This window comes from Curtobacterium sp. PhB146, assembly GCF_004342995.1.
GTDB lineage: Bacteria > Actinomycetota > Actinomycetes > Actinomycetales > Microbacteriaceae > Curtobacterium.
In genome coordinates, this window is sequence record NZ_SMBN01000001.1 from 451,853 (window position 1) to 675,773 (window position 223,921).

Genomic DNA, 223,921 nt, shown 5'->3' on the forward strand with positions numbered 1-223,921 from the left:
TGCCGATCGAGACGCGGAACACCCGGACGCCGGCGGCCCGGAGTGCTGCGAGCCCGAGCCGCATCCGCATGCTGCGGAACGGCCGCTCGAACCCCGACGGCGCCGATGCGGCGTCGATCTGGTGGAGCACCTCGGACGTCAGGGTGCGCTCGACCTTGGGCGCGAGCCGTGTCAGTCCCGAGACCGTCACCACGATCCGGACGGCGTGCGGCACGAGCAGCGGATCGATGAGCTCAGCGGCCGCCTGGGCACGGTGGAACGCGGGGTCGTCACCGGGGCGCCGGATCGCGATGACCGCGAGTTCGGCGTCCCAGGTCTCCTCGGGGTCCGGCAGGTCGTCGACCCCGATGACCCGCATGCGTGCGGCGTCGATGCCCGCGCGCACCGCGGCGGCGCGGAGCACGGGCAGGAGTTCCTGAGTGCCGGCGAGCACGACGTCGGCGGTGCCGAGGTCGACCTGCGCGGGCCGCTTTCGCGGCGATCGGGCCATGGTGCGGGTCCTTCCGTCGCTTTCCCACGACGCTACCGATGTCGGACGGTCGGGGGACGTCGGGGCCCGCGGTGATCAGGTGCCTCCCAGCCTCGCGGTAACGAAAAGATCACGGTGGGGCCTGTACAAAGCGACAGAGTCGTGCAGAATGGTGGGCGGCCATGACGACTGCACCCGAACTCGACCAGCACCCGGAGACCCCGGTGGTGCACCTGTCCCGTCGCGCTGCCCTCGAGGCCGAGCGCGCTGCAGCCCGGAAGCCCCAGCGCCGAGCGGACAAGCCGGAGAAGTCCGCCAAGGTCGCGAAGCCCGCCAAGGCAGTGAAGGTCGCGAAGCCCGCCCAGCCGGCAAAGTCTGCCAAGGCAGCAACGGTCACGAAGCCCGTCGGCCGCCGCGCCACCGCAGCCCGCGCGACGACCGAACACGTCGACACCCGCATCACGCGCGTGGTCCGCCGCCCCGCTGCCACCGTGACGAGCGTCACGAAGGCCCCACGGGCCTCCCGGTCCGGTCGTGCCGGACGGATCACCCTGACCAGCGCGGCTGCGGCGATCGCAATGTTCGCCGCCTCGGCGATGCCCGCCCACGCCAGCGCCGGCACCTCGATGGCGACCTCGACCATCGCGCCGATCGTGCGCACCCAGGACTACGCGGTCACCCAGGCGGTCACCGCGACCGGGCTCGACCGCGACGGGTTCACCGTCGGCGGCGGCACGACGCGCCGGATCACCACCACCGGCGGCACGGCCGACACGAGTGGCATCGCAGGCGAAGCCGTCTCGTACGGCGGCGCGGTCCGCTCTCCGTTCCCCGGCCCGGTGCAGATGAGCTCGGGCTTCGGCTACCGCTCGGCACCGTGCGGCGCGTGCTCCTCGCTGCACCAGGGCCTCGACTTCACGCCCGGCATGGGCACGGCCATCGGTGCCGTCGCCGCGGGCACCGTCCGGATCTCGGGCACGTACTTCTCGTACGGCAACGCCGTGATCATCGACCACGAGATCGACGGCCGCCAGGTGTCGACGCTCTACGGGCACATGATCCCCGGGTCGTCGCCGCTCAAGGTCGGCGACCATGTCGAGGCCGGCGAGTTCATCGGACTCGTCGGGTCCTCCGGCGTCTCGACCGGTGCGCACCTGCACCTCGAGGTCCTGATGGACGGCGTGACCCCGATCGACCCCGAGGCGTGGCTCGAAGCCCGCATCGGCCGCTCGCTGACGACGTAGCCCTCGACACCACCCAGCCCGGACGCACAGCAGACGTCGAGCGCTGGTGGGGTGACGTCCCAGCTGCCCTGTGCAGACTCACAGGCATGGACGATCACCACAGACCGCCCGCCCGTCGTCGATCCGAGGAAGCTGCCCGCTGATGGGCGCCGACACCTGGATCGCCTTCGGGCTCGTCATCCTCTTCGTGCTCGTCGGCGGAGTGTTCGCCGCCGCCGAGATCGCACTCGTCTCGCTCCGTGAGTCGCAGCTGCAGCAACTCGAACGCCGGGGCTCCCGTGGCCTGCGGGTCGCCGAACTCGGGCGTGACCCGAACCGGTTCCTCGCGGCCGTGCAGATCGGCGTGACCGTCGCCGGGTTCTTCTCCGCCGCGTACGGCGCCTCGTCGATCGCGCCCGACGTCGCACCCGTGTTCACCGGGCTCGGACTCGGCCAGGGAGCCGCCGAGACGGTCGCCCTCGTGCTGATGACCCTCGTCATCGCCTACCTGTCGCTCGTGTTCGGTGAACTGGTGCCGAAGCGACTCGCCCTGCAGCGGGCCGAGGGCTTCTCGATGCTCGTCGCACCGACCCTCGACCGCTTCGCGACCCTGATGCGCCCGGTGATCTGGGTGCTGTCGGCCTCGACGAACCTGGTCGTCCGCGCACTCGGTGGCGACCCGAACGCCCGCAGCGAGTCGATGAGCACCGAGGAGCTCCGCGGCCTCGTCGACGAGCACACCGGCGTCGACGAGCAGGGCCGCCGGATCGCCCGGAGCGCGCTGGACGCCGGTGACCGGATCCTGCGCGAGTCGATGCGCCCCTGGTACGACGTGTCCACGATCGACGCCGCGCTGACCATCGCCGAGGCCACCGACCACGCGATCGAGGTCGGGCACACCCGGTACCTCGTGACCTCCGGCGGACGCGACGAGGTCGACGGCTTCGTGCACCTCCGCGACCTGCTCCGGCCGAGCGACCCGTCCGCACCGGTGTCGACCCTGGTACGCCCGGTGCTCGCACTGCCGGAGACGAAGTCGCTGTCGAGCGCGATCGCGGACATGCGGACCGACGGGCACCAGATCGCCCTGGTGGTGGACGAGTACGGCGGCAGTGCGGGCATGGTCACGCTCGAGGCGCTGCTCGAGGACCTCGTCGGCAGAATTCGCGACGAGTACGACGAGCCCACGGCCGAGCACGACGGCGTGGACGGGTCCACGGTGCTCGAGGACCTCGTCGCCGACGGCGGTCCGGCGCTGCCCGACGGTGACTACGAGACCGTCGGCGGCCTCGTCCAGGTCCACCTGGACCGCGTGCCGGAGGTCGGCGACGTCGTCGCCGCCGGCGGACACCGCCTCGAGGTGACCGCCATGGACGGTCACCGCGTGGCGCGCGTCCGGATCACGGCCGACGTCACGCTCTGAACTCCGCGCAGCTGACCTGGAGGCCCGTGGCGGCGCCGCCACGGGCCTCCCGTCCGCCCGGCGGGTACCGCCAGTGCCTGCCGGACGGACAGCGCCGCCACGTACGCTCTCCCCATGGGTATCGACGTGCGCAACGAGATCCGCGACTTCCTGTCCTCACGGCGAGCGCGGCTCACCCCCGAGCAGGTCGGCATGCCGTCGTTCGGCGGCGGGGTCCGACGCGTCCCCGGGCTGCGGCGGCACGAGGTCGCGATGCTCGCCGGCGTGAGCGTCGACTACTACACGCGGCTCGAGCGCGGATCGCTCAAGGGGGTCTCGGACAGCGTGCTCGAGGGCCTCGCGAGCGCCCTGCAGCTCGACGAGGACGAGCGCGTCCACCTGTGGGACCTCACCCGACTGGCGAACTCCGGCGTCAAGACGATGCACCGCACCGTCCCCACGCGGGTCCGCCCCGGCGTCCAGCGCCTGCTCGACGCCATCACCGGCGCGCCTGCCTGGGTGCGGAACGAACGCGGTGACGTCGTCGCGACGAACGAGCTCGGTCGCGCGCTGTACTCGCCCATGTTCGCCGGCCCGGGGCGTCCCGTGAACACCGCACGCTTCACGTTCCTCGACCCCGCTGCCCGAGACTTCTTCCCGGACTGGGCGCAGACCGCGAAGGACGCCGTCGCCGTGCTCCGGGCGGCTGCGGTGTCGAACCCGTGCGAGCCCGGACTCATCACCCTGGTCGGGGAGCTCTCCACCCGCAGCGAGGAGTTCCGCGGCTGGTGGGCCGCGCACGACGTCCGGCTGCAGCGCGCCGGCGGGAAGCGCATCGACCACCCGATCGTCGGCGAGCTCCGGTTGTCGTACGAGGCGCTCGACCTGGTCGCCGACCCCGGCCTGACGTTGTTCACGTACTCGGCCGAGCCGGGCAGCGAGTCCGAGCGGTCGCTGGCCCTGCTCGGCACCTGGGCCGCGACGGAACGGGCCGAGCAGTACGCGGCCCTGCGCGCGGCGGAGTCGGAGTCCGAGTCGGTCGACTGAACCGCTGGTCGGCCCGGCGCACGGTTCGTAGGCTGGGGCCGTGACGAGGACGACGGACGGATCAGCGGGGGACGCCGACTACGCCCGCATCGGCCAGGACTACCGGCAGTACCGGCGCCCCGAACCGACGTTCGCCCGGGCGATCGCGAAGGCCCTCGGCGACGCCCGCACCGTCCTCAACGTGGGTGCCGGTGCCGGATCCTACGAGCCGACCGATCGCGACGTCACGGCTGTCGAACCCTCGGCGTCGATGCGTGCCCAACGACCGGACACCCTGTCGATGGCGATCGACGCCACCGCCGAGGACCTGCCCTTCGACGACGACACGTTCGACGCCGCGATGACGACGTTCTCGGTGCACCAGTGGGGCGACCTCGAGCGCGGGCTGGCCGAGCTGCGCCGGGTGACCCGGGGTCCGGTCGTGATCCTGACGTGCGACCCGGCCCGCGTCGAGGACTTCTGGCTCGCCGAGTACGCACCAGAGGTGATGGCGACCGAGGCCCGGCGCTACCCGGCGCTCGACCGCATCGCCGCCGCGCTGGGCGACGACACCGTCACGAACACCCCGCTGCCGATCCCGTTCACGTGCGTCGACGGCTTCTCCGAGGCGTACTACGCCCGCCCGGAGCGCCTGCTCGACCCCGGCGCCCGGAAGGCGAACTCGGCGTGGAGCTTCGTCGACGAGCTCACCGCCCGGCGATCGGTGGCCGCCCTCCGTACCGCGCTCGACTCCGGCGAGTGGGACCGGCGGCACGGGGCGCTGCGGATCCAGCCGACCTACGAGGGCGCCCTCGTCCTGGTGACGGCCGTCCCCGCGCTTGACACGTCGACGTAGGCTGGTCGCGTGAGCTTCCAGGAGGTGGTCGGCGCCCGTAACGCCGGCATCAGGGCGTGAGGCCCCCGGACGTGCCCGCAGGCACGGCCGCCCTCGTCGAACCCTGACCTCCTTCCGCCCGGTGCGGTGTGCGTCCGCACGCCCCGGGCCCGCTCGAAAGCGATGCACCATGCTCCCCATCACGGAGAAGACCCTCCGCACGTCCTTCGTCAACGCCTCCCGCAAGGAGACGACCGACATCACGCTGCCCGCCGACTTCGAGACGATCGGCTGGGACGCCCTCGACTTCCTGGGCTGGCGCGACCCGAAGATCGGTCGGCGTGCGTACGCCGTCGTGCCGACACTCGAGGGAACGCTCGTCGGCATCGTGTTCCGGCAGGCCGAGGCCTCGTCGCGCTCGCGCGCCCAGTGCTCGTGGTGCCAGGACGTCAAGCTGCCGAACGACGTCGTGTTCTACAGCGCGAAGCGGTCCGGCAAGGCGGGGCGGAACGGCGACACCGTCGGCACGCTCGTCTGCCAGGACTTCCAGTGCTCGCGGAACGTCCGGAAGCTGCCGCCGCCCGCCTACGAGGGCTACGACGTCGAGGCCGCGCGCCTGCGGCGCATCGAGGACCTGCAGCTGCGCGCAGCGTCCTTCGCCACGGAGGTCTGAGCCGCCGAGGTCTGAGCCGCCGGCGTCTCGCGTCCGCAACGCGACGGACGGCGGACGGGAGGCGCGGGGCGGGGCCGCCACGGGCCTCCCGTCCGGCAGACGCGACCGTTTCAGGGCCGCGGGTCGCGTTGCGGGGGAAACCGCCCGGTAACGCGGGTGAAACGGTCGTTCCGTAGCCTCGCCACATGGACCTCGGCGACCTCGACGACGCGACCGCCCCCGACGCTGCCGCGGTGATCCGGGGATGGGCCGACGTGCCCGCGTGGGTCGACGCCCTGGTGGCCGCGCGCCCCTTCGGCTCGGTACCGGCGCTGCTCGACCGGGCACGTGCCGAGTCGGCGTCGTGGGGTGCGCCGGAGCTCGACCACGCCCTCGCGCAGCACCCGCGGATCGGTGAGCGGACGGCCGATGCCTCGTCCGCCCGCGAACAGTCGTCGATGCGCACCGCCGGCGACGAGGTGGCCGGCCGGATCGCGGACGGCAACGTCGCGTACGAGCAGCGGTTCGGGCGGGTGTTCCTGGTGCGGGCCGCCGGTCGGACGCCCGAGGAGCTGCTGGCCGAGCTCGACCGGCGCCTCGCGGGCGACCCGGCGGTCGAGACGCGCGAGGCCGCCGCTGCCCTGGCCGACATCGCCCTGCACCGCATCCGTGCGACCTTCGCCGTGCCGCACCTGACCACGCACGTGCTCGACGCCACCACCGGCACCCCGGCGGTCGGCGTCGGCCTGACGCTCAGCACCGTGGACGGTGACGTCGTCGCGACCGGCTCGACCGATACCGACGGCCGTGCGGCACTCGGCCCCGACGTGCTCGCGCGCACCGACCACGTGCTGCGCTTCGACACCGGCCCGTACTTCGCCGCCGCCGGGGTGCCGACCTTCCACCCGTTCGTGACCGTGGCGTTCCGCGTCACGGGAACCGAGCACCTGCACGTCCCGCTGCTGCTGAGCCCCTTCGCCTACAGCACCTACCGAGGGAGTTGACCGCCATGTCGGAGACCACCGTCCACCTGGGACCGAACAAGTACGGCAAGGCCGAGAACCGCCTGGTGCGGGTGACCCGGCACGGGGACCGGCACGAGATCGCCGACCTGACCGTGACGTCGCAGCTCATCGGCGAGGCGTTCGCCGGGTCGTTCACCAGCGGCGACAACTCCCGGATCGTCGCGACGGACACCCAGAAGAACACCGTGTTCGCCCTGGCGAAGGAGCACGGCGTCGGAGCTCCGGAGGACTTCCTCGCCCTGCTCGCCGACCAGTTCACGAGCGAGTTCGACTGGGTCGAGGGCGGGCTCTGGCAGGCGGAGGTGCACCCGTGGGAACGCATCACGGTCGACGGGCAGCCGCACGACCACTCGTTCCGCCGCACCGGCACCGGGACCCGTCTGGCGACGGTGCACGTCGAGGGCGGCGAGCGCCACGTCACCGGCGGCGTCAAGGACCTGGTCGTCCTGAAGTCGACCGGCTCCGAGTTCCACGGGTTCCCGCGGTCGCGGTTCACGACCCTGCCGGAGACGACGGACCGCATCATGGCGACCGAGGTCACGGCGCGGTGGCGGTACCTGCCGTCCGCCGTCGAGGCCGGGATCGACTACGACGCCCTGTACGAGGAGGTCGTCGCCGTGATGCTCGAGCAGTTCGCCACGGTGCACTCCCTCGCCCTGCAGCAGACCCTGTGGGAGATGGGCCGCGCGGCGATCGAGCTGCGACCGGAGCTCGCCGAGGTACGGTTCGCGATGCCGAACAAGCACCACTTCGTCGTGGACCTGTCGCCGTTCGACCTGACGAACGAGAACGAGGTGTTCATCGCGGCCGACCGTCCCTACGGGCTGATCGAGGGGACGGTCGTCCGCGACGGCGTGGCCGAGGCGCCCCGCGCGTGGGAGCACCTGCCCGCCTTCGTCTAGGCCGAGGGCTCGCTGCTCGGCTCGCGCGGTCCGCGCGAGCCGAGCAGCGCGATCGGCGCCGTCGACCGCACCCCGTCGTACGAACCGACCGCCGGGTCCTCGCCGTACCGCTCGGCCACGGAACGCGACCCGAGCAGCAGGTTGAGCAGGATCGCCGCGACGGCGCCGGCCGAGATCCCCGAGTCGAACACCAGCGTGAACCAGGTCGGGAACTGCCCGTAGATCTCCGGGGCGACGGTCGGCAGCAGCGCGATGCCGAGCGGCAGCGCCACCACGAGGACGTTCCGGTTGTCGAACCGCACCTTCGACAGCGTCCTGATGCCCGAAGCCGCCACCATGCCGAACAGGGCGACACCGGCACCCCCGAGCACCGCGTGCGGGATCGCCTCGACCACCGCGGCCACCTTCGGCACCAGGCCCAGCACCACGAGGATGCCGCCTGCCGCCGTCGCCACGTACCGGGAGCGCACGCCGGTCAGTGCGACGAGCCCGACGTTCTGCGCGAACGCCGTGTACGGGAACGTGTTGAACACCCCGCCGACGACGGTGCCGAGTCCGTCCGCGCGCAGACCGTCGGCGAGCGTGCGCTTCGACACCGGGCGGCCGGTGACCTCGCCGACCGCGATCATGTCGCCGGTGGTCTCGGTCATGATCACGAGCCCGACGACGAGCATCGACACGATCGAGGCGAGGTCGAACGTCGGCAGCCCGAAGTGGAACGGCGTGACGAAGGCGAACCAGCCCGCGTCGCCGATGCCCGACCCGTCGACCATGCCGGGGACGAACAGCGCCACGACCGTGCCGAGCAGCAGTCCGAACAGCACCGAGACCCGGGCGAGACCGCGCGGGGCGAACCGTTCGACCAGGACGATCGCGAGCAGGACCCCGGCGGCGAACGCGACGTCGAGCGGGTCGGCAGCACCGTCCTTGCCGCCGTCGGTGACCCAGCCGGCGGCGACGCTCATGAGCGACAGACCGATGATGAGGATGACCGTGCCGGTGACGATCGGTGGGAACAAGCGGACGAGCTGCGCGAACCACGGTGCGACGACCACCATGAAGACGCCGCACGCGATCGTCGCCCCGTAGACGGCGGTGATGCCGTGCTCGGTGCCGATCGCGATCATCGGGCCGACCGCGGCGAACGTGACGCCCTGCACGAGCGGCAGCCGGACTCCGAACCGCCAGAAGCCGACGGACTGCACGATCGTGGCGAGGCCCGCGACGAACAGGTCGGCGCTGATGAGGAAGGCGAGGTCGGCGCTGTCGAAGCCGAGGGCCCCACCGACGATGAGCGGCACGGCGATCGCGCCCGCGTACATCGCGAGCACGTGCTGCAGGCCGAGCGGCAGGAGCCTGGCGAGCGGTGGGACGGAGTCGACGCCGTCCTCGGTCGGTGTCGCGCGCGGTGTCTTCGTGGTCGTCATGGCGTCCCCTTCGAGCGGTGGTTTCCCTGTGCTCCGGACGCTATGCACCCCGTGTTTCCCCGGGATGACGGGCGTGGGTCGCGTCGGTCACCGGACCAGTGCCCGAAACGCACGCCGAGACGGACGGGAGGCCCGTGGCGGATCCGCCACGGGCCTCCAGGCCGACAACCGGTCGCGTCTACCGACCGATGGTCGACATGTCGGGGTAGCGGTCGCCGGTCGGGACCGGGAGCGCCGACAGGCGCGTGACCTGGTCCGCGGTGAGGGTCAGGTCGGCGGCACCGACGTTCTCCTCGAGGCGCGACACGCGCTTCGTGCCCGGGATCGGCACGACGTCGTCGCCCTGGGCGAGCAGCCAGGCGAGGGAGACCTGGGCCGGGGTCGCGTCGGCCTCGGCGGCGATCGCCTTGACGGCGTCGACGATGCGCATGTTCTGCGCGAACGCCTCTTCCTGGAAGCGCGGGTTCGCCAGGCGGAAGTCGTCGGAGTCCAGGTCGGACGGCTTCGTGATCGCACCGGTCAGGAACCCGCGGCCGAGCGGCGAGTACGGCACCAGTCCGATGCCGAGCTCGCGCAGAGTGTCGAGCACCGCACCCTCGGGGTCGCGCGTCCACAGCGAGTACTCGCTCTGCAGGGCGGTGATCGGGTGGACCGCGTGGGCCTTCCGGATGGTCTCGGGTCCGGCCTCGGACAGGCCGATGTGCCGGATCTTGCCCTCCTGCACGAAGCCGGCGAGCTGCCCGATGACGTCCTCGATCGGGACGGCCGGGTCGACGCGGTGCTGGTAGTACAGGTCGATGTGGTCGGTGCCGAGGCGCCGCAGGGACCCCTCGAGGGCCTCGCGCACGGACTCCGGTGCGGAGCTGATGCCGCGGCCGGTGGCGGGCGTCTCCTCACCGGCGGTGTGGGTGATGAGGCCGAACTTCGTCGCGATCACGACGTCGTCGCGGCGGTCGGCGAGGGCCCGGCGGAGCAGGTCCTCGTTCGTGTAGGGGCCGTACGCCTCGGCCGTGTCGAACAGGGTGACGCCGAGGTCGATCGCGCGGTGGATGGTGCGGATCGACTCCGCGTCGTCGGTGCCGGCGCCCGTGTAGAAGGCGCTCATGCCCATGGTGCCGAGGCCGACGGGTCCGACCTCGAGGTCTGCGAGCTTGCGTGTCTGCATGGTGCAGGTCTACTCCGGGAGCACCGCTCGGAGGAAGGCACTGCCTGTGCCGGTCAGACACGGGCACCGTTCGTGTGGATCCTCCAAGGTCCACGCGGGGCAGCGCGGCCTTCTGGTGTGATCGGGGCGTGAACCTGTACTTCCGGCTGTTCCTGTTGCGCCTGCGTGTCCGGCTCCGCCCGACGACGGGTGGACGGCGGCCGTCGCTCTGGGACGAGGCACGCACACCGTTCCGCGTGACCCTGACCGACCTGGACCCGCTGCGGCACGTCAACAACGGGAAGTACCTGTCGATGCTCGACCTCGGGCGGCTCGACCTGATGCTGCGGTCGGGGTTCTGGGGCGCGATCGCGGAGCGCGGCTGGTACCCGGTCGTCTCGGCGCAGACCATCACGTACAAGCGGTCCCTGACGCTCGGGCAGCGGTTCGAGCTCGTGACCCGGGTGCTCGGCGTCGACGACCGGGCCGTGTACCTGGAGCAGACCTTCGTCCGTCGCGGAGCCGTCGTCGCCCGTGCCGTCGTGCAGGCGCGGTTCCTGCGCCGCGCCGGCGGGACGGTCCCGATGGCGGACCTGCTCGACGCCGTCGGCGGAGCACCGGCCGACCGTGAACTGCCCGCGTGGGTGCACGGGTGGGCTGGTGCCGTCCGGATCAGCAGCACCGCCTGACGGTCACGGAACGGCGACAGATCCCGGCTCCGTTGGATGGCATCGCACCGCCGGCGCTACGCTGCGAGCACGGGGTGGATGCCCCGGACGGAAGGGGAACGTCATGGTCGTCATGTGGATCGTCATCGGAGTGGTCGTGGCCATCGCCGCGCTGCTCACCGTGCTCGAGGTGCAGAACCGCCGTCGTGCGAAGCGCCTCGCCCACCTCGAACCCGTCGACCCGACCCTCGGAGCCCGATCCCTCGCCGACGCCGAAGCGGCGCACTCGATGACCGAGGGCCTCGCGAAGTCTGCACACCCCGGCATCACCGGTGCCAGCGGGGGACTCGCCGGCTCGTGAGCCGCACGTCGACCCGGCGCGCCCTGCTCGCCGGGGGCGTCGGACTCGGGCTCGCCGGGGTCCTGGCGGCGTGCAGCCGGCCGGGTCCCGCTCCGTCGGGTTCGCCGCGACCGACTTCCAGCGGCTCCGCCGAGCCGACGAGCACACCGACACCCGGTGGCCCCGACTCGTGGGACGCCCTCGCCGCCGCGGTCTCCGGCACGGTGCTCCGGTCCGGGTCGAACGGGTGGGACAGCGCCCGCGTGCTCGAGAACCCGCGGTACGACGACGCCGACCCGCAGGGCATCCTGCGCGTCGCCGGGGCTCCGGACGTGCAGGCCGGTCTCGCGTTCGCGCGGAACACCCGCACCCCCGTCGCACTGCGCGCGGGCGGGCACTCGTACACGGGCTGGTCGGCCGGCGGCGCACCCGGGACCGACGTCCCGCGGTCGCTCGTGATCAGCACGCAGGACCTCGACGGCATCGAACTGCACGACGACGACACCGTCACGATCGGCCCGGGTGCGCAGCTCGGGGACGTCTACGCCGCGCTCGCGAAGGCCGGACGGGCGATCGGCGCCGGCTCCTGTCCGACCGTCGGCATCGGCGGGCTCACCCTCGGCGGTGGGGTCGGCGTGCTCGTCCGCTCGTTCGGGCTGACCTGCGACCAGCTCACCGGCGTGACGCTCGTCACTCCGGACGGCGCCGTGCACGAGGTCTCGACGTCCAGCGAACCGGACCTGTTCTGGGCCTGCCGCGGTGGGGGCGGTGGAACCGTCGGCGTCGTGACCGCACTGACGTACCGGACGCAGGCCGCGCCTCCCGTCCTGCTCTTCACCATCACGTTCGCGTGGTCGGCCGCCGCTGCCGTGGTGCGCGCCTGGCAGGACTGGGCGCCCACCGCCGACCCGAAGCTGTGGTCGACGCTCAAGCTGCTGAACGGCAGTCGGCACACCGCCCCGACGGTCACCGTGACCGGCGTGTGGACCGGATCGAAGACCGGCGCCGACACCTCCGTCGACGGTTTCATCGCCGCCACCGGTGCGAAGCCCCTCGCCCACACCGGGCAGGTGCTCACCTACGGCGCCGCGATGTCCGCGCTGGCGGGGAAGCCGCAGCGGGTGTCCGAGGCAGCGACGTCGTCGATCGGATCGGCGAAGCTCACCGACGCGCAGATCGACGTGCTCGTCGCCCGGGCGGCCGCGGCGGGCGACGTCGACGGCAACCTCGAGGGCGGGGTCGCGCTCGACGCCCTCGGCGGCGTCGTGGCGGACATCGGCCGGACCGACTCGGCGTTCCCGTGGCGATCCGCGCTCATGACCGTGCAGTACACGGCGGTCTTCGCCGACGGCGCGGACCCCGCACCGTTCGACGCGTACGTGCGGGGGTTCCGACGGGCCATGCGGCCGGCGTGGGGCGACGCGGCGTACGCGAACTACTGCGACGCGGCGATCACGGACCCGTCGGCGTACTTCGGGGACAACACCTCGCGCCTGCACCGCATCGCCGAGCAGGCCGATCCGACGGGCGTGCTCGACCAGCCGAACTGGGTCTGACGCCGCACGAGTCTCGGCCCGACGCACGCGAGTCTCGGTGTGAGCGACAGTTCTCGTGGCGCGCACCGCGAGGACTGTCGCCCACGCCGAGTCTCGGGCAGGAGCCGGGGCCGGCAGGCCGACCGCGTCCTACGATGACCGCATGGACATCGTCGACCTGGTGCTGCCGGACGTCGCTGCCTGGCGTGCCTGGCTCGACCTGCACGAGGGTGACGCCGACGGGGTGTGGCTCGTGCTCGCGAAGAAGGGCGTCACCGAGCCGACGACCCTGACCTACGACACCGCCCTCGACGAGGCACTGTGCTCGGGCTGGATCGACGGGCAGCGGCGTGGGCGGGACGACACGACCTACCGCCAGCGGTTCACCCCGCGGCGGAAGGCCTCACTCTGGTCGCAGCGCAACCTCGGACTCGTCGCGACGCTCATCGCCGACGGCCGGATGCGCGAGCGCGGGCAGGCCGAGATCGACCGGGCGAAGGGCGACGGCCGGTGGGACCGCGCGTACGCCGGGCCGGCGACCGCCACCGTCCCCGAGGACCTGCAGGCAGCGCTCGACGCCTCGCCCGCGGCGGCCGCTCTGTTCGCCGAGCTCGACGGCACGAACCGGTACGCCGTGCTGCACCGGATCACGACCGCGCCGAGTGCGACCTCGCGGACCAACCGGCTGACGAAGCTCGTCGCCGGACTGGCACGCGGCGAGACGCCGCACCCGCGTCCGGACCGGTCGGAGCGCCGGGGGACACCGACTCAGGGACCGGCAACGCCTCCGGCGTAGACCGGGGACATGACCACTGGCACCGACACCACGAACCGTCCGGCCGCCGCCTCCGGCACCTTCCGCATCGGGGGCGACCTCGAGGTCCACCGCCTCGGCTACGGCACCATGCAGCTCACCGGCCCCGGCGTCTGGGGACCCCCGAAGGACCACGACGAGGCCGTCCGCGTGCTGCAGCGCGCCGTCGAGCTCGGCGTGGACTTCTTCGACACCGCCGACTCGTACGGCCCCTACGTCGCCGAGGAGCTCCTGCACGAGGCGCTCCACCCCTACGGCGACGACGTCGTCATCGCGACGAAGGCCGGACTCACCCGGACCGGCCCGAACGAGTGGCCGCCGGTCGGCCGCCCGGAGTACCTGCGTCAGGAGGCCGAGATGAGCCTCCGCCGCCTGGGCCTCGAGCGCATCGACCTGTTCCAGCTGCACCGCATCGACCCGAAGGTCCCGCTCGAGGACCAGGTCGGCGAGCTCAAGAAGCTGCAGGACGAGGGCAAGATCCGACACATCGGCCTGTCCGAGGTGTCGGTCGACGACGTCAAGGCGGCCCAGGAGATCGCGACGATCGTCTCCGTGCAGAACCTGTACAACCTGCAGAAGCGCGACGCCGAGGAGCTCCTCGACTGGTCGACCGAGCAGGGCATCGCGTTCATCCCGTGGTTCCCGCTCGCGACCGGCGGGCTGACCGGCGAGGACTCCCCGCTCACCGAGATCGCGTCGCGGAAGGGTGCGTCCCCGGCGCAGCTCGCCCTCGCCTGGCTGCTCAAGCGCTCGCCCGTCGTGCTCCCGATCCCGGGTACCTCGAGCGTCTCGCACCTGGAGGACAACCTGCAGGGCGCGACCATCGAGCTGACCGACGACGAGTTCGAGGAACTGTCGAAGCTGGGTTCCTGACCCTTCGGTCGCGGACGCGACCGAACGGCGGACGGGAGGCACGGTGCCAGCTGGCACCGTGCCTCCCGTCCGTCTCCCGCGCGTTCCACCACCGCGCTTGCGTGTGCATACGCGGTATGGGCATACTCGGTATGTCCATGGTGGACGAGAAACGGGGGAAGTGTCATGAGCGTACGGATGGGCGTACTCGCGCTGCTGGTGGGGGGACCCGGGTACGGGTACCAGCTCCGGGGGGAGTTCGAGCACCGCACCGGCGGGAGCTGGCCGCTGAACATCGGCCAGGTCTACACGACGCTCGACCGCCTGGAACGCGACGGCCTCGTGGCCCGCGGCGACACCGACGACGACGGCCACGTCGTCTACACGGTGACCGACGCGGGTCGCGGGGAAGTGGCGCGCTGGTTCAGCGAGCCGGTGCCCGCCAAGCGCGGGCGTGACGAGCTCGCGATCAAGTTCGCTCTGGCCGTGACGGTGCCCGGCGTCGACGTCGCGCGCCTGGTGCAGGTGCAGCGCGGTGCCGCGATCCGGAACCTGCAGGACCTGACCCGGCTCAAGCGCACGACCGATCCCGCGACGGACCTGGCGTGGTCGCTCGTGCTCGAGTCGATGGTGTTCCAGGCCGAGGCCGAGGTGCGGTGGCTCGACCACGTGGAGTCGACCGTGGCGCGGTACCGGCCGGAGGAGCATCCGGCGGCGGACGCTGGCTCCTCGTCCGCGACCGCTGCCGACACCGCGCGGAGTGCACGGTGAGCGCCGCACCGCTCCTGCAGCTCGACGCCGTCAGCGTGCACTACGGCTCCGGCGCGAAGGCCGTCACGGCGCTGGCCGGCATCGACCTGGCCGTCCAGCGCGGCGAGATGGTCGCCGTCATGGGGACCTCGGGTTCCGGCAAGTCGACGCTGCTCGCCTGCGCCGGCACCCTGCTGCCGCCGACGAGCGGCGAAGTGCTGATCGACGGCGAGTTCGTGTCCGACCGGCCGGCCAAGGAACTCGCGGCCCTCCGCCGTCGCCTCATCGGGTTCGTGTTCCAGGACTTCAACCTGATCCCGTCGCTCACCGCGGTCGAGAACGTGGCGCTGCCGCTCGAGCTCGACGGCTGGAAGGCCTCGCAGGCCCGCCGCGCCGCGGAACTGGCACTCGACAACGTCGAACTCGCACACCGCGGCGACGCCTACCCGGACGACCTGTCCGGCGGGCAGCAGCAGCGCGTCGCGATCGCCCGGGGCGTGGTCGGCGAACGTCGGCTCGTGCTGGCGGACGAACCGACCGGCGCCCTCGACTCGCAGACCGGCGAGGTCGTGCTCCGCATGCTCCGACGGCACGTCGATGCCGGAGCCGGCGCGCTGCTCGTCACCCACGACGCCCGGCACGCTGCCTGGGCGGACCGGATCGTCTTCCTGCGCGACGGTCGCGTGATCGACGAGACCGTGTACTCGGGCGTGGAGCTCGCCCTGTCGGACCGGACCGCGTCGTGAGCCGGCGTCGGCGTCCAGGTACCGGCCGGACGCCGTTCGCCCTCCGACCGGCGTTCCGTCTGGGGCGTCGACTGGCGTTCGCGAAGGTCGGTCGGGCGGCGCTGATCATCGCGCTCATCGGCATCCCCACCGCCGGGTTCGCCGCGGTGGCGGTCGTCGTGCAGTCGACGCAGCCCACGACCGCGGAGTCGCTGGACTACGACCTCGGCAAGGCAGCCGCGCAGATGCGGGTCTCCGGCCCGGACCTGCCCGGCATGCGGCAGGACCCGGTGCAGTGGCAGTTCACCGATGCGAAGCGGAACAGCCCGGTCACGGAGGCCGACGAGGACCCGCCGTTCGCGAACGTGCTCGCCCACGTGCCGGACGGTGCGCTGTCCATCCCGGTCGGCGGCACGCCCGTCGTGGTGCAGGGACCCAAGGGACCTGTCGGCCTGGCCGCGGTGGAGGGCAGCGTCTGGGACCCGTCGCTCGAGGGCCACTGGCGTGTCCTCGACGGTTCGGCGCCGACCGCGCGCAACCAACTCATGGTCACGCCGGCGACGCTCGACCGGCTCGACGCCCACATCGGTGACACCGTCGACATCACCGATCCCGTCACGAAGCGGTTCACGATCACCGGGACGATGCGCGACCTCGGCTCGGCGCCCAGCGAGCAGGGCGTGTTCCTGCCGTGGGGGACGACCCTGTCGACGACCGAGACCACTGACGACGCGGGTCTGACCGACGTCACCGTCTACCTGCCGTCGGACGCGCCGACCTGGTCGGAGATCCGGCAGCTCAACGCGCACGGCATCGTCGTGCAGTCCCGCCCGGTCGTGCTCGATCCGCCGGATGCCCGCCTGCCCGGCGGCCAGATGAGCTCGTCACTCGGCTGGTACCTCGGCGCGATGGCACTGCTCGGGGTCTTCGCGATGTTCGAGGTCGCGCTGCTCGCCGGGGCCGCGTTCCTGGTCGGCACCCGGGCGGACACCCGTTCGTACGCGATCGTCACGAGCGTCGGCGGGGACAAGCGGTTCGTCCGGACGATCGTCGCCGGGTCCGGCCTCGTGCTCGGGTCCATCGGCGCCGTCCTCGGCGTCGCGGTGGGCACCGGGATCGGCGTCGCGGTGTTCCGCCTGATCGACAACGGCGACGTCGTGTCGTTCCCCGGCTTGCACGTGCCACCGCTCCTGCTGCTCGTGGTCGCGGCCGCCGGCGTCCTGGCCGGGCTGGTCTCCGCACTCGTCGCCGCTCGGGCCGCCACCCGCATCAACGTGCTCGCGGCGCTGCGGGGTTCACTCCGACCCGCGCCCGTCGACCGTCCTGCTCGTCGTCGGCGACGCATCTGGGGGCCGGTGCTCATCATCGCGGGTGCCGTGATGACGCTGGCCTGCGGCGCCGGGGTGCTCATGCTCAACGACCGCCGGGTACAGGACGACCACTGGGCGTGGGTGGCCGGTGCCGGGGTCGCGCTCGGGCCGTGCCTGATGCAGCTCGGCATCGCGATCTGCTCGCCGTGGCTCCTGGCCCTGGTGTCCCGGATGTCCGCACGCCTGGGCCTGTCGGCTCGGTTGGCCGCCCGCGATGCCCGGCGCAACCCGGTCCGGACGGTGCCGGTGCTCGCCAGTGTGATGAGCGTCGTGTTCGTCGCGTCGGTCGTGATCACGTGGAGCGCGTCGAGCCACGCGCAGTACGTCCGCGGGTACGAGTACACGACGGCGGTCGGGGTCGCGACGTCCGAGGTGCAGCTGTCCAGCGAGGACGGTGCCGCCAGCGGGCACGACGCGGCGTTGACGGCGCACGCGGCGAAGGTCGTGGCGCGGGTGCTCGACCACGACCGGATCCGGGTGCTCGGCGTGGCCGAGGGCTGGGCGGGCGACACCCCGTCGTCCGTGACGATGCCGCACCGGTGGACGGACTTCGACTGCGACGGCTACGACTCCACGTCGTGCTCGTACTACCTCGACACCGCTGACGCGACCGTCCCGCACATCTGGACGGGCACCGTCGACGACTACGCGGTGCTCACCGGACACCGACCGTCTGCTGCCGTGCGGGATGCACTCGAGGGCGGCAAGGCGGTGTCACTGTGGCCGGAGTACGCCCACGACGGTGCCGTCCGCATCGACACGTTCCACGACCGCACGTGGGAGAGCCCGACGATCACGACGACGACGAAACCGGACGCCAGCGTGTCGATCCCGGCCGTGCTCGACGTGCAGTCGCCGCGGATCCAGGTCGGCGTCTTCATGACGAAGGCGACCGCTGCGCACTACGGGGTGCGCGCCGTCGACGGCATGCTCGTGACGACGCTGCCCGGGGACATCGCGCCCGAGCAGTGGGACGAGCTGAGTTCCGCCTGGCAGAGCTTCGGTGGCGCGGACCGCGCTCGGTGGGACGGCCCGCAGTTCGCCTACGAGGCCGGGCCGGTCGACAACGGCGCGCTCATCCGGGCGATCGTGCTCGCGCTGGCCGCGGCGGTGACGATCGGTGCGACGGCGGTGGCCATCGGGCTCGCGCGGTCCGACGGGCGCCGAGACGACGAGGTGCTCGACGCGATCGGTGCCGCACCACGACTGCGACGGCGGGTGTCGACCTGGCAGGCAGCGATCCTGGCCTCGGTGGGCGCGGTGATCGGCACCCTGCTGGGGCTGCTGCCGATGCGGGCACTCACCCTGCGGTTCACGGAGCCAGCGGTCGGGTCGAACCACATGCCGTTCGTGCCGGACTGGTCGATGCTGGCCCTGCTCGCGATCGGTCTGCCGCTCCTGGTGACGGCCGGGGCATGGCTCACCGCGCACGGCCGACGCCGCGTGGCGGTGCGGCGGGCGCACTGAGGTGTGGGGCGGCGCTGCACGTGGCGCCGTCCCGGTGCAGCCTGGTCAGGCGCCGGGCTGCACCACCATGAGCACGGCGACGACGACCCACACCAGGTTGAACAGGCCGACCAGGGCAGCGAGCTTCCGCGGCGAGCGCTCGGTCCCGTTCCCGCGCAGGACCTCGTGCTGCTCCGGCAGGACCCCGAGCGCGAGGATCCCCGCAGCCACCGCGGTCAGACCGATCGAGACGAGCAGCCACGCCTCGTCGAGTGCCCCGACCTCGAACGCCAGGGCCATGCCGAACGTCGGGACGGCGAGCGAGATGATCGAGTACACGTGGCAGATCCGGTGCAGGACCCTGGCGACCGCTCGGGCCCCCTGGTCGCCCGGATCGGCGACGAGCGCGCGAGCCGGCTTCGGGAACATGCTCCCGGCGACCGCGACGGGTCCGAGGGTGAGCAGCGCCGCCACGACGTGCACGGTGAGGAGGACGCTGGACATCGCTTCCAGCCTAGGGCGCGGTACTTCGTGAGCAGAAATGGTCGGGTGGCCGTCGGCGGACTCGACCATTTCTGCTCACGAAGTGGTCACACGTTCGGGATGGACACCTCGGCCAGCACGACCTCGTCGTCCATCGGGATCGGACCGCGCACCCGGGGGACCCCGTCGACCCATTCGACCGGCACTCCCGCAGCCGCGAGCCCCTCGACGCTCAGGTCGATCCGGAGCAACGGCAGCGCGAGGTCGCCGTACCGCTCGGCGACGACCTCGGACACCCGGTCCGGTGTGGTGGCACGGACGTACCCGCCCGGCTCGAGCGGCACCCCGCGAGTGGACACCTCATACTCGCCGAACCCGCGGCTCATCTCCCAGTCGTCGGCGATCGCCACGTGACAGACCACATCGGTCATGGACCCTCCTCGGTAATGAAACGGGAGCGTATCATTACCGCTAGGATGGGTCTGTGAACAAGCGTGGACGTCCGACCGCCGACGAGCGGATCGCCCGTGACGAGCGGATCCTCGACGTCGCGACCGACCTGTTCCTGGAGCACGGGTTCGCGGGCGTCGCACTCGACCGCGTCGCCGCCGAGGCCGGGGTCACGAAGCGCACGCTCTACACGGCGTTCGGCGACAAGCCCGCGATCCTCCGAGCGGTCGTCCGGCGGCAGCACCCGTACGCCGACCAGCCCACGGCGGACCTCGTGTCCACGGCTACAGCGATCGGCAGCGCGTTGTTCTCGGACCGTGCGGTCGCCCTGCACCGGCTCGTCATCGCCGAGTCGACGCGGTCACCCGAGCTCGCGCGCGAGTTCCACGAGGCCGGGCCGCTCGCCGCGCAGCAGGCCCTGGTCCGCGCCGGAACCACTCCGGAGACCGCCGCCGAGCTCTTCACCCTGCTGCTCGGGGAGCTCCACCGCGAGCGCCTGCTCGGCTTGGCTCCGGCACCGACGGCCGCGGTGGTCGCCGCACGCGCCGTGCGTGCGGTCGCGGTGCTCTCGACCTGACCCCAGGACGGACGGGAGGCCCGGTGCCAGCTGGCACCGGGCCTCCCGTCCGCCACATGGTGAGCAGAAATGGTCGGGTGGCCGTCGCGGACCCGACCATTCCTGCTCACGAAGCGGCGAGCGGCGCGGCGCGCATCGCGCTCAGGCGGGGTCGGGCAGCGCCTCCGCGTACGTGCGGAACTCGCCGCGCTCCGAGTGGATCGCCCACAGACGATCCGCGATGGACTCGCCGGAGTGCTCCGGCTGCCCGTCGTCGATGCCGAACGGGATGATGAGCTGACCGACGTGGACCTGCTCGTCGCGCACGGCGTCGTGCAGGAGCTGGGCGTAGGCGCTCTCGGCAGCGAAGGCGACCGAGGTGCCGGTGACCCGGGCGCCGGGACGCACCGCACTGCCGCCGTTCACGAACAGGATCGTGCCGTGGCCGATCGCGCGCATGCCGGGCAGCACCTGGCGGACCGCGTTGACCGAGCCGTAGACCGAGAACTCGATCGGGCCGACCAGGTCCTCCGCGGTGGTCTCGAGCACCGGACGCATGTACTCCTTGGCGGGGAGCGGGCTGTACTGCAGCACCTCGATGGGACCGAGCTGCTCGGTCGCACGCTCGAGGGCGCTGCGGAGCGAATCGCCGTCACGGACGTTCGCGGCGAACCCGGCGGCCGTGATGCCCTGCTCGCGCAGCGACGCGGCGAGGCCGTCCAGGCGGTCCTGGTTGCGGGAGACGAGGGCGATCGAGAAGCCCTCGCGGCCGAAGCGTTCGGCGACGGCGAGACCGAGGCCCTTGCCGGCCCCGATGATGGCGATGGTGGTCATGCGGAGTACTCCTCGTCGGTGACGTGCTCGAGCCAGGTGGTGGTGGTCGCCGGGTCGTCGGCGAGGTCGAGCATCGCGAGGTGCTCCATGTAGTCCGTCGGGGTCGCACCGTGCCAGTGCTCTTCACCCGCAGGCGTGTAGACGGTCTGGCCCGGCTGGACCTCGATCACGCCGCCGTCACGGGTGCCCATGCGCGCGACGCCCTCGGTGACGTGCAGGGTCTGGCCGTTGGCGTGCGAGTGCCAGGCGGTGCGGGCGCCGGGCAGGAACCGGACCTTCGCGACGGTCATCGACTGGCCGGCTTCCTTCGGGCTGGCGATGGCGTCGAGGTACACGTCACCGGTGAACTGCGCGGCCGGGTTCTTGACGGTCGGCTGCTTCGGTTGGATCTCCATGGCCCCGACGGTAGGCCGATGTGCGCACCGGAGGGAGGTGCCGGTCGTACCCCTCAGCCGTTTCCCGAACACGACGTGTGTGATCGACGCACGATCCGGGAGGACCACCGTGGACAGCAGCGAACACCCGAACCCGCACCCGAGCCCGAACCCCACCCGAGCCCGACGCGCCTGGTCCGCGGCGGGCATCGCCGCGGTGGCCGCACTCGCCCTGGGCGGCTGTGCCGATGCCGCACCGGACGACGACCGCGGCTCGTCGGCGAGCGCCCGCGCCACCGCCCCCGCCGACCTGCCCACCGGGCAGGTCGCGCTCGACGGCGACACCAGCGACGTGGTCACCGGGCTCGAGGCACCGTGGTCGGTCGTCCGCACCGGCGACGACGGCGACGCCCTGGTCAGCGAACGCGACTCCGCGAAGGTCCTCGAGCTGCAGGACGACGGCACGACGCGCGAGGTCGGCACCGTCGACGGCGTCAGCCACGGCGGCGAGGGCGGCCTGCTCGGGCTGGCCCTGCACGACGACGACCTGTTCGTGTACTCGACGGCCGACGACGGCAACCGGATCCAGCGGTTCGACCTGACGGGCAGCGCCGGGTCGTGGGCGCTCGGCGACGCCACGACGATCATCGACGGGCTGCCGTCGAACACGTTCCACGACGGCGGCCGCATCGCGTTCGGCCCCGACGACATGCTCTACGCCAGCGTCGGGGACGCCGGCACGAGCAGTGACGCGCAGGACGAGGACTCGCTCGCGGGCAAGATCCTGCGGCTCACCCCGGACGGCGACGTGCCGGACGACAACCCGTTCGACGGGTCACCCGTCTGGAGCCTCGGGCACCGCAACGTGCAGGGGTTGGGATGGTCATCGGACGGCACGATGTTCGCGTCGGAGTTCGGCGAGAACACCCTCGACGAGCTGAACGTGATCGAGGCGGGCGAGAACTACGGCTGGCCCGAGGTCGAGGGCGAGGGCGGCGAGGACCAGGGCTTCGTCGACCCGGTGCAGCAGTGGTCGACGGACGAGGCGTCCCCGAGCGGCCTGACGGTCGTCGACGACACCGTGTTCGTGGCCAACCTGCGCGGCGAGGTGCTCCGGGCGATCCCGGCGGACGACCCGGGGACCTCGACCGAGTACTTCCCGGGCGACTTCGGCCGGATCCGGACCGTGCTCGAGGGGCCGGCGGACACCCTCTGGTTCGTCACGAACAACACCGACGGCCGTGGTGACCCGGCCGCGGGGGACGATCGCATCGTCTCGGTCCCGCTCACGCGGTCGACGGGCTGAGCCAGCGACCTCGCCCCACAGGGGTTCCGGCAGCCCCTCGCTCGCACGCTGTCCAGCCGGTTACCGTGACGGCATGAACCACCGCGACGAAGCCCGCGACTTCCTGTCCAGCCGTCGCGCCCGCATCACCCCCGAGCAAGCCGGGGTCGAGACGTTCGGCACCCGCCGTCGGGTCACCGGGCTCCGGCGCGAAGAGGTCGCACGGCTGGCGGGCGTCAGCATCGACTACTACACGCGGCTGGAGCGGGGGAACCTGCAGGGCGTCTCGGACAGCGTGCTCGAGGCCGTCGCCGGCGCACTGCAGCTCGACGCCGCCGAGCTCGAGCACCTGCGCGACCTGTCCCGGCACCAGAACGCGACACCGCGGCGCGCGGGCAAGGTCGTGCCGGTGGCGGCCGTCCGCCCGGAGCTGCAGTACCTGCTCGACGTCATCACCGATGCGCCGGCGATGATCATCAACAACCGGCAGGACATCGTCGCCGCCAACGCGCTCGGCTACGCGATGCACTCCGACCTGGTGGCGGCACTGGCCCGGCCGATGAACTTCTCGCGCTTCATCTTCCTCGACCCGCAGGCCCGGAACTTCTACCAGGACTGGCAGCGGGCGGCGCACACGAACGTCGCGATCCTGCGGCGCGAGGCCGGCCGCACACCGAACGACCGCGACCTCGCAGCCCTCATCGGCGAGCTGTCGATGCGGAGCGACGACTTCCGCGCCCTGTGGGCCGCGCACGACGTCCGCCGCCACTACGCCGGCGTGAAGTCCTTCCGGCACGCTGTCGCCGGTCCGCTCGAACTGCACTTCCAGACGCTCGAACTCGCCGAGGACCCCGGGCTCGCGCTCACGATCTACCCGGCGACCCCGGGCAGCCCGACCGCCGACGCGCTCCGCCTGCTCGCCTCGTGGGCGGCGACGGAGCAGATCGCGGAACGTGCGCGCAGCGCGGTCAGCCCCGGATGAGCGGTGCCCCGCGGAGCGTCAGCCCCGGATGATGTCGTCCGCGATCCGTGCGGCGTCGTCGATGGGCACCGCGAAGCCGATGCCGATGTTGCCGGAGGAGTAGCCGAGCGTCGCGATCGACGTGTTCACCCCCACGACGCGGCCGTCGAGCCCGACGAGCGGCCCGCCGGAGTTGCCGGGGTTGATCGACGCGTCGGTCTGCACGAGCGGCTGCGCCGATCGCTGCGAAGTCCGTTCGAGGGCGCTGATGATGCCCGAGGTGACGGTGCCGTTCAGGCCGAGCGGGGACCCGACCGCGATGACGGACTCGCCGATCCGCAGGTCGGCGCTGCGTCCGAGGTCGGCTGCGGGCACGGTCAGGCCGGTCGCCTCGATGACCGCGATGTCGCTGTCTTCGTCGCTGCCGACGACCCGGCCGTCGGTGCTGGTGCCGTCGGGCAGTACGAGCCGGACGGCCGACGATCCGTCGACGACGTGGTGGTTCGTCATGACGTGTCCGGCGTCGTCGATGACGAAGCCGGAGCCGCTCCCGCCGGTCGTGCGGACCTGCACGACGCTCTGCAGCATCCGCTGGGCGGCGTCCTCGGCGTCGGTCGCAGTACCGCCGGACGAGCCGGACGTCCCCGACGAGCCGGACGTGCCGGACTGCTGCCGCCCGGCCACCGGGGCGCTGACCGGGGAGTCCGGGGTGACGAGCAGGGCGCCGGTGACCCCCGCGGTGCCGCCGAGGACGAGCGCGGCGACGAGGACGGTCACGGTCCGGCCACCGCCCCGCCGCTCGCGGCGCGGTGCCGGCTCGTCGAACTCGGACCGGCGGGTGGCCGGGTCCGGTGGGGGGCCCTGGACGGGCGTGGGGACGGACGGGAGGCCCGTTGCGAGCTGGTCCCGGGCCTCCCGTCCGCCGTCTGGTCGCGCAGATCGCTCGGGCGGTGCGCCGGTGGACCAGTGCTGTGGACCTGCGGGCCGGCCGATGCCGGGAGGGGTGTCACTCATGGTCGTGTCCTCGTGTTCAGACGATGCGGGCGAACCAGCGGAGGGAGAGCGCGCCGGCGGTGAGGGCGAGGAGCATGCTGAGCAGGGCGAGCCACGGCGTGATCTCGACGGGTTCCTCGTGCCAACCGATCGACGAGCCGATGTCCTGGTAGACCTCGCGGAGTTCGTCGGTGCTGGACGCCCGGTAGAACCGTCCGTCGGTCTCGTCCGCGAGCTGGCGAAGCGAGGTCTCGTCGACGGGGACGGCCTGCTGCGTCCCCCACAGGTTCGCGACCCCGGAGTCGGTGCCGTAGGCGATGGTGGAGACGGGCATGCCGGCTTCGCGAGCTGCTTCGGCGGCCGCGGCGGGTTCGCGCCCGGTGGTGTTCGCGCCGTCGGAGAGCAGCACGAGTCGCGCCGGGATGCGCTCCGGTTCCCCGGACCCGCCGGGGGTCGGGGACGGCGACGCCGAGCCGGTGGCACCGTCGTCACTGAGGCGGTCGACCTCGCCGACCGCCTCGAAGACGGCCTCGCCGATCGCCGTCCCACCGCCGCCGTCGTCCATCCCGGCGATGGCCTCCCGGACCGCTTCGTGGTCGCGGGTGGCCGGAGCCAGGACGTCCGCGCCGCCGGCGAAGGCGATCGCCCCGACGTTGAACGTCTCCGGCATCTCGGCGACGAAGGACTCGGCGGCGGACTTGGCGGCCTCGAGCCGGTTCGGGTCGACGTCGTCGGCCTGCATCGAGCCGGACGTGTCGATCGCGACGATCACCGTGGCACGCTCGTAGGGCACCCGGACGTCGATCTCGGGGCGCGCACCGGCGAAGCCGAGGGCGGTCAGGCCGACCAGGACGAGCGCCGCGGGCAGGTGCCGACGCCACCGGGGCCGCTTCGGGACGAGCTTGTCGAGCATCGGCAGGGTCGCGAAGCGCACGGCGTACCGCCGGCGTCGGCGCTGGACGAGCAGGTACGCCGCGGCGAGTGCGGCCACCGGCACGAGGGCGAGCAGGAACCAGGGTGTGAGGAAGGTCATCGGGTCCTCCGTGCCGATCGGGCGGGCGTGCGGTGCCGGCGGTGGATGAAGCGGGTGAGTTCGCGGCCGAGGTCATCGTCGGTGCGCAGGACCAGGTGGTCGGCCCCGGCGGCGCGGACGGCGGTGGCGGTGGCCGCGCGGTGGGCGGCTGCTCCGGCGGCGTACGCGGTGCGGAGTGCCCGGTCCGAGGTGCCGACGACGCGTTGGGCGCCGGACTCCGGGTCGACGAAGACGACGTCGCCGACGTCGGGCAGGTCGAGCTCGCGGGGGTCGAGCACCTCGACGACGATGACCTCGTGGCGTGCCGACAGCCGACGCAGGGCGGGTTCCCACGGCAGCCGCGCGCTGTCGGTCGCCGGCTGGTCGAGCAGGTCACTGATGACGACCCGCAGACCGCAACGGGGCGCCTGGGCGGCGAACACGCGGAGCGCTGCGGCCAGGTCGGTCGTCGGGACGCCGTCGCGGGGGCCCGGATCGGCACGGAGCACGCGGCGGGCGGTGGTGCGACCGGCGCCCGGAGGGGTCCAGCGGATCCCCTCGGTGCCGACGACGCCGAGTCCCACCCGGTCACCCGCGCCGGTGGTGAGCAGGCCGATCGCCGCCGCCGTCCAGGTGGCGACGTCGGCCTTCTCACGGTCGGTGGTGCCGAAGGCCATGCTCGGCGAACGGTCGACCAGCACCCACGTCTCGAGCGCGTGCTCAGCGCGGGTGAGCCAGACGTACGGTTCGCCGGCGCGAGCCGTGGCGTTCCAGTCGATCCGGCGGACGTCGTGCCCGGGCTGGTAGCGCACGAGTTCCTCGGGGTCGCTGCCCGTGCCGAGGGACAGGCCCTGGTGGTCGCCGTGCACCGTGCCGTCGACACGGCGCCGGACGGTGAGCTCGAGGCGGCGGAGCCGTGCGTCGTCGCTCACGGCGTCGCCTCGTACGGGGTGGAAGCGGCCGCGGCGGGGGTCGGTGCGGCTGGGGGGTACCGCACGTCACCGCCCGCCGCGACCGCGCTCGGGTCCTCGGACGCCGCGATCCGAGGCTGCGGGACGGCCGCGAGCACGGCCTCCACAGCGGTCCTGGGGTCGACGCCGTCGGCGACGGCGTCGAAGGTGAGCACGAGGCGGTGCGCGAGCACGTCGGAGGCGACGTCCGCGATGTCACCGGGCAGCACGTAGTCGCGGCCCCGGAGGAGCGCGAGCGCACGGGCCGCGGCGACCAGGCCGAGCGACCCGCGGGCACTGACGCCGTACTCGAGCACTCCGTCGAGGGTGTGCACGCCGTAGCGGTGTGGGTTGCGGGTCGCCATCACGAGTTGCACGGCGTACATCGCGACGGCGTGATGCACGAAGACCTGCTCGGCTTCGGCCTGCAGCCGGACGATGTCCGGCACCGTCAGGATCTGCTGCGCGCGTGGCCGGTCGGCGCTCATCCGCTGCACGATGGTCAGTTCCCCGAGCTCGTCGGCGTGATCCACGTCGACCTTGAGCAGGAAGCGGTCGCGCTGCGCTTCGGGGAGCGCGTACACGCCGTCGTTCTCGATCGGGTTCTGGGTGGCGAGCACGATGAAGGGGTCGGGGAGCCGGTGGGTCTGCCCACCGATCGAGACCTGCTGCTCGGCCATCGCCTCGAGCAGCGCCGACTGCACCTTGGCGGGAGCGCGGTTGATCTCGTCCGCGAGCACGAGGTTGGCGAACACCGGTCCGGGTTCGACGTCGAAGGTCTCGGTGGACGGCCGCCAGACCCGCGTGCCGACGATGTCGGACGGCATCAGGTCGGGGGTGAACTGCAGGCGGACGAAGTCCCCGCCGACGACGGTGGCCAGGGTGCGCACCGCGAGGGTCTTCGCGACGCCGGGGACGCCCTCGAGCAGCACGTGGCCCCGGGCGAGCAGCCCGATCATCATCCGTTCGACCATGGCGTCCTGGCCGACGACCACGTGCTTGACCTCGAACAGTGCGCGTTCGAGGACGGCTGACGCGGACGGCGTCGTGTACGGGTCGGCGTGGGCGGCTTCGGTCATGGTGTCCTCCTGTCGTTCGGGTGCGTCCCACTCCAGTCGCCAGGGGCGAAAACGACGGGAAGCCGGATCGAAACCGGACCGAAAAGGGGGAACGGACAGTACCTGTCAGTCGCCCAGCCGCCCTGGTTACCGTGAGGCATGCGCGTGCTGATGGTGGAGGACGAAGCCGGTCTGGTGACCGCGTTGCGCGTCGCCCTGCAGCGTGAGGGGTACGCGGTCGACGCCGCCGGCACGCTCGGGGACGCCCGCGCGAAGCTCACCGTCACGGACTACGACATCGTCCTGCTCGACGTGAACCTGCCGGACGGGGACGGCTTCGAGCTCGCCGGCGAGCTCCGGTCGACCGGCGAACCCGGTGGGTCCGGTGGCCCCGGCCCACGGATCCTCATGCTCACCGCCCGCGGCCAGCTGCGCGACCGGGTCCGCGGGCTCGACCTCGGTGCCGACGACTACCTGGTGAAACCGTTCGCGCTCGTCGAGCTCACCGCCCGGATGCGCGCACTCACCCGGCGCTCGGGCGAGGCCGCGTCCTCCGTGCTCGTCGACGGCCCGATCGTCGTCGACACCGCGCGGCAGCTCGCGCGCCGTGGCGACCGCGAACTCGCGCTGACCCTGAAGGAGTTCGGGGTGCTGCGGTACCTGCTCGGCCGTGTCGGCTACGTGGTGTCGGCAGAGGAACTGCTCGAGCACGTGTGGGACGAGAACGCCGACCCGTTCACGCAGACCGTCCGGGTCACGGTGGGCACGCTCCGCCGGAAGCTCAGCGTCGCGGACGAAGAGCCGGCGATCGAGACCGTCGTCGGCCGCGGGTACCGGCTCCGGGAACTCACCGAGGACGGCACCGGGGACTCGTCGACGCTCGGAGCGCCAGCCGCGCCGGTACGGGCGGTCGGCACGGCCGGCGCGGCCGGCGCGGCGTCGTGAGCGCGCTCGACCGCGCCAGGCGCGAGGTCGGCCACCGCCGGTTCCTCCGCCTGCCAGCCTGGGCACGCACGATCCGGATGCGCCTGACCCTGACGTACAGCGCCGTCCTGTTCGGGATCACCGCACTCGCCCTCGCCGCCGTCTACGTCGCCCTGTCGAGCACGGTCAGCGCCGAGCCCCTCAACCCCGTCACGGTGAAGAAGTTCTACAAGGCCGCCGACGGCACGATCGTCTACAAGCCCGGCGAGCAGTTCCAGGTCGCCGACCTCGAGACGGTGCAGCGCGCCGTCAACTACACGTCCCTGCAGTCGCTGCAGCAGTACTCGATCATCGCCCTGGTCGTGATGTTCGTCCTGAGCCTGGCGATCGGCTGGTGGGTCGCCGGCCGCGCGCTCCGCCCCGTCGGTGCGATCACCCGGGCGACGCAGGAGATCACCGCGACCGACCTGTCACGCCGCATCGACGCGTCAGGGCCTCCCGACGAGCTGCACACCCTCGCCGACACCATCGACGGGATGCTCGACCGGCTCGACCGCGCGTTCCGGGCCGAACGGATGCTCGTCGAGGACGTCTCCCACGAACTGCGGAACCCCGTCGCCGTCGTGCAGTCGAACGTCGAGGCCGTCCTCGCGGACGACGCCGCCACCCCGGCCGAACGGCAGGCGTCAGCCGACGTCGTGCTGCAGTCCACCCGGCGGATGAGCCGCCTGCTCGAGGACCTGCTCGCGACCGCCCGCACCCGGTCCGAGGCCTTCACCGACCGCGACGTCGACGTCGCGCGGCTGGCCGCGTCCGCTGCTGCGGAGTACGGGGTCCTGGCGAGCCGCCGCGACCTCACGATCCGCGAGCGGATCCACGGCGGCCCGGTGGTGTTCGCCGATCCCGACGCCCTGTCGCGCGCACTCGGCAACCTGCTCTCGAACGCCGTCCGGCTCGCACCCGTCGGCTCCACCGTGACGATCGGCGTCGGGAGCGTCCGTGGGTGGGCGTGGCTCGCGGTGCGTGACGAGGGCCCCGGCATCGCCGACGATGCCCGGCCACGGGTGTTCGACCGCTTCTACCGGGAGTCCTCGGACGCCTCCACCGGCAGCGGCCTCGGGCTGTCGATCGCGCGCCAGATCGTGGAGAGCCACGAGGGCCGCCTCCGCCTCGAGAGTCGCGGCTCCGACGGGTCGACCTTCGTCATCTGGTTGCCGGAGCGCGCCGTGCCGGGCGCCCCGACGAGGACGGACGAGCCGCCGGACGGCGACCCGCTCGCCTGAGTGCCGACCCCGTGACGGCCAGGAGGCCCGTGGCGGCGCCGCCACGGGCCTCCTGGCCGTCTCCTGGTCGCGTCAGGCCTCCGGGATCACCCGCTCGAAGCGGCTCGTGTCCGCACCGTCGGGGTCCGGGCCGTTCCGGCGGCCCGTGTCGAGCGCGTCCAGGGCCCTGAGGTCGTCGTCGGACAGCACGAAGTCGAAGACGTCGAAGTTCTCCGCGATCCGTCCGGGGTTCGTCGACTTCGGGATCGCGTTCCGCCCTTGCTGCACGTGCCAGCGGAGCATCACCTGCGCCGGCGTCTTGCCGTGCCTCTGGGCGATGGTCCGGATCATCGGGTCGTCCATCACGCTGACCCGCTCGTCACCCCAACCCGGGTAGAAGGTGATCCCGCCGATGGGGGACCACGCCTGGTCGAGGACCCCGTGCTCCGCGTCGGCGCGCTGCACGTCCGGCTGCGTGAAGTACGGGTGCAGCTCGACCTGGTTGAGCGCCGGGATGACGTCGGTCGCGTCGAGCAGCGACTGCAGGTGGTGCGGCATGAAGTTGCTCACGCCGATCGCTCCGATCCGACCGTCGGCGTACAGCGTCTCGAGCGCCTTGTACGCCTGCACCGTCCGTTCGAAGCGGTCCGGCGCGGGCTGGTGCAGGATCAGCACGTCGACGCGGTCGAACCCGAGCTTGCCGGTGGCCTTCTCGAACGCGTGCAGGGTCTCGTCGTAGCCGTAGTCGGAGACCCAGATCTTCGTCTCGACCACGATCTCGTCGCGGTCGACGCCGGAGGCGCGGATGCCCTCGCCGACCTCGCGTTCGTTGCCGTACGCGGCGGCGGTGTCGATGTGGCGGTACCCGGTCTCCAGTGCCGTGCGGACCGCGTCCACGGTCTCGTCGGGTGCGCTCTGGAACACGCCGAAGCCGATCGCGGGGATCTCGAGTCCGTTGTTGAGGGTGAGTGTGTCCATGCCCACGACGCTAGGCCGGTGCCCCTGACCCTGACGGGTACCAGCAACCCCTTCTTCCCCGCCCGGCACCGTCCTACCGTGGACGCATGGACACCAAGAGCGAAGTGCGCGACTTCCTCCGCACCCGCCGCGAGCGGGTCACGCCGCAGCAGGTCGGGCTGCCCGACTTCGGTGGCGCCCGACGGGTCAAGGGTCTCCGCCGCGAGGAGCTCGCGCTCATCGCCGGCATGAGTGTCGACTACTACATCCGCCTCGAGCGCGGGAACCTCACCGGCGTCTCGGAGAGCGTGCTCGAGTCGCTGTCGCGCGCGTTGCGCCTCGACGACGCCGAGCACGCGCACCTGTTCGACCTGGCCCGCGTGCAGAACGCCTCGGCGACCACGCGGCGGAAGACCCCGACGTCGAAGGTCCGACCGAACGTGCAGCGCATGCTGGACGGCATGACGATGCCCGCGTGGGTGCGCAACGGCCGCTCGGACTTCCTGGCCGGCAACGCCCTGGCACGTGCGCTGTACTCCCCGCTCTTCCTCGACCCCGCCGGCACCCCGAACACCGCCCGCTTCGCGTTCCTCGACCCGCGCGGTCAGGAGTTCTGGCGCGACTGGGACGTCGTCGCGAGCGACATGGTGGCCGTGCTCCGTGCCGAGGCCGCCCGGTCGCCGTACGACAAGGGGCTGACCGACCTGATCGGCGAGCTCTCCACCCGCAGCGAGGAGTTCCGGCAGCGCTGGGCCGCGCACGGCGTCATGCGGCACCTGAACGGCTCGAAGCGGGTGCACCACCCCGAGGTCGGCGACCTCGACCTGACGTACGAGACGATGGAGCTCGCGACCGACACCGGTCTGACGCTCATCGCCTACGGCACCGAGCCGGGCTCACCGTCCGAGGAGCGCCTGCAGCTGCTCGCGAACCTCGTCGCCACGACGGCCGCAGCCGTCCCGGAACCGGAGGACGCATGAGCGAGACCGAGTCCGTCCCGACGACCGCAGCCGCCGCGCCGCTCGGGTTCCTGGGCCGGTTGCGGTTCCGCTGGCGCGCGGAGCAGGAGATCCACGACCTGACCCGCGACCGTGCGCTCGAGGAGCGCGTGCGTGCCGAGGCCGCTGTGCGGCTCGCGCCCGGCCCGTGGCACCTCGGCGAGCTGTTCCGACGTCGCTGACGTTGCGCGCGTGCCCAGATGGCGGACGGGAGGCCCGTGGCCAGCTGGCCGCGGGCCTCCCGTCCGTCAGTCGGTCGCGTTCACCGGCGACGTGCGGCGGGCACCAGGGTGTGCTGCCCGTAGCTGTTGTCGTCGGGGTTGATCGTGACGCCCGGTGCGACGAGCTCGTCGATGCGGTCCAGGACCTCGTCGCTGAGCACGCGGTCGGCGGCAGGGAGCTGCGACTCGAGCTGCTCCATGGTGCGCGGGCCGATGATCGCGCTCGTGACGCCGGGGTGCCGGATCGCCCACGCCAGCGACATCTCGATGAGGGACATGTCCTGCGACTCGGCCAGGAGTGCGAGTTCCTCGACGATGTCGAGCTTCCGCTGGTTCGCGGGCGTCGACATGTCGAACCGGGCCGCGGGGCGGTGCTTCGCCGTCGGGGTGCCGGGAGCGTCCTTGCGCCAGCGGCCACTGAGCCAGCCGCCGCCGAGCGGGCTGTAGACGAGGGTGCCCATGCCGTAGCGCTGCGTGGTCGGCAGGACGTCCTCCTCGATGCCACGCACCAGGATCGAGTACGGCGGCTGCTCGGTGCGGAAGCGCTCGAGCCCGCGGCGCTCGGAGGTCCACTGGGCCTCGACGATCTCGGCGCCCGAGTACGACGACGATCCGATGTTCCGGACCTTGCCCTGGCGGACGAGGTCGGTCAGGGCGCCCAGGGTCTCCTCGACGTCCGTCGTCGGGGACGGACGGTGCACCTGGTACAGGTCGATGTGGTCCGTGCCGAGGCGGCGCAGGGAGTTCTCGACCTCCTGCATGATCCAGCGGCGCGAGCCCCCGGAGCGGTTCGGGCCCTCACCCATCGGCATGAAGAACTTGGTGGCGAGCACGACGTCGTCACGGCGGTCCTTGATGGCCTTGCCGACGATCTCCTCGGAGACGCCGTCCGAGTAGGCGTCGGCGGTGTCGACGAAGTTGATGCCCGCGTCGAGGGCGCGGTGGATGATCCGGATCGAGTCGTCGACGTCGGCGTTCGCCCACGGGCCGAACATCATGGTGCCCAGAGCGAGCGGGCTCACCTCGACGCCGGTGCGTCCGAGCTGGCGGTACTCCATGGTTTCCTCTCCGTGCCCGCGGGTCTCGCCGGGCACGGCTGCCACGCTAGGCCGGTCACCCACGGCGAAAGGGGGGAGGCCCTTACCTCCCTCGGCCGGCGGAGCGGTCGTAGCGTCGGGGACATGACGTTCGCCGAGACCGACCCCGAGTTCGGCCAGTACCACGCCGACTTCGTGGACGAGACGCTGCAGCACGCGTCGCTCAGCAGCCACGACCGCGCGGTCGTGCAGCTCGGCGCGATGATCGCCGCCGGCGCGCAGACGGCCTTCCGACAGCTGCTCGGCACCGCGCTCGACGGCTCGCTGACCCCGGTCGAGGCAAAGGAGATCGGGTACCAGGCCGTCGCCTACGTCGGGTCCGCACGCGCCTCGGACTTCCTCACGATCACCAACGACGTGCTGATCGCGCGCGGTGTCGAGCTGCCGCTCCCGGGCCAGTCGACGACCACCCCCGACGACCGACTCGAACGGGGCCGTGCGGTCCAGAGCGCCGTCGTCGGCGCCGGACGTGTCGACGCGATGTACGAGAACGCGGCCGACGACACCGTGCACTTCCAGCGGTTCCTGTCCGGCAACTGCTTCGGTGACACCGTCGGACGGGACGGGCTCGACCTGCCGACGCGTGAGCTGCTGACGTTCGCGGTCCTCGTCGCGCTCGGCGGTGCGGACGCGCAGGTCACGGGACACGTCGCGGGCAACCTGCACGTCGGGAACACCCGGCAGCAACTGCTCGACGTGCTCACCGTCCTGGTGCCGGTGATCGGCTACCCGCGGACGCTCAACGGGCTCGCCGCCGTGAACGAGGGCGCGCCCGCCGCCTGAGGTCGCGGCCGGTCCGTCAGACGACGAGGGGGCCGGCGACCTCGAGCTGGTCGTGGTCGACCTGCCAGCGGACGGCGTCGAGCACCGTCTGTTCGGCGGTGAACCCGGGCGCGTAACCGAGCAGACGGCGGGCCTTCTCGACGCTGAACACCTGACTGCGTGACAGGTGCTCCCAGCTGGCGCCAGCGTGCTCTGGAGTCGTGGTCTCGCGGAACCGGTCCCAGCTGACGGGCTCGAGCCGGGCCTCCTGGCCGAACCACGACGCTGCCAGGTGGGCGTACCCACGCGCGGTGAGCGCCGTCGGGGCCGTGATGAAGAAGTCCTCGCCGACCGCCGCCTCGCGGTGTTCGACGGCGAGCTGGAAGGCCTGCGCGATGTCGTCCGCGTGCACGTGGGCCATGGTCTCGGCGCCGAGACCGGCGACCTCGATCGCCTCGCCGGCGGACAGCCTCGTCAGCACCGACGGGTCGAGGTTGCCGAGCGGACCGATCGGCATCCAGCCCGGACCGCTGATGTGACCCGGGTGCAGCGTCGTCGTCGCCAAACCCCCTGACGCGGTTTCTTCCTTGAGCATCCGGGCGATCGCGTCCTTCTGCACGCCGTAGTCGCCGAAGGGCGGCGTGAAGTCGTCCTCGGTGATCGGCAGCACACGGGATGCACCCGCGCGCCAGATCGAGCCGCAGTGCACGAGGTGCGTGCCCGTGCCGCGGAGCGCTTCGACGAGGGCGGCGGCGGACGGCTCGGTGAAGCAGACCAGGTCGACGACGGCATCGGCGCCGAGCGCAGCGATCCGCGTTCCGAACGTGCCGTCGCGGTCCTCCTGCTCACGGTCCGCGGTGACGCGCTCGACCTGCTGCCACTCGGGGGAGTCGGCGTAGGGGGTGCTGGTGCCGCGACTGATGGCGACGACCTCGTGACCGGCGCGGACGAGGCGGGGGACGAGGAACGTGCCGATGTGACCGGTGGCTCCGATGACGACGATGCGCATCAGTCGGCGGTGATGACCTTCACGGAGCCGGCGATGGTCGCGGCGTCCTCGGCGAGCGCCACGACCGGGTCGGGCAGGCGGGTGGTGGCACCGACGAGCTTGCGGGCACCCCACCCGACGAACGACCCGACGATCGCACCGACGCCGCCGAGGATCGCGCCCTCGATGCGCAGGTCGCGCTTGCCGGTCGTGCCGAGTGCCGCGCCGACGAGCGCGCCGGACCCGATGCGGCCGATCAGGCCGGCGGGGGAGATGCGGTTCGGGGTCATCGGCAGCTTGTCGCCGATGAGTTCACCGACGGCCGAGGCGACGAGGAGTCCGCGGCCGAGCGGTGTGCTGAAGACCTTCCAGTCCTGCCACGACCCCTTCAGCGAGGACCGGTCGTGGTTCAGCGCCAGCACCGCGAGTGGGGTGGCGCTGCGGCCGCCGCTCAGGATGCCGAGCACCAAGGTGCGGACCAGGGTGTGCTGCTCGTGCTGCGTGCTCATCGTGTCTCCAGTCGTGATCAGGTCCGACCGTACGCACGCGGGCCGCGAGCGCTCCGAGGGTCCTCACGGACTGCGGGTACTGAGCCGGCCCGAGTAGCGTCCGCCGCATGAGCAACGTCATCGTCTTCGGCGGCCACGGCAAGGTCGCACTCCTCACCACCCGCATCCTCAGCGACCGCGGCCACTCGGTCACCTCGGTCATCCGCGACGCGGACCAGTCCGACGAGATCCGTGCCCACGGCGGCGAACCCCGTGTCGCGGACATCCAGCAGCAGTCCCTGACCGACTTCGCGGAGCTCGTCCACGGGCACGACGCCGTCGTGTGGTCGGCCGGTGCCGGCGGCGGGTCCGTCGACCGCACCTGGGCGATCGACCGCGACGCCGCGATCCTGTCGGTGCAGGGCGCGAAGCAGGCCGGCGTCGACCGCTACGTCATGGTGTCGTGGTCCGGGTCGCAGCTCGACCACGGGGTACCGCAGGACAACGACTTCTTCGCCTACGCGCAGTCGAAGGCGATCGCCGACGCCGTGGTGCGCGACTCCGGTCTGCAGTGGACCATCGTCGCGCCGAGCACCCTGACGGACGACGACGCCACCGGCTCGGTCGACTGGGCGGGCTCGTCGAGCGACGTGCCGCGCGGCGACGTCGCACACGTGATCGCCGACGTGCTCGAGACCCCCGGCACGGCGGGCAACACCATCCGGTTCAACTCGGGATCGACCCCGATCGCGGACTTCCTCCGCGCCGACGCTGTCTGAGGACCCCGACGGGGTCTGACGACGGCCCGCGGCCCGCAGCCGCGCTTCAGTAGATCGCTGCGATGCCGGTCATGTCGCCGAGCCCGAGCGTGCGTGAGCCGGTGTCGCAGTACCCGCCGGACGGCTCCATGACCTGACCGGTTCCGGTCTTGACGTGGCCGAGTCCGTACAGGTGCCCCCACTCGTGGGTGGCGACGGCCTGGGTGTCGAACCGTGCGCCCGAGCAGGCGGTCGTCGAGCTCCACTTGTAGCTGGTGGCGTACCGCTGGTCGGACTCCTTCGCAATGCCGTTGCCGTCGTACCAGACGCACGTCACGCCGAGGGTGCCGGAGGGCAGCTTGCCCCATCCGACGACGCTGTAGCCGTTGCTCTTCGAGCAGCCGCCCTTGTCGGTGAGCCCGGGCACCTGGGTCGCCAGGCGCACGTAGGAGTTCCGGGCCGACGAGGTCACGGTGCGGTCGCACGACGCGATCGTGCCGGTCCACGCGTTCGCCGCCTTGCGCAGGGCGTCCTTGGCGTACGACGACTTCTGGCCGGACTCGTTGTAGTACCACTGCACCGTGCTCGGCCAGCGGTACGGGTTCCGTGCGTTGGCCGTACTGGTGCACTTGGTGGTGGCCGCGGCCGTGGCGGCCGGTGCTGCGGGTGCGCCGGCGGCGGCGCTGGCTGCCGCGCTCCTCGCTTGCTCGCGGCGCACGGCGGGCGCCGAACCGCTCCACCCCTCGTCGATGCGGACCGCGACACCGCCGGTGCCGGTGTTCGCGATGACGACCTCCGCCAGCTCCGGAGCACCCGGCGCCGCGGAGCTGCTCGCCATCACGCTCTCACCGGGCGCCGGCACGGCGAAGGTGCGGCCGTCGGGCAGCGCGACCGTGCCCGACGAGACCGTGCACCCCGACCGGAGCGTCTGCACCGAGAGCGTCCCCGTGGCGCAGCGGGTTCCGGCGGCCGGCGTCGATGCCCCCGGCGTCGCCGCCTGCGCGGGTGCCGCCGTCGCGGTGAGGCCGACGACGAGTGCGATGACCGCCCCGGTGGTGAGCGTGTTCCTGACGGGACGCATGGTTGCCCTTCCCGCGGTGGGCCCCTGTGCCCGCCGTCCCTGATCGGGTCCATGCTCGCCGATGAGCCCCGTCAGGTCCAGGGCTGCGCCGACAGGACAGGAAGCGCCCAGCCGTCGCGGTCGGTCAGCGCAGCCGCTCGACCATCGGACACGCGAACGGATCGCGAGCCGCCAGACCGACCTCGTTGAGGTAACGGACCACGATGACGTAGGAGTGCACCAGCGTCGTCTCGGTGTACGGCACGTCCTGGTCCGCGCAGTACTTCCGGACCATGTCCCGGGCGGCCCGCAGGTTCGGCCGGGCCATGCTCGGGAACAGGTGGTGCTCGACCTGGTGGTTCAGGCCGCCCATGAAGTACTCGACCCAGGCGCCACCACCGATGTCGCGCGAGGTCAGGACCTGGCGCGAGAAGAAGTCCACGCGGCGGCCGGGTTCGATGACGGGCATGCCCTTGTGGTTCGGCGCGAACGCGATCCCCATGAGGAACCCGAACACGGCGAGCTGCACACCGAGGAACGCGAAGGCCAAGCCGACCGGCAGGAACCAGAAGACGACACCCAGGTAGAGCACGAACCGGCCGACGAAGACCGATCCCTCGGCCCACCGCCGCTTCACCGGGCCACGGCTCGTGTACGTGCGGATCGACTGCCAGTGCAGGTTCACACCCTCGATCAGGAGCATCGGGAAGAACGCGTACCCCTGCACGCGGACGAGCACACGCAGGAACCCGGTCCGGCTGGCAGCGTCCTCAGGCCGGAACGAGATCGCGTCGAACGAGATGTCCGGGTCCTTGCCGACGGTGTTCGGGTTGGCGTGGTGCCGGGTGTGCTTGTTCATCCACCACGCGTAGCTGATGCCGGTCAGGAACGTGCCGGCGTACCGGGCCGCTCGGTCGTTCCAGTGGTGCGACGCGAACACCTGTCGGTGGGCAGCCTCGTGCGACAGGAACGCGAACTGCGTGAACAGTGCGCCCAGCACCCCCGCGACGATCAACTGGTACCAGGAGCCGCCGAGCACGGCGAACGCCCCGCCGGTGATGCCGAGCAGCGCGGCGAGCACTGCGATGAGGCCCCAGTACCAGCCCGTGCGGCGACCGAGGAGCCCAGCGGTGCGGACCTGCGCGAGCAGCGCGGTGTACGTCGAGGTGGTGTCGGTCCGAGGCGACCGTCGTTCGGTCTTCCGGTAGCCCGTCGGTACGACCAGTTCGTCGCCCATGCTTTCCTCCTGGATCCAGTGCTGCGCCTGCAACCGGGGTCCGGGGCTACGACTTGCTCGTGATCGTACGCCGGCCCGGACCGGGGACACACGGGATCAGGCGGGGAGGACCAGGCGGCGTTCGACGATGGCCCGGGCGACGTCGGCGAGGCGCTCCTGGTTCGACCGCGCGTACTGCCGCAGCAGTTCGAACGCCGCCTCGGTGTCGACCGAGTGCGTGTACGCGACGAAGCCCTTCGCCTGCTCGATCACGACCCGGCTGTCGAGGGCTCGCTGCAACTGCGCCTGCGTCAGCGCCGCGTGCTGCAAGGTCCGCTGCTGCAGGATGCTGATGGTCGCGACGTCGGTCAGGGCCTGAGCAGCCAAGGCATCGTCGCGGTTCAGCGCACCCTCGGTCTCGCGGAACAGGTTCAGCGACCCGAGCGTGGTGTCCCGCAACCGCATCGGGATCGCGTGCACCGACGCGTACCCCGACTCGGCGGACGCGGCCGCGAACGTCGGCCACCGGCGTTGCATCTCCGCCTGGTCACTGACGGACACCGGACGCCCGGTCGCGAAGCACTCCACGCACGGCCCTTCGCCAGCGTCGAGCTGCAGGAGTCCGACGAAGCTGGACCGTTCACTGGTCGACGCCACGACCTCGAGTTCCTGGTGCTGGTTGGCCAGCAGGATGCCGGCCGCCGAGGCGTCGAAGATGTCGACGACGCTGTCGACCAGGTTCTGCAGCAGGTCGACGACGTCGTACTCGTCGACGAGGGTGTCGGTCAGCGTGACGAAGGTGTCGATGAGCCGGCGCTCGCGGGTCGGTGCCATGGTGCGTGCTCCTCAGTTCTCGGAACCGTACGGCCGGGCGAGGTCGATGCGGCGAGCGATGACGTCGGTGGCGACGTCGCGGACGGTGCGTTCGGTGGCGAAGGCGTGCGCCTGCAGCACGAGGAGGGCGTCGGTGACGTCCACCCCGAGCTGTGCTGCGACCATGCCGGTCGCCTGGTGCACCTCTCGTCGGGAGTAGCGGCTGGTGCCCATGTCGGCACGACCGTCGGCGGCCGCAGCGAGCAGGGCACCACGGAGCACCCGACGGGCTGCGACCTCGGTGAGCTCCACGGCGCCGCGGATCTGCCCCACGGTCAGGGTGCGCTCGCTGTCCACGGACAGGTCGACGGCGCCGACGGGGATCGTCCCGATGCGCATCGGGAACGAGAACACCGCCCCGACCCCGGCGCGCAGGAGTTCCTCGAGCGCGAGGGGCCAGTCGGTGTTCGTCGTGCCGGACAGGTCGGACTCCAGGACCGGGCGGCGGGTCGTCAACGCCTGCCAGCACGGGCCCTCGCCGAGGTCGAACTGGATCTCGTCGATCCGCGCGGCGCGCGCGTCGCTCGCGCACACCGTCGCCGATCCGAGTGGGTTGCCGAGGGTGGAGATGCCGACCCCGGTCACGGGCAGCGTCGCCAGGAACGGCGGGCACATGTCGGTGCCGTCGGGTGCGGCCTGCAGTGCGGAGACTGCCGTCGTGAAGTCGTTCATCGCGAGGAAACCGTCCGGGTCCGTGAACGCGGGGCTGATCCGGCCCCCGCGTTGTGCAACGCTAGCGCAGTGCCCGGCGGGCGTCGCCCGCCGGGCACGTCGACCCGCGCGGACACGGTCAGCCCGCGCTGACGCGCGACGGCTCCGGCACGAAGTGGATCCGCTCCGCCGCCCGCGTGACCTCGCGGGCCCGGGCCGTGCGGTCGTCGAACTCGATGCGCGCTGCGTCACGGACCTGCTCCTTGTCGAACAACGACGCCCGGCTCACGACGTCGACGATCGTCGCGACCACCGTGGCGAGACCGCGTTCGAGCTGTCCGAGGTTCGTGTTGCCGATGACGAGACGCCGGTCCTGCACGTCGAGCGTGACGTCGGGGTAGCCGGCCGTCACGAGCTGCGCGTGTCCGTCGGCACCGCGCAGGCCGGCCATCTCGGCTGCGTCGGGTCGGCGGTTGAACACCGCCGGGACGTCGTAGTACTTCGCCGCCGTGGGCTTGCCGAGCTCGGTGGGCAGGCCGGAGGCCACCACACTCGTGAGCGCGAGCGGCGTCGAGGCCGCCTCGGACTGGTCCGTCATGATGACTCCCTTGGCGGATCCCCGCGGGAGCTCGAGAGGATCTCGGACTCGGTACGGCGACACCGTGGCGTCAGTGTGGGACCCGCGGATGTGAGCACTCCCAGCCGCGGCCCGACGCCGGGGCTCCACCACACCCCGGCGTCACCCTGCTCAGGCGAACTGCGCGTAGAACGTCGACGGGTCCTGCGACAGCGACGCCTTCACCGCGCTGCTCCACTCGTCGACGACGACCTCGGCCGCACCCCGCTCGACGCCGTCCAGCGCGGCCCGCGCCACGTCGGCCGGGTCGACCTTCGGCCCCTCGTAGCCGTCCATCATGTCCGTGTCCGCCGCCCCGAGGTGCAGCCCCTGCACGCTGATCCCCTTGCCGGCGAGCTCCAACCGGACCGCGTTCGTCAGGTTCCACTCGGCGGCCTTCGCCGCCGCGTACGCGCCGGATCCCGGGTAGACGAACCAGGACAGAGCGGACAGGACGTTCACGATGCCGCCGCCGCCGTTCCGCTCGATCACCGGTGCGAACGCCCGGATCATCGCGAGGTTCCCCCAGTAGTGCGTGTCCATCTCGCGGCGCGCATCGGTGAGGTCGTCGGTGAGCAGCGAGCCCGTCGTCGAGATGCCCGCGTTGTTCACGAGCAGGGTGACGTCGCCGGCGGCTGCGGCCGCCGCCTCGACCGACGCCGGGTCGGTGATGTCGAGCGGCAGCGCCACGACGCCCTCGATGTCCACGAGCTCGGGTCGGCGTGCGGTCGCGTAGACCTTGGTGGCGCCGCGCTCCAGCAGCTGCAGGGCGAAGCGGCGTCCGATGCCCCGGTTCGAGCCCGTGACGAGTGCGACCGATCCAGCGATGTCCATGGTGTCTCCTCCTGCCGCGCGGGTCTCTCCCGCAGCGGCTCGGTTACGCTAAGACCTCACATCCATGTCAGGGGCAAGCCCCGGATCGGAGACCGCATGCGGATCGGCGACCTCGCCGCAGAGACGGGCGCCAGCGTGCGCTCGCTGCGGTACTACGAAGAGCAGGGACTGCTCACCGCGTCGCGGACCACCAGCGGGCAGCGCGTCTACGACACCCCGGCGGTCGAGCGCGTCCAGCTCGTGCAGCAGCTGTTCGCCGCCGGCCTGCCGAGCCGCACCATCGTGCAGCTGTTGCCGTGCGTGGACAGCGGGCACGCGACGCCGGAGTCGTTCGCGCTGCTCGTGGCCGAGCGCGACCGGATCACGGCGCAGATGGCGGAGCTCGAGGCCGCGCGTGGCCGGCTCGACGAGGTCATCGCCATCAGCGAGCACCCGACTGCCGAGCACTGCCCGGCCCTGCGTGAGCCGACAGACGGAGCGGTCGCGGCCTGAGACGGAACGCCAGAACGGACGGGAGGCGCGGTGCGCGCCCGCCACATCCTCCCTCGCAGGCTCGGTCGGCGCACCCGCGCGACGCTTCGCGTCGCCGCCGAGCGGGTGCGCCCGTCCGCCACCTGGTCACGACCAGGGCAGCAGGGGCGGCGTCAGGGCTGGAACACCTGGATCTGGTCCAGCTCCGCGAAGCCCGTGCCCTTCGTGAAGGTCAGCGTGTTCGCGCCGGCCTTGAGGGTGACGGTCTTCTGCGCCCACCCGAAGCGCCCCCAGTTGACGGTCGGCGCGTAGCTGACCGTCCCGGCCGACGTTCCGTTGACGGCGAGCGCGTGCGTGCTCGTCGCCCCGGTGCCGTTGTCGTACCGGACGTTGACGGTGTACGTCCCCGCGGTCGCCGCCTGCACCGTGAACTGCACGGAGCTGGTCGCGTTGTTGATGTTGCCGACCTTCGCACCGCCGACGGCGTCGGCCTGGGTGACCGTGCTCGTGTCGCTCCGCACCGCCGACTCGGCCTCGTACCGCAGCGCGTTGATCGGGATCGACCCGACCCGCACGTCGTTGTAGGTCGTCGTCAGGTTCTCGACGTTCGTCGCCTGGTAGAGCGTCTTGCCGTCCGCGCTCGAGTCGAAGCCCTGGGCGAAGCCGCTGAACGTGCCACCTTCGGCGTCGCGGGCGTCGTACGTGACCGCGTAGGGCAGCTGCTCCCACGAGCCGGAGCCCTGGTTGCGGTTGACGACGAAGTTCTGCCCGCCGTCGATGTTGCCGGCGCTGTCGAGCGACCACTTCGACGACACCACGATCATGCCGTTCGCGTTGCCCGTCGTCGGGACCCAGCGGACTTCGGGCGAGGAACCGACCCCGCGGCCGTCGGGCAGTGCGATCTTCGTGCCGATGCTCGTCTCCGGGCTCCAGGTCAACCCGTCGGGCGAGGTCTTGAAGTACACCGGCGCCGTGTTGTTCGTCTGGCTCGGTCGGTTGACGACCTCGAACGTCGCCACGTAGTTGCCGTTCGGGATCCGGGTGACCGTGATCATGCCGGGCCGGTCACTCTTGTTCGTCGGCGCCGAGACGTTCACCAGGCCACCCCAGGTGAGACCGCCGTCCGTCGACCGTCGGTAGCTGACGGCCTGCAGGACGTTGTTCGCCTTCTGCCGCTCGTCGGAGAAGTACGTCACGAGGCCGCCGTTGGCGTCGACCGCGACGGACGGCTCCCAGACCGTCGAGGTGGTGGACGTCGGACTCGGGTCGTAGGTGGCGGGACCGCCGGTGTCGACGGTGCTCACGAACGACCAGGTGAGACCGTGGTCGAGGCTCTTGTACATGACCAGACGGCTGCTCGACCGGTCGGTCGGCATGATCATGCCGCTCAGCAGCAGGGTGCCGGCGGGCATGGTGCCGAGCTGGATCGGGGTCTCGTACAGCGAGGGCTGGGCGGTGCGGGTGAGCGTCGGGAACTGCGTGCTCGGCTTCACGGTGGCGACGCGGCTCCACGAGGTGCCGTTGTCGGTGCTGCGGTAGATCGGGTAGACCTGCACGCCGTTCTCGAGCACGAGCTGGTCGAAGGTGACGAACTGCTGGCCGTTCGCCGAGCCGCTGTTCTTCAGGACGATGTTCTTGGCGTAGGTCGTGCCGGCAGCACGTCCGCCCTCGGGGTTGAAGGCGGTGCCCGCTGCCGGCGAGTACACGAGGGCTCCGTTGCCAGTCGTGACCGCCTGGGCGGGAGCGGGGCCGGTGACACCGGCGACGAGGGCCGCCGCAGCAGCGGCAGCGGTGACGACGAGCGCGAGCGTTCGGCGTCGACGAGGCGCCGGAGCGGCGCCGAGGCGGAGGGACATGGTGCTCCGTTCGGTTGGTGGTGCAGTGGTGGTGCGCGGAGACGGACGGGAGGCGCGGGACCGACCCGACCCGCGCCTCCCGTCCTCAGGTGGTCGCCGACAGGGCCGCTGCCACGGCTCGTTCCTGCCGCGCATGCGCGGCGAAGGCGTCGGCGACCGGGTTGCGACGGCGGTCGAGCCCGCCGTCGCCGTCTTCGACGAGGTCGAAGAGGCCCATCGTGAGCAGGTGCTCCTGGCGGGGTGCGTCCGTGTGCCGCCAGGTCCACTCGTACATGTCGAACAGCGGCCACCAGGTGTACCCGACCACCGGGACGCCCTCGGCACGGAGCTCGTGCACGGCGGCCACGGAATCGTCGAGCCAGCCGATGCGTTCGTCGACGGACCCGGTGACGCACGTCTCGGTCAGCATGACCGGGGCGCCGTACCGCTCGGCGTACGTCGTCAGCACGTCGCGGAGCCCCTCGGCCCCCGTGTCCCGGCACGGACGCGGGTCGGCGAAGCCGCCGCCGTGGTGGACGCCGGCCTCGAAGACCTCGGTGGAGTGCAGGGGGTAGTAGTTGACGCCCATCACGTCCGGCCGGACCGCGTGCTGGCGGAACCAGTCCAGGTCAGCGTCGGTGACCCCGCCGGAGCGCAGCCGTCCGACGAGCGGGTGGTGGTCGTCGACCCCGCCGGTCACGAGGTCCTCGACCAGGAACGTCTGGGCGCGGAGCCGCGCCACGGTGGCGCGGTGCTCGGGGGCATCGACGTCGCCGACGTACCGGATGCCGGCGTCGACGTGCACGAAGGTGGCGGCGTCTCCGAGTTCACGGGCGATCGCGTGCTGGGTGGAGACGAACCCCTTCGCCAGCGCCGAGGCGATCCGGGCAGAACCCTCGGCACCGGTCAGGTACGGGGGCCAGTACCCGTACTCACCCGAGAACAGGGCGTGGATGACGGGCTCGTTGACGGGCGTGTAGTCGGTCGCGGCGTCGCCGTACCGGGCGGCGAACCGGGCGGCGTACTCCGTGACGTGCGCCGGGTAGTCGGGGTTCGCGAACTGACCGTCGAGCCAGAGCGGTGTGCCGTAGTGCAGCAGGTCGATGACGGGCCGCAGGCTGGTCTCACGGAAGCGCTGCATGACACCGTCGACCCACGACCAGTCCCACACACCGGGCTCCGGGGCGACCCGGTACCAGGGCACGCCCCAGCGGAGCAGCTCGGCGCCGACGTCGACCGCCAGGCCGAGATCGGCGGCGTACTGCCGGTAGTGGTCGGTGAGTTCGTACTCGTCGATGGGGCGCTCGCCCGGACGGGCCTGCGGGACGAAGGTGTCCTCGATGCCCAGGGCGAAGTGCAGCCGTCCGTCGTCGGACCAGTGCATGGTGTCTCGTTTCGTGGTGGGCGCGTCCCCGAGGGGACCGCGCGGGGTCGTCGTCACTTGAGCCCGGTGCTGGCGACGCTCTCGATGAAGCGGCGTTGCACGAGCAGGAACATGACGGCTAGGGGCAGCACGGCGATCAGGGCGCCGGCCATCATCACGCCCTGCGGGATGATGCCGCCGGGTCCGGTCAGCAGGGTCAGCCCCGAGGTGATGGTCCCCATGTCCTGGTCCGTGGTGAACACCAGCGGCCAGAGCAGGTCGTTCCAGTTGTTGACGAAGGTGAAGATGCCGAGGGTGAGCAGTGCCGGTACGGCGTTCGGCAGGATGATGCTCCGGAAGATCCGCCACTCGGACGCACCGTCGATGCGCGCCGCGTTGTCGAGGTCGCGGGGGAGCGACACGAAGAACTGCCGGAGGAAGAAGATGCCGAAGGCGTCCGCCGCCCGCGGTGCGATGAGACCGGCGAAGGTGTTCACCCACCCGAGGTCGGACACGAGCTGGTAGATCGGGATCAGCGTGGCCTGGAACGGGATCATCAGGCTGGCGATGATCACGATGAGCAGGACCTTGCTGCCCCGGAAGTCGAGCCGGGCCAGCGCGTAGGCGGCGAGCGCGTCGAACGCCAGCGCGAACACGGTCACCCCGCCGGCGAAGGCGAAGCTGTTCAGGATGAGCCGGCCGAACGGCAACTGCGTGAAGATCGCCCGGAAGTTGTCGAGCGTCCACGAGTGCGGGAACAGCGTCGGCGGGTAGGCGTTCACCTCGCTCGCCGGCTTGAACGCCGTGAACACGATGACGAGCACGGGGAGCAGCACCGCGAGGGTGACGATGAGCACCGCGGCGAAGCCGAGCCAGCGCATCGAGGGTGGGCGACGGGCCACGGTCCTGCGCCGGACCGCGGTGGCCGGACGGGGGAGTGCGGTCATGATGCGGTGTCCTCTCCGCGCTTGCCGAAGAACAGGAACTGCACGAGGCTCAGCAGCAGGGTCGCGATGAGCAGCACGTAGGCCAGTGCGGACGCGAAGCCGAGGTCGAGGTCCTTGAACCCGGACTGGTAGATCTGCATGACGATCGTCTCGGTGGACCGGTACGGCCCGCCGCCGGTCAGGACGTAGATCTGGTCGAACGCCTGCAGTGCGGCGATGAGCGCGACGATGACGACGAACGCCATGGTGTTGCTGAGCATCGGGAACGTCACGTTCGCGAACCGCTGGCGGCCGTTCGCGCCGTCCAGCTGCGCCGCCTCGTACAGGCTGGTCGGGATCTCCTGCAGCCCCGCGAGGAAGATGACCATGTAGAAACCGAAGTTCTTCCAGACCGCGACGAGCACCACGGTCGGCATCGCCAGGGCCGGGTCCTGCAGGACGTTGCCGAGCCGGATGCCGCCCACCTGGAGCCAGTGGTTCAGCAGGCCGATCTGCGGGTCGAGCAGGTACGACCACGCGAACGCGGCGACCGCCAGGGACACGATGAACGGCAGGAACAGCGCCGAGCGGAAGAAGCCGCGGAACGGCAACGCCGGGTGGTTGAGCGCCAGGGCCAGCACCAGCGCCACGGCGATCGCGACCGGGGTGAACAGCACCGAGTACAGCGCCGTGTTGCCGATCGAGCGGACCACGTCCGGGTCGGTGAAGACCCGGACGTAGTTCGCGAAGCCGACCCAGCTCGGGTCACCGAAGCCGCTGGCGTCCGTGAAGGACAGCCGCAGTGCCGAGAGCATCGGCCAGAGGACGAACGCCCCGAGGATGACGATCGCGGGTGCGAGGAAGCCGACGACGGTCGCACGGCGGCGGAAGGTCCCGTTCAGGGGCGTCCGGCCGCCGAGCTGTCCCGGGGGACGGTACCGACGGCGTCGGCCGAGTTGCTGCGTGGTCATCGTGGTCCTCTACTTCAGGGCTGACTGCACGTCGGTGTCGGCGGTGCCGAGGAGCGACTCCGGGTCGCCGCCCGCGATCGACTTCTGCGTTGCGGTGTCGAGCGCGGTGAGCACGTCACCGCTGTTCACGACGCCCGGGAGGAGCGGGATCGTCGTGCCGGGCAGACCGGTCAGTGCCGCGACGGTGGGGTTCGCGTCGACGTCGGCGGCGGTCACGTCGGTGCGCAGGGACGGCCAACCCGACCCGAGCGCCCACTTGGTCGCGACGTTCTTCTCGTTGAAGTACCGCAGGAAGTCCTCGGCAGCGGCCTGCTTCGGGTCGTCGGTCTGTGCGGTCACGCCGAGCGAGATGCCGATGGCGGAGGCCACCTGCGCCTTCGGCCCGGCCGGGATCGCGGCGATGCCGTAGTCGATGTCGGACGCCTTCGCGACGCCGGCCATCCACGGGCCGCCGATCTCCATGGCGGTCTTGCCGGCGGTGAAGAGCTTGTCGGCCGCGATGCCGTCGACACCGGTCGGCGAGATCTTGTCCTGCCGGATCGCCTTCGCCCAGTACTCGAGCGTCTCGACGTTCGCAGCGGAGTCGATGGTCGACTTCGTGCCGGCGTCGTTCGTGATCGAGCCGCCGTTGCCGGCGAACAGGCTGGGCCAGATGCCGTTGCCGACCGTCTGGTGGTCCGGCAGCACGAGCCCGTACTGCTCCGGGGTGCCGTCGCCGTTCTCGTCCTTCGTCAGCTTCTTCGCGTCGGCGACCCACTCGTCCCACGTCGTCGGGAACGCGTCGATGCCGGCCTCGGCGAAGAGCTTCTTGTTGTAGATCACGGACAGGGGCACGAAGCCACTCGGGACGCCGTACTCCTTGCCGTCGACCTGCTCCATCGCGACGGCCTGCTCCTTGAGCTCGCCGGTGTTGCTGGTGTCGTCGTCGTAGAAGTCGCTCAGGTCGACGAGGGCCTTCTTCTCGGCGTAGACGGGCAGTCGGTCCGAGGTCATCGCGACGATGTCCGGGCCCTTCTTCGCCGTCAGCGCGGGGAGCATCGTGTCGTCGATGACCGCCCACGTCTTCGTCTGGGTCGTGATCGTGACCTTGTCCTGCGACTCGTTGAAGTCCTTGACGATGCCGTCGAGGACCTTGCCGTCGGCCTCGGTGTACCCGTGCCAGAACGTCAGGTCGACGTGGGCGTTCGCGGACGATCCGGGGGAGCCGGCGCATCCGGCCAGGGAGATCGCCGCCGCTGTTGCGAGCGCGACGACCGCGATGTGCTTCTTCATCGAAAACCTGCCATCCGTCCCGCACTTCGGTGTGCGGGACCTCGTCCATGCCGGATTTACACCGGTGTAAATCTGGACAGTAGTCCGTGCTCGACGGGCAGGTCAAGACCTCAGGCGGAGACCGTGCGTTCCGCGGCGACGGGCGCCGACGACGCCCGCACGACCAGGGCATGCGGCGAGCGCAGTACGCCCGGACCGACGGCCGCGTCCTCCTCGAGCTGCTCGACGAGGACCCCGACCGCCGTCGCCGCAACCCGGTCCAGGTCGGCCGACACCGTGGTCAGCGCGGGCGTCGCGTACGCCGACTCCTCGATGTCGTCGAAGCCGACGACCGCGACGTCGTCCGGCACGGTCCGACCGGCGAGCTGCAACGCGCTCATCGCCCCGAGCGCCAGGGCGTCGTTGCAGCAGACGATCCCGTCGACCTCGACGCCGGAGTCGAGCAGCGCCCGCGCCGCCGCTGCCCCCTCGGCCCGGTGCCAGAGCGCCGTGGGCACGACGAGTTCGGGTCGGAACGCCACGCCCTGCTCGGCGAGCGCCTCGCGGTACCCGCGGAGCCGCTCCTGCGCCGTCCGTACCGGCCCCGACGGTTCGGAACCGATGAAGGCGATCGAACGACGGCCCGCGTCGAGCAGGTGCGCCGTCGCGTCGTGCAGCGCGTCCGCGTTCGACATCGTGATGAACGTGACCGGGCTGTCCGGGATCGGCTCGCCGAGCACCACGAGGGGGAACTTCACCTCGAGCGCAGGAGCATCGCTCGACCGCACCGTCAGCGGGCTGTAGATGATGCCGTCGATCGAGTGTTCGCGCATCCGGGTGATCGCGTCCGCCTCGCGCACGCCGCTCGCGGTCTGCTCGATGAGCACCGTGTAGCCCACGGCACCGGCGGCGCGGATGACGGCGTCGGCGAGCTCGGCGAAGTACGCCTGCCGTAGCTCCGGCACCGCCAGGCCGATGACCTTCGACCGGCCGGCGCGGAAGTTCCGGGCCGAGACGTTGAGCTCGTAGCCGAGTTCGTCCACCGCGGCCATCACCCGGTCGTGGGTGCGGGCGGAGACGTGCTCGTAGCCGGAGAGGACGTTCGAGACGGTCTTCTTCGAGACGCCGGCGACGGCTGCGACGTCACTCATCGTGGGGGGCGAGCGGTGTCCCTGGGCCATCCGCGCTCCCCTCTCGCGTCCGGAATGCGTTGGGCAGGAACCTACCGCACCAGCGTGGTGCGGCCCGGACGTGTCGGTCCGGTCACGGCTGGCGGGCCCTGGGCGGCGTCCACGCCGGAGCTGCGTCCACTGCGTCGCCGATGCTCCGCGCGATGACCCCGAGCTGCCGCGTCTGGGTTTCGGTGAGCGTGTCGAACACCAGGCGCTCGACCAGGGCATGGTGCGCGGGCGTCGACTCGAGGACCTTGCCGTGCCCGTCATCCGTCAAGACCGCGAGGGTGAAGCGGCCGTCCGTCGGGTCGACCACACGGCGCACCCACCCCTTCGCCTCGAGCCGAGTCACCGCGCGGGACAGTCGTGAGAGCGTCGAGCTCGCGTACCCGGCGAGCGTGCTCATCCGCAGGGTCCTGTCCGGCGCGGCGTCGAGGGCGGTGAGGACCCCGAGTTCGAAGTGCGTGAGGCCACTGTCTCGTTGGAGTTGGGCGTCCAGGGCGACCGGGAGCCGTTCGAGCATCGTCGCCACGGCTGCCCAGATCTCGAGTCGTTCGCCGCGCAGGCCGTGTGGTTCATCGGGCGGTGCCATCACGGCATCGTACGTCCGGTGACTTGCCTGAGCAAGTAAACGGACGTACGGTGACTTGCTCAGGCAAGTCACCGGGTCGAGTGACGCGAGACGACGAAGGAGGATCCATGGACCTGCAACTCCGAGGCAGAACGGCGTTCATCAGCGGATCGACGCAGGGCATCGGGTACGCGATCGCCTCCGCACTCGCGGCCGAGGGCATGCGCGTGATCGTCAACGGCCGGGAGGACGCCCGGGTCGAAGCAACCGTCGATCGCCTGCGGCGTGACCAGCCGGGAACCACGGTGTCCGGCATCGCGGCCGACTTCGGAGACCCGGGCGACGTCACCCGACTGCTCGGGTCCCTCGACGACGTCGACGTCCTCGTCAACAACGTCGGACTCTTCGGCCTCGCCACCTTCGAGTCGATCGCCGACGAGGACTGGTCCCGGTACTTCGAGGTCAACGTGATGAGCGGGGTCCGCCTGTCGCGGCACCTGCTCGGCGGGATGCTCGAACGCGGGTGGGGTCGCATCGTGTTCATCGGGAGCGAGTCCGGCGTGAACGTCCCCGCGGACATGGTGCACTACGGCGTGACCAAGGCCGCGGTGATCGCGCTCGCGAACGGACTCGCGAAGCAGACACGTGGGACCTCGGTCACGATCAACACCGTCCTCGGCGGTCCCACGTACTCCGACGGTGTCGCGACGACGGTCGAGGCGATCGCCGAGGCGCAGGCTCTTCCGGTCGAGGCGATGCAGGCCGCGATCATCGGTCAGAACCGGACCAGCCTGCTCGAGCGCTTCATCGACCCTGCCGAGATCGCGGCGCTCGTCACCTACCTCGCGAGCCCGCTGTCCTCCGCGACGAACGGCGCCGCGATCCGGGCTGACGGCGGCGTCCTGACCGGGCTCCTGTAGGTGGCACGTCAGCCGAGGTGTGCGTAGTCCGGCAGGTCGATCGCGTCGGCCGGTGGCGTGAAGAACCGGTCGCCGAGCCGACCGATGAACGGGGTGGAGGCGACCCGAACCGCAGCACCGAACGCGGCGATCCCGAGCCGGCTCTTCGGGTTCGCGACCCGCGGCACCCCCGGCGGCAGCTGCTGCGCCTGGGTGACGTACGGCCGCATGATGCGCTCGTAGCCCCGGAATGCATCGCGGTGGTCGACGTGGGCGGCGAGTTCACCGGCCAACACGTACGCCCCGGTGAGCGACAGGCTCGTGCCCATGCCACTGACCGGTGAGGCGCAGTAGGCGGCGTCGCCGACGAGCGCGACCCGACCCTCGGACCACCGCGGCGCACGGACCTGCCCGATCGACTCGGAGTACAGGTCGTCAGCGGCGTCGATGCCCGCGAGCACACGACGTGCTTCCCAGCCGGCATCGGCGAAGACCTCGTGCAGTCGTCGGCGCTGCTCCTCGATCGACCGTCGCTCGGAGCCGGCGCGCTCCCGTGTCCGATCGGTCACGAACGACAGCGTCGCCCGGATCGTGCCGTGCGGGTCCGGACGGAGGGTGACCGACCGACCACCCGGTGCGTTGTACCAGCGCCACCAGTCGTCGTCGGCATCGGTGCGGGCGATCGTCGCGTAGGAGGTCTCGAGGCCGAGCGACCGGATCTCGGGCTCGTCGCCGAAGACCAGTCGCCGGGTGCTCGACCCGATGCCGTCCGCCGCCACCACCAGGTCGAACCGCTCGTCGGCGGCGTGCTCGAACTGCACGGTCACGCCGTCGCCGGCGCCGTCGTTGTCCGCGATGCCGGTGATGCGGTCGCCGAACCGGTACTCGGTGGTGTCGGTGGTCCGGCCGACCAGCAGCTGCGCGAGGTCACCGCGCAGGATCTCGAGCTCCGCGGTGGCGCCGCCCGAGTCCGTGGTTCCGGCCGGGAACTCCGCGATGACCGAACCGGAGCGGCCGATGAACCGCGTACCGACCTCACCGGTCGTGGCGGCACGGATGTCGTCCTCGATCCCCATCCGCCGCGAGACCTCGCGCCCGGCGCCCCGCACGTCGACGTTCTGGCCGCCGGTCCGGAGCTCCGGCGCGCGCTCGACGATCGTCGTGTCGTAGCCGTACCGGTGCAGCCAGTAGGCCAGGGCGGGTCCGGCGATGCTCGCACCGGAGATGAGGACGCGCTTGCGGTCGGTCGACATGTTGCCTCGAATCTTGATTACCAATGAGATTGGCAATCTACACGACTACCATCGACCTCGTGCCGCACGACGAACCGACAGCGCCCACCGACGGACGACGAGACCGCGACGCCCGGAGCGACCGCGACGATCGACGCGACCGCGAAGCCGCCCGTCGCGACGGACGACCGCTGCCCGACGACGACATCCGCGCCCGGGTCCAACAGGTCGGGGTCCGCCAGCAGCGCTTCGAGCGACACCTGGCCCGGGCACTCGACGTCGACGCGGCCGGGCTCGAGGCGATGGACCACCTCATCACCCACGGACGGTCCACCCCGACCGAGCTCGCGCGGCGACTGGAGATCTCCACCGCCGCCATGACCCTCGTGCTCAACCGACTCGAGTCCGCCGGCCACGTCACGCGCGAGCGGCACCCCAGCGACGGCCGGAAGCTCGTGGTCACCGCAGCCGAGCGGTCGTCCGATCGTGCGTACGACCTGGTGCTGCCGCTGATCGAGGGGATCGAGGACGTCGTCGCCGACATGGACGACAGCGAGCGCGCCACGGTGCAGGCGTTCCTCGACCGCCTGATCGGGATCTACGACGACGCGATGGACTGATCAGTCGACTCCGTCGGGTGACCACGGTCGCTCACCGAGGCTCCACCGCGCCATCGCCTCGACCTGTGCCTTCGCGCTCTCCAGGCTCGTGTGGTCGCCGAAGACCTCGCCCGACCACCCACGGACCTCGTACCGGTTCGTGAAGACGACTGTTCCGATGTGGGACCGGCCGGAGCGGGCTTCCCACCGGCCGACCTCGAGCGCGGTCCAGCTCGTCGGGTCGTGCTGGTGTGGGAGATCGGTCTGCGAGGAGGACATGGCGTTTCCGGTCGGCATCGGACGAAGAGATCGTGCCGGCAGCCGGGGGCCTGGGTCACCTGCGGTCGACGGTAGTCCCCGGCCGACACAACGGCTCAGGTTCGTCCGCCGGTCTGTGCGATCAGTGCGCCACGCGCGTGAACGTGCGGTGCACGACCCCCGACGTCGACGCGACCGTCTCGACGTCGAAGCGCTCCTCGATCCCCTCGAGTCCGTCCCAGAGCCGCTCGCCGCGGCCGAGCACGATCGGCACCTCGACCAGGTGCAGGTGGTCGACGAGGTCGGCCTGCAGGAACTCGCGGACGGTCTCGACCCCGCCGCCGATCCGGACGTCCCGGCCCGGTGCGGCCTGGCGGGCGAGCTCGAGCGCTTCCGCCGGGGTCGCGTCGACGAAGTGGAAGGTCGTCCCGCCCGCCATCTCGAGGGGCTCGCGCGGGTGGTGGGTGAGCACGAACACGGGCGTGTGGAACGGCGGTTCGTCGCCCCACCACCCGGTCCAGCCGTCGTCGGGCCACGGTCCGCGCTGGGGTCCGAACTTGTTCCGCCCCATGATCTCGACACCGATCTCCGGTCCCCAGGCGCGAGCGAACTCGTCGTCGACATCGGTGGTCCCGCCGGACGCTCCTTGCATCGCGCGGAAGGTGGCCGTGGCGGCGAACCACCCCATGAGTCGGCCGTCGGCGTGCCCGAACGGCCGGTCGATCGACTGGTCGGCTCCGGCACCGTACCCGTCGAGCGAGATTGCGAAGTTGTGGACCCTGACCGTCGACATGGTGCTCCTGTCCTGCTTCAGAGGGTGATGCCCGTCGCCGTCGCCAGGGCGCCGACGAGTTGGCGGCGGAACTGCGGGTCAGCGACCGCCTGGTGCGGCTCCTGCCGCTGTCCGTGGAACCAGTAACCGCCGCTGAGGGTTGCGTCGGGGTCGGTCACGAGGGCCTCTTGGGTGCGGTGCCCGAGCTCGAGGTCGTCCGACGCCCCCGCGCCGCCCATCTTGGTCGGGACCCAACCCGGGTCGACGGCGTTGCTCAGGACGCCGGGCCGGCGCTCGGCGACCTCGGCGGCGAGCGCGGTCACGAAGAGCTTGGTGTCCGAGTAGGTGTTCGTCTCCGCGGTGCCGTCCCAGTCGACGCCATCCAGGCGGGGCCGGCCGCCGCGGTGCATCCCACTGCTCAGGTACACGTGCCGGGTCGGCGCGTGGAGCAGCGCGGTGAACAGGTACGGCGCGACGACGTTGACCGGGATCAGCGCACGGCCGGAGATCACGCCGGCGTTGTGCACGACCGCGTCGATCGGGTCGCCAGCGTCGAGGTCGCGCGCGGCGGCGATCACGGCCTCGCGGTCGGACAGGTCGGCGACGACGAGCGTGGCACCACGGTCGAGCAGGTCGGCGACTGCCTCCGCCCGTGCCGTGCTGCGGGCGTGCACGACGACGTCGTGCCCGTCACGCAACAGGGTGTCGGCGGTCGCCCGCCCGAGGCCGTCGGTCGATCCGGTGACGAGGATGCGGGACATGCGTTCATCATGCGCCGGGTGGCGGGGGCGTGTGCGGCAGGTGGACCAACAGCGGGGCGGACGGGAGGCGCGGGGCGGGCCCGCACCGCGCCTCCCGTCCGTCTCGGCCCGGCCACACGGCTGCAGTACGGTCGCAGCATGAGCAGCTTCCTCGACCCCGCGGACGCCGTCGCCGTCGGCGACGCGACGATCGTGCCGGACGCGACGCGTCCGGTCGCAGCGGTCGTCACGGGTGACGACGTGCGGTGGGTGACGTGGCCAGACGCCCCGTTGCCCGACGGTGCGGTCGACGACGTCCGCGTCCTGACGACCACGGATGGCGCGTGGATCGTCTACGGGTCGAACGGTGACGGTGACGACGCGGTGTCCCGGTCCGCCGTCCACGTCACGCCGACCGGTGTGACGTGCGCGGTCGAGCTCGGGGATCGTCGGCCGCACGGTGCCGATGTTGACGGGTTGTGGATCGGTGACCCGCGACCAGCGTCGATGTGGGACGGCGAGGACGACGACGTGGACGTCGATGCGGATGCCGGTGGCTCCGACGACTCCGACGACGCCGACGCCGACGCCGACGCCGACGCCGACGATCCGCTCGACGGCGTCGACCCCGAGACCCTGCCGTGGGCGCCGGCCGAGCCGTTCTGGCCGACACCAGAGGAGTGGGCGGCGACGCTCGAGACCGAGGCCGCCGCCGAGCACGATCACGACGACCCGGAACTGCTCGACGACGAGGACGACGGTGGCCCGTACACCTGGAGCATCGGCTTCGGCGACGAGTCCGACGGCTTCGTCCCGTCGATGGAGCCACTCGCCGACCCGGGTCCGCCATTGCCCACCCCGGCAACCGACCTGGTGCTCGTGCGGCCGGACGGCAGTCGCGCGACGATCGCCGTCGACCACCTGGTCGAGGGCGTCGGTCGCGAGGGCTCGGTGCTGACCGTCCGGTACGCGCCAACCGGACCCCGGCGGACTCCGGACTCCGCGGGCGGGCTGGACTACACGTACCAGTACCGCGAGGTCGACGTCGACCTCTCCGATGGCCTGCCGACCACCATCACCACCGATGCCCTGCCGGCGCGGACGGTGGACGAGGACGAGGACGAATCGTCGTGGGAGGCCGAGGAAGCACGGCTCGAAGCGGCTCGCGCCCCGTGGATCGAGCGGCTCGACCTCACCGGGGTCGAGGGCGCCCGGTGGCCGCTCCACGACACGGATGACTCGACGAAGGCGCAGGCGGTCGCCGCACTCGTCGGGGTGTTCGAGTCGCTGGCCGAGCCGGGCATCCTGTGGACCCGCGAGCACCCGGAGCCCCGCCGTGCGGCGAGCGCCTACCGGGCCGTCGAGGTCGTCGTCGAGGGGGAGTGGCCGGCGACCGAGGTGGTCGTGTCGTTCGAGCACAGCGACGTGCCGTACCTGCGGCTCCGTCGGCGCTACCGGGTGTTCGACGACGCCGGCCACGTCGAGGACTGGACGTACGTGACGGTGTACCTCGAGGAGGACATCGCGACCCGGGACATCCCTGCGCGTGACGCCGCCGTGGACGGCGTCCTCGACATCTGACGGATCGCGCCCGTTCCGCAGCCTCAGCCGATGATGCCCGTGTGCTCGAGCACGATGTTCACGCCGATCAGGATGAGCACGACACCGCCGGCGATCTCGGCCGGCTTGCCGAACCGGGCTCCGACGCGGCGCCCGACGACCACGCCGGCGAAGGACAGCACTGCCGTCGTCACACCGATGAGCAGCACCGCGCCGCCGATCGACACCGGCAGGAACGCCAACGTGACACCGACGGCCAGGGCGTCGATGCTCGTCGCGATTGCCAGGACCAGGAGTTCGCGGATCGGCAGACGGTCGGTGTCCTGCTCGGTGTCCTCGTGCTTCGAGAACGCCTCCCACAGCATCTTGCCGCCGATCAGCGCAAGCAGCCCGAACGCGATCCAGTGGTCGAAGGCGGCGATGTACTGCGCGAACGCCGAACCGAGCAGCCATCCGAGCAGGGGCATGAGCGCCTGGAACGCACCGAACGTCAGCGCGATGACGAGCGCGTGCCGCACGTCGAAGCGCTTCATGTGCAGGCCCTTGCCGAGGGCGACGGCGAAGGCGTCTGCGGAGACGCCGAGCGCGATGAGGAAGAGGGCCCAGAACGACATGGGGGCGGCGCCTTTCGAGACGGTCGGACGGAGACGCCGACGTCTCAGGACCTGACGATCCTGGCATGGTTCCGAGGACGAAAAGGCCTGATCAGCGGTATTCGTCGTGCCGAATCCGGGGGTTGGTGCGCCCGCCCCGGACCCCCGTGGTCGCCGCCGGTCGCGCCTCCGGTCCTCAGCGAGCGACGGACAGGGCGAAGGGCGCGAAACCGATTGCGCCGAGCAGGCTCGGCACCATCAGCGCCATCGACTCCGGGCCGGACGCGGTGGCGATCGGGCCGAGGTCCACGACCCACCCGTCCTTCCAGCCCAGGCTGCGGAGCAGTCCGCCCACCGTGGCCTTCGCCGCGGCGTCGTCCCCGGACACGAAGGCGGTCGGCGGGGTGGCGAGTGCCGCCGGCGCGGTCATGACCGAGAACAGCATCGTGTTGAGGCTCTTCACCACCCGGGTCTCCGGCAGGGCGGCCTGCAGCCGCTCGCCGAGGCTGCCATCGAGGTAGGCGAGTCCACCCGGCAACCCGTCGGCGGTCCGCGTGGTCGCGTTCGAGACGTCGAGCAGGATCCGTCCGGCGAGTCCGGCCCGCAGTGCGGTCATCCGCTCCAGGGTCGTGTCGCCCGGTGTGGCGTTGACCACGACCGCGGCGGTCCGGATGGCAGTCGCGACGTCGGCGACCTCGACCCCGGTGTCGGCCCAGTCCGGCCGGACGGAATCGGGATCGCGGACGCCGATGGTGACGGGGTGGCCGGCGGCGGCGAGGCCGCGCGCGAGCGTGCTCCCGACACGTCCGGATCCGAGGACGGAGATGGTGGTGGTGGTGCTGGTGGTCATGGGGTGTCCTTCGTGGTCAGGTGCGACGGGAGGGTCAAGGGGTTGGGGTCAGCCGCTCAGCGGGCGAGCACTGCTGCGATCGGGCGGGCGAGGTCCGGGGCCGCCGCGATGCAGTCCTCGCTCGCCAGCGTCCAGGGAGCACCGGTCGTGTCGATGACGGCACCGCCCGCTTCGTGCACCAGGAGCGCCCCGGCATCCAGGCCGGACCGCACCTGCCCGAACTGCCAGAAGCCGTCGACGTGCCCGGTGGCGACCTGCACGAGCTGCACCGTCGCGGGGACCGAGGCCGACACGAGCAGTGCTGCGTCGAGCATCCGGTCGATCGAGTCGCTCATCCGGCGACGGATCTCGGATGCCTCGCCCGGCTTCGCCTGACCGGTACCGACCAGGGCGGCTCCGAGCTCGGTCTTCCGCGAGGCGCTGATCGGGGTGCCGTTCAGCCGCGCACCGGCCCCGCGGACGGCCGTGAACACCTGGTCGAGTGCCGGCAGGACGACGGCGGTCAGGACGGGGACGTCGTCGCGCACGAGCGTCGCGGTCACGCCCCAGTTCGCGGATCCGTGGACCAGGTTGACGTTGCCCTCGGCGGCGTCGGTCACCCACCACTCGCCCGGGCCGAGCGTGCCGGTGCCCTCTTCGTCGTCGTCCCACTTCGCATCGGGCCGGAGGCGCTCGAGCGCCGGTCGGAGCACCGCCGTCGAGGCCGCGTCGTTCGCGTCGATCGCGGCGAGCAGCGACCGCCCGTCGTCGACCCGGTTCGCGGTCGAGAAGCGCTCGAGGAGCACCTGCGCGGCCGCGGTCACCGCCTCCGTCACGCCGGTGAGCAGCTGGTGGTCGTCCATGGTCGTCTCCTGTCCCGGCCGACGCGGTCCGTCGATCCGGGAGCAACGCTACGAACGCCGACCATTGCACACCAGTACATTCCGCGCACCGGTAGATTGCGTCTCGTGCAACTGGACCTGAACCTGCTCACCGCGCTCGACGCCCTGCTCGAAGAGGAGAGCGTGACCGGAGCCGCCGATCGGCTGCACCTGTCCGCACCCGCCATGAGCCGCGCGCTCGGACGCATCCGGATCGCCGTCGGAGACGAGGTCCTGGTGCGCAGCGGCCGGGTCATGCGGCCCACGCCACGCGCCCTCGCGATGCGCGAGGAGGTCCGGTCGCTCGTGCTGCGCAGCCGGCAGGTCCTGACACCCGAGACGACCTTCGACGCCGGCGCCCTGCACCGGACCTTCACGATCCGTGCGCACGACGCCCTGGTCTCCGTGCTCGCCCCGTGGCTCGTCGAGCACACGCACCGGGCCGCCCCCGGCGTCGGCCTGCGGTTCCTCGGCGAACCGGACGACGACACCACGGACCTGCGGCGGGGCGTCGTGGACCTGGAGATCGGTTCCGCCGAGCCCGCGACCGCCGAGATCGACCACCGGCACATCGCGACCGACCCCCTGGTCGGGCTGGCACGCCGCGGGCACCCGCTCCTGGCCTCGGGCACCGCCGACGTCGACCTGGCTGCGTGGGCAGGTGTGCCGCACGTCGTCGTCTCCCGCCGTGGCCGGTTCGGCGACCGGATCGACGAGCTGCTCGCTGCGACCGGGCGGTCACGGTCGGTGGTCGCGTCGGTCGCGTCCACGAGCGCTGCCGTGGAGATCGTGCGCGCGACGGACGCGGTCGTCGTCATCCCGGCGTCGGTGGCGTCACGTGCCGTCCGAGCGGACGACACCTCGGTCTTCACGCCGCCCGTCGAGCTGCCGGCGGTGTCGGTCGTCCTGACCTGGCACCAGCGCTCCACGTCCGACCAGGGGCACCGGTGGCTGCGCAGCCTCGTCGAGCAGGCGCTCGTCGGCACGCTGGAACCCTGACCGGCTTCGGCGACCCGGCTCACGTCTTCGACGTCAGCCGGATCGGACGGGAGGCCCGTGGCGGGCCCGCCACGGGCCTCCCGTCCGGTCTGCGGCGCGTCAGCGACCGGCTGCTGCGTGGGCGGCGACCTGGGCGGCGGACAGTTCCGTCCCGTAGACGGCCGCGTACCGCATGGACCCGGTGAAGTAGGCGTTGGCGGGCGAACCCGGCCATCCGCCGATGGTGTCGTAGCCGATCCGGAACCAGCCGGTGTAGTTCTCCGGCGTCTTGTACGCCGCGTTCGACGCGACCAGCGTGCCGTCGACGTACAGGCGCATGCCGTTGGCCGGTGACATCGTCGTCACGGCGTGGTGCCATGCGCCGTCGGTGTAGGCCTTCGGCGACGAGACGACCTGGGTCGTGCCGCTGTACGTCCCGAACGCGAGCTGCCCGCTCGTGTTGAGGTAGAGCTTGCGGTCGTGCTGCCCGGATCCGCCGGTCTGGCTGCTGCCGAAGCCGATGAGCTGTCCACCGGCGACCGTCGTCTTGAACCAGACCTCCTCGCTGAAGGTGGTCGGGTTGGCGTACGAGCGCGAGGTGGAGACGTAGCTCGTGGAGCCGTTCAGCACGTAGGCACTGCCGGTGTCGCGCGGGCAGGCGTTCGGGTCGGGCGTGACCGCCGTCATCGATCCCTGGTAGGTGCCGTTCACGCCGCGGCCCGACCAGTCCGTGGCGGTCTTCGCGTTCGTCGACTCGGTGAGCCGGTACGCGAACAGGGCGTTCGCGGTGTCGGCTCCGACGGCGCCCGTGCAGGTGAAGTACGGGGCGGTCGCGGCGGTGTTCGTGTCGTTCCGGACGGTGGCGCTGTAGGCGGAGCGCGTCGGCGCGAACTGGTTCAGCAGGACGACGACGGCCAGGGCGACCACGAGCAGGAGGGCGACGACGCGGCCGTCACGCAGGCGACGGAGGATCACGAGGGACGCACCGCCTCGACGCGGCCGACGGCCAGGCAGGCCACGAGCGGCACCAGGCACATGGCGATGAGCGCCACCCACCCGAGCGGGTCGAGGTCGATGTTCGAGGTCAGCTGGTAGTGCCCGTTCTTCGTGAGTTCGTGGATGACCACGCGGCCGACCTCACCGTCGACCAGGTGCACGGTGTTGCCGCCGTGGGCGTCGACGCGCACCGGGAAGATGCCGGACGAGATGACGGTGGCCTCGACGCCCGTGGGGCTCGAGGTGTTCGTGATGGTCGTCACGTTGACGAACGGCTTGAGCACGAACGCGGCGTACGAGACCGTCAGGGCGGAGCCGGCGATCCGGAGGCAGGTGCGGGTCACCCGGTCCGTGAAGGCACTGGTCAGGGTCAGGATCAGGAGCGTGCCGATGAGCAGGATCGGGGCGGCGCGGAACAGCCAGCCGAGGTGCGGGACCAGGAGCGCCGGGGTGCCGATCACGTCGGCCTGCGACAGCGTCCACGGGTCGACCGCGCCGTTCACGTCGCCGCGGGTGTGCAGGCCGCCGTCGGCGTCGATCGCGATGATGCGGTGCGTGTAGACGACGTCGGGGTTGGCGGAGGTCTCGAACGAGACGACGTCGCCGACGCGCAGGGTCGTGACGTCGACCGGCAGGTCGAGCACGAGGGTCCCCACCGGGGCTGCTTCACCCATCGAGGGCGTCTCGACGACGAACCAGCGGCCACCGGCGGACAGGAACAGCACCGCGGCGGTGAGCAGCAGTGCGGCGACCAGGGCGAGCAACCAGGCGAGGACGGTCTCGGACCGGGTGACCGCGCGACCGCGGAGGACCGGACGGTCGAGCGTGCCGCTGAGCGGGATCGCTGCGGTCTGGCTCATGTCGTGCTCCTGCGGCTCGGTGGGGTGCGGCTACTGCGCGTGGTGGAACGGGGGTGGCGACGCTCGGCCGGAGGGGGGTCGGTCGAGCGTCGCCGGTCTGGGGTCACGGGACGTCCCGGGACGGCTGGGGGAGCCGGCCCGGAGCGGGATCAGGCCGTGAACGTCCAGGTCATGGGGACCGAGGCTGCGAGGCCCTGGTAGGTGTTGCCCGCCGAGGAGTCGAGGGTCACCGCGAAGTTGAACGGCGTCGAGGCGCCGGCGGCCGGAGCTGCGGGCATCGTGAAGGCCGACGCTGCGGCGCCCTTGAAGCTGGCGAGCGTGCCGCTGAAGACCGTGGTCGAGCCCGAGGTGATGACGAGGTTCATCTTGGCGCAGAGGTCGGTCGCGGTCCCGTTCGAGGAGCCGTTGTTCGACTGGGTGCACGTGCTGCCCGGCGTCAGGGTGAAGGTGCTCGCGGCAGCGGTGCCGGTGTTCTTGATCGAGATCGCCGTGTTGACCGTGTTGCCCGGCGTCATCGTCGTGCTGCCGCCGAACTTGTTGATCGTCGAGCAGGTCGCGGAGTTCGTCGAGACCGAGCCGCCGTCGGTGCTGAGGCAGGTGACGGTCGCGCCGGCGTTCTGCTCCTGCATGATCAGCGTGCCACTGGCGGCGGTGTTGCTGCTGTTCGTGATGCTCGCCGCGAACCCGGACAGGGTGCCGGTGAGCGAGAGGGAGAGGAGCACGGCGGCGAAGATGCCGGCGAGGAGCGCCACGGGGGCGAAACGGATCCGCTTCAGCGCGGAGGTGCGGAGCTTGGTGGACACGGTGTACCTCATCGGTTCGGTGGTTCGCAGTGGTTGGGGGAAGCAAGTCACTCGGGCGGATTTGCTTCAATCATTAAGATAGTCACCGCTTGACCAAGTTAGCCACTCGCACACCTACCCCAGTGCGGGGGACGCTCCCGTCCCCCGGGTTCCCGACATGGAAGGATTCCCCCCGTGACCCCCGCCGCACCCGATGACGACGCCGCCGACCTGATGGCCGCGTTCACCGCTGTCGTGCGCGCGAACGCGAGCCTGGTGAACCAGCTCAGTGCCCGAGCCGGGGTGCACGAGAACGCCCTGCGAGCACTCGTGCTCATCAGCGACACCGGGTACTCCACGCCGACGGAGGTCGCCGGCTACCTCGGCCTGACCTCGGGCGCGGTGACGAACATGATCGACCGGATGAGCACCGCCGGACTCCTCGAGCGCGCGCCGAACCCGAACGACCGTCGTGGGTCGTTGCTGCGGCTGCTGCCGAGTGGCGACGACGTCGTCGCGGACTACCGGCAGCGCTACGCCGCCATGCTCCGGGCGGTCGACGGCGCGCACGGCGGCGAGCTGCACGAGGTGCTCAACGACCTGGCGACGAGTCTGTACCAGCAGGCCGCGGCGGCGGGGGAGTAGGCGCTCGTCAGACCGGCTGGAGCGCCTGCTGCTCGCCGGCGGGGAGCTCGACCCGGATGCGGTCACCCGTCCGGACGACACCGCCGGTCACGACGACGCTCATCACGCCGCCCTTCCGCACCACCGCACCGTCCTCGTCCCGCCCGAGCACCTCACGCAACAGACCCGGTTCGAACCCGTTGATCTGCTGGCACGGGTTCCGCAGGCCCGTCACCCGGACGCACGCCTCGTCGCCGAGGTGCAGCACCGTGCCGGTGGGCAGGCTGAGCAGGTCGACACCGCGGGTCGTGACGTTCTCGCCCATCTGGCCCGGCTCGAGGTGGTACCCGGCGTCGGCGACCTCGTCGAACACCTCGGCGTGCAGCAGGTGCACCTGCCGCAGGTTCGGCTGGGACGGGTCACGCGCGACTCGAGACCGGTGCTGGACGGTCGTCCCGGCGTGGGCGTCGCCCTCGATGCCCCAGCCCTCGACCAAGGTGACCTCGTCGACCACGGGCTTGCTGAACCGATGGACGTCGTCCCGGCTCACGGCGATCACACGCGGCTGGTCGTCACGGTTGTCGGTCATGGTGCGATTCTGGCGCAGGTCGGGGTCCGGCGCAGCACAGATCTGGTCACGCGCTCACGCGCTCACGCGCTCACGCGCTCAGCTTCGCGAACGCGGATCGGTGCCAGACCAGCGGGCTGTGCGAGAAGTCCGACATCAGACCGTTCACCCGGAGGACCACGATGTCGTGGTCACCCGCCGGGTAGGTGTGCTCGACCGCGCACTCCAGCCAGATCGGGGCTCCTTCGAGGAACACCGCGCCGGTGTCGGAGACCATCGTCTCGATGCCGACGAACCGGACGGACTTGTCGCGCGACGCGAGCTGCCTCGTGACGGGTTCGTGGCGCTCCCCGAGGACCGAGACCCCGATCGTCCGTGCGCCCGCGAGCGCGGGCCAGGTGGTCGAGGTGTGCTGCACGGCGAACATCACCAGCGGCGGGTCCTGGGAGACACCCACCGTGAACGAGGACGCGACGAGGACGGTCGGCTCGTCGTCGACGACGGCGGACAGCGCGGCGACGCCGCACGGGAAGCCGGAGAACGCCTGGCGGAGCAGGGCCGGATCGGCGGTGGACGGTGCGGTGAACATCGGGACTCCTTCGAGGGTTGGCGGGCAGAGGGTCAGGCGGCGTCCGCGTGTGCGGTGAGTCCGGACCGGTCGAGGGCGGTGGTCACGGCGCGGACGAACTCGTCCGTCGCGAGGGCCGGGAACTGACCGGTCGAGGGCATCGCCACGACGTCGGTGCCCGGGACCACACCGAACGTGATCGGGTCGTCCGGGGTGAACTGCGCGGTCGGCGGCTCGAGGACGGTGAGGTGCACGCCGCCCGCCACGAGCGCGTGCATGTCCTCCCACGTCTGCCGGTGCCCGCGGAACACCGCGGGGTAGACCGAGGCGTACCGATCGGCGTTCGCGATCGTGTCCGCGACGGCTTCGTAGAGCACCCGTGGGTCGTCGCTGCCGTACAGGCCGACGTTCTTCGCGTAGAGCTTCATCAGCGTCGACCCGTCCGCCGGGAACGCGATCGGTGGCGCCCAGTCGTTGGCCCAGTGCTCGAACGCTGCGTCGTCCGGCTCCTCCTGCGCGTAGAGCACGGCGCCGGGGACCCGGTCCGCTCCGGCCGCGACCGCCATCGCGGTGACGAGTGCCGACCCGGTCTTCATCCCGACCGGCAGGAACCGGCCGACCCCGAGCCCGTCGAGGGCCTGCAGCAGCACGGTCGCGTAGTGACCCAGGGGTCGGTCCGCTGGTGCGTCGTCGGACTGTCCGAACCCCGGGGTGTCGAAGGCGAGCACGGCGACGCCGTCCGGGAACGCCTCGAGGACGGGGTCGTAGACCGCCGAGGTGCGAGGTGACTCGTGGTACATCGCGATGACGCGCTCGGCGTCCCCCGGGGTCGGTCCGCCGGCGCGGAAGTGCACCTGGCCCCAGTCGGTGTCGACGTAACCGCGCATGATGGTTCCTCTCGTCGGGCCGATGCCCGGTCAGAACGCCCGCAGGTTGTCCCGCAGGTGCTCGTGGTCGTACTCGGTGCGGGTCAGCCCGCGAGCCTGGAGCTCCGGGACGAGCCCGTCGCACACCTCGGCGATGAACCGCCGGGTGACACCGTTCGTCCCGATCAGGAAGCCGTCCCCACCGGACACGTCCGCGAACGCCTCGAGCTGGTCCGCGACCTGCTCGACGGACCCGACGAGCGCCGGACCGGCGCCACCGGCCTCCTTCGCGACCGCCTGCCGCAGCGTCAGCGTGGCGTTGCGGTCCCGGTAGAGCGCGAAGTTCTGGGTACCGTTCGTCGCCAGGTCGAGTTCGCCGAGCGGGGTGTCGAGCGGCACGGTCGAGAAGTCGATGTCGGTGGACTTCGACATCGTTGCGAGCGGGATGTCGATGTTGTCCATCGCGAGCTGGACGCGGTCGTCGGCACGTTGCCGCGCCTCCTCCTCGCTGGACCCGACGATCGGCCAGACCCCGAACAGCACCTTGACGTCGTCCGGGTCGCGCCCGACCGCCGCGGCGGCGTCACGGACGCGGTTCCGGTAGTCGCGCGCCTTCTCGGGTGACGAGTGGATGGCGACGATGGTGTCCGCGTACTGCGCTGCGAACGCGATGCCGCGCGGCGAACCACCGGCCTGCGAGATCACCGGGCGGCCCTGTGGCGAGGGCCCGGAGTTCAGCGGCCCCCGGGTCGAGAAGTGGCTTCCCCGGTGGTCGGCGTACCGGACCTTCGTGTGGTCGGCGAAGGTCGCCGTGCGACGATCCGCCACCACCGCCCCGGGCTCCCACGTGTCGAACAGCGCGGTCATCGAGCGGACGAAGTCCTCGGCCACGTCGTACCGGGAGTCGTGCTCGTCCATCCCGTCGTGGCCGTAGTTCTGCAGCGCACGGTCGCTCGTGCCGGTCACCACGTTGACGCCGAACCGGCCCTTCGACAACTGGTCGAGCGTGCCCGCCATCCGCGCGAGCAAGTAGGGGTGGTACGCGAAGGTCCCGGCCGTCGCGATGATCCCGAGCCGTTCGGTCGCCTGCGCGAGCAGTGTCGCGACGATCATCGGGTCCTGCCGCGGCGCCTGCATGGCGTACTTCAGGTAGACCTCCATGGAGTCGCCGTAGCGGTCGCCGACGAAGGTGTTGTCCTCGATGAGCACGTAGTCGAACTTCGCGCGCTCCATGGCCCGGGCCAGGTCGACGAAGATCTGCGCGTCCTGCCAGTCGTCGCCGATCGAACCGGAGAACGGCTGTGCCCAGGCGGGTACCGAGGTCCCGTTGCAGAACCACCCGAGGTGGAATGGTGAGGCGGTCATCAGTGCTCCAGTCCCGACGCTCAGAACGCGGCGAGGTTCGCTTTGAACGTGGACTCGGGGTAGTCGCTGCGGATGAGTCCGCGCTTGCGGAGCTCCGGCGCCAGACCCGATGCGATCTCGTCGATGTACCGGCGCGAGTGCGTCCGCACCGGTTCGCCGCGGATCAGGAACCCGTCACCGCCGACGGCCTCCATGACCTCGTCCATCTGCTCCGCGACCGACGCCGGTGTGCCGACGAGCTCGACGGCCTCGGTCTGCTGCCCCATCAGCGCCTCGCGGATGGTCTTGCCCTGCGTGCGCTTCCGGAACTGCTCGAGCCCGGACTGGTGCCCGTTCGTCGAGACGTCGTCGGGTAGCGGGGCGTCCAGGTCGAACTGCTTGAAGTCGACCTCGGTGGTGATCGACATGATGCCGAGGATGGTCTCGATCTGGTCCTGGGTCAGCTCGTTCCGGCGGCGCGCGATCTCCTCGGCGTCGGCCTGCGTCTCGCCGAGGACGGGCTGGATGATGTACATGACCTTGACGTCGTCGGCGTCCCGCCCGTGACCGACGGCACGCGAACGGATGTCGTCGCGGTACTCGCGCATCTGGTCGACGCCCTTGGGCGCCGAGAGCAGCACGTTGGCGTGCCGCGAGGCGAAGTCACGCCCCTTCGGCGAACCACCGGCCTGGCAGATGACGGGGTGGCCCTGCGGCCCGGCCGGCAGGTTGAGCGGTCCGCGGACCTTGAAGTACTTGCCGTCGTGGTGGATGGGGTGCACCTTCGTGTGGTCGGCGAGGTACCCGGACTCGCGGTCGGCGACGATCGCGCCCGGTTCCCATGAGTCCCAGAGGTCCTTCACCACGGTGATGAACTCGTCCGCCATCACGTAGCGCTCGTCGTGTGGCGGCAGGTGGTCGAGGCCGTAGTTCTTGCCGGCGAGGTCCTCGGAACTCGTCACGACGTTCCAGCCGATGCGCCCCTTGGTCAGGTGGTCCATCGTCGCCATCACCCGTGCGACGAGGAACGGCGGGTAGAACGAGGTCGACATCGTGGCGATGAAGCCCATGTGCTGGGTGACCTGCGCCAGCATCGGCAGCAGCGGCACCGGGTCGCCCTTGGGGGAGTGCAGTCCGTGCTTCAGGTCGTTCTCGGTGCTGCCGCCGTAGGTGTCACTGACGAGCGTGGAGTCCTCGAACATCATGAAGTCGAAGCCGGCGCGCTCGAGCGAGCGGGCCATGTCCATGTAGTACTCACCGTTGAGCCAGGTGAGCGGAGTGTCGGCCGCCCAGGGGGACTTCCACGCGGGCGTCTTGAACGGGGTGAACCACGCGAGGTGGAAGGGGTCGGCTGCCATTCGTGCTCCAGAGGGGACTGAGGTGGTGGTGCGACCAGTCGAGCAGTGCGCGATTTCGCCGCCGCTGCGGCACCGTGAGGATTCGATTACGCGTGCACCCGATCGCTCGGACCACCCGCTGATCGGGGGTTTCAGGCGGACGTGGAGATTTCCGCCTGCGGTTCGGGCGTGCCGGTGGTCCGGTCCGCCACCGCGCCCGCCAATACGCCGGAGCGGTGGCCGGCGAGCACGGCGTCGGCGGACGGCACCGGGATCCGGTAGGCCGACGTGATGGTCGTGTAGAGCGCGCCGCCGAGGCGGCCGACGGGGCGGTAGCGCTCGATGTCGATGCGCCCACGGTCGTCGATGACCCCGTCGTCGGTGTGCACACCGACCACCTCGGCGAAGACGAGCGTCGCGCCGGGCATCTCCTTCTCCTCGGTCGCACGACACTCCAGGGCGACCTTGGCACCCGCCAGGCGTGGCGGCGTGACGACGGTGCTCGGGGTGGTGTCGAGTCCGAGCAGGGCCGCTTCGTCGACGTCGGCGTCGAACAGCGCGGCCGTGTCCGTCTGGTCGGCCTCGAAGCCCTCCGTGACCAGGTTGACCACGAAGTCGCCGGTGTGCCGGATGTTGTCGAGCGTGTCCTTGCTGCCGGTGAAGGACACCATGAGCATCGGTGGGTCCATCGTGACGAGCTGGAAGTAGCTGTACGGGGCCAGGTTGTACCCGCCGGCGGGCGAGACCGAACCGATCCAGGCGATCGGCCGCGGCACGACCGCGTTCTTGATCATCCAGATGAAGTCGACGTGTTCGGACGAGGTGTCGAGGTACATGCGGTGGCCTCCTGGCGCGCGTTCGTGGGTCGAGATCTGACGGGAGGCTCGGTGCAGGTCCGGTGGGTCGGCGCGCCTCCCGGGGCAGCCGGTCGCAGGGCCCGGCTCAGGCCGCGCGGTCGTCGTCCAGCACGCGGGCTCCGGGGATCGCCCGGAGCAGCGTCCGGGTGTACTCGTGCTGCGGGGCACCGAAGATCTGGTCGGGGGTGCCGGACTCGACGATCTGCCCGTGGTCCATGACGTGCACGCGGTGCGACACCATCCGGACGACGGCGAGGTCGTGGCTGATGAACAGGTACGCCAGACCGAGTTCCTGCTGCAGCTCGACGAGGAGCTCGAGGATCTGCTCCTGCACCACGACGTCGAGCGCGGAGACGGCCTCGTCGAGGACGACCAGGTCGGTCTGGAGTGCGAGGGCGCGGGCGATGGCGACGCGCTGGAGCTGCCCGCCGGACATCTCGTTCGGCAGCTTGTCCGCGGTCGCCGCCGGCAGAGCGACCCGGTCGAGCAGGTCGAGGGCGCGGGCCTTCCGCGTTGCGGCGTCGCCGATGCCGTGCAGCACCATCGGTTCCTCGATGCTCCGACGGACGGTCCAGCGGGCGTCGAGCGAGCCGTACGGGTTCTGGAACACCGGCTGCACGCGACTGCGGAACCGCATCAGGTCGCCGCCGCGCAGCCCGGAGAGCTGGGCGCCGTCGAAGGTGATCGAGCCGCTCGTCTGGTGCTCGAGCGCGAGGACCATCTTCGCCGTCGTGGACTTGCCGGACCCCGAGCCGCCCACGACCGCGACCGTCTCACCGCGTGCGATGTCGAAGGTCGAGCCGGTCACTGCGACGAAGGGGTCCTGCCGCCGCCAGCCGCTCGAGCGGATCGGGTACTCCTTGCGGACGTCGGTGAGCCGGACGAGCGGTTCGGCCGCCGCCACCGCGAGGTCGGGGCCGGTCGGACGGTGAACCGTCGTCGCAGGGCCGTCCCCGACGAGGCGGACGGATCCGAAGTCCGGGGCGGCCGCGAGGAGCCGCTGCGTGTACTCGTGCTGCGGACGCGCCAGGATCCCGGCGGCGCGGCCCTGCTCGACGACGTCCCCGCGGTACATGACGAGGATCGTGTCGGCACGTTCGGCGGCGAGCGGCAGGTCGTGGGTGATCAGGAGCACGGCGGTGCCGAGTTCACTGGTCAGCCGGTCGAGCTCGTCGAGGATGGTCCGCTGCACGGTGACGTCGAGGGCACTCGTCGGCTCGTCGGCGATGAGGAGCTTGGGACGACAGGCGAGCCCCATCGCGATGAGCACCCGCTGCCGCATGCCGCCGGAGAGCTCGTGGGGGTACTGGCGTGCACGGCGCTCCGGCTCGGGGATCCCGACCATCTCGAGCAGCTCGACGACACGGATCCGTGCCGCCGCGCCCTTGGCGATGCCGTGCACCTCGAGTGCCTCGCGGATCTGCGTGCCGACACGGTGGATCGGGTCGAGGTTCGACATCGGGTCCTGTGGCACCAGGCCGACGCCCTTGCCCCGGATGCCGACCATCGTGCGCTCGGGGGCATCGTGGATCGACACCCCGTCGAAGGTGATGCTGCCGTCCGAGATCCGGCCGTTCTCGGCGAGCAGGCGGTTCACGCTGGCCGCCGTCGTCGACTTGCCGGAGCCGGACTCGCCGACGATCGCCAGGGTCTCCCCGGCGGCGAGGTCGAACGACACCCGGCGGATCGCCTCGAACTCACCGGACGGGGTCGTGAACGTCACGGCCAGGTCGCGGACGGACAGGAGCGGCTGCTGCGTCATGGGGGCTGCCTTCGGGACAGGAGCGGAGCGTGCGAGGAGAGGGGCGCGGGCCGGCCGTTGCGGCCGGCCCGCGCTGGGGTGGTGACTAGACCGCGACGGTGGGGAGCGGGGTCTCCACACGCGGCTGGGGCGTGCCTGCGAAGGACGGTGTGCCGCCCCACGAGGTCTCGACGTCGGCGAGCTCGACGACCTCGCCGAACGACCAGCCCATGCCGAACAGGGCGAAGTGGTTGCGCTCCGGCGTGAACTCGGCGACCGCGTCCCGCACGACGTACGTGGCGTAGTCACGCTGTCCCGCGTCGCGGACGGTGGTCTCGACGCAGATGTTCGTCGTCACACCGCAGACCACGAGGTTGCGGACACCCATGCCGGTCAGGACGGGTTCGAGCCGGGTGCCGTAGAACGCACTCGGGCGGGACTTGTCGATCACGACCTCGTCGGGTCGGGCTCCGAGCTCGGGGATGAGCTCGATCTCGTCGGTGCCGTACCCGAGCGAGTTCGCGGCGATCCGGTCGGTTGCCTTCGCACCCTTCGTGACACCGAAGTCGACCATGCCAGGGCTGTAGACGTAGCGGGTGAAGATCACCGGCACGCCGGCAGCACGTGCGGCGTCGACGAGGGCGACGGTGCCGGGGATCGCGTGCCGCAGCGGGGTGACGTCGATGCCGGCGCGGCCGAGCGAGTCGTCGTTGTCGAAGAACGCGCGCTGCATGTCGACGACGATGACGGCGGTGTTCTCGGTGGGGATGGTGGTGGTCATCGTGCGACTCCTAGTTGAAGAGGATCATGCCGTTGGGACGGGGCGTCCAGTCGAGCCCCTTGGTGACGCCGTACGTGTAGGTGTCGGCGATGAGCGGTGCGTAGTACGTGTTCTCGTCGACGATCGCCGAGACCTGCCCGAGGTCGGCGTTCCGGGCGTCCTCGTCGGGTTCTGCGAGCTCCTTCTCGAGCAGCGCGTCGATCTCTGCGTTCTTCGCGTAGCCCTGGCCGCCGGACTTGGTGAGCATGGTCAGGGGAAGGTCGGCGTCGAGCACCGACGGGGCGAACGCGTAGATGTACAGACCGGAGAACTTGTTCGAGAACCAGTTCGACGAGAACGTCGAGAACTCCTGGCCGTCGAGCTCCACCGTGATACCGACCGCTTCGAGGTACTGCTGGATCGACTGTGCGAGCTGCTGGATCTGCGGCAGGGTCGTCGTCGGGTAGCTCAGCGTGATGGCGGACCCGTCGTACCCGGAGGCCTCGACGAGCTGCTTCGCCTTCGCGACGTCCTGCTCCGTCGGCTCGATGGAGTCGTCGTAGCCCTGGGTCACCGAGGCGACGAGCTGGCTGGCCGGCTCGGTGGTCCCGGCCATCAGCTTCTCGGAGATCGCGTCGCGGTCGACAGCCAGGCTGACGGCCTTGCGGAAGTCGGCGTCGTCGAGCCACTTCGCGGTCGCGTTGAAGCCGGTGTAGATGACCCGGTTCGACTTCGTGTCGACGACGTCGATCGCGTCGGACGACTCCGCGGTGTCGACGCTGGCCGGTCCGAGCAGCGCGATGTCCAGGTCGCCGGACTGCACCGAGTTCGCGCGGGTGGTCTCGTCCGGCACGAACTGGAAGACGACGTTCTCGTAGGTGCCCTGCTTGCCCCAGTAGTCCGGGTTCCGCTTCAGGGTGATGGAGTCGCCGCGGGTCCACTTCACCACCTCGTAGGGACCGGAGCCGACCGGCTTCTGCCCGAACGCCTTCGCACCCTCGGCGTAGATCGCCTCCGGCAGGATCGACACGAGTGTGACCTGGCGGTCGAACGGCGCGTACGCGGTGTTGAGGTGGAACACGACGGTGGTGTCGTCGGTCGCTTCGAGGGAGTCGATCGCGGTCATGTAGCCGCCGAGGTTCGACTCGGGGTCCTTCATCGCCGTCTCGTACGTGTACACGACGTCGTCGGCGGTGACAGGGGAGCCGTCGGAGAACTCGGCGTCGTCACGGAGCGTGAACGTCCACGTCGTCAGGGCGTCGTCGTGGGTCCACTCGGTCGCCAGGCCCGGTTCGACGCTGCCGTCCGCCCCGATGGTCGTCAGCTGGTCGAAGACGTTCTCGAAGACGTTGAGGGACTGCAGGTTCGTGTCGAACACCGGGTCGAGGGTCGACGGTTCGGCGGTCAGGGCGGCGGTGACGGTGTCCTTGGTGGTCGAGCCGCTGCCGGTGTCGGCGGACGAGAAGCCCGAGCAGCCGGTGAGCACGAGTGCTGCGGTGCCGGTGAGGCCGACTGCAGCGAGGAGTCGGTGGATCCGGGGTGATGCCATGAGGGGGTGGTCCCTTCCGGGTCAGGGGTGCGGGGGTGGGACGAGCGGTCAGCGACGCGAACGGCGCGCGGACAGGCCCTGCGAGACGAACTGGACCCCACCGATGACCATCAGGATCATCAGGGCGGGCAGGACGACGAGCGCTGGGTTGGTCTGCAGGTAGTTCTGGCCGTCGGCGATGAGTCCTCCGAGGCTGGGGGTCGGCGGCTGGATGCCGAGGCCGAGGAAGGACAGGGACGACTCGATCGTGATCACGGTGCCGACCTCGAACGCCGCGAGGATCGCGATCTGCGGGAGCACGTTCGGCAGCAGGTGGCGGCTGATGACCCACCATCCGGACCCGCCGGCCGCGGTCACGGCGGTGACGAACTCGCGTTCCCGCAGCGACACCGCGATGGAGCGCGAGACGCGGCCGTAGCCGACCCAGTTCGTCAGGCCGAGCATCACCACCAGCAGGGTGGTGCTCGAACCGAGCGCGGCGACCAGCACGATGAGGAGCAGGACGACCGGGATCGACAGCTGCACGTCGGCAACGCCCATCAGGAACGCGTCGAGACGACCGCGGCGCCACCCGGCGACGAGCCCGATCGCCAGCCCGAGGACCATCGAGATGAGCACGGCGCCGAAGGCCACGACGAGCGACGTCCGGGTCGCCACGGACAGCCGGCTGAGCAGATCACGGCCGAGTGCGTCCGTCCCCATCAGGTGGGCACCGCTCGTGAACGGCGTCTGCTGCGCACTCGCGAGGTCCTGCGTGTACGGGTTGAACCCGGGCAGGAACGGCACCACCACGACGACGAGTCCGACGATCACGAGCATGACGGTCGCGACGACGAGCGAGGGCGCCGCGCCGACGAGTCCCGCGGTGAGGGACCGTGCCTGGGTGCGGGAACGGAGCCGGTTCGTTGCCTGGGTCATGAGAGCCTCACTCGCGGGTCGAGCACCGCGTAGAGCATGTCGACGATGAAGTTGATGCCGACGAAGAGCACGGCGATCAGCACGACGCCGGCCTGCACGATCGGGTAGTCGCGCTCCGTCACGCCCTGCACGATCAGCCGGCCGAGGCCCGGCCAGTTGAAGACCATCTCGAGCACGACCGTGCCGCCCATGAGCACCCCGAGGTTGATGCCGGCGATCGTGATGACGGGCAGCAGGGCGTTCGGGAGCATGTGCCGCACGACGATCCGGCCTCGGGGGACGCCCTTCGCGCGGGCAGTCCGGACGTAGTCGAGGGTCCGTGACTCGTCGAACGAGGACGAGATCAGCCGCAGGTACAGTGCGACCTCGAACGTCGCCATCGTCGCGACGGGGAGCACGAAGCTCGCGTAGCTCGTGCGGCCGATCGCGGGGAGCAGCCCCAGGGAGACCGAGAACACGAGCACCAGCAGGATGCCGAACAGGTACGGCGGGATCGCCTGCCGGACCGTCGCGAGCCACATCAGCGTCGACCGGAGCCGCTTGCTGCCGGTCGTCTCGGCGACGACCGCCAGGGCAACTGCGAGCGCGAACCCGATGACGAACGAGGTCAGGGCGAGCTCGACGGTGTTCGGCAGCCGCTCGAGCACGAGGCCGAGTGCGGACTGACCCTGCCGGATCGAGTCGCCCAGGTCACCCCGGAACGCACCCGCCATGAAGTCGACGTACTGCACGAGCAGCGGCCGGTCGAGCCCGAGGCTGTGCCGGGCGGCGTCCACGTCGGCCTGCGTCGCCTGGTCCGGCAGCATGAGCCGGACCGGGTCCCCGGTCAGCCGGGCGAGCACGAACGCGAACGTGAGCACCGCGAGGACCGTGACGACGATCCGCGCGACGCGGGAGCCGATGAACCGCACCATGTGACGGTCCTTCCTTGAGCGGGTACGAGGTGGTCACCTCGGTGTGCAGGTGACGCTACGGACCGATTGATTCCGCACCGTGACCTGTCGGTAACGGTTGATTGCGCGCCGTCGATCCGCATGGGCAAGCCGATCGAGGGCGTTTCCGCCGCTGTCGGCGGTCTCGGTTCGTACCGCGTTGCTCAGCGGGGAGGCGTCGGTGTCTTGAGCATCGCGGGAACGTCGTCGTGCTTCGCCCACAGCGCCACACGGTCGCCGCGGTAGTGGCCGTAGGCGAGCATGCCGACGCGACCGTCCGCACCGCGCACGAGCGTCTCGCGCACCAGGATCGCGGCACCGACCGCGACCTTCAGGACCTTGGCGGTGCGCTCGTCGCAGTTCACCGCCTCCACGGTCGCCTCGACGTGCGACAACGCGACCTGCCGCATCGCGTTGAGCCGGGCGTCCCGGTCGTCGTCGTCGACGAGCAGGTCCGGCGCGTCCATCGGGTAGTACCCGACGAGCACGCCGAGCGGTTCGCCACCGCGGGTGACGAGGTCCTCGCGCATGAGCACGTACTCATCGTCGATCTCCAGCCGGCTCCGGATGTGTTCGTCGGCCAGCACGGGCGCGCGCTCCAGCTCGGTCAGTTCGAGGGAAACGGAGGGCCGGTCCGGGTCCTCCTCGGCGCGGGTCCATCCGCCGATCGGCAGGAGCTCCAGCAGCGGCAGCTCGGAGATCGAGGCCACGACGCTCGTCCCGATGCGCTGTCGTCGTTCGATGAGCCCCTCGGCACCGAGCATCGACAGCGCCGACCGGATGCTGCTCCGGCTCATCATCATCGACATGGTGAGGCTCTGCTCCTCGACCGGACGCCCGGCCGCGAGCACGCCCCGCCGGATGCTCGCCCGCAGGAGCACGTGGGCCCGTCGCGGGGAGGACTGCAGGAGTTCGCGGATCCTCTGGCCACTGCCGCTCCGGGCTCGGGCGATGGCCTCGGTGAGTTCGGTCTGCGTGTACACGTCGATCCTCCGGTCCGGAGCCGACAGTGCCAGCGGCCCCTCGGTGCAGGTGAGCTTATGGACGACGCGTGTCGCGCAACTACCCCGGAGCGTTACGTGTTGATTACGCCGTGCAGCCGGCCGAACGCAGGGGTCAGTGTCCGAGCTCGACCAGGAACACCCCGGCGATGATCAGCGCGATGCCGCCCAGCATGAGCAACGTCAACGGTTCGCGGAACAGCACCCGCCCCAGGATCGCCGTCAGCGCGACACCGGTCGCGGCCCAGATCCCGTAGGCGACACCGATCGGCAAGCCGAGCGTCAACGCGACGGCGAGCAGGCTGAACGCGATGAGGTACCCCATGACGACGGGCACGAAGAACACCTTCCTGCCGTCGGTGGCGAGCTTGAGGCTGATCGTGGCACCGACCTCGGAGACGATCGCGACGGCGAGCAGGACCCACGCCATCAGAACGCCCCCCGCTGCGTCATACCACCCTGTGGCGCCTCGCGCTTCCGTGCGGCGAGGGCTCGCTGCGAGCCGATCTCGACCAGCAGCACCCCGGCAGCGATGAGCGCGATGCCGACGACCATGGTGAGCGTGAGTGCCTGCCCGAACAGCACGGCCGCGAGCACCGCGGTCAGGGCGACACCAGAGGCTCCCCAGATGCCGTAGGCGACGCCCACCGCCATGCCGGCGCGCAGCACCAGGATCAGCATCGCGAACGCGGCGACGTAGCCCACGACGACGAGCGCGTACCACCCGGGCTTGTCGACTGCGGCCTGCATCGAGAGCGCTCCGGTGACCTCGGCGACGATCGCGGTCCCGAGGAACAGCCACTTCATGCGCCGGTCCTGTCCGCCAGGGCCGCGATCGCCCGTGCCGCGACCCGGACGGTGGCATCCGCCGCAGCATCGTCCCGGTCGGCGAGCCACGTCGAGCCGATGCCGTCGGCGGTCGCGATGAGCAGCCGGACGACGTGCTCGACCGGCACTGCCCAGCGGATGCCGTCCTCGGCGGTCCACTCGTCGACCTGCTCGCGGACGGCGTCGAGGTACGCGTGCTGCTCCCACGCGGCGAGGTTCTGCAGGTCGGGGTCGCGCCGTGAGTGGGTGACCAGCTCGACGACGGCGAGTGCGGTCGCTGGGTCGTCGCGCGTCTGCGCGAGGTGGGCCGACAGGCCGGAGGCGATCCGGGCCTCCAGGTCGAGCCGCGTGACCGGCGGTGCGAACGCGACCGCCATGGCCGTGCGGAGCTGGCGTTCGAGCACGGCACGGAAGAGCGGCGCCTTCGATGCGAAGCAGTAGTGGAAAGCGCCGTGCGGCAGGCCAGCGCGGGCGGTGACCGCGCGGGTGGTCACCGCGCTGATGCCGCCGTCGCGCAGGACGGCGATCGCGGCGTCGACGAGCTGCTCGCGCCGTTCCTCGACGCTGCGGTGCTCTTGCTGGAGGGTCATGGTCCGACCGTAACGCCGTACTTGGCCATGTGGCCAAGTCGGGCGGTGAACTCTCAGCGTGAGACGGGTTCGCCCCAGCACCCCGGTCCACAGCAGAACGACCCTCGGCCAACCGGCTGAGGGTCGTTCTGTGGTGCGACGTGCCTACTTGCGGAGCAAGAGGCTGGCCACGCCGAGGACGGCGAGGGTGATCTTGTAGCTGCGAGGAGACATCAGACCGTCCTTACTTGCACTGGCTGGCACTCGTTGCACTGGCTGGCACTCTTGTCAGCTGGCGGGCGGCACCCGCCTTACTGCGGCATGTCCACGAACCGCGAGAACATCCCGTGGAACGCCACGGTGATCGTGTCCGTCGGCCCGTTACGGTGCTTCGCCACGATCAGGTCGGCCTCACCCTGCCGCGGGTTGTCCTTCTCGTACGCCGACTCGCGGTGCAGCAGGATGACCATGTCGGCGTCCTGCTCGATCGAGCCGGACTCACGCAGGTCGGAGATCGCCGGCTTCTTGTCGGCACGCTGCTCGGGACCACGGTTCAGCTGGGACAGCGCGATGACGGGGACCTGGAGCTCCTTCGCCATCAGCTTCAGCGCACGCGAGAACTCTGAGACCTCTTGCTGGCGGCTCTCGACCTTCTTGCCCGAGGTCATCAGCTGCAGGTAGTCGATGACGACGAGCTTGAGGTTGTGCTGCTGCTTGAGTCGACGGCACTTGGCGCGGATCTCGACCAGCGTCATGTTGGGGGAGTCGTCGATGAAGAACGGGGCGTCGTTGATGCGGCCACGGGTCTGGGCGATGGTGGTCCAGTCGCGGGAGTCCACGGTGCCCTTGCGCATGTTCTGCAGCGGCACGCTGGTCTCGGCGGACAGCAGACGCATGGCGATCTCGGCGCGACCCATCTCGAGCGAGAAGAAGGCGGCGGTCTGGTCGTGCTTGATCGCGGCAGCGCGGCACAGGTCGAGCGCGAGCGTCGACTTACCGAGGGCGGGTCGAGCGGCGACGATGATGAGCTGTCCGGGGTGGAAGCCGTTCGTCAGGCCGTCGAGCTGCGCGAAACCGGTCGGTACGCCGGTCATCTGGCCGTCACGGCCCTTGGCGGCCTCGATCTCGTCGAGGGCGGCGGAGATGGCGTCGGTCAGGGGGACGTAGTCCTCGGTCTGCACGCCACCGGCGACGTTGTAGACCTCGGCCTGCGCGCTGTTGACGAGGTCGGTGACCTCGCCTTCGGACGCGTAGCCCATCTGCACGATGCGGGTGCCGGCGTCGACGAGGCGACGGAGGACGGCCTTCTCGGCGACGATCCCGGCGTAGTACCCCGCGTTGGCCGCGGTCGGCACCATGCTCGTCACGCTGTGCAGGTACTCGGCGCCACCACCACGGGACAGCAGACCGGTCTTGGTCAGCTCGTCGGTGACGGCGATGACGTCGGTGGGCTCGCCGTGCGAGTAGAGCGAGAGGATCGCGTCGAAGATGACCTCGTGCTTGGGGACGTAGAAGTCCACGCCACGAGCGGTCTCGATGACGTCGGCGACGGCGTCCTTCGACAGGAGCATGCCGCCGATGGTCGACTGTTCGGCCAACAGGTCGTGCGGCGGGGTGCGTTCCATGCCGCGCTCCGCGTACTCCTGCGGTGCGGGCTCAAGATGCGCGATCGACACACTCTCTCCTCTGTTGAACGACGCAGGGCTGGACACAGTGATCCGACACCTGCAACGACTTTCTACCCCCAGCGACCGACATCCCCGAGTCGCTGGGCCAAGCTACGGCCGCAGAGTTATCCCCAACAAACGGCCCTGTGGATAACTCTGTGGAGGGATTGCGGAACACGCCGGAATGCTGTGTGGAGAACTGTGGACGAGCCTGTGGAATCATGGCCATGGGAACACACTTTCGACCACCTGACCAGGGGTTTTCATTCTCACACGGTGTGTGGAAAAGTGGGGTTCAAGTACGCCTTGAAGGTTCCGATTTGACACGTTTCTGCTGTGTAAAACGACTTGACAAGCACCCCTCCCGTGGGAAGTGTTCTCGGGCCGTTCCCAGCAAGCCGGGCCGTGCCTGAGAGGTAACCAGCCAGCCAAGCCGAACCCGCCCGTGCAAGCCGAGCCGGGCCTCCCGGCCGTTCTGGACGACCGTGCGTTGATGGTGAGCAGAAGATGTCGAGTGGGGGATCGGGACCCGACCTTTTCTGCTCACCAAGTGAAAGCACGCACGCCCCGCGCCACGCACCACGCGGAGAACCCACCAACGCAACGACGGGCGGGCCTCCCGAAGGAGACCCGCCCGTCGTGGAGCGGAACGTCAGTGCTACTTGGCAGCGACGACCTTGAGCGAGATCACGGCAGTGATGTCCTCGCGCAGACGCACGGTGGCCTCGTGGTCACCGACGGTCTTGATGGTCGCGGGGACCTCGACCTTGCGCTTGTCGAGCGAGCCGACGCCCTGCGCCTGGACGGCGTCAGCGACGTCGCCCGGACGGACGGAGCCGAACAGACGACCGTCCTTGCCGGCCTTGACCGCCAGGGAGATGGTCGCGTTCTCGAGCTTCATCTTGAGGTCCTGTGCCTCTTCGATGGTGGCGAGCTCGCGCGCGGTGCGCGCGGCACGGATCGACTCGACCTGCTTCTCGCCGCCCTTGGACCACGCGACAGCGAAGCCCTGGGGGATGAGGTAGTTGCGGGCGTAGCCGTTCTTGACGTCGACGACGTCACCAGCGGAACCGAGGCCGGAGACCTCGTGGGTGAGGATGAGCTTCGACATGTGTCGACCTCCGATCAGCGGCCGGAGCCGGCGTAGGGGAGGAGCGCCATCTCACGGGCGTTCTTCACGGCACGGGCGATGAGGCGCTGCTCCTGGACGGAGACGCCGGTGATGCGACGGGCGCGGATCTTTCCACGCTCCGAGATGAACTTGCGAAGGGTCGCAACGTCCTTGTAGTCGATGACGCCGACCTTGATCGACTTCGCGGGAGCGGCGTTCTTGCCGCCCTTGCCGCGAGGCTTCCGGCGGTCGCCGGTGCTCTTTCCAGCCATAGTGATTTGTCCTTAGAAGAAAAGTTGTGTGTCCGTCGGAACCAGGAGGATCAGAACGGGGTCTCGTCGTCGAAGTTGCCGCCGGGGGTGCTCCACACGTCGTTCGACTGTGCGTTGCCGCCGCCCTGCTGGCCACCCTGCGGGGACCACGGCTCGTCCGACTGGCCACCAGCGGGGGCGTTGCCGCCACCGTTGTTGTTCCAGCCGCCGTTGCCGCCGCCCTGCTGACCGCCGCCGTTGCCGCCGCCGACCTGGCCACGACCGCCGCCGCCACCCGCTGCGCGGGTGATCTGTGCGGTCGCGTACCGGAGCGACGGGCCGATCTCGTCGACCTCGAGCTCGATGCTCGTGCGCTGCTGACCCTCACGGTCCTGGTAGGAACGCTGACGCAGACGACCCTGCGCGATGACGCGCGAGCCCTTCGTCAGCGACCCCGCCACGTGCTCGGCGAACTCCCGCCACACACTCGCGCGGAGGAACAGCGCGTCGCCGTCCTTCCACTCGTTCGCCTGACGGTCGAACGTGCGAGGCGTGGAGGCGATGGTGAAGTTCGCCACTGCGAGCCCGTTCTGCGTGTAGCGCAGCTCGGGGTCCGCGGTGAGGTTGCCCACCACCGTGATGACGGTTTCGCCGGCCACGGGTTACTCGGCGCTCGCGGTCGCGGTTGCGGAGGCGTTGGCAGCCTTGCGGGCTGCGCGTGCCTCGTCGCGCTGCTTCTGGGCGGCGACCTGCGCGATGCCCTCTTCGGCGCGGAGGACCTTCGTGCGGAGCACGGCCTCGGAGAGACCGAGCTGACGGTCGAGCTCCTTGGCGGCCTCGGGCGAGGACGTGAAGTCGACGACGGCGTAGATGCCCTCGGACTTCTTGGCGATCTCGTAAGCGAGCCGGCGACGGCCCCAGACGTCCACGTTGTCGACGGTGCCACCGTCGTTGCGGATGACAGCGAGGAACTTGTCCAGGCTGGGAGCGACGGTGCGCTCATCGATCTCGGGGTCGAGGATCGCCATCAGTTCGTACTGGTGCATGCGGAACCCACCTCCTCTGGTCTCAGCGGCCCCGGGCAGTTCCCGGGGCAGGAGGGTTGATGCATGTGCCACGGCACGCAGACACGCGCCGGGCAACCTGCACAGACTACCCGACGGCCTGGAGGCGCGCCACCGGTCTGTGGAGAACCGTCGCGTCCGTCAGGCGGTCGCGTCCCGAGCGGCCCACCAGTCGCGCAGGCGCGCCTCGGCAGCGTCGGCGCCGAGCGGCCCGTCGTCCATCCGCGCCTCGAGGAGGAAGCGGTAGGCCTCGCCCACGGCACGCCCCGGCGGGATGTCGAGGATCCGCATGATGTCGTCGCCGGTCAGGTCGGGCCGGATCGAGTCCAGCTCCTCTTGGTCGGCCAGGACGCGGATCCGCTCCTCGAGGTCGTCGTACGCGAACGCCAGGCGATCGGCCTTGCGACGGTTCCGCGTGGTGACGTCCGAGCGGGTGAGCTCGTGCAGCCGTTCGAGCTGCGGGCCGGCGTCGCGGACGTAGCGCCGGACGGCCGAGTCGGTCCAGGCACCGTCGGTGTACCCGAAGAACCGCAGGTGCAGTTCGATCAACCGTGCGACCGCGGCGATGGTGTCGTTGTCGAAGCGCAGGGCCCGGAGCCGCTTCTTCGCGAGCTTCGAGCCGACCAGGTCGTGGTGGTGGAAGCTGACGGCGCCGCCCGGCTCGAGCTTGCGGGTGGCGGGCTTGCCGATGTCGTGCAGCAGCGCCGCGAGCCGCAGCACGGTGTCCGGGGGGTCGCCCGCGTGCCGCTCGGCCTCGTAGCCGATCGCCTGTTCGAGCACGGTCAGGGAGTGCTCGTAGACGTCCTTGTGGTGGTGGTGCTCGTCGATCTCGAGCTGCATCTCGGGCAGCTCTGGCAGGAACCGCTGCGCCAGCCCGGTGTCCACGAGCAGGCGGATGCCCGGCACGGGGTCGCCCGTGCCGAGCAGCTTGACGAGTTCGTCGCGTACCCGCTCGGCGGACACGATGTCGATGGAGTCGACGAGGTCCTGCATGGCGGCACGGACGTCGTCGTCGACGGTGAACCCGAGCTGCGAGGTGAACCGCGCTGCCCGCATCATCCGGAGCGGGTCGTCGCGGAACGACACCACGGCGGCCTGCGGGGTGCGGAGTCGTGCGGCCAGCAGGTCTTCGACGCCGCCGTGCACGTCGACGAGCTCGCGCGCCGGCAGCCGGAGCGCCATCGCGTTGACGGTGAAGTCGCGGCGGAGCAGGTCGTCCTCGATGGTGTCGCCGAACGCCACCTCGGGCTTGCGGGTCTCGCCGTCGTACACGTCGCTGCGGTAGGTGGTGATCTCGACCTGTTCGCCGCGGACCAGAGCGGCGATCGTGCCGAACTGCCGCCCGACGTCCCACGTGGTGCTCGCGATCGGCTCCACGATCGCCAGGATCTCGTCCGGACGCGCGCTCGTCGTGAAGTCGAGGTCGGTGACGGGACGACCGAGGAAGGCGTCCCGCACGGGTCCGCCGACCAGGGCGAGCTCGTGTCCGGCGTCGGCGAAGGCCCGAGCGAGGAGGTCGACGGGCTCGGTGGTGGCGAGTGCGTCGAGTCGTTCGACGGCCTGGGCAACGGACTGCATGACGGTGCTCATCCTCCCAGATCGAGGCCCCGAGTTCTCCACAACCCCGCGCGCACGGGACCTGTTCATGGTCACGCCTCATACACTCGTGCTCGGCCCGAACCGACCCCGTGGCCCGCTTCCGTATGCACATCCTCCGCACCACGCTCGCCGCAGCCGCGTCGACCCTCGTCGCGCTCGGCCTGGTCGTCGCGCCCGTCAGCGCCCCGCACGCCGATGCTGCGACGGTCTCGTCGGCCAAGACCCACCTCGCCGATCCGGCTGCTGCCGATGCGGGCAAGGCCACGATCTCGGTCGCCCCCGCGCACCGTGGGATCGTCCAGCGCGACCAGGACCTCACCCTCTCGGTGACCGTCACGAACGACACCGACACCGCACTGCCCGCCGGCACCGCGGAGTTCGACATCTTCCGCTCCGTGAGCACGCGGGACGTCCTCGCTGACTGGCTTGCCGACACCACCACGACCGGTTACCTCGGCGCCCCGATGGACTCCGTGGACATCCCGGAGGTCCCTGCGCACCGATCGGTCACCATCGACTCGGTCGAGATCGTCTCGGGCAACGTGGCACTCGGCGGGTACTCCTCGTTCGGTGCGCGACGCATCGCGGCGGAGTACACGGCCGGTGAGACCTTCGCCGTCGCCCGCTCCGCGATCACCTGGTACCCGGACTTCGAGCAGGTGCCGGTCAGCGTCTCCGTGGCGATGCCGGTGACGGTCCCGAAGTCCCCCGACGGCATCCTCAGCGCGGCCGTCCTGGCCGCCGCGACCTCGGTGGACGGCACCCTCACGCAGCAGCTCGACGCCGCCGAGGACCACAACGTCGCCGTTGCGGTCGACCCCCGCATCATCGCCTCGATCCGGATCCTCGGCGAGAACGCGCCGTCCGCGGCGACCGCGTGGCTCCAGCGCCTCGAGTCCCTGCGGAACGAGACCTTCGCGCTGTCGTACGCCGACGCCGACGTCACCGGGCTGCGCCAGGCCGGGTCCGACGGCATCCTCGCTCCGATCTCGCTCGACCAGTCCGTGAAGACCGAGAACTTCCCCGGCGCCGAGACCCCCGCGCCGACCCCGACCGCGACCCCCGGCCAGACGACGACCCCGAGCAGCACCGCGTCCCCGAGCGACGACGCCACCACCGACGCCGGCTCGGGCGAGACCACGGAGACGCTGCCGACCACCGAGCAGCTGCTGGACTTCCCGTACTCGATGGACTCCATCGCGTGGCCGGCGGACGGCACCGTGACCGCGGCCGACCTCACGGCACTGCAGCGGGCCGACAAGGACACCACCATCGTCTCGAGCGGGAACACCTCCGCCGGCGCGAACGCCACGGTCTCGGCATCGGAGAAGATCGGCGACGACCACGTCCTCGTGTCGGACCAGTCGATGTCGTCCCTGCTGCGGGACGCCGCGACCGCACCGGATCGCCAGAGCTGGTCGTCGGCGATGTCCGAGCTCACCGCGACGCTCGCCACCTCGGCGCGCGACGGCACCGCCACGGGGCCGATCCTGCTCACTCTCGGTCGCGACTGGCCTTCGGACTCCACACGCCTCAGCCAGACCCTCGACGCCCTCGAGAGCACCGCCTGGGTGGCACCGGCGGACCTCTCCACGGCGTCGGACGCCACGGCGGGGTCGCTCACGCTCAACAGTGCGTCCACCGGGGCCGACCGCATCGCACAACTCAAGCGCCTCGTGCAGGGCGAACAGGGGCTCTCCGCGTTCGCCACCATCCTCGACACCCCCGCTGAACTGACGGCACCCGCACGCCTCCGGCTGCTCGCCATCGCCTCGAACGCGTGGCGCGGGGACGACGACGGGCTCCAGGCCGCGGTCGACGTCCGCACCGCGGCCTGGGCGAAGCAGACCACCGAGGTCGGGATCGTCGACTCGAGCAGCCTGACCCTGCTCGGCGACCGGTCCTCGCTGCCGGTGTCCATCCGCAACAGCTCGGACTACCCGGTGACGGTGCACCTGGCCGTCCAGCCGTCGAACTCCGCCCTCCGGATCGTCCGCAACGACATCGTCGTCGAGATCCAACCGGACTCCTCGACCCGAGCGACCGTCCCCGTGCAGTCCGTCGCGAACGGCAAGGTCGAGCTGACCATGTCCCTGTCGAGCCCGACCGGCGTCGCCATCGCGCAACCGGCCACCGTCGAACTCAACGTCCAGGCGCAGTGGGAGACGGTCATCACCGCCGCCGCAGCGGTCGCCCTGATCGCGATCTTCGGCTTCGGCATCTTCCGCAGCATCCGGAAGCGCATCCGTCGTCGCAACGGCGAACTCGACGACGAGGACGACGACGACCCCAACCGCCCGCTCGCTGTGCAGCCCGGTGCGCCGGGCGCGGCTGCTCCGTCCACGGGATCGGTCGCCGGACCGGGAGGCCCGGATCACCGCGCCGAGGCACCCACCGCGTTCGCCGTGGCTGGCTCCGGCACGGCCGCCGTCGCGGCTCCTGGTGGCGACCGCCTGCAGGACGCGATCGCCCGTGCCGGGGCCGAGCCGGGCCTCCCGTCCGACGCCCGTACCAGCCGCGTCGCGGACGCCCGCGACCCCGAGGAGCCGACCATCAGCGCCACCCAGCCCCAGCCCGACGTCGACGCGGAACCCGTCGCGGAGCGCAGCCTGGGGCGGGCGAGTGCGATGCTCGCGGCGGGGACGATGGTGAGCCGGATCCTGGGCTTCGCGAAGACCTTCGTGCTCGCCTACGCCATCGGGCAGAACGCGAGCCCCTCAGCGAACGCGTTCGCCGTCGCGAACCAGCTGCCGAACAACATCTACGCGCTCATCGCGGGTGGCCTGCTGTCGGCCGTGCTCATCCCGCAGATCGTCCGCGCCATGAAGAACGGCACGGACGGCGGACAGGCGTACGTCAACAAGATCGTGACGCTCGGCGGTTCGGTCTTCATCGTGATCACGATCGTCGCGACGGCACTGGCACCGCTCTTGGTCCGCCTGTACACGACGTCCTCGGACACCCGGAGTCCCGCTGCGACCGACCTCGCCATCGCCTTCGCGTTCTGGTGCCTGCCGCAGATCCTGTTCTACGCGATGTACTCGCTGCTCGGTGAGGTCCTCAACGCCAAGCAGGTCTTCGGACCGTTCACCTGGGCGCCACTGCTCAACAACGTCATCGCGATCGCCGGGCTCGTGGTGTTCATCGCCCTGTACGGCACGAGCGGCAGCGCCCTCGACGATTGGACGCCGGCGAAGATCGCACTGCTCGCCGGCAGCGCCTCGTTCGGTGTGTTCGCCCAGGCGGCGTTCCTACCGCTGTTCTGGCGGCGAGCAGGCCTGTCGTTCCGGCCGGACTTCCGGTGGCGCGGCGTCGGCCTGAAGTCGACGGGAACCGCTGCCGGCTGGCTCTTCGCGATGATCCTGGTGACCCAGGTCGCCGGCATCGTGCAGTCCGCGGTCGCGTGGAAGGGTCAGGGCGACGGTCCCGGCAACGCGGTACTCGGCAACGCGTGGCTCATCTTCATGCTGCCGCACTCGATCATCACGGTCTCCATCGCGACGGCGTACTTCACCCGGATGAGCCACGATGCTGCACGCGGCGACCTGGCATCAGTCCGACGGAACCTGTCGCTGTCCCTGCGCATCGTCGGACTCTTCACGGTCTTCGCGTCCGTGGCGCTGGTCGTCGTCGCGGTGCCGTTCGGGCGGCTCTACGAGGGCACGTTCGAGAGCGCCCTGCAGGTGGGTGCCGTCCTGGTCGCCTACATGCCGGGCCTGGTCCTGTTCAGCATGTTGTTCATCATCCAGCGCGTGTTCTGGGCCATGCACGACCACCGGACGCCCTTCCTGATGCAGTGCATCCAGTCCGTCCTGTTCGTCATCGGTGCCCTCGCGGTGTCGACGTTCCCGACGTCCGTGATCGGCATCGGTGTGGCCGCGTGCACGACGCTCGCCGGCACCGCGCAGACGATCGTCGCGCTCGTCCTGGTGCGTCGCAAGCTCGGCAGCATCGAAGGACCGGTCGTGACCCGCTCGCACGTGCAGTTCGTCATCGCCGCGCTGATCGCCGGCGTGGTCGGTCTGGTGGTCGCGAACTTCTTCGGCGCGTTCTCCGCAGCCGGGTTCGCGATGTCGGACCGCACCGGGGCACTCATCACCATCGTCCTGACCGGCGCCGTCATGGTCCTCGTGTACTTCGGGGCGCTCGTCGTCGCCAAGAACGGCGAGATCAAGAACGCCGTCGGCATGGTGAAGAGCAAGCTCGGTCGCTGACCGCACGCTTCCCGGACGTCGCGGAATGCCGCGCCGGTACCATGTGTTGACCCGGTCAGCACGCAACGGAAGGGCAGTCAGGCATGCGCCAGCTCATCATCATCGGTTCCGGTCCGGCCGGGTTCACCGCCGGCATCTACGCCGCGCGCGCAGAGCTCAAGCCGCTCATCGTCGCGTCCAGCGTCGAGACGGGCGGGGAACTCACCAAGACGACCGAGGTCGAGAACTTCCCGGGCTTCCCCGAGGGGATCCAGGGCCCCGACCTCATGATCAAGATGCAGGAACAGGCCGAGAAGTTCGGCGCTGAGGTCCTGTACGACGACGCCGTCTCCGTCGACCTCACCGGCGACGTGAAGAAGGTCACCGTCGGCTCCGGCGAGACGTACGAAGCCCTCGCGGTCATCTACGCGACCGGTTCGGCGTACCGCCACCTCGGCATCGCCGACGAAGAGCGCCTCTCGGGCCACGGTGTCTCGTGGTGCGCGACCTGCGACGGCTTCTTCTTCCGCCAGAAGAACATCGCCGTGGTCGGCGGTGGCGACTCCGCGATGGAAGAAGCGACGTTCCTCACCCGCTTCGCCGACAAGGTGACCGTGATCCACCGCAAGGACACCCTCCGCGCGTCGAAGATCATGCAGGACCGTGCTCACAACGACCCGAAGATCGAATTCGCGTGGAACAAGGAGGTCATTGGCATCCAGGGTGACTCCGCAGTGACCGGCGTGACCCTCAAGGACACCGTGGACGGCACCGAGAGCGAACTCGCCCTCGACGGTCTGTTCATCGCGATCGGCAACGACCCCCGCGTGCACCTCGTGCACGGTCAGCTCGAGCTCGCTCCCGAGGGCACCATCGCCGTCGAGGGCCGCACGTCCAAGGCCGTCGGCGTCCCCGGGGTCTTCGTCGCGGGCGACGTGCTCGACCACACCTACCGCCAGGCCATCACGGCTGCTGGGTCCGGTGCCGTCGCTGCGCTCGACGCCGAGAAGTACCTCGCCGACCTCGAGGACTCGCTGACCGACGCTGCTGCGGGCGAGACCCCGGTCGAGCCGGTCACCATCTCCGCCTGACCCGTACGGCCCCCGGAATGCCGGGGGAGCGTCCGCGGTTCCACATCCAGTACCGACTTCTCACGAAAGGACACCCATGTCCAACGCAAAGGCTGTCACCGACGCCACCTTCTCGGACGAGGTCCTCAAGTCCGACAAGACGATCCTCGTCGACTTCTGGGCCGAGTGGTGCGGCCCGTGTCGCGCCGTCTCGCCGATCCTCGACCAGATCGCCGAAGAGCACGCCGGCAAGATCGAGATCGTGAAGCTCAACGTGGACGACAACCCCCAGTCGGCCATGAACTACCAGATCACGTCGATCCCGGCGATGAAGGTCTTCAAGGGCGGCGAGGTCGTCAAGACCGTCATCGGCGCCAAGCCGAAGCCCGCGCTCGAGGCCGACCTCGCCGAGTTCCTCGCGTAGGTCGCACCAGCTCCACCGAACGCCCCGTCCTCGTCCTGCTCAGCAGGCGCCGGCGGGGCGTTCGCATGTCACCCGTTGCGGATCGGCCCCCGCCGCGGAGCCCGGGTTTCCGGGGTCGATGTCGTAGTGTGGCGGGAATGTCTCACTGATCGGAGCACGGTATGACGAACGGCAACAGCCTCGACCCCTGGTACGACTCCTACGCCCAGCGCACCGCCGGGCTGAGCGCCTCCGAGGTCCGAGCCCTGTTCGCCGTCGCCTCGCGCCCCGAGGTGGTCTCGCTGGCCGGCGGCATGCCGTTCGTCTCCGCGCTGCCGAGGGAGCTCGTCACGGGCTCCCTGGACCGCGTGATGAACGAGCACGCAGCCATGGCACTGCAGTACGGCGGCGGACAGGGTCTGCGGTCCCTCCGCGAGCACATCGTGGACGTCATGAGCCTCGAGGGCATCCGTGCCAGTGCCGAGGACGTCGTCGTGACGACGGGCTCGCAGCACGCGCTCGACCTCGTCACGCGGCTGTTCATCGATCCGGGCGACGTCGTCCTCGCCGAGTCCCCGTCCTACGTCGGTGCGATCGGTGTGTTCCGGTCGTACCAGGCCGAGACCGTCCACGTGACGACCGACGAGCTCGGGCTGGTGCCCGAGGCACTGCGCGAGGCGATCGCGAACCTCCGGACGCAGGGCAAGCGGATCAAGTTCCTCTACACGATCCCGAACTTCCACAACCCGGCCGGCGTCACCATGAGCCGGGAGCGCCGCATCGAGGTGCTCGACATCTGCCGGTCGAACAACATCCTGGTGCTCGAGGACAACCCCTACGGACTCCTCTGGTTCGACGAGCCGGCACCGCAGGCGATCCGTTCCATCGACGAAGAGGGCGTCGTGTACCTGGGGTCCTTCTCCAAGACCCTCGCACCCGGTTTCCGCGTCGGCTGGGCGCTCGCACCGCACGCCATCCGCGAGAAGCTCGTGCTCGCCAACGAGTCCGCCGTCCTCGCCCCGAACTCCTTCGGTCAGTACGTCGTGAACGCCTACCTGGACGCCGCGGACTGGAAGGGTCAGGTCGACACCTTCCGGGGCATCTACGCAGCGCGCCGTGACGCCATGCTGTCCGCACTGGGGGAGTTCCTGCCGGACCTGTCCTGGACGAAGCCGAACGGTGGCTTCTTCGTCTGGCTGACGCTCCCCGAGTCCCTCGACTCGAAGGGCATGCTGCCGCGCGCCGTGAAGGAGCTCGTCGCCTACACGCCGGGGACGGCCTTCTACGCGGACGGTCGTGGCGGCGGGCACATCCGTCTGTCGTTCTGCTACCCGACCCCCGAGCAGATCCGCGTCGGCGTGAAGCGGCTCGCCAACGTGGTCAACGACGAACTCGAGCTGATCGAGACGTTCGGTCCGACGACTCGGCCGAACAGCGTCGTCCGGGAGACGTCCTCGGTGAGCGCGCCACCGCCGAACATCTCCTGATCAGCGCTTTTCCTAGGTGCGTGACCCATCAGCACCGTCGTTCCACACCGGAGGACCCCCATGGCTGAGCTCACTCGTCGTCACGTCGTCGTCGTCGCCGGAGGGATCTCGCACGAGCGTGACGTCTCCCTGCGCTCCGGTCGGCGGGTCGCCGACTCGCTGACCGGGTACGGCTGGCAGGTTGATCTCCGCGACGCCGACGCGCTGCTGCTGCCGGCTCTCGCCGAGTCCCGCCCGGATGTCGTGTGGCCAGCTCTGCACGGCGCCTCCGGTGAAGACGGGGCCCTGCGGGGCATCCTGGAGGCGGTGGACATCCCGTTCGTCGGCTCACGTTCCACGTCGGCCCGGTTGGCATGGGACAAGCCGACTGCGTCAGCGCTGGTCGCGCGGGCGGGCGTCCGCACCCCTCGATCCGTCACGCTGTCCCACGACGTGTTCCGCGAGCTCGGCGCCGTCGGGGTGCTCAAGGCCATCGCGGGGGAGCACCCGGTCCCGCTCGCCGTGAAGCCGGCGCGTGGCGGCAGCGCGCAGGGAGTGACCCTCGTCGATGACGTCAACGACCTGCCGCGTGCCATGGTCACGGCCTACACGTACTGCGACGACGTCGTGGCCGAGCAGCTCATCCGCGGTACCGAGGTCGCGGTCGGCATCATCGACACGGGCGACGGGCCGGTGGCACTCTCCGCGGTGGAGATCGTCCCGCGGAACGGCATCTACGGCTTCGAGGCGCGGTACAACGCGGGGGAGACGACGTTCTACACCCCCGCCCGATTGTCTGACGAGTTCGCGACCGCTGCAGCCGATGCCGCCGTCGCGGCGCACACAGCCCTCGGCCTCCGCCACCTGTCCCGTGTGGACCTCATCATCGACGGCGCCGGAACGCCGTGGTTCCTCGAAGCCAACGTACTCCCGGGTCTGACCGAGACATCCCTGCTGCCGCAGGCACTCTCCGCATCGGGATTCGATCTCGGGTGGACGTACGCGGAGCTCGCCGAACAGGCGATCCGCGATCACCACGCCTGATCCGTCAGGTCCGACGTTCCACGTGGAACATCGGAATGCGTGAGAGTCGATGTTCCACGTGGAACGTCGCACTCGTGGTTCGCTGCTGAGAGCTGATCCGCTCTGAGCAGCAACGGGTGCCTCGGGTCATCTGCGGGCGCACGGTGGACGCATGACCGATTCACCACCCGCCGCAGCCTTCACGACCGAGTACCGGCGTGCCCTCTCCGACCAACGCGTGCTCGTACTCGACGGCGCCCTCGACGACGACAACGGCACCGTCTTGATGACGCAGTTGGTACAGCTCGCGACGGCGGACCCCTGGAACGACATCGCGCTCTGGATCCATTCGCCCGGAGGCTCGGTTCCGGCGATGCTCGCACTCCGGGACCTCATGCGGGTGATCCCCAACGACGTCAGCACGCTCGCACTCGGGATCGCCTGCAGCGCGGGGCAGTTCCTGCTGTCCTCGGGTACTCCAGGCAAGCGACGAGCGCTGCCGCACAGCCGGATCCTGATGCACCAGGGATCCGCAGGGATCGGCGGGAGTGCGGTGGACGTGGCGCTGCAGGCGGACCACCTCCGTGACACCCGCGACACCGTGCTCGGACTCATCGCGGCGGACACCGGACAGACGGTCGACCGCATCTTCGAGGACTCGCTGCACGACCACTGGTACTCCGCCGAGGAGGCCCTCGACTACGGGTTCGTCGACCTGATCGTCGACGACTTCTCGGTGATCCGGCCCCAGCAGCCCCGTTCCACGATGACAGGCTTCGGCGGACCTGCGGCAGGGGAGGGTGACCGATGAGCGCGTACACGATACCGAACGTCATCGCGCGGGACGCTCGCGGCGATCGGGTCTTGGACGTCTACTCGCACCTCCTCACCGAGCGGATCATCTACATCGGGACCGCGATCGATGCTGGCGTCGCCAATGCCCTCATCGCGCAACTCCTCTTCCTCGAGTCGGACAACCCGGACTCGGACGTGCAGCTCTACGTCAACTGCGACGGCGGCGATCCGAGTGCCATGCTCGCTGTCTACGACACCATGCGGTTCATCCGCCCCGCCGTCGCGACCACCTGCGTTGGGCAGGCAATCGGTGTCGGAGCCGTGCTGCTCGCCGCGGGCGCCGAAGGAAAGCGGTCGGCCCTGCCGCATGCTCGGGTCGTGCTCCACCAACCCGCGGCGCAAGGGCAGGGGGCCATTCCCGAGCTCATCTTGCAGGCCGACGAGGTCGTCCGGATCCGGGCCGAGATCGAGCACCTGCTCACCGAGCACAGCGGCCAGAGTGTCGACCAACTCCGAGCCGACACGGACCACGATCGGGTCTTCACGGCCCGTCAGGCCCAGCAGTACGGGCTCGTGGACCACGTGATCACTCGACGCTGACCGACGGCGCTCCCGGACGCCTCAGGCTGCGAGGAGGAAACTACTCCGCAGCTGTTCGCCACCAGTACCTGCGGAACGTGCTCGCTCGCGGAGCTGTTCTGCTGCCGCCGCCGTCAAGTCCAGCAAGGAGCTCTCGAGCGCGCCGGCCACTGCTGCCAACATCTCGCTCGAAGGCTCCTTCCGCCCCCGTTCCATCTCCGACAAGTACTGCGGCGACACCCCTGCGCGACGGGCGACATCTTGCAGGGTGTCCCCGCGGACGCGGCGACGAGCGCGGAGTTCTTGACCGACGACATCACGCCAGAGCGGCTCGGGATTGCGGGATCTCATGATGCGAGCCTGGCAGTGTTCCACGTGAAACGTACGGGCTTCCCGTTCGCTGCTCGTGAACTCGAACCAGCGGAACGGCTACGCGCCCCGTGTCGGGCCGAACGACCCGTCGCTGCTCCAGGCACCCGCGCCGGGCATGCGAGGCCCGCTACGGGGCGCACAGCGCCATTGACAAGCCGTCAGGACGAGACTTCGCTGATCCCCAGCTCCGACAGAATGCGATTGAGGTCGTCGCCGTTCGCGAAGTCGATCGTCACGGAGCTCTTCCGGGCACCGACGGCGATCTTGACCCGTGTGTTCAGCCGGTCACCGATGCGCTCAGCAAGGTCGTTGAAGTGCGCCTGGTTCTTGGAGGGCTGCGGCGTCGTCTTCGGAGGGGTCTTCGTCGCCAACTGCTGCGCGATCGCTTCGGCAGCGCGCACTGACAGGTCCTCGTTGACGATCTTCTCGGCGAGGTACTCCATCGCCTCCGCGTCCGGGGCAGCAAGGATCGCGCGGGCGTGACCGGCCGACAGCACGCCGGCAGCCACTCGACGCTGCACGGGGGAGGGGAGCCGCAGCAGACGGATGGTGTTGGTGATCTGCGGACGCGAGCGACCGATGCGCTGGCCGAGCTGTTCCTGCGTGATCCCGAAGTCCGCCAGGAGCTGCTGGTACGCCGAAGCCTCTTCGAGCGGGTTGAGCTGCGCCCGGTGCAGGTTCTCGAGCAGGGCATCCCGGAGCATCGCGTCGTCCGGCGTCTCCTTGACGATCGCCGGGATGGTCGTGAGCCCGAGTTCCTTGGTGGCGCGGAGGCGCCGCTCACCCATGATCAGCTCGTACTGCGGCTCCGTCCCCGCAGCCCCGGGGATCGGACGGACCACGATGGGCTGCAGCACCCCGATCTCACGGATGGAGTGGACGAGCTCCTGCAACTCCTCTTCGCGGAACTCCTTGCGCGGCTGCTGCCCGTTCGGGATCACGTCCAGCGGGTTGAGGTTCGCGAGTCGGGCTCCCGGAACAGCGACGAGCTCGTCCGCGGTGGGTGCCGACGCCGGCGACCCACCAGTCGGGAAGAACACGTCGACCGGGCGGTCCTGCTGGTCCGTCGCCGTCGGGATGAGCGCGCCGATGCCGCGGCCGAGTCCGGTTCGCTTGGGTGCCATCAGTCTTACGCTCCTCGTGCTGCGATCTCGGCGGCCGCTTCCAAGTAGGAGAGCGACCCGGTGGAGTTCACGTCGTACGCGACGACGCTCTGTCCGTAACTCGGCGCTTCACTCACCCGGACGGACCGGGGGATCATCGCCTTCAACACTTGATCACCGAAGTGCTCGCGGACGTCGTTCGCCACCTGGTTCGCCAGGTTGGTCCGACCGTCGTACATGGTGAGCAGGATCGTCGAGACCCTGAGGTTCGGGTTGAGGTGCCGCTCGATGAGCTCGATGTTGCGCAACAGCTGGCTGAGTCCCTCGAGCGCGTAGTACTCGCACTGGATCGGGATCAGGACTTCCTGGGCCGCCACGAACGCATTGATGGTGAGGAGACCGAGCGACGGCGGGCAGTCGATGAAGACGTAGTGGTACGGCTCGTCCAGCGACTGGAGGTACAGATCGAGCGCCGTGCGCAGCCGCTGCTCTCGAGCGACCAAGGAGACGAGCTCGATCTCAGCACCCGCGAGGTGGATCGTCGCCGGGACGCACCAGAGGGTGTCGGACTCGGGGGACTGCTGCACGGTGTCGGCCATCGCGGCCTCATCGACGATGACGTCGTAGATGCTCGCGACTTCAGCCTGGTGGTCGACGCCCAGGGCCGTCGACGCGTTGCCCTGCGGGTCGAGGTCGATCACGAGCACCCGTGCGCCACCGTGGGCGAGGCCGGCGGCCAAGTTGACGGTCGTCGTGGTCTTCCCGACGCCGCCCTTCTGGTTCGACACGGTGATGATCCGCGTCTTCGGGGGCAACGGGAACTGCTGCGTCGCGATCGCACGTCGCCGGCGGTTCAGGTCGGCGATCTCGCGAGCAAGCGGAGTCGACGCGTCGTAATCGGTCGATGAGCTCAACGAGTGCCTCTTCCCCGGTTCGATGTTTCACGTGAAACGTGGAGCAGCACGCGATCAGTTGTCCCGATCCGAGCCGCAGGGTCAGTCAACTGTAGCCCGGAAGACCCGCGTGGTCTCTGCGACCACACCGTCCCCGAGCTCGAGGACCTCGACGTCCGACAGGTGCTGGCGCAGGATGACCTTGCGTGCCTTCTCGATCTCGTCGTCGACGCGCGCACCCTTCATGAGGATGAGCTGCCCGCCCGAGCGGACGAGTGGAACCGTCATCGGGATGAGCTTCGACAACGCACTGACCGCGCGGGCCGTGACCTGGTCGACGACGATGTCGTCGGAGACGTCCTCGGCGCGGCCGCGGACCACCGTCACGTTGGACAGCCCGAGCCGGCTCGCCTCGTTGGTGAGCCAGTCCACTCGACGCTCCATCGGCTCGATGAGCGTGAAGTGCACGTCCGGACGGGCGATCGCGAGCACGAGACCGGGCAATCCCGCACCCGAGCCGACGTCGGCAACCCGACCACGGGCCTCCAGGAGGGGCGCCAGCAAGGCTGAGTTGAGGATGTGTCGTGTCCAGAGTCGAGGCAGTTCGAGCGGGCCGATCAGGCCCAGCTCCTCACCGCGACGAGCCAACTCGTTCGTGAACGACCGAGCCGTCTCGATCCGGTCGCCGAAGAGCGCGGACGCAGCCGCAGGCTCGGCCTCGAGCACCGGAGCAGCGTCCGGAGCTGTGGGAGCGGTGGCCGAGGACACCGACTCGTCCGTCATCGGGTGACGACCGTGTGGCGGTCCCGACCCTCACCCTCGGACTCCGAGTGGAAGCCCTTCTCAGCGACGAGGTCGTGGACCAGCTTGCGCTCGTACGACGACATCGGGGGGAGTGCTGCGGACGACGATCCGGCTTCGATGCGCTCGACGGCGGTGTCGACCAGTCGCTGCAGCTCGTCGGCACGAGCGTCACGGGAGCCGCCCACGTCGAGGATGAGCCGGCTGAACTCGCCCGTCTCGGCCTGGACGGCGATGCGGGTGAGTTCCTGCAGCGCGGTCACGGTGTCCGGCTTGGAGAGGACGCGGAGCGCCTCTCCGTCATCGGTGACCGACAGGTACACGCGACCGGCGCGCTCCTCGATCTCGATGTCCCCGTCGAGGTCGCAGATGTCGAGGAGTTCCTCGATGTAGTCCGCAGCGATGTCAGCCTCGTCACGGGCGTCCTCGTCCGGGACCTCGGTGGTGTCGACGGCTGCGGCGGTGTCCTGCTCGGTCACTTACTTCTTCCCGTTCTTCTTCGAGCGCTGCTTGCCGACCGGCTGCGAACGCTGGGTGGTGACGCGCACGGCCTCGATCTCGGCGGCGCCAGCACCGGCACCAGCCTCGGCGAGGACCGGGTTGGCGATCCCGCGACGCTGGGCCTTCTTGGCCAGACGCGCCTCACGTGCCAGGGCCGCCTCGGAACCGGGCGTCGGCATGCTGCGGATGACGAAGTACTGCTGCGCCATCGTCCAGACGTTCGAGGCGAGCCAGTAGAACATGACGCCGAGGGGGAAGCTCAGACCCGAGATCACGAAGACCAGCGGGAGGATGTACAGCATCATCTTCTGCTGGCGGTACATCGGCGACGCCTTGGTCTCCGGCGACATGTTCTTGGCGACGAGCTGCAGCTGCGTGATGAACTGCGACGCGGTCATGACGACGATCATGAAGCCGGCGATCGCACGGACTTCCCACCCGGAGGCGTTGGTGAACGTCTCGTGCAGGGGAGCACCGAACAGGGCCGCGTTGCCGAACGACGCCGCGAGGTCGTTCGTCAGCAGGCCGATGCCCGTCTTGTTGATCTGGGCTTCGTGCAGCACCGAGTACAGCGAGAAGAAGATCGGCATCTGCAGCAGCAGCGGCAGGCAGGAGCTCAGCGGGTTGGTGCCCGTCTCCTTGTACAGGGCCATGGTCTCGCGGCTCATGGCCTCACGCGAGAACTGGTCCTTCTTGCCCTTGTACTTGTCCTGGATCTTCTTCAGCTGCGGCGCGACCTCGAGCATGCGGCGCTGCGACTTGATCTGCCGCACGAAGATCGGGATCAGCGCGGCGCGGACCACGAAGGTCAGGAAGATGATGGAGAGGACCCAGGTGATACCCGCGCCCGGGTCCATGCCGATGCTCTCGAAGATCCAGTGGAAGCCGACGAGGATGGCGGAGACCACCCATTTGAGCGGCCAGAGGATCGTACCGATGATGTCCATGGGGACGGCTACGCCTTTCGAGTGCGCTGGGGGAGCAGGACCGGCCGGGCCGTTCCGACCGCGGGGTGCGGCTGCTGCGGGATCGGCGCGAGGACGAACCCGAACCGGTTGACGACGAACGGGCGACGACGTTCCGTGACGTCGTCGATCCCGCCTGCAGCCCAGGGGTTGCAGCGAGCGATGCGCCAGGCGCCCATCGCGGATCCGCGGACGACGCCGTACTGCTGGATCGCTTCGAGGGCGTACCGGGAGCACGACGGGTGGTACCGGCAGACGTTGCCGTACAACGGGGAGATCACTGCACGGTAGGCGCGGAGCACGACGACGCACGCGTTGCGTGGGAGCAACGCGGCGACCCAGGCCAGCCGGGTCCACAGGGTGCGGTTCATGCTGCCTTCTCCACCCCGCGCGCGAAGGAGCGCACGACGTCTTCGAGCAGGGTAGGCCATCCGGCCTGCGATGCGGCTGGCAGTGCGCGCACCACCACGTCGTACCCCACGGGGGAGTCGGCGAGGATGCCGTGCGCGATCGCCTTGAGCCGCCGCCTGATCAGGTTCCGGGTCACGGCGTTGCCCACCGTCTTCGCGACGATGAACCCGAACCGCGACGGTCCGGCAGGGTCCGTCGAGCGACGGACCACGGACACGACGACGTGCGCCGTGGCGCTCTTGCGACCACGACGCACGACGTTCCGGTAGTCGTCCCCGCGGACGATGCGGTTGGCGCTGGCCAACACTGCGATGCCGGGGTCAGACCGAGGACCGGATCAGGCGGTGAGCCTGATCAGGCCGAGAGCTCGGTGCGGCCCTTGGCGCGACGCGCCGACAGGATGGCGCGGCCGGCACGCGTCCGCATGCGGAGGCGGAAGCCGTGCTTCTTGGCGCGGCGACGGTTGTTCGGCTGGAAGGTGCGCTTGCTCATGATCTCTCCACACGGCTGCTCGCGGCGAGCCGTCACGTATGTATGTGTCATCGCTCGGTGTCGAACGACGCAGATGGGCGCGACCAATCGGCCGCAGTCAACTGGTTAACGGTACGTGACAGCAGCGAGCAGGTCAAACGCCGATCGGGCCGGCCTCGGTGCCGGAGGCGTCGAGGACACCGCTGCGGTCCATTCTCCACATTGGGGACAACTTCCGTTCGGTGCCACCCGGCCCGGTCCTTTACAGTGGGGTCATCGATCGGCCCCGCGCCCCGGTACGACAGGGAAGTACTCCTGTCCGACGGATCCGGGCGGTCGTGGACAACACTGTGGACAACCCTGTGGGAACACGCGCGGTACGAGGCGTCGACGAAGCCCCCGAGACCCCGACGAACCGCCGGCGCACGACACGGTCCGCTGAGCGCCACACCCCGCGGCACTCCGGCACGTCCGACCCAGCAGGACGCACCCCGGTCCGGCACCGAACGCACGACACACACCTGGAGACGAGCGCGACATGACGATGCCGGCCGACCCCGTCGAGGACCTCTGGTCATCCGTACTCGGAATCCTCAGCGAAGACCCCCGCATCACGCCGCAGCTCCACGGGTTCCTCAACCTGGTCGAACCGAAGGGCGTCCTCGCCGGCACGCTGTACCTCGAGGTCCCCAACGACCTGACCCGTGGCATGCTCGAGCAGCGGATCCGCATCCCGATCACCGAGGCCGTCGCCCGCATCGGTGACGACTCGGTCGCGAACTTCGCCATCACGGTGAACCCGGACATGGCGTCCGAGCCGCGCGTCGACCCGAACGTGCCGGAGTACGCCGAGCCCGTCCAGGAAGCAGTGGAGCAGAGCGCTGCACCCCGCCAGTACATCGAGGCACCCTTCGTGCCGAGCCAGATCGACTCCCCGGGCACGAGCGGCCGGCCGGAGTCGCGGCTGAACCCGAAGTACAACTTCGACAACTTCGTCATCGGCTCGTCGAACCGCTTCGCCCACGCCGCAGCGGTCGCGGTGGCCGAGGCTCCGGCGAAGGCCTACAACCCGCTCTTCATCTACGGCGACTCCGGGCTGGGCAAGACCCACCTGCTCCACGCCATCGGGCACTACGCCGAGAGCCTCTACCCGGGGATCCGCGTCCGGTACGTGTCGAGCGAGGAGTTCACCAACGACTTCATCAACTCGATCGCGAACAACCGCTCGAACCAGTTCCAGCAGCGCTACCGCGACATCGACATCCTGCTGATCGACGACATCCAGTTCCTGCAGGGGAAGGACTCCACGCAGGAGGCCTTCTTCCACACGTTCAACACGCTGCACGACCACAACAAGCAGGTCGTCATCACGTCCGACGTCGCACCGAAGCACCTGACCGGCTTCGAGGACCGCATGCGCTCCCGCTTCGAGTGGGGTCTGATCACCGACGTGCAGGCGCCCGAGCTCGAGACGCGCATCGCGATCCTCCGCAAGAAGGCGCAGTCCGACCACCTGCAGGTGCCGGACGACATCCTCGAGTTCATGGCCTCGAAGGTGTCGAGCAACATCCGGGAGCTCGAAGGGACGCTCATCCGCGTCACGGCGTTCGCGAGCCTGAACCGGACGGCCGTCGACATGGCCCTGGTGCAGACCGTCCTCAAGGACCTGATCACCCTCGACGAGGACAACGTCGTCGCGCCGACGGACATCATCAACCACACCGCCGAGTACTTCAAGCTCTCCGTCGACGACCTGTACGGCTCGTCCCGCTCGCAGGCGATCGCCACCGCGCGACAGATCGCGATGTACCTGTGCCGCGAGCTCACGAGCCTGTCGCTCCCGAAGATCGGGCAGCTGTTCGGCAACCGCGACCACACCACGGTCATGTACGCGAACAAGAAGATCACCGAGCTCATGAAGGAGCGGCGGTCGATCTACAACCAGGTCACCGAGCTCACGAGCCGCATCAAACAGGACCGCCGCTACCGCTGAGATCGCTACGTCTCCGGGCGCATCCACCATCTGAGACGGTTCCATGGGCCGGAGTTCTCACAGTGTGGATAGCCTGTGGATAACTGTGGAGGACACGCCGCCCGGTTGTTCACAGCGAGGGGGCCTCCTGTGGAAACTGGGGATGGAAGTGGATAGATGAGATTCATTCATCCCGACGTCGCCCACAGCCCGCCCACAAGTCACAACGGTGTAGTTCCCTACGGCCGAGCGGCATGCACAGGGTTATCCACAGTGTGCACAGGCGTTAACACCATTACTCCTGGTTAACGATCCATCTCCGCGGGACAACCTTGTGGACGGCGGGATGACAAGAAATCCAGCCCCCGTCCGCCTGTGCCAGAATGGGGCGGCCGGACAGTCCAAGCCGATCGACAGGGGTTCCAGCTGTGAAGTTCGAGGTCAACCGGGACGTCTTCTCCGAAGCCGTCTCCTTCGCGGTGAAACTCCTCCCACAGCGCACGACCCTCCCGATCCTGTCGGGCGTCCTGATCCACGCCGACGGCGATCGTCTGACGCTCTCGTCGTTCGACTACGAGGTCTCGGCGCAGACGTCCATCTCGGCGCAGATCGACGACCCGGGCACGGTCCTGGTCAGCGGTCGCCTGCTGAACGACATCGCGAGCCGACTGCCGAACGCCCCGGTGACCTTCACGACCGAGAACTCCAAGATCTCGGTCTCCTGCGGATCGGCGCACTTCACGCTGCTGTCCATGCCGGTCGAGGAGTACCCGACGCTGCCCGAGATCGGTCCGCAGACCGGTGTCATCCCCGGCGATGCCTTCTCCGAGGCGGTGTCGCAGGTCGCCGTCGCCGCGAGCCGCGACGACGTCACCCCCGTCATCACCGGTGTCCAGCTCGAGGTCGGTGACAACGACCTGTCGCTCATCGCCACGGACCGGTACCGCGTGGCCGTCCGGACCATCGCGTGGGACTCCGGCCGCGTCGGCTCGGACCCGCTGCACGCCCTCGTCCCCGCCCGCACGCTGCAGGAGGTCGGTCGCACCTTCGGGTCGGCGTCCACCGTCTCGGTCTCGATCAGCGGCAACTCGGACCGTGAGCTCATCGCGTTCCACGCCGACGACAAGACCGTCACCTCGCTGCTGATCAAGGGCAACTACCCGCCGGTCCGCCGGCTCTTCCCCGAGAACGTCAACGACCACGCCGTGATCAACACCGCTGAGCTGGTCGAAGCCGTCCGACGGGTCTCACTCGTCCTGGAGCGCGAAGCAGCGCTCCGGTTCTCCTTCACGGTCGACGGGCTCACGCTCGAGGCGATCGGATCCGAACAAGCGCAGGCGTCAGAGTCGATCAGTGCGTTGCTGACCGGAGAGGAAACGGTGGTCTCGCTGAAGCCCGCCTTCCTCCTCGACGGACTGAACGCGGTGCACTCCGAGTTCGTCCGCATCTCCTTCACCAAGACGGAGAACCCCAACAAGCCGGGCCCGGTGCTGATCACCGGCCAGACTTCGCAAGAGGCTGCCGCGACCGATGGATACCGGTACCTGCTGCAGCCCAACCTGCTGCTGCGATAGGCGCAACAGGAACACTGCGCTGACGCACCACCCGCGGACGCAGCGCGACGACGAAACAGAAGAGGAAATCATGCACATCGGTCTTGTCGGCCTTGGTCGCATGGGCAACAACATGCGTGCCCGTCTCCGCAACGCAGGGATCGAGGTCACCGGTTACGACGCGAACCCCGCCGTCTCCGACGTCGCGAGCCTCGCAGACCTGGCGGGCGCCCTGCCCGAGGGTCAGCGACTCGTCTGGGTGATGGTGCCGCACGGCAAGATCACCGACGACGTCATCACCGAGCTCGCCGGCGTCCTGAACGAGGGCGACCTCGTCATCGACGGTGGCAACTCGAAGTGGCTCGACGACACCACGCACGCCGAGCAGCTCGGTGCGCGCGGCATCCGCTACATGGACGCCGGTGTCTCCGGCGGCGTGTGGGGCAAGGACAACGGCTACGGCCTCATGGTCGGCGGTGACGTCAAGGACGTCGAGTTCGCCATGCCGGTCTTCGACGCACTGCGCCCCGAGGGCCCGCGCGAAGAGGGCTTCTCGCACGCCGGTCCGATCGGCGCGGGTCACTACGCCAAGATGGTCCACAACGGCATCGAGTACGCGATCATGCAGGCCTACGGCGAGGGCTACGAGCTCCTCGAGGCCAAGGACCTGATCACCGACGTCCCCGCCGTGTTCGCCGGGTGGCAGCGCGGGACGGTCGTCCGTTCGTGGCTGCTCGACCTCATGGTCCTGGCCCTGAACGAAGACCCGAAGCTCGACGAGCTCGAGGGCTACGTCGAGGACTCGGGCGAGGGACGCTGGACGCTGGAAGAGGGCATCGAGCTCGCCGTTCCGATGCCGGCGCTGTCGGCGTCGATCTTCGCGCGCTTCGTCTCGCGTCAGGGCAGCGCGTCCCCGACGATGAAGGCCGTCGCGGCGCTCCGCAACCAGTTCGGCGGTCACGCCGTCAAGAAGTCCTAGGACCACCCGGGGAAACCCGGACTCGGCCCGCGTGCACGTCGACCATCTCCAACTCACCGACTTCCGGAACTACCGGGAGGCGGACGTCGACCTCGCACGCGGGCCGAACCTGTTCGTCGGGCGGAACGGACAGGGCAAGACCAACCTGGTCGAGGCGATCGGCTACCTGTCGACGCTCGGGTCCCACCGGGTCCCGACGGATGCCGCGCTCGTCCGCCAGGGTTGCGACGCCGCGATCGTCCGGGCCCGCCTGGCGCACGAGGACCGCAGCATCCTCGCCGAGGTGCAGATCAACCGCACCGGGGCGAACCGTGCGCAGGTGAACCGGTCGGCGATCAAGCCCCGTGAACTCCCGCGCTACTGCACCTCCGTCCTCTTCGCTCCCGAGGACCTCGCCCTGGTCCGTGGCGAACCGGCCGGTCGTCGACGCATGCTCGACGAACTGCTCGGCCAGATCGCGCCACGGATGCAGGGGGTCCTGGCCGACTACGACCGCACGCTCCGCCAGCGGAACACCCTGCTCAAGTCGGCCCGTGCCACCGGCGCCAAGGCCAACGCACTGTCGACGCTCGACGTCTGGGACGACCGCCTCGTCGGACTCGGTGCCGAGATCGTCGCCGCGCGCGACCACCTGACGCGCCGGCTCGCACCGTTCGTCGCCGAGGCGTACGCCACCGTCGCGGGCGAGGACCACGATGCCTCGATCGCCGGTGTGCTCTCGATCCGTGGCGGTGACCCGGAGGCCGCCGCCGCGACGGAACCGGTCCTCGGCACCCCCGACGAGCCGGTGAGCGTGATCGCTGCAGCCGAGGCGTTCGCAGCTGCCCTCGAGCGGCGTCGTCGCGACGAGCTCGACCGCGGGTTGACCCTCGTCGGGCCGCACCGGGACGACGTCCTGTTCCAGCTCAACGGGTTACCTGCCCGCGGGTACGCCAGTCACGGGGAGTCCTGGTCCTTCGCGCTCGCGATCCAGCTGGCGAGCGCGTCGATCCTGCGGGCGGAGTCGAACCTCGGTGACCCGATCATCATCCTCGACGACGTGTTCGCCGAACTCGACGAATCCCGGCGCGAACGCCTCGGGAACGCCGTGGCCGACTACGAGCAGGTCCTCATCACAGCCGCGGTGTTCGGCGACGTCCCCTCCCAGCTGGCCGCGCACACGGTGCGGATCGAGGCGGGCACGATCGTGACCGACGCGACCCCGCCGGAAGCCGACGCCTGATGCCCCGCCCGTGGAAGCCGACCGAGCCGTCGCGGCTGTACCGGCACCTCCGTGCCGTCTTCGGTGACCCGTCGAAGCGCGGGGTCGACGCCCGCCGCCGTCGCTCCCGCGAGTTCGACGCCGACACCGTCCCGTACGGGCGCGGCCGTGAACCCCGAGGACTCGGTGACGTGGTCGGATCCCTGGCCAACGAGCTCGGGTGGACCGAACCCCTGGCCCGCTCGGAGCTGTTCGTGGACTGGCCGAGCGTCGTCGGTGAGGAACTCGCGAAGCACTCCACGCCGGTCACCATCGACGACGGTGCGCTGGTCATCCGGTGTGACTCGACGGCCTGGGCGACCCAGCTCCGTCTCATGCGTGCCAGCGTCACGACGACCATCGCCGAGCGGCACCCGGAAGCCGGGGTGGAGTCGATCCGGGTTTCGGGGCCGGACGTCCCCACCTGGAAACGCGGCCCCAGGACGGTCCAGGGGCGCGGTCCTCGCGACACCTACGGTTGAGCCGACGAAATCATCCTGTGGTGCCAAAAAAGCCCGCCTGTGGGCCGGATGAGCCCTCGAAAGAGGGGCCTCTGCGGTAGACTGGGAGGTGCAGTGCGCGGGCGTTCCGCGCGCAGGCAGGAGCACGCTCGACATGGCATCAGAATCTGAAGACGACCCGCAGAACCCGCTCGACGCGGAGACCCCGCAGAGCGAACCGTCCTACGGAGCAGACCAGATTCAGGTGCTCGAGGGGCTCGAGGCGGTCCGCAAGCGTCCCGGTATGTACATCGGTTCGACGGGGCCCCGCGGTCTGCACCACCTGGTCCAGGAGATCGTCGACAACTCCGTCGACGAAGCCCTCGCCGGGTACTGCGACACCATCGACGTCACCATCCGTGAAGACGGCGGTGTCCGCGTGGTCGACAACGGCCGTGGCATCCCGGTCGGCATCCACGCGGCCGAGGGCGTCTCGACCGTCCAGGTCGTCCTGACGGTCCTGCACGCCGGCGGCAAGTTCGGCGGCGGCGCGTACGCGGTGTCCGGTGGTCTGCACGGTGTCGGTTCCTCCGTCGTGAACGCGCTGAGCTCCGAGCTCGACGTCGAGGTCCGACAGCAGGGCCACGTCTGGCGCCAGAGCTACACCGACGGCGTCCCGGTCGCACCGCTGACCAAGGACGAACCGTCCGACGAGCACGGCACCACGATCACCTTCTGGCCGAACGCCGAGATCTTCGAGACCGTCGTCTTCGACTACGAGACCCTGCGCACCCGGTTCCAGCAGATGGCCTTCCTCAACAAGGGCCTGCGGATCAACCTGCGCGACGAGCGCACCCCGGAAGAAGGGGAAGAGGCGCGGAACGACTCCTTCATGTACGAGCGCGGTCTCGCCGACTACGTCGAGTACATCAACGCGCAGAAGAAGGCCGACCTCGTCCACCCGGACGTCATCGGCTTCGAGTCCGAGGACACCGAGCGCAAGATCGCGCTCGAGGTCGCGATGCAGTGGAACACCTCGTACCAGGAGAGCGTCCACACCTTCGCGAACACGATCAACACGCACGAGGGCGGCACCCACGAAGAGGGCTTCCGCGCGGCGCTGACGTACCTGGTGAACAAGTACGCGCGCGAGACGAAGATCATCAAGGAGAAGGACGACAACCTGACGGGTGACGACATCCGTGAAGGGTTGACGGCCGTCATCTCCGTGAAGCTCGGCGAGCCGCAGTTCGAGGGCCAGACGAAGACGAAGCTCGGCAACACCGAGGCGAAGGGCTTCGTGCAGCGCGTCGTCGGCGCCGAGCTCACGCACTGGTTCGAGAGCAACCCGACCCAGGCCCGCGACGTCGTCCGCAAGGCGATCCAGGCGTCGCAGGCGCGGCTCGCGGCCCGCAAGGCCCGCGAGACCACGCGTCGCAAGGGGCTGCTCGAGTCGGGTGGCATGCCCGGCAAGCTGAAGGACTGCCAGTCCAAGGACCCGACCCTGTCGGAGATCTTCATGGTCGAGGGCGACTCCGCCGGCGGTTCCGCCGTGCAGGGCCGCAACCCGATGACCCAGGCGATCCTGCCCCTGCGCGGCAAGATCCTGAACGTCGAGAAGGCGCGGCTCGACCGCGCGCTCGCCAACCAGGAGATCCAGTCGATGATCACGGCGTTCGGCGCCGGCATCGGTGAGGACTTCGACCCGGACAAGGCCCGGTACCACAAGATCGTGCTGATGGCCGATGCCGACGTCGACGGCCAGCACATCACCACGCTGCTGCTGACCCTGCTGTTCCGCTACATGCGGCCGCTCATCGAGCGCGGCTACGTGTACCTCGCGCAGCCGCCGCTGTACCGCCTGAAGTGGTCGAACGCCGCACACGAGTACGTGTTCAGCGACCGGGAGCGCGACGCCCTGATGCAGTCGGGCATCGCCGCCGGCAAGCGGATCCCGAAGGACAACGGCATCCAGCGCTACAAGGGCCTCGGCGAGATGGACTACAAGGAGCTCTGGGACACCACGATGAACCCGGACACCCGTACGCTCCTGCAGGTCACGCTCGAGGACGCCGCCGCGGTGGACAGCACCTTCTCGACGCTGATGGGTGAAGACGTCGACGCACGTCGCCAGTTCATCCAGCAGAACGCCAAGGACGTCCGCTTCTTGGACATCTGAACTGACTCGACATCTCGACCCTGGCCTGGAGGCGCGGTGCCAGCCGCGTGCTCTGGTCCGGACCACTTGTGGTCGCGTCCACCGCGACGAACGTCACCACGGCCTCCCGGCCGTCAGAAAGGTAACGCAAGCCAATGGCTGACGACAACGAGAACGCCCCCGACGAGCAGCCCGAGATCGTCCACGGCGACAGCGGGGACATCGTCGTCTCCGGTGACCGCATCTCGCAGGTCGACCTGCAGCTCGAGATGCAGCGTTCCTACCTCGACTACGCGATGTCGGTCATCGTCGGCCGCGCGCTGCCCGAGGTCCGCGACGGCCTGAAGCCGGTGCACCGCCGCGTGATCTACGCGATGTTCGACGGCGGCTACCGTCCGGACCGCGCGTTCTCGAAGTGCTCCCGCGTCGTTGGCGACGTCATGGGGCAGTTCCACCCGCACGGCGACTCCGCGATCTACGACGCGCTGGTCCGTCTGGTGCAGCCGTGGTCGCTGCGTTACCCGCTCGCACTCGGCCAGGGCAACTTCGGCTCACCGGGCAACGACGGCGCAGCAGCCCCGCGGTACACCGAGACCAAGATGGCGCCGCTCGCCATGGAGATGGTCCGGGACATCGACGAGGACACCGTCGACTTCCAGGACAACTACGACGGTCGGACCCAGGAGCCCGCGATCCTGCCGGCACGGTTCCCGAACCTGCTCGTCAACGGCTCGGTCGGCATCGCGGTCGGCATGGCGACGAACATCCCGCCGCACAACCTGCGCGAGGTGGCCGAGGGCGCGAAGTGGGCCCTCGACAACCCCGAGGCGACGCGCGAAGAGCTCCTCGCCGCGCTCATGCAGCGCATCAAGGGGCCGGACTTCCCGACCGGTGCGCAGATCCTGGGCACCAAGGGCATCCAGGACGCCTACCTCACCGGTCGTGGTTCGATCACGATGCGCGCCGTCGTCAACGTCGAGGAGATCCAGGGTCGCACCTGCCTCGTCGTCACCGAGCTGCCGTACCAGGTCAACCCGGACAACCTCGCGATCAAGATCGCCGACCTGGTCAAGGACGGCAAGCTCGCCGGCGTCGCGGACATCCGCGACGAGACCTCGGGTCGCACCGGCCAGCGCCTGGTGATCGTGCTCAAGCGCGACGCCGTGGCCAAGGTCGTGCTGAACAACCTGTACAAGCACACGCAGCTGCAGGAGAACTTCGGCGCGAACATGCTCGCGATCGTCGACGGAGTCCCGCGGACCCTGCCGCTCGACGGGTTCATCTCGGCGTGGGTCGCGCACCAGGTCGACGTCATCGTCCGCCGCACCCAGTTCCGCCTGCGCGAGGCCGAGAAGCGCGCGCACATCCTGCGCGGTTACCTCGCAGCGCTCGACGCCCTCGACGAGGTCATCGCGCTCATCCGTCGGTCGCCCGACGTCGAAGAGGCCCGCTCCGGCCTGATGGACCTGCTGTCCGTCGACGAGATCCAGGCGCGCGCGATCCTCGAACTCCAGCTCCGTCGACTGGCCGCCCTCGAGCGCCAGAAGATCCACGACGAGGCCGAAGAACTCGAGCGCAAGATCGCCGACTTCCAGGACATCCTGGCGTCGGAGACCCGGCAGCGCACGATCATCCGCGACGAGCTCGAGGAGATCGTCGACCGCTTCGGCGACGACCGCCGCACCGAGATCATGCTCGGCTACGACGGCGACATGTCGATGGAAGACCTCATCCCCGAAGAGGAGATGGTCGTCACCATCACCCGCGGCGGGTACGTCAAGCGCACGCGCAGCGACCAGTACCGCTCGCAGCACCGCGGTGGCCGGGGTGTCCGTGGCGCCCAGCTCCGCGCGGACGACATCGTCGAGCACTTCTTCGTCACGACGACGCACCACTGGCTGCTGTTCCTCACCGACCAGGGCCGGGTCTACCGCGCCAAGGCGTACGAGCTGCAGGAAGCCGGCCGCGACGCCAAGGGCCAGCACGTGGCGAACCTGCTCGCGATGCAGCCGGACGAGCAGATCCAGCAGGTGCTCGACATCCGTGACTACGAGGTCGCGCAGTACCTCGTCCTCGCGACCGAGCACGGGCTGGTGAAGAAGACCGCGCTCACCGAGTACGACACCAACCGCACCGGTGGCATCATCGCGATCAACCTGCGCGACGGCGACAAGCTCCGCCAGGCGCTGCTCGTCGACGAGCACGACGACCTGCTGCTCGTCTCACGACAGGGCATGTCGCTCCGCTTCACCGCGACGAACGACACCCTGCGGCCGATGGGTCGGTCGACCTCCGGCGTGAAGGGCATGTCCTTCCGCGACGGCGACTCGCTCCTGGCCGCACGCGTGGTGGCGGACGACGGTTTCGTCTGGGTGATGACCGAGGGCGGGTACGCCAAGCGCACCGCCGTCGACCAGTACCGCATCCAGGGACGCGGTGGTCTCGGCATCAAGGTGGCGAAGTTGGCGACCGACCGAGGCGACCTCGTGGGTGCTCTCATCGTCGGTGAGGACGACGAAGTGCTCGTCGTGCTGCAATCGGGCAAGGTGGTAAGGTCTGCCGTGGCCGAGGTCCCTGCCAAGGGTCGCGACACCATGGGTGTCGTCTTCGCCAGGTTCGCGGCGAACGACAAGATCATCGCAGTGGCCCAGAACACCGAGCGGAACCTGGTCGACCAGGACGACGCCGAGATCGAGCCAGCGGGCCCGGTGGAGACGGTCAGCCCTTCCGAAGCGGCCCCGGACTCCACTGATCCCATCGACACCGAGCCCGTCGCGGACGAGGCCGGAGAGGACCAGTCAAGCAATGAGTAGTGTCGCCGAGAAGCTCCAGAAGAAGGCGAAGCGACCCGTCGGCACCCGCCAAGTGCGGCTGCGGCTGGTCTACGTCGACTTCTGGTCGATGGTGAAGCTCAGCTTCCTCATCGCCCTGGCCGGCAGCATCGTGATCGTGGTCGCCACGGCGCTGGTGTGGGTCATCCTCAACCAGACGGGCGTGTTCACGCAGGTGGACGCCTTGTTGAAGGACGTCACCGGTCAGAACAGTTACTCGATCATGGACCAGTTCTCACTGGGTCAGGTACTCGGGTTCTCCATCGTCGTGGGCATCCTCAACGTGGTCGTCGGCACCGTGCTCGGCGCCATCGTGAGCGTGCTCTACAACCTCAGTGTTCGCATCACCGGCGGCTTGCTCGTCGGCTTCACGAACAACTGACACACCCGGGCCGGGTGAGCCGACCGCTCGATTTCGTTCTGCGAGATCCGTGGGGTAGGCTTTCATCCGGTCTGAGGGGCTATAGCTCAGGCGGTTAGAGCGCTTCGCTGATAACGAAGAGGTCCAAGGTTCAAGTCCTTGTAGCCCCACCAGTTCTTCGGAACACACGACAATTCCATCCCGTCACCGATCACCTCGGTGGCACCCGGGGCCTTAGCTCAGTTGGTAGAGCGCCTGCTTTGCAAGCAGGATGTCGGGAGTTCGATTCTCCCAGGCTCCACTCCACTCCGGGATGACCCTGCTGCGGTCGTTCCTTCCTCCGCCGGATCGTTCCGCCGTGCTCGTCTCGTGCCTTCGGCACGGGCCGCTCCGCGATGGCCGTCTCCGTGGGACGTCGCGCGTTCGTCGTCGTCGTCGTGCGTGCTCGTCGTGCGTGCTCGGTCCGGGCGGGTGTCGGTGCCCCGAGGTCTCGCGGCGCCGAGGTTCCGAAATCTCGGCATCTCGTGCGCTCCAGGGGACGTCCGTGGAACCTCGGCGGCCGGCGTGCGGCATGTCGCGGAACCTCGGCGTCGGCCGGCCGGCCAGTGGGCGCCTGGTCGCAGCCAGCACCCGGGAACGACGAAGGGCCCCGGCGGAGTGCCGGGGCCCTTCGTACGAACCGTGGAGGTCAGGCGGCAGGCTTCTCCGCCGTGTCAGCGTCGTCGGCAACCCACAGGTCGTCGTCGGCGCGGAGCGTCTGGTACGCGGCGTACGCAGCACCAGCAACGGCGACGACGCCGACGATGATGAGCGCGACACCACCGAAGCCGATGCCCTTCTTCTGCTGCGACGGCACGTACTTCACAGCAGCCTTCTTGGCCTTCTTGCCCTTCTTCTGGGCGTTCTTCACGATCTTCTTGACCCGGGGGTCCTTCGCGAGGTCGGTGACGCTCAGCACGGAGCCAGCGGTCGACACCAGTCCGGGGATGACCTCGGACTGGAACTTGTGCGAAGCGTTCTGTGCTGCGGACGTCGCAGCGTGGACCCCGGTCGCGACCGCGGGACGGATCCCGTTGTCGATCGCGTTCTGCACACGAGGGGCGATGTCCTTGCGGGCTGCGTCGGCTGCGTTCGACCGGGCTTCCGCCAGGATCGCGTTCGCGTGCTCGAGGACCTTGCGCTGCTCTCCGAGGAGCGAGGCGGTCTGGCCCTTGAGCTTCTTGATCTGCTTCCGACGCTTGCGCGGGATCTCGATCGTCGTCATCTGGTACCTCCATCGGATCGGCGTGACCCCATCCTGCCACCAGAGTCCCTGACAGGTCACGGAGCCTCACCTGTGGGTCCGGTCCGTACGCAGCCGGTACATGCGAGAATCGGAACATGTCTCTGCACACCGCTGTCGCAACGATCCACACCAACAAGGGCGACATCCGCGTCAACCTGTTCGGCAACCACGCACCGAAGACCGTCAAGAACTTCGTCGACCTCGCCACGGGCAAGCAGGAGTGGACCCACCCGGGTACGGGCAAGGTCTCCACCGACAAGCTCTACGACGGCGTCGTCTTCCACCGCATCATCAAGGACTTCATGATCCAGGGCGGCGACCCGCTCGGCCAGGGCATCGGCGGTCCGGGCTACCGCTTCGACGACGAGATCTCCCCCGAGCTCACGTTCCAGAACCCCTACATCTTCGCCATGGCCAACGCTGGCATCCAGGGCGGCCGTGGCACGAACGGCTCGCAGTTCTTCATCACCACGGTGGCGACGCCGTGGCTGCAGGGCAAGCACACCATCTTCGGTGAGGTCGCCGACGACGAGTCGCGTGCCGTGGTCGACGCCATCGAGGGTGTCCCCACCGACGGCCGTGACAAGCCCGTCGAGGACGTGGTCATCCAGAGCATCGACGTCGAAGGCGTCTGATCCTCACGTGACCGACCAGGCGTACAACCCGAACAACACCTGTTACCGGCATCCGGACCGGCAGAGCTTCGTGCTCTGCCAGCGCTGTGGGCGGACGATCTGCCCGGAGTGCCAGACGCCGGCGGCAGTCGGGGTGCACTGCCCGGAGTGCGTGCGTGAACAGCGCGCACAGTTCGCAGCGAACCGTCGCGCGTCCGGAGCCCCCAGTGGGCTGACGGTCGCGCGACGGCGCTTCGCGATGCTCGACCAGAAGGCGACGGTCGTCATCGTGGCGATCACGGTCGCCATCTGGCTGCTGGACCAGGTGAGTGGCCGGTTCTTCACCAGCCTGCTGGCCTACAACTCGTTCCTCTTGCCCACACAGCCGTGGCGAGTCGTCACCTCCCTGTTCGTGCACTCGGGGATTTTCCACATCCTGTTCAACATGTGGGCGCTGTGGATCTTCGGTCGGATGCTCGAGAACATGCTCGGCACCTGGCGATTCGTCGCGCTGTACTTCATCACGGGGATCTTCGGCTCGATGCTCGTGACGTTCCTCGCTCCCGGAACGACCGTCGTAGGCGCGTCCGGCGCGATCTTCGGGCTCTTCGCGGCGTTCTTCGTGCTGCAGCGGAGCCTCGGGCAGAACGCGGTGCAGCTCCTCGTGATCATGGGGCTCAACCTGGTCGTCGGGTTCCTCCCAGGGATCAACATCTCGTGGCAGGCGCACGTCGGTGGGATCATCGGCGGCTTCCTGGTGGGCTTCGTGTTCGCCAAGACCCGGAACGTCCGGCAGCGGCCCCTGCAGATCGGCCTGCTCGTCGCCACCGCCTTGGCGGGCATCGTGCTCACCGCTGTCGGGTACGCGGTCACCATCGGCTGACCCGACCCGGACACACGTCCACCGAACGCCCCGTCGCATCAGCGGCGGGGCGTTCGTCGTTCCCGGACATCCCTGCGCTCAGCCCGTCGCGTGGCCGCTGTCCCGCGGAAGCGACAGTCTGCCGCCGACCTTTCGGCGACGTCTGACGCTTTCGCAGACAGGACGGCGCAGCCAGCCGCACGTTCGTGGCTTCCGCGACCGAACGGCGGACGGTAGGCACGGTGCCAGGCCGCCACGGGCCTCCAGTCCGCCGTCCACAAGGCGTCCGCAGAGTTATCCACAGGTGTGGAGAAACCGGTGAGTTACACGCGTGTGATTATCCCCATTGTGGACTCAGCTGTGGATAACTCCGGGGTCGGGGTGTGGATGACGATGTGGAGAGTGTGGAGAAGTGTGGAGAACCGCCCGGATCCTCGATGATCTGGGGATCAGCCGCAGCAGGTCCTGTGGAGAACGACAACGCCCGCCGCACCAGATGGTGCGACGGGCGTCGGAGTGTCTCGAGGCTGCGGATCAGCGCCAGCGGGTGGTCATGAGGAAGCCGATGAACATGATGCCGAAGCCGACCAGGATGTTCCACGAGCCGAGGCTCGGCACCGGCAGGGTCGCGTTCGAGATGTAGAAGACGATCACCCAGACGAGGCCGATGAGCATGAAGCCGAACATGACCGGCTTGAACCACACCGGGTTCGGGGCGTCCCCCGCGGTGTCGACCGAGTCGGCTCGGGTCCTCCGGGCGGGCTTGGTGCGGTCCTTGTCACTGGCCATGGCCGGTATCCTACCGTGACCACGTGTGTGGATCGGCCCGCAGACCGCTGCACACATCCCCCACGAGTACGGTGAACCGCCATGACCAGGATCCTCGTCGTCGACAACTACGACAGCTTCGTCTACACGCTGAACGGGTACGTCCAGCAGCTCGGAGCCCAGACGGACGTGGTGCGCAACGACGCCTTCCCCGAGTCGGAGATCGCGGACCGCATCGCCGACTACGACGGCATCCTGCTGTCGCCCGGCCCAGGCACCCCGGCCGACGCCGGCGTCTCGATCCCCACGGTGCACGCGGCGATCGCGTCCGGCACCCCCCTGCTCGGGGTCTGCCTCGGCCACCAGGCGATCGCAGAAGCCCTCGGCGCCACGGTCACGCACGCCGACGAACTCATGCACGGCAAGACCTCGCAGGTCGACCACGACGACAGCACGCTCTTCGCGGGCGTTCCGCACCCGTTCACGGCGACGCGGTACCACTCCCTCGCAATCGTCGACGGCACGGTGCCCGACGAGCTCACCGTCACGGCCCGGACCGGCGGCGGCGTCATCATGGGAGTCCAGCACCGCGCCCACCCGCTGTACGGGGTGCAGTTCCACCCCGAGTCGGTCCTGACCGAGGGTGGCTACCGCATGGTCGGCAACTGGCTCGAGACCACCGGTCTCTCCGGGGCTGCCGAGCGCGCCGACGGCCTCGGCCCGCTCATCGCGACGCATCGCGGCTGACTCGTCAGAGCGCACTCGACGGCGTCGCGTGTCGACGCGCTTGGAGCAGTGGACGCGACGACCTGACGGGCTCGCGGACGCGTGGCGGGGGTGAGCCGGGCCTCCTGGCCGTCAGTGTGCCGACGGGAGGCCCGTCACCGGTCCGTCACGCCGCACGCGTGTGCGTGTGGTCGGCTCGACCGCCGTGGTGGCGTCGTTCCTGATCGGGACGATCAGCGACCGTCGCCGTTGTCCCCGCCGGTGTCCCCGTTGTCTCCACCGTTGTCCCCGTTGTCGCCCTTGTCGTTCCCGTTGTCGGACGACGGAGCGTGGGTCGGCTGGCTCGACGCGGCGCAGTAGGTCAGGGCGACGGCACTGCCCTGGGCGACATCGCCCTGCGGGGTGTCCTGCTGCGTCACGAGGCCACCCGTGCACGAGTACGACGGCGACGGCGTCACGGTGAGGCCGAGCTGCTCGAGCGACGCCTTCGCCTCGGAGAACTGCTGGTTCGTGACGTTCGGCAGCTGCACCTTGCCGTTGGACACCGTGAGGTTGATCACGATGCCCTTGGTGTGGAGCGAACCGGACTCGGGGTCGGAACTCATCACGGTGCCCTCTGGCACGTCGGACGAGTAGTCGGAACTGATCGCGCCGACGCGGAAGCCGGCATCGTCCAGTGCCTGCTGTGCCGCTGCCTGGGACTGCCCGTTCAGCTCGGGGACCGGGACCCGCTCGGGGCCGAGGGAGACGACCACGTTGACGCTGGACTTCCGGCCCACGTTGATGCCGGAGCCCGGGTCGGTGCGGATGACCGTCCCCTTGTCGACCGAGTCGGAGTTCTCCTCGACCTTGACCGCCGTCAGGTCCTTCTTCTCGAGCGCGGTGGACGCGGCGCTGAAGGTCGACCCGGTGACGTTCGGCACGCTCACGGACGACGACACCGGCGGTTTGCCCGGCTGCAGGTTCGCGACGAAGAACACGACCCCGACGATGACCGCGACCGTCAGCAGGATGCCGACCCAGATCCACGCCACCGGCGGACGGTTCTGCGTGCGCTGCGGGCGGTGCTCCGCGGTGTCGTCGTCGAGCTCGCGGAACGCCGCGGCGGGGTTCGACGTGGTGCGCGGGTCGACCCCGAACAGCACCGTCGAGGCGTCGTTCGCCGCGTTCTGCTGGATCTTCTTGGTGGATGCCGGAACTCGGCCCGCAGCGGCCTGCTGCAGGTCCGAGCGGAACTCGGCGGCGTTCTGGAAGCGGCGCGTGCGGTCCTTGACCAGGGCGTGCAGGGTCACGGCATCGAGTGCCGGGGACACCTCTGGTGTGATCGACGACGGGGCGACGGGCTGCTCGCTGACGTGCTGGTAGGCCACCGCCACCGGGGTGTCACCGAGGAAGGGCGCGCGGCCGGTGAGCAGCTCGAACAGCACGACACCGGTGGAGTAGATGTCCGTACGGGCGTCGACGGTCTCGCCACGGGCCTGCTCCGGCGAGAAGTACGACGCAGTGCCGAGGATCGACGTGGTCTGCGCGACCGTGGCGGAGGTGTCGGTGATGGCTCGGGCGATGCCGAAGTCCATGACCTTGACCTGGCCGCTGTGCGTGACCATGACGTTGGCGGGCTTGATGTCGCGGTGCACGACGCCGGCGCGGTGGGAGTACTCGAGCGCGGTGAGGATGCCCTCGGTGATGCGGACGGCCTCGGCCGGAGCGACGGCGCCCTCGGCGATGATGTCGGAGAGCGGGCGGCCCTCGACGTACTCCATCACGATGAAGGGGACCTGCACCTCGGCGCCCGAGGTCTCGGTCACGGTCTCTTCGCCGGCGTCGTACACGCGGACGACCGTGGGGTGCGCCATACGTGCGGCGGCCTGGGCTTCCTGCCGGAACCGGGTGCGGAACGCCGGGTCGTTGGCCAGGCTCGGCTTCAGGAGCTTCACCGCGACCTTGCGACCGAGACGGGTGTCGTTGCCGAGGTGCACGGTTGCCATGCCGCCTCGGCCGATGACATCACCGATCTCGTAACGGTTGGCGAGGAGGGTGATCCCCGCGGTCACACCTTCTGGCACGTACTCCTCCGTCTGTCCGTCCGGGCTAGTGTACGGCAGCACCACCTGGTGAGACGCTGGTCAGGGAGGGGTCGACCGAACCGTTACCGAACGGTGTCGACAGTCCCCGTCCGGGGGTCGTTCAGTTGCCGTCCATCGGGGCGTCGGTCGGGTCGATGCCGTCGTTCGGGTCGGTCGTGGGCTCCTCGGTGGGCTCGGTCCAGGTGACCTGCGCCCCGGGCGACGAGTCGGAGACGACCGCGGTGCCGGACTGCGGCGACTTGCACGTCACCTTGTACGACAGGGTCACCGTGCCGGACTGCGCCGCCGCGACGGTGACCGCCGTGCCGGAGGTCGAGCCCGAGCTGCTGCCGTTCGACGGGACCGTGCCGTTGTCGATCGTGTACGTGTAGCTCACGTCGGAGTACCCGGCGGGGCACTTGTCGTAGGACGGCCAGCTGAACGTGACGCGGCCGGAGTCGCTCACGGATCCACCGGTCGCACGCTCGGGTGCCTCGGCGGTCAGCACGTCGCCGAACGCCTTGATCGTCACCGTCGTGCCCTGCTCGAGGCTGCCCTCGGGGCTGAGCGACTCGACGGTGCCGACCTGGTCGGAGGACGTCGCGTTCGAACCGGCGACGACCTCGGCGACCAGGCCCCGACCGCGGAGCTGGTTCGCGACCTGCTCCGCGTTCTGGCCCGTGTAGTCGGCTGCCGACACCGTCACGCGGGTGTCGACCGGCGTCTGGGACGGGGTCTCGGACGGTGTCGTGGTCGGACGCGGGGTCCTCGACGCGGAGTTCGAGGGGGTCGGGTCCGGGTCGGCCGCACCGTTCAGCGCGAACGCTCCGACGACACCGGCGATCGCGAGCACCACGACGATGCCGACGACCCACCAGATCCAGGCCCGCTTCTTCTTCAGTTCCTCGGGCTCGTCCGTCGCCGGGGAGCGCGGTCCGACGGGTCCACCGGCACCACCGGCGGCCGCACCGGACTGGGTGCCGAGCAGCGCGGTGGCAGCGTCGTTGCCCTGACCCTGCGGCGGGTTGAACGCGACGGTGCCGCCCTGGGCGATGGCGGGGACGGCGACGGTGGCTGCTGCGACGTCACCACGGCGGAGCGCCTGTGCGGCGCGCGCCAGGTTGGCGGCGGTGGCGGGACGATCGGCGGGCTTCTTCGCGATGCACGAGATCACGAGGGCGGCGACGGGCTCGGGGATGTCCCCGGGCAACGCCGGCGGCTGCTCGTTGATGTGCGCCATCGCGATCGCGACCTGCGACTCACCCGTGAAGGGACGACGACCCGCCAGCGCCTCGTACGCGACGATGCCGAGCGAGTAGATGTCGGTCGACGGCGACGCCGGGTGCCCGCTCGCCTGCTCGGGCGACAGGTACTGCACGGTGCCCATGACCTGGCCGGTCGCGGTCAGCGGGACCTGGTCGGCGATGCGTGCGATGCCGAAGTCGGTGATCTTGACGCGGCCGTCCGGCGTGATGAGCAGGTTGCCGGGCTTGATGTCGCGGTGCACGAGACCGACCGCGTGCGCGGCCTGCAGGGCGTTCGCGGTCTGCGCGACGATGTCCAGGACCTTGTCGACCGGCAGCGTGTGCTCGCGCTCGATCATGGTCGAGAGCGCTTCGCCGGGGACGAGCTCCATCACGAGGTAGGCGCTGCCGTCCTCTTCGCCGTAGTCGAAGACGTTGGCGATGCCCTCGTGGTTGACGAGCGCAGCGTGCCGGGCCTCGGCGCGGAAGCGCTCGAGGAACCCGGGGTCGCCGAGGTACTCGTCCTTGAGGATCTTGAGTGCGACGGTTCGGCCGATGACGAGGTCGGTGGCCTGCCACACCTCTCCCATGCCGCCGATGGCGACCCGGGACGAGAGCTGGTACCGCCCACCGAAGGTGAGTCCGCTGGTGGGTCTCATTTGTTCAGCACCGCCTCCATGACTTTCTTCGCGACCGGGGCCGCGACTGTGTTGCCGACTCCCGACTGGCCGAGCCCGCCGCCGTCTCCGACGACGACCGCCACGGCGACCTCCGGGTCCTTCGCGGGCGCGAACCCGGTGAACCAGAGGGTGTAGGGATCGCCTGTTCCGCCCTCGGCCGTGCCCGTCTTCCCTGCGACGTCGACACCGTCGATCTTGGCATTCGTTCCGGTCCCGGCGTTCACGACGCTCTGCATGGCCTCGGTGAGGTCAGCGGACTCGGAGGAGGACAGCGGATCACTGTACTGCCTCGGGGAGAAGGACTCGACCGTCTTCAGGTCGCTCGTGGTGATCGAGTCGACGAGCGAGGGCTGCATGACCTTGCCGCCGTTCGCGATGCCGGCCGACACCATGGCCATCTGCAGCGGGGACACCCGGACGCTCGCCTGGCCGAACGCGCTGAGCATGAGCTGCGCGGTGGAGTCGACCTCGGGGTACTGGCTGGCGGTCGCGGACATCGGGACCTCGATGGCGTCACCGAAGCCGTACTTGTCGGCCATGCTCTTGATCGCGTCGTACCCGAGCTTCTGTCCGAGCTCGGCGAACGGGATGTTGCACGAGTACTGGATGGCCGTGCGGAGCTTGACCTTGTCGCCGCCCCCGCACGTGCCGCCCTCGGCGTTGTTGATGTACGAGCTCGTGCCGGGGAGCTGCAGGCGCGACGGGTTCGGGAACGTCGAGTCGAGGTTGTACTTGCCGCCCTCGAGCGCCGCCGATGCGACGACGAGCTTGAAGACGGATCCGGGCGTGTACAGGTCGCCGCCGATCGCGCGGTTCTGCAGCGGGGACGACGAGGCGCCGAGCAGGGCGTCGTACTGCTCCTTGACCTTCGCGGTGTCGTGCGAGGTGAGGGTGTTCGGGTCGTAGCTCGGCTTCGAGACCATCGCGAGGATCTTGCCGGTCTTCGGCTGGATGGCCACGACGGCGCCGCTGTTCGTGCCGAGGGCGTCGTACGCGGCCTGCTGCACGGCGGGGTCGATCGTCAGGTTGACGTTGTCGCCCTGGACGTCCTGGCCGGTGAGGATCGAGTTGAGGTTCTGGAAGAACGAGGCGTCCGAGTTGCCGGACAGCACGGTGTTCTCCGCGCTCTCGATGCCGGTGTTGCCCTGGCCGATGGTGAAGTAGCCGGTGACCGCCGAGTACAGGTCGCCGTTCGTGTACTTGCGCTGGTACTCGTACTGGTCGTCCACGGGGGTCGACTCGGCGATCGGGCTGCCGTCGACGAGGATCGCACCGCGCTTGGTCGAGTAACTGTCCAAGATGGTGCGTGAGTTGCGGGAGTCGGCGCGGAGCGTGTCCGCCGAGAAGAACTGGATCGAGGTCGTCGACACGAAGAGTGCGACGAACATGAGCACGATGACGGTCGAGACACCGCGGAGCTGTCGGTTCATCGACGACGCTCCTTCCTGGTCGCGCGCGCGGACCGCCCGCTCGCGGCGGGGATCGCGCCCTGCTGGACGCGTTGTTCGGCTGGGATGGAATCGGTGAGTCGCAGCAGCATCGCGGCGATGATCCAGTTGGCGATGAGCGAGGAACCACCCGCGGCCATGAACGGCGTGGTCAGGCCGGTCACCGGGATCACGCGGGTGATGCCACCGACGACGACGAACACCTGCAGGGCGATCACGAAGCCGAAGCCGACGCCGAGCAGCTTGCCGAAGTCGTCCTGCGCCATGAACCCGACGCGGATGCCGCGCGAGGCCAGCACGATGAAGAGCGCCAGGATCGCGAAGACGCCGATCAGGCCGAGCTCCTCGCCGAGCGAGGCGATGATGTAGTCCGCGTTGGCGACGGGCGTGATGTAGGGGCGCCCCTGGCCGAGGCCGGTGCCGGTGATGCCGCCGTTCGCGAAGCCGAACAGTCCCTGCACGAGCTGGTAGCTCGCCTGGGTGTCGCGGCTGAAGACCTCTTGGTTGAACGGGTCGAGCCACTGCTCGAACCGGCCGTGCACGTACTCGAGGACGCTCTGCGCGACCAGGGCGCCGCCGACGAACAGCACGAGGCCGATGGCCACCCAGCTGATCCGCGCGGTCGCGACGTAGATCATCACGAGGAAGAGGCCGAAGTACAGCAGCGCCGTGCCGAGGTCGCGCTGGAAGACGAGGACCGCCATCGCGGCGCCCCACATCACCAGGATCGGGCCGAGGTCTCGGGCACGCGGGAACGTCATGCCGAGGAACTTCTTGCCGACGATCGACAGCGAGTCGCGCGCGGTGACGAGGTACCCGGCGAAGAACAGCGCCATGGTGATCTTCGCGAGCTCGCCCGGCTGGAACGAGAACGGTCCGACGCGGATCCAGACCCGTGCTCCGCCGGGCGCGTAGCCGATGCCGGGGAGCATCGGCAGCAGCAGCAGCGCGATCGTCAGGAACATGAAGATGTAGCGGTAGCGCTGCAGGAACCGGTGGTTCCGGACCAGCAGCAGCGTGATGATCGCCAGGACCATCGCGAGCATCGTCCAGACGATCTGCTTCACACCGATGGCGTCCCAGCCGGTCAGGCCGTTGTGGACGTCGATGCGGTAGATCTCCGCGATGCCGATGCCGTTCAGGACGAGTGCGATCGGAAGGACGAACGGGTCGGCGTTCTTGGCGACGACCCGCAGCACGACGTGCATCACGAGCCCCAGCCCGAGGATGCCCCCGCCGACCCACAGCACCGAGGTGTCGAACAGTCGCCCCTTGGTGCCGAGCTGCACGAGCACCATCGCGCCGGCGCAGATGCCGCAGGCGATGACGAGCAGCACGAGCTCGAGGTTCCGAGCACGTGCGGGTTCACGGAGCTTGATCGTGATCGCCTGCGTGAACGACTGGGCGGTGGCGTTGCTCATCGCGAGCCCCGGGTCGGGGACGGCGTGGGCGTCGACGACCGGGTCGGTGACGGCGAGGGTGACGAGGTGGATCCGCCGTCACCGCCGGTACCGGCTTGGTCCTGCCCGGTCTCGGCGGCCTTGCGCAGTCGGTCGACGATGTCCCGCGCGTCGTCGAGCGACTGCGCGTTGATCGTCGAGCGGACGTTCTCGCGGGTGTAGTCCGGGAGCATCGACACGGTGATGTCGGTGTCCTCGTAGACGTCCGACAGCGCCAGTGGTCCGATCGACTGCTGGACGCCCTTGTAGATCGCGACCGTGCCGCGGTCGGTGCCGACGTAGTAGTGGTCCTGGGTGATCCGCCAGCCGAGGAACACGGCCCCGACCAGGGCAGCGACCGCCACCACGAGCGCGACCGTCCACGAGACCCGGCGTCGGATGCGGCGTCGGCGGTCCTCGGCGATGAGTTCCGCGAAGAACTGGTCGGACTCGGGCTCGAAGTGCGAGTCCTCCGGGGCGGTGGTGACCTTGAGCGGGTGCAGCAGGATCGTGGGGAGGCGGATCGGCTTGCGACCGGTCGACGCCTCGAAGGTCAGGGGAGCGGCCGCGGACCCGACGGTGGTGGCCGCGTCGTCGTCGTCGTCGACCTCGTCCGCGGTGACGTCCATGACGACGACGGTGACGTTGTCGGGGGCGCCGTGGTCGAGGGTCTCCTTGACCAGGCGCTGCGTGACCTGGTTGGCGTCCATGTTCGACGCCAGGGCGTGCCGGATGCGCTCTTCGGCCAGGTACGACGACAGGCCATCGGAGCACAGCAGCCAGCGGTCGCCCGGCTGGATGTCCATGATCGCGGTGTCGACCTCGGGTGCCGCATCCACGTCGCCGAGCACCCGCATGAGCACCGAGCGACGGGGGTGGACCGCGGCTTCCTCCGGGGTGATCCGGCCGCTGTCGACCAGGCGCTGCACGAAGGTGTGGTCCGACGTGATCTGCTGCAGCTCGCCGTCACGGTGGCGGTAGATGCGCGAGTCACCGATGTGCGCGATCGCGATCTGCTCGCCGACCCGGATCATCGCGGACACCGTGGTGCCCATGCCGGTCAGTTCCTGGTGTTCGAAGACCGTCTCGGTGATGAGCTGGTTCGCCGCGATCAGGGCCGACTGCAACGCGAACTCGGCGTCGTGGGCCGAGGGGAACTCGCGGTCCACCTCCCTGATGCGCCGGATCGCGATCGCCGAGGCGACGTCGCCGCCGGCGTGCCCACCCATGCCGTCCGCGACCGCGAACAGGTGCGCCCCGGCGTAGCCGGAGTCCTGGTTGTTCGCGCGGATGCGGCCCACGTGGGACACAGCGGCGCTCAACGTGCGAGCGGTCATGCCGGGTTACCGCCGCAGCTCGAACGTCGTCGTCCCGATCGTGATCGGCGTGCGCTCCGCGACGATCAGGGGAGCGCTCACCTTCTGACCGTTGACGAAGGTGCCGTTCGTGGACTCGAGGTCGGTGAGGAGCCAGCCGTCGGCGCGCAGGTCGAGCCGGGCGTGGTTGGTCGAGGTGTAGTCGTCGCGGATCACGACGTTGGACTCGCTGGAGCGGCCGATCGTGATCGGCCCGCCGCCGAGCGGCATCTCCATGCCCTCACGCGCACCCTCGGTGATCACGAGGCGCACCGCTGCCGGCGAGGGCGACTGCGTCGCCGCCGTGGGTTGCCCGATCAGGTCGGTGAACGCACCACCCGAGGCCGCTGCCGGCGCCGCCGCTGCGGGGATCGTCGGGGTCGTCGGGCCGGAGGGAGCCGACTTGGAATCCGTGGGGATCGTGCGCACGCGCTGGCCGAAGAGATCACTGCGCAGGGCGAAGACGATCACGAAGACGAACAGCCAGAGCACCGCGAGGAACGCGAAGCGCAGGACGAGCAGGGTCAGGCCTGTGGTCATCGAGCACCTCCGTCGTTCTCCGGGATCACCCGGAACACCATACGGGTACGACCGATCTCGATGGTGGAGTCCGGCTCCACGATCGCCTGTTGGAAGTGCTGTCCGTTCAGCTTCGAGCCGTTCGTCGAGCCCAGATCCGTGGCCTGGGCGTGCTTGCCGTCCCACAGGACCTCGACGTGCTTCCGGCTCGTCCCGGTGTCCGCGATGGTGATGTCGGCGTCGCTGCCACGGCCGATCACGGTGCGTCCGCGCTGCAGGCGGTGGCGCTGCGAGCCGATGTCGAGCACGGCGATCCAGGCGACGTCGCGCTGCACCGTGGTGGAGTCGATCTGCAGGATGCCGGTCGACAGGGTGCCGTCCTGCTGCAGCCGGATGGTGACCGGTCCGGAGAACGAGTAGTTCTGCGCGACGGCGTGCTGGTGGGCCATCTGCGTGAGTTCGTCGATGAGCGGACGACCGACGTCGTTCATGCGCGTGAAGTCCGGCGGCGCGAGGCGCACGGTGAACTCGTTCGGCACCAGGATGCGCTCTCGCGACACCACGGCGGCCTTCGTGTCGAGCTCACGGCGCAGGGCGCTGGAGATCTCGACCGGCTGCACACCGGAGCGGAAGGTCTTCGCGAACGCGCCGTTCACGGCGCGCTCCAGCCCTCGCTCGAAGTTGTCCAGCAGGCCCATGTGTCTCCAGAGTCGTCGGTCGTCAACCACTGCATGGTAGTGGTTGGCGCAGGGGGCAGTCTGTGCGTGGTAGTGTTTTGGGGCTGGCGCGAGTGGCGGAATTGGTAGACGCGCACGGTTCAGGTCCGTGTGCTGGAAACGGCGTGGGGGTTCAAGTCCCCCCTCGCGCACCAGGCGAAACAGCGAAAGGCCCCGGAGGAATCCGGGGCCTTTCGTGTTCCCCCAGGTCCGCCGGGGGCGGCCGTCGCCGGTGGGCGGATCAGGTCCGATCAGCGTCCGTCGCGTGGTCGGGATCCGGCCAGGAGGCGCGGCTCGAGCCCGACACGCCGGGTCCGGAGAACCCGTGGTCGGTTCTTCCCGCATCGCTCGGTGCGAAGAACGGGCGCGCGCTGGGCAGGAAGAGGAGGACCGCGGCGACGACCGACAGCGCGATCGTCAGGAGTCCGAGTTCGCCGCTCGTGAGGCTGAGCACCGCACGGGCCGCGGCGATGACGACCAGCGCGATGCGTGCCACCCGCGAACCGGCGGCCGTGCGGACGACCGCCCACCCGACGAGTCCCCAGACCACGATGGCGACGAGCACCGTCAGGACCGTGCCGATGGCGTTGCCGCCCGTTCCCGCCACGAACTGCAGGACGGTCGCCACCAGGCAGACCGCGACCCAGACGAGCCAGAGCACGAACGACACGGTGACCACCTGCGGTCGGTCCGGGCGACGGGTGAACGGTGTCCTGGTCATGGCTGCACGGTACCGGGCGGGCAGGTCGTGCGAGCAGCCGCCCCGCTAGCGTGACCAGGTGACCGATGATCGTGCAGCAGCCCCTCGTCCCGGTGTCGACGTCCCCGATGCCCGTGGGCGGACCGGACTCGACGCCGTCGGCCGTGACCTCGACCGCAACCCCGACGTCGTCGTGCGGGACGTCGAGGTCGTGTCGGACGGCTGGCACGTGCTCCGTCGCACCACGCTCGACGTCCGGCGCCGGGACGGCCGGTGGGACCGACAGCAGCGGGAGACCTACGACCGCGGGAACGGCGCCACCGTGCTGCCGTACGACGCCGAGCGCCGTACGGTCCTGCTCACCCGGCAGTTCCGGTGGCCGGCGTACGTGAACGGGCACCCGGACGGCATGCTCATCGAGGCAGCGGCGGGGCTGCTCGACGAGGACGACCCCGAGACCGCCGTCCGCCGCGAGGCCGCCGAGGAGCTCGGCATCCGGCTGGGCGACCTGGTGCGCGTCGGCGACGTCTTCATGAGCCCCGGTTCGGTCACCGAGCGTGTCCACTTCTACGTCGGTGCCTACACACCGGCGGACCGGGTCGAGGCGGGCGGCGGGGTCGAGGACGAGGGCGAGGACATCGAGGTGCTCGAGCTGGCACTCGACGAGGCGCTCGCGATGGTCGAGGACGGCCGGATCGCCGACGGCAAGACGATCATGCTGCTGCAGTGGGTGGCACTGCGGTCAGTGGCACCGCGGCGGGTGTCACCCCGACAGGGCTGAGCCGTCCAGGCCCACCGCTCGGGCGATCGTCGCGCGGACCAGGCCCTCGCGGGTCGGGCGGTCGAGGTAGTCGACCAGTGCGTACCCGTTGGTGGCGTCGACGAGCGCGAAGAGCAGGCGTCCCACGCCGTCCGGGTCGTCGGTCCGCAGCACGCCCGCGCGCACCCCGTCGACGACGACCGTGGTCGCGAGGAGCTGCCAGTCGTCCATGACGTCCCGTGCCGCGGTCGCCAGTGCCGCGTTCGTGCGGCCGATGCTCCACGCGTCGGCCCACAGGGTGGCGACGTCGTCGCGCGCGGGATCGGCGATGCAGCCGAGCAGGGTGCGGAGGCCGGAGACGGGGTCGGGCGCAGCGGCGACGATCGCGCGGACCTCGGCGACCTCGGCTGTCGCGACGGTGCGGAACGTCTCGCCGACCAGGTCCTCCATGCTCGGGCGGTAGTGGGCTACGAGCGACGGCGCGACCCCGATCACGGCGGCGACTCCGCGGAGCGTCACCGCCGCGAGGCCCTCGGCGCGCGCCAGGTCGACGGCGGCCGCCGCGATCTGGGATCCGCGTTCGGCCGGGCTGAGGCGCCGGCGGGCCGGTGTCGTCGGCATCGTCCCACCGTATCCGCGCGTCACGCGCCCTCGACGACGAAGGCCGCCCACAGGTCGGCACGGGTCGCGAAGACGGTGAGGTCGCGGTCGAGGAGCCGGCCGGCGTGCTCGACCCGGGAGCGTGCGGTGTGGCGGTGGATGCCGAGCACCTGGGCGGCGCGGTCGTACTCGCAGTTCTGCTCGAGCCAGGCGCGGACGGTGCGGGTGAGCTCGGTGCCCGCCGACCGGTCGTGTTCGAGCAGGGGAGCGAGGAACGCGCGGGCGACGGCGCCGGCGTCCACGTCGACGTGGGCCAGGTGTGCGAGGACGCCCTCCCGGGCGAGGTCGCCGAACTCGGTGGTGCCCGGTCGTCCTTCGCGCCGACGGTCCAGGGCCTGCACGGCCTCGGTGCGAGCGCGGCCGAACGACCGGTACGCAGCACCGTCCGACAGGCCGGCCCGGAGGTCGAAGCGCCCGACCAGTTCCTCGACGATCGCGGTGTCGTCGGCGCTCACGCACAGGAAGAGGGCGTCGTCGACGGCGAAGAAGAGCTGTCCGGGCCGGTCCTGCACCCACAGTTCGAGCAGGTCGACGACGGTGTCGAGATCGTGGTCGTCGACGTCGAGGGCCGCGATCCGGACGGGTTCGGCGGGCAGGGGACCCCACACCTCGCGCGACGTCGACTGGACCACCTCCGGATCGCCGACCGAGAGCATGGTGAGCAGGCCGGTGCGCAGGAGCCCGCGTGCCCGGGCCAGCTCACGGTTCTGCTGCAGCGCGAGTCCGGCGAGGGCGATGACGGACGTCACCACCTCACGACCGGCGCGGTCGAGCGCACCGCCGTTCGCGATCGCGAGCACGCCGCTCAGGTGGCCTCCGCTGCCGAGGGTCTGCAGGGTGAACCCGGTGTGGTGCTCGGTGGTCACCGGCAGGCTCGCCCGCTGTCCCGCGCGCAGCAGGCGCAGCGCCTCGGTCCGGAGCAGCTCGAGGTCCTGGGCGGGCACGCCGTCCGCCGGGTGCCCGCGGTCGAGCCGTCCCGACACGTCGAAGAGCCCGACCCAGCCGCCGAGCTGCCCGGAGAGCTCGGCGATCGTCGCCCCGAGCCCGTCCGGGCGCATCGCTGCGAGCGAGATCGCCCGCTGTGCGGCGAGGGCCCAGGCGTTCCGGGCGTTCGCGTCACGGGCGACCGCTTCGGCGTTCGCCTGCGCGACCGCGATGAACGAGGTCTCGTAGGGCACCTCGAACAAGGGGAGTCCGTACTGCGAACAGGCGGCGACGAGGGCGTCCGGGGTGCCGGCGCGGACGACCTCGGTGCCGAACCCGAGTGCGACGACGCCCCGCTCGACGAGTCGGCGGACGTAGGGGCCGGCGACGTCCTCCGGGACCTCGGCCTCGGCGCCGAACTGGGTGCCCGTGGTCAGCAGTCCCTGCCCGTCGGCCAGGAACGGCGTCGGGTCCTCGAGGTCGGAGCTGTGCAGCCACGACAGCGGTGCGTCGAGGGCGTCCGTGTCCGCGTCGGTCAGCGGGCGGAGGCGGAGGTCGGCACGGTGCAACAGGGAACGCAGCGTCGCGGGCATGGGAGCACCTTATCCACCGGGGCGATCGGGCCGGTGCTCGATGTACACGGTGGACAGCCGCCGTGGTCACCGCAGGCTCCTACCATCGCCGCATGTCCTCCACCGCAGCACCCTCGATCAGTGCGCCCACCGGCGGCCCCTCGCTGCCCCAGGAACGACGGCTCGTCACGGCCGTCCCCGGCCCCCGGTCACGCGAGCTCATGGCGCGGAAGGCCGGAGCCGTCGCAGCCGGGGTCGGCGTCGCCGTGCCGATCGCCGTCGTCGCGGCCGGTGGCGGGGTCGTCGTGGACGCGGACGACAACTCGTTCGTCGACCTGGGGTCCGGGATCGCCGTGACCAGCGTCGGCAACGCGCACCCCGCCGTCGTCGCCGCGGTCACCGAGCAGGTCGCTGCCTTCACCCACACGTGCTTCACGATCGCCGCCTACGACGGGTACGTCGCGGTCGCCGAGGCACTCAACCGGCTGACCCCCGGCGACCACGACAAGCGCACGGCGCTGTTCAACTCCGGCGCCGAGGCCGTCGAGAACGCCGTGAAGATCGCGCGCAAGCACACCGGTCGGCAGGCCGTCGTGGTGTTCGACCACGCGTACCACGGCCGCACGAACCTCACGATGGCGCTCACCGCCAAGAACCAGCCCTACAAGGACGGCTTCGGCCCGTTCGCGCCCGAGGTCTACCGGGTGCCGATGTCCTACCCGTTCCACGACGGGCTCTCCGGGCCCGAGGCGGCGAAGCGCGCGATCAGCCAGATCGAGAAGCAGGTCGGCGCGGCGAACACCGCGGCGCTGCTCATCGAGCCGATCCAGGGGGAGGGCGGGTTCGTCGTCCCCGCGCCCGGGTTCCTCACCGCCCTGTCCGAGTGGACCACGGCGAACGGCGTCGTGCTCATCGCCGACGAGGTGCAGACCGGCTTCGCGCGCACCGGGTCGATGTTCGCGAGCGAGCACGAGGGGATCGTGCCGGACGTCGTCACGACCGCGAAGGGCATGGCCGGCGGTCTGCCCCTGTCCGCCGTGACCGGGCGCGCCGAGATCATGGACTCCGCGCACGTCGGCGGGCTCGGCGGCACCTACGGCGGCAACCCGATCGCCTGCGCTGCCGCACTCGCCGCGATCGACGCGTTCGAGCACGACGGGCTGATCGACCGAGCCCGCGAGATCGGGGACGTGCTGCTCGGACGACTCCGTGCCGCGCAGACGACCGACCCGCGGATCGGTGACGTCCGCGGACGCGGCGCGATGGTCGCGATGGAACTCGTGGACCCCGCGACCGGCGAACCGGACGCAGCACTGACCGGGAAGGTGGTGCGGTCTGCGTTCGAGCACGGCGTCATCGCGCTGACCGCCGGCACGTACGGCAACGTCGTCCGGTTCCTGCCCCCACTGTCGATCGACGACGCCCTGCTCCACGAGGGACTCGACGTCGTCCTGGAAGGACTCGCAACAGCATGACCACCGGCACCACCACCGCCCCCGCGGCCGACCGCACCGACGCCGAACGCGAGCTGCTCGCCCGCGTCCCCACGGGCCTCCTGGTCGACGGCGCCTGGCAGCCGTCGGCCGACGGCCGGACCTTCGCCGTCGTCGACCCCGCCACCGGCGAGACGCTGCTCGACATCGCCGATGCAACCCCCGAGGACGGTGTTCGAGCCCTCGACGCCGCGGAAGCAGCCAAGACGGGCTGGGCGAGCACACGGCCGCGGCACCGTGCCGAGCTGCTCCGTCGCGCGTTCGACCTGCTGCAGGAACGCCGCGAGGAGTTCGCGCTGCTGATGACGCTCGAGATGGGCAAGCCGCTCGCCGAGGCCCGCGGCGAGGTCGCGTACGGCGGGGAGTTCCTGCGCTGGTTCTCGGAGGAAGCGGTCCGGATCGGCGGTTCGTACGGCACCAACCCCGAGGGCACCGGCCGTGCCACCGTCTCGCACAAGCCCGTCGGCCCCGCGTTCCTCATCACGCCGTGGAACTTCCCGCTGGCGATGGCGACCCGGAAGATCGCACCGGCGCTCGCCGCCGGGTGCACGGTCGTCGTGAAGCCGGCCGAACTGACGCCGCTCACGACCCTGCTCTTCGTCGACCTGCTGCGCGAGGTCGGTCTGCCCGCCGGGGTGGTCAACGTGGTGCAGACCACGCGGGCCGCCGACGTCTCCGCGCCGGTGATCGCCGACCCCCGGCTCCGGAAGCTGTCCTTCACGGGCTCGACGCCGGTCGGACGCACGCTGCTCGCCCAGGCGGCGCAGAACGTGCTCCGGACGAGCATGGAGCTCGGCGGCAACGCCCCGTTCCTGGTGTTCGCCGACGCCGACCTCGACCTGGCCGTGGAGGGCGCGCTCGCCGCCAAGTTCCGCAACACCGGGCAGGCCTGCACCGCCGCGAACCGGTTCCTGGTGCACGAGGACGTCGTCGACGAGTTCACGCGCCGGGTCACCGAACGTGTCGAGGCCATGCGCGTCGGACGCGGCACCGAGGACGGCGTCGCCATCGGACCGCTCATCGACGACCGTGCCGTCGACAAGGCGCACCGCCTGGTCACCGACGCGCTCGACCGCGGGGCGACGCTCCGCACCGGCGGACACCCGGTCGACGGCCCCGGCACCTTCTACGCGCCCACGGTCCTGACCGACGTGCAGCCCGGCAGCGACCTGCTCCGCGACGAGATCTTCGGACCCGTCCTGGCGATCCGGACCTTCCGGACCGAGGACGAGGCCGTGGCCGCCGCCAACGACACCGAGTACGGTCTGGTCGGCTACGCGTTCACCGAGGACCCGGCCCGCGGCCAGCGCCTGATGGAGCGGCTCGAGACCGGCATGCTCGGACTCAACACCGGGGTCGTCTCGAACGCGTCGGCCCCGTTCGGCGGGGTGAAGCAGTCCGGCCTCGGCCGCGAGGGCGGCGGCGAGGGCATCGCCGAGTACCTCGAGACCATGTACACGCTGACCCCGGACCCGTTCCGGAGCACCACCACCGAAGGAGCAGCACGATGATCGAGAGCGACGTCGTCGTCATCGGAGCCGGTGTCACCGGCCTGACCGCCGCGAACCGCCTGCGCGCCGCGGGACTGACCGTCACGGTGCTCGAGGCGCGCGACCGCGTGGGCGGCCGCACCTGGACGAACGACATCGAGGGGGTCACGCTCGAGATCGGTGGCCAGTGGGTCTCGCCCGACCAGACCGCGCTGCTCGAGACCCTCGACGAACTCGGGCTCGACACCTACGACCGGTACCGCGAGGGCTCCAGCGTCTACGTCGACGCCGAGGGCACCCGCACCGAGTACACCGGCGACATCTTCCCGCTGCCCGAGGCGACGGCGAACGAGATCGAGCGACTCGTGACGGTCATCGACGAGTACGTCGCGGCGGTCGACCCCGCTCGCCCCTGGGAGACCCCGGACGCCGCCGCACTCGACGAGGTCTCCTTCCGTGCCTGGCTGCACGCGCTCAGCCCGGACCGCGTCGCCACCGACAACGTCGAACTGTTCATCGCGGGCGCCATGCTCACGAAGCCGGCACACGCGTTCTCGGCACTGCAGGCCCTGCTGATGGCTGCCTCTGCCGGGAGCTTCACGAACCTGGTCGACGCCGACTTCATCCTGGACAAGCGCGTCGTCGGCGGCATGCAGCAGGTGTCCGAACGCCTCGCGGAGCGCCTCGGTGACGCCGTGCACCTGAACGCGCCGGTGCGCACCCTGCGCTGGACCGACGACGGGGTCGTCGCGTTCGCCGACGGCGGCCTCGAGGTCCACGCTCGGCAGGCGCTCGTCGCCGTGCCGCCGCCCCTGTACTCGCGGATCTCGTACGAACCCCCGCTGCCCCGTCGCCAGCACCAGCTGCACCAGCACCTGTCGATGGGCTTCGTCATCAAGGTGCACGCCGTCTACGACCGGCCGTTCTGGCGCGGCGCCGGGCTCTCCGGCACCGCGTTCAGCCCGTACGAGGTCGTGCACGAGGCGTACGACAACACCGAGCACGGCTCGGAGCAGGGCACGCTCGTCGGGTTCGTCTCCGACCAGCACGCGGACGACCTGTTCGAGCTGTCGGCCGAGGAACGGAAGGCCCGCGTGCTCGCATCGCTCGCGCACTACTACGGCGACGAGGCCCTGCGCCCGGTCGTGTACTACGAGAGCGACTGGGGCACCGAGGAGTGGACCCGCGGCGCCTACGCGGCGAGCTTCGACCTGGGCGGGCTCGTCCGCTACGGAGCCGACCAGCGTGCAGCCGTCGGTCCGATCCGGTTCGCGTCGAGCGACCTGGCCGGGCAGGGGTACCAGCACGTCGACGGTGCGGTGCGGATCGGGCGCGAGGTCGCCGACGAGATCCTGGCCGTGACCCTGGTCGCCGCCGGCTCGGGCGCTGCCGCCTCGTCCGTCTGAACGGGTGCAGCGCCGACCGCGCGTAGCGTCCGGGCCATGAGCGACACGACGGCGAACGGATCCAGCGACCCCAGCGAGGCCGAAGCGCAGTACACCGAGGACCTGCCGGACGGGTCGCCCACGGGCGACGCGACGAAGGACCCCGCGCAGGACAGCGACACGGACTCCGGCGGCGAGCCCGCCGACCCGCAGCAGTAGCGGCGACCGACGAGCAGACGGGAGGCACGGTGCCAGCTGGCACCGTGCCTCCCGTCCGTCGTGGAGCCGGGTCCAGAGCGTCCGTCAGCCGATGCGGATCAGCTTCTTGTTGACGAACTCGTCGGCCCCCAGGGGGCCGAGCTCGCGGCCGAAGCCGCTCGCCTTGACGCCGCCGAACGGCAGTTCGGGGCTGTCCGCGCCGACGATGTTGACGTAGACCATGCCGGCCTCGAGCCGGTCCGCGACGCGGAGTGCCTGGTCGGCGTCGGTCGTGAACAGGTACGAGCCGAGGCCGTACGGGGTGTCGTTGGCGAGTGCGACGGCGGCGTCCTCGTCGGCGACGCGGTACACGGCGGCGACGGGGCCGAAGAACTCCTCGCGGTACGCGTCGTTGTCCGGCGTGACGTCGGTGAGGATCGTCGGCACGAAGGCGTTGCCCTGGCGGTCACCACCGGTGACGACGGTCGCACCCTGCGCGACGGCGGACGCGAGCTGCTCCTGCAGCCGGTCCGCGGCGGTCGGGGACGACAGCGGGCCGAGCTCGGCACCGGGCACGGACGGGTCGGTCGGCGAAACCGCCGACATGGCCGTCGTGAACTTCGCCAGGAAGTCGTCGTACAGGTCGTCCACCACCAGGAAGCGCTTCGGGGCGTTGCAGACCTGCCCGTTGCCCTCGAGGCGGGTCGTGACGGCGGACTCGACGACGGAGTCGAGATCGTCGGTGGACAGCACGATGAAGGGGTCCGACCCACCGAGCTCGAGCACGACCTTCGTGAGGTTCCGGCCGGCGATCTCGGCGACGGCGGCACCGGCGCGGGCGGACCCGGTCAGCGAAACCCCCTGCACGCGCGGGTCGGCGATGACGTCTGCGGCCTGGTCGTTCGTCGCGAAGACGTTCGTGTACGCGCCCTCGGGGAACCCGGCGTCGTGGAAGATCCGCTCGATCGCCAGGGCCGACTCGGGACACTGCGGTGCGTGCTTGAGCAGGACCGTGTTGCCGATGAGCAGGTTCGGGCCGGCGAACCGAGCGATCTGGTAGGCGGGGAAGTTCCACGGCATGATGCCGAGCAGCACGCCGATCGACGACTTCCGGATGAAGGCGCTGCCCTCGGAGCCGTCGGCCAGCGTGATCGGCTGGTCGGCGAGGAACTCCTCGGCGTGGTCGGCGTAGTAGTCGTAGATGTCGGCGCAGAAGTCCACCTCGCCCTCGGCCTGGTCGATCGGCTTCGCCATCTCGCGCACGATCGTGGCGGCGAGGTCGGCGTGACGCTCCCGGTACAGGTCCGCGACGCGGTGGAGCAGGGCCGCGCGGTCGGCGACGGTGCTGGTGCGGCCCCACTCGCCGTGGGTCTGGTGGGCGGTGGTGACGGCGGCGCGCAGCGCGTCGTCGGTGATGGTCGGGAACGTCTCGAGGGTCGTGCCCGTGGTGGGGTCGGTGACGGCGTACATGGCGTCCTCTCGTGGTGGGTCAGGCCTGGTCGGTCAGCTGCTTGTTGACGCCGGTGACCGGCTGGTTCTCGTCGAAGCTCTTCGGCAGCACCCGGAAGCCCTTCGTGATGACGAGCAGGTAGGCGAAGCCGATCGCCGCCCACACTCCTCCTGCGATCAGTGCGTCGGCGTGGAGCTGCGACCAGAGCACACCCGTCAGGACCATCGCGAGGCCGGGCAGGACGATGTACTTCCACCGGTCACCCGCGGTGTGGCGGCGGCCCTGCCGAACGGCGAAGTGCACGATGACGCTCGCGTTGACGAAGGTGAAGGCGACGAGCGCGCCGAAGTTGATGTACGACGAGATGGTGTCGAGCGAGAAGCTCATCGCGAGCAGCGTGACCGCCCCGACGAAGACCACGTTGAACACCGGGGTGTGCGTGCGCGGGTTGACGTAGCCGAACACCCGCTTCGGCAGGACGTTGTTCCGACCCATCACCATGAGCATGCGGGCGACGCTCGCGTGCGAGGCGAGCCCCGACGCCAACGCGGCGACGAACCCGGCCGACACCAGGACCGCCTGGAACACCGGGCCACCGACGAGCAGGCCGATCTGGGGGAGCGGGTCGTCGGTGAACTCGCCGAACGGGGTGTTCGTCGGGAACCGCAGCTGCGCGAAGTACGCGGACACCAGGAAGATCGCGCCGCCGAGCAGCACCGTCAGCATGATCGCCTTCGGCATGATCCGGATCGACTTCGCCTCTTCCGTGTACATCGTCACGGCGTCGAAGCCGATGAACGAGAAGCAGACCACCGTCGCACCGGTGAGCAGGGCGGACATCGTCACGCCGTCGTGCACGAACGGCTCGGTGCTCGCGATCGTGCCGGCGCCGGCACCGTGGACGAGTTCGATGACGGTGAAGACCACGAACGCGATCATCGCCAGGATCGCGCCGATGAGCAGCACCATGTTGAGGTTCGACGTGCCACGCATCGACAGGCAGATCACCGTCGTCACGAACACCGTGTAGACGACGACCGTCACCCACGACGGCAGTGCCGGGAACACCTGCTCCAGGTAGAGCCGGATGATCAGGGCGTTCACCATCGGCAGCAGCAGGTAGTCGAGCAGGGACGCCCAGCCGACCATGAACCCGAGGTTCGGGTGCATCGACTCCCGCACGTACGTGTAGGCCGAACCGGCTGCCGGGTAGACCCGGACCATCTTCCCGTAGCTGATCGCCGTCAGGGCCATGATGACCAGCGCGATCAGGTACGCGCTCGGCACGGCGCCGTCGGTCTGCCCGGAGACGATGCCGAAGGTGTCGAACACCACCGTCGGGGTCATGTAGCCGAGGCCCAGGCCGACGATCGCCCAGAGTCCGAGGCTCCGCTTCAGGGAACCGCCGCGCGCAGGTGTTGCCGGTGCTGTCGGTGTGGGGACCGCGGTCGGTGATGCCATGTGCGTGGACTTCCCTGCTGGGTCGGAGGTGGGCAGCGCCGGAGCTGGGCTGGGCAGCGTCGCCCGGACTGGTTCGGAGCAACATACCGATGTGCGAGTGCTCGGTGGACCGGCCGCGGTGTACATACGTCGGGCAGTTGCTGTACACCGCGGCGATGGATCAGACCGCCGGCTGTTGCTGCGTGATGCAGTGCAGGCCGCCGCCGCGCGCGAAGACCTGACGAGCGTCGATCGAACGCACCTGACGACCCGGGTACACGTCGGCGAGGATGCCGCGGGCGTGGTCGTCGGCGACGGCGTCACCGAACGCGCAGGCGATCACGGCGCCGTTCACCACCACGTGGTTGACGTAGTTCCAGTCGACCGGGCCGTCGTCGTCGGTCAGGGTCGACGGGGCCGGCAGTTCGACGATGGTCGCGTCCGTGGCCTGCTCGAGCGCCCGACGGATCTGCGGCATCACCAGGTGGTCCGGGTGGCCGGCGTCGGGCTGCGCGTGCAGCAGGACCGTGCCCGGATCGGCGAAGGTCGCGACCATGTCGACGTGGCCCCGGGTCCCGAACCCGTCGTAGTCACGGGTCAGGCCGCGGGGCAGCCAGACCACGTCCGTCGCGCCGATCGTCCGGGCGAGCTCGAGTTCGACGCGCTCGCGGTCGGCGTACGGGTTCCGTCGCGGATCGAGCTGCACGGTCTCCGTCACCAGGACCGTGCCCGTGCCGTCGACGTGGATCGCCCCGCCCTCGTTCACGAGCAGCGACGGGATCCGCCGCGCACCGGCGGCGGCCGCGACCGTGGCGGCGACCTCGGCGTCACGGGTCCACGTCGACCAGGAGTTCGCGCCCCAGCCGTTGAAGACCCAGTCCACGGCGCCGAGCTCGCCGGTCACGTCGTCGACGACGAACGTCGGCCCGATGTCGCGCATCCAGAAGTCGTCGAGGGGCGCTTCGAGCACCTCGACCGCGGTCGACAGCAGGCGACGAGCGTCGGCTCGCGCGACCGGGTCCACGACGATCGTGACGGGCTGGTGCTCGCTGATCGTGTTGGCGGTGGTCGCCCACGTCCGTCGCGCCGCCTCGGCGCTCGCCGCGTCGTCACCGAGTGTCAGGCCGGGGCGCGGGAACGCCATCCAGGTGCGTTCCTGCGGAGCCGTCTCGGGAGGCATCACCCACGTCATGCGCGCACCTCCGGTCCGGCGTCGGTCGCCGCCACCCCGATGGCCGCGTCGATCGCGTCGCGTGCGCCGTACGCGTGGCGGTCCTCGTCGACCGGGGCGACGAGCCCCGCGTAGAGGTCGGGGCGACGGGTCACGTAGAAGGGGAACAGTCGGAGCCACTCCGTCCGGGCCTCGAGGTCGAGGTCCGCCACGAGCACCGCGTCGGCGTCACGCGGCGCCTCGGCGAGCACGCGGCCGAACGGGTCCGAGATGAACGACGACCCGTAGAACGTGATGTCGCCCTCGTCGCCCCAGCGGTTCGGGACGACCATGAACTGGCCGGCGGTGATGCCGTTCGCGACGATGACCTGACGCCAGATCGGCGCGGTGTCGAAGTCCGGGAACGTCGGCTCGGAGCCGATCGCCGTCGGGTACACCAGGACCTCGGACCCGGCGAGGCCGTAGGACCGGGCCACCTCGGGGAACCACTCGTCCCAGCAGGTCGGCAGCCCGAGGCGTGCGCCGAGTCCCGCCGGCTCGAACACCGGGAAGGCGTCGTCGTCCGTCCCCGCGCGGAAGTACGTGTCCTCGTAGTAGCCGGCGCTGATCGGGATGTGGGTCTTGCGGGTCCGACCGACCAGGGTGCCGTCGGGGGCGACGAGGACGGCGGTGTTGTAGCCGCGGGGGTCGTCGGGCTGGTCGTCGTCGGCAGGGCGCTCGTACAGCGAGGCATGGACGAACACCCCGTGCTCGATCGCCTGTGCGCGGGCGAAGGTGACCGTCGGACCGTCCTGCAGCGACTCGGCGAGGTCCTTCGGGACACCACTGGCCGGAGTGTCGCCGGGGTAGCGGCGCAGGGTGAGCTCGGGCAGGAACACCGCCGCGGCGCCGTTGGCCGCGGCGGTGGCGATGCCGTCGGTGAGTTGTGCGCGGTGGGCAGCGGGGTCCGCGAGCCAACGCACCTGCACGAGGGCGACGCGGGTCGAGCGGCGGGGGGTGCCGGTGTCCTGGTGCAGCGGAGACGGGTGCGGGGGAGCGATGACGACGTCCATCCCGACATTGTTGATCGCATGGTCAATGAGCGCAAGGCCAAGGGGGAGTTGGGTGGGGTGATGAGCGAACCCATCGTCACGCCGCTCGGCTTCTCGCACGTGCGCCTCACGGTCACGGACATCCGCCGGAGCAAGGCCTTCTACGAGCAGCTGTTCGGCATGTCGCCCGGCAGTGACTTCAGCGACCAGATCGACGACCCGACGATCCACGACGACCCGTGGCGGACCTACGGCGGGTGCTCGTTCACGTTCGGCGGGCAGACGCTCGGCCTGCGACCGGTCGCCCCCGCCGAGGACCGGTTCGATCCCGATCGAGTCGGCCTCGACCACGTGTCGTTCCGCGTCGGGTCCGTCGACGACCTGCACGCCGCCGTCGAGCGGCTGGACGCCGCCGGCATCGAGCACGGCGACGTCACCGACCTGCCGCCGTTCGGCCTGGTGATCCTGTCCGTGCAGGACCCCGACGACGTCAACCTGGAGTTCGCGGCACCTCGACCCTGAGTCGCGGTCCGCTGGTGTCCGCTTGCCGCGTCCGTCACCCGGACCTCCAGGTGCCACGGAAGCGGGGAGCGTTGCCTGATCGCGTCAGATCTCAGGAGGAGACAGCATGAGCAAGACCTGGTTCATCACCGGAGCGTCGAAGGGCTTCGGCCGCGAGTGGGCGGAAGCCGCCCTCGAACGTGGAGACTCCGTAGCCGGCACGGCCCGCGACACCGACGACGTGCAAGCACTCGTCGACCAGTACCCGGACACGTTCCTCGGACTGCAGCTCGACGTGACCGACCGTGCCGCGGACTTCGCGGCCGTGCAGCGTGCGGCGGAGCACTTCGGCTCGCTCGACGTCGTCGTGAACAACGCCGGCTACGGCCACTTCGGCATGGTCGAGGAACTCACCGAGGACGAGGTCCGAGCCCAGCTCGAGACGAACCTGTTCGGAGCGCTCTGGGTGACCCAGGCCGCGCTGCGGATCATGCGGGAGCAGGGCTCCGGGCACGTCATCCAGGTGTCGAGCATCGGCGGGATCAGCGCGTTCCCGACGGTCGGCGCCTACCACGCGTCGAAGTGGGCGCTCGAGGGGCTGTCGCAGTCCCTGTCGCAGGAGGTCGCCGGCTTCGGCATCCACGTGACGCTCATCGAGCCGGGCGGCTTCTCGACCGACTGGTCCGGACCGTCGTCGAAGAAGAGCGACGAGATCGCCGCCTACGCCGACGTCCGCGAGGCCGCGTCGAAGCGCCCGTCGGCCGCCGACCCCGGCAAGCCCGAGGCGACCCGCTCGGCGATCCTGAAGGTCGTCGACGCCGAGCAGCCGCCCCTGCGCGTCTTCTTCGGCAAGGCGCCGCTCGGCATCGCCGAGAAGGACTACGAGTCCCGCCTGGCGACCTGGCGCGAGTGGCAGCCTGTGTCGGAGGAGGCACACGGCTCCTGAGCGACCTCAGCTGATGATGTTGACCGCGCGCGAGATGACCAGGGCCAGCAGGATGAACCCGCCGAGTGCCTGGTAGGCCATGATCATCTTCGCGCGCACGGTCATCGGCATGGTGTCGGTCGGGCTGAACGCCACCATGTTCGTCATCGCGACGTAGAGGTAGTCCAGGTACACCGGTCGCCACGCGGCGGTCTTCGGGTCGGTCTCCTGCGGGAACTGGAAGTCGGCCTCGGCACTCGTCCACAGCTCGGGACGACGACGAGCCACCGGCCCGCCCCGGTCGAGCTCCCAGTACACGAGCCCGAACGCGATGATCGTGCTCACCCACACCTGCAGGGCGGTGAGCAGCACGGCACCGCCGTCGGCCTGGCCACCGAGGAGCACCTCGATCGTCCGGACCACGGTCAGCTGGTTCGCGACGGTGAGCAGGATCGCCAACGAGAAGGACACCCACCGCGACCAGGTCGTCTCGCGGGTCAGTCGCCGCGGGTTGAAGACGACGAGCGGGATCAGCAGCAGGACGCCGAGCACCGGGACCACCCACGACGGGAAGAACAGCACCTCGCTCGGCAGGAACAGGCTGAGCCCGAGGTTCACCAGGACGGCGATCGCCACCGGTGCGCGGTGTTCGTGGCGGTGGCGGGTCCTGGTCGGGGTCACGGTGTGAGTGTCGCGCACCGGCTTCGCGCGGAGGTGACCCGTGGCGGCGCGTCGGTCCGTCGTGTCCACCGCGCGACGGACGCGGGGTCGCCCCGGAGGTGCACGACGGCGCACCGAGCGGCGGACGACACCGGATCGCCACCGGTCGAGGCTGGAGCCATGACCGAACGCATCCACCGCCCCGTCCGTCTCGTGGCAGCCGCCGTCCTCGCCGGGGGCCTGGCCCTCACCGCGACCGGCTGCTCCTTCATCCAGCAGCAGACCGGCGACGCCTGGGCGGTCACGTACCAGGTGCAGGTCGACGGGTCGGCCGGGTCGGAACTGACCGACGTCCGCGTCGAGGGCGCCGAGAAGCGCGGCGACGCCCCGGAGGTGCACCGACTCGGCACGCAGGAAACGGGCACCCAGAAGACGGGCACGCAGGAGGCGGGCACCTGGGAGCACGAGTCGATCGTCCTCGCCGAGCAGCGCGCCTCGGTCCGGGCGGCCCCGGCGCGGGGCGCGACGGCGACCTGCCGGATCCTGCTCGACGGCAAGCGCGAGATCGCCACGGAGACCGCTGCCGCGGGTGAGCCCGTGACGTGCTCGGTCGACACCCCCGCGTTCGACTGAAGGGTTCCCACCGCGGTGCAGCACGACGTCGCCTGAGGGGGTGACATTGGCGGGCCGTCGGGGTATCGTTGCGGCATCACGACTGGCCGTCATTCCCGACAAGGGGAGGCGGCCAGTTTTCTTTACGATGACGGTGTGACGAGCACCTACGCGAAGCCGTTCCTGTCCGTCGAGGACCAGCTGGAGCTCATCGAGCGACGCGGTCTTCAGATCGGAGACAAGACGACCGCGCTCAACGCCCTGGCGTCGATCGGGTACTACCGACTCTCCGGCTACTGGTATCCCTTTCGCGTTCCTGCAAGCGCGGAGGGTGAGGCGCGCCCGTCCGACTTCGTTGCAGGCTCGAGTCTGGCCGACGTCATCGCGAGCTATCGGTTCGATGAAGCGCTGCGAGCCGCGGTTCTCCTCGCGCTGTCACGGGTCGAGGTCGCTCTCCGATTTCGGATCGGGCACCTCCTGGGACGAACGGGACCGTTCACCCATACCGATCCGTCAGCGTTGAGTTCAGATTGGACTCGATCGAGGAATCGCAGTTGCAGTGGGCCGAACTGTACGAGCGCCTGCGATCACATTGAAAGCGACCACCAGTCGTGGCTTCGGAAGCAGGCTCGCGCCGAGGAGCTGTCGAACGAGACTTTCATGCCGCACTTCGAGGCTACCTACGGGAGACCGTTGCCGGTTTGGGCGGCAACGGAGGTCATGTCCTTCGGCACGCTCAACAGGCTGTTCGGCGGTATGAGCCAGCGGCACCGACAACAGATCGCAATCGACTTCGACCTGTACCTCCCCGACGGCAACGGGGACGCAGCTGCCCTGAGCAACTGGCTCGAGCACCTGCGACAGGTCCGCAACACCGCGGCGCACCATGCCCGGTTGTGGAACCGGAACCTGACCGCTCCCCTCGCCGTGCCTGAGGGCGCTCCTGAGCTGGCTCACCTCCGAGAGCAGGCAGACGAGATCAGCGGGACGACGCCGGTCTCGCGTCCGTCGAGCCGTGTCTACGGCACACTCGTCGTCCTCGCGTACTTCCTCGTGCGCATCGACGGCTCGAACGAGACACGCGATGGGCTCCGTGACCTGATCGAGTCGTTCGCCGGTGACAGCGCCGAGAAGTTGCGTGGAATGGGATTCCCGCAGGGGTGGGAAGCCGAACGAGTGTGGCAGCCCGACTACGCGAGAGACCGCGTCCTCCTCGAGCGGGCAGAAGCTCTGCGAGGGATCGACTTGCTGTACCCAGTCGATGCGGCAGCTCGGCTCTGGCACAAGGAGTCTCAATCGAAGCAGCGGAGCCGGCTCGGCTACTACCGGAAGCAGGGTGCCGTACTCGCAGTGCCGGGCGCGCAGGCGCACCGGTACCCCGCATTCCAGTTCAACGACGAGACTGGTGACCTCTTCCCCGTCGTCATCAACGCCAACCGCCGCCTGTTGCAGGGTGGCGACGGGACAGAGCAGCAGCGGTGGGATGCCCTGCAGTGGTGGAACGTGCAGCAGGCTGTGCTCGGCTCCGACTCCCCACGCCGTGCGCTGGAAGCCGGGTCGTTGACGAACGCGCTGCTCGACTCGTTGCTGCCCCCGCTGCCGGAGACTGACCTCCTCGGCTGACGGATCAGCCCCTGACGGGCGTCGCGAGCACGAGCGGCTCGACCTCGGAGCCGAGCAACCGCCCGGCCGCCCGCAGTCCGGACAGCAGCGCGCCGTGCACGGTCGCCGGGTCGTTTCCCCACGTGGCCTCCCCGGCGAGTTGCACCCGGCCGGACGGCGCTCCGAGCAGGTCGTGGTCGTCCGGTGACGCCCCGACGTGCAGGTACGAGTAGGAGCCTCGTGCGAACGGGTCGTCGGCCCACCGGGTGATCCGGAACGCCTCGGGTTCGGGGACCGACGGGCCGAACATCCGCCGCAGGCCACCGACGCCCTCTTCGACGATCATGGCGTCCGGCAGGGTCTCGAGGCGCCGGGCCCCGGTCCCGCCGACCAGTGCGGCCAGTACCGGCGCTCCGGTCACGCGGGACATGTCGTACCAGGAGTGCCAGTCGACACCGGCCGACCCCTGCTGGCGGACCACCCACGACTCGCCCCAGAACCGCTCCGGGAACCGCAGGAACACCTTGTCGTAGACGCCCATCCCGAGTCGGCCCATCGCACCGGTGACCGCCTCGGCGAGCGGCGGGTCGAACGTCACGTCGCCGGCCTGCAGCACCCCGAGCGGGACGGTCACGACGACGTCGTCCGCCGTGACCGACGAACCGTCGGCGAGTCCGACCACGACACCCGTCGCGGACTGCGTCACCGACCGCACGACCGCGGACAGCCGGACGTCGAGCCCCTCGGCCAGGGCGGCGGCGTACTGCGCGTAGCCGCCGGGGAACACCACCTCGTCGCCGGGGACGTGTTCCTCTTCGAGGCCGCGGGCGTCGAGGACGGTCACGGGTGCGCCGCAGAGGTCCTCGGAGCGGTGCGCCATGTACTCGCGGACCCGCGCGGCCCGGTCGCCCTGCCACTGCAGGGACCGCAGCACGGTGTCGACGGCGGCCGCGTACGTCGAGGGCGGTGGAGCGTGTGCGATGACGGTGTCCAGGACGGCGTCGACGGTGTGCAGGTCCGCGACGAACGCCGAGGCCGAGGCCTCGGACAGCGGTCCGCCGGAGGGGCCGTGCCACGCGATCGGCCGGCCGTCGAACTGGAAGCTCCCGACGGTGAACTCGACGGTCTCGATGCCGAAGCGGGGAGCCAGGGCCCAGAGCGGGTTGCCGTCGACGCCGTGGATCCACGAGGCACCGAGGTCGACGGGCACGCCGAGCGCGGTGTCGGTCCAGGTGCGGCCGCCGATCCGGTCGCGGGCCTCGAGCACGACGACTCGCTGGCCGTCGAGTGCGAGCGCCCGGGCAGCGGCGAGCCCGGCGACCCCGGCTCCCACGACGACGACGTCGGCATCGAGTGCAGCCATCAGTGGCCTCCTGTCAGGGGTGCCATCAGCCGCGCCGCCAGGCTCGGCCGTCCGGTCAGGGCTTCTTCGCGGTCGGCCAGGTCGGTCGCCACGAGCCCGGCGTTCGCCCCGAGGAACCGGAGCGGCTCGGGCTCCCAGTCGGGCGAGCGGTGGTTCACCCACGGCAGCGCGGTGAGCGGCGACGCGACCCCGCGCACGAGGTCGGCGAGCGTCCGCCCGGCCAGGTTCGTCGTGGAGAGTCCGTCACCGACGTAGCCGCCAGCGGTGCCGACGTGCCCGTCCCAGGTGACGGACGCGCACCAGTCGCGCGGCACCCCGAGCGGGCCGCCCCACGTGTGGGTGATCGGGGCGTCGGTGACGGCGGGGAACAACTCCACCAGGGACTTCCGCAGGTGCTCGAAGACGCGTGGCACCCGGTCGTAGCCGGGGGTGATCGCGGACCCCCAGTGGTAGCGGGCTCCGCGTCCGCCGAACGCCAGTCGGTCGTCCACCGTGCGCTGCCCGTACACGAGCAGGTGCCGGTAGTCGGAGAACGTCTGCCCGTGCTCCAGGCCGATGCGGTCCCACACCGCCCCGGGCAGCGGAGCGGTCGCGATCATGAGCGAGTAGAGCGGCAGGATCCGTCGCTTCGTCTGTTCGAGCTGTGCGCCGTACCCCTCGACCGCGATGACGACCGCGCCGGCCGTGACGGTCCCCCGCGACGTGACCACACGCCCGTGGCCCCACGTCGAGGCGGGCGTGTGCTCCGCGATCCGGACGCCCCGGGCCTCCAGGGCGGCCGCCAGGCCACGCACCAGTGCGGCGGGCTGCACCCGCGCGCAGTCCGGGGTCCACGCGACCCCCGCCGATCCGGCGGCGTCGCCGGGCCGAGCCGGGCGCCAGGTCATGGCGTCGCCCCACTCGGCCGACGAGGCGACCTCGTCGTGCGCCGCGCGTTCCTGCACGGCGGAGCGCGCGTAGAGGACGGTGCCGCCCTTCACGTAGTCGCAGTCGACCCCGGCCTCGGCCGCTGCGCGTCCGACCTCGTCGACGGTGTCGCGCATCGCTGCGCGCAGCGCGAGTGCGGCGTCGCGGCCGTGCTCGCGCGCGACGGACTCGGCGGATCGCGGGAACAGCGCCGAGCACCAGCCCCCGTTGCGACCGGAGGCGCCGAACCCGGCGATCTCGCGTTCCAGGACGACGATCTGGAGGCCCGGGTCGGCCTGGTGCAGGTACCAGGCGGTCCAGAGACCCGTCAGCCCACCGCCGACGATCGCGACGTCCGCGGTCGTGTCGCCGTCGAGCGGCGGCCGGGGCGCCAGGTCGTCGCGTCCGGTGGACGCGAGCTGGTCGAGCCAGAACGAGACGCCCCGGTAGCCGCTCACGGTCAGATCTTCGACGACGCCTCGGACAGGACGCTCCGCAGGATCGAGGTGATCTCGCGGAACTCCGGCTGCCCGATGGTCAGCGGCGGAGCGAGCTGCACGACCGGGTCGCCGCGGTCGTCCGCCCGGCAGTACAGCCCGGCGTCGAACAGCGCCTTCGACAGGAACCCGCGCAGCAGCCGCTCGGACTCGTCGTCGTCGAAGGTCGTCTTGGTGGCCTTGTCCTTGACGAGCTCGATGCCGTAGAAGTAGCCGTCACCGCGGACGTCCCCGACGATCGGCAGGTCCTTCAGGGTGTCGAGCTCGGCCTTGAACAGCGGGGCGTTCTGCCGCACGTTCGCGAGCAGGCCCTCTTCCTCGAAGATGTCGAGGTTCTCCATCGCGACGGCGGCCGACACCGGGTGCCCGCCGAACGTGTACCCGTGGTAGAAGGTCGTGTCGCCCTTGGAGAACGGCTCGAAGAGCTTGTCGCTGATGATGGTCGCGCCGATGGGGGAGTACCCCGAGGTCATCGCCTTGGCGCACGTGATCATGTCCGGCACGAAGTCGTAGGTGTCGCAGGCGAACATGGTGCCGATCCGGCCGAAGGCGCAGATGACCTCGTCGGAGACGAGCAGGACGTCGTACTCGTCGCAGATCTCGCGCACGCGCTGGAAGTACCCGGGCGGCGGCGTGAAGCACCCGCCGGAGTTCTGCACCGGCTCGAGGAAGACCGCGGCGACGGTGTCGGGGCCCTCGAACTCGATCATCTCGCGGATGCGTTCGGCCGCCCAGACCCCGAACTGCTCCTCGGTGCCGCCCGGGAAGCCCATCTCCTCGGCGCGGTAGTAGTTCGTGTTCGGCACCCGGAAGCCGCCGGGCGTCAGCGGCTCGAACATCTGCTTCATCGCCGGGATGCCGGTGATCGCGAGGGCACCCTGCGGGGTGCCGTGGTAGGCGACCGCGCGCGAGATGACCTTGTGCTTCATGGGCTTGCCCTGGAGCTTCCAGTAGTACTTCGCGAGCTTGAATGCGGTCTCCACCGCCTCGCCGCCGCCCGTCGAGTAGAAGACCTTGTTGAGGTCACCGGCGGCGTGCTCGGCCAGGCGGTCGGCGAGCTCGATGGCGGCCGGGTGCGCGTAGGACCAGATCGGGAAGAAGCTCAGGGTCTCCGCTTGCTTCGCGGCCATCTCGGCCAAGCGCTTCCGCCCGTGGCCGGCGGCGACGACGAACAGGCCGGAGAGACCGTCGATGTAGCCCTTGCCGTGGCTGTCGAAGACGTGGTGGCCCTCGCCGCGCACCATGATCGGCACGTCGGCACCGGCCTGGTTCGCACCGTGCCGGGCGAAGTGCATCCACAGGTGGTCCCGGGACTTCCGCTGCAGGTCGGCGTCGTCGACCGGGGCGAACGGGTCGTAGGAGTGGAGCCGCGTGGGCTGTCCGGTCATCTGGTCTGAGATGGTCATCGCGTTCCCCAGTCGTAGAGCTGTTTGCGGAGTTGCAGGTAGACGAAGGTCTCGGTGCCGGCGACGCCCGGGATGGCCCGGATCGTGCCGTTGAGCAGTTCGATCAGGTCGTCGTCGTCCTCGCAGACGACCTCGACCATCAGGTCGAAGCTGCCGGCGGTCATGACGAGGTAGTCGACCGCCGGCAGCTGTTCGAGGGCATCGGCGACTGTTCGGGTGTCGCCGCTGACCCGGATGCCGATCATCGCCTGCCGGTGGAAGCCGAGCTGCATCGGGTCGGTGACCGCGACGATCTGCATGACGCCGGTCTCGGTGAGCTTCTGGACTCGTTGCCGGACCGCCGCCTCGCTGAGACCGACGGCCTTGCCGATCTCGCCGTACGGACGGCGGCCGTCCGCCTGGAGTTGTTCGATGATCCGCTTCGAGGTGTCGTCGATCGGTCCCGGACGTCGTGGTGCTGCCGCCATGCCGGACAGCATGGCAGCGAGGCCCGGAGCGCGCAAGGGATTCCGTTGTGAACACCGTGTTTCGCGACGATTTCCGTTGTTACGGTTCTCCACAACCTCCGAATCCGTCTTCCGAACCGCCGGAATCCGTGTCAGGATCACCGCCATGCTGGACACGACGGAAACGGTGACCACGACGCACGAGGTGCGCAACTTCGTCGGTGGGGCGTTCGTCGAGTCGGGCGCGGACACCCGGTTCGACCTGGTCGACCCCACCACCGAGCAGGTCTACGGCACGTCCCCCGTGTCCACGGCCGCCGACGTCGACGCCGCGTTCACGAGCGCGAGCACCGCCTTCGCGACCTGGCGCCGCACGACCCCCGGCGAACGACAGCTCGCGCTGTGCCGGATCGCCGACGCCATGGAGCAGCGGGCATCGGAGTTCGCCGACCTCGAGTCCCTCGACACCGGCAAGCCCCGGGCCACCCTGGTCGAGGACGAGATCCTGCTGTCCGTCGACCAGATCCGCTTCTTCGCCGGAGCCGCCCGCAACCTCGAGGGCCGCAGCGCCGGCGAGTACATGGCCGACCACACCTCGTTCGTCCGGCGCGAGCCCATCGGCGTCGTCGCCCAGGTCACCCCGTGGAACTACCCGCTCAACATGGCGGTGTGGAAGTTCGCCCCGGCGCTCGCCGCGGGGAACACCACCGTGCTCAAGCCGAGCGACACCACTCCGCTCTCCACCCTGCTGCTCGCCGAGGTCGCCGCCGAGTTCCTGCCGCCCGGCGTGCTCAACGTCGTCGTCGGCGACCGCACCACCGGCGCCGCGATGATCGACCACCCCACCCCGCAGCTCGTGTCCATCACCGGGTCCGTCCGCGCCGGCATGGAGGTCGCCCGCGCCGCCGCCGGCGACCTGAAGCGCACCCACCTCGAGCTCGGCGGCAAGGCCCCGGTGATCGTGTTCGACGACGCCGACATCCCGTCCGCCGTCGCCGGCATCGTCGCCGCGGGGTTCTTCAACGCCGGGCAGGACTGCACCGCCGCCACCCGGGTGCTCGTGCAGGACGGCATCCACGACGAGTTCGTGGCGGCGCTCGCCGCCTCGGCACGTGCGACCGCGACCACCGGCGCCGACACGGCCACCCCGTACTTCGGCCCGGTGAACAACGCGAACCAGCTCGCCCAGGTCCGGTCCTTCGTCGACACGCTCCCCGACCACGCCACGATCGAGCTCGGCGGCGGGCGGCAGGGCGACGTCGGCTACTTCCACCAGGCCACGATCGTGTCCGGCCTGCGCCAGACCGACCGCATCGTGCAGCAGGAGGTCTTCGGCCCCGTGCAGACCGTGCAGCGCTTCACGACCGAGGACGAAGCACTGCGCGCCGCGAACGACGTCGAGTACGGGCTCGCGAGCTCGGTGTGGACGACCGACCACTCGCGGGCGATGCGCTTCGCCCGCGACCTGGACTTCGGGTGCGTGTGGATCAACACCCACATCCCGATCGTCGCCGAGATGCCGCACGGCGGCTTCAAGCACTCCGGCTACGGCAAGGACCTGTCCCAGTACGGGTTCGACGACTACACCCGCATCAAGCACGTCATGTCCTACATCGGCTGACCCCGATCCTTCCGAAGCAGCAGGAGGCACCATGGCAATGACCGGCACGTTCGCCGAATCCGGAGCCGATCTCCGACTCGAGCAGATCACCAAGTCGTTCCCCGGGCACACCGCGGTCGACGCGCTGGACCTGACGGTGCCGGCCGGCTCGTTCTTCGCCCTGCTCGGCCCCTCGGGCTGCGGCAAGACCACGACGTTGCGACTGGTCGCCGGGCTCGAGGAGCCCACGAGCGGCACCATCACGATCGGCGGCGAGGACGTCACCGACACGAAGCCCTACCAGCGGCCCGTCAACACGGTGTTCCAGAACTACGCGCTGTTCCCGCACATGAGCGTGCTCGACAACGTCGCGTTCGGCCTGAAGCGGCGACGGATCCCGGACCCGATGACGAAGGCGCGCGAGGCCCTGCACCTGGTCGAGCTCGACGCCTCGGCCGACAAGCGCCCTGCTTCCCTGTCCGGCGGCATGCAGCAGCGCGTCGCGCTGGCACGCGCGATCGTGAACCGGCCGGCACTCCTGCTGCTCGACGAGCCCCTCGGTGCGCTGGACCTGAAGCTCCGGCACCAGATGCAGCTCGAACTCAAGACGATCCAGGCCGAGGTCGGGCTCACCTTCCTGCACGTCACCCACGACCAGGAAGAAGCGATGACGATGGCCGACACGGTCGCCGTCATGAACGGCGGCCGGATCGAGCAGATGGGCAGCCCCCAGGACCTGTACGAGCTGCCCCGCACCGCGTTCGTCGCGAACTTCCTCGGCCAGTCGAACCTGCTCGAGGGCGAGGTCCGCGGCACCGACGGCCCGCTGCTCGTGGTCGCGACCCCGGCGGGCACCATCGCCGTCCCGGCCGACCGCGCCGTCCGCACCTCGGGCAGCGTCGTCGTCGGCGTCCGTCCCGAGAAGCTCAAGATCCGCACCTCGGAGCCCACCCCCGAAGCCGGCCGCAACATCCTCGGCCCCGGCCGCGTGGTCGACGTCTCGTTCTCCGGGGTCAGCACGCAGTACCTGGTGGACGTCCCCGGCGCCGGCCGCGTCTCCGTCTTCGCGCAGAACTCGAAGGGCGGACCGCGGATCGCGACCGGCACCGAGGTATGGCTCACGTGGGGCGTCGACCACGGATTCGGCCTGGAGGCGCACCCCGCGTCCGACCAGACCGTCACCACCCACGCCGCCACGGGCCTCCAGTCCGCACCCGCCACGGCAGGATCGCTCGCGTGACCGGCGGGGGACCCGGCCCGGACCTGCTGCGCGGACTGACGTCCGCGCGCGTCAGCCGACGCGGCCTGCTCGCCGGCGGAGGAGCCGCCGCGCTCGCGGCGCTGCTCACGGGGTGCAGCATCAAGGGCTCAGCCGCCTCCGGCGCCGAGAACGCCGTCGACTGGACCGCGTTCTGGAAGGACGCCAAGGCGACGAAGCAGCTGAACTTCGCGAACTGGCCGCTCTACATCGACTCCGACCACGGCAAGTCCGAGTCGCTCGCGCTGTTCCAGAAGGCCACCGGCATCAGCGTCGACTACCAGGCGGTGATCCAGGACAACGCGACGTTCTACGCGACCGTCTCGCCGATCCTGCGGGCGCAGGGTGCCACCGGCTACGACCTGGTCGTGATGACCAACGGGTTCGAGCTGACCCAGATGATCAAGAACGGCTTCGTGTGCGAGCTCGACCACTCGCGGCTGCCGAACTTCGCGGCGAACGCGGGTGACTCGGTGAAGGACCCGACGTACGACCCCGGCAACAAGCACTCCGTCGTCTGGCAGACCGGGTTCACCGGGATCGCCTACAACCCGAAGTACATCGACCGCGAGATCACGTCGTTCCAGGACCTGCTCGACCCGGCGTTCGCGGGCCGCGTCGGGCTGATGAGCGACAACACCGAGCTCGGTTCCCTCGGGCTGCTCGCGAACGGCATCGCCCCGGAGACGTCCACCCCGGCGGACTGGCGGAAAGCGCAGGCGTGGTTGCGGAAACTGCGCCCGAGCGTGACCGGCTTCTACGACCAGAGCTACATCAACAAGCTCGAGAACGGCGACACCTGGATCACCCAGGCGTGGTCCGGCGACGTCTTCCAGGCGCAGCAGTCCGGGTTCGAGGACCTGAAGTTCGTCACGCCGGAGGAGGGCCAGATGATGTGGCACGACAACCTCATGATCCCCCGGCAGGCAGCGAACCCGGTGGCCGCCCTCGAGTGGATGGACTTCTACTACACGCCGAAGATCGCCGGCATCGTCGAGGACTGGGTCAACTACGTCTGCCCGGTCCCCAGCGCCGAGGCCTACGTCCGTGACGAGCTCGACGACGCGACGGTGGCGGACAGTCCGCTGGTGTTCCCGGACTCCGACGTGCTGGACCGGTCGCACGAGTTCCGGGTGTTCGAGAACTACGACGAGTACTCGGAGTGGAACGGCATCTTCAACGCGGTGGTGCAGTCGTGACCGCCGTCGGAGTCGCCGGCCCGGGTGCCGCACCGACACCGGGTGCTGGTCCGGCACCGGTCCGTCGGGGACGCCGTCGCAGCACGCCCTTCCTGCTCGCGCTGGTCGGGACCGCGTACCTCTGCGTGTTCTTCGTCATCCCGCTCGTGTCGGGGCTCATCGTCTCGCTCATGTCGGGCAACCCGGACGACGGGTACACCTTCACGTGGAACTGGGGGATCTACGGCTCCCTGTTCATCGACCCGCAGGTGCCCTACCTGACGTTCCTGCTCCGGTCCCTCTGGTACGGCGCCGCCGCCACGGTCGTGACCATCATCGTCGGCTACCCGGTGGCGTACTTCATCGCGTTCCGGGTCTCGCCGCGGTGGAAGAACCCGCTGCTCATGCTCGTGTTCGTGAGCTTCCTGGTGTCGTTCATCATCCGCACCGACATGTGGGCGTTCGTGCTCGCGTCGCAGGGTCCGGTCGTCACCTTCCTGCAGGCGATCGGCCTGGCGGGCAAGGACTTCCACATCCTCGGCACCGGCGGCGCGGTGATCTTCGGCGACGCCTACAACGACCTCGCGTTCATGGTGCTGCCGATCTACGCCGCACTCGAACGCATCGACCCGCGACTCGGCGAGGCCGCCAACGACCTCTACGCCGGCAAGTTCCGGGCGTTCTGGCACACCACGCTGCCGCTGTCCCGCTCGGGCATCTTCGCCGGCGTCCTGCTCGTGTTCATCGACAGCGTCGGCGACCCGGTGAACTCGGCGCTGCTCGGCGGCACGAACACGTACACGATCGGCCAGGCGATCCAGGACGCCTACTCCGGCAACCAGCAGTACAACGTCGCCGCGGCACTGTCGACCGTGCTCATGGTCGTGCTCGGCATCATCCTGTTCATCTACGCCCGCGTCTCCGGCACCGACGACCTCGAGGACCTCGTATGACCGCCGTCGCACCGACTCGTCCGTCCACCGCGACCGCCTCGTCGCCCGTCGTCCACCGCCACGGCGTGAACCGTCGCGGGCCCTGGCTCGCGATCGTCTACTGGGTCACCATCGCGATCACGCTCGTCCCGATCGTCTACATGATCGTGTACTCGTTCAACGACGCCCCGACGAACCGGCTGTCGTTCGCGTGGAACGGCTTCACGACGTACTGGTACGCGAACCTGGTCAACGTGTCCGGGCTCGGAGCCGCGTTCGTCACCTCGGTCGTCGTCGCGTTCCTGGCCGCGATCATCTCGGTCGCGATCGGGCTGCCGCTGGCCCTGGCACTCGAGCGGTACCGGTTCCCCGGCCGCGGCGCCGTGAACGCCGTCGTGTTCGCGGACATCGCGGCGCCCTCGATCGTGGTCGGCTCGGCGTCGCTGTCGTTCTTCTTGTCGGTGGGCCTCGGCACCGGGTTCCTGACCGTGCTCATCACCCACGTGGCGTTCGACGTCGCGTACGTCGTGGTGGTGCTCCGCGCTCGGATCTCCGGCACGTCGCGGGTGCTCGAAGAGGCCGCGAGCGACCTCGGTGCGACGCCGTTCCAAGCCTTCCGGCTCGTGACGCTGCCGTTGCTCGCGCCGGGCATGCTCGCGGCCGGGCTGCTCGCGCTCGCGATGTCGATCGACGACTACGTCATCACCTCGTTCGTCGCCGGGCCCGCGGTCACGTTCCCCTTGTTCGTCTACGGCGCCGCGAAGGCCGGGATGCCGCCGCAGGTGCTCTGCTTCGGGACGCTGGTGTTCGCGGTGGGGCTGCTCGTGGCGCTGCTGAACGGTGCGCTGAACCGGCGCCTGGCCCGGACGCGCGGGTAGGCGCCGGCCCGCACGGTGCGAGGTGCGTGGCCTGGTGCGGGGTTCCGTACTCCGTGCGAGCCCGCGCGCCTCGCACCGAGCACGGAACCTCGCACGGGGTGACGAAGCGTGCACGGTGCGGACGGGAGGCGCGTGGCGGGCTGGCGTCGTGCCTCCCGTCCGGCGGGTGGTGTGCGTCCACAGCACGGTGCGGCTTTCGCGGGCTGGTGCGGGGTTGCGCGCGTGGTGCGCGCTTGTAACCGGGCACGGTGCGTGGAACCTCGCACGGGGTGGCGAGGTGCGCACGGTGCGGACGGGAGGCGCGAGGCGGGCTGGCGCCGTGCCTCCCGTCCGGCGGGTGGTGTGTGTCCACAGCACGGCGCGGCTTTCGCGGGCTGGTGCGGGGTTGACCGCTTGGTGCGCGCTTGTAACCGGGCACGGTGCGTGGAACCTCGCACGGGGTGGCGACGTGCGCACGGTGCGGACGGGAGGCGCGAGGCGGGCTGGCGCCGTGCCTCCCGTCCGAGCGTGTGGTGCGTCCACAGCACGGTGCGGCTTTCGCGGACCGGTGCGCGATCCGCGCGGGTCGCACGGTGCGAGGTGCGTGAGCTGGTGCGAGGTTGCGCGCGTGGTGCGCGCTTGTAACCGGGCACGGAGCGTGCAACCTCGCACGGGGTGACGACGTGCGCACGGTGCGGCGGGGAGGCGCAGCGCTCGTGACGTCCGGTGAACGGGCGTGTTACGGACGCGAGTCGGGCGGTGTGCCGCGGCGCACGCCACAGCGGCCGCGCGTAGGTTCCAGCCATGAGTGCAGAGCTGACGCTCGGCGCCGAGGAAGAGCTGCACCTCATCGACCTCGAGTCCGGCCGACTTTCCGCGAAGGCCCCGCGCCTTCTGCCCAAGCTGCCCGCCGACCGCTTCGGCGCGGAACTGCAGCGCACGACCATCGAGACGAACACCCCCGTGGTGCGCACCCTCGACGACCTGCGGCGGGTGATCGTCGACCTGCGCCGGGAGCTCAGCGCCGCGATCGCACCGGCCGGGGTGACCATCGCGTCGGTGGGCACCGCGCCGCGGTCCGAGTACGCCGACTTCGAACTGACCAGCGGCGGGCGCTACGGCCGGATGCAGGAGCAGTACCGGATGCTCGTCGACGAGCAGCTCATCTGCGGCCTGCAGGTGCACGTCGGTGTGAGCGACCGCGACCTGGCGGTGCAGATCGCCCAACGGGTCGCGCCGGTGCTGCCGGTGCTGCTGGCCCTGAGCGCGTCCAGTCCGTTCTGGAACGGGCAGGACACCGGGTACTCGTCGTTCCGCAGCATCATCTGGCAGCGGTGGCCGTCGGCCGGCAGCTTCGGGCGGGTGTCGAACGCAGCGGAGTACGACAAGGTGCTCGACGACCTGATCGCGTCGGGGGTGATCGCCGACAAGAAGATGGCGTACTTCGACGTGCGGCCGTCGTCGCACGCTCCGACGCTCGAACTCCGGGTCTGCGACGCCACCCCGATCGTCGACGACGCGGTGCTCATCGCCGGACTGTTCCGGGCCGCGGTGCGGAAGGCCGAGATCGCCGTCGAGTCCGGCGCCGAGTGGCACCCACGCAGCGAACCCCTGCACCGTGCGGCGATGTGGCAGGCGGCGCGCACGGGGCTGAGCGGCGAACTGCTCGGCCTCGGGCAGCACCCGGACCGCCTGCCCGCCGAGGTCGCCGTCCGGCAACTCGTGTCCCGCCTGCGTCCGGAACTCGAGGAGCTCGGCGACTGGGGCACCGTCACGGACCTGCTCGAGGCGACCCTGGCCCGCGGCAACTCCACCGATCGGCAGCGCACCGCGTACGCCGAGCGCGGGGAGCTCGACGACGTCGTCGCCCTGGTGGTCGAGGACACCGCCGGCACGCCGTCCGGACGTGACGAGGACCCGGCGGTCGCGGTCCCCGGGTACCGCGTGCGCGCCGGCGACGAAGCGGTCGGCCCCGGTGCCCGCCCCCGTCCGGCGTTCCGCGACCTGGCGACGTACTTCACCGCCTGGGACGCCGACACGACGAACGAGCACTGCGCCGCACGCGACGCCTGGGCCCGCGAGCACGAGGTCGGCTTCGTCGTGGACGGCGGCGTGCAGGCGTTCGGGTGCGACCTGGTGCCGCGGACGATCAGCGCGTACGAGTGGTCGCAGCTGGAGCGCGGCCTCGGGCAGCGCGCACGGGCGATCGAGCTGTTCCTGCGCGACGTGTACGGCGAGCGGCGGATCGTGGCCGACGGGGTCATGGACGAGCACCAGTTCGTCGGGGCGAACGGCTGGGACCCCGACGCATCGCGCCTGCCCGGTCACGCGGTGCGGGCACCCGTGCTCGGCTTCGACCTGGTGCGGAACGAGTTCGGCGGTTGGCGGGTGCTCGAGGACAACGTGCGCTCACCCTCGGGTGTGGCGTACGGCATCGCCCTCCGCGAGCTCATGGACGCCGTCGTGCCCGACGCGCCCCGTCCGGCGCTGTTGCGGGACCCGCACGGCGTGACCGACCGGCTGCGCGAGACCCTCCGCGCGAACGCGATCGCGGTGACCGGCAACCCGGACCCGGTGCTCGCACTCGTCAGCGACGGCCCCGCCGCCGGCGCGTGGTTCGAGCACCGCAGGCTGGCCGACGGAGCCGGGCTGCGCCTCCTGGCCGGATCCGACCTGGACGTCCGTGACGGACGCGTGGTCGACGCGACGACCGGCGACGTGCTCGACGGGCTGTACCTGCGGATCGACCGCGATGTGCGCGCACTGACCGCGGACCACGCGCCGGAGCTGGGCGCCCGCGTCCTCGACGTCGCCGAGGCCGGACACGTCCACCTGGCGAACGCTCCGGGCAACGCCCTGGTCGACGACAAGGCGATGTACGTCAACGTGCCGGACCTGATCTGGTACTACCTGGACGAGAAGCCGCTGCTCGAGTCGGTGCCGACGTACCGCACGAGCATCGAGGGCGAACGCCTGTCGGTCCTCGACCGGGTCGGCGAACTCGTGACGAAGCCGGTCGACGGTGAAGGCGGACGCGGGGTCCTGATCGGGCCGAGCGCGAGCGCTCCCGAGGTGGCCGAGCGACGGCGCGAGATCGCCGCGGACCCGGCCGGTTGGGTCGGGCAGGAAGTCGTGCAGCTGTCGTCGCACCCGACCATCGGACCGGCGGGCCTCGACCCACGGCACGTCGACCTGCGCGCGTTCGTCTACCTGACCGGCACCGGCGCGGACGACGCGCACCTCGCCGACGTCGCCCTGACCCGGGTCGCACCCGAGGGCAGCATGGTCGTCAACTCGTCGCGCGGCGGCGGGGCCAAGGACACGTGGATCGTGGGATCCGCCGCGAAGGCGGCGGCCGAGGGAGAGCGCTGATGTGTGGACTCGCGGGCGAGATCCGGTTCGACGGCACGGCCCCGGACGTCGGAGCAGTGGCGCGGATGACCGGGTGCATGGTGCACCGCGGCCCCGACGGTGACGGGTTGTGGGCACGCGGACCGGTCGCGCTCGGGCACCGACGGCTGTCGATCGTCGACCTGTCCAACGCCGGTGCGCAGCCGATGGTGCTGCCCCGGGCCGGACTGACGATCGCCTACAACGGCATGGTCTACAACTACGAGCAGCTGCGTGACGAGCTGCGCGGCAGGGGGCACGAGTTCTTCTCGACGTCGGACACCGAGGTCATCGCCGTCGCCTACGCCGAGTGGGGCACGGCCTTCGTCGAGCACCTGATCGGCATGTTCGCCATCGCGATCTGGGAGCACGCCAGCGGCCGACTCGTCCTCGCGCGGGACCGGCTCGGCATCAAGCCGTTGTACGTGGCACAGGTACCAGGCGGGCTGCGGTTCGCAAGCTCCCTGCCTGCGGTGCTGGCCGGTGGCGGCATCGACACGTCCATCGACCCCGTCGCCTTCGCGTCCTACATGAGCTTCCACTCGATCGTGCCGGCACCCCGCACGATCCTGTCCGGTGTCGGCAAGCTCCCGCCGGCCACCGTCCGGGTGATCGAGCGCGACGGCACGTCCCGCGACACCGTCTACTGGGAGCCGCGGTTCGAGCGCGACCCCGCCAGGGCCGACTGGACCGACCAGGACTGGGAGCAGGCGTTCATCGGGTCGCTCCGCACCGCGGTCGAGCGCCGCATGGTGGCCGACGTCCCCGTCGGCGTGCTGCTGTCCGGCGGCATCGACTCCTCCCTGGTCGTCGGACTGCTCGCCGAGGCCGGGCAGCAGGACCTCGCCACGTTCAGCATCGGCTTCGAGGCCGCTGGCGGTGAGTCCGGCGACGAGTTCGAGTACTCGGACCAGGTCGCGAAGCACTTCGGCACCGACCACCACCGCATCCACATCCCGTCGACGCGCCTGCTCGACGGCATCGACGGTGCGGTCGCCGCCATGAGCGAGCCGATGGTCAGCCACGACTGCGTCGCGTTCTACCTGCTGTCGCAGGAGGTCTCGCAGCACGTCAAGGTCGTGCAGTCCGGCCAGGGTGCCGACGAGGTGCTCGCCGGCTACGACTGGTACCCGCCGCTCGCCGACGTCCCCCGCGACCAGGCGGCCGAGGCCTACCGCTCCGTGTTCATGGACCGCAGGTGGCCGGCGCTGCAGGGGCTGCTCGGGGAGCGCTGGAAGAGCGACGACGACACCCCGTCGGCGTTCGTGGACGCTGCGTTCGCGGTTCCGGGCGCGGAGACGAGCGTGGATGCTGCGCTCCGCAGCGACACGATGACGATGCTCGTCGACGACCCGGTCAAGCGCGTCGACAACATGACGATGGCGTGGGGCCTCGAGGCCCGCGTGCCGTTCCTGGACCACGAGTTCGTCGAGCTGGCCGGCGCGATCCCGCCCGCGCTCAAGCTGTCGGACGGCGGCAAGGGCGTGATGAAGCGGGCGTCGCGCGGCATCGTCCCCGACAGCGTCATCGACCGCAGCAAGGGGTCGTTCCCGGTGCCCGCGATCCGGCAGCTCGAGGGCCCGTACCTGGAGCGGGTGCGCGCGGCACTGCACGCGCCGGAAGCACGTGAGCGCGGCCTGTTCGACCCGGGTACGGTCGAGCGGATGCTCCAGGACCCGAACAGCACGCGGACCGAGATCGGCGCCAACGCGCTCTGGCAGCTCGGCCTGATCGAGATGTGGTTGCAGCAGCAGGGGGTGCGGTGAACGTGGGTTCGATCCGGACTGGAGGCTCGGCGAGCGTCGCGTCGTCGGTCGACGTCCGTCCCTCGGTCACGACCAGGGCCGCGGCCGACCTGGGTGAGCGGCTCGCCGCCGCCTGGGGGTCGTGGGGCCCCACCATGACCCGGAACGCCCGGCGCGTGGCGTTCGTGAGCGACCGGCACGGCACCCCCGAGGTGTTCGTGCAGGACGTCGTCGTCGACGGCGAACTGCCGGAACCGGTCCGGATCGCGCTGTCCGACGACCCCGTGATCCGGGTGTCGTGGTCGTCCGACGGGGAGTGGCTCGCCGTGGCGATCGCGACCGACGGTGGCGTGAAGCAGCAGGTCTGGGTGGTCCGGCCGGACGGCACCGACGCCGCGCAGATCGCCGGTTCGCGCTACCAGCACGCCGAACTCGGCCCGTGGAGCCGCAGCGGGCACCGGGTCGTCATCACGCTGCCCTCGACCGAGGCCGACCAGCCGGCCCGCTCGTACCTGGTCGACCCGGTCTCCGGCGACCGCGACGACCTGGCCGTCGGCGAACTCATCCACATCCTCGACCTGTCGGTGGAGGAACGCCTCGTCGTGCTCAGTGACGGGCAGCGCGGCCAGGAGTTCGTGGTCGTCGTCGACCGGCTGACCGACGAGAGCCACGCCCTGTTCGCCGACGACCCCGACGGGTCCGCGGAGATCGCGTTCCTGCGGCCCTCGCCCGCGAGCGAGACCAGCCCCCTCGTCGCCTACGTCGCCACCGAGGCCGGACTGCCCCGCCGCGGACTCGTCGCCCAGCCGGTCGGACCACACGGCTGGCGTGGCACACCCCGACGGATCATCGAGCGCGCCGACGCCGAACTCGAGTACCTCGACGCCGACGACGCCGGCCGCACGCTGCTGCTCGTCTGGAACGTCGACGGGCGCAGCGAACTCGACCTCATCAACACGCACGACGCCTCGCGCACCCCGGTGCCGGACCTGCCCGGGTACGTCGTCACCGACCCGGTCCTGAGCCGCGACGGCCGGAGCGTCCTGCTCGCCGTCGAGGGACCCACGCGACCGCGGGAACTCTGGCGGCTCGACACGAACGCGCTCACCTGGAGCCGGGTCACCGACGTCCCCACGCTGCCCGATGTGCAGCTGGTCGAGCCGACGCTCGAGCGGTTCGCCGCGCGTGACGGACTGGAGCTGACCGGCTGGCTGTACCGGGCGGTGGAGCCGGCCACGTCGTCAGCCGTCGGCGCTCGTGCTGCTGCTGCCGTGCCTCCCGGCCCGCGCGCAGCGCTCGTCCACCTGCACGGCGGACCGGAGTCGCAGGAACGACCCACGTTCTCGCCCCAGCACCAGGCGCTCGCCGCAGCGGGCGTGACCGTCCTCGCCCCGAACATCCGCGGATCGTCCGGGTACGGACACGAGTTCGTGCACGCCGACGACCTGGCCCTGCGTTGGAACGCGCTCGCCGACGTCGTGGACTGCGCACGGTTCCTGGTGTCGAACGGGTACGCCGACCGCTCCCGGGTGGCCGTCGAGGGCCGCTCCTACGGCGGGTACGCGACCCTCGCGTCGTTGGCGTTCACGCCCGACGTGTTCGCGGCAGGTGTCGCCGTGTGCGGGATGAGCGACTTCGCGACGTTCTACCGGGACACCGAACCGTGGATCGCCTCTGCCGCTGCGACGAAGTACGGGCACCCCGTCGACGACGAAGCGCTGCTCGCGGCCCTGTCGCCGATGCGGGCGATCGACGACGTCACGGCGCCCTTGCTCGTCGTGCACGGTGAGCTCGACACGAACGTCCCCATCGGCGAGGCGCACCAGGTGGTCGCGGCGCTGCGGGAGCGGGCGCACGACGTCGAGTACCTGGAGCTCGCGGGTGAGGGGCACGAGTACCGACGGGCGTCGTCGCGGGCGCTGCTGGTGCGGCGGATGGTGGAGTTCGTGGCGTCGCGGCTGGGGTGAGGCGGGGCGCTCGGTCTGGTGGGGGTGCTCGCTGGTGCGAGGTTTCACACTCGGTGCGAGGTTGTTTCCTCGCACCAGGTGAACAACCTCGCACTGTGCCGTCACGGGGTGCAACGATGCGGTGGCGGCGCTCGCCGCGGGCAGAGAATGGTGGGATGACGACGACTGCGCCGACCTCGACCGCGCTGCCCCGACCGGGAGAGGTCCTCGTGGCCTCGGCAGCGGACGTCGAGCAGGTCGTCCAACGCGCCACGAACCACTACGCCTCCGGTGTCGTCGCGGACACCGCCGGGTGGGCGGACGGCGATCGTCGGCGGATCGAGGACCTCGGGTTCCGCGGTGGTGATGCCCGCGGCGAAGCACTCCGGACCCTCGACCTGACGATCGCCGACGACGGCACCCCGACGCGCGTGCTCGACGCACCCGCCATGGCCGCGCTGAACAGCCACCACGCACGGTTCGCCGAGCGGCGCGGCGACGTGGTCCGTTACCAGACCGACGTGTCGGTGTGGACAGGGATCCCCGAGCAACCCACTGCGCAGGACTGGGAGGACGTCCGGGCACTGCTCGGATCGGGCGGGATGCTCGGCGTCGGTGCGGCTGCCGTCCTGCCGTCGGGGTGGGAGCTCGTCGAGGGTGCCGGCGGCGTGCAGCTCACCGGCGAGGCGATCGAGGGGGCGCCCGACGACGAAGCCGTCGTGCTGACACCCGACGACGTGCCGGAGATGACCGCCCTGGTGGAGCGGACGAAGCCGGGGCCGTTCCTGCCGCGCACCATCGAGCTCGGCACGTACCTGGGCATCCGGCGGGACGGACGGCTCGTCGCCATGGCGGGGGAGCGGTTGCACCCGCCGGGGTGGACCGAGATCAGCGCCGTGTGCACCGATGCGGAGTACCGAGGCCAGGGGTTCGGGCGGCGGCTGGTGCTCGCCGTCGCGCACGGGATCCGCGAGCGTGGGGAGACGCCGCTCATGCACGCGGCCGCCGGGAACACCGGGGCGATCGGGTTGTACCAGCACCTCGGGTTCCGGCTGCGGGATCGCGGGGCGCCGCGGTTCGTGCGGGTGCCGTGAGCTGGGCTCGTTCCTGACCGTCAGAAGGCGGTGAGGGCGCGCCGGAGCATGTCGTGGCCCTGCGCCTCGAAGCCCTCGTCGCCGACGGCGTAGGCCCAGGTCGCGGTGCCGACGGCCTCGCGGAGTTGCAGCCAGCGCCAGGCGTCCGACTCGCGCGGATCGTCGCCGTAGCCGTCGAAGAACGCCGCTTCGAAGGCCGGATCGTCCTGCCAGTGCAGCACCGCGAGGCGGGTGAGGTCGAAGGAGGCCGGGCGCCAGCCGAAGCGGCCGAAGTCGATGACGCGGAGCCTGCCGTGGCCGTGGCCGTGGCCGTCGCCTTCGTCGTCGACGATCCAGTTGCGCGGGTGGAAGTCGCCGTGGGTCGGGACCAGGGGCTCGTCCGGGTGGTCGGTGGGGAGCATCTCGAGTGCCGCGCGGGTCCGGGCGACGACGTCGGACGAGATCCGGTGCGGGGTATCGAGGGCACGGAAGGCCTTCGCCTGTTCGTGCAGCAGGAACGTCGGGTCGTGCCGGGTGCCGTGGTCGTGCAGACGCCGGAGGACTGCGCCGGCCTGCCGGTGGACGTCAGGGGCGTGCTCGTCCGGGGTCCCGAGGGCGAGGTAACCGGGGACGCGCTCGAGGATCAGGACCCGGTGCTGTTCGTCCGCGGCCACGAGGGCACCGGTGTCCCCGGCGGCGCACAGGTCGTCGGTCACGGTCCGGTGCGCGTCGAGTTCGCGGGGAAAGTGGGTGTTGTCCTGGCCCGAGGCCTTCACGGTGTAGCCGACGTCGCCGTCGACGACGTGCAGGACCCTCGTGTCGAGCAGGCCCCACGAGTCGTCCGCCACGAGGACGGCATCGGGGAGCGTGTGGAGCACGAACGCGATCTGGTGGTCGTCGAGTCCGGTGTCGCCCCAGTGCATGGCGGCACGTTACCCGGTCCGCTCTGCGCACCGCGGCCGTTCTGGGGGCTTGTCGACCCTTCCGCACCCTCGGACACTGATGCAGCCGTCCGCCACCGGGGTGCGGGTGCGGCGTGATCAAGGAGGCGCTGTGCGCACGTCGTCGAAGGCCGCAGCCGCGGTCGCACTCGGGCTCGCCCTGACGGCGGTCGTCGCCGCACCGGGAATCGCGGGAGCGCCAAGCTGCCAGGGGAGCAGCATCTCGATCCACGACCTGGCGTCCGGGTGTCGCGTCAGCTCCGGCGTGGTCGCGCTCGAGGACGGCCGGACCTTCGCGGTACCCGCAGCCGGCGTCACGCTCACCGCTGCCCCGGTCGCCGAAGGGGACACCGACCCCGGTGACGTGGTGATCGCGAACCGTGGTGCCGCGGGCATCGCCGTGCAGGTCGACGAGGTGTGGGCCGGATCGCCCACCGCCGTCCGGCAAGAACGCGCAGCCCAGCAGCGCCGAGCGCTCGGAGCGACGATCCGTGGCACCGTCTCGCACAGCGGCGCCACGACGTCCGCGAGCTGCGGGAGCAAGGCGTACGTGCTGACCGGCGCGCACTGGGAGTCCACCGTCCAGTGGCGGTACAACCCGACGGGGTCGAAGGTGTCGAACGTCGCAGCGATCCAGCGCGGTGCTGAGGCCTGGACCGGCACGATCACGGCGTGCGGTGAGAAAGTCCAGTCGACGGCGGCCCAGGAGTACCTCGGCACCGCGACGCAGAAGCCTGCGGTCACCGCCGATGGTGGCTGCGGGACCTCGAACCGGACGAGCGTCGTCGGGTGGGGCAAGCTGCCGTCGAAGACCCTGGCGCTGACGTGCATCTGGTCCTTCACGGGCGGGGTCGCATTCGAGACCGACCAGCGGTACTCGACGAGCCACCGGTGGGCATCGACCAGCACCTGCTCGGGCAACCGGTTCGACCTGCGCGGCATCGCGACGCACGAGTGGGGGCACTCGTACGGGCTCGGGCACACGGCGCAGAAGTCGGGGCTCGTGATGAAGCCGTCGTCCACGGTGTGCGACACAGCGCAGCGGACGCTCGGGCTCGGCGATCTGCGGGGGATCGCGGTGCTGTACTGAGCGGACGCGACGGCGTCGTCGATCTGTCCACAGGATCAGCTGGACGGGCCCGCTGACCGCGCGCACTGGCTACGGTCGTTCGCGATGACCCAACCTGCCCTGCCCGAGAATTACGCGGCAACGCTCGATGCGCTGAAGAAGCGCGTCCAATCCGCCAGGTTCACGGCGCAGCGCCGTGTCAACACAGAGCTGGTCCGCCTCTACTGGCAGATCGGCGCAATGATTCTCGACCGCCAGCAAACCGCAGGGTGGGGGAGTGGGCTCGTGGACCAGTTGGCGCGTGATCTCCGGACCGCCTTTCCTGAGATGAAGGGCTTCTCACGGCGGAACGTGTTCTACATGCGCAGTTTCGCGGCAGCGTGGCCTGGTCCGGAAGTTGTGCAACAGCCTGTTGCACAACTTCCGTGGGGTCACATCACCGTGTTGCTCGGTCGCCTCGACGGCCGAGAGCGCCGTGACCGGTACGCGGCGCAAGCGCTCGAGCACGGTTGGTCCCGGAACGTCCTCGAGCACCACGTCGCGACGAACGCCCACGAGCGATTCACCTCAGCACTGACCAACTTCGACCGTGTCCTCGACGAGGCTGACTCCGATCTGGCGCAGCAGATCACGCGCGATCCGTACGTGCTCGACTTCTTGGCGCTCGACGCAGGTGCAACGGAGCGACAGCTGGAGGAGCGGCTCGTCGACCGCATCATCGACACGCTCCGGGAGCTCGGCACTGGGTTTTCGTTCGTCGGGCGGCAAGTCCACTTCGAGGTTCACGGTGACGACTTCTTCGTCGATCTTCTCTTCTTCCACGTCGACCAGCTCCGGTACGTCGTCGTCGAACTCAAGAGCGGCAAGTTCAAACCCGAACACCTCGGCCAGCTGTCGTTCTACGTGTCCCTGGTAGACGACCGGCTCCGGCGCCAACAGCACTCGGGCACCGTTGGGCTCCTGCTCGTGGCTGACAAGAACGACCCGGTCGTGCGGTACGCCCTCAGCGGGCACGGAGCCCCGGTCGGCGTCGCTCGGTACGACCTCCTTCCATCGACGCTTCGTGCGGCACTGCCCTCGGAGGACGACCTGACGGGGATGCTCGCCGATTCTGCCGTCAACTGATCAGGGTCGAGCTGTCGGATTCGTGGATTCTCTAGGATCGACCCATGTCCACGACCATGCCCGGCTTCGGGACCGAACGCATCTCGCAGCTCGGCCTGCGTGACCGCGTCTACGACCGGGTGCTCGAGGTCCTGATGGGCCACGACGTCGAACCCGGCATGCGGCTGTCGATCGATGGGCTCGCCCGAACCCTCGGCGTCTCCCCGACGCCGGTGCGCGAAGCCCTCGTGCAGCTCGAACGCACCGGCCTCGTCACCCGTGAAGCGAACAAGGGGTACCGGGTCTCCCCACCCCTGGCCGGCGACCAACTCGAGGCCCTGTTCGACGCCCGACTCATCGTGGAGAGCGGCGCCGTCGAGCTCGCTGCGCGCGGTGACGTCGACGCCCTGCGGGAGCGGCTCGGCATTGCGCTCGACGAGCAGACTGCGGTGGCCGACGAGGTCGCGGCGGTCGGTGCGGCTGAGGCGTCGGAGGAACTCATGGCCCGCTTCTTCCGGAGCGACTGGCAGTTCCACCAGCTGATCTTCGATGCCACGCGGAACCCGTTCCTCGAGGAGATGTCCGAGATCATCACGACGCGGGTGCACCGTATGCGGCAGATCGTCGAGGGCGGCGGGGACGACACCGACCGCGCCGTGCACGAGCACCGAGCGGTGGTCGATGCCCTCGCGGTCGGGCCGGCTGAAGCGGTCGCGGCGATGCGGCACCACATCGACGCCGTCCGGCTCCGGTCGCGCGAGGACGCTTCGCACACGAGCTGATCCCGCAGGGGTTGCGCTCTGTCGAGGTGCGAGTATCTTTCCTATAGGAAAGAGGTTCACCGCCGAACCCCGACATGCGAAGGAGCATTCCGTGAGCACACCGCAGGACTGGGTCGACCAGGATTGGGACCCCACCACCTGGACGTCGGACACCTGGCCGATCGCCGCCTGTCTGCACGGCTTCGCCCAGGTCACGCGCGACGGCACTGCGTTCCACGATGCCCCGGCTGAGGTCTGGGACGACGTGTTCGCACAGATCGCAGCCGCAGGGTTCTCGCTCGCTGAACTCGCCGACAGCCACATCCGCCCCGCGGACCTCGAGCGCTCCCGCCGCGACGAGCTGTTCGCCGTCGCGAAGGTGCACGGCATCGGGATCCCCTCGGTGCACCTGCAGCGCAAGAGCGTCATCCAGCCCGGGCACGAGGAGGACAACCTCGCCTACGCCCACCGCACCATCGACGCGGCGGCCGAGTGGGGCATGCAGGTGTTCTCGACGGGCCTGCACCAGCCGTTCACCGAGGCCCAGAAGCGCGCGCTGTGGTTCTGGACAGCGCAGGGCCCGAAGGACCCGGACGACCCCGAGGTCTGGAACGCGGCGGTCAAGCGCCTGCGGGAGCTCGGTGAGCACGCTGCGAGCGTCGGACTGCCGATGGCCCTCGAGCTGTACGAGGACACCTACCTCGGCACCGCCGACAGCGCCGTGCGCCTGGTCGAGGACATCGGGCTCGACAACGTCGGCTTGAACGCGGACGTCGCGAACCTCATCCGCCTCCACCGGCCGATCGAGGACTGGCGGGAGCTCTTCGCGAAGACCATGCCGCACACGAACTACCTGCACGTGAAGAACTACACGCGTGACGAGGCCGGCGACGGCAGCTGGGCGACGAGCGCGCCGAGCACCATGGAGACGGGCCTCATCAACTACCGCCAGGTCCTGCGCGACGCTGTCGCCGACGGGTTCCGCGGGATCGTCATGACCGAGCAGTACGGCGGGGACAGCCTCGGCGTCTGCGCCACGAACCAGCAGTACATCCGATCCGTCCTCGCGACGACGAAGCTCGACGCGACGGCGACGGCGACGGCGACGGCGACGGCGACCCCGACTGCAGCAACCAGCACCGAAGGAGCAACCCGATGAGCACCCTCGACATCGCCGTCGTCGGATCCGGCTACATGGGCGGCGGGATCGCCCAGGTCCTCGCCCTCGCTGGCCACACCGTCCGGATCGCCGACGTCTCGGCCGAGATCGCCGCTTCCAACCGAGCCCGGCTCATCGCAGAGACCGAGCAGTTCGTCGCGGACGGCCTGTTCCCCGCGGACGCCGTGGCACGCGTCGACGCCCACCTCAGCGCAGCCGCCTCCATCGAGGAAGCAGTCGCGGAGGCCGACTTCATCGAGGAGGCCGTCCCCGAGAAGATCGAGATCAAGCACGCGACCCTCCGCCGCATCAGCGAAGCCGCCCGCCCCGACGCGATCATCGGCTCGAACACCTCGACGATCCTGATCGAGTCGCTGGCCGAGGCGGTCGTCGGCCCGGAGCGGTTCCTCGGCGTGCACTTCTCGAACCCGGCGCCGTTCATCCCCGGCGTCGAGCTCATCCCGCACCCGACCACGAACGAGCACGCGATCGCGGTCGGCGAGACCGTCGTCGCCGCGACCGGCAAGCAGTCGGCGCGGGTGAAGGACTCGACCGGGTTCGTGCTGAACCGCCTGCAGTACGCGCTGTTCGAGGAGGCCACGAAGATCGCCGACGAGGGCATCGCCACCCCCGACGACATCGACACCATCGTGCGGACCACGTTCGGGTTCCGCCTGCCGTTCTTCGGCCCGTTCGCGATCGCCGACATGGCCGGTCTCGACGTCTACGCGTTCTGCTTCGAGTCGCTGCAGACCCGCTGGCCCGAGCGCTTCGCCACCCCGCCGTCGCTGCAGCAGCACGTCGACGCGGGCGAGCTCGGCACGAAGTCCGGCGCCGGGTACCTCGAGGTGCCGGCCGACCGCACGCCGGAGCTCGTCGCCTACCGCAACAAGGCCTACGTCGCGATGCAGAAGCTGCTCGACGACCTCGGCCCGGCGCCGATCCACTGAGGGGGACGAGCATGAACACGAACACGAACACGCAGAACCAGCCCCGCACCGCCGTCCTGACCGGAGCGGCATCACCGCGGGGCATCGGTCGTGCCACCGCCCACCACCTGGCCGAGGCCGGCTGGGACATCGGCATCATCGACCTCGACCAGACGGCCAGCGAACATGTCGCCACCGAGATCCGCGAGCGGCACGGCGTCCGTGCGGTCGGCGTCGGCGCGAACGTCGCCGACGAGACCGCGGTCCGGGCAGCGTTCGACACGATCGAGGCCGAACTCGATCCCGTCGTCGCCCTCGTCAACCTGGCCGGCGTCTCGTCCGCGCACGCCTACCTCGACCTGCCCGAGGGGGAGTGGCACCGCGTGCTGTCGATCAACCTCGACGGCGTGCACTTCGCCAGCCTGCGGGCAGCGGAGTCGATGGTGCAGCACGGCTACGGCCGCATCGTGAACCTGTCGTCGGTCTCGGCCCAGCGCGGTGGCGGCACCTTCAGCAAGACCCCGTACACGGTGGCGAAGGCCGGCGTGATCGGCCTGACCCGTGGCCTGGCCCGCGAGCTCGGCCCGCGCGGCGTCACCGTCAACGCGATCGCTCCCGGCCCGATCGACACCGACATCATGGGCGGCACCCTGACCGAGGAGCGCAAGACCGAGATGGCAGCGGACGGCGTGCTGCCGCGCATCGGTACGCCGCGGGACATCGCCGCGGCGATCGCGTACCTGATCAGCGAGGACGCCGGGTTCGTCACCGGCCAGACGCTGAACGTCGACGGCGGCCTGTACATGCACTAGAGCCGACCGGCCACGGATCGCGCGCCGTCCGCGCGACGCGATCCGTGCCTCCCGTCCGACAGGCCGAACGGCCAAACGGCCACCAGGCCCCACCGCCGGACGCCCCGAAACCGCACCGTGCTCGCAAAGGAGCGAACCCGTGTCACTTCCCCCTGCCCCCGCGCTCGGGTCAACGAACGACCCCGGCCTCAAGTCCGCCATCGGCAAGGCGACGAAGCACCTCATGCCGATGCTCGTCATCCTGTACTTCGTCGCGTTCCTCGACCGCACCAACGTCGGGTTCGCCGAAGAGGCCCTGAGCGTCGACCGCGGCATCTCCGACGCGGCCTTCGCGCTCGGCGCCGGCATCTTCTTCATCGGCTACGCGATCTTCGAGATCCCGTCGAACCTGCTGCTCAAGCGCTTCGGTGCCCGGTTCTGGCTCGCCCGCATCGCGGTCACGTGGGGCATCGTCGCCGCGCTGTTCGCCTTCACGACGAACGACACGATGTTCATCGTCCTGCGCTTCATCCTCGGTGTGACCGAAGCGGGGCTGTTCCCGGGCGTGATCATGTACCTGTCGGAGTGGTTCCCGAACAAGGTGCGCGTGCGGATGTTCGCGATCTTCTACCTGGCGCAGCCGTTCTCGCAGATGATCGGTGCCCCGTTGTCCGGCGGGCTGCTGAGCTTCGGTGACCAGGCGACCCCGTTCCACGGCTGGCAGGTCATGTTCTTCGGCGAGGGGATCCTCGCGGTGCTCGCCGGCATCGCGGCCCTGGTGTTCCTGACGAACAGCCCGCAGCAGGCGAAGTGGCTCGAACCGGGCGAGAAGCAGTCGCTCACCGCGGCGATGGCGCGCGAGGACACCGCCCGCAGCGCGGACGGCCCGACCGGCATCTGGAAGGCCATGGCGAGCGGCCGGGTCTGGTACTTCACGATCATCTACTTCTGCCTGCAGGTCGCCGTGTACGGCACGACGTTCTACCTGCCGCAGCAGGTCTCCTCGCTGCTCGGGCAGGACGTCGGGTGGCAGGTCGGCCTCGTGACCGCGATCCCGTGGCTCGTCGGACTCGTCGCTTGCTACCTGGTCGGCTCGAAGGCGGACTCCGTCGGTCGTCGTCGTCGCTGGGGCACCATGTTCTACATCACGACCGGACTGTCGATCCTCGGGTCGGCGTGGGCCGGTGCGAACGGGCAACCGATCCTGGGCATCGTGTTCATCACGCTGGCGGTCGCGAGCTTCCTGGCCGTCGGCCCGATCACCTGGGCGTACCCGACGGCGTTCCTCACCGGGGCCGCCGCTGCGGCGGGCATCGGCCTGATCAACTCGCTCGGCAACCTCGGCGGGTTCGTCGCCCCGATCATGCGCACGGCGATCAACGAGGTGGTGCCGACCGACAGCGGTGCGTTCGGGATCGTCTCGCTCGGGGTCCTGGCGTTCGTCGCGGCCGTGATGATCTTCTGCACGAAGTTCTTCCGGGGGTCGAAGGCGGATGACCTCCTCGACACCTCGCATGTCCGCACCACGACGTCGAAGGAGACGAACGCGTGACCAGACTGTTCAACGACCCGGTGGACTTCGCCGACGAGGCGACCGACGGCTTCGTCGCCGCGAACGAACGATGGGTGCGGAAGGTGCACGGCGGCGTTGCCCGCGCCACCACCAGCCCCGACGGCACGGTCGCCGTCGTGATCGGTGGCGGCTCGGGCCACTACCCCGCGTTCGGCGGGCTGGTCGGACACGGCCTGGCCGCCGGTGCCGCGATGGGCAACCTGTTCGCCAGCCCCAGCGCCCAGCAGGTGGCCGGCGTCGCGCGGGCCGCCGAGCACGGCGGCGGGGTGCTGCTGAGTTACGGCAACTACGCCGGTGACGTCCTGAACTTCGACGCCGCGGCCCGCACACTCGAGGCCGACGGCATCCCGGTCCGGACCGTTCGCGTCACCGACGACGTGGTGAGTGCGCCCGCGGACCGCCCGCAGGAGCGGCGTGGCATCGCGGGCGACCTCTGCGTCTTCAAGGTCGCCGGCGCCGCCGCCGAGCAGGGCCGCAGCCTCGACGAGGTCACGGCCGTCGCCGAGCGCGCCAACAACCGCACGCGGTCGTTCGGCGTCGCGTTCTCCGGGTGCTCCCTGCCCGGTGCCGACGAACCCCTGTTCACGGTGCCCGAGGGTCGGATGGCCATCGGCATGGGCATCCACGGCGAACGCGGGATCGACGAGACGGACGTTCCCACCGCGGACGGCCTGGCGTCGCTGCTGGTGACCCGACTGCTCGACGAGCTGCCGGAGGGCGTGACACCCGACGGCGCGCGCGTCGTCCCGATCCTGAACGGGCTGGGCAGCGTCAAGTACGAGGAGCTCTTCGTCGTCTACCGCTCGGTCCAGCAGCGGCTCGCCGACGCGGGGGTCGTCATCGTCGAGCCCGAGGTCGGCGAACTCGTCACGAGCTTCGACATGGCCGGTGTCTCGCTCACCCTGTTCTGGCTCGACGGCGAACTCGAGGAACTCTGGGCAGCAGCCGCGGACACCCCCGCGTACCGCAAGGGCGGCGCCGTCCCGCAGGAACGCGTCGACCCCTCCACCGTGGAAGCGGACGCCGAGGGCGTCGCCATCGGCGCTGCGAGCGACGACTCGCGCGCGGTCGGCGAGCAGGCTGCGGCCGGCTTCGCCGCCGTCCGCGCGCTCCTCGACGAGCACGCCGACGAGCTCGGCCGGATCGACGCCGTCGCGGGTGACGGCGACCACGGCATCGGCATGCAGCGGGGCGCGCACGCCGCAGCGGCCGCAGCCACCGACGCAGTAACCGCCGGCGCAGGTGTCGGTTCCGTCCTGCGGATCGCCGCAGACGCCTGGTCCGACAAGGCCGGCGGCACGTCCGGTGCGATCTGGGGAGCCGCCCTGGAGGCCCTGGGTCGCGTCCTCGGGGACGACGAGCGTCCGTCGGCCGCCACGGTCCAGAGCGCGGTGCACGCCGCCACCGAGGCGGTCCTCGCGTTCGGCGCGACCGTCGGCGACAAGACCATGGTCGACGCGCTCGTGCCGTTCGACGAGGTGCTCCGCACCCGGGTCGACGCGGGAGCGTCGCTCGCGGACGCCTGGGCCGACGCCGTCAGCGCCGCTCGCGAGGCCGCCGACGCCACCGCGTCGCTCGTGCCGAAGATGGGCCGCGCACGCACCCACGCCGAGCAAGCCGTCGGCACACCGGATCCCGGAGCGGTGTCGTTCGCGCTCATCGTGGAGACCCTCGCACCGTGATCACCATCGGTGTGTCGCTGAAGACGTACTTCTCGCACGCTCGGACCCTGGAGTGGTCGGGGGCCGTCGCCGAGATCGCGCGGAGGCACCCCGCGACGCGGTGCGGAGCGGCCACGCTGTTCGTCGCGCCGACGTTCCCGGCGCTCGTGCCCGTGCGTGACGTGCTGGCCGGGTCGGGGGTGCTCCTCGCCGCGCAGGACCTGTCGTGGGCCGACGAAGGAGCGTTCACCGGCGAGGTCTCCGGCGCCGAACTGCGGGAGATCGGGGTCGACCTGGTCGAGATCGGGCACGCCGAACGACGCTCCCTGTTCCACGAGGACGACGTGACCGTCACCGCGAAGGTGCACGCGGCCTTCCGCAACCACCTGCGTCCGCTCCTCTGTGTCGGGGAGACGACCCGGGCCTCCCGGTTGGCGGAAGCCGTGGCGGAGGTGACCGCGCAGCTCGACCGTGGTGTCTCGACGGCCATCGCTGACGGACTGGCCGGGGCGCTGACCGTCGCCTACGAGCCGGTGTGGGCGATCGGTGCGCCCGCACCGGCGCCGGACGACCACATCGTGGCGGTGCTCGCGGGGATCGAGCAGCACCTCGCCACGCGACCCGAGCTGCGCGGGAGCACGGTCCTGTACGGGGGCAGCGCCGGGCCCGGTCTGCTCACCCGTGGGCAGGGGCGGCTCGGCGGGTTGTTCCTCGGTCGGTTCGCGCACGACCCGGCTGCGGTCGAGGCGATCCTCGACGAGGTCGCAGCCCTCAGCTGAACTGGTCCTCGACCGTGCGCGGTGCACGTCCGAGGAGTTCACCGAGCAGGGGATCGGTGCCGGCGAACAGGCCCTGTGCTGCAGCCTCGTACATGCCAAGCAGGAACCCCACCATGTGCGGGTCCTGTCCGGCGGCGACCGCGCGAGCTCGCCACTCGTCCTCTCCGAGGGCCTCGAAGCCGATGGTCCGGCCGGTGCGCTCCGATGCGGAGCCGGCGAGGTCGGCGAAGGTCGGGGCCGCCGGCGCGGTGAGCGTCACCGGGCCGTCGAAGGGCTGCTCGGCGAGCAGGATGCGAGCGGCTGCCTCGGCGGCGTCCTCACGCGCGGTCCACGACACCGGGCCGTCGACGGGCACGGACACGGTGCCGGTGGTCTGCCACGGTCCCATCAGCCACGTGGTGCTGTGGGCGTAGAACCCGTTCCGCAGGCTCGTCCAGGGCAGGCCAGACTCGCGGAGCAGGTCCTCGGTCGCGGCGTGGTGGGCCGCGGGGACGAACGGCGACCCGTGCGCTGCACCTTGGTGGCTCGTGTACAGGACGCGGCCGACGCCGGCGGTCACGGCCGCGGCCACGGCGGAACGGTGCAGCGCGACGGCGTCTGCACCCGGGTCGTTCGACGAGACGAGCAGGAGCTGGTCGGCACCGGCGAAGGCGCGGGCGAGCGTGTCGGGCTCGGCGTAGTCGCCGCGGCGGACCTCGACGCCCTGGTCGGCGAACCGCTGGCCCTTCGCCGGATCGCGGGTGACGACCACGAGCTCGCTCGGGTCGACCTGTCCGAGCAGGTGGTCGGTGGTGGCGCCGTTGAGTGCGCCCGTGGCGCCGGTGATGACGATCATGGGATCTCCGAATCAGTGGTAACGGCCAAGTTGTATCGACGGTAACACACTGATAGCAGTGATCCGTTATCGTTGTTCCGTGATCGACCAGGGAACCCAGCGCGAGGAGACACGAGCGCGCATCGTCGAGGTCGCCGGCTCGATGCTGCGGGAACTCGGCGCGGCAGCGGTGACCACCCGCGCAGTCGCCGACGGCGCAGGCGTGCAGGCGCCGACGATCTACCGGCTGTTCGGCGACAAGGACGGGCTGCTCGAAGCGGTGGCTGAGCACGCGATGACGACCTTCGCTGCGGTGAAGGCGGACGCGGTGCGGGCAGCGCGTGACGGACGGACGGACCCCGTCGACGACCTGCGCGCCGGGTGGTCGATGACGATCGGGTTCGGGCTCGCCAACCCGCACCTGTTCGTGCTGTTGAGCGACCCCGAGCGTGGTCGGCGCTCAGCAGCGGCGCGGGCCGGCACGGCGTTGCTCGCCGAACGGATCCAGCGCGTGGCCGAGGCCGGGCGGCTCGCCGTGCCGGAACGACGTGCCGTGGAACTCGTGCACGCGGCCGGCACCGGCGCAGTCCTCGCGGTCCTGGCCGCCCCGGTGGACGAGCGGGACCCGTCGCTCGCCGACGACGTGCTCGACGCCGTGCTCGGCCGGATCCTCGTGCCGAGCGCGTCGACGACGGACGACGGTGGCACGGGCGGCGACGCCGTGACGAGCGCCGCGATCACGCTCCGTGCTGCTGCACCCCGGCTGGATCGGCTGTCGGCTGCCGAGCGGACGATGCTCGCGGAGTGGCTCGATCGGATCGCGACCGGCTAGGACCCGTCGCGGGTGCCCGCCAGTCCGTGGTCGTGCGCGTAGACCACGAGCTGCACGCGGTCCCGCAGCGAGAGCTTGCCGAGGATGCTCGAGATCTGCGTCTTCACGGTCGACTCGGTGACGTACTCCTTCGTCGCGATCTCGGCGTTCGAGAGCCCGCGGGACGCCCAGCCGAACACCACCCGCTCCCGCTCGGTCAGCGCCTGGAACTCGGGCGGCTGCGGCGCCGGTGCCCTCGCGACGTCGGCCCCGAACAGCTGCGCGAGGTCGTTCGGGGCGATGACGGAGCTGCCCTCGTGGACCGCCCGGACCGCCGCGAACAGGAACGTCGGGGTGGCGTCCTTGAGCAGGAACCCGCTCGCACCGAGCCGGATCGCGGTCGCGGCGGCGGGGTCGAGGCCGAACGTGGTGAGCACGACGACCCGGGGGAGCGGGCCCTCGACGGCGCCGGAGAACAGCTGCCGGACGGTCTCGACGCCGTCCATGCCGGCCATCCGCATGTCGAGCAGCATCACGTCGGGTCGGAGTTCCTGGATGCGGGCGAGGGCCTCGGCACCGTCCGCGGCCTCGCCCACCACCTGCATGTCGTCCTGCGCGTCGAGCACCACGCGCAGACCGGCGCGGAACAGCGCCTGGTCGTCGGTGAGCAGGATCGTGATCGGTTCGGTCATCGGACGGGTCCCCCTTGGACGTCGAACGGGATGCGGGCGCGTGCGGCGAACACGTCGTCCAGCGCGGCGGCGTCGAAGGACCCGCCGAGTGCGGTGAGGCGGGTGTGCATGCCGTCGATCCCCCGCCCGGAGCCCCCGGTGGTGCCGTCACCCACGACGTTCTCGACCTCGAGCACGACGTCGGCGCTCCGCCAGGTCTCACGGACCACGACGGGCAGCCCCGGCGCACCGTGCCGGAGCGCGTTGGTCAGCATCTCCTGCAGCACGCGCCGTGCTGCCGTGCCGGTGTCCGGGCGGAGCGGGACCGGGACGCCGCGCACCGTGCGGTCGACGTCGACTCCGGCGTCGCGGATGCCCTGCACGATCTCCTCGAGCGAGCCGGGATCGGTCGTCTCCCCGGAGCCGTCGATGTGCCCGAGGACCTGCCGGACCTCGAGCAGGGAGCTGCGGGCGGTGCTGGCGATGGTGGCACTGACCTCGCGGATGCGGGCCTCGTCGGCCAGGAACGGCACCGAGTCGGCCTGCGCGATGATCACCGCGAGCGAGTGGCCGACGACGTCGTGCACGTCACGGGCGATGTCGGCGCGGATGCGTTCGGACTCCGCGACGTCGATGGCACGGGTGGCGGTCGCCTCGGCCTCGCTGGCCACCGCCTCGGCGCGCGACGCAGCAGCCTCGGCATCGGCTCGACGGACGGATTCGCGGTCGCGCGACCGGAAGGCCCGGACGGCGACCCCGCCCGCCCACACCCCGAGGAGGGCGGCGACCGGTGCGGCCATCGCGAGGAACGCCTGGTCGCGGGGACCGTTGAGCAGCACCAGGTACCGGAAGCCGGTGACGGCGAGGTAGAACGTCGCACCGACACCCGCGACGAGCGCGAGCACCCCGGAGAGGATGACCTCGGTCCGGGTCCCGACGACCGCCGCGGTGCCGATGACGACGAAGATGGCGAGGTCGACGAGTGACGGGCGCTCGCCGCCGCCGACCTGGATGATCCCGAGGACGACCACCATGAGCATCGCCGCCGACGGGGAGACCCGACGGAGGGCGATCGCGCCGGCGGCAGCGAGCACGGCGAAGAAGCTCGCGTGCTCGAGCTCGACCTCGAGCGGCAGCAGGAAGACCAACGCCGCGAGGACCGCCCACGCCACGTCGACGACGATCGAACGGGTGGCGAGCGGCCGGATGAACGTGCGCCGGTCCGTCACGGCTCGATCATCGCATGCCGCCCACGCCGGGCAGCGCGGACCGACGTCACGCGCCCGGGGTCATGGCGGCGAGGGCGATGACGGTCGTGGCGACGATCGCGGCGCAGAGCAGCAGCGTGGCGATCGTGTGTTTCGTCGAGGACTCCATGTCACCAGACTCGCGGTCCGGAGTCGCCGGGGCATCGGGCGCACGGGCGAAGCGCTTCGTCCCTGCGGGTGAAGCGAGGGGCGAGCACCCGGTACTCGGCGTCGACGAAGACACCCGCAGTTGGGCGACCGGTCGTCCTGCACGGTCCCCGCGCGGAGCCGCGTTCCTTCCGGTGTGTGCCGCCGTGCGTGCTGGTCAGCTCAGGAAGGCGTCGATCGCGGCCCAGGTCGCTTCGGGTGATTCGAGGTGCGGGAGGTGGCCCGCGGCCGGGATCTCGGCGTAGGCCGCACCCGGTACCGCCGCGGCGACTGTTCGCCCGTAGGCCGGAGTGACGACGCGATCGCTTGCGCCCCAGACGACGAACGTCGGCACGTTGACCGCATGGAGTCGGCTGAGCAACGTCGGGTCGCTCATCGCCGCGCCGGCGACCGCTGCCATCGTGCGGCCGTTGGACTGCTGTACCGCTCGTTGCTCTTCGGTGGAGTCGGCGGGATCCGTGTACCCGCGTTCGGGGTCGTGCCACGCGACCTCGGCCAGGCCGCGAGCATCGAGGGCGAAGAAGTCGGCGATCGGCTCCCCGTCGACGATGGCACCAACGGTGTCGATGACCACCACGGCCCCGATGAGGCCGGCGAACCGCTGGTCGGCTGCGGCCTGGACGGCCATCTCGAGCGCGATCCATCCGCCGATCGAGGACCCGACCACGACCACGTCGCGGTCGCCGTGTTCGGTGAGCCGCGCGAGGTACGCGTGGGCGAGCTCGGCAACGGAAGCGATCGACTCAGGGCGTGCGGTTCCGTCCCAGCCCGGGTGGGTCGGGGCGAGGGCGTGCATGGTCGCCGACAGGTGTCCGACGATCGGCGCCACGGTCCTCGGCCCCCCGCCACCGTGCAGGACGAGGGCGGTGCGAGCGGTCGAGCTGCCGGCCTCGATGACCGGCAGGGGTTCGGGGAGGGAGCTGTTCATGATCGTCCTGTCTAAACATGTTGATGTAAGCGTGTTGATACAGTAACACCATGGCGGCGGACCTCGAGGTACTCGGACAGATGATCAAGCGCGCGCAGTACCGGAACCACCGGACGATGGACGCGGCGCTCAAGGACGTCGGCGTCTCTCTCGTGCAGTGGGATGCGCTCCGTGCCATCGATCGGATGCCCGGCGCATCGGGCCACGAGCTGGCCGTCGCGACCTTCCAGAGCGACCAGGCATTCGGGACCCTCGCGACACGGCTGGTCGAACGAGGGCTCATCACCCGGTCGGCAGGGCGCGGACGGCGTCTCGAGCACGCGCTGAGTGGTGCCGGTCGGACTGCGCTCCAGGACGGCCACTCGGTGGCGTCGAGCGTCCTCGATGTCCTCTTCGCTCCGCTCGACGGCGACCAGCGCAGCGACCTGCTCCACACGCTGCGCCTGCTCACCGAAGCGGACTGAACCGGAACGGCGGCGAGACGTCGCTCAGGCTTGGCCGCGATCGAAGACCCGGACAAGGCCGCTCCGCTGGCGTCGCCAGTACGATCGCACGATGTCGAGCATCGCCGGAAGCCGTTGGGTCGTCACCGGTGCTGCCGGGAACATCGGGTCTGCGCTCCGGTCGGCGCTGTTGGAGCGCCATGCGGTCCTCGTCTCCACCGACATCCGTCCGATCACCTCCAGCAGCCCACAGGAGTCCGTCGCATCGGTCGACCTCGCCGACCTGGAGAACCTGGTGGAACTCTTCGCCGGAGCTGACGGTGTGGTCCATCTGGGCGGAATCGCGGACGAGGCTGACTTCCACGACCTGGCCGAGGTGAACATCGTCGGGACCTACCACGTGCTCGAGGCCGCCCGGCGGGCACGGGTACGTCGGGTCGTGTACGCGAGCAGCAACCGCCTGACGGGCTCGTACACCGCGGGTCACCACGTGACGCCCGACATGCCGCCACGACCTGACGGCTTCTACGGAGTGTCGAAGGCCGCGGGGGAAGCACTCTGCCGGCTGTACGCGGACAAGTTCGGCATGAGCACCATCTCGTTGCGCATCGGCAGTTACGAGGAGCAGCCGTCTTCGGCTCGAGAGCAGCAGACGTGGCTCAGCCCCGCGGACGCGATCCGCGCCTTCGTCGCGGCGATGACGACCACCGAACACACGGCAGTGTTCTACGCCGTCTCCGCGAACACCGATGGATGGTGGGACCTCCAGCCCGGGGAAGCCGTCGGCTTCTTCCCGCAGGACGACGCGGCTGCGTGGAGCACGCGCGCGCCCCTTGCCCCGGACGTGCCGCAAGGTGGGAGGTACGCCACACCCGAGTACTCAACCGACCGCATGCGCCGGTAGTGGAGCGTCCATCCGACGCTTCACAGTGCCGTCGACCGCTGTTCCGATCGACGCGAGAGGTTCCGAAGTCGACGGCCGGAGAGACCCTCGCTCCAGCGCGCCGTGGACCCGGGCAGCACGGCGACGTGCATCCCGTCGTGCGCGGGGGCCAGCCCGCAGCGCCACCGATCGAAGACGCTGCCGCACCACTCCTGCGGGCAGGCTCCAGGGACCGACGGCGCTCCGTCGGCAATCGAGGGTGGACCGCCGGCGCCATCGGATCCAGGAGCGGGCAAGAGGTTCTCGGTCATTCATGATGAAGACGGGGAGCGGCCCCGATTCGTCACGAACTCGGCGTGCCGGTCAGCGCTCCGTGGCACGGCACCGCCTGGCGTGCGCGAGCGGCACGTCGACGCAGCACGGACGGACGTGGGGCTCGCCTCCGGAAGCCCACCTGCGGTGCACCGGTACTTCTGCAGGCAAGAGCAGATCCTGACACTCGTACTCGGGATCAGATGACGACGGATCCCCGCTGGCGGTGCGCGATCGAGACGGACTCGCCGGACACCGCGTTCAGCGGCGACGACAGGAACGCGATGAGATCAGCGATCTGCTGCGGGGTCGAGTCGCCGGGGCCGCCCGGGCGGACCTCGGCGGTCGGGGTGTCCGTCACCGTCCCGGGGTTGACGACGTTCACCGTGACCCCGGTCCCCGCCACGTCGTCGGCCAGGTTCTTCGCGATGACGCTCACCGCGGTGTTCCGGAGCGACGCCGTGATGTTGCCGGAGAAGTAGGCGTTCTGCCCGCTCACGACGACCACGCGGCCGAACCCGGCCTCGCGCTGAGCGGGGAGCACGGCGTTCGCGACGCGGAGGAACCCGAGCGCCTTGCCGTCGATCGCGTCGAGGACCTGCTCCGGGTCGGACTTCCGAGCCGGGTCGAGGGTGCTCGCGCTCGGGGCAGCGGTCACGACGAGCACGTCGATGCGCCCGTGCCGCTCGAGGACGGTGGCGATGCCCGCGTCCACGGAGTCCTGCGAGGCGGTGTCGATCGACACGCTGCCGTCGGAGTCGTCGGCGCTGCGGGACGCGACGACGACGGTCGCCCCCTCGGTACGGAGACGATCGGCGACAGCGGTACCGATGTACCCCTTGCCTCCGACGACGAGTGCGACACGGTTCTTGAGTTCGAGGTCCACGCGCCCACGCTATGCCGGGGCGCTGCAGTCTGCCCGCCCGTCGCGGCTCGCCGGTCGACGAGCACATGCTCTTCTCGTAGTGTCGGTGGGTATCGCAACGGAACGAGGTGGACATGGGCTCACGATCAGCTGGCAACGTCGCGACGATCATCGCCGCAGGGTGTTTGGTCCTGCTCCTCGTCGTCGTGTGGCTCGGCGGACAGCAGTCGATCGGAGACGCGTTCGCGATCCCGGTCGTGTCCGCGCTCGTTCTCGGGTTCGCCGGCTGCACGGTCTGGGCCGGTGTCGTCGCCTTGCGTCGACGCGGATCCGGGCGCTGAGTACCGTGCACTGCGGTTCGCGGCGGGCCGCAGCGACATCGGACGTGTGACCACGCCTCACCCGAGCAGCGGCTCGAGCCGCGTCACTGCCCGGCGCAGGTGCACCAACGCGTCACCCGGCGACGACACCCGGGCCGCCGGCGCCGACAGGGTCAGCCCCGCCACGAGTTCGCCGCGCTCGCCGCGGACCGGGAGCGCCAGGCACCCGAACCCCGCCGTGAACGCGCCGACCTGGTGCACCGGTCCGAGGCCCCCTTCGGCGTGCAACCGCCCCATCGCACTCGACCCGGGCGTCGCCCGCAGCGCGGCCTCGTCGAGCAGCGGGAAGTCCGGGTCGACGTCGATGTCGCGCACACCGGCGGCGTCGTAGCGCGCCAGGTGCACGCCCGCCCGGACGGCGGAGCGGACGTCGGCGAGCACCGACCGCACGGCTCGGGGCAGCGGTGCGAGTACCGGAGCCGGCGACACCCCGGCCAGGTCGGCGACCTTGTGGCCGAGGGCGAAGCCGCGCAGGTCCGGCAACCGGACGAGGTACTCGTCCTCGACGAGCAGCGTGATGAGCCGGTAGGTGGTGGCCCGCGGCATCCCGAGGGCGTCCGAGATCTGCTGGGCGGTGACACCCGGTCCCGCGTGCGCAGCAGCCTCCAGCACCGCGAGGGCGTTCTGGATCGCCTTCGGCTGCCGCGCGCGGAGTCCGGGTTCGCTCACCGCACCTCCGCCGGCTGGCCGGTTCCGGCGGACGGACGGGAGGCCCCCAGCAGGTCCGCCTCGACCGGCACGTCGTACACGGCGCGGCTCCGACCCCGCCGCCAGGGTCGCCGACGCGTGGCCACCAGGAACGCGACCACCACCGCGGCGACCGTCCCGACGGCGAGGGCGACGGCCGGCCAACGGGACGACGCGGCCTCGACCCCGAGGTAGGTGAGCAGGACGGCGGTCAGCAGGACCCCGGTCGTGACGGCGACGACCGCGACCCCCGCCGTCAGCTCGCCGATGCGCCGCAGGAACACCGGGGCCGCGAAGCACGTCAGGGCGTACGCGGCGATGTACCCGAGGGCGGCGACGACGAGCTCGGCCTCCATGAGTGTCCACGTCGGGATCCCGCTCGCCAGGCCGAGGACCGGCAGCACCGTGAGCACGCCGCACGCGACCGCGCCGGCCACGAACGGGGTCCGGAAGCGCGGCGACGCCCGACCGAGCACCCGGGGCAGGACTCCCTCGCGGCCCATCGCGAACAGGACCCGCACGAGCGCCGTGGTCGAGGCGATCGCGCACGCCGCGAACGACGCCGCGATCCCGAGGTCGAGCGCCCACCCGATCCACTGCATGCCGAAGGCGTTCGCCAGCTCGTTCACGGGCGAGGCGCTCGACGCGAGGTCGGCGCCCACGGCGGCGAACCCCATCTGCTGGGCCGCAGCGCTGACCACGTAGAGCACCCCGGCGACCAGGACGGTCCACGAGATCGCGCGGGGGATCGCCTGGAACGGGCGCCGGGCCTCCACACCGAGCACCGACGCGCTCTCGAACCCGACGAACGCGGTCACGGCGAGTGCGGTGCCGACCGCGAACGACGCCGGCTGCGTCGGCCCGAGGGCGACGGCGGAGGCGTCGGCCGGGTGCAGGCGCGCGACCAGCGCGACGATCAGGACCACGATGACCGCCACCGACAACGACTCGACGAGCAAGGTCAGCCGGGTCGACAACCGGACCCCGAGCGCGATCACCGCGAAGACGGCCGCGCCCATCACCAGCACCACGACGATCGTGACCAGGGCGTCGTCGCCGGCGGCCGGCACGAAGCGGGACAGCAGGTAGTCGAGGTAGTAGCCGCTGCCGGTGAGCGAGAACATCGCGATGAAGCCGTACCCGAGCAGGAGTGCTGCGCCCGCGACGACCCCGGCGACCGGGCCGAGCCCGAGCGAGACGTAGGTGTAGAGCGACCCGGTGCCGGCGACGCGTCGGACGAACTGGTTCACCGTCCGCCCGACCAGGAACGACAGCGCCATCGCGGCCAGCAACGACCACGTGGCACCCTGGCCGGCGACCGTCGCGACGAGGACCGGGATCGTGGTCGCGGCAGCGGACGGTGCCACGGCGGACACCGACTGGGCGAGGACGTCGACCGGGCCGATGCTCCGCCGCGACAACCCGTCGACGGGGGAGCGCGTGCCGACGCCGGGCACCCGTGGCGGGTCGGCGATGGCTCGGTCGAGCGCGGTCATGCGGCAACCGTAGGGCTGCGCCGTTGCGCCCGTGTCTCGGTGGTGTTTCGGCTGCGTCTCACGCAAATGAGACGCCTCCGACGAGCACGTCCCATTCGCCGGCGACAGGGCTTCACGCCGGTGGAACGGCACCGCAACGGCGGCACGGGACCGTGGTCACACCCAGCACCACCACCTGCGATCCCCACCCACCCCGTCCCACCCGAACCGGAAGGCCACGATGTCCAGCATCACGAAGGACCCCGCGTCACTCGGAGCCGCACCCGCGCCGCAGCGGACCATGCGCGGCTCGCTCGGCGTCACCGCGATCGTGTTCATGGTCGTCGCGGCCGCCGCCCCGCTCACCGTCGTCGGCGGCGCCGCCCCGCTCGGCATGCTGCTCGGCAACGGGGTCGGATTCCCGTCGCTGTACGCCGCGTCGGCCGTCGTGCTGCTGCTGTTCTCGGTGGGGTTGGCGGCGATGACCCGGCACGTGCCGCGGCCCGGCGCGTTCTTCACGTTCGTCGGACACGGGCTCGGGCGTCCGGCCGGCGCGGGAGCCGCCACGCTGGCGCTCCTGACCTACACGACCATCCAGGTCAGTGTGCACGGCTACATCGGGTACCTGCTCGGGGTCACCGTCACGGGTCTCGGCGGACCGGACATCCCCTGGTACGTCTGGTCGCTCGTCGTCGTGGCCCTGGTCGGGATGCTCGGCTACCGGCACATCGACCTGTCGAGCAAGGTGCTCGGCGTGATGCTCGTCGGCGAGGTCGGCATCGTGCTCGTCCTGGTCGCGGCGATCGTGTTCCGCGGCGGGGCCGACGGCCTGTCCCTCGCACCGTTCGAGCCGACGCAGATCATGTCCGGGTCGCCCGGCGTCGGGCTGATGTTCGCCATCGCCGCGTTCATCGGGTTCGAGGCCACCGCGATCTTCCGCGACGAGGCGAAGGACCCGGAGCGGACCATCCCGCGTGCGACCTACACGGCCGTGATCGGCATCGGTGTCTTCTACACACTCGCGTCGTGGGGGCTCGTGATGGCGTGGGGCCCCGACGGCATCCTCGCCGAGGTCGCGAAGGACCCGGGGTCGCTCATCCTCACCACCGCCGCGCAGTACATCGGCAGCGCCGGGGAAGCCGTCCTCAACGTGCTGCTGCTGACGAGCATGTTCGCCTGCGTCCTGTCGTTCCACAACGTGATCACCCGGTACCAGCACTCGATGGCGAACGCGTCGCTGCTGCCCGGCCGGCTCGGCGACGTGCACCGGAAGCACGCGTCGCCGCACACCTCGAGCCTGGTGCAGACCGTCACCGCCGCAGTGCTGATGGTGCTGTTCGCGGTGCTCGGCCTGGACCCGGTGCTGCAGGTGTTCAGCTGGTTCGCCGGCGTCGCCACCCTGGGCGTCGCGATCCTGATGGCCGCGACGAGCCTCGCCGTCATCGTGTACTTCCGCCGCAACCCCGGTGACCGGCGGGTCTGGAACACCATCGTGGCCCCCGTCCTCGGGTTCCTCGGGCTCGTCGCCGCTGCCGTCCTGATCTGGGTGAACTTCCCGACGCTCGTCGGCGACGTCGACGCCTCGGGCGCGAGCGTCTTCGGCGTCGTGAGCATCGTGCTCACCGGCCTGGTCGTGGTCGTCCCCGTCATCGGCGTGGTGCAGGCCGTGGTGCTGCGACGCCGCAGTCGGAGCCGCTACGAGCTGATGCTCGACCGTCTCGCCACCGAGAGCTGACCCGCCGGGCGCACCACGCGCCTCCCGGCCGAACCGACCCGACCCCACGCACGACGCAACGCGCAAGGAGCACCACGCACATGACGATCACCGACCCGACCACCGTGACCACCGACGCAGACACCACCGCGCACCCGCTCGGCAGCCTGACGCCCGACGAGTTCACCGCCGTCCGCGACCTCGTCACGGCGCAGCCGGACTGGACCGACACCACCCGCTTCGCCTACGTCGGCCTCGAGGAGCCGCACAAGCAGGAGGTCCTGGCGTGGCAGGCCGGCGACGGCCCCCTGCCGGACCGCACGGCCCGGGTGATGCTGCTCGACATGGCGACCGGTCGCTCCACCGACCGCGTCGTGTCGATCACCACCGGCACGGTGCTGCGGACCGACGTGCTCGACGGGTCCCGTGGCCAGCTGCCCGTCCTGATCGAGGAGTTCGACGCCGTCGGCGAGATCGCGAACGCGGACGAGCGCTGGGTCGCTGCCCTGGCGAAGCGCGGACTGTCCGCCGACGAGGTCAAGTGCGTGCCGCTGTCCGCCGGGTACTACGACTACCCGGAGGAGCAGGGGCGGCGCATCCTGCGCGTGCTCGCCTTCAAGCAGGACCACCCGGCCGACCACGTGTGGGCGCACCCCGTCGACGGCCTGTCGGCGTACGTCGACGCGGCGAACCGGGCCGTCACGCGGATCGTGGACGTGGCGGACATGCCCGTTCCGACCACCTCGGGGAACTTCGACGACCCCGCGATGCAGGGCGAACCGCTCGACCTCAAGCCGATCGTCATCACCCAGCCCGAGGGGCCGTCGTTCCGCGTCGACGGCGAGTTCGTCGAGTGGGCGAACTGGCGGTTCCAGGTCGGCTTCGACGCCCGCGAGGGACTCGTGCTCCGCCAGCTCTCGTGGCAGGACGGCGAGCGGCTGCGCCCGATCGTGTACCGGGCGTCGATCGACGAGATGCTCGTGCCGTACGGCGACCCGTCTCCGGTGCGGTTCTGGCAGAACTACTTCGACACCGGCGAGTACCTGTTCGGGCGGTTCACGAACTCGCTCGAGCTCGGCTGCGACTGCGTCGGCGAGATCCAGTACTTCGACGCCGTCCTGGCCGACGAGCTCGGCAACCCGCAGACCATCCGCAACGGCATCTGCATGCACGAGGAGGACTTCGGCACGCTCTGGAAGCACGGCGACATCTACACCGGCTCGCAGGAGGTCCGTCGATCCCGCCGCCTGGTGATCTCGTTCTTCACCACCGTCGGCAACTACGACTACGGCTTCTACTGGTACCTCTACCTGGACGGCACGATCGAGTGTGAGGCGAAGCTCACCGGCGTGCTCTTCACCAGCTCGTACCCGGGGCGCTCGGAGTCCGGCGACGACTACCCCTACGCCTCCGAGGTCGCCCCCGGCCTCGGTGCCCCGTACCACCAGCACCTGTTCTCGGCGCGACTCGACATGATGGTCGACGGGCTGTCGAACGCCGTGGACGAGGTCGACGCCGTGCGGGTGCCGGTCGGACCGGGCAACGAGCACGGCAACGCGTTCACGAAGTCGGTGGCCCGGATCGCGTCGGAGTCGTCGTCGGGTCGTCTCGCCGACGCGTCCAAGGCGCGCACGTGGTTCGTCTCGAACACCGAGGAGCGCAACCACCTCGACCGCCCCACCGGCTACGTGCTGTACCCGCAGGACGCCCCGGTGCTGCTCGCCGACGACTCGTCCTCCGTCGCCGCCCGTGCCGAGTTCGCGCGCAAGCACCTGTACGTCACGCAGTACGACCCGGCGGAGCGCTTCGCCGCCGGCGACTTCGTGCACCAGAACCCCGGCGGCGACGGGGTCGCCCGCTACGTCGAGGGGGACCGACCGCTCGACGGCGAGGACATCGTGCTCTGGCACACCTTCGGCCCGACGCACTTCCCGCGGCCCGAGGACTGGCCCGTCATGCCGGTCGACTACGCCAAGTTCACGCTCAAGCCGTACGGGTTCTTCCCGCGGAACCCGGCGCTGAACGTGCCGGCGGCCATCGGCGCGACGGCGGCGTCGCACTGCTCGCACCACGCGTCCGGTGGCGTCGAGGCGGCGCACGACGCCGTCGCACACGACCACGGGCACGGACACTGACGTGACCGACCTGCTCGGGCTCGCCGCGATCGTGCCGGCGTCCGCCGGGGCCTGCTGCACGGTCGGGGCGTGGCGCCCCGGCCGTGCGGTCGACGTGGTGGCGGCAGTGGTGATGGTGGCCGCGATGGTGGACGGGGCCTTCGGGCCGCGCGTGCTGCCCGGGGTGCTCTGGTTCGTGGTGCTCGCGCTGCTGGCCGTCGTGGTCGCCGCGGTGCACCGGGTACAGAGTGCATCTGGTGCGTCTGGTGCGTCTGGTGCGTCCGGTGCGTCCGGGAGGCCCGGGTCGGCTCCGTCGGTCCGGGTCGCGTCGGCGCACGGTCGGTTCGGGCGACTGCACGCGGCGCTCGGTCTGCTGGTGATGGGCGCGCTGGGCGTCGGCATGGCGCACGACCCCGGCATGACCGGCATGACGGGTGTCGGCGTGCACGGGCACGGTGGTGCGGTCGCCGTGACGTGGCAGGTCGTCCTCGGCGGCCTGACCACCGGCTACCTGCTGCTCACCGCCCACATGGTGCGGGACGGCATCCGGCGTCGGACCCGCGCGCTCCCCGTCGTCGAGACGCTCGCCATGGGGATCGCGGTCGCGGTGATGGCCGCAGCGATGGTCTGACGGCTCCGGAAGGCATCCCGCGACGATGGAACCGCCGCGGGATGCCTCGAGCACCTAGCCCTTCCGCCCCAGGTCGTACAAGAACCGCGCCACGGTCACGAGCAAGCTCGCGATCCCCAACCACGGAACCTGACGCCTGCGGTCGGACTCGTTGTCCTTCGACATCGAGTCCTCCTCTCGGTGTCAGCCGGCCGACACGAAAGAGCGGAGAGCCAGGGATGCGTACGCGAGCGTGCCCGCGTACACTTGCTCCCGAGCGCTCAGCTCGGGAAGACTTGTTTCCCTGGCTTTCCACTCGGAGAGCTGATCGAAGCCCACCACCGTTGCTGCGGTGGTGGGCTTCAACTTTGCCCGGATGCACTCCCCGGCGAGAGTGGCATCTGATGTGCAGCGTATCGGAGGGTCTTCGACCGCAGGCCCCCACCGCGCGCTGATGTGCGAAGCGAACGGTTCGGTGCGCGAAACGTACAGTTTGCGAATCGTTCGTTGCGAAAAACGTTCACGTCGTGAAAGAGTTCGAGCGTCCGCAGGGGACGAACGGCCGCAGAAGGGCGGGATCAGACATGCACAGCACGTACTCCGGGATGCCTCGGGCGGCACGGATCGGTGGCAGCCACACCCGCATCGGTCTGACCGACCCGGCCGTCATCGACGCCTACGTCGAGCGCCGCATCGAGGACCCGTCGCTCCTCGCCGGGCGCGCCGAGCCGGCGTACGCCGACTTCTTCACCGTCCCCGCCGCGTAGCAAGGAGCGCATGATCACATGCCGTTGACCGTCGTCCGTCGAGAGCACGTCCACCTCTACGCCCACGAGCCCCGATCCGAGGCCGCGAAGACCGCCGTCGACGCCCTGCTGCGCCTCCAGCACGCCGAGGAGCAGCAGATCGAGTCCGCACGCATCGAGAGCGGGCTGAGCAAGAACGAGTCGCTGGCGATCCGGTACATGCTCCAGGCCCACCGCGACGGCCGCACCATGGGCCCCAAGGACCTCGCCGTCATGCTGACCGTGTCGAACGCCTCGGTCACGAAGCTCGTGGACGCGCTCGTCGACAAGGAACTCCTCGTCCGCACCGCGCACCCCACCGACCGTCGTGCGCAGGTCCTCGAACCCACCGACCTCGCCGCCGAGAAGATCGATGCCTCGTACGCCCGCTTCCACGAGGCCGTGGTCGGGGTCCTCGACCACCTGTCCGATGCCGACAACGCCGTCCTCGCGGAGTCGCTGACCAGGATCGTCGACGCGCTCGCCGACGGTGAGCCGGCACCGGTCGACGAGTACACCGTCGACGACCAGGACTGACGAGCCCGGGCTGAAGCGAGCCGGGCCGACGCGACCGGACCGACGCGACCGAGGCGGTCGACGCGACCACCCGTCGACGGGAGGCGCGGTACCGGATCGCTGCGGGCCTCCAGACGGTGGCGGAAAAACCTTCCAGCGGTAAGTTGGGTGCATGACGCACCCCGCCGACGACGACGCGGCCCCGCCGCGACGCGGCGGGTACCGCAAGGGAGCCGAGCGCCGGACCCAGATCCTCGACGAGATGATCCGCATGGTCGCGGAACAGGGCGTCGACGCATCGTCGCTGCGGTCCGTGGCCGAGGCCCTCGGGATCACCCACGCGGCGCTCCGCCACTACTTCCCCAGCCGTGACGAACTGCTGCTCGCCGTCTACCGCGAGCACGAGGTGCGCGAGCAGGGGGCGCCCGACCGGTTGAAGTCGGCGATCGGGGACATGCGCGACAGTGCCTCGCGCAACCGTGCGGTGCCGGGCCTGGTGCAGCTCTACACGACGCTCGCGGCCGACGCCGTGCAGGAGGGGCACCCGGCGACCCGTGACTTCATGCGGGAGCGGTTCACGCGGCTCCGGGCCGACCTGGCCGCGTTGATCGCGGCGGACCAGGCGGCGGGACGGATCCGCGGCGACCTGGACCCGGTCGACCTCGCTTCGCTGAGCATCGCGGCGTCCGACGGGCTGCAGGTGCAGTGGTTGCTCGACCCCGAGGCCGTCGACGGCGAGAAGGTGCTGCGGTTGCTCGAGCAGATCGTGCCCGCGCCGCCGGAGTGAGCGCGGCGCGTGCGTTTCGTGAGCAGAAATGGTCGGGTCCCCGTTCGGGACCCGACCATTCCTGCTCACCAGGTGCGGCGCGGTGCGCGACGCACGACGTGACTACGCGTTCGCGGCCTCGGCGAGGACCGCGGCGGCGGGGTCGAAGTCCTCGGGGAGCGGCTGGATCGGGTCGATCGACGAGGTGATCTCGACGGACTGACCCGACTCGGCGGCATCGCGGATGCCGAGCATGACGTCCAGCGCGTGCGACGCGACGGCACCGGAGGCGCGCTCCGGGCGGCCCTCGGCGATCGCGCGGGCCAGCTCGACGACGCCCGTGCCGCGGCCCCAGGTGGAGCCCTTGTGCGTCAGCGTGGTCGGCTCGTCCTTGCCGAGCGTCCACAGCGTGCTGTCGCCGTCGAAGACGTTCGGGTCCGGCAGCACGATGGTGCCCTCGGAGCCGTTGATCTCGACGAAGCCGTTGCGGGGCAGCGCGTGCTGGAACGACAGGGTCGTCTGCGCCGACTGGCCGCCCTCGAACGAGATGAGCGCTGCGTGGTGCGTGGGCACCTCGACGGCGAACTCGGTGCCGGCGCGGGGGCCGGAACCGATCACGCGCGTCTCGCGGGACTTCGACGACACGGCCTGCACGCGCGAGGCGGCGCCGAAGGCGTGCAGGAGCGTCGTGACGTAGTACGGGCCGATGTCGAACAGCGGACCGGCACCCTGGGCGTACAGGAACTCGGGGTCCGGGTGCCACTGGTCCGGTCCGGGCACGTGGAACATCGTCGTCGCGGTGAGCGGCGTGCCGATGTCGCCGCGGGCGATGGCGCGGATGGCGGTCTGGATGCCGGCACCGAGGACGGTGTCGGGGGCGCAGGCGTAGCGGACACCGGCAGCGGCAGCGGCTGCGAGCAGCTCCTGCGCGTCCGAGGCGTTCGTCGCGACCGGCTTCTCGCTCCAGGTGTGCTTGCCGGCAGCGATGATCTGCTGGCCGACCTTGGCGTGCTCGGCGGGGATCGTGATGTTCACCACGATCTGGATGTCGTCGCGGGCGAGGAGCTCCTCGACCGTGCCGGACGCGGGGACGCCGTACTTCTCGGCCTGGGACGCGGCGCGCTCGAGGATGAGGTCGGCGACCATCAGGACCTCGACGTCGGCGAACTGGGTCAGGTTCGTCAGGTACTGGTCCGAGATGTTCCCCGCACCGATGATGCCGACTCCGATGCGGCTCACTTGTCGTTGTCCTTCAGCCATGCGAGGGACTCGGTGATGCCCTGGAAGACGTCGCCCGAGTAGGCGTCGAACTCGACGACGCGGATGGCCTGCGGCGCCGCGGCGAGGATGCCCGCCACGTCCACGTCGCCCTGGCCCGCGGGGGTCTGGTTCTCGAACGCACGCTGCAGCGCCTCGGGCACGACGAGCGCGCTCTCCGACGAGGGCAGTGCGGTGAGGATGTCACCGTCGACCTTGCCGTCCTTGACGTGGATGGCGACGACGCGGTCGCCGAGTGCCTTCAGGACGGCGGGGGCGTCGGCGCCACCGACGGTCGCCCAGAAGGTGTCGAGCTCGAGCACCGTCTCCGGGCTGATCTGCTCGACGAAGTGGTCGTAGACCGTGCGGCCGTCGACCTTGTTCGTGAACTCCCACTGGTGGTTGTGGTAGCCGAACTTCAGGCCGCGCGAGGCTGCCTCAGCGGTCAGGACGTTGACGCGCTCGGCGATCTTCGCGACGTCGTCGGCGGTCTGCCAGCGGTCGGTCGGGATGAACGGGTCGATGACCGTCTGGATGCCGAGGCGCTCGGCGGCGTCCCAGATCGGCGCGGTGTCCTCGGCGTCGATCACGGCGACGTGGCCGGACGGCGCCTTGAGGCCGGTCGCGGCGAAGGCACGCTCGAGGTCCGTGGCACGCTCGACGAACGCGTAGGGCTCGACGTTCTCGTACCCGATCTCGGCGACGCGGGCGATGGCCTTGTCGAGGTCTTCGGCGATGGCGTCTCGCAGCGAGTACAGCTGCACAGAAGTGGTGGGCATTGCAGAGGCTCCTTCGGTCCTGTCTGGGTGTCGCGGCGACCAGGTGTCGAAGCACCGGGTGTCGCAGTCCGTCGAGGAGCGATGCTCCACGGCGAGATCGATGACGACGCTACCCCAAAAACCACCCGGTGTGTAGTTTTTGCGTCCCCCCGTGTCGCACGTCGGTACATGAACGACACCTGTCGATGTATGCTCAGCCAGTCAAAACCGTGCACAGGACGGTTTTGGCCACCAGCATCGACTCGAGGAGGCGTCATGAGCACACCCGAACCCGGCAGCCCGGCACTGTTGCACCCCGAAGAGGGCATCACCCAGCCGATCAGCACCGTGAAGGTGGGCATCGGCTACCAGATCGCCCTGTTCCTCGGGCAGTTCGGCCTCTTCGTCGCACTCATGGCACCGGTCTACGTCAGCATGCAGCTCAAGGCGCAGGCCCTGGTCGGCGACGACGCGGCGAACGTCATCGGCTCGGTGCTGCCGATCGGCGCGTTCGGTGCGCTCATCATGAACCCCCTCGCCGGCGCGCTGTCCGACCGCACCCGCACCCGTTGGGGTCGTCGTCGGCCCTGGCTGCTGAGCGGTGTCGTCGTCTTCGCGATCGCCCTCGCCTGGATCGCCTACTCGCCCGACGTCCTGAACCTGACGCTGGCCTGGCTCCTCGCCCAGCTCGCCGCCAACGCGACGCTGGCCACCCTGCTCGCGAGCTTCGCCGACAACGTCCCCCAGCTGCAGCGCGGCCGCTCGTCGAGCATCATCGCCCTCGCGCAGAACATCGCCGTGCTCGCCGGCACCTACCTGTCGGTGTTCTTCGTCGCGAACCTGCCCGTGCTGTTCATCGCACCCGGCATCCTGGCGATCATCCTCGTCGCGGTGTACGCCGTGGTCGCCCGTGACGACCTGCCGACGTACAAGCTGAAGAAGTTCACGTTCCTGAACCTCATCGCCTCGTTCTGGACGAACCCGATCAAGAACCCGGACTTCGCGTTCGCCTGGTGGTCGCGCTTCCTGATCATCTTCGCCACCTTCATGTTCACGACCTACCGCCTGCTCTACATGGAGAAGCACCTCGGCATCGAGGACGCGAAGGAGGCCACCGCGGCCGTCGCCTTCGGTGTGCTGCTCTACACGATCGCGCTCCTGGTCAGCGCGGCGCTGTCCGGCTGGGCGTCCGACAAGATCGGCCGTCGCAAGGTCTTCGTCGGCGGTTCGACGGCGATGTTCGCCGTCGGCCTGGTCGTGCTCGCGCACGCCGACACCGTGAACGGCTTCTACGTGGCCGAGGTCATCATGGGCTTCGCGTACGGGATCTACTCGGCCATCGACACGGCGCTGGTCGTCGACGTGCTGCCGAACGCCGACCGCCCCGGCAAGGACCTCGGGGTCATCAACATCGCCAACGCGCTGCCGCAGTCGCTCGCTCCGGCCGTCGCACTGTTCTTCCTGAAGATCGGGTCGGGCGACGCCGCCGACAACTACACGCTCATGTGCTGGGCCGCCGGTGCGATCGCCATCATCGGTGCCCTTGTGGTGATCCCCATCAAGCGGGTTCGATAGCCGGATGCACACCTCCGGGGTCGACGTGGACCGCAGCCAGCTCGCCGGGTGGCGGAACGCGATCATCGTCGCGTTCGCCATCGGCGGGATCAGCCTGGCCGGCTGGGGTCCCCGGCTCCCGGAGCTCCGCGTCGAACTCGGTGTCGACATCGGCACCATCGGTCTCATGCTCGGCGGTGTCACGATCGGCTCGATCGGCGGCCTGCTCAGCGCCGCCCCGCTGCTCCGGCGCCTGGGCGGCCGACGCGCCCTGACGGCGGTCGCCGTCCTGGTCCCCGCCGCACTGGCACTCATCGGCATCGCCGCTGCGCTGCACTCCGTGCCGCTGGCGAGCGTCGGGTTCGTCGTCGCCGGTGCCGGGATCGGCGCGCTCGACGTCATGGCGAACGTCGAGGGCACGGCGATCGAGGCGCTCGCCGGTCGCACGTTGCTCCCGTTGATGCACGCCGCCTGGTCGGGAGGCGCGGCCCTCGGCGCCGGGATCGCCGCCCTCTGCGCATGGCTGGGCATCGCCCCCTCGGCCCAGTTGATCGGTGAGGCCGTCGTGATCCTGGTGGTCGGCGTGATCGCCATGCGTGCGATCCCGGACGGCACGCGCGCCGAGGAACACGACACGACTCTCACCCCGCGGCAGCGCCTGCGGCAGTGGGCGCGAGGCTGGGCGGACGTCCGACTGCTGCTGATCGGCGTCGTGATGCTCGGCGTCGAACTCGGCGAGGGGTCGGCGAACAACTGGCTCGCCCTGGCGGCCACCGACGGACACGGCCAGACGGCGACGGTCGGGGCCCTCTTCTTCACCGTGTTCGCGGTCTCCGAGGCCGCGACGCGCGTCTTCGCCGGCCCCGTCGTCGATCGACTCGGACGGGTCCGGACGGTCCGCTGGACGACCGCGCTCGGCATCCTCGGCGCCGTCCTGTTCATCGTCGGCACGACCTGGTGGCTCACGCTCATCGGCGTGGTCCTCTGGGCGGTCGGCGTCTCGATGGGGTTCCCGCTCGGCATGTCGGCAGCGGCGCAGAGCGGCCCGAACCCGGCTGCCCGGGTCAGCGTCGTCGCGTCGATCGGGTACTTCGCGAACTTCGCCGGCCCGCCCGTCATCGGCGCGATCGCCGAGCAAGTCGGCGCGCTCAGCGCACTCTGGTTGATCGCCGTGCTCTTCGTGGCCGCCTTCGCCGCATCCGGGTCGCTGCGTCCGGTCGCCGAACCGACCCACGAGCGGGTCAGCGACCCTCGGTAGCGTGGAGCCCATGCTCGACGCGACGCCTGCCCCGTTCGACACCCCGGCCGGTCGCATCGTCGGGACGGTGGACGGCGACGTCGTCCGCGTGCTCGGGATCCCCTACGCGCGGGCCGACCGGTTCGCGCCGCCGGAGCCGATGCCGCCCTTCGCGAGCGAACTGCACGCGTCGACGCCGTCCCCCGTGGCGCCGCAGCCGCACGCGCAGTTCGTCGACCAGCTGCTCGGCGAGGTCGAGGACATCACCGTCGACGAGCACTGCCAGCGCCTGTCGATCACGCTGCCCGCCGACGTGACGCCCGACGAGCGCCTGCCCGTGATGGTCTGGATCCACGGCGGCTCGTACGTCATCGGCGGCGGCGACCTGCCGATCTACGACGCCCGCGACCTCGTGACCGAGCAGCGCGTGATCGTGGTGTCGGTGACCTTCCGGCTCGGGGTCCTCGGGTTCCTGGGCGACGGGGCGTCGATCCCGGCGAACCTCGGACTGCTCGACCTGCTCGAGTCGCTCCGCTGGGTGCAGGCGAACATCGCCGCGTTCGGTGGCGACCCCGACCTCGTCACGGTGTTCGGGCAGTCGGCCGGCGGCGACGCAGCAGCCCACCTGATGATCAGCGACGGCGCGGCCGGGCTGTTCCGCCGGGCGATCATCCAGAGCGCACCGCTCGGGCTGTCGCGCGGTCGGTCCCGGATGAACCGCGCGATGATCCGGGCCGTCGGTGCCGTGCACGCCGACACCCCGCTCGACGACCTGCTCGAACGGCAGGCTCTCGGCACCCGGGCGGCCGCGCCGTACGGACTCGCGGGCGGGATGCCGTTCGGCACCCAGTACGGGTTCGCCCCGTTGCCCGTCGAACGCGACCTCGACGACGCCTGGAGCCGAGTCGCTCCCGACGTCGACGTCCTGATCGGTTCCGCGACGGACGAGACCGGCATGTACGTGCCGTTGGTCCGCGGTCTGTCGCGGGTCGCTCGGTCACGGATCCTGCGCCCGGCGCTCCGCTGGTGGGTGGTCCGTCCGCTCTCCGACGTCATCTACGGCCGCGACGTCCGACGCTTCACCGCGCGGCACCGCCGAGCCGGCGGGCGAGCGACGTCCTACCGGCTCCTCCGTGGCGTGACGACCGCGCCGACCGGCGCCGTCCACATGAGCGACCTGCCGCTGTTGCTCGGCGGCCGCGAGGCCTGGGCCGGCACCCGCTTCGTCCCCGAGCGCGACTGGCCCGAGGTCGAGCGGCGCGGCCGGGCCTTCCGTGCGATCTGGGCCGAGTTCGCCCGGACCGGCGCCGTCACCGCCCCGGACGACGAGACGCTGACCTTCGACCGGCACTGACGTTCGACTGGCACTGACCTTCGATCGGCTCTGACCGTCTTCGCGCCCCCTGAACTGGCGGTCGCGTGGTCGCCCCCGGGACCGGACAATCGTCAGCATGCCCACGCCCGACGCCGATCTCCGTGCACGCATCGTGTCCGGTGCGATCGCGGCGTACCGCGCGACGGACTTCCACCGGGTCGGACCGGACGAGGTCGCCGAGCACGCCGAGGTGCCGGTCGCCGAGGTCAGCCGAGCGTTCCCGATGTGGGAACTCCTCGTCGTCGCGGTCATCGACCGGTGGAACAACGGCAGCCGACTCGCGCTGTGGCCCGTCGCCGAACGGGACGGTGCCGTCGCGTACCTGCGTGCCCGGCTCGAGGCCGGCGTCACGGACCCGGCGCTCGTCCGGCTCCGGATCGCCGTGCTCAGCGCCGCGTCGAACCCCGGCCACCCCGCAGCCGGGTGGTTCCGTACCCAGTACACCCGGGCGTTCGAGGACCTCACCCTCGCCCTGGTCCGTGACGTCGTCGCTGCCCGCGAGCCACGGGGCGCCTCGCCCCGGCACGCCGCCGAGCAGCTCATGGCACTGTTCGAGGGGCTGCAGCTGCAGGCGATGGTCCGCGACGACGCCGAGCCGCTGAGCGGCTTCGACCGCGCCGTCGCCCGGATGCGGGTCGGCTGGGCAGCAGCGCGCGTCGACGCCTGAGGGCTCCGAGCGGGAGCACGGAGGGGAGGCACGGCGCGGCTTGCGTGCGTCGGCGCGCCCACCTGGCATGGTCGGCCCATGGAGTACACCGACTACGACACCCGGCTCGCCGCGTACGGCGTGATCACGGACGGTGACCGGGTGCTCCTGGCGAAGCTGCGCTTCCCCGAAGCCGGCACGTGGACGTTGCCGGGCGGTGGCGTCGAGTTCGACGAGACCGTCGAGCAGGCCGTCGTGCGCGAGGTCCGCGAGGAGACCGGGTACGAGTCCGAGGTCGGCGCCCTGCTCGGCGTCCGGCACCACGTCGTCCCCGCGGAGCGCCGGATCCACGCCAACGGGCGCCCGATGAAGGCCGTGCAGGTCGTGTTCCGCGCGACGGTCGTCGGCGGCGCACTGCGCGACGAGATCGACGGGTCCACCGACGAGTCGCGCTGGCTGCCGATCGCCGAGCTCCCGCACCACCGGCACGGGCTGCTCGTACCCGTTGCACTGGCGTGGGCGGGTGCGCTCACGCGCTGACCCCTCATCCGGCGGCCAGCGTCGCGAACTGTGCCAGGACGTCAGTGGGTACCGGCGTGGCTGACTCGGTCATCGCTCGCCCAGCAGGAATGAGATGCTGTCGAGCCAGTCCTGAGGCAGGTACTCGTCGGTGAAGAGATCGCGCCACTGCTCGGTCGGCGCGAACTCTCGTTCATCGAGGTCCCACTGCGCCCGGACCCGCGCGCGTTCGATGAGGAGTTCCTCGCGGGTCCAGTGTCGTCCCACTACAGCGGTCATGGCCGTCCTCTCGTCGGTGTGGGACGACGGTAGGGCGGTCAGTGGGGCCGGCGCGAGCTTTCTGAACACAACATGTTCAATCGGCGACGACGCTCAGGACGTTGCCCGACGGGTCGGTGAACCAGGCGATGAGCGGGCCGCCCTTGCGGTTCACACCCTTCTCGTCGGTCATCCCCTCGTACTGCAGGAACGTGATGCCCTTCGCGGTGAGCTCGTCCACCGCGGCGTCGACGTCCGGCACGGGGAAGTTCAGCACCGTGAAGGCCGCGGGTTCGTGCGCAGGCCCCTTCGGGTAGACGAGGACACCGTGGCCGTCGCCGAGCTGCAGGAAGAGCATGCCGTGGTCCTCGGAGACCTCGACCCCCAGGACGTCCTGGTAGAACTCCTTCGCCTCCGGGACGTCCCGTACCGAGAACCCGCTGAACGCCTTCGTCGCATCGACCATGCCGCCAGTGAACCACCCCGGTCCGGTGTCGGCGCGCTCTGCCAGGATGGGGCCGTGAGCCACCCGGACAGCAGCGTCGACGACGCCGTCGAGCGTGCGGTCGAGCTCGCCTCGGCGGGGCCCCGGGCAGTGCTCGGCATCGCGGGTGCTCCCGGTGCCGGCAAGTCGACCCTGGCCCGCCGCGTGGTCGCCGCCGTCGACGAGCGACTCGGGGCCGGCACGGCGGTGCAGGTGCCGATGGACGGCTTCCACCTGTCGAACGCGGCGCTCGACGCCCTCGGCCGGCACGACCGCAAGGGCGCCGTCGACACGTTCGACGCCGACGGCTACGTCGCCCTGGTCCGACGACTCGTCGCTGCCGACACCACCGTGTGGGCGCCGGACTTCGACCGCCGCATCGACGAGCCCGTCGCCGGCAGCATCGCCGTCCCGCCGACCGCCCGGCTCGTGGTCTCCGAGGGGAACTACCTGCTCGACGATGCCGAACCGTGGGCAGCGCTCGGTGACCTGTTCACCGAGACCTGGTTCTGCGCCGTCGACGACGGGGTGCGGGTCGACCGCCTGGTCGGTCGGCACATGCGCCACGGACGCGACCACGACGCCGCGCGCGCGTGGGCGGTGGAGGTCGACGGCGTGAACGCGGCGAGGGTCGCGCCCACGGTGATCCGTGCCTCCAGGACGGTGCGGACGTGACCAGCAGACCGACGCGACACCGATCGAAGGAGCGACCATGACCATCGCCATCACCGGAGCGACCGGCAACATCGGGGGCGCCGTCGCACGCGCGCTCGCCGCGGACGACGTGCCGTTCCGGATGATCGTGCGCGACGCAGCGCGCGCGCCGGAGCTGCCCGGCGCCGAGGTAGCGGTCGCGACGTTCGCCGACGCCGACGCCAGCCGGGCGGCGCTCGAGGGGGTCGACGTGCTCCTGATGGTGTCGGCGGCCGAGGCCGAGGACCGGCTCGACCAGCACCGCACCTTCGTCGCAGCAGCTGCCGAAGCCGGTGTGCGGCACGTCGTCTACACGTCGTTCCTCGGCGCGGCCGAGGACGCGACCTTCACCCTCGGGCGCGACCACTGGGCAACCGAGCAGGCGATCCGCGCGACCGACACGGCGTACACGTTCCTGCGGGACAGCTTCTACCTGGACTTCGTCGAGGACCTGGTCGGCGAGGACGGCGTGATCCGCGGGCCGGCAGGCGACGGCGCCATGGCGGCGGTCGCCCGTGCGGACGTCGCACGGGTCGCGACCACCGTGCTGCAGGACCCGGGTGCGCACGTGGACCGCACGTACGAGCTGACCGGGCCGGCGGCGTTCACGCTCGCCGAAGCCGCCGCGGTGGTGACCGAGGCGCGTGGCCGCACGGTGACGTACCACCCGGAGACGTTGGACGAGGCGTACGCGTCTCGTGCGCAGTGGAACCCCGAGCCGTGGCAGGCAGACGCGTGGGTGAGCACCTACACGGCGATCGCCGAGGGGGCTCTCGCGCACGTGTCCAGCGACGTCGAGCGGATCACGGGGCGGCGCCCGATGTCGCTGCGCGAGGTGCTCGCCGCGCGGTAGTGGGCGCGGGCGGGACTTCGTGAGCAGAAATGGTCGGGTCAGGTGCGGCGACCCGACCATTTCTGCTCACGAAGCGCCCCGCAGCGCAGCGCAGCGGGCGAACAAGCGGCGCCGCTCAGGACACGCGGCGCGCGGCGATCGTGCCGACGACCCCGAGCGTCAGCACCGACACGAGCACGACGAGCAGCGGCGCCGTCCAGTCCCCGGTCGCACCGTGCAGCGCCCCGGCGACGAGCGGCCCGGCCGAGCCGATCAGGTACCCGCCGCCCTGCACGAACGCGGACATCCGACGGGCATCGGCGTCGCTCGACACGATCCGCACGATCACGATGAAGATCACGGTGATGCCGCCGCCCTGGGCTGCGCCGCCGAGCACCGACCACAGCAACCAGAGCTGCGGGGCGAACAGCAGCCCGAGTGGCATCGCCAGCCACAGGAACGCGACGAGCGCGATGATCGCCCGCGGCCGCCACTTCGCCGCGAGCAGCGGGACCCCGAGCGCACCGACCACGGCCAGGATCTGGAACACCGACGAGCTCGCCCCGGACGACGCCTTCGAGAACCCGATCTCGTCGTGCAGCAGGGTCGGGATCCAGGCGGTCAGGGCGTAGTACGAGAACGCCTGGCCACCGAAGGCCAGCGTGAGCCCCCACGTGATGAGTCGTCGTGCGGGACGGACCGGCTCGGCGGCGGTGGCAGCAGCGGCCGCCGCGGCCCGGTCGGCGCGGATCGTCCGGATCGCCCCGGTGTCGAGCACCTGGTCGATCGGACCGGTGATCGGCAGGGGCTCGTCGTCGTCGGAGCGCACGGGGCGGCGCCACGCGGCCCGGGCACCCACTGCGTACGTCCAGGCGAACCCGGCGATGACCGCGAAGACCGCCCACACGGCGATCGCGACGGGCCAACCCCACAGCGCCGCCAGGGGAGCGGTCGCGAGTGAGGTGATCATCGACCCGACGTTGAGCGCCGACGTGTAGACGCCGGTGACCAGGCCGACACGCTCCGGCGAGGTGTCCCGCCGGATGACGACGGGAATCACCACGTTGCCGATCGTGATGCCGATGCCGATCACCGCGGTGCCGATGAGCAGTGCGGCGGACGACGGCATCGAGCGCACCACGGTGCCGGCGAGCACGATGACGAGCGACAGGGACACCGCACGCTCGGGGTCGGCCTTCGCGATGACCCAGCTGGCGAACGGCGTCGCCAGGGCGAAGCAGAGCACGGGAATCGTCGTCAGCAGCCCGGCGATCGTGGACGTCAGGCCGAGGTCGAGCCGGACGTCGCCGATGACCGGGGCCGTCGCGACGATCGGCCCGCGGAAGTTCAGTGCGATGAGGACGATGGCGGCGGGCAGCACCCACGCGGCGGCACGCAACCCCTGCCGCGTTGCGCCGGTCCGGCCGCGGCCGCTCGTCGCGTCGGTCCCGCTCGTCGCGTCGGTCCCGTCCGTCACGGCAGCAGGATCGGGAGCAGGTCCAGCGGGGTGGCGGCCGTGGCGATGGTGCCCTCGGCCTCGGCGGGGGAGCCGTACCCCCACTCGGCGAAGACCACCGGGACACCGTGCACCGTGGCGCCCTCGACGTCGTGCACCCGGTCGCCGATGAGCACCGGACGGCTGATGTCGAACCCTCGGGCGTCGAGGCGGCGCAGCGCTTCCTCGACGACGTCGGCCTTGCTCGACCGGACCTCGTCGTCGCTGGCGCCCGTGATGATGTCGATGTCCCCGGTGAGCCCGTAGTGCTCGAGGATGTACGTCGCCGGCGTCTCGGGCTTGCTCGTCGCGGTCGAGATCGGCAGCCCCGCGTCGTGCAGCGTCCGGAGCACGACGTCGATGCCGGGGAACATCGTCGAGTCGAGGGCGCCGTGCGAGAAGTAGTGCTCGCGGTACACGGCGAGGGTGTGCTCCGCCTGCGCCTCGTCCATGCCCATCGCGACCCGGAACGTGTCCATGATCGGCGGGCCGACGAACGACATCAGGGTGTCGTGGTCGGGCACCGGGACGCCCACGGTGCGGAAGGTGTGCGTCAGGCTCTCGAGGATGCCCGGCGCGGAGTCGCTGATGGTGCCGTCGAGGTCGAACAGGATGGCGGAGAACGGGCTGGTCATGTCCTGCCCACCCTACCGGCGGCGGTCGACGGGACCATCCTGGTGCCGCGCGCGACGGGGCGGACGTGCGCCGGGCCTCCCGGTCGGGCGGCGGCCGTCGGGCGGAACCTGGTTCCGGACACAGCACCACGCGATTCCGCGGTTCCGTGTCCGGAACCTGGTTCCGGCGGGAGACCCACCAACGCGACCGCGCTCAGAACAGGCGGGTGTGCCCGCCCTCGATGCCGCGCATCGCGTCGTAGTCGAGCACGAGGACGCGGATGCCGCGGTCCTCGGCGAGGGTGCGCGCCTGCGGTGCCACCGTCTGCGCCGCCAGCACGCCCTGCACCGGCCGCAGGTGCGGATCGCGGTTCATGAGTTCGAGGTAGCGCGTGAGCTGCTCGACCGCGTCGATGTTGGCGTTCCGCTTCATCTCGACCGCGACGCTCGCCCCGGCGTCGTCGCGGGCCAGGATGTCGACCGGCCCGATGGCGGTCATGTACTCGCGGCGGACCAGCGTGTGGCCGTCGCCGAGCAGTTCGATCTGCTCCGCGAGGAGCTGCTGCAGGTGCGCCTCGACCCCGTCCTTCACCAGACCCGGGTCGACGCCGAGGTCGTGGGTCTGGTCCGCGATGACCTCGTGGATGGACACGATCAGGCGGTCCTGGGTCTTCTTCTGCGTCACCGTCCAGACCTCGGTGATGCCACCGACGGTCTGCTCCTCGTCCGGCTCGCTCATCTCGATCGAGCACGGCGGGCTCATCCAGTTCAGCGGCTTGTAGCTGCCACCGTCGGAGTGCACGAGCAGTGAGCCGTCCGCCTTGAGCATGAGCAGACGGGTCGCGAGCGGCAGGTGGGCTGAGAGCCGTCCGGCGTAGTCGACGGAGCAGCGGGCGATGACGAGACGCACCCGGGAAGCCTAACGGGCGTCGCGTCCCGACCCGGACGGCGCGCTCGTCGCGTTGTCGGCGTTGCCGGCGCTGCCGGCCGGGAGGCGCGGCTCGCCCCCGCCGTGTCCGTCGCCGCCCCCGCGGGTCGGCCGGGCGGCGGCGCCGGTCTCACGGGCGGCACCCGACGCGAGTCCCGCCGCGATGATGAACACGAAGACGACCAGGAGCGCACCGAGCAGTCCGACGTGCTCGCCGAGGAACCCGATGAGCGGAGGACCGGCCAGGAACGCCACGTACCCGATGGTCGCGACGGCGCTGACCTTGGCGGCGGCCGTGCGGGGGTCGTCGGCAGCGGCCGACATGCCCATCGGGAAGCCGAGGCTGGCACCGAGGCCCCAGAGCACGACGCCCACGATCGCGAGCGGCACGTTGTCGATGAAGATGAGCATGCCGAGGCCGATCACCGCGACGGCGGCGCTGATGCGCAGGATCGGGACGCGCCCGAACTTGTCGATGAGGGGGCTGCCGGCGACGCGACCGACGGTCATCGCCGCGAGGAACACGGTGAGCACGCCGGCACCGGCGGCGTTGTCGAGCCCGTGGCCGTCGATCATCGCGAGCGGCAGCCAGTCGTTCGCGGATCCCTCGGCCAGGGCCATGCCGAGCACGATCACGCCGATCAGGATCGTGGACGGCTGTGCCCAGACCTGCATGCGGGTGAGCGGCGTCGCGACCGGGCTGGTGTCGGTGGAGACCTGCTCGGCGAAGCGGTGCTCGTCCTGGAACTTCGTGACGGCGACGAGCATCGCGGCGCTCGTGATGACGACCAGCACGATGAAGTGCACGGAGACGGGGATCTCGAGCCGCTCGGCCAGGGCACCGAGCCCGGCGCCCGCCAGCGTGCCGAGGCTGAACGCGGCGTGGAACAGGGGCATGATCGTGCGCCCACCGGCCTTCTCGGCTGCGGCGCCGGAGACGTTCATCGACACGTCGCACAGGCCGTTGCCGAACCCGAAGGCGATCAGGGCGATCCAGATGGCGGCGAAGCCCCACCCGAGCGTGACCGCGATGCCGGCGAAGACCATGCCGAGTGCCAGACAGGCGGCGGCGATCTGGATCCCGCGGCGTGCGCCGAGCTTGGCGACGATGTGGCCGGCGAAGGTCAGGCCACCGATCGAACCGACGGCCATGCCCAGGACGAGCAGACCCATCTCGAACGTGCTCGCGCCGAGGGAGTCGCGGACGCTCGGGATCCGGCCGAGCCACGTCGCGATGTCGAGCCCGGACAGGGTGAACACCACGAACACCGCGATGATCCAGGCCCTGGTGGTCGGGACGGTGCGGGTGGACGGCGTCGTCATGGTGGTCCCATCGTGCTTCGTTGCTGGTGGTCGTCGTGCGGGTCGCGCTGCGCGTTTTGTTCTGGGTCGGCCGCTATCGAATCGATTCGACCGCTTGTTCCCGCTACGCTAACCGGCGATGGACGAACCGGCAACAGCACTCGGCGCGTCGCCTTCCCGCGGCGGAGTCACCCGTCGGTCGCGCCCGACGCTGGCCGCGGTCGCCCGTGCCGCCGGTGTCGCGCCGTCGACGGCCTCGCTCGCGTTCAGCGGCAGCGGCCCGGTGTCCGAGGACGCCAAGGCCCGCGTGCTCGCCGCCGCCGCAGAGCTCGGGTACGGCGGTCCCGATCCCCGTGCGCGTTCGCTCCGTCGAGGGCGTTCCGGCGTCATCGGCGTCGTGATGGACGAGCGCCTGAGCGATGCCTTCCGCGACCCGGTCAACGTCCTGACGCTCGACGGCATCGCCGAGGTCGCCGGGGCTGCGGGGGCTTCGCTCTTGCTGGTCCGGAGTCCGCTCGACGATGAGCAGGGTGCCGGCCCGCTGGTGGATGCCCCGATGGACGCCGTCGTGCTCGTGGGGTGCAACGTCCGGATCGACCCGGCCGTGGCGGTGCTGCGGCGTCGACAGATCCCCGTCGTCGCGATCGAGGCAGACGAGATCGAGGGTGCCGTGCCCGTCCAGCTCGACAACCGGGATGCCTCGCGCCGTGCTGCTGCGTACCTGCAGGACCTCGGGCACGCCGACGTCACGGTGGTGACGCTGCCGCTCGACGCTGCTCGTCGGCGGGGGCCGGTCGACGACGACCGGTTCGCGTCGGGCATCGCGTTCACGACGCTGGAGCGACTGCGGGGCGTGCGCGAGGTCTACCCCTCCGCCGTGGCGGTCGAGACGGCGGGGAGCTCGGTGGAAGAAGGACGCCTGGCAGGCGTGGAGCTGTTCGCTGCCGATGGCCCTCGCCCCACCGCCGTCATCGCCCAGAGCGACCTGATCGCCGTCGGGGTGATCTCGGCTGCCCTCGACGCCGGGCTGCGGGTGCCCGAGGACGTCAGCGTCGTCGGGTTCGACGGCATCACGGTGGACGACAGCCTGTTGCACCGCACGCCGATCCGGCACCTGACCACGCTCGTGCAGCCGTTCGTGCAGAAGGGCCAGGCTGCCGCTCGTGCTGCGCTGGCGATGCTCGAGGGGGCGGAGCCGCAGCCGGCGTCGTTCATCTCGGAGTTGCGGGTGGGGGACACGACGGGGCCGCCGCCGGCTGTGCGCTGATCCCACCCCCGGATTCCGCCACACCCCTACGAGTCGGTCAGCGCAACTTCGCGACGATCACCGCGACAGGGCGGGAAGTACGACGTCATCGACGACCTCGACGATGTCGTCGCGGGACAGCGGGCCAGTGGTGAGGTGACGGGCGAGCACGAGTGCGGCGCCAGCGCTGACGCGTGATGGGCTGACAGCGCTCGAGGGGATCTCGCCACGGGCCGCGGCGCGTCCGAATGCTTCGGTCACGAGGCGTTGGCGCGGCTCGATGAGCAGTGCGACGATGCGCTGCCACATCTCGGGTCGTCGCTCTCGCTCCAGGAGAAGTGGTGCGAGGACCCGTCCGACGGGGGTGGTGAGCCCGTCCGCGAGATCGGACAGGAACGCGATGAGTTCGTCGCGGAGGCCACCGACCGGCTGGAGTCGGGTCCCCCCGGGGTGATCGCTCCGCTCCGCGGTGTCTTCGGTCCAGGCGAGGGCAGCGAGGACGAGCTGCTCCGGATCGGTCCAGCGCCGGTAGAGCGAGGCCTTGCCCGCACCGGCTGCCGCGGCGACGTTCTCGAAGGTGAGGCCCGCCATGCCGTGGTCAGCCAGCTGTTCGAGTGTGGCGGCGAAGATCGCGTGCTCGAGGTCAGCGCCGCGCCGCCGGACGGGAGCGTTCACGAGATGAGTGTCCCACCGACCCACACAGCGCCCGGCTGAGCGAGGACGGCTGGGTCGACGAGGGGATCGCCGGTCGTGAGCAGGAGGTCCGCACGCAGCCCCACTTCCACACGCCCGCGGTCGTGCAGACCGAATGCCGCCGCTGCCCCGTCCGTGGCAGCGGTCAGTACCGCGCCGTTCGTCATCCCGGTGTCCCGCAAGAGGAGCATCTCCTCGTGGAGGGCCTCGCCGTGGCGAACCGGCGCGAACGGGGTCTCGTTCGCGTCCGTGCCGGCGACGACTGGCACACCGGCGGTGTGCATCCGGCGCACACTCTCGACGGCGTTCTCGAATGCGGCGTCGGCACGGTCCCCGAGCCGCGCGCGGGCCATCGCGCGCATCATGACGAGGGTCGGTGACGCGATGGTGCCCTGGTCGACCATCCGACGGACGGTCTCGCCCGGCAGCGGCCGGTCGAGCGGTGCGTGCGTGAGGATGTCGACCCCGGTGTCGAGCCCGCGGACGAACGACGCGGCGGTCACGACGTGGGCCACGGTCCGGAGCCCCCGGCGGCGTGCACCGTCGACCAGGGCCGTGATCGTTGCGACGTCGAGCGCGGGGACGTCGGTGGCGTCGGGGTCCTCGATGATGATCTTCACCAGGTCCGACCCGTTCGCGGCCCGCCAGTCCAGGTACCGCTCGGCATCGGCTGCGCTGCTCACGCCGCTCGCGTCCGGGAAGCCCATCCGAGCGATCTGGGTGCTGCCCGGCGCCGAGGCGGCCGAGCCCGCGCTGAGGAGCCCCGGTGCCCCCGGTGCTCCTCGCTGCTCGTCGACGAGGGAGTCCGGGTGTGTCCCGAGGTCGACCATCGTCGTGACGCCGGCTCGGACTGCGGACGACAGCGCCGCCGGGGAGCCCAGGTGGACGTGCGTGTCGATCAGGCCCGGAACGAGGAACTGCCCCGTTCCGTCGACGACCGAACCGCCGGCTGGAGCGACGGTCCCCGCGGGACGGACCGTGGTGATGTGTTCGTCGAACTCGACGTCGACAGCCTCGGTTGTGGTCACCCCGCCGGAGCTGGTGCGGACGTTGCGAATGGTCGTGGTCATGCGGTCTACGATACAGAATCGTTCACTACACGCAACGAGGAGCCATCGATGTCCGAACTGATCGACGTCCACGCACACTTCGTCACCGCGGACTACGTCGCAGCGGCCCGAGCAGCCGGGTACGAACAGCCGGACGGCATGCCCGCCTGGCCGAGCTGGTCGCTCGCCGGCCAGCTCGGTGACATGGACCGCCGCGGGATCGCCCGAGCGGTCCTGTCCATCTCGTCGCCCGGAGTGCACTTCGGGGACGACGACCGAGCCGCGGAGCTCGCGCGGACACTCAACGACGAAGCCGCCGCGATCGCGGCCGCGCACCCGGACCGGTTCTCGTACTTCGCGTCCCTCCCGGTGCCGGATGTCGACAGTGCGGTCCTGGAGGCCCGGCGCACGTTGCAGGGACCGGGTGCGGTCGGCGTCGTCCTCGAGTCCAACGCGCACGGCCAGTACCTGGGAGATCCCGCGTTGGAGCCGCTCTGGGCCGAGCTCGACGCCCGCGGCGCGGCCGTCTTCGTGCACCCGACCTCGCCCGTCGGGTGGGAGCACACCGCCCTCGGGCGTCCTCGCCCGATGCTGGAGTTCATGTTCGACAGCACCAGGAGCATCGTCGACCTGGTGTTCGCCGGCGTCCTCGACCGGTACCCGGACCTGCGCGTCATCGTGCCGCACTCGGGCGCGACCCTGCCGGTCCTCTCCGACCGGATCGCCCTGTTCCAGCAGTTGTTCGGCGCCACCGCCGGCACGATGCCCTGGAAGGACGCGATGCGGCGGCTCTGGTTCGACACGGCAGGCACGCCGTTCCCACTCGACGTGCCAGTCCTCGCCGAGGTCGCCGGGACGGACCGGCTGCTCTACGGCAGCGACTCGTGCTGGACGCCGACGCAGGGCGTGGACGCGCAGATCGCCGCGCTCGACGATGCCGAGCCGCCGCACGACGCGACGAGTTGGCGAGAACTCACGACCCGGAACGCTCGGCGTCTGCTCGACTGACTCCGGCGAGGACGCTCTGGATCGCGGGTCCGGCGATCGCGACGACGGTGTCGTGGTCGGCTGCGAGCACGGCAGGGACCCCGAAGACCTGCCGGCTCGTGATGATCCCGACGAGCATGGCCGCGGCGAGCCCGGCCCGGAGCGCACGGTCCTCGTGATCGGCGCCGGAGGCTCCGTGCACGAGGCGGGCCTGGATGAAGTCCCGCAGCTGCGCCGTCGCGTCCTCGTTGACCATCGCACCTCGGAGCATCGCCATCAGCGGTTCCGACTCCTCCGGGGCGCCTTCCCAGGCCTGTAGGAACGCCCGGACGACACGCTCGCCGAGATGCTCGTCCGGACCCTCGAAGGCCGTGTCGAAGCGCCGGAGCGCGGACGGGGACACGGCCATCACCGCTGCGAACAGGTCGGCCTTCGACCCGAAGAACTGCATCACCTGCGAAGGGTCGACGCCGGCGTCCGCCGCCACGGCCCGGATCGTCGTGCCGGCGAAACCGTCGCTGGCGAACCGCGCACTCGCCGCCGCGAGGACCGTCGTGCGGGTGCTGGCCGCCCCGGGACGGCGACCCACGCGGGAGGTCGTCGCTGCTTCCGTCGTTCCGTCCATGCCCGCAATCTACTCCGCCGACGGGTTTCTCAACACGCGTTGAGTTCTTGCCGGATCGGACGTACGCTCGCCTCGACGACGAGCCCACGGAGGACTCCCGCACGAAGGAGAACACGATGACCGACCAGAGGATGACCGTCCCCTCCACCCCGCTGCCCGCTCCGCGCACGGGTGTGCTCACCCCCTTCGAGCCCGGCACCCGAACCCTCGAGGCCGGGTTCCGGATCGCGCCGCAGTTCAAGCCGCTGCCCGTCGACACGGTGTTCGACAAGGACGTCGCGATGCAGCTGCGCGACGGCACGACCATCCACGTCGACGTGTTCCGCCCGGTCGGCACCGAGCCGGTGCCGGTGATCGTGGCATGGAGCCCGTACGGCAAGGCGCAGGGCACGTCGCTCAGCGTGATGGGGGTGTTCGGGCTCGTCGGGCTGCCGAACAGCACGGTGTCCGGACTCGAGAAGTTCGAGGCACCGGACCCGGCGTACTGGGTCGAGCACGGCTACGCGATCTGCAACGTCGACATCCGCGGCGTGGTCGACTCCGAGGGCGACAGCGTGCTCTGGGACCGGCAGGAGGGCCGCGACGCGTACGACGTCATCGAGTGGCTGGCCGAGCAAGAATGGTGCGACGGCAAGGTCGGCATGAGCGGCACGAGCTACCTCGCCGTGTCGCAGTGGTTCACCGCCGCCGAGCAGCCCCCGCACCTCGTCGCGATCAACCCGTGGGAGGGCGTCAGCGACGTCTACCGCGACCTCGTGATGCGCGGCGGCATGCCCGACACCGGGTTCGCACAGCAGCTGCAGGACGGCAGCTTCTTCGGGAAGGGCCAGAAGGAGGACATCCTCGCCGAGGTCGACGCCCACCCGCTGATGACCGACCTGTGGGAGCAGAAGATCCCTGACTTCTCGCAGATCGAGGTCCCGGCGTACGTCGTCGCGAGCTACTCGAACACCCTGCACACCGCCGGGACCTTCCGCGCCTGGCGTCGGATCGCCAGTGACGAGAAGTGGCTCCGGATCCACAACACCCAGGAGTGGCCGGACTACTACGACCCGGCCAACGTCGAGGACCTCCGCCGGTTCTTCGACCACTTCCTCAAGGGCGTCGGCAACGGGTGGGAGGCCACTCCGACCGTCCGGTACTCGGTCCTCGACCTGCAGGGCGGAGACGAGGTCGCCGTGCCGGCTGAGTCGTTCCCGCCGCAGGACGCCATATCGACGAAGTACCACCTCGACGCCCGGACGCGAACGCTGACCACGGCCGCGCCCGAGGCGCCTGCGGAAGCGTCCTACGCCGTCGACGCGAACCCGGACGCCGTCTCGTTCCTGACCCGCTTCGACGAGGAGACCGTCCTGGTCGGGTACCCGAAGGCGCACCTGTTCGTCGAGGCCCGGGGCGCCGACGACATGGACCTGTTCGTCCTCGTCCAGAAGCTCGACCGCTGGGGAACGCCGCTGCAGGCGTTCACCGTGCCGAACCAGTCGGCGATGGCGCACGACCTCACCGACCACGGCGCGACGATCCTGCGCTACAAGGGCTCCGACGGACGCCTCCGGGTGTCCGCTCGGCACCTCGACGAGGCCCTGTCGACCGACGACGTCCCCGCGCACTCGTTCGACCGCGTCGAGAAGCTCGCTGCCGGGCAGGTCGCCGAGATCGAGATCGACCTGTTCCCGGTCGGACTGCGCTTCCACGCGGGCGAGCAGCTGCGGTTCATCGTGAGCTCCCGGAACCTGCTCGGCACGCTCATGCCGGCGATCCGCGAGTACGTCGGCGCGAACACCGGGCGGCACGTCGTGCACACCGGCGGCGACCAGGCCTCGTACCTCCAGCTCCCCGTCCGGGCCGCACGGTGACCGGCGCGACCGTGCGCCTGGCCGGCGAGGACACCGACTCGACCATCGACGGGTTCGAGCTGTTCTCGGCCCGCCGGGCGCTCGCGCTCCTGAAACGGAAGCTGGGACGCGAGCGACTGCTCGAGCTCCTGGCCGACGAGATCGCTGCGGGTGACGCGTTCCTCCGCGCCCACCTCGAACGCTCCGGCGGCGAGCAGGCAACCGGCACGACCACGCTCCGTGCACGGGGCATCAGTGCCGCGCAGTTCGGTGCGTGGCTCGGCGCCGCGTTCGCCCGCGAGGACGTCATGCTCGCCGGACACCCGGAGCACTACGGGATCCACGCCGAGCCGGGGCGCAACGTGAACATCGTCGAGACCCTCGACGAGTACGTCTGCTCGTTCTTCATGCGCCCCTGGGACGACAGTGCCGTCGTCGAGCAGGAGCTGCCCGCCGCAGAAGCGACTGCCGGTCGCCGGTCGCACATGCTGTTGGCGGACGGGACGGTGATCGGCTCGATCGCGAACTCCTTCGACGAGGAGCAGGACGGCTTCACCGCACGTCTGTCCGTCACCTTGCCGGCGACCTGCGCCCCGGCGGTGATCGAGCAGCACCTCGAGCACTTCGCCGTCGAGTTCCGCACCTGGATCCGCCGAGCCGCCAACGAGCGGTGACCACTCGAAGGCCGGCGATCCGCACGAGACGTTGGCTCAGGGCAGCGTTCGCTCCCACGTCGACGTCGGCCGCTCCGCGCGCGACCGTGAGCTGCGAGTCCTACTGCCAGGTGGCGGTGTCGGGGTCGATGCCGCGGGCGCGTGCGCCGGCGTCGATGATGCGACGCAACCATGAGGCGAGCCCGGCTCGGATGCCGTCGTAGTGTGCGGCGTACCCCGGATCGGCTTCGTACATGCGGCCGAGGACGACCTGCATCTGCCGGGTGATCGGGAAGTAGGCGGAGAACACCTCGCGGTGCTGTTCAACGAGAGCGTCCGCGGCCGGGCTGCCGGGTTCGACACCAGCATCCATGGCGTCGGCAAGGGCCTGATCAAGCGCCGCAGACGCATCGGCGACGGCCTGCCAGTCGTCCACGGTGCGTGACGCCGAGCGTTCGGCGTAGTGCCGCCACTCCGGCGTATCGCCGTAGAGTTGCCGCGCCTCAGCCGGCCACTGCGGATTCCATCCAGGCCCGAACGTCGCGGTCTGCTCCTCATTGGTCATGAGCAGCCCGTGCTCGTGGGCGTCGGCCATCCGGGCCAGGTCATCGCCCAGCGCGCTGAGATGCTCGATCCGCGCCGCAAGCTGGGACTGCTGGGCGCGCAGCGCAATGACAACGGCCGCACTCGGATCGTCGAGAACGTTCCGAATGGCTTCCAGGTCGAGCCCCAGCTCGCGGTAGACGACGATGCGCCGCAGCCGCTCGAGGTCGTCTTCGGCATAGAGCCGGTACCCGGCAGCTGACCGTGACGACGGCCTCGCAAGGGCGATCTCGTCCCAGTGATGCAACGTCCGGACCGTCACGCCCAGGCGCGCCGCGGCCTGACCAACAGTCAGGTCCACGGCGTCGCTGTCATCAGGCATGCGCTCCATTCTTCTCGCCGTCGGCGTCAGGTGCGGTGATGCCGATCGCTTCGAGGTTCTTGGCGGTCTGGCTGGTCGGCTCGAAGGGTTTCGCGGCAGTGAAGACGACTCGCACCTTCTCCGGCGTGATCACCTCGACATCGCGGGTGCCCCAGGGCGTGTCCCGCGGCTCGCTCACCACGCCCGCGTCGTGGGCTCGGCACGCGGTGACGAGGGTGTCGATCTGGTTCAGGACGCACGCGAAGCTGAAGCTCACCGCCGGCGCCTGATCCGGAGCGGACGCGGTTGGGACCAGCAGGACGTCCTGAAAGGCCCACCGGCGCAGGTGCACGAGCTGGCCCGGCACGCTGAACAGGTCGAAGAAGCCCAGGCCGCGGGTCCAGAAGTCGACGGAAGCGGCCAGGTCGGTTGTCGGGATCGTCACGAACGACGGCATCCCGTAGATCCCGTGGAACGGCTCAGGCGCGACCACGTCAGGGCCGGGGGCGGGGACCGGGCTCATCTCAAAGGCGTTGTAGTAGCTGCTCATGGGTCCACGTTCTGCCCTCACGCGGCGTGAGGGTCAAATCGGGGAACTCTGGGACCAACCTGTTGGCCCGGTTCACCGAGTTGGCGGCCCGCGTCCGGAGAACGATCGGTCGCCGAGACCTTCACCATCAACCCTTGGATTAGCCGAGGCAGACATGCAAGGAGCGAAGAGGACCTCGCTAGAACAGCGAGTTCAGCTCGCCGTAGTCGACGGCCGGCGTCAAGGACCCGTATGTGCCGGCAGTCAGCAGTTCCATAGCGGCCGATCGAGCAATCTCGTACGCGGCCTGCGCCATGCCCGAACCGACGCTCACGCGGGCCACTCCGAGTTCTGAGAGCTGCGCGGCAGTCAGGGAGCCGGGGCCGACCATCACGTTCAGCGGGCCGTCGATTGCCTCAGCCAGCGCTCTGATCGTGTCGGCGTCGCCAACTCCGGGTACGAAGACACCATCTGCTCCTGCTTCGAGGTACCGGTGTGCCCGATGGAGGGTCTCAGCGAACCGCTGCTCCGGCGAGACCAGGCCGGCGAGGTACACGTCCGTCCGCGCGTTGATGAACATCGGTACCCCGGCACGACCCGCTGCACGTCGAGCCGCGCCGATACGGTCCATGAGCTCAGCTGCGGGCAGTGCGCCGTCCTCGATGTTGATGCCGACTGCACCGGCTTCGAGAACTGCGTCGACCGTGTGTTCCACCCCGTCTGCGTCGTCGGCGTAGCCGGCCTCGATGTCAGCGGTGACCGGCACAGTCACCGCGCCAGCGATCCGAGAGACTGCCGCGACGGCCTCCTTTCGCCCGAGCGCGCTACCGTCCGCATGACCGAGCGACCATGCGACACCTGCGCTGGTGGTAGCGATGGCTGGCGCACCCGCAATCTCGACGAGTCGGGCGCTTGCTACGTCCCAGGCGTTGGCGAGAAGGAGCGGCTGTGCGAAGTCCTGGTGGAGCGTGTGGAAGGCGGCGGCCTGCGTGGTTCTGTTGTTCACCTGCGCAGTTCAGCCGAGCCGCGCTTCAGTTTCTGGCGGATATCGGACGACGCGGTCAGCGTTACAGCGGTTTCAATAGCCGGTCGCTCAACGGTCCGGCAGGAGTGACGTGCGTCGTAGCTACTTCTTCTCGTACTTGCGCCAGTAGCGGGCGAGAGCCGCTTGGCCCGGTCGAGCCGTGGTGAACACGACTAGAGCGAACCCGATGAAGATGACGAGAAACGCCACCAGACGGTCGAGCCTGCCGTCCGAGTGGGCCATCAACACGAAGCCGATGACGACGACCAGTGCACCCAGTGTCACGAGTACAACGCGTCGAGGGGTCATGAGCGCGAATCTATCGTCACTGTCACGAAGTGGTGTTCGACCCGCCTCGCGGTCGACGGCACTCGTTCAGTGACAAGCCCCTGTGGGAAGGTCCCGTTAGCCGGTCGTGAAGCGGCCGCCGGTCAGGAGGCGGCGACTGTGAGTGCCAGGACGATGACAGTCGCGCCGATCAAGACTCCGATCGCGCCAGCACCGATCACGCCCATGCGCGCGAGTCGCGGCCGGAACGGTACTCCGAGCCTGCCCCAGGATGACTCATAGATGGCGCGTGCAAGTCCGCGTGAGGTTGCAATCACGCCAATGCCGGCGACGATCACGAAGCACCCCATGGTGACCATCGCAAGTTGCTGTCCAGACATCGGGGCTCCGTTTCCGCTCCCAAGCACGCTACTCAGACCCGGGGCGCGCGCTTCGAGCTGTCCCGTAAGCCGGTCGACTACCGCGACTTCGTGCGCAGCGGTCCAGCTCCCCCCTCGAGCCCCGTGCTTCCTGATGGGGGCGTTCTCGGATAGGTGGTCCGAAACGATTCCGAATGACGGGACGTCAAACGAGGCGTTCCACCGACGCCCACCACGTGCGGAGGAATCAGCGCCGCCGCACCCCGAGCCCCACCACCGCCACGAGATTGACGGCGCTGCCGACCAAGAACCCCGTCGTCCCACCCGCGACTCCCGCGACCGGCCCGAGCACCGCCATGAGCACCGCCCCGACGACGAAGCCTGCGACCGACGCCAGCGCGACCTGCCGCGACCTCCCCGATGCGAGCAACAGCGCCGCAGGCACGAGCCCGACGGTGAACACCCACACCCCGACCATCAAGTAGCGCAGGTCAGCCACGGCAGCAGCCCCCTCGGCGGGGTAGACGATCGGCAGGAACCACCCGGCGAGCAGCGCCACCAGACCGAACACGACGGCAGAAGCAGCGGCGAACCCGACGACGAGCATCAGCGCGCCGCGAGACCGCAAGGACCCACCATCCGTCCGGTGCGCAAACGCCGGCACGAGCACCTGCCCCAGCGCCTGCCCGAGCATCGATGCCGGCGTCGCCAGGGTGAACGCCGCGGCGTAGACCCCGGCCTCGTGCGCCGACGAGGTCACCTGCGCCGAGATCATCGTCAATTGCAGCAACCCGTTCGAGGTCACCACCGCCAGCACGTTCCACGCCGCGAACCCGAGCACCCCTGCGGCGGGTTCGCGAGCGGCAGGGCCGAAGTCGTTCCACCGCGGCCAGCACGCGATCGCGAACACCGTGTACCCGATGGCCAGCGGCAGCAGCACGAAGGGCTCGAGCCGAGTGATGCACGCCACCACGAGCAGTCCGAGCGCGAGCACGCTCGTCACCGAGTCCCAGAGCGCTACCCGCGGCGCCCGGCCGTAGCCGAGCTGCGCTCCGCGGGCGTAGCAGTACAGCCCGTAGCCGACGACGACCCCGACACCACCGAGCACCATGCCGGGCCCGTTGCCCCAGGCGACCGCGACCGGCACGGTGACCGCGGCGAGCACCACGGTCGACACCAGCATCGACAGCCCGAGCACCCGGTTCACCGCGGCGTCCGACCGCCGACCCCGCAACGCGATCGCCAGGTACCGAGAGGCGGTGTTGCCCGCGGCGTTCGGCCAGAGCAGCGCGACGAACACCGACAGGGACAGCAGCGCCGTGGTCTGCCCGAGGGTCTCGGTGCCGAACACCCGCCCGACGACGACGGTCACGAGCAGCTTCGCGACGCCCTGCACCCCGATCCCGACCGTGGCGAGCACGGCCGACGACGCCACAGAAGACGACGGAGCCACAGGCACAGAAGTCCCGCTGGAAGAACCAGACCCGCTCACCGCGCCAACGCCTGTTCCACCCATCCACGCCGATGCGCGCGCAGCCCGAGCGTCACCGCCCGGACCCCGATGTACCCGAGGGCGAACGCCGCCCACAGCCCCGCGAGCGTCCCACCAGCCCACCACAGCAACGGCAGGTACACGACCAGGTTCACGCCTCCCGCGATCGCCAGGTACCGCGCATCCCCTGCGCCGATCAGCACCCCGTCGAGCACGAAGACGTACCCGGCGACGGGCATCCCGACGGCGATGAGCACCAGCACGGGCGGCAGCGCATCCCGCACGGCGGACGAGTCGGAGAACACCGGCCCGAGCACACCACTGACAGCCAGGGTCACCACGCCGAGCAGCGCCCCACCGACGATCCCGAGCAGCACGAGCCGCCGCGTCACCAGCCGTACCCGGGCCGGGTCCCGCGCCCCGAGGCCGTGCCCGACGAGCGCCTGCCCGGCGATCGCCAGGGCATCGAGCGCGAACGCCAGGGTCGAGAACACGGTCAGCCCGACCTGCGTCGTCGCGAGTCCTGCCGTCCCGAGTCCGGCGGCCGCGCCGACGGTCGCGAGCATCGCGATCCGCAACGACGCGGTCCGCAGGAACAGCCAGGCCCCGGACCGCAGTGCCCGGACGACGCCCGAAGCGCCGGGGCGAAGCGGCGCTCCCGATGATCGCGCGGCCCGCACGGCGATCCGGACGTAGACGATCGCCATCGCCCACTGCACGATGACGGTGCCGGCGGCGGAGCCCTCGACGCCCCAACCCGCGCCGTAGATCAGGAGGGCGTTGAGCAGTCCGTTCGCGACGAACCCGACGGTCGCGACGACGAGCGGGGTCTTCGTGTCCTGCAGCCCGCGCAGCAGCCCGGTCGAGGCGGTGACGACCAGGATCCCGGGCAGCCCGATGAGTGAGACCGTCAGGTACGCGGTCGCCGCCGCTGAGACGTCGGGCGACGCACCGAACAGGTCGACGAGCGGCCCGGCGAGCGGCCACCCGACGAGCGCGAGGACCACGCCCAGCACGAGTGCGAGCCACATCCCGTCGATGCCGGCGTGGACTGCGCATCGTCGGTCACCACCGCCGAGCGCGCGCGCCACGGCCGGCGTCGTCGAGTACGCCAGGAACACCAGCAGCCCGGTCACGGTCGACAGCACGGCACTCGCGAGTCCGACGGCCGCCAGCGGCGTCGCACCGAGGTGGCCGACGAGTGCGGTGTCGGTCAGCAGGAACAGCGGCTCGACCACGAGCGCGCCGAGCGCCGGCACCGCCAGGCGCACGATGTCGCGGTCGACCGCGCGCCGCTCGGCGGCGGTCACAGCGGGTCGCGTCGGTCGGTGCACCGACCCATTCTGTCGGCGATGCCGAGCGCGCGCGTTTCATAGCCCAGCTCGTGTCCCGAGGCTATTGGAAAGTGAGAATCCCTAACATACCGCCCCTGCGTTGCCGATAGGCCCATCCACGTCGAAGGGAAGCACTGATGGCCGACAACAAGATGACGAAGTCCGCTGGGGAACACTGGGTGTGTTCGATGCTCGTTCGGCAGGGTTGGGGTGCCGCGCTGACGCGCGATGGGCTCGCGCGGACGGACATCCCCGCCGTGCATACCGAAGACCTCTCGCGCCCCGCGATCGAGGTGCAGGTCAAAGCGGCTCGAGCAGCCTCCAATGTGAACTACCCACTCGGCTCGAACTCGCAGCAGACGGCGCGCTCGGATCGAGAGTGGTTCGTATTCGTGAGCCTGCCGGAACAGTCCGACTACGTCTCGGCGCCCCGTTCGTTCATCGTTCCCCGAGACCACGTTGCGGCTGCAGCCTTCATCGCGCATGAAGATTGGCGAACGGACCCCGACGCGGTTCCGGGGACCCGGAACGCGGGTGTCGACAGGTCCCGTGTGCACATCAGCGTTTGGAGTCGGTACGAGGATCGGTGGGACCTGCTCGCCCAGCCGACCTCTGCTGTGCCGGTCATGTTGCCCGCGCGGTTCGAAGACCTCGCCTTCGGCGATCGCGTCGGACTCCCAGAGGGGCATCCTTGGCTCTTGAACCGTCCAGTTTGGGCGGACGCCTGATTCCGTCGGCGCACCTTTCGGAAGCATCGCCGCACCGATCGAGGCCAGGTCCGTCGTCGGACGGTTCGCTTGATACGTTCGCCACATGGAGAGCGTTCGACATGCTGAGCTGATCGCAGAGCTCGAGGCGTCTCGTGCTGAGGAATGGGGTCAGCGGGCTCTGCTCGCATGCCTCCGGAAACTCCGCGACGGCGGCCCGACCGAGGCGGCAAGCGTCGTCGTGCACGACGCCTGGGCCACGGCTGACGAGTTCCGCGTCGTCTACGACTCCCCGTGGCAAGGTCCTCGCGTCGGGATCATCCGCAACCGGTGGACGACGATCGACCGCACGGACGCCTACGCAACCGGCGACCCGTCGACTCCAGAGGAGTTCGGACAGAATGTCGCGGACTTCAACATCGGCGAACCACTTGGCGCTTACCTCGACACCCTCGATTTCGACGCCGCTGGCCTGGGCTGGTGGGGCCACATCCCGTTGCGCAGCCGACGCTGATCACTCTGCACTCGCTCGACTGTCGGTGACACTCGAGCGATGACCGGACACTCCAGTCGAGGGGGAGATGGAGCGAAGAACGAGCGGTTCTCACCTAAGCTGCCAGCATGACGCTGAGCTTCGTCGCCCTCGACTTCGAAACGGCCAACTTCGACCGTGCATCGGTTTGTGCCGTTGGCCTCACTACGGTCATCGACGGGGCTGTCCAGTCCACGACGTCCTGGTACGTCGAACCGCCCACTGGGCTGGACTTCACCAACACGTACCTCCACGGCATCGGACCGGACGACGTCGACGGCGCCCCGACGTGGTCCGAGACCCTCGGGCGGCTGCGCACCGTGACGAACGGGCTTCCCGTCGTCGCCTACAGTCCCTTTGACAAGGGCGTCTACAACGCGGCCAACTCGCTCACAGGAGCACCCGACCCGCAACTGGACTTCCTCGATGCTCTCGCCGTGGTCCGGCACCACTGCAAACTGCCCAGCCACCGTCTTCCGCTGGTCGTCGAACACTTTGCGTTGCCGGACTTCCACCACCACGAAGCCGGCGCTGACTCGCTCGCCTGCGCGCTGATCATCCTGCGCATCGCCGAGGAGCAGCAGGTCGAGAGCGTCGACGAACTCTGGGCTGCCGTACCAATCCGGTCGAAGGGCACCAACCGCGCTGGCCGTGTGTACCAGCGAAAGGCCGATCTTCCTCAACCGGCCGCAGAGGCTGACCCGGCGCACCCCCTGTTCGGAGAGGTGGTGTGCTTCTCTGGCGACCTCGACAGTTACACCCGCACCGAGGCGCAGACGCTCGTCGCTTCGTTCGGAGCGGTCGTCTCGGGCAACGTCACCAAGAAGACCACGTTGGTCGTGATGGGCGGCTTCGACCCCGCAACGCTGCGCCCCGGAACCTCCCTCAGCGGGAAGGTCCAACGAGCGAAGGACCTCGCCGCCACGGGCCAGACCATCGAGATCGTCACGGAGCAGACGTTCCTCGAGATCGTCGCCGTCGCGTAGCCCGAGCTCCGGCGCATTCCCGGGAGATGGGATCGAGCAAGTTCCCGGTCTGGGTGATCAGAACCCAGTTCCCGTCCTCGGCTGACGTCGTGACGGGCCTCCAGTCCGGTGGTCCCGCGTTTCGCGGGTTCAGTCGCGGACGACCTCGTTGATCGCGGCCCAGCCGAGCGTCGGTGGTGCCGAGACGACAGCACCCGGCGTGCCGATCATCTGTGCAGCCCAGTCGCCGGCGACGCTGTACGCGGCTTCGGCGATCGCCGATCCAGCGCTGACCCGGCTCGCCCCCGCCTGGGCGAGGTCACCGACCGACAGGGTCCCGGGCCCGAACGCGACGTTGAGGGGCAGCTCGATCGCGTCCACGAGCATCGAGATCGTGGCGGCCGACAGCGCTCCGAGCACGAAGACGCCACTGGCGCCGGCCCTGGCGTAGGCGTTCGCACGGGTGAGCGTCTCCTCCGCCCAGGCGTCGCTCCCGGGCACGCCCAGCAGGTGGGTGTCGATCCGAGCGTTGACGAAGAGTGGGATGCCGGCGTCATCCGCAGCCTGGCGGGCTGCGCGGATGCGGTCCTCCTGTTCCGCCACCGGCCGGAGGGAGTCCTCGATGTTCACGCCGGAGACGCCGAGCTCGAGGAACGCGGACACGGTCGAGGCGACGTCGCCCGGTGTCTCGCCGTACCCGCGCTCGATGTCGGCGGTGAACGGGACGTCGACTGCCGCTGCGATCGGCCGCACGGCGTCCAGCGCGCCGTCCCGGGTCAGATCGTTGCCGTCGCGGTGGCCGCGTGACCACGCGACGCCGGCGCTCGTCGTCGCGATCGCATCCGCCCCGGCCGAGAGGACGATGCGTGCGGACGCGACGTCCCACACGTTCGGCAGGACAACGGGTGCGCCGGGGACGTGCATCGCGGTGAAGGTGCGCGTGCGCTCGAGGTGCGTGCTCATCGTGCAATCTCAGCACACCGGCTCAGAACGGCCAGTCCGACGGGTGGGTCAGCGGCACTGCCACGATCTGCACGTCGTCTTGGTAGGCGATCCGTCCAGGGCTGTTGGTCCGCAGTTCCACCCACGCGACTCCGTACCGGTCGAGCAGGTCGAGGTAGTCCGCGCTCATCGTGAGCAGGGCCGTGGCACTCGTCCGGAACCAGGATCGCGCCCCTGGATTGCGTGCCTCGTCGAAGAGCCGCGTCTCCACGGTCGAGGGGTCCACGTACAGCCCCTCTGCTCGCTGGTTCGCGGCGACCAGCCAGCGGTCGTCGGTGTCGGAGAGGGCTCCGGCCGCGCGCAGACCGTTGGTCAGCGCGAAGATCCCGGGGAAACGACCACGTCGGTTGGGCACCGCGCTCTGGTAGCGGACGAAGTCGGTCACGGTCCGACGCTAGCGCCGTCGCGGTCGTGACCGCATGACTGGACGTGGGTGTCAAGGCCGGCCCACGTCGTCGACGTGCGTCATGACGGACGGGAGGCCCGTGGCGGCGCCGCCACGGGCCTCCCGTCCGGTGGTCCCACGTCGTCAGGCCGGACGCGCGTTCCGGCCGACCACTCGCGTCAGTCGGCGCGTGGTTCGGCGGGGACACCGCCGGTGGCGGCGTGTGCCTCTTCGGAGGTGACGGGCGTCGCCTCGTCGGTGCCGCGCGCCCGCCCGATCAGGTCCATCAGGTGGTAGACGACGATCGCGGCGATGGTGCCGAGGATGATGCCGCCGAAGCTCGCCTGGCCGAACGCGAACGTGAAGTCCGCGATGCCGATGATGAGCGCGATGCCAGCGGTCAGCTGGTTCTTCGGCTTCGAGAAGTCGACCCGGTTCTCGACCCAGATCCGGATGCCGATGACACCGATCAGACCGTACAGGGCGGTGGTCGCGCCGCCGAGCACGCCGGCGGGGACGGAGGAGATGACCGCACCGATCTTCGGGGAGAGGCCGAGCAGGACGGCGGCGATCGCGGCGACCCAGTACGCGGCGGTGGAGAAGACACGGGTGGCGGCCATGACGCCGATGTTCTCGCCGTAGGTGGTGGTGGCGGAGCCGCCGCCGGCACCGGCGAGCACGGTGGAGATGCCGTCGGCGAAGAGCGCCCGGCCGGTGAGGGGCGTGAGGTCGCGGCCGGTGAGCTGTCCGACACCCTTCACGTGGCCGACGTTCTCGGCGACGAGCGCCAGCACGACCGGCACGAACGCCAGGTAGATCGCGAGCTGCGACGGGTCGAACGCGGGAGCGGTGAACGTCGGCAAGCCGATCCACTTCGCGTCGCCGACCTTCGAGTAGTCGACCTGACCGCCGATGAGCGCCGCCACGTAGCCGATGAGCACGCCGATGACGATGGACAGGCGACCGATCAGCCCCTTGAACAGGACGGTGACCAGGATGATCGCGGCGAGGGTGATGACCGCGACGACCGGGGCGGCCGTGAAGTTGTCCTTCGCCGCAGGTGCCAGGTTGAACCCGATCAGGGCGACGATCGCGCCGGACACCACCGGCGGCATCAGGCGGTCGATCCACCCGGCGCCGGCCAGGTGCACGACGAGCCCGACGATCGCGAGCAGGGCGCCGACGACGATGATGCCCGACAGGGCGAGGGGGATGCCGCCGATCTTGGTGGCAGCACCGATCGGTGCGATGAAGGCGAACGACGACCCGAGGTAGCTCGGCAGGCGGTTGCCGGTGATGAGCAGGAACAGGATCGTGCCGATGCCGCTGAACAGCAGGGTCGTCGACGGCGGGAACCCCGTCAGCAGCGGCACCAGGAAGGTGGCGCCGAACATCGCGACGACGTGCTGCACGCCGAGACCGATCGTCCGGGCCCAGGTCAGTCGCTCGTCCGGTGCCACGATCGTCGTCGCGGAGACGGTCTTGCCGTCGCCGTGCAGCTTCCACGGAAGTCCCATGCGATGACCGTACCGGCAGCCGTGCGCAGGTGACGACGGACACCGACCTGCTGCATGGCGTCGGTGGCTATCGTGGACGGCATGACCGACGTCGCACGTGCCTCCGGCATCCACACTGACGAACTCGACCCCGCGGTGCGCCCCCAGGACGACCTGTACCGCCACGTGAACGGCACCTGGATCGCCGAGACGCCGATCCCCGACGACAAGGCCCGCTACGGCTCGTTCACGGTGCTGGCCGAGGCCGCCGAACTCGCCGTCCGCGCGATCATCGAGCGCTCGCAGCAGGCCGCCCCCGGCACCGAGGAGCGCAAGGTCGGTGACCTCTTCTCGTCCTTCACCGACGAAGCCCGGCTCGAAGAGCTCGCCACCGCGCCGATCGAGCCGCTCCTCGCCGAGATCACGGCCATCGAGTCCGTGCCCGAGCTCATCGCCACCGTCGGACGCTTCGAGCGCCTGGGGCTGCCGAGCTTCCTGCAGCTCTTCGTCGACAACGACCCGGGCGACCCCGAGTCCTACGTCGTGTTCCTCGAGCAGTCCGGCCTCGGTCTGCCCGACGAGTCGTACTACCGCGAAGAGCGCTTCGCCGACATCCGGACGAAGTACCGCGAGTTCGTCGCGGCGATGTTCCCGCTCGCCGGGTTCGAGGACGGCGGCGACCGCACCGAGCACGTCATCGCGCTCGAGACGGCCCTGGCGTCGAAGCACTGGGACAACGTCACCACCCGCGACAGCCAGAAGACCTACAACAAGCTGCCCTGGGCCGAGGTCGCGGCGCTCGCCGAGGGCATCGACCTGCAGACGTGGTGGCAGGCCATCGACGCACCGTCCGGCGCGTTCGAGACGGTCGTGGTCCGCGAGCCGTCGTTCATCACGGGCCTGGCCGAGCTCCTGCGCGACCAGCGGCTCGAGGTCTGGAAGGACTGGCTGCGCTGGCAGGTCATCCGTGGCTCGGCCGCGTACCTGACGAGCGCGTTCTCGGCCACGAACTTCTCGTTCTACGGCACCGCCCTCACCGGGGCGCCGAAGCAGCGCGAGCGCTGGAAGCGCGGCGTCTCCCTGGTGGAGGGCGCGATGGGCGAGGCCGTCGGCCGGATCTACGTGCAGGAGCACTTCGACGAGACCTCGAAGGCCACGATGGACGACCTCGTCGCCAACCTCGTCGAGGCGTACCGGCAGAGCATCACGGCGCTCGACTGGATGACCGACGAGACCCGTGCGCGTGCCCTCGACAAGCTCGACAAGTTCACGCCGAAGATCGGGTACCCGGTCAAGTGGCGCGACTACTCGGCGCTGCCGGTCGTGCCCGACGACCTGGTCGCGAACGTCCGCGCCGTCGCGTCGTTCCAGGTCGACCGCGAGCTCGGCAAGATCGGCAAGCCGATCGACCGCGACGAGTGGTTCATGACCCCGCAGACGATCAACGCGTACTACAACCCCGGTTTCAACGAGATCGTGTTCCCCGCGGCGATCCTGCAGTTCCCGTTCTTCGACGCCGACCGCGACGCCGCCGCCAACTACGGTGCGATCGGTGCCGTCATCGGCCACGAGATCGGGCACGGCTTCGACGACCAGGGCTCGCAGTACGACGGCGACGGCAAGCTCGAGAACTGGTGGACCGAGGCCGACCGCACGGCGTTCGAGGAGCGCACGAAGGCCCTCATCGCCCAGTACGACGCGCTCGTCCCGACCGAGGTGCCGGACGGCCACGTCAACGGTGCCCTGACGATCGGCGAGAACATCGGCGACCTCGGTGGCCTGTCGATCGCGTGGAAGGCGTACCTGCTGTCGCTCGACGGTCAGGAGCCCCCGGTCGTCGACGGCCTGACCGGTGCCGAGCGGTTCTTCCTGAGCTGGGCGCAGGCGTGGCAGATGGCGATCCGTCCGGAGGAAGCCGCGCGCCTGCTGTCGATCGACCCGCACTCGCCGAACGAGTTCCGGTGCAACCAGGTCGTCCGCAACATCGACGGCTACTACGACACGTTCGGCGTGACCGAGAAGGACGCGATGTACCTCGACCCCGCCGAGCGCGTCGCGATCTGGTGATGGTGGAGCCGGACGCGGCTCGGTCGTCACGCCGTCGGCGGCCGGAGGACCGCTCGGATGGTGGCGGTCGGGCCCGCGGTCGGCACAGCGGTCGGCCGGACGACCGCTTCGGCGCCACGACCGAGGCCCTCGGTGCCCTCGCCCTCGACGGCGCCGGCGTCAGCGCCTCGGTGATCGACACCTCGACCGGCAAGGCCCTGCTCGCGATCGACGACACCGTCGTGCAGCCCGTCGCGAGCCTCGGCAGGGTGCTGCTGCTGATCGAGGTCGCGGCACAGCTCGAGGACGGACGCCTGCACGGCGACCGCCTCCAGCGCATGGCACGGGACACCGCGACCGGCGCCGGGCTGTGGCAGTTCCTGCAGGAACCGACGATGCAGGTGCCCGACCTGGCGACCCTGGTCGGCGCCACCGGTGACACCTGGGCGATGAACGCACTGCTGTCGACGGTCGGCATCGACGCCGTCCGCGAGCGTGCGGAGTCGCTCGGCATCGAGCGGACCGCGCTGATCGACCGGGTGCGCGACCGTCGTGGTCCGGACGACGCCCCGGACGCCTCGGTGGCCCCGACGGGTGAGCTCGCGTGGGTGATGCGCGGACTGGCGCTCGGCGAGGTCGTGGACGAAGCGGTCTCGAACCGGGTGCTCGGCTGGCTGTCGCTGGCGAGCGATCTGAACCTGGTCGCCGGCTCGTTCGGCCTCGACCCCCTGGCGCACCGTGCGCTCGACCACGGGCTGCAGGTCGTCGCGGTCACCGGGTCGAGTACGGGCGTCCGTGCCGAGGCCGGGATCCTCCGGGGTCCGGGCTCGTCGGTCAGCTACGCCGTGACGGTGACGTTCGACGACGCCTCGTTGCAGCGGCGCCTCGCGGTCATCGAGGCACTGCGGACCATGGGCACCGAACTACTCGAGGCAGTGCACGCCCCGGCGCGCCGCTGACCGGGTCGCTCAGTTCCCCTCGGACGTTGCGTCGGGTGGCGGCACGCAAGCCGACTCGGCGGTGAGGCTCAACCCGTCGACGGTGCCGCGGATGCTGGCGGTGGCCGGGTCTGCGCCGGAGGAAGACGACCAGGAGTCGCGGCCCATCGCGCGGTCACTGACCCCGAGGCCCTCGGACGTCCAGAGCGCGGTCACGGCGTCGAACGGCTCCTGGGCGTCGTCGACCACGTCGAACACGGGCACCACGCTGAGCGCCGTCGCCCGGGTGCCGGTCGGGTCGGACGACCCGGACGTCGCGCACTGTTCGGTGCCCGTCGTCACGGTCGCCGGGACCCCGGCGGCGGCTGCTGACCGCTCGAGGAACGCGCGGAGCACGGTGGCGCGGTCGTCGACGTCTGCAGGGACCCACGGGGTCGGCGTGGGACTCGTCGGTGCGTCGCCGTCCGGACCGACATCCCGCGGCTTGGGTGCGTCGAGGGGGAGCCCGAGCCACCCACTGACCGCGCCGCTGCCCAGGTCGAAGGCGGTCCGCGGTGCGCGGTGTGCATCGGCTGCCTCGTCCGTCGTCGCGGCGAGGGTCTCGGCGACGTCGCCGAGCGGACGCACGCCGATCGACAGGGACGGCCGATCGGCCACTGCCGGGAGGCCGGAAGCGTCGTCGGGGGCCCGCGCCGCGTCTGCGTACGTCGTCCCGGGCGAGTAGTAGAGGCGCTCCACGTGGTGGTCGTCGGCGAGTGTGTCGATCATGCGCATCAGGGCCCGGCCGGGGTGCGTGGCCGTGACGTCGACGGACACGTCGCCGCGGCTCAAGGTCGTCGTCCTCGTCGTACTCGTGTTCGTCGGCTCTGGACCGGTGATCGTCCGCACACGTTTCGCTGCATCGCTGAAGCTGACGTCCCGCACGAGCCCGATCCTCGAACCGGTCGGGGTCATCCACAGCTGTCGCACGAAGGTCCGCGTGCGCAGCCGACCGGCCAGGCCGACGACCCTGCGGTCCATCGGATCGAGGCTGACCGGAGCGGTCTTCCGCGCAGACGGCACGTCGAGTGTCACCTGCAGCGTCGTGCCGGTGACACCGCGCTCGGCCGTCCGCCGGACCCGCTCGGCGACGGCGAGGTCGGCGGTGTCCGCGGTGACCCGGAGCGACGTGAGCCAGTTGTCCGGGTCGTCCTTGGCGTCGAACTGGCGGATCTCGCCCTCGGTCGAGCCCACGCCGGGCAGCCGATCGACGTCCGCGATCAGGTCCGCGAGCGCCGACTCCGACCCGTGCGGCGGCGGTGGCATCGTGCACGCTGCGAGTGCCAGAAGGGCCCCGAGTGCGGTCGCGATCGCTGCCGCGGACCGTGTTCGTCTTCGAGCCCCCATGCCGTGAGTCTAGGAACGGGCCGTCGCAGTGCGGTATCGGTCGCGAGACCCATCGGTGCTCAGCGGAGGACCACGAACGACCGCAACGGCTGCGGGGCGACGTCGTGGACCTCGACGAAGCCACGTGACTCGTAGAACGCGCGCTGACCTGGCTCCGCATCGGTGAGCAGGACCGTCTGGCGGACACCCGCGTACCGCTCGAGGACGGCGTCGAGCAACGCGCCGCCGACGCCGGACCGGTGCGCTTCCGGCACCACGAGCAGGTCCTGGACGTAGACGATCGTCACGCCGTCGGACACCGTGCGGACGAGCCCGAGCAAGCGGTCGTCGTCGTCGCGTGCGGTCAGCACGGTGTCGGAGCCCGCGATCGCCCTGGCGAGGGCGGCGGGGTCCTGCGTGTACGCGGTCCACCCGACGGCTTCGTAGAGGGTGAGGAGTTCGTCGGTCCCCGGTCGTTCGTCCCTGATGGCGAAGGTCACCGGTCCATCGTGCACGAGGCCCGAGGCGGCCAGGCCGAGGCCGACACCGCCGCCGGGCCTCCGGTGAACTGCCGGAGGTGCCCTTCGTGGGCATCACGGCGATCCGGCTGCCTGACGAGCCAGCCGTCACCCACCCGCTACGACGTCGCCTGCCCCTCCGGCACGAGCGCCTGCACGGACAGCAGCGACGCATCGGCGGACGAGCACGCCTGGTAGTCGGCGTCCTTCACGAACAGCGACTGCTTGGATCCGGGCGGGTACACACGGAAGCCGTCCGGGGTCTTCGGCGAGCAGTCGGCCTTCGAGTAGTTCCCGGCCTGGACGATCTTGAGCGGCGCCACGGCGGTCTGCCCGGCGGCCAGGGTCACGGTCGGGTGCGGTGAGCTCTTCTCCTGCGTCGCCGCAGCACCGATCTGGGTGCCGTTGCCGCCGCCGACGAACGAGACGCCCGGCCAGCCCTGCAGGGTGCAGGTGGTCGACCCGGTGTTCTGCAGGGCGAGGTGCACGATGACGCTGCCGGCCGCACCGCCGCTGCCTGGCTCGATGCTGGCGGCGAGCGAGGACGCGGCACAGCGACCGCCAGCGGCCGACCCGGACCCCGACGACCCGGACCCCGACGAGCCGGATCCGGACGACCCGGAACCGGTGCCGGCCGACGCCGACGAGCCGGACGACGGGGTCGCGGACGACGACGACGCCGACGAGGACGACGACGCCGACGGCGACGGCGCGGGTGCGGTCACCGTCTCGGTGGCGGAGGGCTCCCCGCCGGAGGCACAACCCGCCAACGCCCCGACTGCGACGAGCCCGGTGACGGCGAGCAGGAACTTCGATCGACTGCTGCGTTGCATGGTGCACAGGCAACCACCACCGGGAGATCGCGGTTCGGTCGGCATCCAGGGACCGCGAGCACACTCCGGAGCAAGGAACCCGAGCAGCGGAGGTCGGACATGACGGGCAAGCACGAACAGGCACGTGGCGACGAGGGCCGCGCGGACGGGGTCGAGACCCGCGCAGGTGCCTTCACGGACAGCGACATCCCCGGCGAGGAGCGCGTCACGACGACGGAACCCGTCGGCGAGTTCGTCGCGAGCGACATCCCGGGCGAGGCCCGCCCGGAGTCGAGCGGACCCGACGGCGAGTACGTCGAGTCGGACATCCCCGGCGAGGCCGAACCGACGCAGGACGGCGAGACCGGTCACTACGTCGACAAGGACCAGGCCTGACGACTAGTCGATGCGCTCCGCCGCCACCAGGCGGCGGAGCGTCTCCACGCCCGCTGGCGGGCAGCGACCGGCGTCCGCCGAGGTGACCCACTCGACCTCGTCGACCTCGGCCGAGGCGACGGGCGTGGCGGAGTCCAACGGGCCTCCTGGTCGGACCAGGAACAGGGTCATCGCGACCATGGTGCCTGGTGCCTGCCCGTGGGCCGGCTCGAGGACGACGCCGAACGGGTCGACGTCATCGGCGGTCACCCGCAGACCGGTCTCCTCGTGGGCTTCGCGGATGGCGGCGTCGAGGTCGGTCTCGTGCGGCTCGGCCTTGCCGCCGGGCAGGTAGAGCACGTCGCGCGCTCGCGCACGCACCATCAGGACGCGTCGATCACGGATCAGCAGGAGCGCGCTGA

General features: G+C 70.4%; 223 protein-coding genes, 3 tRNA genes and 1 pseudogene (2 of these 227 cut by a window edge). 105 read left to right on the forward strand and 122 right to left on the reverse strand.

From position 1 onward, the window contains the following. A protein-coding gene (locus EDF33_RS02200; RefSeq protein WP_132099185.1) for a hypothetical protein crosses the window boundary here: on the reverse strand, positions 1 to 490 show its 5' portion. It extends 5 nt beyond the left edge of the window; 490 of the gene's 495 nt are visible here — the first part of the coding sequence; it begins with the start codon at positions 488 to 490; its stop codon lies beyond the left edge, outside the window. Between the two features lie 161 nt (positions 491 to 651). On the opposite strand from EDF33_RS02200, the gene EDF33_RS02205 reads away from it, so the two are divergent. From EDF33_RS02205 to pucL, 7 genes are all read left to right on the forward strand, one after another. Continuing rightward, on the forward strand, positions 652 to 1,713 hold the full coding sequence (locus EDF33_RS02205; RefSeq protein ID WP_132099186.1) for a M23 family metallopeptidase: 1,062 nt from the start codon (positions 652 to 654) through the stop codon (positions 1,711 to 1,713). Between the two features lie 142 nt (positions 1,714 to 1,855). Beyond that, the gene (locus EDF33_RS02210) at positions 1,856 to 3,115 is read left to right on the forward strand and encodes a hemolysin family protein (protein WP_123339379.1); all 1,260 of its coding nucleotides are present in this window, start codon (positions 1,856 to 1,858) and stop codon (positions 3,113 to 3,115) included. Positions 3,116 to 3,229: 114 nt separating this feature from the next. Beyond that, entirely contained in the window at positions 3,230 to 4,141 is a 912-nt protein-coding gene (locus EDF33_RS02215) for a helix-turn-helix transcriptional regulator (protein ID WP_123293003.1), read from the forward strand. Positions 4,142 to 4,181: 40 nt separating this feature from the next. Beyond that, positions 4,182 to 4,976, forward strand: a complete 795-nt coding sequence (locus tag EDF33_RS02220; RefSeq protein ID WP_123937055.1) for a class I SAM-dependent methyltransferase — start codon at positions 4,182 to 4,184, stop codon at positions 4,974 to 4,976. 169 nt (positions 4,977 to 5,145) lie between these two features. Then, entirely contained in the window at positions 5,146 to 5,628 is a 483-nt protein-coding gene (locus EDF33_RS02225; RefSeq protein ID WP_123937056.1) for an FBP domain-containing protein, read from the forward strand. A 185-nt stretch (positions 5,629 to 5,813) separates the two neighbouring features. Continuing rightward, complete coding sequence (uraD, locus tag EDF33_RS20735; RefSeq protein ID WP_132099187.1) at positions 5,814 to 6,611, forward strand: 2-oxo-4-hydroxy-4-carboxy-5-ureidoimidazoline decarboxylase; 798 nt, start codon at positions 5,814 to 5,816, stop codon at positions 6,609 to 6,611. Positions 6,612 to 6,616: 5 nt separating this feature from the next. Next, a complete protein-coding gene (gene pucL, locus EDF33_RS02235; RefSeq protein WP_132099188.1) occupies positions 6,617 to 7,534 on the forward strand; it encodes a factor-independent urate hydroxylase in 918 nt (305 codons plus the stop codon). On the opposite strand, the gene EDF33_RS02240 is transcribed toward pucL, so the two are convergent. Together EDF33_RS02240 and EDF33_RS02245 are read right to left on the reverse strand one after the other, a co-directional pair. Further along, on the reverse strand, positions 7,531 to 8,961 hold the full coding sequence (locus EDF33_RS02240; RefSeq protein WP_165918693.1) for a nucleobase:cation symporter-2 family protein: 1,431 nt from the start codon (positions 8,959 to 8,961) through the stop codon (positions 7,531 to 7,533). The genes pucL and EDF33_RS02240 overlap by 4 nt on opposite strands. A gap of 178 nt (positions 8,962 to 9,139) precedes the next feature. Then, positions 9,140 to 10,126: an aldo/keto reductase gene (locus tag EDF33_RS02245; RefSeq protein WP_132099189.1), complete on the reverse strand. Its 987-nt coding sequence runs from the start codon at positions 10,124 to 10,126 to the stop codon at positions 9,140 to 9,142. A gap of 128 nt (positions 10,127 to 10,254) precedes the next feature. On the opposite strand from EDF33_RS02245, the gene EDF33_RS02250 reads away from it, so the two are divergent. The 8 genes from EDF33_RS02250 (at position 10,255) to EDF33_RS02280 (ending at position 18,626) form a co-directional block, all read left to right on the forward strand. Beyond that, positions 10,255 to 10,794: an acyl-CoA thioesterase gene (locus EDF33_RS02250; protein ID WP_131920901.1), complete on the forward strand. Its 540-nt coding sequence runs from the start codon at positions 10,255 to 10,257 to the stop codon at positions 10,792 to 10,794. A 103-nt stretch (positions 10,795 to 10,897) separates the two neighbouring features. Beyond that, positions 10,898 to 11,134, forward strand: coding sequence for a hypothetical protein (locus EDF33_RS20035; protein WP_159572479.1), 237 nt, complete (start codon positions 10,898 to 10,900; stop codon positions 11,132 to 11,134). Further along, positions 11,131 to 12,669, forward strand: a complete 1,539-nt coding sequence (locus tag EDF33_RS02255) for an FAD-binding protein (RefSeq protein ID WP_165901011.1) — start codon at positions 11,131 to 11,133, stop codon at positions 12,667 to 12,669. The genes EDF33_RS20035 and EDF33_RS02255 overlap by 4 nt, the downstream gene beginning before the upstream one ends. 142 nt (positions 12,670 to 12,811) lie before the next feature. Then, the gene (locus EDF33_RS02260) at positions 12,812 to 13,444 is read left to right on the forward strand and encodes a YdeI/OmpD-associated family protein (RefSeq protein ID WP_132099191.1); all 633 of its coding nucleotides are present in this window, start codon (positions 12,812 to 12,814) and stop codon (positions 13,442 to 13,444) included. A gap of 9 nt (positions 13,445 to 13,453) precedes the next feature. Continuing rightward, positions 13,454 to 14,335, forward strand: coding sequence for an aldo/keto reductase (locus EDF33_RS02265; RefSeq protein ID WP_131920895.1), 882 nt, complete (start codon positions 13,454 to 13,456; stop codon positions 14,333 to 14,335). 165 nt (positions 14,336 to 14,500) lie between these two features. Beyond that, positions 14,501 to 15,085 carry a PadR family transcriptional regulator gene (locus tag EDF33_RS02270; protein WP_243692331.1) on the forward strand — a complete coding sequence of 195 codons (585 nt, stop codon included), beginning with the start codon at positions 14,501 to 14,503 and terminating at the stop codon, positions 15,083 to 15,085. After that, the gene (locus EDF33_RS02275) at positions 15,082 to 15,810 is read left to right on the forward strand and encodes an ABC transporter ATP-binding protein (protein WP_132099192.1); all 729 of its coding nucleotides are present in this window, start codon (positions 15,082 to 15,084) and stop codon (positions 15,808 to 15,810) included. The genes EDF33_RS02270 and EDF33_RS02275 overlap by 4 nt, the downstream gene beginning before the upstream one ends. Beyond that, positions 15,807 to 18,626 carry an FtsX-like permease family protein gene (locus tag EDF33_RS02280; RefSeq protein ID WP_132099193.1) on the forward strand — a complete coding sequence of 940 codons (2,820 nt, stop codon included), beginning with the start codon at positions 15,807 to 15,809 and terminating at the stop codon, positions 18,624 to 18,626. Before EDF33_RS02275 ends, EDF33_RS02280 begins: the two co-directional genes overlap by 4 nt. A 45-nt stretch (positions 18,627 to 18,671) precedes the next feature. Here the strand turns inward: EDF33_RS02280 and EDF33_RS02285 are convergent, their stop codons facing one another. Continuing rightward, on the reverse strand, positions 18,672 to 19,109 hold the full coding sequence (locus EDF33_RS02285) for a hypothetical protein (protein ID WP_132099194.1): 438 nt from the start codon (positions 19,107 to 19,109) through the stop codon (positions 18,672 to 18,674). 86 nt (positions 19,110 to 19,195) lie between these two features. Continuing rightward, on the reverse strand, positions 19,196 to 19,519 hold the full coding sequence (locus EDF33_RS02290) for a DUF952 domain-containing protein (RefSeq protein ID WP_132099195.1): 324 nt from the start codon (positions 19,517 to 19,519) through the stop codon (positions 19,196 to 19,198). Positions 19,520 to 19,572: 53 nt separating this feature from the next. On the opposite strand from EDF33_RS02290, the gene EDF33_RS02295 reads away from it, so the two are divergent. Next, positions 19,573 to 20,115 carry a TetR/AcrR family transcriptional regulator gene (locus EDF33_RS02295; protein ID WP_132099196.1) on the forward strand — a complete coding sequence of 181 codons (543 nt, stop codon included), beginning with the start codon at positions 19,573 to 19,575 and terminating at the stop codon, positions 20,113 to 20,115. A 141-nt stretch (positions 20,116 to 20,256) separates the two neighbouring features. Here the strand turns inward: EDF33_RS02295 and EDF33_RS02300 are convergent, their stop codons facing one another. Then, positions 20,257 to 20,928: an SDR family NAD(P)-dependent oxidoreductase gene (locus EDF33_RS02300; protein WP_131877833.1), complete on the reverse strand. Its 672-nt coding sequence runs from the start codon at positions 20,926 to 20,928 to the stop codon at positions 20,257 to 20,259. Beyond that, complete coding sequence (locus tag EDF33_RS02305; RefSeq protein ID WP_123292986.1) at positions 20,925 to 21,323, reverse strand: cupin domain-containing protein; 399 nt, start codon at positions 21,321 to 21,323, stop codon at positions 20,925 to 20,927. The genes EDF33_RS02300 and EDF33_RS02305 overlap by 4 nt, the downstream gene beginning before the upstream one ends. 109 nt (positions 21,324 to 21,432) lie before the next feature. Between EDF33_RS02305 and EDF33_RS02310 the strand changes: the two genes are divergently transcribed. Together EDF33_RS02310 and EDF33_RS02315 are read left to right on the forward strand one after the other, a co-directional pair. Next, on the forward strand, positions 21,433 to 22,608 hold the full coding sequence (locus tag EDF33_RS02310) for a PQQ-dependent sugar dehydrogenase (protein ID WP_243692332.1): 1,176 nt from the start codon (positions 21,433 to 21,435) through the stop codon (positions 22,606 to 22,608). A gap of 73 nt (positions 22,609 to 22,681) precedes the next feature. Beyond that, the gene (locus EDF33_RS02315; RefSeq protein ID WP_132099198.1) at positions 22,682 to 23,569 is read left to right on the forward strand and encodes a helix-turn-helix transcriptional regulator; all 888 of its coding nucleotides are present in this window, start codon (positions 22,682 to 22,684) and stop codon (positions 23,567 to 23,569) included. Positions 23,570 to 23,587: 18 nt separating this feature from the next. On the opposite strand, the gene EDF33_RS02320 is transcribed toward EDF33_RS02315, so the two are convergent. The 4 genes from EDF33_RS02320 to EDF33_RS02335 are packed head-to-tail and all read right to left on the reverse strand — an operon-like array spanning position 23,588 to position 27,582. Continuing rightward, positions 23,588 to 24,562 (reverse strand): trypsin-like peptidase domain-containing protein, encoded by a 975-nt coding sequence (locus EDF33_RS02320; protein WP_132099199.1) that lies wholly within the window; start codon positions 24,560 to 24,562, stop codon positions 23,588 to 23,590. Positions 24,563 to 24,578: 16 nt separating this feature from the next. Continuing rightward, entirely contained in the window at positions 24,579 to 25,574 is a 996-nt protein-coding gene (locus EDF33_RS02325) for a VWA domain-containing protein (protein WP_132099200.1), read from the reverse strand. Then, positions 25,571 to 26,485, reverse strand: coding sequence for a DUF58 domain-containing protein (locus tag EDF33_RS02330; protein WP_132099201.1), 915 nt, complete (start codon positions 26,483 to 26,485; stop codon positions 25,571 to 25,573). Before EDF33_RS02330 ends, EDF33_RS02325 begins: the two co-directional genes overlap by 4 nt. Continuing rightward, entirely contained in the window at positions 26,482 to 27,582 is a 1,101-nt protein-coding gene (locus tag EDF33_RS02335; RefSeq protein WP_132099202.1) for an AAA family ATPase, read from the reverse strand. Before EDF33_RS02335 ends, EDF33_RS02330 begins: the two co-directional genes overlap by 4 nt. A 138-nt stretch (positions 27,583 to 27,720) precedes the next feature. On the opposite strand from EDF33_RS02335, the pseudogene EDF33_RS02340 reads away from it, so the two are divergent. Next, positions 27,721 to 28,401 (forward strand): annotated as a pseudogene (locus tag EDF33_RS02340) (response regulator transcription factor); the annotation flags it as partial. 101 nt (positions 28,402 to 28,502) lie between these two features. Then, positions 28,503 to 29,768, forward strand: a complete 1,266-nt coding sequence (locus tag EDF33_RS02345; protein WP_207906615.1) for a HAMP domain-containing sensor histidine kinase — start codon at positions 28,503 to 28,505, stop codon at positions 29,766 to 29,768. Positions 29,769 to 29,840: 72 nt separating this feature from the next. Here the strand turns inward: EDF33_RS02345 and EDF33_RS02350 are convergent, their stop codons facing one another. Continuing rightward, positions 29,841 to 30,725, reverse strand: coding sequence for an aldo/keto reductase (locus EDF33_RS02350; RefSeq protein WP_131877851.1), 885 nt, complete (start codon positions 30,723 to 30,725; stop codon positions 29,841 to 29,843). An 86-nt stretch (positions 30,726 to 30,811) separates the two neighbouring features. Here EDF33_RS02350 and EDF33_RS02355 point away from each other — a divergent pair, with 86 nt between their 5' ends. Together EDF33_RS02355 and EDF33_RS02360 are read left to right on the forward strand one after the other, a co-directional pair. Next, positions 30,812 to 31,684 (forward strand): helix-turn-helix transcriptional regulator, encoded by an 873-nt coding sequence (locus tag EDF33_RS02355; RefSeq protein WP_165918694.1) that lies wholly within the window; start codon positions 30,812 to 30,814, stop codon positions 31,682 to 31,684. Further along, the gene (locus EDF33_RS02360; protein WP_123671333.1) at positions 31,681 to 31,884 is read left to right on the forward strand and encodes a hypothetical protein; all 204 of its coding nucleotides are present in this window, start codon (positions 31,681 to 31,683) and stop codon (positions 31,882 to 31,884) included. Before EDF33_RS02355 ends, EDF33_RS02360 begins: the two co-directional genes overlap by 4 nt. Before the next feature lie 80 nt (positions 31,885 to 31,964). On the opposite strand, the gene EDF33_RS02365 is transcribed toward EDF33_RS02360, so the two are convergent. Beyond that, the gene (locus tag EDF33_RS02365; RefSeq protein WP_132099730.1) at positions 31,965 to 32,981 is read right to left on the reverse strand and encodes an aldo/keto reductase; all 1,017 of its coding nucleotides are present in this window, start codon (positions 32,979 to 32,981) and stop codon (positions 31,965 to 31,967) included. A gap of 123 nt (positions 32,982 to 33,104) precedes the next feature. Between EDF33_RS02365 and EDF33_RS02370 the strand changes: the two genes are divergently transcribed. Beyond that, positions 33,105 to 33,803, forward strand: a complete 699-nt coding sequence (locus EDF33_RS02370; RefSeq protein ID WP_132099203.1) for a carboxymuconolactone decarboxylase family protein — start codon at positions 33,105 to 33,107, stop codon at positions 33,801 to 33,803. A gap of 16 nt (positions 33,804 to 33,819) precedes the next feature. Here the strand turns inward: EDF33_RS02370 and EDF33_RS02375 are convergent, their stop codons facing one another. Next, positions 33,820 to 34,791: an NAD(P)-dependent oxidoreductase gene (locus tag EDF33_RS02375; RefSeq protein ID WP_132099204.1), complete on the reverse strand. Its 972-nt coding sequence runs from the start codon at positions 34,789 to 34,791 to the stop codon at positions 33,820 to 33,822. Next, complete coding sequence (locus EDF33_RS02380) at positions 34,791 to 35,279, reverse strand: DUF4126 family protein (protein WP_123671330.1); 489 nt, start codon at positions 35,277 to 35,279, stop codon at positions 34,791 to 34,793. The genes EDF33_RS02375 and EDF33_RS02380 overlap by 1 nt, the downstream gene beginning before the upstream one ends. Before the next feature lie 107 nt (positions 35,280 to 35,386). Between EDF33_RS02380 and EDF33_RS02385 the strand changes: the two genes are divergently transcribed. Next, positions 35,387 to 36,037 carry an SDR family oxidoreductase gene (locus EDF33_RS02385; protein ID WP_123292977.1) on the forward strand — a complete coding sequence of 217 codons (651 nt, stop codon included), beginning with the start codon at positions 35,387 to 35,389 and terminating at the stop codon, positions 36,035 to 36,037. Positions 36,038 to 36,083: 46 nt separating this feature from the next. Here the strand turns inward: EDF33_RS02385 and EDF33_RS02390 are convergent, their stop codons facing one another. The 6 genes from EDF33_RS02390 to EDF33_RS02415 all read right to left on the reverse strand — a co-directional run bounded on the left by EDF33_RS02390 (position 36,084) and on the right by EDF33_RS02415 (position 41,266). Next, complete coding sequence (locus EDF33_RS02390) at positions 36,084 to 37,097, reverse strand: matrixin family metalloprotease (RefSeq protein ID WP_132099205.1); 1,014 nt, start codon at positions 37,095 to 37,097, stop codon at positions 36,084 to 36,086. 124 nt (positions 37,098 to 37,221) lie between these two features. Beyond that, positions 37,222 to 38,313 (reverse strand): acyl-CoA desaturase, encoded by a 1,092-nt coding sequence (locus EDF33_RS02395; RefSeq protein ID WP_132099206.1) that lies wholly within the window; start codon positions 38,311 to 38,313, stop codon positions 37,222 to 37,224. A 96-nt stretch (positions 38,314 to 38,409) separates the two neighbouring features. Further along, a complete protein-coding gene (locus EDF33_RS02400; RefSeq protein WP_123339354.1) occupies positions 38,410 to 39,126 on the reverse strand; it encodes a GAF and ANTAR domain-containing protein in 717 nt (238 codons plus the stop codon). 12 nt (positions 39,127 to 39,138) lie between these two features. Next, the gene (locus EDF33_RS02405; RefSeq protein WP_132099207.1) at positions 39,139 to 39,837 is read right to left on the reverse strand and encodes a GAF and ANTAR domain-containing protein; all 699 of its coding nucleotides are present in this window, start codon (positions 39,835 to 39,837) and stop codon (positions 39,139 to 39,141) included. A gap of 118 nt (positions 39,838 to 39,955) precedes the next feature. Continuing rightward, positions 39,956 to 40,414 carry a hypothetical protein gene (locus tag EDF33_RS02410; RefSeq protein ID WP_123339352.1) on the reverse strand — a complete coding sequence of 153 codons (459 nt, stop codon included), beginning with the start codon at positions 40,412 to 40,414 and terminating at the stop codon, positions 39,956 to 39,958. A 150-nt stretch (positions 40,415 to 40,564) separates the two neighbouring features. Next, positions 40,565 to 41,266 (reverse strand): SDR family oxidoreductase, encoded by a 702-nt coding sequence (locus EDF33_RS02415; RefSeq protein ID WP_132099208.1) that lies wholly within the window; start codon positions 41,264 to 41,266, stop codon positions 40,565 to 40,567. Between the two features lie 96 nt (positions 41,267 to 41,362). Here EDF33_RS02415 and EDF33_RS02420 point away from each other — a divergent pair, with 96 nt between their 5' ends. Further along, a complete protein-coding gene (locus tag EDF33_RS02420) occupies positions 41,363 to 41,758 on the forward strand; it encodes a MerR family transcriptional regulator (RefSeq protein ID WP_132099209.1) in 396 nt (131 codons plus the stop codon). A 152-nt stretch (positions 41,759 to 41,910) separates the two neighbouring features. On the opposite strand, the gene EDF33_RS02425 is transcribed toward EDF33_RS02420, so the two are convergent. The 7 genes from EDF33_RS02425 to EDF33_RS02455 form a co-directional block, all read right to left on the reverse strand. Further along, positions 41,911 to 43,593: a CBM35 domain-containing protein gene (locus tag EDF33_RS02425; protein WP_132099210.1), complete on the reverse strand. Its 1,683-nt coding sequence runs from the start codon at positions 43,591 to 43,593 to the stop codon at positions 41,911 to 41,913. A gap of 85 nt (positions 43,594 to 43,678) precedes the next feature. Next, positions 43,679 to 44,956: a family 1 glycosylhydrolase gene (locus EDF33_RS02430; protein WP_132099211.1), complete on the reverse strand. Its 1,278-nt coding sequence runs from the start codon at positions 44,954 to 44,956 to the stop codon at positions 43,679 to 43,681. Positions 44,957 to 45,009: 53 nt separating this feature from the next. Then, positions 45,010 to 45,882 (reverse strand): carbohydrate ABC transporter permease, encoded by an 873-nt coding sequence (locus tag EDF33_RS02435; protein WP_132099212.1) that lies wholly within the window; start codon positions 45,880 to 45,882, stop codon positions 45,010 to 45,012. After that, positions 45,879 to 46,832 (reverse strand): sugar ABC transporter permease, encoded by a 954-nt coding sequence (locus tag EDF33_RS02440; protein WP_132099213.1) that lies wholly within the window; start codon positions 46,830 to 46,832, stop codon positions 45,879 to 45,881. The genes EDF33_RS02435 and EDF33_RS02440 overlap by 4 nt, the downstream gene beginning before the upstream one ends. 9 nt (positions 46,833 to 46,841) lie before the next feature. Further along, positions 46,842 to 48,104, reverse strand: a complete 1,263-nt coding sequence (locus EDF33_RS02445; RefSeq protein WP_123937085.1) for an ABC transporter substrate-binding protein — start codon at positions 48,102 to 48,104, stop codon at positions 46,842 to 46,844. Between the two features lie 110 nt (positions 48,105 to 48,214). After that, positions 48,215 to 49,234, reverse strand: a complete 1,020-nt coding sequence (locus EDF33_RS02450; RefSeq protein ID WP_165918695.1) for a LacI family DNA-binding transcriptional regulator — start codon at positions 49,232 to 49,234, stop codon at positions 48,215 to 48,217. Positions 49,235 to 49,346: 112 nt separating this feature from the next. Continuing rightward, positions 49,347 to 49,847, reverse strand: a complete 501-nt coding sequence (locus EDF33_RS02455) for a MarR family transcriptional regulator (protein WP_132099214.1) — start codon at positions 49,845 to 49,847, stop codon at positions 49,347 to 49,349. A gap of 107 nt (positions 49,848 to 49,954) precedes the next feature. On the opposite strand from EDF33_RS02455, the gene EDF33_RS02460 reads away from it, so the two are divergent. Further along, entirely contained in the window at positions 49,955 to 50,746 is a 792-nt protein-coding gene (locus tag EDF33_RS02460) for an SDR family NAD(P)-dependent oxidoreductase (protein WP_132099215.1), read from the forward strand. A gap of 8 nt (positions 50,747 to 50,754) precedes the next feature. Here the strand turns inward: EDF33_RS02460 and EDF33_RS02465 are convergent, their stop codons facing one another. Then, positions 50,755 to 51,978, reverse strand: coding sequence for an FAD-dependent monooxygenase (locus tag EDF33_RS02465; RefSeq protein ID WP_132099216.1), 1,224 nt, complete (start codon positions 51,976 to 51,978; stop codon positions 50,755 to 50,757). Between the two features lie 59 nt (positions 51,979 to 52,037). Here EDF33_RS02465 and EDF33_RS02470 point away from each other — a divergent pair, with 59 nt between their 5' ends. Continuing rightward, complete coding sequence (locus EDF33_RS02470) at positions 52,038 to 52,577, forward strand: MarR family transcriptional regulator (protein ID WP_243692333.1); 540 nt, start codon at positions 52,038 to 52,040, stop codon at positions 52,575 to 52,577. On the opposite strand, the gene EDF33_RS02475 is transcribed toward EDF33_RS02470, so the two are convergent. The 3 genes from EDF33_RS02475 to EDF33_RS02485 all read right to left on the reverse strand — a co-directional run bounded on the left by EDF33_RS02475 (position 52,578) and on the right by EDF33_RS02485 (position 54,347). Next, complete coding sequence (locus EDF33_RS02475; protein WP_131920855.1) at positions 52,578 to 52,835, reverse strand: hypothetical protein; 258 nt, start codon at positions 52,833 to 52,835, stop codon at positions 52,578 to 52,580. It abuts the gene before it with no gap. Between the two features lie 121 nt (positions 52,836 to 52,956). Beyond that, positions 52,957 to 53,607 carry a dihydrofolate reductase family protein gene (locus tag EDF33_RS02480; protein ID WP_132099218.1) on the reverse strand — a complete coding sequence of 217 codons (651 nt, stop codon included), beginning with the start codon at positions 53,605 to 53,607 and terminating at the stop codon, positions 52,957 to 52,959. Between the two features lie 17 nt (positions 53,608 to 53,624). After that, the gene (locus tag EDF33_RS02485) at positions 53,625 to 54,347 is read right to left on the reverse strand and encodes an SDR family NAD(P)-dependent oxidoreductase (protein WP_132099219.1); all 723 of its coding nucleotides are present in this window, start codon (positions 54,345 to 54,347) and stop codon (positions 53,625 to 53,627) included. A 138-nt stretch (positions 54,348 to 54,485) separates the two neighbouring features. On the opposite strand from EDF33_RS02485, the gene EDF33_RS20040 reads away from it, so the two are divergent. Then, positions 54,486 to 55,907 carry a hypothetical protein gene (locus EDF33_RS20040; protein WP_165918696.1) on the forward strand — a complete coding sequence of 474 codons (1,422 nt, stop codon included), beginning with the start codon at positions 54,486 to 54,488 and terminating at the stop codon, positions 55,905 to 55,907. A gap of 23 nt (positions 55,908 to 55,930) precedes the next feature. Here EDF33_RS20040 and EDF33_RS02495 read toward each other — a convergent pair whose 3' ends face one another. The 3 genes from EDF33_RS02495 to EDF33_RS02505 all read right to left on the reverse strand — a co-directional run bounded on the left by EDF33_RS02495 (position 55,931) and on the right by EDF33_RS02505 (position 58,171). Beyond that, a complete protein-coding gene (locus tag EDF33_RS02495) occupies positions 55,931 to 56,500 on the reverse strand; it encodes a manganese efflux pump MntP family protein (protein WP_123937103.1) in 570 nt (189 codons plus the stop codon). A 175-nt stretch (positions 56,501 to 56,675) separates the two neighbouring features. After that, positions 56,676 to 57,329, reverse strand: a complete 654-nt coding sequence (locus EDF33_RS02500) for an NAD(P)-binding domain-containing protein (protein ID WP_132099220.1) — start codon at positions 57,327 to 57,329, stop codon at positions 56,676 to 56,678. A 56-nt stretch (positions 57,330 to 57,385) separates the two neighbouring features. Next, on the reverse strand, positions 57,386 to 58,171 hold the full coding sequence (locus EDF33_RS02505) for an inositol monophosphatase family protein (RefSeq protein ID WP_132099221.1): 786 nt from the start codon (positions 58,169 to 58,171) through the stop codon (positions 57,386 to 57,388). 105 nt (positions 58,172 to 58,276) lie between these two features. Here EDF33_RS02505 and EDF33_RS02510 point away from each other — a divergent pair, with 105 nt between their 5' ends. Beyond that, entirely contained in the window at positions 58,277 to 59,188 is a 912-nt protein-coding gene (locus tag EDF33_RS02510) for a LysR family transcriptional regulator (RefSeq protein ID WP_207906616.1), read from the forward strand. A 99-nt stretch (positions 59,189 to 59,287) separates the two neighbouring features. Here EDF33_RS02510 and EDF33_RS02515 read toward each other — a convergent pair whose 3' ends face one another. The 3 genes from EDF33_RS02515 to EDF33_RS02525 form a co-directional block, all read right to left on the reverse strand. Further along, the gene (locus tag EDF33_RS02515; RefSeq protein ID WP_131920838.1) at positions 59,288 to 60,142 is read right to left on the reverse strand and encodes a LamG domain-containing protein; all 855 of its coding nucleotides are present in this window, start codon (positions 60,140 to 60,142) and stop codon (positions 59,288 to 59,290) included. Continuing rightward, positions 60,139 to 61,023 (reverse strand): S26 family signal peptidase, encoded by an 885-nt coding sequence (locus tag EDF33_RS02520; RefSeq protein WP_123292956.1) that lies wholly within the window; start codon positions 61,021 to 61,023, stop codon positions 60,139 to 60,141. The genes EDF33_RS02515 and EDF33_RS02520 overlap by 4 nt, the downstream gene beginning before the upstream one ends. Positions 61,024 to 61,172: 149 nt before the next feature. Next, positions 61,173 to 61,826 carry a hypothetical protein gene (locus EDF33_RS02525; RefSeq protein WP_123293393.1) on the reverse strand — a complete coding sequence of 218 codons (654 nt, stop codon included), beginning with the start codon at positions 61,824 to 61,826 and terminating at the stop codon, positions 61,173 to 61,175. Between the two features lie 174 nt (positions 61,827 to 62,000). Here EDF33_RS02525 and EDF33_RS20355 point away from each other — a divergent pair, with 174 nt between their 5' ends. Beyond that, positions 62,001 to 62,450, forward strand: a complete 450-nt coding sequence (locus EDF33_RS20355; protein ID WP_185040719.1) for a MarR family winged helix-turn-helix transcriptional regulator — start codon at positions 62,001 to 62,003, stop codon at positions 62,448 to 62,450. 7 nt (positions 62,451 to 62,457) lie between these two features. Here EDF33_RS20355 and EDF33_RS02535 read toward each other — a convergent pair whose 3' ends face one another. From EDF33_RS02535 to EDF33_RS02635, 21 genes are all read right to left on the reverse strand, one after another. After that, a complete protein-coding gene (locus EDF33_RS02535; protein ID WP_123937107.1) occupies positions 62,458 to 63,018 on the reverse strand; it encodes an MOSC domain-containing protein in 561 nt (186 codons plus the stop codon). 70 nt (positions 63,019 to 63,088) lie between these two features. Beyond that, a complete protein-coding gene (locus tag EDF33_RS02540; RefSeq protein WP_132099222.1) occupies positions 63,089 to 63,586 on the reverse strand; it encodes a flavin reductase family protein in 498 nt (165 codons plus the stop codon). Positions 63,587 to 63,618: 32 nt separating this feature from the next. Continuing rightward, positions 63,619 to 64,452, reverse strand: coding sequence for an alpha/beta fold hydrolase (locus EDF33_RS02545; RefSeq protein WP_132099223.1), 834 nt, complete (start codon positions 64,450 to 64,452; stop codon positions 63,619 to 63,621). A 30-nt stretch (positions 64,453 to 64,482) separates the two neighbouring features. Beyond that, entirely contained in the window at positions 64,483 to 65,796 is a 1,314-nt protein-coding gene (locus EDF33_RS02550; RefSeq protein ID WP_132099224.1) for an NtaA/DmoA family FMN-dependent monooxygenase, read from the reverse strand. 20 nt (positions 65,797 to 65,816) lie between these two features. After that, positions 65,817 to 67,133, reverse strand: coding sequence for an NtaA/DmoA family FMN-dependent monooxygenase (locus tag EDF33_RS02555; RefSeq protein ID WP_132099225.1), 1,317 nt, complete (start codon positions 67,131 to 67,133; stop codon positions 65,817 to 65,819). Between the two features lie 131 nt (positions 67,134 to 67,264). Continuing rightward, positions 67,265 to 67,948 (reverse strand): flavin reductase family protein, encoded by a 684-nt coding sequence (locus EDF33_RS02560; protein ID WP_132099226.1) that lies wholly within the window; start codon positions 67,946 to 67,948, stop codon positions 67,265 to 67,267. 106 nt (positions 67,949 to 68,054) lie between these two features. Beyond that, complete coding sequence (locus EDF33_RS02565; RefSeq protein WP_132099227.1) at positions 68,055 to 69,731, reverse strand: ABC transporter ATP-binding protein; 1,677 nt, start codon at positions 69,729 to 69,731, stop codon at positions 68,055 to 68,057. A gap of 85 nt (positions 69,732 to 69,816) precedes the next feature. Beyond that, positions 69,817 to 70,491 (reverse strand): isochorismatase family cysteine hydrolase, encoded by a 675-nt coding sequence (locus EDF33_RS02570; protein ID WP_131877899.1) that lies wholly within the window; start codon positions 70,489 to 70,491, stop codon positions 69,817 to 69,819. A 10-nt stretch (positions 70,492 to 70,501) separates the two neighbouring features. Next, positions 70,502 to 72,019, reverse strand: a complete 1,518-nt coding sequence (locus EDF33_RS02575; protein WP_131877901.1) for an ABC transporter substrate-binding protein — start codon at positions 72,017 to 72,019, stop codon at positions 70,502 to 70,504. Between the two features lie 48 nt (positions 72,020 to 72,067). After that, on the reverse strand, positions 72,068 to 72,937 hold the full coding sequence (locus EDF33_RS02580; protein WP_132099228.1) for an ABC transporter permease: 870 nt from the start codon (positions 72,935 to 72,937) through the stop codon (positions 72,068 to 72,070). Beyond that, positions 72,934 to 73,851: an ABC transporter permease gene (locus EDF33_RS02585; RefSeq protein WP_132099229.1), complete on the reverse strand. Its 918-nt coding sequence runs from the start codon at positions 73,849 to 73,851 to the stop codon at positions 72,934 to 72,936. Before EDF33_RS02585 ends, EDF33_RS02580 begins: the two co-directional genes overlap by 4 nt. A gap of 182 nt (positions 73,852 to 74,033) precedes the next feature. Further along, positions 74,034 to 74,852 carry a UTRA domain-containing protein gene (locus EDF33_RS02590; RefSeq protein WP_131877907.1) on the reverse strand — a complete coding sequence of 273 codons (819 nt, stop codon included), beginning with the start codon at positions 74,850 to 74,852 and terminating at the stop codon, positions 74,034 to 74,036. Between the two features lie 133 nt (positions 74,853 to 74,985). Beyond that, complete coding sequence (locus EDF33_RS02595) at positions 74,986 to 75,300, reverse strand: SMR family transporter (RefSeq protein WP_132099230.1); 315 nt, start codon at positions 75,298 to 75,300, stop codon at positions 74,986 to 74,988. Continuing rightward, positions 75,300 to 75,677, reverse strand: a complete 378-nt coding sequence (locus EDF33_RS02600) for an SMR family transporter (protein WP_132099231.1) — start codon at positions 75,675 to 75,677, stop codon at positions 75,300 to 75,302. The genes EDF33_RS02595 and EDF33_RS02600 overlap by 1 nt, the downstream gene beginning before the upstream one ends. After that, positions 75,674 to 76,288 carry a TetR/AcrR family transcriptional regulator gene (locus tag EDF33_RS02605; RefSeq protein ID WP_132099232.1) on the reverse strand — a complete coding sequence of 205 codons (615 nt, stop codon included), beginning with the start codon at positions 76,286 to 76,288 and terminating at the stop codon, positions 75,674 to 75,676. The genes EDF33_RS02600 and EDF33_RS02605 overlap by 4 nt, the downstream gene beginning before the upstream one ends. Before the next feature lie 290 nt (positions 76,289 to 76,578). After that, positions 76,579 to 77,943, reverse strand: coding sequence for a replicative DNA helicase (gene dnaB, locus EDF33_RS02610; protein ID WP_111083664.1), 1,365 nt, complete (start codon positions 77,941 to 77,943; stop codon positions 76,579 to 76,581). 649 nt (positions 77,944 to 78,592) lie between these two features. Further along, positions 78,593 to 79,045, reverse strand: a complete 453-nt coding sequence (gene rplI, locus EDF33_RS02615; protein WP_111083665.1) for a 50S ribosomal protein L9 — start codon at positions 79,043 to 79,045, stop codon at positions 78,593 to 78,595. Positions 79,046 to 79,059: 14 nt separating this feature from the next. Further along, a complete protein-coding gene (gene rpsR, locus EDF33_RS02620; RefSeq protein WP_017887834.1) occupies positions 79,060 to 79,317 on the reverse strand; it encodes a 30S ribosomal protein S18 in 258 nt (85 codons plus the stop codon). Positions 79,318 to 79,367: 50 nt separating this feature from the next. After that, positions 79,368 to 79,955 carry a single-stranded DNA-binding protein gene (locus EDF33_RS02625; protein ID WP_123292950.1) on the reverse strand — a complete coding sequence of 196 codons (588 nt, stop codon included), beginning with the start codon at positions 79,953 to 79,955 and terminating at the stop codon, positions 79,368 to 79,370. A 3-nt stretch (positions 79,956 to 79,958) separates the two neighbouring features. Continuing rightward, positions 79,959 to 80,342 carry a 30S ribosomal protein S6 gene (rpsF, locus tag EDF33_RS02630; RefSeq protein ID WP_111083667.1) on the reverse strand — a complete coding sequence of 128 codons (384 nt, stop codon included), beginning with the start codon at positions 80,340 to 80,342 and terminating at the stop codon, positions 79,959 to 79,961. 159 nt (positions 80,343 to 80,501) lie between these two features. After that, positions 80,502 to 81,938 carry a CCA tRNA nucleotidyltransferase gene (locus tag EDF33_RS02635; RefSeq protein WP_132099233.1) on the reverse strand — a complete coding sequence of 479 codons (1,437 nt, stop codon included), beginning with the start codon at positions 81,936 to 81,938 and terminating at the stop codon, positions 80,502 to 80,504. A gap of 110 nt (positions 81,939 to 82,048) precedes the next feature. On the opposite strand from EDF33_RS02635, the gene EDF33_RS20465 reads away from it, so the two are divergent. From EDF33_RS20465 to EDF33_RS02670, 7 genes are all read left to right on the forward strand, one after another. Then, positions 82,049 to 86,173: a DUF6049 family protein gene (locus EDF33_RS20465; RefSeq protein WP_243692334.1), complete on the forward strand. Its 4,125-nt coding sequence runs from the start codon at positions 82,049 to 82,051 to the stop codon at positions 86,171 to 86,173. Positions 86,174 to 86,256: 83 nt separating this feature from the next. Next, positions 86,257 to 87,243: a thioredoxin-disulfide reductase gene (gene trxB / locus EDF33_RS02645; protein ID WP_131877913.1), complete on the forward strand. Its 987-nt coding sequence runs from the start codon at positions 86,257 to 86,259 to the stop codon at positions 87,241 to 87,243. A 76-nt stretch (positions 87,244 to 87,319) separates the two neighbouring features. Further along, the gene (trxA, locus tag EDF33_RS02650; RefSeq protein ID WP_017887828.1) at positions 87,320 to 87,646 is read left to right on the forward strand and encodes a thioredoxin; all 327 of its coding nucleotides are present in this window, start codon (positions 87,320 to 87,322) and stop codon (positions 87,644 to 87,646) included. Between the two features lie 161 nt (positions 87,647 to 87,807). Beyond that, positions 87,808 to 89,112, forward strand: a complete 1,305-nt coding sequence (locus EDF33_RS02655) for a PLP-dependent aminotransferase family protein (protein WP_131877915.1) — start codon at positions 87,808 to 87,810, stop codon at positions 89,110 to 89,112. 60 nt (positions 89,113 to 89,172) lie between these two features. After that, the gene (locus EDF33_RS02660; RefSeq protein WP_132099234.1) at positions 89,173 to 90,135 is read left to right on the forward strand and encodes a D-alanine--D-alanine ligase; all 963 of its coding nucleotides are present in this window, start codon (positions 89,173 to 89,175) and stop codon (positions 90,133 to 90,135) included. Between the two features lie 151 nt (positions 90,136 to 90,286). Continuing rightward, positions 90,287 to 90,925 carry an ATP-dependent Clp protease proteolytic subunit gene (locus EDF33_RS02665; RefSeq protein WP_132099235.1) on the forward strand — a complete coding sequence of 213 codons (639 nt, stop codon included), beginning with the start codon at positions 90,287 to 90,289 and terminating at the stop codon, positions 90,923 to 90,925. Further along, on the forward strand, positions 90,922 to 91,509 hold the full coding sequence (locus EDF33_RS02670; RefSeq protein ID WP_131877921.1) for an ATP-dependent Clp protease proteolytic subunit: 588 nt from the start codon (positions 90,922 to 90,924) through the stop codon (positions 91,507 to 91,509). Before EDF33_RS02665 ends, EDF33_RS02670 begins: the two co-directional genes overlap by 4 nt. 21 nt (positions 91,510 to 91,530) lie before the next feature. Here EDF33_RS02670 and EDF33_RS02675 read toward each other — a convergent pair whose 3' ends face one another. From EDF33_RS02675 to rpmH, 9 genes are all read right to left on the reverse strand, one after another. Next, on the reverse strand, positions 91,531 to 91,839 hold the full coding sequence (locus EDF33_RS02675) for a helix-turn-helix transcriptional regulator (protein WP_131877923.1): 309 nt from the start codon (positions 91,837 to 91,839) through the stop codon (positions 91,531 to 91,533). A gap of 179 nt (positions 91,840 to 92,018) precedes the next feature. Further along, entirely contained in the window at positions 92,019 to 92,984 is a 966-nt protein-coding gene (locus tag EDF33_RS02680) for a ParB/RepB/Spo0J family partition protein (protein ID WP_132099236.1), read from the reverse strand. Positions 92,985 to 92,989: 5 nt separating this feature from the next. Further along, positions 92,990 to 93,877, reverse strand: a complete 888-nt coding sequence (locus EDF33_RS02685; RefSeq protein WP_279388035.1) for a ParA family protein — start codon at positions 93,875 to 93,877, stop codon at positions 92,990 to 92,992. A gap of 81 nt (positions 93,878 to 93,958) precedes the next feature. Beyond that, positions 93,959 to 94,639: a 16S rRNA (guanine(527)-N(7))-methyltransferase RsmG gene (gene rsmG / locus EDF33_RS02690; RefSeq protein ID WP_131877929.1), complete on the reverse strand. Its 681-nt coding sequence runs from the start codon at positions 94,637 to 94,639 to the stop codon at positions 93,959 to 93,961. Beyond that, the gene (locus EDF33_RS02695) at positions 94,636 to 95,136 is read right to left on the reverse strand and encodes a R3H domain-containing nucleic acid-binding protein (RefSeq protein ID WP_111083678.1); all 501 of its coding nucleotides are present in this window, start codon (positions 95,134 to 95,136) and stop codon (positions 94,636 to 94,638) included. Before EDF33_RS02695 ends, rsmG begins: the two co-directional genes overlap by 4 nt. Next, positions 95,137 to 96,105, reverse strand: a complete 969-nt coding sequence (gene yidC / locus EDF33_RS02700; RefSeq protein WP_123292941.1) for a membrane protein insertase YidC — start codon at positions 96,103 to 96,105, stop codon at positions 95,137 to 95,139. An 8-nt stretch (positions 96,106 to 96,113) separates the two neighbouring features. Next, a complete protein-coding gene (gene yidD, locus EDF33_RS02705) occupies positions 96,114 to 96,494 on the reverse strand; it encodes a membrane protein insertion efficiency factor YidD (protein ID WP_165901008.1) in 381 nt (126 codons plus the stop codon). Further along, positions 96,491 to 96,841, reverse strand: coding sequence for a ribonuclease P protein component (gene rnpA, locus EDF33_RS02710; protein ID WP_123292940.1), 351 nt, complete (start codon positions 96,839 to 96,841; stop codon positions 96,491 to 96,493). Before rnpA ends, yidD begins: the two co-directional genes overlap by 4 nt. A gap of 47 nt (positions 96,842 to 96,888) precedes the next feature. After that, entirely contained in the window at positions 96,889 to 97,026 is a 138-nt protein-coding gene (rpmH, locus tag EDF33_RS02715; protein WP_022889115.1) for a 50S ribosomal protein L34, read from the reverse strand. A 517-nt stretch (positions 97,027 to 97,543) separates the two neighbouring features. Between rpmH and dnaA the strand changes: the two genes are divergently transcribed. The 10 genes from dnaA (at position 97,544) to EDF33_RS02765 (ending at position 108,840) form a co-directional block, all read left to right on the forward strand. After that, positions 97,544 to 98,998 (forward strand): chromosomal replication initiator protein DnaA, encoded by a 1,455-nt coding sequence (gene dnaA, locus EDF33_RS02720; RefSeq protein ID WP_111083682.1) that lies wholly within the window; start codon positions 97,544 to 97,546, stop codon positions 98,996 to 98,998. 407 nt (positions 98,999 to 99,405) lie between these two features. After that, entirely contained in the window at positions 99,406 to 100,551 is a 1,146-nt protein-coding gene (gene dnaN, locus EDF33_RS02725; protein WP_132099238.1) for a DNA polymerase III subunit beta, read from the forward strand. A gap of 70 nt (positions 100,552 to 100,621) precedes the next feature. Continuing rightward, the gene (gene gnd / locus EDF33_RS02730; RefSeq protein ID WP_123292939.1) at positions 100,622 to 101,509 is read left to right on the forward strand and encodes a phosphogluconate dehydrogenase (NAD(+)-dependent, decarboxylating); all 888 of its coding nucleotides are present in this window, start codon (positions 100,622 to 100,624) and stop codon (positions 101,507 to 101,509) included. A 31-nt stretch (positions 101,510 to 101,540) separates the two neighbouring features. Further along, on the forward strand, positions 101,541 to 102,731 hold the full coding sequence (recF, locus tag EDF33_RS02735; protein WP_132099239.1) for a DNA replication/repair protein RecF: 1,191 nt from the start codon (positions 101,541 to 101,543) through the stop codon (positions 102,729 to 102,731). Beyond that, a complete protein-coding gene (locus EDF33_RS02740; protein WP_111083686.1) occupies positions 102,731 to 103,231 on the forward strand; it encodes a DciA family protein in 501 nt (166 codons plus the stop codon). The genes recF and EDF33_RS02740 overlap by 1 nt, the downstream gene beginning before the upstream one ends. Positions 103,232 to 103,364: 133 nt before the next feature. Further along, positions 103,365 to 105,368 (forward strand): DNA topoisomerase (ATP-hydrolyzing) subunit B, encoded by a 2,004-nt coding sequence (gene gyrB / locus EDF33_RS02745; protein WP_123292937.1) that lies wholly within the window; start codon positions 103,365 to 103,367, stop codon positions 105,366 to 105,368. A gap of 134 nt (positions 105,369 to 105,502) precedes the next feature. Next, positions 105,503 to 108,160 (forward strand): DNA gyrase subunit A, encoded by a 2,658-nt coding sequence (gene gyrA, locus EDF33_RS02750; protein WP_216834274.1) that lies wholly within the window; start codon positions 105,503 to 105,505, stop codon positions 108,158 to 108,160. Further along, the gene (locus tag EDF33_RS02755; protein WP_027466922.1) at positions 108,153 to 108,560 is read left to right on the forward strand and encodes a DUF3566 domain-containing protein; all 408 of its coding nucleotides are present in this window, start codon (positions 108,153 to 108,155) and stop codon (positions 108,558 to 108,560) included. Before gyrA ends, EDF33_RS02755 begins: the two co-directional genes overlap by 8 nt. 75 nt (positions 108,561 to 108,635) lie before the next feature. Then, positions 108,636 to 108,712 (forward strand) — tRNA-Ile (locus EDF33_RS02760). A gap of 55 nt (positions 108,713 to 108,767) precedes the next feature. Then, positions 108,768 to 108,840: transfer RNA gene (locus EDF33_RS02765), tRNA-Ala, on the forward strand. Positions 108,841 to 109,227: 387 nt separating this feature from the next. Here the strand turns inward: EDF33_RS02765 and EDF33_RS02770 are convergent. Continuing rightward, positions 109,228 to 109,803: a hypothetical protein gene (locus EDF33_RS02770; RefSeq protein WP_111083687.1), complete on the reverse strand. Its 576-nt coding sequence runs from the start codon at positions 109,801 to 109,803 to the stop codon at positions 109,228 to 109,230. Positions 109,804 to 109,919: 116 nt separating this feature from the next. Between EDF33_RS02770 and EDF33_RS02775 the strand changes: the two genes are divergently transcribed. Both EDF33_RS02775 and EDF33_RS02780 read left to right on the forward strand, forming a co-directional pair. Then, entirely contained in the window at positions 109,920 to 110,459 is a 540-nt protein-coding gene (locus EDF33_RS02775) for a peptidylprolyl isomerase (RefSeq protein ID WP_111083688.1), read from the forward strand. A 238-nt stretch (positions 110,460 to 110,697) separates the two neighbouring features. Continuing rightward, positions 110,698 to 111,321: a rhomboid family intramembrane serine protease gene (locus EDF33_RS02780; RefSeq protein WP_243692335.1), complete on the forward strand. Its 624-nt coding sequence runs from the start codon at positions 110,698 to 110,700 to the stop codon at positions 111,319 to 111,321. A 513-nt stretch (positions 111,322 to 111,834) separates the two neighbouring features. On the opposite strand, the gene EDF33_RS02785 is transcribed toward EDF33_RS02780, so the two are convergent. Next, entirely contained in the window at positions 111,835 to 112,089 is a 255-nt protein-coding gene (locus EDF33_RS02785) for a cell division protein CrgA (protein WP_123292935.1), read from the reverse strand. Positions 112,090 to 112,170: 81 nt separating this feature from the next. Between EDF33_RS02785 and EDF33_RS02790 the strand changes: the two genes are divergently transcribed. Beyond that, entirely contained in the window at positions 112,171 to 112,815 is a 645-nt protein-coding gene (locus EDF33_RS02790; protein WP_123937125.1) for a gamma-glutamyl-gamma-aminobutyrate hydrolase family protein, read from the forward strand. 212 nt (positions 112,816 to 113,027) lie between these two features. On the opposite strand, the gene pknB is transcribed toward EDF33_RS02790, so the two are convergent. The 7 genes from pknB to EDF33_RS02825 all read right to left on the reverse strand — a co-directional run bounded on the left by pknB (position 113,028) and on the right by EDF33_RS02825 (position 122,243). Beyond that, on the reverse strand, positions 113,028 to 114,848 hold the full coding sequence (gene pknB, locus EDF33_RS02795) for a Stk1 family PASTA domain-containing Ser/Thr kinase (protein WP_123937617.1): 1,821 nt from the start codon (positions 114,846 to 114,848) through the stop codon (positions 113,028 to 113,030). A gap of 133 nt (positions 114,849 to 114,981) precedes the next feature. Continuing rightward, positions 114,982 to 116,763 carry a serine/threonine-protein kinase gene (locus EDF33_RS02800; RefSeq protein ID WP_132099241.1) on the reverse strand — a complete coding sequence of 594 codons (1,782 nt, stop codon included), beginning with the start codon at positions 116,761 to 116,763 and terminating at the stop codon, positions 114,982 to 114,984. Further along, positions 116,760 to 118,214 (reverse strand): penicillin-binding protein 2, encoded by a 1,455-nt coding sequence (locus tag EDF33_RS02805; protein ID WP_111083694.1) that lies wholly within the window; start codon positions 118,212 to 118,214, stop codon positions 116,760 to 116,762. Before EDF33_RS02805 ends, EDF33_RS02800 begins: the two co-directional genes overlap by 4 nt. After that, positions 118,211 to 119,653: an FtsW/RodA/SpoVE family cell cycle protein gene (locus tag EDF33_RS02810; protein WP_132099242.1), complete on the reverse strand. Its 1,443-nt coding sequence runs from the start codon at positions 119,651 to 119,653 to the stop codon at positions 118,211 to 118,213. Before EDF33_RS02810 ends, EDF33_RS02805 begins: the two co-directional genes overlap by 4 nt. After that, on the reverse strand, positions 119,650 to 121,008 hold the full coding sequence (locus EDF33_RS02815) for a Stp1/IreP family PP2C-type Ser/Thr phosphatase (RefSeq protein WP_131845063.1): 1,359 nt from the start codon (positions 121,006 to 121,008) through the stop codon (positions 119,650 to 119,652). The genes EDF33_RS02810 and EDF33_RS02815 overlap by 4 nt, the downstream gene beginning before the upstream one ends. Before the next feature lie 6 nt (positions 121,009 to 121,014). Then, a complete protein-coding gene (locus tag EDF33_RS02820; RefSeq protein WP_111083697.1) occupies positions 121,015 to 121,566 on the reverse strand; it encodes an FHA domain-containing protein in 552 nt (183 codons plus the stop codon). Then, a complete protein-coding gene (locus tag EDF33_RS02825) occupies positions 121,563 to 122,243 on the reverse strand; it encodes a DUF3662 and FHA domain-containing protein (protein ID WP_123292929.1) in 681 nt (226 codons plus the stop codon). Before EDF33_RS02825 ends, EDF33_RS02820 begins: the two co-directional genes overlap by 4 nt. Before the next feature lie 86 nt (positions 122,244 to 122,329). Here EDF33_RS02825 and EDF33_RS02830 point away from each other — a divergent pair. Continuing rightward, positions 122,330 to 122,416, forward strand: a tRNA-Leu gene (locus EDF33_RS02830). An 86-nt stretch (positions 122,417 to 122,502) separates the two neighbouring features. Here the strand turns inward: EDF33_RS02830 and EDF33_RS02835 are convergent. Next, entirely contained in the window at positions 122,503 to 122,982 is a 480-nt protein-coding gene (locus tag EDF33_RS02835) for a hypothetical protein (protein ID WP_132099243.1), read from the reverse strand. A 58-nt stretch (positions 122,983 to 123,040) separates the two neighbouring features. Between EDF33_RS02835 and EDF33_RS02840 the strand changes: the two genes are divergently transcribed. Then, a complete protein-coding gene (locus EDF33_RS02840) occupies positions 123,041 to 123,742 on the forward strand; it encodes an NUDIX domain-containing protein (protein ID WP_131920786.1) in 702 nt (233 codons plus the stop codon). On the opposite strand, the gene EDF33_RS02845 is transcribed toward EDF33_RS02840, so the two are convergent. Beyond that, positions 123,725 to 124,342, reverse strand: coding sequence for a TetR family transcriptional regulator (locus tag EDF33_RS02845; RefSeq protein WP_132099244.1), 618 nt, complete (start codon positions 124,340 to 124,342; stop codon positions 123,725 to 123,727). The two genes, EDF33_RS02840 and EDF33_RS02845, sit on opposite strands and share 18 nt — an antisense overlap. 20 nt (positions 124,343 to 124,362) lie before the next feature. Next, positions 124,363 to 125,898 carry a PucR family transcriptional regulator gene (locus EDF33_RS02850; protein ID WP_132099245.1) on the reverse strand — a complete coding sequence of 512 codons (1,536 nt, stop codon included), beginning with the start codon at positions 125,896 to 125,898 and terminating at the stop codon, positions 124,363 to 124,365. Between the two features lie 92 nt (positions 125,899 to 125,990). Between EDF33_RS02850 and gabT the strand changes: the two genes are divergently transcribed. Genes gabT through EDF33_RS20045 form a run of 4 tightly spaced genes read left to right on the forward strand, consistent with a single transcriptional unit; the run spans position 125,991 to position 130,464 of the window. Next, complete coding sequence (gene gabT, locus EDF33_RS02855; RefSeq protein ID WP_132099246.1) at positions 125,991 to 127,352, forward strand: 4-aminobutyrate--2-oxoglutarate transaminase; 1,362 nt, start codon at positions 125,991 to 125,993, stop codon at positions 127,350 to 127,352. Next, positions 127,349 to 128,881: an NAD-dependent succinate-semialdehyde dehydrogenase gene (locus EDF33_RS02860; protein WP_132099247.1), complete on the forward strand. Its 1,533-nt coding sequence runs from the start codon at positions 127,349 to 127,351 to the stop codon at positions 128,879 to 128,881. The genes gabT and EDF33_RS02860 overlap by 4 nt, the downstream gene beginning before the upstream one ends. Continuing rightward, entirely contained in the window at positions 128,878 to 130,266 is a 1,389-nt protein-coding gene (locus EDF33_RS02865; protein ID WP_132099248.1) for an NAD(P)/FAD-dependent oxidoreductase, read from the forward strand. Before EDF33_RS02860 ends, EDF33_RS02865 begins: the two co-directional genes overlap by 4 nt. Positions 130,267 to 130,302: 36 nt before the next feature. Beyond that, positions 130,303 to 130,464, forward strand: coding sequence for a hypothetical protein (locus EDF33_RS20045; RefSeq protein WP_159572952.1), 162 nt, complete (start codon positions 130,303 to 130,305; stop codon positions 130,462 to 130,464). Positions 130,465 to 130,548: 84 nt separating this feature from the next. On the opposite strand, the gene EDF33_RS02870 is transcribed toward EDF33_RS20045, so the two are convergent. The 4 genes from EDF33_RS02870 to EDF33_RS02885 form a co-directional block, all read right to left on the reverse strand. After that, positions 130,549 to 131,913: an NAD-dependent succinate-semialdehyde dehydrogenase gene (locus tag EDF33_RS02870; protein ID WP_123937134.1), complete on the reverse strand. Its 1,365-nt coding sequence runs from the start codon at positions 131,911 to 131,913 to the stop codon at positions 130,549 to 130,551. Between the two features lie 19 nt (positions 131,914 to 131,932). Next, entirely contained in the window at positions 131,933 to 133,354 is a 1,422-nt protein-coding gene (locus EDF33_RS02875) for an APC family permease (RefSeq protein ID WP_123937135.1), read from the reverse strand. 160 nt (positions 133,355 to 133,514) lie between these two features. Then, a complete protein-coding gene (locus EDF33_RS02880; protein WP_131877958.1) occupies positions 133,515 to 134,525 on the reverse strand; it encodes an agmatine deiminase family protein in 1,011 nt (336 codons plus the stop codon). Further along, positions 134,522 to 135,556: a nitrilase-related carbon-nitrogen hydrolase gene (locus EDF33_RS02885; protein ID WP_131877960.1), complete on the reverse strand. Its 1,035-nt coding sequence runs from the start codon at positions 135,554 to 135,556 to the stop codon at positions 134,522 to 134,524. The genes EDF33_RS02880 and EDF33_RS02885 overlap by 4 nt, the downstream gene beginning before the upstream one ends. 60 nt (positions 135,557 to 135,616) lie before the next feature. Here EDF33_RS02885 and EDF33_RS02890 point away from each other — a divergent pair, with 60 nt between their 5' ends. Both EDF33_RS02890 and EDF33_RS02895 read left to right on the forward strand, forming a co-directional pair. Further along, the gene (locus EDF33_RS02890; RefSeq protein ID WP_123339303.1) at positions 135,617 to 136,057 is read left to right on the forward strand and encodes a VOC family protein; all 441 of its coding nucleotides are present in this window, start codon (positions 135,617 to 135,619) and stop codon (positions 136,055 to 136,057) included. A 106-nt stretch (positions 136,058 to 136,163) separates the two neighbouring features. After that, positions 136,164 to 136,982, forward strand: a complete 819-nt coding sequence (locus tag EDF33_RS02895) for an SDR family oxidoreductase (RefSeq protein ID WP_132099249.1) — start codon at positions 136,164 to 136,166, stop codon at positions 136,980 to 136,982. A 6-nt stretch (positions 136,983 to 136,988) separates the two neighbouring features. Here EDF33_RS02895 and EDF33_RS02900 read toward each other — a convergent pair whose 3' ends face one another. After that, positions 136,989 to 137,642, reverse strand: a complete 654-nt coding sequence (locus tag EDF33_RS02900) for a DUF1345 domain-containing protein (RefSeq protein ID WP_132099250.1) — start codon at positions 137,640 to 137,642, stop codon at positions 136,989 to 136,991. Between the two features lie 159 nt (positions 137,643 to 137,801). On the opposite strand from EDF33_RS02900, the gene EDF33_RS02905 reads away from it, so the two are divergent. Together EDF33_RS02905 and EDF33_RS02910 are read left to right on the forward strand one after the other, a co-directional pair. Further along, positions 137,802 to 138,254: a hypothetical protein gene (locus EDF33_RS02905; RefSeq protein ID WP_132099251.1), complete on the forward strand. Its 453-nt coding sequence runs from the start codon at positions 137,802 to 137,804 to the stop codon at positions 138,252 to 138,254. A gap of 135 nt (positions 138,255 to 138,389) precedes the next feature. After that, complete coding sequence (locus EDF33_RS02910; protein WP_165918697.1) at positions 138,390 to 139,856, forward strand: Abi family protein; 1,467 nt, start codon at positions 138,390 to 138,392, stop codon at positions 139,854 to 139,856. Between the two features lie 4 nt (positions 139,857 to 139,860). On the opposite strand, the gene EDF33_RS02915 is transcribed toward EDF33_RS02910, so the two are convergent. Genes EDF33_RS02915 through EDF33_RS02930 form a run of 4 tightly spaced genes read right to left on the reverse strand, consistent with a single transcriptional unit; the run spans position 139,861 to position 144,474 of the window. Next, a complete protein-coding gene (locus EDF33_RS02915; RefSeq protein ID WP_132099253.1) occupies positions 139,861 to 141,198 on the reverse strand; it encodes an NAD(P)/FAD-dependent oxidoreductase in 1,338 nt (445 codons plus the stop codon). Next, positions 141,198 to 142,562 carry an FAD-binding oxidoreductase gene (locus EDF33_RS02920; protein WP_132099254.1) on the reverse strand — a complete coding sequence of 455 codons (1,365 nt, stop codon included), beginning with the start codon at positions 142,560 to 142,562 and terminating at the stop codon, positions 141,198 to 141,200. Before EDF33_RS02920 ends, EDF33_RS02915 begins: the two co-directional genes overlap by 1 nt. A 2-nt stretch (positions 142,563 to 142,564) precedes the next feature. After that, positions 142,565 to 143,989, reverse strand: coding sequence for an aspartate aminotransferase family protein (locus EDF33_RS02925; protein WP_132099732.1), 1,425 nt, complete (start codon positions 143,987 to 143,989; stop codon positions 142,565 to 142,567). Between the two features lie 14 nt (positions 143,990 to 144,003). Next, entirely contained in the window at positions 144,004 to 144,474 is a 471-nt protein-coding gene (locus EDF33_RS02930; RefSeq protein ID WP_027466949.1) for an Lrp/AsnC family transcriptional regulator, read from the reverse strand. A 145-nt stretch (positions 144,475 to 144,619) separates the two neighbouring features. Here EDF33_RS02930 and EDF33_RS02935 point away from each other — a divergent pair, with 145 nt between their 5' ends. The 9 genes from EDF33_RS02935 to EDF33_RS02975 all read left to right on the forward strand — a co-directional run bounded on the left by EDF33_RS02935 (position 144,620) and on the right by EDF33_RS02975 (position 158,453). Next, positions 144,620 to 146,074, forward strand: coding sequence for an aminobutyraldehyde dehydrogenase (locus EDF33_RS02935; RefSeq protein ID WP_132099255.1), 1,455 nt, complete (start codon positions 144,620 to 144,622; stop codon positions 146,072 to 146,074). A 31-nt stretch (positions 146,075 to 146,105) separates the two neighbouring features. Further along, the gene (locus EDF33_RS02940) at positions 146,106 to 147,293 is read left to right on the forward strand and encodes an ABC transporter ATP-binding protein (protein WP_123292904.1); all 1,188 of its coding nucleotides are present in this window, start codon (positions 146,106 to 146,108) and stop codon (positions 147,291 to 147,293) included. Continuing rightward, on the forward strand, positions 147,290 to 148,510 hold the full coding sequence (locus tag EDF33_RS02945; RefSeq protein WP_165918680.1) for a spermidine/putrescine ABC transporter substrate-binding protein: 1,221 nt from the start codon (positions 147,290 to 147,292) through the stop codon (positions 148,508 to 148,510). The genes EDF33_RS02940 and EDF33_RS02945 overlap by 4 nt, the downstream gene beginning before the upstream one ends. Continuing rightward, positions 148,507 to 149,442: an ABC transporter permease gene (locus EDF33_RS02950; RefSeq protein WP_123339295.1), complete on the forward strand. Its 936-nt coding sequence runs from the start codon at positions 148,507 to 148,509 to the stop codon at positions 149,440 to 149,442. Before EDF33_RS02945 ends, EDF33_RS02950 begins: the two co-directional genes overlap by 4 nt. Then, positions 149,439 to 150,299: an ABC transporter permease gene (locus tag EDF33_RS02955; RefSeq protein ID WP_132099256.1), complete on the forward strand. Its 861-nt coding sequence runs from the start codon at positions 149,439 to 149,441 to the stop codon at positions 150,297 to 150,299. Before EDF33_RS02950 ends, EDF33_RS02955 begins: the two co-directional genes overlap by 4 nt. A 783-nt stretch (positions 150,300 to 151,082) precedes the next feature. Further along, complete coding sequence (locus tag EDF33_RS02960) at positions 151,083 to 153,650, forward strand: carboxylate--amine ligase/circularly permuted type 2 ATP-grasp protein (RefSeq protein WP_132099257.1); 2,568 nt, start codon at positions 151,083 to 151,085, stop codon at positions 153,648 to 153,650. Next, entirely contained in the window at positions 153,650 to 155,434 is a 1,785-nt protein-coding gene (locus EDF33_RS02965; RefSeq protein ID WP_132099258.1) for an N-acetylglutaminylglutamine amidotransferase, read from the forward strand. Before EDF33_RS02960 ends, EDF33_RS02965 begins: the two co-directional genes overlap by 1 nt. Next, positions 155,431 to 157,380, forward strand: coding sequence for a prolyl oligopeptidase family serine peptidase (locus EDF33_RS02970; protein WP_131877990.1), 1,950 nt, complete (start codon positions 155,431 to 155,433; stop codon positions 157,378 to 157,380). The genes EDF33_RS02965 and EDF33_RS02970 overlap by 4 nt, the downstream gene beginning before the upstream one ends. Before the next feature lie 155 nt (positions 157,381 to 157,535). Further along, positions 157,536 to 158,453, forward strand: a complete 918-nt coding sequence (locus tag EDF33_RS02975; protein WP_207906618.1) for a GNAT family N-acetyltransferase — start codon at positions 157,536 to 157,538, stop codon at positions 158,451 to 158,453. 20 nt (positions 158,454 to 158,473) lie between these two features. Here the strand turns inward: EDF33_RS02975 and EDF33_RS02980 are convergent, their stop codons facing one another. Next, complete coding sequence (locus EDF33_RS02980) at positions 158,474 to 159,355, reverse strand: aminoglycoside phosphotransferase family protein (protein WP_132099259.1); 882 nt, start codon at positions 159,353 to 159,355, stop codon at positions 158,474 to 158,476. Positions 159,356 to 159,485: 130 nt separating this feature from the next. Between EDF33_RS02980 and EDF33_RS02985 the strand changes: the two genes are divergently transcribed. The 9 genes from EDF33_RS02985 to EDF33_RS03025 all read left to right on the forward strand — a co-directional run bounded on the left by EDF33_RS02985 (position 159,486) and on the right by EDF33_RS03025 (position 169,199). Further along, positions 159,486 to 160,463, forward strand: a complete 978-nt coding sequence (locus EDF33_RS02985; protein WP_165918698.1) for a matrixin family metalloprotease — start codon at positions 159,486 to 159,488, stop codon at positions 160,461 to 160,463. An 84-nt stretch (positions 160,464 to 160,547) separates the two neighbouring features. Then, positions 160,548 to 161,567, forward strand: a complete 1,020-nt coding sequence (locus EDF33_RS02990; RefSeq protein ID WP_132099260.1) for a PDDEXK nuclease domain-containing protein — start codon at positions 160,548 to 160,550, stop codon at positions 161,565 to 161,567. Positions 161,568 to 161,611: 44 nt separating this feature from the next. Further along, positions 161,612 to 162,328, forward strand: a complete 717-nt coding sequence (locus tag EDF33_RS02995) for a GntR family transcriptional regulator (RefSeq protein WP_131877998.1) — start codon at positions 161,612 to 161,614, stop codon at positions 162,326 to 162,328. Positions 162,329 to 162,419: 91 nt separating this feature from the next. Next, positions 162,420 to 163,466 carry a TIM barrel protein gene (locus tag EDF33_RS03000; protein WP_132099261.1) on the forward strand — a complete coding sequence of 349 codons (1,047 nt, stop codon included), beginning with the start codon at positions 162,420 to 162,422 and terminating at the stop codon, positions 163,464 to 163,466. Then, positions 163,463 to 164,416 carry a 3-hydroxyacyl-CoA dehydrogenase family protein gene (locus EDF33_RS03005; RefSeq protein ID WP_131878002.1) on the forward strand — a complete coding sequence of 318 codons (954 nt, stop codon included), beginning with the start codon at positions 163,463 to 163,465 and terminating at the stop codon, positions 164,414 to 164,416. Before EDF33_RS03000 ends, EDF33_RS03005 begins: the two co-directional genes overlap by 4 nt. An 11-nt stretch (positions 164,417 to 164,427) precedes the next feature. Then, positions 164,428 to 165,207 carry an SDR family NAD(P)-dependent oxidoreductase gene (locus EDF33_RS03010; protein ID WP_123292891.1) on the forward strand — a complete coding sequence of 260 codons (780 nt, stop codon included), beginning with the start codon at positions 164,428 to 164,430 and terminating at the stop codon, positions 165,205 to 165,207. 139 nt (positions 165,208 to 165,346) lie between these two features. After that, positions 165,347 to 166,738 (forward strand): MFS transporter, encoded by a 1,392-nt coding sequence (locus tag EDF33_RS03015; protein WP_123339283.1) that lies wholly within the window; start codon positions 165,347 to 165,349, stop codon positions 166,736 to 166,738. Next, positions 166,735 to 168,441 (forward strand): dihydroxyacetone kinase family protein, encoded by a 1,707-nt coding sequence (locus EDF33_RS03020; RefSeq protein WP_132099262.1) that lies wholly within the window; start codon positions 166,735 to 166,737, stop codon positions 168,439 to 168,441. The genes EDF33_RS03015 and EDF33_RS03020 overlap by 4 nt, the downstream gene beginning before the upstream one ends. Then, positions 168,438 to 169,199, forward strand: a complete 762-nt coding sequence (locus tag EDF33_RS03025; RefSeq protein ID WP_132099263.1) for a triose-phosphate isomerase family protein — start codon at positions 168,438 to 168,440, stop codon at positions 169,197 to 169,199. Before EDF33_RS03020 ends, EDF33_RS03025 begins: the two co-directional genes overlap by 4 nt. On the opposite strand, the gene EDF33_RS03030 is transcribed toward EDF33_RS03025, so the two are convergent. Beyond that, complete coding sequence (locus EDF33_RS03030; protein ID WP_132099264.1) at positions 169,192 to 170,034, reverse strand: NAD(P)H-binding protein; 843 nt, start codon at positions 170,032 to 170,034, stop codon at positions 169,192 to 169,194. The two genes, EDF33_RS03025 and EDF33_RS03030, sit on opposite strands and share 8 nt — an antisense overlap. A gap of 79 nt (positions 170,035 to 170,113) precedes the next feature. On the opposite strand from EDF33_RS03030, the gene EDF33_RS03035 reads away from it, so the two are divergent. After that, positions 170,114 to 170,845, forward strand: a complete 732-nt coding sequence (locus EDF33_RS03035; protein ID WP_235036037.1) for a TetR/AcrR family transcriptional regulator — start codon at positions 170,114 to 170,116, stop codon at positions 170,843 to 170,845. Here EDF33_RS03035 and EDF33_RS03040 read toward each other — a convergent pair. The 3 genes from EDF33_RS03040 to EDF33_RS03050 form a co-directional block, all read right to left on the reverse strand. Next, complete coding sequence (locus EDF33_RS03040; protein ID WP_132099265.1) at positions 170,842 to 171,516, reverse strand: response regulator transcription factor; 675 nt, start codon at positions 171,514 to 171,516, stop codon at positions 170,842 to 170,844. The two genes, EDF33_RS03035 and EDF33_RS03040, sit on opposite strands and share 4 nt — an antisense overlap. Next, positions 171,513 to 172,724: a histidine kinase gene (locus EDF33_RS03045; protein WP_131878012.1), complete on the reverse strand. Its 1,212-nt coding sequence runs from the start codon at positions 172,722 to 172,724 to the stop codon at positions 171,513 to 171,515. Before EDF33_RS03045 ends, EDF33_RS03040 begins: the two co-directional genes overlap by 4 nt. 343 nt (positions 172,725 to 173,067) lie before the next feature. Beyond that, complete coding sequence (locus EDF33_RS03050) at positions 173,068 to 173,838, reverse strand: alpha/beta fold hydrolase (protein ID WP_131878014.1); 771 nt, start codon at positions 173,836 to 173,838, stop codon at positions 173,068 to 173,070. 50 nt (positions 173,839 to 173,888) lie between these two features. Here EDF33_RS03050 and EDF33_RS03055 point away from each other — a divergent pair, with 50 nt between their 5' ends. Beyond that, positions 173,889 to 174,302 (forward strand): helix-turn-helix domain-containing protein, encoded by a 414-nt coding sequence (locus tag EDF33_RS03055; protein ID WP_131878016.1) that lies wholly within the window; start codon positions 173,889 to 173,891, stop codon positions 174,300 to 174,302. Positions 174,303 to 174,393: 91 nt separating this feature from the next. After that, on the forward strand, positions 174,394 to 175,185 hold the full coding sequence (locus EDF33_RS03060; RefSeq protein ID WP_131878018.1) for an NAD(P)-dependent oxidoreductase: 792 nt from the start codon (positions 174,394 to 174,396) through the stop codon (positions 175,183 to 175,185). 490 nt (positions 175,186 to 175,675) lie between these two features. Here EDF33_RS03060 and EDF33_RS03065 read toward each other — a convergent pair whose 3' ends face one another. Next, positions 175,676 to 176,362 (reverse strand): SDR family oxidoreductase, encoded by a 687-nt coding sequence (locus tag EDF33_RS03065; protein WP_132099266.1) that lies wholly within the window; start codon positions 176,360 to 176,362, stop codon positions 175,676 to 175,678. A gap of 113 nt (positions 176,363 to 176,475) precedes the next feature. Here EDF33_RS03065 and EDF33_RS03070 point away from each other — a divergent pair, with 113 nt between their 5' ends. After that, entirely contained in the window at positions 176,476 to 176,682 is a 207-nt protein-coding gene (locus EDF33_RS03070) for a hypothetical protein (protein WP_131878022.1), read from the forward strand. Between the two features lie 57 nt (positions 176,683 to 176,739). Here EDF33_RS03070 and EDF33_RS03075 read toward each other — a convergent pair whose 3' ends face one another. Next, on the reverse strand, positions 176,740 to 177,390 hold the full coding sequence (locus EDF33_RS03075) for a helix-turn-helix domain-containing protein (RefSeq protein WP_243692337.1): 651 nt from the start codon (positions 177,388 to 177,390) through the stop codon (positions 176,740 to 176,742). Then, positions 177,387 to 178,904 carry an APC family permease gene (locus tag EDF33_RS03080; RefSeq protein WP_132099267.1) on the reverse strand — a complete coding sequence of 506 codons (1,518 nt, stop codon included), beginning with the start codon at positions 178,902 to 178,904 and terminating at the stop codon, positions 177,387 to 177,389. The genes EDF33_RS03075 and EDF33_RS03080 overlap by 4 nt, the downstream gene beginning before the upstream one ends. A 220-nt stretch (positions 178,905 to 179,124) precedes the next feature. Between EDF33_RS03080 and EDF33_RS03085 the strand changes: the two genes are divergently transcribed. The 6 genes from EDF33_RS03085 (at position 179,125) to EDF33_RS03110 (ending at position 185,409) form a co-directional block, all read left to right on the forward strand. Then, entirely contained in the window at positions 179,125 to 180,618 is a 1,494-nt protein-coding gene (locus EDF33_RS03085) for an APC family permease (protein ID WP_123292882.1), read from the forward strand. An 80-nt stretch (positions 180,619 to 180,698) separates the two neighbouring features. Then, positions 180,699 to 182,732: a primary-amine oxidase gene (locus EDF33_RS03090; RefSeq protein WP_131878026.1), complete on the forward strand. Its 2,034-nt coding sequence runs from the start codon at positions 180,699 to 180,701 to the stop codon at positions 182,730 to 182,732. Position 182,733: 1 nt separating this feature from the next. Further along, positions 182,734 to 183,342: a hypothetical protein gene (locus EDF33_RS03095; RefSeq protein WP_132099268.1), complete on the forward strand. Its 609-nt coding sequence runs from the start codon at positions 182,734 to 182,736 to the stop codon at positions 183,340 to 183,342. 563 nt (positions 183,343 to 183,905) lie between these two features. Then, complete coding sequence (locus EDF33_RS03100) at positions 183,906 to 184,088, forward strand: hypothetical protein (protein ID WP_123292879.1); 183 nt, start codon at positions 183,906 to 183,908, stop codon at positions 184,086 to 184,088. An 18-nt stretch (positions 184,089 to 184,106) separates the two neighbouring features. Then, positions 184,107 to 184,643: a MarR family transcriptional regulator gene (locus EDF33_RS03105; RefSeq protein WP_123292878.1), complete on the forward strand. Its 537-nt coding sequence runs from the start codon at positions 184,107 to 184,109 to the stop codon at positions 184,641 to 184,643. Positions 184,644 to 184,794: 151 nt separating this feature from the next. Beyond that, positions 184,795 to 185,409, forward strand: a complete 615-nt coding sequence (locus EDF33_RS03110) for a TetR/AcrR family transcriptional regulator (RefSeq protein WP_131844991.1) — start codon at positions 184,795 to 184,797, stop codon at positions 185,407 to 185,409. A gap of 102 nt (positions 185,410 to 185,511) precedes the next feature. Here the strand turns inward: EDF33_RS03110 and EDF33_RS03115 are convergent, their stop codons facing one another. Beyond that, positions 185,512 to 186,627, reverse strand: a complete 1,116-nt coding sequence (locus EDF33_RS03115; protein WP_111083744.1) for a Gfo/Idh/MocA family oxidoreductase — start codon at positions 186,625 to 186,627, stop codon at positions 185,512 to 185,514. Then, complete coding sequence (locus tag EDF33_RS03120; protein ID WP_207906619.1) at positions 186,624 to 187,424, reverse strand: sugar phosphate isomerase/epimerase; 801 nt, start codon at positions 187,422 to 187,424, stop codon at positions 186,624 to 186,626. Before EDF33_RS03120 ends, EDF33_RS03115 begins: the two co-directional genes overlap by 4 nt. 255 nt (positions 187,425 to 187,679) lie before the next feature. Between EDF33_RS03120 and EDF33_RS03125 the strand changes: the two genes are divergently transcribed. The 5 genes from EDF33_RS03125 to EDF33_RS03145 all read left to right on the forward strand — a co-directional run bounded on the left by EDF33_RS03125 (position 187,680) and on the right by EDF33_RS03145 (position 192,755). Next, complete coding sequence (locus EDF33_RS03125) at positions 187,680 to 188,978, forward strand: MFS transporter (protein WP_123294465.1); 1,299 nt, start codon at positions 187,680 to 187,682, stop codon at positions 188,976 to 188,978. A 4-nt stretch (positions 188,979 to 188,982) separates the two neighbouring features. Beyond that, entirely contained in the window at positions 188,983 to 190,215 is a 1,233-nt protein-coding gene (locus tag EDF33_RS03130) for an MFS transporter (RefSeq protein ID WP_131878030.1), read from the forward strand. A 10-nt stretch (positions 190,216 to 190,225) separates the two neighbouring features. Continuing rightward, positions 190,226 to 191,548 (forward strand): carboxylesterase family protein, encoded by a 1,323-nt coding sequence (locus tag EDF33_RS03135; protein WP_131878032.1) that lies wholly within the window; start codon positions 190,226 to 190,228, stop codon positions 191,546 to 191,548. A 97-nt stretch (positions 191,549 to 191,645) separates the two neighbouring features. Continuing rightward, positions 191,646 to 192,236: a TetR family transcriptional regulator C-terminal domain-containing protein gene (locus EDF33_RS03140; protein WP_131878034.1), complete on the forward strand. Its 591-nt coding sequence runs from the start codon at positions 191,646 to 191,648 to the stop codon at positions 192,234 to 192,236. Positions 192,237 to 192,314: 78 nt separating this feature from the next. Next, complete coding sequence (locus EDF33_RS03145; protein ID WP_131878036.1) at positions 192,315 to 192,755, forward strand: NUDIX domain-containing protein; 441 nt, start codon at positions 192,315 to 192,317, stop codon at positions 192,753 to 192,755. A 69-nt stretch (positions 192,756 to 192,824) separates the two neighbouring features. Here EDF33_RS03145 and EDF33_RS03150 read toward each other — a convergent pair whose 3' ends face one another. Together EDF33_RS03150 and EDF33_RS03155 are read right to left on the reverse strand one after the other, a co-directional pair. Next, the gene (locus EDF33_RS03150; RefSeq protein ID WP_131878038.1) at positions 192,825 to 193,013 is read right to left on the reverse strand and encodes a hypothetical protein; all 189 of its coding nucleotides are present in this window, start codon (positions 193,011 to 193,013) and stop codon (positions 192,825 to 192,827) included. Between the two features lie 76 nt (positions 193,014 to 193,089). Further along, positions 193,090 to 193,458 carry a VOC family protein gene (locus EDF33_RS03155; RefSeq protein ID WP_131878040.1) on the reverse strand — a complete coding sequence of 123 codons (369 nt, stop codon included), beginning with the start codon at positions 193,456 to 193,458 and terminating at the stop codon, positions 193,090 to 193,092. A gap of 54 nt (positions 193,459 to 193,512) precedes the next feature. Here EDF33_RS03155 and EDF33_RS03160 point away from each other — a divergent pair, with 54 nt between their 5' ends. Together EDF33_RS03160 and EDF33_RS03165 are read left to right on the forward strand one after the other, a co-directional pair. Next, positions 193,513 to 194,151 (forward strand): nucleoside/nucleotide kinase family protein, encoded by a 639-nt coding sequence (locus tag EDF33_RS03160; protein ID WP_131878042.1) that lies wholly within the window; start codon positions 193,513 to 193,515, stop codon positions 194,149 to 194,151. Positions 194,152 to 194,188: 37 nt separating this feature from the next. Next, a complete protein-coding gene (locus EDF33_RS03165; protein WP_132099269.1) occupies positions 194,189 to 195,022 on the forward strand; it encodes an SDR family oxidoreductase in 834 nt (277 codons plus the stop codon). A 115-nt stretch (positions 195,023 to 195,137) separates the two neighbouring features. Here the strand turns inward: EDF33_RS03165 and EDF33_RS03170 are convergent, their stop codons facing one another. The 4 genes from EDF33_RS03170 to EDF33_RS03185 form a co-directional block, all read right to left on the reverse strand. Continuing rightward, complete coding sequence (locus EDF33_RS03170; RefSeq protein ID WP_347812761.1) at positions 195,138 to 196,478, reverse strand: MFS transporter; 1,341 nt, start codon at positions 196,476 to 196,478, stop codon at positions 195,138 to 195,140. Continuing rightward, a complete protein-coding gene (locus EDF33_RS03175) occupies positions 196,475 to 197,131 on the reverse strand; it encodes an HAD hydrolase-like protein (RefSeq protein ID WP_123294473.1) in 657 nt (218 codons plus the stop codon). The genes EDF33_RS03170 and EDF33_RS03175 overlap by 4 nt, the downstream gene beginning before the upstream one ends. Positions 197,132 to 197,324: 193 nt before the next feature. Further along, complete coding sequence (gene nucS, locus EDF33_RS03180; RefSeq protein ID WP_111083752.1) at positions 197,325 to 198,020, reverse strand: endonuclease NucS; 696 nt, start codon at positions 198,018 to 198,020, stop codon at positions 197,325 to 197,327. Positions 198,021 to 198,029: 9 nt separating this feature from the next. Beyond that, a complete protein-coding gene (locus EDF33_RS03185; protein WP_243692338.1) occupies positions 198,030 to 199,361 on the reverse strand; it encodes an MFS transporter in 1,332 nt (443 codons plus the stop codon). A gap of 118 nt (positions 199,362 to 199,479) precedes the next feature. On the opposite strand from EDF33_RS03185, the gene EDF33_RS03190 reads away from it, so the two are divergent. Next, positions 199,480 to 200,607, forward strand: a complete 1,128-nt coding sequence (locus EDF33_RS03190) for a LacI family DNA-binding transcriptional regulator (protein ID WP_207906621.1) — start codon at positions 199,480 to 199,482, stop codon at positions 200,605 to 200,607. 57 nt (positions 200,608 to 200,664) lie between these two features. Here EDF33_RS03190 and EDF33_RS03195 read toward each other — a convergent pair whose 3' ends face one another. Then, positions 200,665 to 201,261 (reverse strand): TetR-like C-terminal domain-containing protein, encoded by a 597-nt coding sequence (locus EDF33_RS03195; RefSeq protein ID WP_132099270.1) that lies wholly within the window; start codon positions 201,259 to 201,261, stop codon positions 200,665 to 200,667. Then, on the reverse strand, positions 201,258 to 202,349 hold the full coding sequence (locus tag EDF33_RS03200) for an amidohydrolase family protein (protein WP_132099271.1): 1,092 nt from the start codon (positions 202,347 to 202,349) through the stop codon (positions 201,258 to 201,260). The genes EDF33_RS03195 and EDF33_RS03200 overlap by 4 nt, the downstream gene beginning before the upstream one ends. 48 nt (positions 202,350 to 202,397) lie before the next feature. Here EDF33_RS03200 and EDF33_RS03205 point away from each other — a divergent pair, with 48 nt between their 5' ends. Next, positions 202,398 to 203,336 (forward strand): amidohydrolase family protein, encoded by a 939-nt coding sequence (locus tag EDF33_RS03205; protein ID WP_123680480.1) that lies wholly within the window; start codon positions 202,398 to 202,400, stop codon positions 203,334 to 203,336. Here the strand turns inward: EDF33_RS03205 and EDF33_RS03210 are convergent. Next, on the reverse strand, positions 203,302 to 203,940 hold the full coding sequence (locus EDF33_RS03210; RefSeq protein ID WP_123294477.1) for a TetR family transcriptional regulator: 639 nt from the start codon (positions 203,938 to 203,940) through the stop codon (positions 203,302 to 203,304). The genes EDF33_RS03205 and EDF33_RS03210 overlap by 35 nt on opposite strands. Before the next feature lie 116 nt (positions 203,941 to 204,056). Here EDF33_RS03210 and EDF33_RS03215 point away from each other — a divergent pair, with 116 nt between their 5' ends. After that, positions 204,057 to 205,796, forward strand: a complete 1,740-nt coding sequence (locus EDF33_RS03215) for a CocE/NonD family hydrolase (protein ID WP_132099272.1) — start codon at positions 204,057 to 204,059, stop codon at positions 205,794 to 205,796. Next, positions 205,793 to 206,449 carry a hypothetical protein gene (locus tag EDF33_RS03220; RefSeq protein WP_132099273.1) on the forward strand — a complete coding sequence of 219 codons (657 nt, stop codon included), beginning with the start codon at positions 205,793 to 205,795 and terminating at the stop codon, positions 206,447 to 206,449. The genes EDF33_RS03215 and EDF33_RS03220 overlap by 4 nt, the downstream gene beginning before the upstream one ends. 100 nt (positions 206,450 to 206,549) lie before the next feature. Here the strand turns inward: EDF33_RS03220 and EDF33_RS03225 are convergent, their stop codons facing one another. From EDF33_RS03225 to EDF33_RS03255, 7 genes are all read right to left on the reverse strand, one after another. Further along, on the reverse strand, positions 206,550 to 207,353 hold the full coding sequence (locus EDF33_RS03225; RefSeq protein ID WP_185094124.1) for a MerR family transcriptional regulator: 804 nt from the start codon (positions 207,351 to 207,353) through the stop codon (positions 206,550 to 206,552). Further along, positions 207,346 to 207,882 carry a VOC family protein gene (locus EDF33_RS03230; RefSeq protein ID WP_123294480.1) on the reverse strand — a complete coding sequence of 179 codons (537 nt, stop codon included), beginning with the start codon at positions 207,880 to 207,882 and terminating at the stop codon, positions 207,346 to 207,348. Before EDF33_RS03230 ends, EDF33_RS03225 begins: the two co-directional genes overlap by 8 nt. A 178-nt stretch (positions 207,883 to 208,060) precedes the next feature. Next, on the reverse strand, positions 208,061 to 208,867 hold the full coding sequence (locus EDF33_RS03235; RefSeq protein WP_132099274.1) for an isocitrate lyase/phosphoenolpyruvate mutase family protein: 807 nt from the start codon (positions 208,865 to 208,867) through the stop codon (positions 208,061 to 208,063). A gap of 120 nt (positions 208,868 to 208,987) precedes the next feature. Continuing rightward, positions 208,988 to 209,170 (reverse strand): hypothetical protein, encoded by a 183-nt coding sequence (locus EDF33_RS03240; protein ID WP_132099275.1) that lies wholly within the window; start codon positions 209,168 to 209,170, stop codon positions 208,988 to 208,990. 146 nt (positions 209,171 to 209,316) lie between these two features. Further along, the gene (locus tag EDF33_RS03245; RefSeq protein WP_132099276.1) at positions 209,317 to 209,553 is read right to left on the reverse strand and encodes a hypothetical protein; all 237 of its coding nucleotides are present in this window, start codon (positions 209,551 to 209,553) and stop codon (positions 209,317 to 209,319) included. A 226-nt stretch (positions 209,554 to 209,779) separates the two neighbouring features. Further along, complete coding sequence (locus EDF33_RS03250) at positions 209,780 to 210,952, reverse strand: hypothetical protein (RefSeq protein ID WP_132099277.1); 1,173 nt, start codon at positions 210,950 to 210,952, stop codon at positions 209,780 to 209,782. 68 nt (positions 210,953 to 211,020) lie between these two features. Further along, the gene (locus EDF33_RS03255) at positions 211,021 to 212,358 is read right to left on the reverse strand and encodes an MATE family efflux transporter (RefSeq protein ID WP_243692339.1); all 1,338 of its coding nucleotides are present in this window, start codon (positions 212,356 to 212,358) and stop codon (positions 211,021 to 211,023) included. A 137-nt stretch (positions 212,359 to 212,495) separates the two neighbouring features. On the opposite strand from EDF33_RS03255, the gene EDF33_RS03260 reads away from it, so the two are divergent. From EDF33_RS03260 to EDF33_RS03270, 3 genes are all read left to right on the forward strand, one after another. Then, entirely contained in the window at positions 212,496 to 213,086 is a 591-nt protein-coding gene (locus EDF33_RS03260) for a hypothetical protein (RefSeq protein WP_132099278.1), read from the forward strand. Positions 213,087 to 213,171: 85 nt separating this feature from the next. Beyond that, the gene (locus EDF33_RS03265; protein WP_132099279.1) at positions 213,172 to 213,579 is read left to right on the forward strand and encodes a hypothetical protein; all 408 of its coding nucleotides are present in this window, start codon (positions 213,172 to 213,174) and stop codon (positions 213,577 to 213,579) included. 107 nt (positions 213,580 to 213,686) lie between these two features. After that, complete coding sequence (locus EDF33_RS03270) at positions 213,687 to 214,583, forward strand: exonuclease domain-containing protein (protein WP_132099280.1); 897 nt, start codon at positions 213,687 to 213,689, stop codon at positions 214,581 to 214,583. 129 nt (positions 214,584 to 214,712) lie between these two features. Here the strand turns inward: EDF33_RS03270 and EDF33_RS03275 are convergent, their stop codons facing one another. The 3 genes from EDF33_RS03275 to EDF33_RS03285 all read right to left on the reverse strand — a co-directional run bounded on the left by EDF33_RS03275 (position 214,713) and on the right by EDF33_RS03285 (position 217,466). Further along, a complete protein-coding gene (locus EDF33_RS03275) occupies positions 214,713 to 215,525 on the reverse strand; it encodes an isocitrate lyase/phosphoenolpyruvate mutase family protein (protein ID WP_131880852.1) in 813 nt (270 codons plus the stop codon). A gap of 22 nt (positions 215,526 to 215,547) precedes the next feature. Then, positions 215,548 to 215,949: a hypothetical protein gene (locus EDF33_RS03280; protein WP_132099281.1), complete on the reverse strand. Its 402-nt coding sequence runs from the start codon at positions 215,947 to 215,949 to the stop codon at positions 215,548 to 215,550. A gap of 179 nt (positions 215,950 to 216,128) precedes the next feature. Continuing rightward, complete coding sequence (locus EDF33_RS03285) at positions 216,129 to 217,466, reverse strand: solute carrier family 23 protein (protein ID WP_132099282.1); 1,338 nt, start codon at positions 217,464 to 217,466, stop codon at positions 216,129 to 216,131. An 81-nt stretch (positions 217,467 to 217,547) separates the two neighbouring features. Between EDF33_RS03285 and EDF33_RS03290 the strand changes: the two genes are divergently transcribed. Both EDF33_RS03290 and EDF33_RS03295 read left to right on the forward strand, forming a co-directional pair. After that, positions 217,548 to 219,512 carry a M13-type metalloendopeptidase gene (locus tag EDF33_RS03290; protein WP_132099283.1) on the forward strand — a complete coding sequence of 655 codons (1,965 nt, stop codon included), beginning with the start codon at positions 217,548 to 217,550 and terminating at the stop codon, positions 219,510 to 219,512. Next, the gene (locus EDF33_RS03295; protein ID WP_131880861.1) at positions 219,512 to 220,450 is read left to right on the forward strand and encodes a serine hydrolase; all 939 of its coding nucleotides are present in this window, start codon (positions 219,512 to 219,514) and stop codon (positions 220,448 to 220,450) included. Before EDF33_RS03290 ends, EDF33_RS03295 begins: the two co-directional genes overlap by 1 nt. Positions 220,451 to 220,459: 9 nt before the next feature. Here the strand turns inward: EDF33_RS03295 and EDF33_RS03300 are convergent, their stop codons facing one another. The 3 genes from EDF33_RS03300 to EDF33_RS03310 all read right to left on the reverse strand — a co-directional run bounded on the left by EDF33_RS03300 (position 220,460) and on the right by EDF33_RS03310 (position 223,145). Then, positions 220,460 to 221,734 (reverse strand): hypothetical protein, encoded by a 1,275-nt coding sequence (locus tag EDF33_RS03300; RefSeq protein WP_132099284.1) that lies wholly within the window; start codon positions 221,732 to 221,734, stop codon positions 220,460 to 220,462. Positions 221,735 to 221,874: 140 nt separating this feature from the next. Further along, a complete protein-coding gene (locus EDF33_RS03305; protein ID WP_123937197.1) occupies positions 221,875 to 222,294 on the reverse strand; it encodes a GNAT family N-acetyltransferase in 420 nt (139 codons plus the stop codon). A gap of 137 nt (positions 222,295 to 222,431) precedes the next feature. Next, positions 222,432 to 223,145, reverse strand: a complete 714-nt coding sequence (locus EDF33_RS03310) for a DUF4232 domain-containing protein (RefSeq protein WP_123294503.1) — start codon at positions 223,143 to 223,145, stop codon at positions 222,432 to 222,434. A 99-nt stretch (positions 223,146 to 223,244) separates the two neighbouring features. On the opposite strand from EDF33_RS03310, the gene EDF33_RS03315 reads away from it, so the two are divergent. After that, a complete protein-coding gene (locus tag EDF33_RS03315; RefSeq protein WP_123294504.1) occupies positions 223,245 to 223,520 on the forward strand; it encodes a hypothetical protein in 276 nt (91 codons plus the stop codon). A gap of 3 nt (positions 223,521 to 223,523) precedes the next feature. Here EDF33_RS03315 and EDF33_RS03320 read toward each other — a convergent pair whose 3' ends face one another. Beyond that, positions 223,524 to 223,921, reverse strand: partial view of an NUDIX domain-containing protein gene (locus EDF33_RS03320; RefSeq protein ID WP_279388046.1) — the 3' portion only. The gene runs 43 nt beyond the window's last position; the window shows 398 of its 441 coding nt (coding positions 44-441); the start codon falls outside the window, past its right edge; its stop codon occupies positions 223,524 to 223,526.

Excerpts from the sequence above, each read along its gene's own strand:
- EDF33_RS02205 (WP_132099186.1), top strand. The coding sequence starts at position 652 with ATGACGACTGCACCCGAACTCGACCAGCACCCGGAGACCCCGGTGGTG.
- EDF33_RS02210 (WP_123339379.1), top strand. The coding sequence starts at position 1,856 with ATGGGCGCCGACACCTGGATCGCCTTCGGGCTCGTCATCCTCTTCGTG.
- EDF33_RS02215 (WP_123293003.1), top strand. The coding sequence starts at position 3,230 with ATGGGTATCGACGTGCGCAACGAGATCCGCGACTTCCTGTCCTCACGG.
- EDF33_RS02225 (WP_123937056.1), top strand. The coding sequence starts at position 5,146 with ATGCTCCCCATCACGGAGAAGACCCTCCGCACGTCCTTCGTCAACGCC.
- uraD (WP_132099187.1), top strand. The coding sequence starts at position 5,814 with ATGGACCTCGGCGACCTCGACGACGCGACCGCCCCCGACGCTGCCGCG.
- pucL (WP_132099188.1), top strand. The coding sequence starts at position 6,617 with ATGTCGGAGACCACCGTCCACCTGGGACCGAACAAGTACGGCAAGGCC.
- EDF33_RS02240 (WP_165918693.1), bottom strand. The coding sequence starts at position 8,961 with ATGACGACCACGAAGACACCGCGCGCGACACCGACCGAGGACGGCGTC.
- EDF33_RS02245 (WP_132099189.1), bottom strand. The coding sequence starts at position 10,126 with ATGCAGACACGCAAGCTCGCAGACCTCGAGGTCGGACCCGTCGGCCTC.
- EDF33_RS20035 (WP_159572479.1), top strand. The coding sequence starts at position 10,898 with ATGGTCGTCATGTGGATCGTCATCGGAGTGGTCGTGGCCATCGCCGCG.
- EDF33_RS02260 (WP_132099191.1), top strand. The coding sequence starts at position 12,812 with ATGGACATCGTCGACCTGGTGCTGCCGGACGTCGCTGCCTGGCGTGCC.
- EDF33_RS02265 (WP_131920895.1), top strand. The coding sequence starts at position 13,454 with ATGACCACTGGCACCGACACCACGAACCGTCCGGCCGCCGCCTCCGGC.
- EDF33_RS02270 (WP_243692331.1), top strand. The coding sequence starts at position 14,501 with ATGAGCGTACGGATGGGCGTACTCGCGCTGCTGGTGGGGGGACCCGGG.
- EDF33_RS02285 (WP_132099194.1), bottom strand. The coding sequence starts at position 19,109 with ATGTCCAGCGTCCTCCTCACCGTGCACGTCGTGGCGGCGCTGCTCACC.
- EDF33_RS02290 (WP_132099195.1), bottom strand. The coding sequence starts at position 19,519 with ATGACCGATGTGGTCTGTCACGTGGCGATCGCCGACGACTGGGAGATG.
- EDF33_RS02300 (WP_131877833.1), bottom strand. The coding sequence starts at position 20,928 with ATGACCACCATCGCCATCATCGGGGCCGGCAAGGGCCTCGGTCTCGCC.
- EDF33_RS02305 (WP_123292986.1), bottom strand. The coding sequence starts at position 21,323 with ATGGAGATCCAACCGAAGCAGCCGACCGTCAAGAACCCGGCCGCGCAG.
- EDF33_RS02315 (WP_132099198.1), top strand. The coding sequence starts at position 22,682 with ATGAACCACCGCGACGAAGCCCGCGACTTCCTGTCCAGCCGTCGCGCC.
- EDF33_RS02320 (WP_132099199.1), bottom strand. The coding sequence starts at position 24,562 with ATGAGTGACACCCCTCCCGGCATCGGCCGGCCCGCAGGTCCACAGCAC.
- EDF33_RS02325 (WP_132099200.1), bottom strand. The coding sequence starts at position 25,574 with ATGACCTTCCTCACACCCTGGTTCCTGCTCGCCCTCGTGCCGGTGGCC.
- EDF33_RS02335 (WP_132099202.1), bottom strand. The coding sequence starts at position 27,582 with ATGACCGAAGCCGCCCACGCCGACCCGTACACGACGCCGTCCGCGTCA.
- EDF33_RS02350 (WP_131877851.1), bottom strand. The coding sequence starts at position 30,725 with ATGGACACACTCACCCTCAACAACGGACTCGAGATCCCCGCGATCGGC.
- EDF33_RS02355 (WP_165918694.1), top strand. The coding sequence starts at position 30,812 with ATGGACACCAAGAGCGAAGTGCGCGACTTCCTCCGCACCCGCCGCGAG.
- EDF33_RS02360 (WP_123671333.1), top strand. The coding sequence starts at position 31,681 with ATGAGCGAGACCGAGTCCGTCCCGACGACCGCAGCCGCCGCGCCGCTC.
- EDF33_RS02365 (WP_132099730.1), bottom strand. The coding sequence starts at position 32,981 with ATGGAGTACCGCCAGCTCGGACGCACCGGCGTCGAGGTGAGCCCGCTC.
- EDF33_RS02370 (WP_132099203.1), top strand. The coding sequence starts at position 33,105 with ATGACGTTCGCCGAGACCGACCCCGAGTTCGGCCAGTACCACGCCGAC.
- EDF33_RS02375 (WP_132099204.1), bottom strand. The coding sequence starts at position 34,791 with ATGCGCATCGTCGTCATCGGAGCCACCGGTCACATCGGCACGTTCCTC.
- EDF33_RS02380 (WP_123671330.1), bottom strand. The coding sequence starts at position 35,279 with ATGAGCACGCAGCACGAGCAGCACACCCTGGTCCGCACCTTGGTGCTC.
- EDF33_RS02385 (WP_123292977.1), top strand. The coding sequence starts at position 35,387 with ATGAGCAACGTCATCGTCTTCGGCGGCCACGGCAAGGTCGCACTCCTC.
- EDF33_RS02390 (WP_132099205.1), bottom strand. The coding sequence starts at position 37,097 with ATGCGTCCCGTCAGGAACACGCTCACCACCGGGGCGGTCATCGCACTC.
- EDF33_RS02395 (WP_132099206.1), bottom strand. The coding sequence starts at position 38,313 with ATGGGCGACGAACTGGTCGTACCGACGGGCTACCGGAAGACCGAACGA.
- EDF33_RS02400 (WP_123339354.1), bottom strand. The coding sequence starts at position 39,126 with ATGGCACCGACCCGCGAGCGCCGGCTCATCGACACCTTCGTCACGCTG.
- EDF33_RS02405 (WP_132099207.1), bottom strand. The coding sequence starts at position 39,837 with ATGAACGACTTCACGACGGCAGTCTCCGCACTGCAGGCCGCACCCGAC.
- EDF33_RS02410 (WP_123339352.1), bottom strand. The coding sequence starts at position 40,414 with ATGACGGACCAGTCCGAGGCGGCCTCGACGCCGCTCGCGCTCACGAGT.
- EDF33_RS02415 (WP_132099208.1), bottom strand. The coding sequence starts at position 41,266 with ATGGACATCGCTGGATCGGTCGCACTCGTCACGGGCTCGAACCGGGGC.
- EDF33_RS02420 (WP_132099209.1), top strand. The coding sequence starts at position 41,363 with ATGCGGATCGGCGACCTCGCCGCAGAGACGGGCGCCAGCGTGCGCTCG.
- EDF33_RS02425 (WP_132099210.1), bottom strand. The coding sequence starts at position 43,593 with ATGTCCCTCCGCCTCGGCGCCGCTCCGGCGCCTCGTCGACGCCGAACG.
- EDF33_RS02430 (WP_132099211.1), bottom strand. The coding sequence starts at position 44,956 with ATGCACTGGTCCGACGACGGACGGCTGCACTTCGCCCTGGGCATCGAG.
- EDF33_RS02435 (WP_132099212.1), bottom strand. The coding sequence starts at position 45,882 with ATGACCGCACTCCCCCGTCCGGCCACCGCGGTCCGGCGCAGGACCGTG.
- EDF33_RS02440 (WP_132099213.1), bottom strand. The coding sequence starts at position 46,832 with ATGACCACGCAGCAACTCGGCCGACGCCGTCGGTACCGTCCCCCGGGA.
- EDF33_RS02445 (WP_123937085.1), bottom strand. The coding sequence starts at position 48,104 with ATGAAGAAGCACATCGCGGTCGTCGCGCTCGCAACAGCGGCGGCGATC.
- EDF33_RS02450 (WP_165918695.1), bottom strand. The coding sequence starts at position 49,234 with ATGAGTGACGTCGCAGCCGTCGCCGGCGTCTCGAAGAAGACCGTCTCG.
- EDF33_RS02455 (WP_132099214.1), bottom strand. The coding sequence starts at position 49,847 with ATGGCACCGCCCGATGAACCACACGGCCTGCGCGGCGAACGACTCGAG.
- EDF33_RS02460 (WP_132099215.1), top strand. The coding sequence starts at position 49,955 with ATGGACCTGCAACTCCGAGGCAGAACGGCGTTCATCAGCGGATCGACG.
- EDF33_RS02465 (WP_132099216.1), bottom strand. The coding sequence starts at position 51,978 with ATGTCGACCGACCGCAAGCGCGTCCTCATCTCCGGTGCGAGCATCGCC.
- EDF33_RS02475 (WP_131920855.1), bottom strand. The coding sequence starts at position 52,835 with ATGTCCTCCTCGCAGACCGATCTCCCACACCAGCACGACCCGACGAGC.
- EDF33_RS02480 (WP_132099218.1), bottom strand. The coding sequence starts at position 53,607 with ATGTCGACGGTCAGGGTCCACAACTTCGCAATCTCGCTCGACGGGTAC.
- EDF33_RS02485 (WP_132099219.1), bottom strand. The coding sequence starts at position 54,347 with ATGTCCCGCATCCTCGTCACCGGATCGACCGACGGCCTCGGGCGGGCG.
- EDF33_RS20040 (WP_165918696.1), top strand. The coding sequence starts at position 54,486 with ATGAGCAGCTTCCTCGACCCCGCGGACGCCGTCGCCGTCGGCGACGCG.
- EDF33_RS02495 (WP_123937103.1), bottom strand. The coding sequence starts at position 56,500 with ATGTCGTTCTGGGCCCTCTTCCTCATCGCGCTCGGCGTCTCCGCAGAC.
- EDF33_RS02500 (WP_132099220.1), bottom strand. The coding sequence starts at position 57,329 with ATGACCACCAGCACCACCACCACCATCTCCGTCCTCGGATCCGGACGT.
- EDF33_RS02505 (WP_132099221.1), bottom strand. The coding sequence starts at position 58,171 with ATGGACGACCACCAGCTGCTCACCGGCGTGACGGAGGCGGTGACCGCG.
- EDF33_RS02520 (WP_123292956.1), bottom strand. The coding sequence starts at position 61,023 with ATGAGCCAGACCGCAGCGATCCCGCTCAGCGGCACGCTCGACCGTCCG.
- EDF33_RS02535 (WP_123937107.1), bottom strand. The coding sequence starts at position 63,018 with ATGACCGACAACCGTGACGACCAGCCGCGTGTGATCGCCGTGAGCCGG.
- EDF33_RS02540 (WP_132099222.1), bottom strand. The coding sequence starts at position 63,586 with ATGTTCACCGCACCGTCCACCGCCGATCCGGCCCTGCTCCGCCAGGCG.
- EDF33_RS02545 (WP_132099223.1), bottom strand. The coding sequence starts at position 64,452 with ATGCGCGGTTACGTCGACACCGACTGGGGCCAGGTGCACTTCCGCGCC.
- EDF33_RS02550 (WP_132099224.1), bottom strand. The coding sequence starts at position 65,796 with ATGACCGCCTCACCATTCCACCTCGGGTGGTTCTGCAACGGGACCTCG.
- EDF33_RS02555 (WP_132099225.1), bottom strand. The coding sequence starts at position 67,133 with ATGGCAGCCGACCCCTTCCACCTCGCGTGGTTCACCCCGTTCAAGACG.
- EDF33_RS02560 (WP_132099226.1), bottom strand. The coding sequence starts at position 67,948 with ATGTACCTCGACACCTCGTCCGAACACGTCGACTTCATCTGGATGATC.
- EDF33_RS02565 (WP_132099227.1), bottom strand. The coding sequence starts at position 69,731 with ATGACGCAGCAGCCGCTCCTGTCCGTCCGCGACCTGGCCGTGACGTTC.
- EDF33_RS02570 (WP_131877899.1), bottom strand. The coding sequence starts at position 70,491 with ATGACCACCACCATCCCCACCGAGAACACCGCCGTCATCGTCGTCGAC.
- EDF33_RS02575 (WP_131877901.1), bottom strand. The coding sequence starts at position 72,019 with ATGGCATCACCCCGGATCCACCGACTCCTCGCTGCAGTCGGCCTCACC.
- EDF33_RS02580 (WP_132099228.1), bottom strand. The coding sequence starts at position 72,937 with ATGACCCAGGCAACGAACCGGCTCCGTTCCCGCACCCAGGCACGGTCC.
- EDF33_RS02585 (WP_132099229.1), bottom strand. The coding sequence starts at position 73,851 with ATGGTGCGGTTCATCGGCTCCCGCGTCGCGCGGATCGTCGTCACGGTC.
- EDF33_RS02595 (WP_132099230.1), bottom strand. The coding sequence starts at position 75,300 with ATGGCGTGGGTCCTGCTCGCCGTCGCGATCGTCTCCGAGGTCGGTGCC.
- EDF33_RS02600 (WP_132099231.1), bottom strand. The coding sequence starts at position 75,677 with ATGAAGTGGCTGTTCCTCGGGACCGCGATCGTCGCCGAGGTCACCGGA.
- EDF33_RS02605 (WP_132099232.1), bottom strand. The coding sequence starts at position 76,288 with ATGACCCTCCAGCAAGAGCACCGCAGCGTCGAGGAACGGCGCGAGCAG.
- rplI (WP_111083665.1), bottom strand. The coding sequence starts at position 79,045 with ATGTCGAAGCTCATCCTCACCCACGAGGTCTCCGGCCTCGGTTCCGCT.
- rpsR (WP_017887834.1), bottom strand. The coding sequence starts at position 79,317 with ATGGCTGGAAAGAGCACCGGCGACCGCCGGAAGCCTCGCGGCAAGGGC.
- rpsF (WP_111083667.1), bottom strand. The coding sequence starts at position 80,342 with ATGCACCAGTACGAACTGATGGCGATCCTCGACCCCGAGATCGATGAG.
- EDF33_RS02635 (WP_132099233.1), bottom strand. The coding sequence starts at position 81,938 with ATGCAGTCCGTTGCCCAGGCCGTCGAACGACTCGACGCACTCGCCACC.
- trxB (WP_131877913.1), top strand. The coding sequence starts at position 86,257 with ATGCGCCAGCTCATCATCATCGGTTCCGGTCCGGCCGGGTTCACCGCC.
- trxA (WP_017887828.1), top strand. The coding sequence starts at position 87,320 with ATGTCCAACGCAAAGGCTGTCACCGACGCCACCTTCTCGGACGAGGTC.
- EDF33_RS02655 (WP_131877915.1), top strand. The coding sequence starts at position 87,808 with ATGACGAACGGCAACAGCCTCGACCCCTGGTACGACTCCTACGCCCAG.
- EDF33_RS02660 (WP_132099234.1), top strand. The coding sequence starts at position 89,173 with ATGGCTGAGCTCACTCGTCGTCACGTCGTCGTCGTCGCCGGAGGGATC.
- EDF33_RS02665 (WP_132099235.1), top strand. The coding sequence starts at position 90,287 with ATGACCGATTCACCACCCGCCGCAGCCTTCACGACCGAGTACCGGCGT.
- EDF33_RS02670 (WP_131877921.1), top strand. The coding sequence starts at position 90,922 with ATGAGCGCGTACACGATACCGAACGTCATCGCGCGGGACGCTCGCGGC.
- EDF33_RS02675 (WP_131877923.1), bottom strand. The coding sequence starts at position 91,839 with ATGAGATCCCGCAATCCCGAGCCGCTCTGGCGTGATGTCGTCGGTCAA.
- EDF33_RS02680 (WP_132099236.1), bottom strand. The coding sequence starts at position 92,984 with ATGGCACCCAAGCGAACCGGACTCGGCCGCGGCATCGGCGCGCTCATC.
- rsmG (WP_131877929.1), bottom strand. The coding sequence starts at position 94,639 with ATGACGGACGAGTCGGTGTCCTCGGCCACCGCTCCCACAGCTCCGGAC.
- yidC (WP_123292941.1), bottom strand. The coding sequence starts at position 96,105 with ATGGACATCATCGGTACGATCCTCTGGCCGCTCAAATGGGTGGTCTCC.
- yidD (WP_165901008.1), bottom strand. The coding sequence starts at position 96,494 with ATGAACCGCACCCTGTGGACCCGGCTGGCCTGGGTCGCCGCGTTGCTC.
- rpmH (WP_022889115.1), bottom strand. The coding sequence starts at position 97,026 with ATGAGCAAGCGCACCTTCCAGCCGAACAACCGTCGCCGCGCCAAGAAG.
- dnaA (WP_111083682.1), top strand. The coding sequence starts at position 97,544 with ATGACGATGCCGGCCGACCCCGTCGAGGACCTCTGGTCATCCGTACTC.
- gnd (WP_123292939.1), top strand. The coding sequence starts at position 100,622 with ATGCACATCGGTCTTGTCGGCCTTGGTCGCATGGGCAACAACATGCGT.
- EDF33_RS02740 (WP_111083686.1), top strand. The coding sequence starts at position 102,731 with ATGCCCCGCCCGTGGAAGCCGACCGAGCCGTCGCGGCTGTACCGGCAC.
- gyrB (WP_123292937.1), top strand. The coding sequence starts at position 103,365 with ATGGCATCAGAATCTGAAGACGACCCGCAGAACCCGCTCGACGCGGAG.
- gyrA (WP_216834274.1), top strand. The coding sequence starts at position 105,503 with ATGGCTGACGACAACGAGAACGCCCCCGACGAGCAGCCCGAGATCGTC.
- EDF33_RS02755 (WP_027466922.1), top strand. The coding sequence starts at position 108,153 with ATGAGTAGTGTCGCCGAGAAGCTCCAGAAGAAGGCGAAGCGACCCGTC.
- EDF33_RS02770 (WP_111083687.1), bottom strand. The coding sequence starts at position 109,803 with ATGACGACGATCGAGATCCCGCGCAAGCGTCGGAAGCAGATCAAGAAG.
- EDF33_RS02775 (WP_111083688.1), top strand. The coding sequence starts at position 109,920 with ATGTCTCTGCACACCGCTGTCGCAACGATCCACACCAACAAGGGCGAC.
- EDF33_RS02780 (WP_243692335.1), top strand. The coding sequence starts at position 110,698 with ATGCTCGACCAGAAGGCGACGGTCGTCATCGTGGCGATCACGGTCGCC.
- EDF33_RS02785 (WP_123292935.1), bottom strand. The coding sequence starts at position 112,089 with ATGGCCAGTGACAAGGACCGCACCAAGCCCGCCCGGAGGACCCGAGCC.
- EDF33_RS02790 (WP_123937125.1), top strand. The coding sequence starts at position 112,171 with ATGACCAGGATCCTCGTCGTCGACAACTACGACAGCTTCGTCTACACG.
- EDF33_RS02800 (WP_132099241.1), bottom strand. The coding sequence starts at position 116,763 with ATGAGACCCACCAGCGGACTCACCTTCGGTGGGCGGTACCAGCTCTCG.
- EDF33_RS02805 (WP_111083694.1), bottom strand. The coding sequence starts at position 118,214 with ATGAACCGACAGCTCCGCGGTGTCTCGACCGTCATCGTGCTCATGTTC.
- EDF33_RS02810 (WP_132099242.1), bottom strand. The coding sequence starts at position 119,653 with ATGAGCAACGCCACCGCCCAGTCGTTCACGCAGGCGATCACGATCAAG.
- EDF33_RS02815 (WP_131845063.1), bottom strand. The coding sequence starts at position 121,008 with ATGACCGCTCGCACGTTGAGCGCCGCTGTGTCCCACGTGGGCCGCATC.
- EDF33_RS02820 (WP_111083697.1), bottom strand. The coding sequence starts at position 121,566 with ATGACCACAGGCCTGACCCTGCTCGTCCTGCGCTTCGCGTTCCTCGCG.
- EDF33_RS02825 (WP_123292929.1), bottom strand. The coding sequence starts at position 122,243 with ATGGGCCTGCTGGACAACTTCGAGCGAGGGCTGGAGCGCGCCGTGAAC.
- EDF33_RS02835 (WP_132099243.1), bottom strand. The coding sequence starts at position 122,982 with ATGACCAGGACACCGTTCACCCGTCGCCCGGACCGACCGCAGGTGGTC.
- EDF33_RS02845 (WP_132099244.1), bottom strand. The coding sequence starts at position 124,342 with ATGCCGACGACACCGGCCCGCCGGCGCCTCAGCCCGGCCGAACGCGGA.
- EDF33_RS02850 (WP_132099245.1), bottom strand. The coding sequence starts at position 125,898 with ATGCCCGCGACGCTGCGTTCCCTGTTGCACCGTGCCGACCTCCGCCTC.
- gabT (WP_132099246.1), top strand. The coding sequence starts at position 125,991 with ATGTCCTCCACCGCAGCACCCTCGATCAGTGCGCCCACCGGCGGCCCC.
- EDF33_RS02860 (WP_132099247.1), top strand. The coding sequence starts at position 127,349 with ATGACCACCGGCACCACCACCGCCCCCGCGGCCGACCGCACCGACGCC.
- EDF33_RS02865 (WP_132099248.1), top strand. The coding sequence starts at position 128,878 with ATGATCGAGAGCGACGTCGTCGTCATCGGAGCCGGTGTCACCGGCCTG.
- EDF33_RS20045 (WP_159572952.1), top strand. The coding sequence starts at position 130,303 with ATGAGCGACACGACGGCGAACGGATCCAGCGACCCCAGCGAGGCCGAA.
- EDF33_RS02870 (WP_123937134.1), bottom strand. The coding sequence starts at position 131,913 with ATGTACGCCGTCACCGACCCCACCACGGGCACGACCCTCGAGACGTTC.
- EDF33_RS02875 (WP_123937135.1), bottom strand. The coding sequence starts at position 133,354 with ATGGCATCACCGACCGCGGTCCCCACACCGACAGCACCGGCAACACCT.
- EDF33_RS02880 (WP_131877958.1), bottom strand. The coding sequence starts at position 134,525 with ATGACGTGGGTGATGCCTCCCGAGACGGCTCCGCAGGAACGCACCTGG.
- EDF33_RS02885 (WP_131877960.1), bottom strand. The coding sequence starts at position 135,556 with ATGGACGTCGTCATCGCTCCCCCGCACCCGTCTCCGCTGCACCAGGAC.
- EDF33_RS02890 (WP_123339303.1), top strand. The coding sequence starts at position 135,617 with ATGAGCGAACCCATCGTCACGCCGCTCGGCTTCTCGCACGTGCGCCTC.
- EDF33_RS02895 (WP_132099249.1), top strand. The coding sequence starts at position 136,164 with ATGAGCAAGACCTGGTTCATCACCGGAGCGTCGAAGGGCTTCGGCCGC.
- EDF33_RS02905 (WP_132099251.1), top strand. The coding sequence starts at position 137,802 with ATGACCGAACGCATCCACCGCCCCGTCCGTCTCGTGGCAGCCGCCGTC.
- EDF33_RS02915 (WP_132099253.1), bottom strand. The coding sequence starts at position 141,198 with ATGGCTGCACTCGATGCCGACGTCGTCGTCGTGGGAGCCGGGGTCGCC.
- EDF33_RS02925 (WP_132099732.1), bottom strand. The coding sequence starts at position 143,989 with ATGACCGGACAGCCCACGCGGCTCCACTCCTACGACCCGTTCGCCCCG.
- EDF33_RS02930 (WP_027466949.1), bottom strand. The coding sequence starts at position 144,474 with ATGGCGGCAGCACCACGACGTCCGGGACCGATCGACGACACCTCGAAG.
- EDF33_RS02935 (WP_132099255.1), top strand. The coding sequence starts at position 144,620 with ATGCTGGACACGACGGAAACGGTGACCACGACGCACGAGGTGCGCAAC.
- EDF33_RS02940 (WP_123292904.1), top strand. The coding sequence starts at position 146,106 with ATGGCAATGACCGGCACGTTCGCCGAATCCGGAGCCGATCTCCGACTC.
- EDF33_RS02955 (WP_132099256.1), top strand. The coding sequence starts at position 149,439 with ATGACCGCCGTCGCACCGACTCGTCCGTCCACCGCGACCGCCTCGTCG.
- EDF33_RS02960 (WP_132099257.1), top strand. The coding sequence starts at position 151,083 with ATGAGTGCAGAGCTGACGCTCGGCGCCGAGGAAGAGCTGCACCTCATC.
- EDF33_RS02965 (WP_132099258.1), top strand. The coding sequence starts at position 153,650 with ATGTGTGGACTCGCGGGCGAGATCCGGTTCGACGGCACGGCCCCGGAC.
- EDF33_RS02975 (WP_207906618.1), top strand. The coding sequence starts at position 157,536 with ATGACGACGACTGCGCCGACCTCGACCGCGCTGCCCCGACCGGGAGAG.
- EDF33_RS02980 (WP_132099259.1), bottom strand. The coding sequence starts at position 159,355 with ATGCACTGGGGCGACACCGGACTCGACGACCACCAGATCGCGTTCGTG.
- EDF33_RS02990 (WP_132099260.1), top strand. The coding sequence starts at position 160,548 with ATGACCCAACCTGCCCTGCCCGAGAATTACGCGGCAACGCTCGATGCG.
- EDF33_RS02995 (WP_131877998.1), top strand. The coding sequence starts at position 161,612 with ATGTCCACGACCATGCCCGGCTTCGGGACCGAACGCATCTCGCAGCTC.
- EDF33_RS03005 (WP_131878002.1), top strand. The coding sequence starts at position 163,463 with ATGAGCACCCTCGACATCGCCGTCGTCGGATCCGGCTACATGGGCGGC.
- EDF33_RS03010 (WP_123292891.1), top strand. The coding sequence starts at position 164,428 with ATGAACACGAACACGAACACGCAGAACCAGCCCCGCACCGCCGTCCTG.
- EDF33_RS03030 (WP_132099264.1), bottom strand. The coding sequence starts at position 170,034 with ATGATCGTCATCACCGGCGCCACGGGCGCACTCAACGGCGCCACCACC.
- EDF33_RS03040 (WP_132099265.1), bottom strand. The coding sequence starts at position 171,516 with ATGACCGAACCGATCACGATCCTGCTCACCGACGACCAGGCGCTGTTC.
- EDF33_RS03050 (WP_131878014.1), bottom strand. The coding sequence starts at position 173,838 with ATGAACAGCTCCCTCCCCGAACCCCTGCCGGTCATCGAGGCCGGCAGC.
- EDF33_RS03055 (WP_131878016.1), top strand. The coding sequence starts at position 173,889 with ATGGCGGCGGACCTCGAGGTACTCGGACAGATGATCAAGCGCGCGCAG.
- EDF33_RS03060 (WP_131878018.1), top strand. The coding sequence starts at position 174,394 with ATGTCGAGCATCGCCGGAAGCCGTTGGGTCGTCACCGGTGCTGCCGGG.
- EDF33_RS03070 (WP_131878022.1), top strand. The coding sequence starts at position 176,476 with ATGGGCTCACGATCAGCTGGCAACGTCGCGACGATCATCGCCGCAGGG.
- EDF33_RS03080 (WP_132099267.1), bottom strand. The coding sequence starts at position 178,904 with ATGACCGCGCTCGACCGAGCCATCGCCGACCCGCCACGGGTGCCCGGC.
- EDF33_RS03085 (WP_123292882.1), top strand. The coding sequence starts at position 179,125 with ATGTCCAGCATCACGAAGGACCCCGCGTCACTCGGAGCCGCACCCGCG.
- EDF33_RS03090 (WP_131878026.1), top strand. The coding sequence starts at position 180,699 with ATGACGATCACCGACCCGACCACCGTGACCACCGACGCAGACACCACC.
- EDF33_RS03100 (WP_123292879.1), top strand. The coding sequence starts at position 183,906 with ATGCACAGCACGTACTCCGGGATGCCTCGGGCGGCACGGATCGGTGGC.
- EDF33_RS03105 (WP_123292878.1), top strand. The coding sequence starts at position 184,107 with ATGCCGTTGACCGTCGTCCGTCGAGAGCACGTCCACCTCTACGCCCAC.
- EDF33_RS03110 (WP_131844991.1), top strand. The coding sequence starts at position 184,795 with ATGACGCACCCCGCCGACGACGACGCGGCCCCGCCGCGACGCGGCGGG.
- EDF33_RS03120 (WP_207906619.1), bottom strand. The coding sequence starts at position 187,424 with ATGCCCACCACTTCTGTGCAGCTGTACTCGCTGCGAGACGCCATCGCC.
- EDF33_RS03125 (WP_123294465.1), top strand. The coding sequence starts at position 187,680 with ATGAGCACACCCGAACCCGGCAGCCCGGCACTGTTGCACCCCGAAGAG.
- EDF33_RS03130 (WP_131878030.1), top strand. The coding sequence starts at position 188,983 with ATGCACACCTCCGGGGTCGACGTGGACCGCAGCCAGCTCGCCGGGTGG.
- EDF33_RS03135 (WP_131878032.1), top strand. The coding sequence starts at position 190,226 with ATGCTCGACGCGACGCCTGCCCCGTTCGACACCCCGGCCGGTCGCATC.
- EDF33_RS03140 (WP_131878034.1), top strand. The coding sequence starts at position 191,646 with ATGCCCACGCCCGACGCCGATCTCCGTGCACGCATCGTGTCCGGTGCG.
- EDF33_RS03145 (WP_131878036.1), top strand. The coding sequence starts at position 192,315 with ATGGAGTACACCGACTACGACACCCGGCTCGCCGCGTACGGCGTGATC.
- EDF33_RS03150 (WP_131878038.1), bottom strand. The coding sequence starts at position 193,013 with ATGACCGCTGTAGTGGGACGACACTGGACCCGCGAGGAACTCCTCATC.
- EDF33_RS03155 (WP_131878040.1), bottom strand. The coding sequence starts at position 193,458 with ATGGTCGATGCGACGAAGGCGTTCAGCGGGTTCTCGGTACGGGACGTC.
- EDF33_RS03165 (WP_132099269.1), top strand. The coding sequence starts at position 194,189 with ATGACCATCGCCATCACCGGAGCGACCGGCAACATCGGGGGCGCCGTC.
- EDF33_RS03175 (WP_123294473.1), bottom strand. The coding sequence starts at position 197,131 with ATGACCAGCCCGTTCTCCGCCATCCTGTTCGACCTCGACGGCACCATC.
- EDF33_RS03185 (WP_243692338.1), bottom strand. The coding sequence starts at position 199,361 with ATGACGACGCCGTCCACCCGCACCGTCCCGACCACCAGGGCCTGGATC.
- EDF33_RS03190 (WP_207906621.1), top strand. The coding sequence starts at position 199,480 with ATGGACGAACCGGCAACAGCACTCGGCGCGTCGCCTTCCCGCGGCGGA.
- EDF33_RS03200 (WP_132099271.1), bottom strand. The coding sequence starts at position 202,349 with ATGACCACGACCATTCGCAACGTCCGCACCAGCTCCGGCGGGGTGACC.
- EDF33_RS03205 (WP_123680480.1), top strand. The coding sequence starts at position 202,398 with ATGTCCGAACTGATCGACGTCCACGCACACTTCGTCACCGCGGACTAC.
- EDF33_RS03210 (WP_123294477.1), bottom strand. The coding sequence starts at position 203,940 with ATGGACGGAACGACGGAAGCAGCGACGACCTCCCGCGTGGGTCGCCGT.
- EDF33_RS03215 (WP_132099272.1), top strand. The coding sequence starts at position 204,057 with ATGACCGACCAGAGGATGACCGTCCCCTCCACCCCGCTGCCCGCTCCG.
- EDF33_RS03225 (WP_185094124.1), bottom strand. The coding sequence starts at position 207,353 with ATGCCTGATGACAGCGACGCCGTGGACCTGACTGTTGGTCAGGCCGCG.
- EDF33_RS03230 (WP_123294480.1), bottom strand. The coding sequence starts at position 207,882 with ATGAGCAGCTACTACAACGCCTTTGAGATGAGCCCGGTCCCCGCCCCC.
- EDF33_RS03245 (WP_132099276.1), bottom strand. The coding sequence starts at position 209,553 with ATGTCTGGACAGCAACTTGCGATGGTCACCATGGGGTGCTTCGTGATC.
- EDF33_RS03260 (WP_132099278.1), top strand. The coding sequence starts at position 212,496 with ATGGCCGACAACAAGATGACGAAGTCCGCTGGGGAACACTGGGTGTGT.
- EDF33_RS03265 (WP_132099279.1), top strand. The coding sequence starts at position 213,172 with ATGGAGAGCGTTCGACATGCTGAGCTGATCGCAGAGCTCGAGGCGTCT.
- EDF33_RS03270 (WP_132099280.1), top strand. The coding sequence starts at position 213,687 with ATGACGCTGAGCTTCGTCGCCCTCGACTTCGAAACGGCCAACTTCGAC.
- EDF33_RS03275 (WP_131880852.1), bottom strand. The coding sequence starts at position 215,525 with ATGAGCACGCACCTCGAGCGCACGCGCACCTTCACCGCGATGCACGTC.
- EDF33_RS03285 (WP_132099282.1), bottom strand. The coding sequence starts at position 217,466 with ATGGGACTTCCGTGGAAGCTGCACGGCGACGGCAAGACCGTCTCCGCG.
- EDF33_RS03290 (WP_132099283.1), top strand. The coding sequence starts at position 217,548 with ATGACCGACGTCGCACGTGCCTCCGGCATCCACACTGACGAACTCGAC.
- EDF33_RS03295 (WP_131880861.1), top strand. The coding sequence starts at position 219,512 with ATGGTGGAGCCGGACGCGGCTCGGTCGTCACGCCGTCGGCGGCCGGAG.
- EDF33_RS03300 (WP_132099284.1), bottom strand. The coding sequence starts at position 221,734 with ATGCCACCGCCGCCGCACGGGTCGGAGTCGGCGCTCGCGGACCTGATC.
- EDF33_RS03310 (WP_123294503.1), bottom strand. The coding sequence starts at position 223,145 with ATGCAACGCAGCAGTCGATCGAAGTTCCTGCTCGCCGTCACCGGGCTC.
- EDF33_RS03315 (WP_123294504.1), top strand. The coding sequence starts at position 223,245 with ATGACGGGCAAGCACGAACAGGCACGTGGCGACGAGGGCCGCGCGGAC.